Source organism: Novipirellula rosea (assembly GCF_039541335.1).
Classification (GTDB): domain Bacteria; phylum Planctomycetota; class Planctomycetia; order Pirellulales; family Pirellulaceae; genus Novipirellula; species Novipirellula rosea.
Window position 1 is genome coordinate 807402 of record NZ_BAABGA010000120.1, and the last position, 208698, is coordinate 1016099.

151 protein-coding genes, 1 tRNA gene, 1 pseudogene and 1 riboswitch (1 of these 154 cut by a window edge) are annotated in these 208698 nt (G+C 55.0%); of the genes and pseudogenes, 54 read left to right on the plus strand and 99 right to left on the minus strand.

Annotated features, from left to right (window positions below):
- From ABD971_RS35080 to ABD971_RS35105, 6 genes are all read right to left on the minus strand, one after another.
- Window positions 1-241: the 5' end (the start) of a DUF1553 domain-containing protein gene (locus tag ABD971_RS35080; protein ID WP_345328401.1), read on the minus strand. The gene continues 2663 nt to the left of window position 1, outside the view; only the first 241 of its 2904 coding nucleotides appear in the window; its start codon is at window positions 239-241; its stop codon lies off the left edge, out of view.
- 150 nt (window positions 242-391) lie between these two features.
- Window positions 392-1714 (minus strand): Gfo/Idh/MocA family protein, encoded by a 1323-nt coding sequence (locus tag ABD971_RS35085; RefSeq protein WP_345328403.1) that lies wholly within the window; start codon window positions 1712-1714, stop codon window positions 392-394.
- 195 nt (window positions 1715-1909) lie between these two features.
- Entirely contained in the window at window positions 1910-3184 is a 1275-nt protein-coding gene (locus ABD971_RS35090; protein WP_345328404.1) for a PQQ-like beta-propeller repeat protein, read from the minus strand.
- Window positions 3185-3243: 59 nt separating this feature from the next.
- Window positions 3244-3747, minus strand: coding sequence for a hypothetical protein (locus ABD971_RS35095; RefSeq protein WP_339941697.1), 504 nt, complete (start codon window positions 3745-3747; stop codon window positions 3244-3246).
- 476 nt (window positions 3748-4223) lie between these two features.
- On the minus strand, window positions 4224-4922 hold the full coding sequence (locus ABD971_RS35100) for a tRNA (adenine(22)-N(1))-methyltransferase (RefSeq protein WP_345328405.1): 699 nt from the start codon (window positions 4920-4922) through the stop codon (window positions 4224-4226).
- A 14-nt stretch (window positions 4923-4936) separates the two neighbouring features.
- Window positions 4937-5950, minus strand: coding sequence for a TIGR00266 family protein (locus ABD971_RS35105; RefSeq protein ID WP_345328406.1), 1014 nt, complete (start codon window positions 5948-5950; stop codon window positions 4937-4939).
- 220 nt (window positions 5951-6170) lie between these two features.
- Between ABD971_RS35105 and ABD971_RS35110 the strand changes: the two genes are divergently transcribed.
- Window positions 6171-6608, plus strand: a complete 438-nt coding sequence (locus ABD971_RS35110) for a DUF3859 domain-containing protein (protein WP_345328408.1) — start codon at window positions 6171-6173, stop codon at window positions 6606-6608.
- Between the two features lie 329 nt (window positions 6609-6937).
- On the opposite strand, the gene ABD971_RS35115 is transcribed toward ABD971_RS35110, so the two are convergent.
- The 6 genes from ABD971_RS35115 to ABD971_RS35140 all read right to left on the minus strand — a co-directional run bounded on the left by ABD971_RS35115 (window position 6938) and on the right by ABD971_RS35140 (window position 15203).
- Window positions 6938-7984 (minus strand): ribonucleotide-diphosphate reductase subunit beta, encoded by a 1047-nt coding sequence (locus ABD971_RS35115; RefSeq protein ID WP_339941704.1) that lies wholly within the window; start codon window positions 7982-7984, stop codon window positions 6938-6940.
- Between the two features lie 3 nt (window positions 7985-7987).
- Window positions 7988-8269 (minus strand): hypothetical protein, encoded by a 282-nt coding sequence (locus tag ABD971_RS35120; RefSeq protein ID WP_345328409.1) that lies wholly within the window; start codon window positions 8267-8269, stop codon window positions 7988-7990.
- A gap of 25 nt (window positions 8270-8294) precedes the next feature.
- Window positions 8295-11159: a ribonucleoside-diphosphate reductase subunit alpha gene (locus ABD971_RS35125; protein ID WP_345328410.1), complete on the minus strand. Its 2865-nt coding sequence runs from the start codon at window positions 11157-11159 to the stop codon at window positions 8295-8297.
- A 305-nt stretch (window positions 11160-11464) separates the two neighbouring features.
- Window positions 11465-11719: riboswitch (cobalamin riboswitch) on the minus strand.
- 298 nt (window positions 11720-12017) lie between these two features.
- On the minus strand, window positions 12018-13727 hold the full coding sequence (locus tag ABD971_RS35130) for a Kelch repeat-containing protein (protein ID WP_345328411.1): 1710 nt from the start codon (window positions 13725-13727) through the stop codon (window positions 12018-12020).
- An 82-nt stretch (window positions 13728-13809) separates the two neighbouring features.
- Complete coding sequence (locus tag ABD971_RS35135) at window positions 13810-14256, minus strand: hypothetical protein (protein ID WP_345328412.1); 447 nt, start codon at window positions 14254-14256, stop codon at window positions 13810-13812.
- The gene (locus ABD971_RS35140; protein ID WP_345328413.1) at window positions 14253-15203 is read right to left on the minus strand and encodes a DUF1559 family PulG-like putative transporter; all 951 of its coding nucleotides are present in this window, start codon (window positions 15201-15203) and stop codon (window positions 14253-14255) included. The genes ABD971_RS35135 and ABD971_RS35140 overlap by 4 nt, the downstream gene beginning before the upstream one ends.
- Window positions 15204-15272: 69 nt before the next feature.
- On the opposite strand from ABD971_RS35140, the gene ABD971_RS35145 reads away from it, so the two are divergent.
- Together ABD971_RS35145 and hemP are read left to right on the plus strand one after the other, a co-directional pair.
- Complete coding sequence (locus ABD971_RS35145) at window positions 15273-15425, plus strand: hypothetical protein (RefSeq protein WP_345328414.1); 153 nt, start codon at window positions 15273-15275, stop codon at window positions 15423-15425.
- Window positions 15426-15594: 169 nt separating this feature from the next.
- Complete coding sequence (hemP, locus tag ABD971_RS35150; protein ID WP_339941718.1) at window positions 15595-15795, plus strand: hemin uptake protein HemP; 201 nt, start codon at window positions 15595-15597, stop codon at window positions 15793-15795.
- 57 nt (window positions 15796-15852) lie between these two features.
- Here hemP and mntR read toward each other — a convergent pair whose 3' ends face one another.
- A complete protein-coding gene (gene mntR, locus ABD971_RS35155; RefSeq protein WP_339941719.1) occupies window positions 15853-16269 on the minus strand; it encodes a manganese-binding transcriptional regulator MntR in 417 nt (138 codons plus the stop codon).
- 361 nt (window positions 16270-16630) lie between these two features.
- Between mntR and ABD971_RS35160 the strand changes: the two genes are divergently transcribed.
- Together ABD971_RS35160 and ABD971_RS35165 are read left to right on the plus strand one after the other, a co-directional pair.
- Window positions 16631-17716 (plus strand): DUF1559 family PulG-like putative transporter, encoded by a 1086-nt coding sequence (locus ABD971_RS35160; RefSeq protein ID WP_345328527.1) that lies wholly within the window; start codon window positions 16631-16633, stop codon window positions 17714-17716.
- Window positions 17716-18069 (plus strand): hypothetical protein, encoded by a 354-nt coding sequence (locus ABD971_RS35165; protein WP_345328415.1) that lies wholly within the window; start codon window positions 17716-17718, stop codon window positions 18067-18069. The genes ABD971_RS35160 and ABD971_RS35165 overlap by 1 nt, the downstream gene beginning before the upstream one ends.
- Before the next feature lie 172 nt (window positions 18070-18241).
- Here the strand turns inward: ABD971_RS35165 and ABD971_RS35170 are convergent, their stop codons facing one another.
- From ABD971_RS35170 to floA (ABD971_RS35185), 4 genes are all read right to left on the minus strand, one after another.
- Window positions 18242-19153, minus strand: a complete 912-nt coding sequence (locus ABD971_RS35170; RefSeq protein ID WP_345328416.1) for a cobalamin-binding protein — start codon at window positions 19151-19153, stop codon at window positions 18242-18244.
- A gap of 45 nt (window positions 19154-19198) precedes the next feature.
- A complete protein-coding gene (locus ABD971_RS35175) occupies window positions 19199-19942 on the minus strand; it encodes a proteasome-type protease (RefSeq protein WP_345328417.1) in 744 nt (247 codons plus the stop codon).
- A 188-nt stretch (window positions 19943-20130) separates the two neighbouring features.
- On the minus strand, window positions 20131-20544 hold the full coding sequence (locus ABD971_RS35180; RefSeq protein WP_339941726.1) for a hypothetical protein: 414 nt from the start codon (window positions 20542-20544) through the stop codon (window positions 20131-20133).
- A gap of 5 nt (window positions 20545-20549) precedes the next feature.
- Window positions 20550-21560 (minus strand): flotillin-like protein FloA, encoded by a 1011-nt coding sequence (gene floA, locus ABD971_RS35185; protein ID WP_345328528.1) that lies wholly within the window; start codon window positions 21558-21560, stop codon window positions 20550-20552.
- A 417-nt stretch (window positions 21561-21977) separates the two neighbouring features.
- Here floA (ABD971_RS35185) and ABD971_RS35190 point away from each other — a divergent pair, with 417 nt between their 5' ends.
- The 3 genes from ABD971_RS35190 (at window position 21978) to egtB (ending at window position 25300) form a co-directional block, all read left to right on the plus strand.
- Window positions 21978-22790, plus strand: coding sequence for an SDR family NAD(P)-dependent oxidoreductase (locus tag ABD971_RS35190; RefSeq protein WP_345328419.1), 813 nt, complete (start codon window positions 21978-21980; stop codon window positions 22788-22790).
- A 262-nt stretch (window positions 22791-23052) separates the two neighbouring features.
- The gene (egtD, locus tag ABD971_RS35195) at window positions 23053-24015 is read left to right on the plus strand and encodes an L-histidine N(alpha)-methyltransferase (protein ID WP_345328420.1); all 963 of its coding nucleotides are present in this window, start codon (window positions 23053-23055) and stop codon (window positions 24013-24015) included.
- Between the two features lie 4 nt (window positions 24016-24019).
- Entirely contained in the window at window positions 24020-25300 is a 1281-nt protein-coding gene (gene egtB / locus ABD971_RS35200) for an ergothioneine biosynthesis protein EgtB (RefSeq protein WP_345328421.1), read from the plus strand.
- A gap of 67 nt (window positions 25301-25367) precedes the next feature.
- Here the strand turns inward: egtB and ABD971_RS35205 are convergent, their stop codons facing one another.
- The 12 genes from ABD971_RS35205 to ABD971_RS35260 all read right to left on the minus strand — a co-directional run bounded on the left by ABD971_RS35205 (window position 25368) and on the right by ABD971_RS35260 (window position 42310).
- A complete protein-coding gene (locus ABD971_RS35205; RefSeq protein WP_345328422.1) occupies window positions 25368-25715 on the minus strand; it encodes a tRNA-binding protein in 348 nt (115 codons plus the stop codon).
- Complete coding sequence (locus ABD971_RS35210) at window positions 25712-26329, minus strand: HD domain-containing protein (protein ID WP_345328423.1); 618 nt, start codon at window positions 26327-26329, stop codon at window positions 25712-25714. Before ABD971_RS35210 ends, ABD971_RS35205 begins: the two co-directional genes overlap by 4 nt.
- A 128-nt stretch (window positions 26330-26457) precedes the next feature.
- The gene (locus ABD971_RS35215) at window positions 26458-27669 is read right to left on the minus strand and encodes a hypothetical protein (RefSeq protein WP_345328424.1); all 1212 of its coding nucleotides are present in this window, start codon (window positions 27667-27669) and stop codon (window positions 26458-26460) included.
- Window positions 27670-27846: 177 nt separating this feature from the next.
- Window positions 27847-29340, minus strand: a complete 1494-nt coding sequence (locus ABD971_RS35220) for a sulfatase family protein (RefSeq protein WP_345328425.1) — start codon at window positions 29338-29340, stop codon at window positions 27847-27849.
- 73 nt (window positions 29341-29413) lie between these two features.
- On the minus strand, window positions 29414-30304 hold the full coding sequence (locus ABD971_RS35225; protein WP_345328426.1) for a ThuA domain-containing protein: 891 nt from the start codon (window positions 30302-30304) through the stop codon (window positions 29414-29416).
- An 85-nt stretch (window positions 30305-30389) separates the two neighbouring features.
- Entirely contained in the window at window positions 30390-31805 is a 1416-nt protein-coding gene (locus ABD971_RS35230; protein ID WP_345328427.1) for an arylsulfatase, read from the minus strand.
- A 171-nt stretch (window positions 31806-31976) separates the two neighbouring features.
- Window positions 31977-33806: an alpha-1,3-galactosidase-related protein gene (locus ABD971_RS35235; protein ID WP_345328428.1), complete on the minus strand. Its 1830-nt coding sequence runs from the start codon at window positions 33804-33806 to the stop codon at window positions 31977-31979.
- A 158-nt stretch (window positions 33807-33964) separates the two neighbouring features.
- Complete coding sequence (locus tag ABD971_RS35240; protein ID WP_345328429.1) at window positions 33965-36496, minus strand: glycoside hydrolase family 2 TIM barrel-domain containing protein; 2532 nt, start codon at window positions 36494-36496, stop codon at window positions 33965-33967.
- A 9-nt stretch (window positions 36497-36505) separates the two neighbouring features.
- Window positions 36506-37987, minus strand: a complete 1482-nt coding sequence (locus tag ABD971_RS35245; RefSeq protein ID WP_339941749.1) for an MFS transporter — start codon at window positions 37985-37987, stop codon at window positions 36506-36508.
- Window positions 37988-38089: 102 nt separating this feature from the next.
- Window positions 38090-39145, minus strand: a complete 1056-nt coding sequence (locus ABD971_RS35250; RefSeq protein ID WP_345328430.1) for an aldo/keto reductase — start codon at window positions 39143-39145, stop codon at window positions 38090-38092.
- A 21-nt stretch (window positions 39146-39166) separates the two neighbouring features.
- The gene (locus tag ABD971_RS35255) at window positions 39167-40720 is read right to left on the minus strand and encodes an alpha-L-fucosidase (protein ID WP_345328529.1); all 1554 of its coding nucleotides are present in this window, start codon (window positions 40718-40720) and stop codon (window positions 39167-39169) included.
- Window positions 40721-41059: 339 nt separating this feature from the next.
- The gene (locus ABD971_RS35260; protein WP_345328431.1) at window positions 41060-42310 is read right to left on the minus strand and encodes a tagaturonate epimerase family protein; all 1251 of its coding nucleotides are present in this window, start codon (window positions 42308-42310) and stop codon (window positions 41060-41062) included.
- Window positions 42311-42459: 149 nt separating this feature from the next.
- On the opposite strand from ABD971_RS35260, the gene ABD971_RS35265 reads away from it, so the two are divergent.
- A complete protein-coding gene (locus ABD971_RS35265) occupies window positions 42460-43353 on the plus strand; it encodes a helix-turn-helix transcriptional regulator (protein WP_345328432.1) in 894 nt (297 codons plus the stop codon).
- A gap of 299 nt (window positions 43354-43652) precedes the next feature.
- On the opposite strand, the gene ABD971_RS35270 is transcribed toward ABD971_RS35265, so the two are convergent.
- From ABD971_RS35270 to ABD971_RS35320, 11 genes are all read right to left on the minus strand, one after another.
- Complete coding sequence (locus ABD971_RS35270) at window positions 43653-45719, minus strand: hypothetical protein (RefSeq protein ID WP_345328433.1); 2067 nt, start codon at window positions 45717-45719, stop codon at window positions 43653-43655.
- 3 nt (window positions 45720-45722) lie between these two features.
- Window positions 45723-46931 carry a VWA domain-containing protein gene (locus ABD971_RS35275; protein WP_345328434.1) on the minus strand — a complete coding sequence of 403 codons (1209 nt, stop codon included), beginning with the start codon at window positions 46929-46931 and terminating at the stop codon, window positions 45723-45725.
- Window positions 46918-49314, minus strand: a complete 2397-nt coding sequence (locus ABD971_RS35280) for a DUF5682 family protein (RefSeq protein ID WP_345328435.1) — start codon at window positions 49312-49314, stop codon at window positions 46918-46920. Before ABD971_RS35280 ends, ABD971_RS35275 begins: the two co-directional genes overlap by 14 nt.
- 189 nt (window positions 49315-49503) lie before the next feature.
- Window positions 49504-50640 carry an ATP-binding protein gene (locus ABD971_RS35285; RefSeq protein WP_345328436.1) on the minus strand — a complete coding sequence of 379 codons (1137 nt, stop codon included), beginning with the start codon at window positions 50638-50640 and terminating at the stop codon, window positions 49504-49506.
- 2 nt (window positions 50641-50642) lie between these two features.
- On the minus strand, window positions 50643-53792 hold the full coding sequence (locus ABD971_RS35290) for a WGR and DUF4132 domain-containing protein (protein WP_345328437.1): 3150 nt from the start codon (window positions 53790-53792) through the stop codon (window positions 50643-50645).
- A 116-nt stretch (window positions 53793-53908) separates the two neighbouring features.
- Window positions 53909-55705, minus strand: a complete 1797-nt coding sequence (gene lepA, locus ABD971_RS35295; RefSeq protein ID WP_339941767.1) for a translation elongation factor 4 — start codon at window positions 55703-55705, stop codon at window positions 53909-53911.
- 138 nt (window positions 55706-55843) lie between these two features.
- Window positions 55844-56227 (minus strand): hypothetical protein, encoded by a 384-nt coding sequence (locus ABD971_RS35300; RefSeq protein ID WP_339941769.1) that lies wholly within the window; start codon window positions 56225-56227, stop codon window positions 55844-55846.
- Between the two features lie 215 nt (window positions 56228-56442).
- A complete protein-coding gene (locus ABD971_RS35305; protein WP_339941771.1) occupies window positions 56443-56832 on the minus strand; it encodes a hypothetical protein in 390 nt (129 codons plus the stop codon).
- A gap of 393 nt (window positions 56833-57225) precedes the next feature.
- On the minus strand, window positions 57226-59253 hold the full coding sequence (locus ABD971_RS35310) for a methyl-accepting chemotaxis protein (RefSeq protein ID WP_345328438.1): 2028 nt from the start codon (window positions 59251-59253) through the stop codon (window positions 57226-57228).
- Window positions 59253-61061, minus strand: a complete 1809-nt coding sequence (locus ABD971_RS35315; protein WP_345328439.1) for an ABC transporter substrate-binding protein — start codon at window positions 61059-61061, stop codon at window positions 59253-59255. Before ABD971_RS35315 ends, ABD971_RS35310 begins: the two co-directional genes overlap by 1 nt.
- A 48-nt stretch (window positions 61062-61109) precedes the next feature.
- The gene (locus ABD971_RS35320) at window positions 61110-62063 is read right to left on the minus strand and encodes an isoprenylcysteine carboxylmethyltransferase family protein (protein ID WP_345328440.1); all 954 of its coding nucleotides are present in this window, start codon (window positions 62061-62063) and stop codon (window positions 61110-61112) included.
- Window positions 62064-62116: 53 nt separating this feature from the next.
- On the opposite strand from ABD971_RS35320, the gene ABD971_RS35325 reads away from it, so the two are divergent.
- Both ABD971_RS35325 and ABD971_RS35330 read left to right on the plus strand, forming a co-directional pair.
- Window positions 62117-63061 (plus strand): nucleotidyltransferase domain-containing protein, encoded by a 945-nt coding sequence (locus ABD971_RS35325; RefSeq protein ID WP_345328441.1) that lies wholly within the window; start codon window positions 62117-62119, stop codon window positions 63059-63061.
- 126 nt (window positions 63062-63187) lie between these two features.
- Window positions 63188-63973, plus strand: coding sequence for a nucleotidyltransferase domain-containing protein (locus tag ABD971_RS35330; protein WP_425571422.1), 786 nt, complete (start codon window positions 63188-63190; stop codon window positions 63971-63973).
- Between the two features lie 241 nt (window positions 63974-64214).
- On the opposite strand, the gene mscL is transcribed toward ABD971_RS35330, so the two are convergent.
- A complete protein-coding gene (gene mscL / locus ABD971_RS35335; RefSeq protein ID WP_339941782.1) occupies window positions 64215-64748 on the minus strand; it encodes a large conductance mechanosensitive channel protein MscL in 534 nt (177 codons plus the stop codon).
- Between the two features lie 670 nt (window positions 64749-65418).
- Between mscL and ABD971_RS35340 the strand changes: the two genes are divergently transcribed.
- Window positions 65419-65793: a hypothetical protein gene (locus ABD971_RS35340; protein ID WP_339941783.1), complete on the plus strand. Its 375-nt coding sequence runs from the start codon at window positions 65419-65421 to the stop codon at window positions 65791-65793.
- Between the two features lie 42 nt (window positions 65794-65835).
- Here ABD971_RS35340 and ABD971_RS35345 read toward each other — a convergent pair whose 3' ends face one another.
- The 10 genes from ABD971_RS35345 to ABD971_RS35390 form a co-directional block, all read right to left on the minus strand.
- Entirely contained in the window at window positions 65836-67467 is a 1632-nt protein-coding gene (locus ABD971_RS35345) for a hypothetical protein (RefSeq protein ID WP_345328444.1), read from the minus strand.
- Between the two features lie 269 nt (window positions 67468-67736).
- Window positions 67737-68246: a hypothetical protein gene (locus ABD971_RS35350; protein ID WP_345328445.1), complete on the minus strand. Its 510-nt coding sequence runs from the start codon at window positions 68244-68246 to the stop codon at window positions 67737-67739.
- Window positions 68247-68407: 161 nt separating this feature from the next.
- The gene (locus ABD971_RS35355) at window positions 68408-69490 is read right to left on the minus strand and encodes a dipeptidase (protein WP_339941786.1); all 1083 of its coding nucleotides are present in this window, start codon (window positions 69488-69490) and stop codon (window positions 68408-68410) included.
- Between the two features lie 7 nt (window positions 69491-69497).
- Window positions 69498-70904, minus strand: a complete 1407-nt coding sequence (locus ABD971_RS35360) for an MFS transporter (protein ID WP_345328446.1) — start codon at window positions 70902-70904, stop codon at window positions 69498-69500.
- A 399-nt stretch (window positions 70905-71303) separates the two neighbouring features.
- Window positions 71304-71918, minus strand: coding sequence for a class I SAM-dependent methyltransferase (locus ABD971_RS35365; protein WP_339941788.1), 615 nt, complete (start codon window positions 71916-71918; stop codon window positions 71304-71306).
- 52 nt (window positions 71919-71970) lie between these two features.
- On the minus strand, window positions 71971-72207 hold the full coding sequence (locus tag ABD971_RS35370) for an RNA 2'-phosphotransferase (RefSeq protein WP_345328447.1): 237 nt from the start codon (window positions 72205-72207) through the stop codon (window positions 71971-71973).
- Between the two features lie 68 nt (window positions 72208-72275).
- Window positions 72276-72908 carry a TVP38/TMEM64 family protein gene (locus ABD971_RS35375; RefSeq protein WP_345328449.1) on the minus strand — a complete coding sequence of 211 codons (633 nt, stop codon included), beginning with the start codon at window positions 72906-72908 and terminating at the stop codon, window positions 72276-72278.
- Window positions 72901-73374: a pyridoxamine 5'-phosphate oxidase family protein gene (locus ABD971_RS35380; RefSeq protein ID WP_345328450.1), complete on the minus strand. Its 474-nt coding sequence runs from the start codon at window positions 73372-73374 to the stop codon at window positions 72901-72903. Before ABD971_RS35380 ends, ABD971_RS35375 begins: the two co-directional genes overlap by 8 nt.
- 15 nt (window positions 73375-73389) lie before the next feature.
- Window positions 73390-75129 carry a tetratricopeptide repeat protein gene (locus ABD971_RS35385; RefSeq protein WP_345328451.1) on the minus strand — a complete coding sequence of 580 codons (1740 nt, stop codon included), beginning with the start codon at window positions 75127-75129 and terminating at the stop codon, window positions 73390-73392.
- 255 nt (window positions 75130-75384) lie between these two features.
- Window positions 75385-75771, minus strand: coding sequence for a group II truncated hemoglobin (locus ABD971_RS35390; protein WP_339941793.1), 387 nt, complete (start codon window positions 75769-75771; stop codon window positions 75385-75387).
- 104 nt (window positions 75772-75875) lie between these two features.
- Between ABD971_RS35390 and ABD971_RS35395 the strand changes: the two genes are divergently transcribed.
- The 7 genes from ABD971_RS35395 (at window position 75876) to ABD971_RS35425 (ending at window position 86449) form a co-directional block, all read left to right on the plus strand.
- Window positions 75876-76895 carry an SMP-30/gluconolactonase/LRE family protein gene (locus tag ABD971_RS35395; protein ID WP_345328452.1) on the plus strand — a complete coding sequence of 340 codons (1020 nt, stop codon included), beginning with the start codon at window positions 75876-75878 and terminating at the stop codon, window positions 76893-76895.
- A 358-nt stretch (window positions 76896-77253) separates the two neighbouring features.
- On the plus strand, window positions 77254-78210 hold the full coding sequence (ylqF, locus tag ABD971_RS35400) for a ribosome biogenesis GTPase YlqF (RefSeq protein WP_339941795.1): 957 nt from the start codon (window positions 77254-77256) through the stop codon (window positions 78208-78210).
- Window positions 78211-78256: 46 nt separating this feature from the next.
- Window positions 78257-78970 carry a hypothetical protein gene (locus tag ABD971_RS35405; protein ID WP_339941796.1) on the plus strand — a complete coding sequence of 238 codons (714 nt, stop codon included), beginning with the start codon at window positions 78257-78259 and terminating at the stop codon, window positions 78968-78970.
- 91 nt (window positions 78971-79061) lie between these two features.
- On the plus strand, window positions 79062-80036 hold the full coding sequence (locus ABD971_RS35410) for a hypothetical protein (RefSeq protein WP_339941797.1): 975 nt from the start codon (window positions 79062-79064) through the stop codon (window positions 80034-80036).
- A 384-nt stretch (window positions 80037-80420) separates the two neighbouring features.
- Window positions 80421-83453: a PSD1 and planctomycete cytochrome C domain-containing protein gene (locus ABD971_RS35415; protein ID WP_345328453.1), complete on the plus strand. Its 3033-nt coding sequence runs from the start codon at window positions 80421-80423 to the stop codon at window positions 83451-83453.
- Between the two features lie 59 nt (window positions 83454-83512).
- Window positions 83513-84904, plus strand: coding sequence for a DUF1501 domain-containing protein (locus ABD971_RS35420; RefSeq protein ID WP_339941829.1), 1392 nt, complete (start codon window positions 83513-83515; stop codon window positions 84902-84904).
- 99 nt (window positions 84905-85003) lie between these two features.
- On the plus strand, window positions 85004-86449 hold the full coding sequence (locus ABD971_RS35425) for a sulfatase family protein (protein WP_345328454.1): 1446 nt from the start codon (window positions 85004-85006) through the stop codon (window positions 86447-86449).
- Window positions 86450-86752: 303 nt separating this feature from the next.
- On the opposite strand, the gene ABD971_RS35430 is transcribed toward ABD971_RS35425, so the two are convergent.
- The gene (locus ABD971_RS35430; RefSeq protein ID WP_345328455.1) at window positions 86753-87127 is read right to left on the minus strand and encodes a hypothetical protein; all 375 of its coding nucleotides are present in this window, start codon (window positions 87125-87127) and stop codon (window positions 86753-86755) included.
- A gap of 336 nt (window positions 87128-87463) precedes the next feature.
- Between ABD971_RS35430 and ABD971_RS35435 the strand changes: the two genes are divergently transcribed.
- Window positions 87464-88693, plus strand: coding sequence for a pyrophosphate--fructose-6-phosphate 1-phosphotransferase (locus ABD971_RS35435; RefSeq protein ID WP_345328456.1), 1230 nt, complete (start codon window positions 87464-87466; stop codon window positions 88691-88693).
- Between the two features lie 225 nt (window positions 88694-88918).
- Here ABD971_RS35435 and ABD971_RS35440 read toward each other — a convergent pair whose 3' ends face one another.
- Entirely contained in the window at window positions 88919-89782 is an 864-nt protein-coding gene (locus tag ABD971_RS35440; RefSeq protein WP_345328457.1) for an endonuclease/exonuclease/phosphatase family protein, read from the minus strand.
- A gap of 3484 nt (window positions 89783-93266) precedes the next feature.
- Window positions 93267-93503, minus strand: a complete 237-nt coding sequence (locus ABD971_RS35445) for a hypothetical protein (protein ID WP_345328458.1) — start codon at window positions 93501-93503, stop codon at window positions 93267-93269.
- A 1175-nt stretch (window positions 93504-94678) separates the two neighbouring features.
- Here ABD971_RS35445 and ABD971_RS35450 point away from each other — a divergent pair.
- Entirely contained in the window at window positions 94679-96991 is a 2313-nt protein-coding gene (locus ABD971_RS35450; protein ID WP_345328530.1) for a mechanosensitive ion channel domain-containing protein, read from the plus strand.
- Window positions 96992-97111: 120 nt separating this feature from the next.
- Here ABD971_RS35450 and ABD971_RS35455 read toward each other — a convergent pair whose 3' ends face one another.
- The 4 genes from ABD971_RS35455 to ABD971_RS35470 all read right to left on the minus strand — a co-directional run bounded on the left by ABD971_RS35455 (window position 97112) and on the right by ABD971_RS35470 (window position 103288).
- Entirely contained in the window at window positions 97112-98335 is a 1224-nt protein-coding gene (locus ABD971_RS35455) for a DUF1559 family PulG-like putative transporter (RefSeq protein ID WP_339941803.1), read from the minus strand.
- A gap of 116 nt (window positions 98336-98451) precedes the next feature.
- Entirely contained in the window at window positions 98452-98622 is a 171-nt protein-coding gene (locus ABD971_RS35460) for a hypothetical protein (protein ID WP_345328459.1), read from the minus strand.
- A gap of 714 nt (window positions 98623-99336) precedes the next feature.
- On the minus strand, window positions 99337-101871 hold the full coding sequence (locus tag ABD971_RS35465; protein WP_345328460.1) for a hypothetical protein: 2535 nt from the start codon (window positions 101869-101871) through the stop codon (window positions 99337-99339).
- 16 nt (window positions 101872-101887) lie between these two features.
- Window positions 101888-103288: a vWA domain-containing protein gene (locus ABD971_RS35470; RefSeq protein WP_345328461.1), complete on the minus strand. Its 1401-nt coding sequence runs from the start codon at window positions 103286-103288 to the stop codon at window positions 101888-101890.
- Window positions 103289-103968: 680 nt separating this feature from the next.
- On the opposite strand from ABD971_RS35470, the gene ABD971_RS35475 reads away from it, so the two are divergent.
- The 8 genes from ABD971_RS35475 (at window position 103969) to ABD971_RS35510 (ending at window position 114963) form a co-directional block, all read left to right on the plus strand.
- Window positions 103969-104442 (plus strand): DUF1579 domain-containing protein, encoded by a 474-nt coding sequence (locus tag ABD971_RS35475; RefSeq protein WP_345328462.1) that lies wholly within the window; start codon window positions 103969-103971, stop codon window positions 104440-104442.
- Between the two features lie 203 nt (window positions 104443-104645).
- Entirely contained in the window at window positions 104646-107054 is a 2409-nt protein-coding gene (locus tag ABD971_RS35480; RefSeq protein WP_345328463.1) for a DUF1592 domain-containing protein, read from the plus strand.
- Entirely contained in the window at window positions 107051-108394 is a 1344-nt protein-coding gene (locus tag ABD971_RS35485; protein ID WP_345328464.1) for a DUF1552 domain-containing protein, read from the plus strand. Before ABD971_RS35480 ends, ABD971_RS35485 begins: the two co-directional genes overlap by 4 nt.
- 9 nt (window positions 108395-108403) lie before the next feature.
- Window positions 108404-111259, plus strand: coding sequence for a sulfatase-like hydrolase/transferase (locus ABD971_RS35490; RefSeq protein WP_345328465.1), 2856 nt, complete (start codon window positions 108404-108406; stop codon window positions 111257-111259).
- Window positions 111260-111300: 41 nt separating this feature from the next.
- The gene (locus ABD971_RS35495) at window positions 111301-112548 is read left to right on the plus strand and encodes a glycoside hydrolase family 99 protein (protein WP_345328466.1); all 1248 of its coding nucleotides are present in this window, start codon (window positions 111301-111303) and stop codon (window positions 112546-112548) included.
- Window positions 112549-112938: 390 nt separating this feature from the next.
- The gene (gene arsC, locus ABD971_RS35500) at window positions 112939-113289 is read left to right on the plus strand and encodes an arsenate reductase (glutaredoxin) (protein ID WP_345328467.1); all 351 of its coding nucleotides are present in this window, start codon (window positions 112939-112941) and stop codon (window positions 113287-113289) included.
- Window positions 113290-113360: 71 nt separating this feature from the next.
- The gene (locus ABD971_RS35505; RefSeq protein WP_345328468.1) at window positions 113361-114470 is read left to right on the plus strand and encodes a prenyltransferase/squalene oxidase repeat-containing protein; all 1110 of its coding nucleotides are present in this window, start codon (window positions 113361-113363) and stop codon (window positions 114468-114470) included.
- A gap of 187 nt (window positions 114471-114657) precedes the next feature.
- Window positions 114658-114963 (plus strand): hypothetical protein, encoded by a 306-nt coding sequence (locus tag ABD971_RS35510; RefSeq protein ID WP_345328469.1) that lies wholly within the window; start codon window positions 114658-114660, stop codon window positions 114961-114963.
- Between the two features lie 188 nt (window positions 114964-115151).
- Here ABD971_RS35510 and ABD971_RS35515 read toward each other — a convergent pair whose 3' ends face one another.
- The 4 genes from ABD971_RS35515 to ABD971_RS35530 form a co-directional block, all read right to left on the minus strand.
- Window positions 115152-115604, minus strand: coding sequence for a ferritin-like domain-containing protein (locus ABD971_RS35515; RefSeq protein WP_345328470.1), 453 nt, complete (start codon window positions 115602-115604; stop codon window positions 115152-115154).
- Between the two features lie 338 nt (window positions 115605-115942).
- Window positions 115943-117691 carry a TolC family protein gene (locus ABD971_RS35520; RefSeq protein ID WP_345328471.1) on the minus strand — a complete coding sequence of 583 codons (1749 nt, stop codon included), beginning with the start codon at window positions 117689-117691 and terminating at the stop codon, window positions 115943-115945.
- A 32-nt stretch (window positions 117692-117723) separates the two neighbouring features.
- Complete coding sequence (locus ABD971_RS35525; protein ID WP_339941817.1) at window positions 117724-119079, minus strand: HlyD family secretion protein; 1356 nt, start codon at window positions 119077-119079, stop codon at window positions 117724-117726.
- Window positions 119080-119129: 50 nt separating this feature from the next.
- Entirely contained in the window at window positions 119130-121280 is a 2151-nt protein-coding gene (locus ABD971_RS35530; protein WP_345328472.1) for an ATP-binding cassette domain-containing protein, read from the minus strand.
- 336 nt (window positions 121281-121616) lie between these two features.
- On the opposite strand from ABD971_RS35530, the gene ABD971_RS35535 reads away from it, so the two are divergent.
- Entirely contained in the window at window positions 121617-121937 is a 321-nt protein-coding gene (locus ABD971_RS35535; protein ID WP_345328473.1) for a helix-turn-helix transcriptional regulator, read from the plus strand.
- A gap of 58 nt (window positions 121938-121995) precedes the next feature.
- Here the strand turns inward: ABD971_RS35535 and ABD971_RS35540 are convergent, their stop codons facing one another.
- The 8 genes from ABD971_RS35540 to ABD971_RS35575 all read right to left on the minus strand — a co-directional run bounded on the left by ABD971_RS35540 (window position 121996) and on the right by ABD971_RS35575 (window position 129665).
- Window positions 121996-122142: a hypothetical protein gene (locus ABD971_RS35540; protein ID WP_345328474.1), complete on the minus strand. Its 147-nt coding sequence runs from the start codon at window positions 122140-122142 to the stop codon at window positions 121996-121998.
- A gap of 156 nt (window positions 122143-122298) precedes the next feature.
- A complete protein-coding gene (locus ABD971_RS35545; protein WP_345328475.1) occupies window positions 122299-122769 on the minus strand; it encodes a hypothetical protein in 471 nt (156 codons plus the stop codon).
- 510 nt (window positions 122770-123279) lie between these two features.
- Entirely contained in the window at window positions 123280-123480 is a 201-nt protein-coding gene (locus ABD971_RS35550) for a hypothetical protein (RefSeq protein WP_345328476.1), read from the minus strand.
- Between the two features lie 330 nt (window positions 123481-123810).
- The gene (locus ABD971_RS35555; protein ID WP_345328477.1) at window positions 123811-124527 is read right to left on the minus strand and encodes a CE1 family esterase; all 717 of its coding nucleotides are present in this window, start codon (window positions 124525-124527) and stop codon (window positions 123811-123813) included.
- Between the two features lie 1746 nt (window positions 124528-126273).
- A complete protein-coding gene (locus ABD971_RS35560) occupies window positions 126274-126696 on the minus strand; it encodes a DoxX family protein (protein WP_339945452.1) in 423 nt (140 codons plus the stop codon).
- 104 nt (window positions 126697-126800) lie between these two features.
- Window positions 126801-127601, minus strand: a complete 801-nt coding sequence (locus tag ABD971_RS35565) for a pirin family protein (RefSeq protein ID WP_339945451.1) — start codon at window positions 127599-127601, stop codon at window positions 126801-126803.
- A 105-nt stretch (window positions 127602-127706) separates the two neighbouring features.
- Entirely contained in the window at window positions 127707-128165 is a 459-nt protein-coding gene (locus ABD971_RS35570) for a MarR family winged helix-turn-helix transcriptional regulator (protein WP_345328532.1), read from the minus strand.
- A 240-nt stretch (window positions 128166-128405) separates the two neighbouring features.
- Window positions 128406-129665 carry a hypothetical protein gene (locus ABD971_RS35575; RefSeq protein ID WP_345328478.1) on the minus strand — a complete coding sequence of 420 codons (1260 nt, stop codon included), beginning with the start codon at window positions 129663-129665 and terminating at the stop codon, window positions 128406-128408.
- 151 nt (window positions 129666-129816) lie between these two features.
- Here ABD971_RS35575 and ABD971_RS35580 point away from each other — a divergent pair, with 151 nt between their 5' ends.
- A complete protein-coding gene (locus ABD971_RS35580; protein ID WP_345328479.1) occupies window positions 129817-131676 on the plus strand; it encodes a polymorphic toxin-type HINT domain-containing protein in 1860 nt (619 codons plus the stop codon).
- 85 nt (window positions 131677-131761) lie between these two features.
- Here the strand turns inward: ABD971_RS35580 and ABD971_RS35585 are convergent, their stop codons facing one another.
- The 3 genes from ABD971_RS35585 to ABD971_RS35595 all read right to left on the minus strand — a co-directional run bounded on the left by ABD971_RS35585 (window position 131762) and on the right by ABD971_RS35595 (window position 138510).
- Window positions 131762-133411 (minus strand): prenyltransferase/squalene oxidase repeat-containing protein, encoded by a 1650-nt coding sequence (locus ABD971_RS35585; protein ID WP_345328480.1) that lies wholly within the window; start codon window positions 133409-133411, stop codon window positions 131762-131764.
- Between the two features lie 221 nt (window positions 133412-133632).
- Window positions 133633-135549: an autotransporter family protein gene (locus ABD971_RS35590; RefSeq protein WP_345328481.1), complete on the minus strand. Its 1917-nt coding sequence runs from the start codon at window positions 135547-135549 to the stop codon at window positions 133633-133635.
- Window positions 135550-135705: 156 nt separating this feature from the next.
- Window positions 135706-138510, minus strand: coding sequence for a DEAD/DEAH box helicase (locus ABD971_RS35595; RefSeq protein ID WP_345328482.1), 2805 nt, complete (start codon window positions 138508-138510; stop codon window positions 135706-135708).
- Between the two features lie 269 nt (window positions 138511-138779).
- On the opposite strand from ABD971_RS35595, the gene ABD971_RS35600 reads away from it, so the two are divergent.
- Window positions 138780-139955 (plus strand): M28 family peptidase, encoded by a 1176-nt coding sequence (locus tag ABD971_RS35600; RefSeq protein ID WP_425571416.1) that lies wholly within the window; start codon window positions 138780-138782, stop codon window positions 139953-139955.
- A 170-nt stretch (window positions 139956-140125) separates the two neighbouring features.
- On the opposite strand, the gene ABD971_RS35605 is transcribed toward ABD971_RS35600, so the two are convergent.
- Together ABD971_RS35605 and ABD971_RS35610 are read right to left on the minus strand one after the other, a co-directional pair.
- Window positions 140126-140401: a hypothetical protein gene (locus ABD971_RS35605; RefSeq protein WP_345328483.1), complete on the minus strand. Its 276-nt coding sequence runs from the start codon at window positions 140399-140401 to the stop codon at window positions 140126-140128.
- Complete coding sequence (locus ABD971_RS35610; protein ID WP_345328484.1) at window positions 140382-140696, minus strand: hypothetical protein; 315 nt, start codon at window positions 140694-140696, stop codon at window positions 140382-140384. Before ABD971_RS35610 ends, ABD971_RS35605 begins: the two co-directional genes overlap by 20 nt.
- 461 nt (window positions 140697-141157) lie before the next feature.
- Between ABD971_RS35610 and ABD971_RS35615 the strand changes: the two genes are divergently transcribed.
- Window positions 141158-141517: a hypothetical protein gene (locus tag ABD971_RS35615; RefSeq protein WP_339945436.1), complete on the plus strand. Its 360-nt coding sequence runs from the start codon at window positions 141158-141160 to the stop codon at window positions 141515-141517.
- A 176-nt stretch (window positions 141518-141693) separates the two neighbouring features.
- Here ABD971_RS35615 and ABD971_RS35620 read toward each other — a convergent pair whose 3' ends face one another.
- Window positions 141694-142791, minus strand: coding sequence for a zinc ribbon domain-containing protein (locus ABD971_RS35620; protein WP_345328485.1), 1098 nt, complete (start codon window positions 142789-142791; stop codon window positions 141694-141696).
- A 147-nt stretch (window positions 142792-142938) separates the two neighbouring features.
- Here ABD971_RS35620 and pepF point away from each other — a divergent pair, with 147 nt between their 5' ends.
- From pepF to ABD971_RS35660, 8 genes are all read left to right on the plus strand, one after another.
- Window positions 142939-144738, plus strand: coding sequence for an oligoendopeptidase F (gene pepF / locus ABD971_RS35625; protein WP_339945432.1), 1800 nt, complete (start codon window positions 142939-142941; stop codon window positions 144736-144738).
- A 66-nt stretch (window positions 144739-144804) separates the two neighbouring features.
- Window positions 144805-146385 carry an MBL fold metallo-hydrolase gene (locus ABD971_RS35630; RefSeq protein ID WP_339945430.1) on the plus strand — a complete coding sequence of 527 codons (1581 nt, stop codon included), beginning with the start codon at window positions 144805-144807 and terminating at the stop codon, window positions 146383-146385.
- 33 nt (window positions 146386-146418) lie between these two features.
- Entirely contained in the window at window positions 146419-147936 is a 1518-nt protein-coding gene (locus ABD971_RS35635; RefSeq protein ID WP_345328486.1) for a YihY/virulence factor BrkB family protein, read from the plus strand.
- Window positions 147937-148271: 335 nt separating this feature from the next.
- A complete protein-coding gene (gene floA / locus ABD971_RS35640) occupies window positions 148272-149219 on the plus strand; it encodes a flotillin-like protein FloA (RefSeq protein WP_339945456.1) in 948 nt (315 codons plus the stop codon).
- Window positions 149220-149222: 3 nt separating this feature from the next.
- The gene (locus ABD971_RS35645; protein ID WP_345328488.1) at window positions 149223-150083 is read left to right on the plus strand and encodes an alpha/beta hydrolase family protein; all 861 of its coding nucleotides are present in this window, start codon (window positions 149223-149225) and stop codon (window positions 150081-150083) included.
- A 50-nt stretch (window positions 150084-150133) separates the two neighbouring features.
- A complete protein-coding gene (locus tag ABD971_RS35650; RefSeq protein WP_345328489.1) occupies window positions 150134-150379 on the plus strand; it encodes a MoaD/ThiS family protein in 246 nt (81 codons plus the stop codon).
- A gap of 5 nt (window positions 150380-150384) precedes the next feature.
- Complete coding sequence (locus ABD971_RS35655; RefSeq protein WP_345328490.1) at window positions 150385-150858, plus strand: molybdenum cofactor biosynthesis protein MoaE; 474 nt, start codon at window positions 150385-150387, stop codon at window positions 150856-150858.
- Window positions 150855-152030, plus strand: a complete 1176-nt coding sequence (locus ABD971_RS35660; protein ID WP_345328491.1) for an aminotransferase class V-fold PLP-dependent enzyme — start codon at window positions 150855-150857, stop codon at window positions 152028-152030. Before ABD971_RS35655 ends, ABD971_RS35660 begins: the two co-directional genes overlap by 4 nt.
- Window positions 152031-152382: 352 nt before the next feature.
- On the opposite strand, the gene ABD971_RS35665 is transcribed toward ABD971_RS35660, so the two are convergent.
- From ABD971_RS35665 to ABD971_RS35675, 3 genes are all read right to left on the minus strand, one after another.
- Entirely contained in the window at window positions 152383-152841 is a 459-nt protein-coding gene (locus ABD971_RS35665; RefSeq protein WP_339945419.1) for a hypothetical protein, read from the minus strand.
- A gap of 244 nt (window positions 152842-153085) precedes the next feature.
- On the minus strand, window positions 153086-154999 hold the full coding sequence (locus ABD971_RS35670; protein ID WP_339945417.1) for a DNA gyrase/topoisomerase IV subunit B: 1914 nt from the start codon (window positions 154997-154999) through the stop codon (window positions 153086-153088).
- 2 nt (window positions 155000-155001) lie between these two features.
- On the minus strand, window positions 155002-157467 hold the full coding sequence (locus tag ABD971_RS35675; RefSeq protein WP_339945415.1) for a DNA gyrase/topoisomerase IV subunit A: 2466 nt from the start codon (window positions 157465-157467) through the stop codon (window positions 155002-155004).
- Between the two features lie 437 nt (window positions 157468-157904).
- On the opposite strand from ABD971_RS35675, the gene ABD971_RS35680 reads away from it, so the two are divergent.
- Together ABD971_RS35680 and ABD971_RS35685 are read left to right on the plus strand one after the other, a co-directional pair.
- The gene (locus ABD971_RS35680; protein WP_339945413.1) at window positions 157905-158426 is read left to right on the plus strand and encodes a hypothetical protein; all 522 of its coding nucleotides are present in this window, start codon (window positions 157905-157907) and stop codon (window positions 158424-158426) included.
- A 123-nt stretch (window positions 158427-158549) separates the two neighbouring features.
- A complete protein-coding gene (locus ABD971_RS35685; protein WP_425571425.1) occupies window positions 158550-158873 on the plus strand; it encodes a hypothetical protein in 324 nt (107 codons plus the stop codon).
- An 83-nt stretch (window positions 158874-158956) separates the two neighbouring features.
- On the opposite strand, the gene ABD971_RS35690 is transcribed toward ABD971_RS35685, so the two are convergent.
- Window positions 158957-159319, minus strand: a complete 363-nt coding sequence (locus ABD971_RS35690; RefSeq protein ID WP_339945410.1) for a hypothetical protein — start codon at window positions 159317-159319, stop codon at window positions 158957-158959.
- A 392-nt stretch (window positions 159320-159711) separates the two neighbouring features.
- Between ABD971_RS35690 and ABD971_RS35695 the strand changes: the two genes are divergently transcribed.
- On the plus strand, window positions 159712-160107 hold the full coding sequence (locus ABD971_RS35695; protein ID WP_339945408.1) for a hypothetical protein: 396 nt from the start codon (window positions 159712-159714) through the stop codon (window positions 160105-160107).
- Between the two features lie 36 nt (window positions 160108-160143).
- Here ABD971_RS35695 and ABD971_RS35700 read toward each other — a convergent pair whose 3' ends face one another.
- Window positions 160144-162816: a protein kinase domain-containing protein gene (locus ABD971_RS35700; protein WP_345328494.1), complete on the minus strand. Its 2673-nt coding sequence runs from the start codon at window positions 162814-162816 to the stop codon at window positions 160144-160146.
- A 310-nt stretch (window positions 162817-163126) separates the two neighbouring features.
- Here ABD971_RS35700 and hemC point away from each other — a divergent pair, with 310 nt between their 5' ends.
- Entirely contained in the window at window positions 163127-164119 is a 993-nt protein-coding gene (gene hemC / locus ABD971_RS35705; protein WP_345328495.1) for a hydroxymethylbilane synthase, read from the plus strand.
- Between the two features lie 43 nt (window positions 164120-164162).
- Here the strand turns inward: hemC and ABD971_RS35710 are convergent, their stop codons facing one another.
- The 13 genes from ABD971_RS35710 to dxr all read right to left on the minus strand — a co-directional run bounded on the left by ABD971_RS35710 (window position 164163) and on the right by dxr (window position 180537).
- Complete coding sequence (locus ABD971_RS35710; protein WP_345328496.1) at window positions 164163-166397, minus strand: ABC transporter permease subunit/CPBP intramembrane protease; 2235 nt, start codon at window positions 166395-166397, stop codon at window positions 164163-164165.
- Window positions 166394-167179, minus strand: a complete 786-nt coding sequence (locus tag ABD971_RS35715; protein ID WP_345328497.1) for an ATP-binding cassette domain-containing protein — start codon at window positions 167177-167179, stop codon at window positions 166394-166396. Before ABD971_RS35715 ends, ABD971_RS35710 begins: the two co-directional genes overlap by 4 nt.
- Window positions 167180-167413: 234 nt before the next feature.
- Window positions 167414-168721 carry a homoserine dehydrogenase gene (locus ABD971_RS35720; protein WP_339945398.1) on the minus strand — a complete coding sequence of 436 codons (1308 nt, stop codon included), beginning with the start codon at window positions 168719-168721 and terminating at the stop codon, window positions 167414-167416.
- A gap of 122 nt (window positions 168722-168843) precedes the next feature.
- On the minus strand, window positions 168844-171504 hold the full coding sequence (gene ppdK, locus ABD971_RS35725) for a pyruvate, phosphate dikinase (RefSeq protein WP_339945396.1): 2661 nt from the start codon (window positions 171502-171504) through the stop codon (window positions 168844-168846).
- A gap of 565 nt (window positions 171505-172069) precedes the next feature.
- Window positions 172070-172153: transfer RNA gene (locus ABD971_RS35730), tRNA-Leu, on the minus strand.
- A gap of 74 nt (window positions 172154-172227) precedes the next feature.
- Window positions 172228-172767, minus strand: a complete 540-nt coding sequence (gene rplI, locus ABD971_RS35735) for a 50S ribosomal protein L9 (RefSeq protein ID WP_008694035.1) — start codon at window positions 172765-172767, stop codon at window positions 172228-172230.
- A gap of 69 nt (window positions 172768-172836) precedes the next feature.
- Window positions 172837-173376 carry a single-stranded DNA-binding protein gene (gene ssb, locus ABD971_RS35740; RefSeq protein ID WP_339945393.1) on the minus strand — a complete coding sequence of 180 codons (540 nt, stop codon included), beginning with the start codon at window positions 173374-173376 and terminating at the stop codon, window positions 172837-172839.
- A 144-nt stretch (window positions 173377-173520) separates the two neighbouring features.
- A complete protein-coding gene (rpsF, locus tag ABD971_RS35745) occupies window positions 173521-173958 on the minus strand; it encodes a 30S ribosomal protein S6 (RefSeq protein WP_339945391.1) in 438 nt (145 codons plus the stop codon).
- 255 nt (window positions 173959-174213) lie between these two features.
- Entirely contained in the window at window positions 174214-174816 is a 603-nt protein-coding gene (gene pth, locus ABD971_RS35750; protein WP_345328498.1) for an aminoacyl-tRNA hydrolase, read from the minus strand.
- Window positions 174817-174850: 34 nt separating this feature from the next.
- Window positions 174851-175474 (minus strand): 50S ribosomal protein L25, encoded by a 624-nt coding sequence (locus ABD971_RS35755; protein ID WP_339945387.1) that lies wholly within the window; start codon window positions 175472-175474, stop codon window positions 174851-174853.
- Window positions 175475-175830: 356 nt separating this feature from the next.
- Window positions 175831-177120, minus strand: a complete 1290-nt coding sequence (locus ABD971_RS35760) for a class I SAM-dependent methyltransferase (RefSeq protein ID WP_345328499.1) — start codon at window positions 177118-177120, stop codon at window positions 175831-175833.
- 29 nt (window positions 177121-177149) lie between these two features.
- A complete protein-coding gene (locus tag ABD971_RS35765; protein ID WP_345328500.1) occupies window positions 177150-179318 on the minus strand; it encodes a site-2 protease family protein in 2169 nt (722 codons plus the stop codon).
- Window positions 179319-179331: 13 nt separating this feature from the next.
- A complete protein-coding gene (gene dxr, locus ABD971_RS35770) occupies window positions 179332-180537 on the minus strand; it encodes a 1-deoxy-D-xylulose-5-phosphate reductoisomerase (RefSeq protein ID WP_345328534.1) in 1206 nt (401 codons plus the stop codon).
- Window positions 180538-181299: 762 nt separating this feature from the next.
- Here dxr and ftsH point away from each other — a divergent pair.
- The 4 genes and pseudogenes from ftsH to ABD971_RS35790 all read left to right on the plus strand — a co-directional run.
- Window positions 181300-183222, plus strand: a pseudogene (gene ftsH / locus ABD971_RS35775) (ATP-dependent zinc metalloprotease FtsH); the annotation flags it as partial.
- Between the two features lie 150 nt (window positions 183223-183372).
- Complete coding sequence (locus ABD971_RS35780) at window positions 183373-184758, plus strand: vWA domain-containing protein (RefSeq protein ID WP_345328502.1); 1386 nt, start codon at window positions 183373-183375, stop codon at window positions 184756-184758.
- Window positions 184759-184856: 98 nt separating this feature from the next.
- Window positions 184857-186533 carry a sensor histidine kinase gene (locus tag ABD971_RS35785; protein WP_345328503.1) on the plus strand — a complete coding sequence of 559 codons (1677 nt, stop codon included), beginning with the start codon at window positions 184857-184859 and terminating at the stop codon, window positions 186531-186533.
- Window positions 186534-186573: 40 nt separating this feature from the next.
- Window positions 186574-187281, plus strand: a complete 708-nt coding sequence (locus ABD971_RS35790; protein ID WP_345328504.1) for a response regulator transcription factor — start codon at window positions 186574-186576, stop codon at window positions 187279-187281.
- A gap of 65 nt (window positions 187282-187346) precedes the next feature.
- Here ABD971_RS35790 and ABD971_RS35795 read toward each other — a convergent pair whose 3' ends face one another.
- Window positions 187347-187565, minus strand: coding sequence for a hypothetical protein (locus tag ABD971_RS35795; RefSeq protein ID WP_345328505.1), 219 nt, complete (start codon window positions 187563-187565; stop codon window positions 187347-187349).
- Between the two features lie 331 nt (window positions 187566-187896).
- Between ABD971_RS35795 and ABD971_RS35800 the strand changes: the two genes are divergently transcribed.
- Window positions 187897-188094 carry a hypothetical protein gene (locus ABD971_RS35800; RefSeq protein ID WP_345328506.1) on the plus strand — a complete coding sequence of 66 codons (198 nt, stop codon included), beginning with the start codon at window positions 187897-187899 and terminating at the stop codon, window positions 188092-188094.
- A gap of 132 nt (window positions 188095-188226) precedes the next feature.
- Here the strand turns inward: ABD971_RS35800 and ABD971_RS35805 are convergent, their stop codons facing one another.
- Window positions 188227-188487, minus strand: a complete 261-nt coding sequence (locus ABD971_RS35805; protein WP_345328507.1) for a hypothetical protein — start codon at window positions 188485-188487, stop codon at window positions 188227-188229.
- 672 nt (window positions 188488-189159) lie between these two features.
- Here ABD971_RS35805 and ABD971_RS35810 point away from each other — a divergent pair.
- Together ABD971_RS35810 and ABD971_RS35815 are read left to right on the plus strand one after the other, a co-directional pair.
- Entirely contained in the window at window positions 189160-190446 is a 1287-nt protein-coding gene (locus tag ABD971_RS35810; protein WP_345328508.1) for a M14 family metallopeptidase, read from the plus strand.
- 876 nt (window positions 190447-191322) lie between these two features.
- Window positions 191323-201534: a Calx-beta domain-containing protein gene (locus ABD971_RS35815; protein ID WP_345328509.1), complete on the plus strand. Its 10212-nt coding sequence runs from the start codon at window positions 191323-191325 to the stop codon at window positions 201532-201534.
- A 137-nt stretch (window positions 201535-201671) separates the two neighbouring features.
- Here ABD971_RS35815 and ABD971_RS35820 read toward each other — a convergent pair whose 3' ends face one another.
- Both ABD971_RS35820 and ABD971_RS35825 read right to left on the minus strand, forming a co-directional pair.
- Window positions 201672-202430, minus strand: coding sequence for a metallophosphoesterase family protein (locus tag ABD971_RS35820; RefSeq protein WP_339942366.1), 759 nt, complete (start codon window positions 202428-202430; stop codon window positions 201672-201674).
- A 110-nt stretch (window positions 202431-202540) separates the two neighbouring features.
- Window positions 202541-203299 carry a metallophosphoesterase family protein gene (locus tag ABD971_RS35825; protein WP_345328510.1) on the minus strand — a complete coding sequence of 253 codons (759 nt, stop codon included), beginning with the start codon at window positions 203297-203299 and terminating at the stop codon, window positions 202541-202543.
- 364 nt (window positions 203300-203663) lie between these two features.
- Between ABD971_RS35825 and tsaB the strand changes: the two genes are divergently transcribed.
- Both tsaB and ABD971_RS35835 read left to right on the plus strand, forming a co-directional pair.
- Complete coding sequence (gene tsaB / locus ABD971_RS35830; RefSeq protein ID WP_345328511.1) at window positions 203664-204425, plus strand: tRNA (adenosine(37)-N6)-threonylcarbamoyltransferase complex dimerization subunit type 1 TsaB; 762 nt, start codon at window positions 203664-203666, stop codon at window positions 204423-204425.
- Between the two features lie 151 nt (window positions 204426-204576).
- The gene (locus ABD971_RS35835; RefSeq protein ID WP_345328512.1) at window positions 204577-208398 is read left to right on the plus strand and encodes a PQQ-dependent sugar dehydrogenase; all 3822 of its coding nucleotides are present in this window, start codon (window positions 204577-204579) and stop codon (window positions 208396-208398) included.
- Here the strand turns inward: ABD971_RS35835 and ABD971_RS35840 are convergent.
- Complete coding sequence (locus ABD971_RS35840; RefSeq protein ID WP_345328513.1) at window positions 208395-208535, minus strand: hypothetical protein; 141 nt, start codon at window positions 208533-208535, stop codon at window positions 208395-208397. The genes ABD971_RS35835 and ABD971_RS35840 overlap by 4 nt on opposite strands.
- Between the last annotated feature and the right edge of the window lie 163 nt (window positions 208536-208698).

A 208698-nucleotide genomic window follows, 5' to 3' on the forward strand; every position in this document is an offset into this window, starting at 1 on the left:
TGGTGCCCCACGCGGCTCCTTCGTCGATCCATTGTTTTAGCGTGCGTTTGTCTTCTAAGCCGAGCGGATGTTTGGGCGGCATCTCGTCGGCGTCAACTCGCTGCCACAAGACGCTGTTGCTCGAATCGTGCGGGAGGATCGCGAATCCGCTGTCGGATTCCGACATCGCCATGTCTGCATCGATAAGCGACAAGCCTCCTTCGGCGTCATCGCCCGCATGACACTCGAGGCAATGGGACACGAAAATCGGTGCAACATCGCGGTCGAAATCGATTTTGTGTTCACGGTCGTTTTGCTGGGCCCAACAAAACGTCGAACCCGTACCGAAAAGTGGGAAAACGAAAAGCAGCAACGCGGATCGCAGAACGATTGGGAATATCGAAAATCGCATTTAACCGATTTCAGGATAGGTCCACGGAGCTCGGTATTTTCGTTTCAAAAGTCCGTTGGCTTCGTCATCGCCAATGATGCGTTCCGCATCGCCGTCCCACCGCACGCTGCGTCCGAGTTTTAACGACAACATCCCCAGCAGACTCAGCGTGGTGGCTTGATGACCGATTTCGATATCCGCAGTCGGTCGACGCCCCGATTCGATCGATTGCAAAAAGTCGGCCCATAACAATTTCAAATTGTGCCCATCGGGTTCTTGCAGTTGATGGTCTTCATGCACCACCGGCTTGCGAGCATCGTCGGGATAGAAGGTCCACCCGTCCCGCCAACCCATGTGGAACGTTCCCTTGCTGCCGTAGAAATTGCATCCCACAGTCGATTTCTCTGGACCGGGTCCACCAAATTGACGGTGTTCCCAAATCGCGGTGAAGTCGTCGAATTGATAGGTCGCGATTTGCGAATCGGGAGCGTCCGTGGTTTGCACATCCTCATTCAAAACAGCTTCGCCGCGAACCGGACGGCCGCCGGTGGAATGGACGCTTTTGGGGGATTGTTGATCACACCACCACAACATTTGATCCAACCAGTGCACGCCCCAATCGCCGAGTGTGCCGTTGGCGAAATCGAGGTATTGGCGAAAGCCACCGGGATGAATCTTGCGGTTGTAGGGCCGCAGTGGGGCCGGACCACAATACATTTCCCAATCAAGTGTCTCCGGCGGAGCACTGTTTTTGGTCGGTGTTTCTGCGCCGCCGCGACTGTGGACAAACATCCGCACCAGACCGATGTCGCCGGCTCCGCCGTCTTTCAAAAATTTCATTCCCGAAACATGGTGCGGTCCAATCCGGCGGTGCAGTCCCACTTGGACAATACGATCGGCCGCGCGTGACGCCTTCAAGATCGCTTGGCTTTCTCCGATCGTATGCCCGGTCGGTTTTTCGATAAAGATATGAGCTCCTGCTTCGATCGCCGCCAATGTATTCAGAGCATGCCAATGATCCGGAGTCGCGATGATCGCAATCTCGATTTCTTCCTTTTCGAAAAGCTCGCGAAAGTCCGAATACAGCTTCGGTTCTTCGCCCGAAAGATCGTTGACCTCTTCGGCCGCGATTTCCAATTTGTCTTGATCGACATCGCAGAGGGCGACAACTTTGGTTTGCCCCGACGCCATCGCCTCTCGCAAAATGTTCATGCCCCACCAACCCGATCCGATCAGTGCGGTGCGATACTTTTTGTCCTTCGATGCCGCATGGATTTTGGGGGCGGCTGCCAGTGTCGAGGCGGCAACGCTGGAAGCAATAAAGGCACGTCGATCAAGAGACATCGAGTGGTGATCCTTGGGATGGGGAAAGGAAGGGCGAGGCTTCTAAGCAGGTTATTCGGTGAGCCGACGGCGCTAGCGGACTGTTGATTTAGTGAGCCGCTCGCGCGTAAGCGGCCGGGTTCCACGCATTACCCGGTGCCTTACGGCCCGCGGCTCAGGTCATTGTATGGAACGACTCCTATCGAGTTCCCTATCTTAATCGCGGAGATCGACGCAAGCGACCTGGCCCTGGATCGATCGGCAAAAAACGCGGCCTGATGACAACACGGGGACTGTCCAGCATTTGCCGTCGAGCACTTTGGCTCGCGAAATCTCGCTGAATCCTGCCGGCGTTGCTGCGGCGAAGACCAATTCGCCTGGTTCGGTCAACAGAATCAATTTGCCGTTGGCCAAGCTCAGTCCGCCAGGCTTCAACTCGTCTTCAGACCACACGACCTCGCCGGTTTCCCAGTTCAAACAGGTCAGCCGGGCACCGGCTTCCATGTCGCCATCGATGCCGTACAAGTGGCCTTGGTACAGTAGCGAGCCATGCAGTTGGTTCAACATGTTCTTGTTCTTCCAAATCAACTCGGGTTCGCCGTCGGTCAATTGGAATAACGCTGCGCCTCGATTGTATCCCGAGCAAAGGAACATCTTGCCATCGTGAATGATCGGTTCGGCAGCGTTGCAACCAAAACTGGTTAACCAGCGAAGCGTCCACTGGGGGTCACCCGTTTTTAAATCGACACCGGCAAAGGCACGACCCGATGGGAACACGAAGGTGTCGGAGTTTGGGATCTGAACCGGAGACGCGTAGCCGCACTCGCGGTCCGCCGAAGTCCAGATCAAAGTGCCGTCATGTTTGTTGACGACCGCTCCTGATTCACCCAGGGTGAGTACGAGTTTGTCACCCACAACAAGCGGCGCGGCGGCAAATCCCCAACCGGGAAGTCGAACCTCTGCGACGTCCGCAATCTGTTTCTTCCAGCGGACTTCGCCTGATTTGTTGTCAAAACAGAACAGTTCACCGGCGCGGCTGAGAACATACACACGGTCACCGTCGATGGTCGGCGTGGTGGTAGGCCCGCCTTCAAAATCGCGAGCATCCAGGGACGCGGGGTAGGCATGTTTCCAAATCGCATGACCGTCCGTAACGTCGATGCAATAGACCACGTCATGTTCGTCGACATGGCCAAGCGTGTAGGCTCGATCGTTTTGGACCACTACCGACGAAAACCCCGTTCCGACGTCGATCGTCCATGCAATCGGCATCTTGCCGGTCGGCCATTCGGCTTGCCAATCGGTTTCGCTCGAAATGCCGTTTAGCTCCGGGCCTCGCCATCGATACCAGTCCTCGGCATCCAAAGTGGCCGGGGCAAAACATGCGATCATGCAGACCCCCAGGAGCAACATCGCAGGGGGCAACATCGTAGGTGACAGCATTTTAGAAGCAACGCAGGTGGGCAGTGTTGCGGAGGTAGGAGAATTCATGCTGCAAGTATAACACGCGTACGACGCAATTGAATCGCAGTCGTCGCAGTGAACTTGATTCAGCGTGAGAGCAATTCGCTGGGCGATAGCAGGGCTTGCTGCTCTGCGGGGAGATCTGCTTCAGCGGTCACCGAGGAATGATGGCCGCGAGCCGGTCGGCCGGCTCGTTTCCAAAGTTCCAAATGTTTGTCCTTGGCCTCACGCAAATCGTCTTCGGTTTCGGAGGCGTACTGTTGAGCTTCCGCGATCATTTTCGAGACCGTGCCAAAACGAGGGTCGGCACGCACGGCACTCGATTGCGCCATGCTGTCAAGTTGTTGCTGAGTAACGGCAAGCTGTTGTTCAAGTTCGGCGACGCGTGAATGAGCTGATTCGACTTCATCCAGAGTTTCTTCATCAAACTCGACCCCCGCAAACGAACGAATCCCGGCGTCACTTAGAATTTCACGAATGGTCGCCGGGGCGAATAGCAGTGCCAGCATCGCCAAGACAATGATCAGCTCGCGAATCGCGGCGAATCCATCACGGATTGAGGCGTATTTGTTGGGGATGGATTCCGACATGATGCAATAGAACATCCAAAAGAATGGAAGCGTTTTGCATCTTTTCGCCTATTTGAGCCCGCGGCGTCCAGAGCGATTTGGAGGGTCGGAACGGGGAGAGAGCTTTGCTAAAGCGTTTTTTTGGGGGGGCGAATATTGGAGGAAGTTTTTAACCGGTTTCCACTGCAGTTACCTCTCCACCGACGAAGTTGGGGGAGAGGTCGAGCACGCCCTTTAGGCGTTGCTCGGGTGAGGGGGCGACCGCGCTATGAACCGAGCAATTCCGTTGCAAACGGCGTTATCGTCGGCGAGCGATTGCTCGGTCAGCCCCCTCACCCGAACGTCGCTGAAGGCTCCGTTCGACCTCTCCCCCAACGAAGTTGGGGGAGAGGTGGCAGAAAACCAAGGCAACCCAGAATCACGAGGACATCAAAGTTTTAGCTGTCCGGGCTAATGTCGTCAGCTCACAAGAATAGGCAGAGATTGAGCCTTAAGCCTTAGCGAGCCGCATGCACTGCCAGCACTTTTTGGATCTGATGCAATCGGTGTTCGTAGTCGCCACGCAATTGCGTTAACCCTTGCAAGTACGCTTGCTCTTCGTAAAGTCGTGCCGCGAACTTGGGTTCCCACCGCTTTAGAATCAACGGCCCAAACAACAATGCGGCTTCGAAATCGACATCAGCGTAGGCGGGATCCTTTGGCGTCGAAGCATCGAACTCGGACACGTCCGCTCGTTGCAACGAAATGACGGCATAGGGCCAGTGCCCCCACGCGATCTGTTCTTCGTTTAAATGAAAACCGTTCCGCAATCCCCAGTCGCGAACGAGTTCATGTTGGCGATTGGGCTGCAGCACAACGTGATCAGGAACGCGATCAGGGAACGCGTCGAGGATCTTGACGATACTCTCAGCGCCCATGCCACAGATACTCAGACTGCTCAATTCGCCCGGCTGGATCACCGCCAATCCATCCCCGAATCGGACTTCGGCGCACAACCCCTTTAGTGCACAGCACGAATTGTCGTACGGCTGCGTTTTATTCTCGACCGCGATCCCTTTTGCAATCCGCTTGCTTCGCAACAGCGACACCAGCAACCCACCGTGATCTGAACCGATGTCTCCATGGACGACGGACGAATCATCGTGCGGGTTGATCAAAGCAGCGACGGTTCGCAAACGAATATCTAGTTTTGGCATAGCAACGCGGACACTCAGTCTCCGTCCAACAGATTGCCGAGCGAGCCGAGGATAGAACCTTCGCCTTTCCCGGACGGACCTGCATTGGCGACAATGCGTTCGGACAATCGTCGCATTGGCAAACTTTGCAACCAAACTCGCCCGTGCCCTCGCAGCGTGGCAAGGAACAAGCCTTCACCGCCGAGGAACATGCTTTTCAGGTTCCCGGCACGTTCAATGTTGTATTCCATGTGCGGTTCAAACGCGACCAAACATCCGGTATCTACACGCAGCGTCTCGCCGTGCAGTTCCCGTTCGATGATCGTGCCGCCGGCATGGATAAATGCCAACCCATCACCGACCAATTTTTGCATGATGAAACCTTCACCGCCAAACAAACCGGTTCCAATCTTTTTGTTAAAGGCGATGGTGACTTGGGTGCCAAACGCGGCGCATAAAAATGCATCCTTTTGACAGATCAAATCGTTGCCAGGAATGGACGCGAGATCGATAGGAATAATTTTGCCGGGATAGGGCGCCGCAAACGCAACGTGACTCTTGCCCGCACCAGTGTGGGTAAAGTGGGTCATGAACAGCGATTCGCCAGTCATGGCTCGTTTGCCCACGCTCATCATTTTGCCAAAGAAACCGGTATCCGGTGCCGAACCATCACCCATCTTGGCCTCGAACTGGATGCCTTCTTCCATGTACGTCATCGCGCCAGCTTCGGCGATCACGGTTTCACCTGGATCCAATTCGACGATCACCATTTGCATGTCGTTGCCGACGATCTCGTAGTCCACTTCATGGCTACGACGATTGCCGCCACCGCCGCCGCCACCGCCGCCGTAACCCGGTTGCGTCATGTTCCGTGGGGCTGCAGCAACCGGAAATGCACTCGCTGGCGCATCCTCGACGACATCGATCGGCTCAGCCAACGCAGGAACTTGCAGGACCGCCGCACACGAGGGGCATTTGACTCGTTTTCCGGCGTAGGTTTCAGGAATCGCCAATTGCTTTCCGCATTGGCAGTGGAGATTGAGGGTCATGAGAGTACTCTGGCAAAATCGACAAGGAATGTTTTGCGGCTTGTTTTTCGACCAACGGGCATGGTAGGAAACCATCCGGCTGCGCGGCAATCCGATAAACGAAAACAGCCTGCTATTTATAGCGTAAGAAATCATCTCAGGGGGCGCCACTCGGCAGATCACCGGGTATGATCCGAACCCAAATACTGACGTCGACACGCTCTCCCTCTCCCACCCTTCTATGGCGAAACGAAAACCTGAGATCCGGATGCGTACGTTTGGTATCTACACCCAGTGGGATGCCGACTCAAAAGAGCTTCCACGGTTCTGCAAATCAACCACCTCCGTGCGAGCCGAGGTGGGCGTCGAATTTGGCTTTGTCGTCAACATCAAAAACGCCAAGAACCAATCGCTGCGTTATTGCATCGATCATCCAGGAATCCTGGATGCCGAGGGCAAGAAAAGGCCCCCGTTTGACGGGATCGTGTACGTCAAGCAAAACGATTGGAATTTTTACCTCGGCGATACGGTCTGGGAACCGATCGAGGACAAGCTAGGGTTGTGGCAGTTGACGATCGAGATGGACGAAAAGGTTGTCGCGGAAAAAACGTTTGAACTCTACCGCGACGATGAGGGTCCCGCGGAATATACCCTCGCTCCACCAAACGAACGGCCGTAATCCAGCGGTGCCGATGCGGACATGCGAGAGAACATAGGCGGAAATTCGGTACCGGTGGCTAGCGCTGAGCCGCTAAAACTCTGGTATTGATGTCGGATATTGGGGTGAGTTTTTCTTCCAGCCTATAACGCAGTCACCTCTCCCCCAACGAAGTTGGAGAGGTGGCAGAAAAGCTGCGCAACCAAAAATCAAGACAATACCAACGTTTTAGCAGTCCAGGCTTACGCCACCGGCATGGGGCGTGTCGGCCTCCGGCCTAAGACTGCAAATTGCGCAACTTATTAATCGCACGTCCCCGCGGCGTTGCCAAGCGTCATGACGTAAGCGGGTCAATCCCAGCTGAGACTGCCGGCGGATTGGTACTCGGTCACGCGAGTTTCGAAAAAGTTTTTCTCTTTCGCCAAGTCCATCGTCTCGCTCATCCAGGGAAATGGATTGGACGATCCATACTGCATTGGCAACCCGATTCGCTCGAGTCGCCGGTCGGCAATGTATTGAACGTAGTCGCGGAACAGGTCGTGATTAAGTCCCAAAATCCCGGTCGGCAAACAATCGCGTGCATAATCGAGCTCCAATTCGACCGCTTGCTTGACGCGGTCGATCATCGCGTTTTGAAATGCTTCGGTCCACAAATGAGGATTCTCGGCCTTGATGCCGTTGATCAAATCAATCCCAAAATTCAGGTGAATCGTTTCGTCTCGCAAGATGTATTGGAACTGCTCTCCGATTCCAGTCATCAGATTGCGGCGATGAAACGACAACATCATCACAAAGCCGGTGTAAAAGAACACCCCTTCCATGATCAAATAATAGCCGATCAAGTTTTTCAGGAACGCTTGAGCTCCATCGTCCGTGGACGTGGTGAAGTGCGGATCGAGCACTTCGGCGGTCAACTCGGTTTCAAACGCATCCTTGCGAGCGATCGAGGGGACTTCGTGATACATGTTAAACACTTCGCCTTCGTCCAGCCCTAGACTATCGACGACGTACAAGAACGTGTGCGAATGCACGGCTTCTTCGAACGCTTGTCGCAACAGGTATTGACGACATTCCGCATTGGTAACGTGTTTAAAAATCGCGAGTACGAGGTTGTTGCCAACCAGGCTTTCGGCGGTCGAAAAGAATCCGAGGTTTCGCATGATCACGCGGCGTTCGGCATCACTCAATCGGTCGCTACGCCATGTTTCGATGTCCTTGGTCATCGGCACTTCGGTCGGCATCCAGTGGTTGGCGCATCCGTTTTGGTAGTGTTCCCACGCCCAATTGTATTTCAGTGGCATCAATTGGTTGACGTCCACCTGGCTGCAGTTGATCAAACGTTTTTCGTTAGCGGCAAAACGATCGGCTTGAAGTTTGGTGTTCTGGGGTGCGTTCATGGCCTACATCCTCGGGTCGGTAGGAATGGGAATGGTGGATCGAGTGCGAAGCCAAGCGGCTAAGCCAAGACGGGTGTTACAAGTGATCGGACCTTCGATCACTTCATCGTGTTTGTTAAAGTGCGTTGCTTGGAATGGCCCGTTCCGCTGCGGCAAATCGAATCCGCCTAGATCCGTCAGCGTAAAGAGGTCGCCATTGTTCTCGACCCGAACAAACGCACGTGCGATGCCCGGGGTGTGAACGACACGAAAACCACGTTCAAGCCAATTGACGTAAAACAGCATTGCGTCGAATTCGTTCGGGTCGTGACTATTGACACGCCTCGCAATCAGGATCGTCGATCGAGCAAGCCGAAGCAGCGGCGGTGGGCATTCGATCGACACGGATTTGCCCCGATTGACTCTGTGATTTCATCCACCGCGGCTGAATACCGTGCCGGTTCACATCGACCGTGGACTTTTCAACTTGGGTGGCCGCTAGCGAACGCAAGTAGTACGTCGTTTTTAACCCGCGTTGCCATGCCAGGTGGTACATCGCATCAATCGATTTCCCGCTCGGTTTGGCCAAGTACAAGTTCAGCGATTGCCCTTGGTCGATCCATTTTTGGCGTCGCGAGGCAGCTTCGATCAACCATTTCGGTTCGATCTCCATCGCAGTGGCAAACAATCGCTTGAGCGATTCGGGGATACGCTGAATGTCTGCCAAGGATCCATCGTGGTATTTTAGTGAATCGAGCATTTGTGCGTCCCACAATCCATGTTCGCTCAATACGTCGACAAGCGGTTCGTTGATCTGAGTGAACTCACCCGACAAATTGCTCTTGGCGTACAGCAATTTGTAAGTCGGTTCGATCGACTGAGTCACCCCGATGATGGTCGAGATCGTCGCGGTCGGCGCGATCGCCAAGCAGTTGCTGTTTCGCATCCCATGGGTGGCAATCGCGTCTCGCACTACTTGCCAATCCATTGTTGTCGATCGGTCAACGTCGACCGGCGTGTCGCGTTCTTGTTGCAGTAGTTCAATCGTATCGATCGGTAACAAGCCGCGATCCCATTTGGATCCGTTGTACGATTCGTAGCGGCCTCGCTCGGCCGCCAATTGGCTCGATGCCAACAGAGCATAGTAGCTGATCGCTTCCATGCTGCGATCAGCGAACTCGACCGCTTCGTCACTGGCCACGGCAATCTGCAAGCGATGCAGTGCGTCTTGGTATCCCATTAACCCCAGACCCACGGGACGATGGCGAAGATTGGCGTTGCGTGCTTCGACGGTGGGATAGAAATTGATGTCGATCACGTTGTCTAGCATCCGCATCGCGGTGGTGATCGTCGCCTTTAACAAATCGTGATCCAGGCGACCGTCGACGATATGGGCCGCCAGATTGACGCTGCCCAAATTGCAGACAGCGGTTTCGTCTTCGCTGGTGTTCAGCAAGATTTCGGTGCACAGGTTACTGCTGTGGACGACGCCCGCGTGGTCCTGCGGGCTGCGGATGTTCGACGGGTCTTTGAACGTCACCCATGGGTGGCCGGTTTCAAATGTGCGAGTGAGCAGTTTTCGCCACAGTTCGGTTGCCGAAACTTGGCGGTGTTGTTTAATTTTCCCCGCAGCGGCGAGTTGCTCGTAGCGCTCGTACCGCTCGCGGAAACGACGCCCGTAGGTGTCGTGCAAATCGCTTGCTTCGTCGGGGCTAAACAGCGTCCATGTTCCATTTTCGCGAACCCGCTGCATGAATAGATCGGGGATCCACGCGGCGGTATGCATGTCGTGCGTCCGCCGCCGATCGTCGCCGGTATTCTTTCTCAGGTCCAAGAACTCTTCGAAATCAAGATGCCACGGTTCCAGATACGCACATACGGCTCCCTTTCGTTTGCCGCCTTGGTTCACCGCCACCGCCGCGTCGTTGACGATCTTTAGAAACGGAATCACCCCTTGGCTTGTCCCGTTGGTTCCTTTGATCAATGATCCAGTGGCACGGACGCTCGTCCAATCGTTGCCTAGCCCGCCCGCCCATTTGGAAAGCATCGCGTTGTCGCCAATGCTTTTGAAAATGTGAGCCAAATCGTCTTGCACCGTGGTCAAATAGCAGCTGCTCAATTGCGGATGCTGAGTTCCCGAGTTGAACAAGGTCGGCGTCGCACTGGTGAACCGGAACGACGACAGCAGTTGATAGAACTCGATTGCACGGTCGGTTCGCTGGTCTTCATCTTCACGAAGTGCTAACCCCATCGCGACTCGCATCCAAAAGTATTGCGGGGTTTCGATGCGGCGGCCATCGACATGCAGCAGGTAGCGGTCGTAAATCGTCTGGACGCCCAAATAGCGAAACAACTTGTCTCGTTCGGGGAGCAAGGCGTCGGCGATTCTGGAAAGATCGAAACTACGCAGCTGTTCGGACAATCGACCACAGCGAATCCCTTCGATCACGTAGTGTTCAAAACGATCGCGATAAGTGTCCGCAAAGTCCTCGTCAATTTGTGTCAATCCGAGCGTTTGGCGATATACGATGGCCAGCTGCATTGCCGCAGCAAAGCGGTCGTAGTCCATGCTTCGCTCGATACGACTGCGAGCCGAAAGCACGAGGGCGCGGGCGATGTCTTCGGGGGTCATTCCGTCGAATGATCCGCGAATGACTTCGGCGACGATCTCGCTGGTCTCGATGTTCGGTAGCGTCGACTCGGGAATCGATTCGAGAAATGCTTTTAACTTGGCTTCGGAAAATGCGACATACACCCCCGGTTCAATCTGCAGTCGCAACTGCGGGACGGAACTGCTGTTGTCGATCGACAATTCGTCAAGTCCCGAGTCGACGTGACGGACCGCTCGCAGTCGTGCGTGTTCGGTTCGGTACAGGATGTAACGACGCGCGACTCGAAAATGCTCTCGCTGCATCAATCCAATTTCGACCACGTCCTGGATCTGTTCGACACTCAGGCAGCCCGACGCCGCATCCCCCGAGGCGAAGTCGTAGACTTGGTCGATGATCGCCAGCACGTCTTGCTCGATTTGTGAGGCAAGCGGTTGGCCTTCGGCGAGGTTCAATTCCGCGCGAAACGCTTTTTCGATTGCCGATTCGATGCGACCGCGATCCATGTCGACTTCGCGACCATCGCGTTTGCGGACTTTCAATACGGTGGTGGTGGGGCTTGCCTGTGCCGAAGTCGTCTTAGACATGGTCATCCTAAGTCTGCGGTGCTAGCTCGGTTCGATCTTTGGCCAGCGACGGATTGCAAATACCGTGGCGGGGTTGGCCCAATGGGTTCGCGCGTACTCTCAGCACATACTGAAAACCATTTCTGCATGGACGTTCAGTTAGCTTGGCGAAACGGCGACGGCAGTGATCGAGCAGAAGCTCTGCGAACAATGAAAAACAAATCGAGGCGATTCACAGAAAAGCAATTTGCCAGAGCAGCCAATCGGCTTTCGGCAGACGTCCCGTCGAATCACATCGCAACGATCACCCCAATCCAAGAGGGCCCAAAATCGTCTATTTCGTGGTAGGTCTTCTGACTCACTGCCGACCGAGTTCTCGCAGCCTTCTCGCCCCGATTTCCTGTCTCACAGGTTTCCCGAGCAATGGCGTGTTTTAATGAAAGAGTTTCGGTTTGGATGCTTTTGATTTACGCATCCGAGGGCAGTTCACAGCGGCTGGACCATCCCGGAATTTCACCGGAGTTCCCTGTTCACTCGCGAGTGTAGAAACACCGCAAGTCACCACGAACGCTTAAGAATCTAACAGCTGACGCGGCGACGTCAATGCTTTGCTAGCACAATGTCGTTTGTTTTCGTTTGGACGCGTTTTTCGCGAGATTCCGTGACGACGACAGTAAAGATTTCGATCCCAAGGTGCGTGGTTTCCGACTTCCCCATTCGTCATCACTCGAAGCGTTCGCGGGGGGAATCTTTATCTTGACTCGGTCCCTCGCTGACGCGTCGGGTTAGGATTTGTCGGGTTAGGATTTGCCGGGGAAAACTGCCCCGTCATGCGGCGGGGCGACGCTACCCTGTGGCAACTCGGTGCTTCGTTCGTCGCTACTTGATTTCGACGATCTCGAGATTCGTGAAGCGTCCGATCGACATGTTGGCACCTCCCACCATCAGCATCGATGTGGGATCAAGTGGCAACATGCAGTGAAAGAAACGTCCGGGATCATAGCTGCCTACGATCTCCCAATCGTCACCCTCCGCGGTCAGTCGCTGGATTGTGCCATTGACGGTGCTGACATACAGATGTCCGGCATGGGATTGAGCCCAACATCCAAAACCGGTCATCGCTTCACCGATTAGCGAAGCCCCCTTGGACCACTGGTTCGATTTCGGATCAAAAACATCGACCTCGGTGCTGGGGCCGTCTTCCTGATCCATGCCGCCCACGACATAGATCCGTCCGTCGTGTGCAGCGACTGACAACGCACGTCGCTCAAACGGTGGCGCTGCGATCGCTTTCCACTGTAGTGGTTGCTGGCTCAAGTCGGCGGTCCAAGCGGTGTTATGCCACTTGGTTTCATTTTCGCCCGACATCGCCCAACCACCGACGACATAGACTTGATCGCCGATCACCGCAGCGGCGTGCGACGATCGTGGTTCAGGAAGCGGGGTGTCGTCCTTCCACTGTTTAGACGCAATGTCATAACGGCTGACAGTTGCTTGCGATTGCAAATCGTGCGTTTCGCCTTCGGCGTTCCGTGCAGTAAAGCCGCCGATTCGCACCACCGAATTTCCGTGGCCGACCATCGCCAAGCCTTGCAGTTTCGGTCCCGAGGGCAACGAGTTCCAAGACTTTCCATTGGGCAGTTCGAGCGACCAAAATGCATTGGACTGCTCGGCGGTGGAGTAGGAGTGTGCATCCCCAATGTGACCGCCGTAGACAAACAGCGTTCCGTTTGCGACCGCACCCCCGAAACTGGTCAGCTTGAGCGGTAGATCCGGAAGTGACGAGGCTTTGACGGTTACCGACGATTCATTTGATTTCGTCATTTTCGATTCGCTGACGTGGGCCGAGTTGTTGCGGTTTGCGTCCACATCGACTTGCGGCCGAGGAAACGTGGCGGTCAGATAGTTGCTGGTCGCTTGAAAGGACTCATCTTTGAACGTACCCGAAGCATCGTCGTCCGTGAAGCCAACCATGATCGCGTTCAGGCCTGGTTCGACTTGCTTGCTTGTGAACGTCACCACTCCGTCGTCGTTCGTTTTTGCTGATCCTTCCTCATGACCTTCGTCACAAAACAGTTTGACTTCGGCGTTCGGCAGCGGTTTTTCCTGCCAAACGACCAATACGCGGATTCCCTCGTCCGTCGCCGTGATTTTGGCACGAAGCTGGTTGCCGCCTGAGTTGCCTTCCGTCGCAGGTGTCGTCCAAGTCGCTGGATTCGTGCTGGGGAAATGCTGGACGTAATATACCAATTTCGAACCGTGGTAGATGCCGTACGTTTGCGTGCCGAAGATACATCCGGTTGGCTCGACGGCCTCTGCGGCCTGCAACCCGACCAAATCGTCAGTTGAAACGGGTTGCAATTGCAGAGATTCCGATTCGTCGTCGCCGCGCGCATGCTTTAGCTCGAAGTGCGTCATCGATTCAGGCAAATGGTAAGTACGATCATTCAGCCCTTCGCCAAAGAACAAGATCGGTTTTCCTTCGTCGTCCAACGCAAGCCAAGGAAAGTGTGCGTGAACTGGGGTAGCCCCAAGCAGAGTAAGCAAGGCAAACAGGCAGGCGATGGAGGGGAGATAGTGTGATTTCATTTTGATGTTTTCAAGAGAGGATTTTGCGTCGTGTAAAAGTGGAACGGAGAAAGGCAGGCTGGAAGCCAATCCCACGGTTTTACTACAGGTCGATTCGCAGCGGACTTTTCTGCTGCGGCGTGATCTTGATTCGCTTAGTCGTGTCGGACGACGGCTTATGTGACAAGCCTTTTGAGCGTTGTACCCCAAATTCGCGTGCCGCTTGGCGTGGATTCTGCTCAGCAACCTCGATGATCGATTCGATCGATGCTTCGTCGGGGTTCACGCGGACGATGTATTCTCCAGCGTGAGGACCCGTTTGTCGAGTAAAAGCGAAACGTCCCGCTTCGATTCGCGTCGTCACGGGAGGTCCCGCTTGTGATGCTGGCATCAAAATCAACGTCGCATGCTCGATTGGTGTTCCCTCGACCTGCACGGTTCCTTGGATCGCGATTCGCTCGGAGCCCTGGTCGCTGCAACCGGTCGCGATCAACATCGCGGCCGCCACGGTACAGGCGACCCGGCGGGCAAGTGGTAGTCGCCGGCTCATTGCTCGCCTCCAGCAATCACCTCGTGACCGTTCTTGCTTGCTAACGCATTGTAGATTTCGTAATCGATCGAATCGGTGATGAATCGTGTACTGCCATCGGCATAGACGAAATGGGCCCCGCCAACGTGTTGACTTGCAAAACCGCCGATGTTGGCTGCGGTGTGGACATTTAGCGGATACAGCGTTGTCCCCAGAGCAATTTTGGGATAACCGACGACCCAGCGTGCGGTGCCCCATTTGACCGTTCCGACCATGTCGCTCGGCATCGTGCTGCCGCTCCAGACATAATCGTTGTAGTTGTAGACGGTTTCGCCCAGTGCGATGGTCGACGAGGTTCCGTCCAAGCAATCGCGGAATCGATTTGGCGGGTTTTGAAATCCGTACGAAGGCCAATGCAATCCGAACAGCCCATCACCCTTTGCCATGTAGTCATCGGTCCCTTCACACCACAGATAGCTGGCAGGGCCGCCGGTTTCGACGGGACGGCCGTTGGTTCCGATGCGAGTATCGGGGGCGTCACGATTGAGGATCATCGACGGGCACAGATAGCTGGCGATCTTTTGTGACGACACTTGTTCGTTGTAGGGATCGCTATAGCTTTTCGAGAAATCCCATTGCTGGTAGTTGTTCGATTCCTCGAGATGCGGCAGCACCGAGACAAAGGGACTGATAAAGTTGCTCTGGATGCTGCCGGCCGGGAATTGGCCAAACGTGCCATGGTAGTTGTGCGCCGCCAGCACGATCTGGCGCATGTTGTTGGTGCAAGACATCTTGCGAGCCGCCTCGCGGGCGGCTTGTACTGCGGGCAACAGTAGTCCGACTAATATGCCGATGATCGCAATGACCACCAACAACTCAACCAAAGTGAAGCCACGTCGTGTGTGACGCGGTGAATTTGCATTTTCGGTAGCGTGCGAGTAAACGGACCGAGGGCGTAACGTTGTCATCAAACAACTCCTTCAAAGAGCCTACGAGAAAGGAAACAAACTCTTGATGTTCGGGCGTGAACACAAGAGATGCATCCGAGCGTGGCTGGCGAAGGTGTCGACGCCCCAACTTTGGTGGCTGCTGATTTAGGAATCCGTAGCGGCGCTAGCCACGGCTTCGTCGTCATCAAACCGGCGCTATCGCCCAAAACGGCTAACTTAACCGCGGTGATGTTGTACTAATTCAGCAGTCTTCGCTGGTGGGGGGCGTGACTCCGGTTGCTTGCTGCGTCGTCGAATGTGAATCGCTAATGCGAATCAGTCTCAATAAGTATTGTGTTGCGGAGGTTTTTTCGCAAGAATGGCTGAGTTAAAAAATGGAAATGCGTAAGCGACCTAAAATTAAAGACTTATGACGAATCAACACGAGGCGACGCCGCCCGATCCCAAAAAAACTTCTGTGGCTGACGGTGTTTGGACGAGCCAGATTGCGCCAAAGATCGTCCGTTTTAAAGATCTTGCCCGTTGTGGGGATGAGATTTGGATCGAGCATCAAGGGATGCTGTACCGGTTGCGAGAAACCCGCCAAGGCAAGCTGATTTTGACCAAATAGCAGCCGCGGCCGCGCTCGTTGGACCCCGCGTCATCCCGCTGGGAAGAGGCATTTTCCTTACGAGGGCTCGCTAGGCCAGCCTTTTGTCAGCACGCGTTTCATGGCCGCCAGCGTTTCTTTGCTGACATGGTGCTCGATTCCCTCACTGTCGGCGGCCGCCGTCGCCGCACTGACTCCCATTCGCCGCAGAAAACTTTCCACGATCTCGTGGCGTTGGCGTGACTGTGTCGCCAATCGTTTGCCCGCAGCGGTCAATTCGATCGGTTGGTAGGGTTCGGTCACGACAAAGCCATCACGCTGCAGCCGGCCAATCGTATTGTTGACCGTGGCGTGCGTGACCGCGAAATGTTTGACAAGATCGATGGCACGGCAAACGCCTCGCTCGGTAATCGCGTCGGCGATCGCTTCGACATAGTCCTCGGCAACCTCGCTGGCGTGGTCCGATCGAATTCGTTGATATGTCTTCGATGGCAAGTTATGGTTCCCTTCGTGTGCCCTAAGTGGTGTAAACACCACCCGCAATGTGCCTTTATGGTAGCCCCATATCTTAACAAAATTGTTTTCACGCTGAATCCCCTTGATTGTGCCTGTCGGGATCGGTAGACTCTGCCCATGAAGTTAGTTGAGGCTAACATTGGGCTTGCGGACGGCAAGTCGTGATCAGGAACGAATGTTCCTATTCTTTATCAAACAAAAGTTAGTTGAAGCTAACTTAGCGTGCCCGCTTCATTGCAAACGTCGACAAAGAAGATAGAGGTTTCGAATGCTGAAGTTAGAGAGTTTTTTTGTGAAGCAAAAACCAGTTTTCAATACGTCGGTTTCCGCTGGATGCACGATCCATCGTCGCGATCGTCGTCGCTGCGGTGGGTTCACGCTGGTTGAATTGCTCGTGGTGATCGCGATCATCGGGGTATTGGTCGGCTTGCTGCTTCCTGCGGTCCAAGCCGCACGTGAAGCGGCACGTCGGATGTCATGTAGCAACAATTTGCGGCAAGTGGGGTTAGCGGCACAAAATTATCACTCGGCTTACCAACGTTTTCCCGCTGGTTATGTCTCGCATCCAACGCGTGATGGATCGGCTCCGGCGTCGGTGATGATGGATCCGATCACATGGGATGCCGGCCCGGGATGGGGATGGGCCGCCGGACTATTGCCGTTCGCCGAAGGCAACGCGTTGGCGGAAAGCCTGCGGTATGATCAACCGGTTTGGTCTTCGTTCAATCGGCAAGCGATATCCGCAAGCATTCCGATGTTCTTGTGTCCGAGTGCGACCGGTGGCGATGAACCATTTGAAGTCAAAGACCAAGCGGGAAATCCACTACTCGTTGCGGGGCAGCCAATCAAGCTTGGACGCAGCCATTACGTGGCAAGCCACGGCCAAGAAAGTTGTTGGGGTGAATGCGGTTCGGCCGCGACCGGCGAAGTGTTCACGAACATCTATACGTCAACGACCAAGATTGTGCCGATCAATGGCGATGCCGCCAACGTTGCCGACGGGCCGTTTTTTCGTAATTCCAAAACTCGTTTTCGCGATGTGCTTGATGGCACGTCCAATACCATTTTCTTTGGCGAACATAGCTCGGCGCTGAGCGAGAAAACGTGGGTCGGCGTCATTCCTGGGGCGTTCACTCACCCGCGGTTTTCGTCGCCTGAAAATGGCCCCGACGCCGCCGCGACGCTGACACTGGTGCATGCAGGACCCTCCGGTGGCGAGCTCGATATTACCGGCAGCCCCATTATTCATCCGGTCAATTTCCCTACCTATCACGTCGGGCAAATGTTCGCCGAACACCTCGGTGGCGGCTACGTTTGCATGGGGGACGGATCGGTGCGTTTCGTCACCGATTTCGTTGATTTGTATCTATGGGCCGAATTGTCCAGTATGGATGAGCACGAAGTCGTCGATTGGGAGAAATTTTAATGGCACGCAACTCCACCCACACCACATCGGATTCAAGACTCAAAATCGTTGCATTTGCCGCCTTCATCGTGCTTGCGATTGTCACTGCCGCTTGGTGGATGTCGCATACACCCGTCAAGCTTGACGAACATGGTTACGATGTCACGATTGCGCTCTATCGAGTTTGCAACCAACGCAGTAGCGAAGGGTTGCAAAAAATCGAAGAGCAAATCCGAGAGCTCGAAGCGAGTCAAGCGACACTGGGCGAATCGCACCAGGCGATCATGAGTATGATCGCGACCGCGAAGGCAGGCGATTGGAAAAATGCTGCCATCGCATGCCGCCAAGCACTCGAAGACCAAGTCAAACGTTAACCGCAGGATAGGCTTCCAGCCTGTGTTCATGCGTAAGGCATGGGGGATAGACGTCCAGCGAGTCTTTTTCAAAACCACACGTAGCGAAGCTCGCCAAAAGTTTCGTCCGGCATCGGAGCAAAACGCAGGACGTCGCTACAAGGATGTCCTACCAATATTCGTGACAAGCACCCTATCTGACTTTTCGAGCCGCAGGCAACCCACTGGGCAGCGGATGGACAGAGTCATGCAGCGCATGAGCGAGGATCTCGAGGCTGTCGACCAGTCGTGGTCCCGGGCGACTGAAATAGGCTGAACCATCGACGACGTAGACTCGATCGTTTTTCACGCACGAGAGCGATTCCCAGCCTGGATAGGATTTTAAAATTGGGACATCTTGCATTGTTCGCTCGATGTCAAAACCGCAGCACGCGATCATCAACACCTCGGGATTCGCCGCGACGATCTTTTCCCAAGCGGTGGTCACCGAACGCTCGCCCTCGATTCCAATCGCTTCGCGACCACCGGCAATCGCGACCAGTTCGGGACTCCAGTGCCCCGCGCAAAACGGAGGATCGATCCATTCCAGCAGCATCACGCTGGGGCGCGACTGAATCGATTCGGTCCGGACGGCCACGGCATCGACTCGCTGCTGAAGATCGGCGATGTAGCGTTCCGCACGCGGCCGACACTCCGCCGCCTCACCCACTTGCCGAATGCACTGCATCACATCGGCGAACGAGGTGGGCTCGAGATTGATCACACGGGGCGTGCCTGGTAATGAGCAAGCTGCGGATCGCACTTCGCTTTCCGCCACCGCACATACGTCACACAAAGCTTGCGTAACAATCAAATCGGGGCGCAGACGTTCCACGACTGGCATGTCCAATGAATAGAGTGCCTTTTCCGTCTTGAGTCGTTCGCGAACCAGCGAATCGATTTCGCCGCTGGACGCATCATGCGGAATCAGCGTCCGGGTAACTTTGGGCAATTCGGAAACGTCGGCCGGATAGTCGCATTCGTGCGTGACGCCGACAAGTTGGTCGCGAAGCCCCAAGCCGCAGACAATTTCGGTCGCGCTGGGCAGAAGAGAGATGATTCGCATCGAAGTTCCGCAGGTTTCATGTAACGAGATCGAAATCGTTACAGATCACTGACCGCTTGGCAATCCGAGCAACGAGTCGGCCCAGCGCATCGGCATCGATGCCAACGAGTTCGTTAGCACTTCGGACCACCACTGGGTCGTTTCCGCCAAGTCGGATTCGGTATAGCGTTGGAATTGAGGATGGCGTGAATGGCTAGGAATCACCGCCACATCGATCGGATAGTCGACGTCCGTCACGCTGGTTCGCGTTGCATCAAAGGCCAGCAGTGCCAATGCGACCGCCGATCGAAGCGGGGTTTCGTAATTCAACAGACGATCCAGGATGGGTTTGCCGTAATAGGTGCGTCCGATCATGAAGTAGGGAGAATCCATTGCGGCTTCGACCCAATTGCCTTCTGGATAAACGTAGAACAATTGCGGCGATTGGTCGGCTAGCAAGCAGCCGCCAATGATCGCGTGCAGATTGAAAGTGTGCCCGGTGGAGGAAAGAGAGGGACCGTCTTCGTTGCGAACTCGCCTGAGTTGTTCGCCGAACAAATTGGCAAATTGGTACAGTCGCTCGACCGAATTTTGAGATTGTCGCAGCGTTTCTTCGACGTAGATCAGCGTCTTGTCGCGAACCGAACGCAGCCCGCTGGTCATCGTGAAAAGAGATGCGTCCCCGTGCTGAAACTCGGCGAGCTTTTGTTTATTGACCTGTTCGCTGCCACGGGTAATGCGGGTGTCCGCAAGTGCCACGATTCCATCACGCACCTGGATACCAATACAAAACGTCACAAGCTTGCCCACGCTAAAGTTAGTAAAGTTGAAGCCATCAGACGATCACGCGGTGCACAAATCGTTCCAATGTGGGATAGGCTTCTGTAGCGAAAGTCGCCAAGACTTTCGGCATCGATCCCAACACTCCGAAACTCTAGGCGAGTTTCGCTACGGAGGCGTTCGATGATGACAAGCTGGAAGCCAATTCCACATTTTTGTTACAGCAACGCGGGCTCGTCGAGCGGCTTGACTGCATAGGATTCGTTGTCGGAGTTCAATGTCAACCGAAACGAGGCTGTGACTTGGCTACTCTGCGTTTTCAGAGCATCGGAAACCGCTGCCATTGTTGCGGCATTCAGCTGAGCGTCTTGCGGGCCACTGGCGTCAACGACAACCAAATGAACAACGTCGCCCTCCATCTCGATCTGGCTTTGCAAGTAACCTTTCACCAGCGGATACGGGGTCAGCGGAAGCGGGCTGTTTGCACAAAAGGCGTCGTACGGTGCTTTGTCCGAAAAGCCGTAAATGACCTGATAGGATGACGGCGGTTCGGTGGGAGTCAGCGTCGGGCCGATACGTACTTTATCGGAGATCAGCACGTAGCAGGGTGTGGCAATAGTAATAGGATTCATCAGAGTCAATTTGTTTCTGGAGGAGGTGATGTAGAATGATCGGCCAAGAGTATCGGGGTGCCGCGAGGTCGTTGTGAGGATGAATCGGATGAGAGGCGATGCAGTGGGCCCGCGCGAAAGGCATCCGCGAGTGCAGCGGGCACAGTCGCTTCGGCCAAGACGAACGCGGCTCGGTTGCGGCTGACGTTGGCTTTCATCTTCTGCTCGAGCGCGACCGCTTCGGCGCGACGCCCCTCGGCTAACGCGCGAGCGATCCGGGTGTCAGCATCGGCTTGGTCGCTTTGCAATCGAGCGCCGATGTTTTCACCGACATCGATGTCGTAGATGTCGATGGAAACGATGGCGAATGCCGTGTTTGCATCCAAGCCGTTGGTGATGGCTCCTTTGGAAATGGTCGATGGCATCTCCAGGACATCCATGTGCGATTCCGCGGATCCAATTGCGGTGATAATGCCTTGGCCCACGCGAGCGATAATGGTTTCTTCGGTGGCACCGCCGATCAGTTGTTCCAAATTGGTTCGCACGGTCACCCGCGCACCGACTCGCAACTCCACTCCGTTTTTTGCAACGGCGCTTAACGTATGCGCTCCGCCGCTATCGTTACGAGGACAGTGAATGACTTTGGGCGACACGCTCGTTTGCACGGCCAACAACACGTCGCGGCCAGCGAGGTCGATTGCCGCTGCACGATCAAAATCCAAGTCAATTCCCGCGCGATGGGCGGCAATTTGAGCCTGCACCACATTCATCACGTCGCCGCCCGCCAAGTGGTGCGCCTGCAATCGATTGGTACTCATCCCAGTTTTGCGATCGATCGACAAACCAGCTTGCCGTGCCATGACCTTCGCCGTAACGATCAAGCGATGCTCGACACGTAGGAAACTCATCACAATCAAGCTTTTCATCGTGATGTCGGCACCCGACATGTAAGCTTGGACCCAATACGAGCCCCACTTGGCAAAGATCGCGATGATCAGCAAGCCGATAACGACTGCGACGACCCCCAATCCCACCATTGCTTGCCCGAAACTGGGAAGCTCTAATTTCGCAACGAAATCGAACACAACCGCCACCTTTTGTTGGGCAGTCCACCGGCGACTCATCCAAAGAACCATTGCTTTGGACACAGTCAAATATCAATCAAAACCTGCGACACATGCAGCTCGCGAAGAGAGGTTGATCGAAGATTGTGTGTGTTGAACGTAGCCGAAGAAACCAAGGTCTCGTGGGGGTCGTTGGCTACCACACCTCTCTATCTAGAATCCTAGGGCCCAACCGCCAAAATGCAATGCCCCCCTGGTACATCACAGTCAGGGGCGGCGCCGGTCATGCGGTGCACCCTACAATATATTTCTGCGTTACCGTATGTTTTTTGGTATCAGGATCGTTCATGAACAATGCCATCTAATGGCACCCATTAGGAGCTGGAATCGATGCATATTAGATTCGAAAACAAAACAGCCGTTGTGACAGGCTCGACTGCAGGAATCGGATACGCGATCGCAAAGGGATTGGCTGCCGCCGGGGCGGACGTGGTCATTAATGGACGCAGCCAATCACGAGTCGACGAGGCAATCAAGAAGCTCGAAGGCGAACTGAAGGAACTTGATCGGGGGGACCGCGGTTCAATCCGTGGTGTCGCTGCGGATCTTGCTACGGTCGATGGTTACAAACGTTTTGTTGCCGAGGTGCCTCAGGCTGACATCTTGATCAACAACCTTGGCATCTTCGCACCGAAGCCGTTTTTCGAAATCCCGGATGAGGATTGGGAACGCTTTTTTCAGACCAATGTGATGAGTGCAATTCGGATGTCGCGTCATTACACGCCGGGGATGGTTGATCGGGGTTGGGGGCGTGTCCAGTTTTTATCGAGCGAGTCGGCGATCGCGATCCCCACGGAGATGATTCATTACGGGATGACCAAAACCGCACTACTTTCGATCTCGCGTGGTCTTGCCGCAACCGTTGCGGCAACGGGAGTCACTGTCAATGCAATTTTGCCTGGGCCGACGGCATCGGAAGGGGTGTCGCAATTTGTCGATGACTTGGCACGTGATGGAAACAAATCGCGAGATCAGGTCGAGACCGAGTTCTTTGAGCAAGTCCGCCCGACCTCGTTGATCCAGCGTTTTGAAACGGTCGACGAGATCGCGAATATGTGTGTGTTTGTTGCATCGGAGCAGGCTTCCGCGATCACCGGTGCTGCGCTCCGTGTGGACGGTGGCACTGTCAACGCGATCATCTAATGTCGCGAAACAGTCGTCCGATGACCGGTAGCCGACCAGCGTTATTTATTCATCAGAAATTTATTTGTTGACCAATTTTGCTGTATTTCCCGGGATCTCCGCCGTTCGTCCGGTATCTCCGCTGACGGTCCCGCAGTTGGCATACTTTGTGCTCTGCTTGCCTGAGGGCCTATCCTGAAAGAGTGCCCGCATGAAGTCACTGCATTGACTTCTTTGCAAGCCCCTTCAAACGCTGTCTCGGCGCGAGCGAGAGTTGACGAACATGAACCAAGCCAACGTTGTACAGTCCACTGCGGTCCGAGCGGACACTTTTCTTGACGATGTGCTCGATGGATTGTCACGTCCCAATAAATCGCTACCTAGCAAATATTTGTATGACGAGCGTGGCTCGCATCTGTTTGATCAAATCTGTGAACTCGACGAGTACTATGTGACTCGTACCGAGTTGGCGATTATGCAGCAGCATGCGACTTCGATTTCACGCCAGATTGATACCGATGTGATGTTGGTGGAATATGGCAGCGGTAGCAGTCTAAAAACGCGAGTGCTGCTGGACGCGCTTGAGCGACCTGCGGCCTATGTGCCGGTTGATATCTCGGAAGAACATTTGCTGAACACCGCCGAGCAGCTGCGATTGGCCTACTCGGACTTGAAGGTCCTGCCCGTCGTTGCCGACTTTACCCAACCGTTTACATTGCCCGATTGTGAGCCGCCGGCGTCGCACGTTGCGTTTTACTTTCCAGGGTCCACGATTGGCAATTTTACGCCACCGCAAGCCGGTAAGTTATTGCAACAAATGGCGTCCATGTTAGGACAACAAGGCGGGTTGTTGATTGGTATTGATCTGCAGAAAGATACCGACGTTTTACATGCGGCTTATGATGATCGCGAAGGAGTCACGGCAGCGTTCAGTTTGAATTTGTTGACCCGGATCAATCGCGAACTCGGTGGCGATTTCGATTGCAGTCGCTTCAAGCATCAAGCCATTTATAATTCTCGATATCATCGCATCGAGATCAGCATTGTCAGTCTCGAAGATCAAGTGGTTTCGATTGGCGACCATGCGGTTGAGTTTGCCGCGGGCGAAGCGATTTTGACCGAATACTCGCACAAATACACGGTCGCAGGATTTGCGAAGTTCGCTAGACAGTATGGATTTCAGCTGCATAAATCTTGGACCGATCCAAAGAACTATTTCGCAGTCTTGCACCTCGTTATCGAATAAAAACATGAGTAGTACTGCTGCTGCCCTGTCGTCGGGGGAACAACTTCGTGCTTCTTACCTAGCGACGCGAGCTTTTACCGACCAGATTGCTCAGCCGTTGGCGGCGGAAGATTGCACGGTTCAGTCGATGGACGACGCCAGTCCCACGAAGTGGCACCTCGCGCATACCACTTGGTTTTTTGAAACCTTCATCCTGCGGACTCAGCCGGACTATCGCGAGTTTGATCCGGAATTCAATTTCCTGTTCAACTCGTATTACAACTCGATTGGTCGCCAATATCCTCGGTCGCGTCGTGGATTGATCTCGCGTCCGGGGATGCAGCAGGTCGAGGATTATCGCAACCACGTCGATCGTGAGCTAGCGAAACGTCTGGAGTGTGACGAGTTTGCGACTCAGGCAGCCGAGTTATTGCGGATTGGGATCAACCACGAGCAACAACACCAAGAATTGATGTTGACCGACGCCAAGCACATGTTGTCATGTAATCCAATCTGGCCCACCTATCGCGACGATCCGTTTGATGAGAGTGGTGAAGCAAAGCAGATGGATTGGATCGAGGTGCCTGAGGGATTGCACATGATCGGTCACGAGGGCGATGGGTTTGCTTATGACAACGAATCACCTCGGCATCATACGCATCTACATGCGACGTCAATTGCGGCAACGCTAGTGACCAATGGCGAGTACCTCGAATTCATCGAAAGCGGCGGCTACCAGCGGCCCGAGTTTTGGTTGTCGATGGGTTGGGCAACTGTCCAACAGAACGATTGGGATGCCCCGCTTTATTGGGTACAGCAAGATGGTCGCTGGCATCAGTTCTCGCTCGCAGGCTTAGTCCCCGTCGAACCTGCTTGGCCAGTCACCCATGTCAGTTATTTCGAAGCCGATGCATTCGCTCGCTGGGCAGGCAAGCGGTTGCCTACCGAGTTTGAGTGGGAAGCCGCGTGTAGAATCGCTTCGCAGTCGCCGAATGTGTCGCTGACGCAAGAGCCGTTTGCGGATGTGCTGATGCAGCAAAACAAGTGCATTCATCCGACACGGTCGCCGGCCGGGTTGATGGGCACCGCGTGGCAATGGACGTGCAGCAGTTATGCAGGCTATCCCGGCTATCGCCCGCCCGCTGGCGCGGTAGGCGAGTACAACGGCAAATTCATGTGCAATCAATATGTGTTGCGTGGCGGCAGTGTCGCCACGTCGAGCAACCATATTCGCGATACGTATCGCAACTTCTTTCCTCCCGAAGCACGTTGGCAATTCACCGGTATCCGGCTCGCGGCTAGTTGATTTAGTGAGCCGCTTGCGCGTAAGCGGCCGGCGTCTACGCGTTACCCGGTGCCTTGCGGCCCGCGGCTCACGCCAACTTCGCGCCGTTATCGATCGATTTGTCGGGGATCGCCAACACCACAGATCCATCGTCTCGATAGAAACCGGCGATCAAAAATTCCGATAGAAACGGTCCAATCTGTTTGACGGGGAAGTTGACCACGCCGATGACTTGGCGGCCTAGCAATTCCTCTTTGGTGTACAGCGAAGTGATTTGAGCACTTGTGCGTTTGACGCCGATTTCAGGACCAAAGTCGACGGTCACCTTGTAAGCGGGTTTCCTCGCTTCAGGAAAATCCAAGACTGCGACAATCGTTCCCGCCCGCATCTCGACTTGTTCGAAATCGCCCCAGTCGATGGTGTTCTTGAGACTCATTTTGTTTCACCACATTCGTGTCGAAATTGATCTAAAAACGTTCGCATGAACTGCTCGCGTTGACCCGCGATTCGCCGAGCCGCATCGGTGTTCAGCAAATCATGTAGCTTGAAGAGCTTTTCGTCAAAATGGTCGATCCCTGTTTTCCGTTTTCCAGCGGCGTTATCCGACAGATAGAAAGGTTGTCCAATAGCGGCACCGTACTCGATCGTCCTGACGATTCCGATCGCGCCGAGGGCATCAAGTCGATCGGCGTCTTGAACGACCTTGGCTTCGAGCGAAAGCGTGGCGGGATCGGCGGCCTTGCGAAACGAAATGGTATCGACAATCCTCGCAACATGCTCGATGGTGTCGTAATCGACATTCAACTGCGACAAAATATCGCGAGCAAATTCGGCACTTCGCTCGTGCCCATCATGAAATTTCGCATCGCCAAGATCATGTAGCAGTGCCGCCAATTCGACGACAAAGCGATTACCGCCGACTTCCGCTTGAATTTCACGGGCCGATTTGAGCACACGCAACACATGATCGACATCATGTCCGGCCTGTTGTCCCGCCATCCGCTCGCGAACAAGACACTGCACTCGGTCCACTATTTCCGTTTCGGTCATTGTCGTCCTTCCGTGGGGTAAGCTTCCAGCCAGTTAGCAAGTGTCAGGCTTTCTTCGCGAACTGATGGTAGCGAAACTCGCCAATAGTTTCGAGCGGCTAGAAGGCCAGGCTGGAAGCCAATTCCACTTTAATCCCAGAGAATCAGCAGTTCGGGACAGAGAATATGGGAGTGGTCGTTGGGATCGACTAGGATCCGCAGCGGTTCACCACGATCACGAGAGCCTTCGGCTCGTTTGACGCTGATCCCAAACGCATTGACGGTTGCCGTGTGGGGGCGTCCCAAGTGATCAAACTCGAACACGACATGATGGCGACGTTGATTGTTTACGGTGGTGCTTGTGCGTTTGACATCTTTGACAACGCCTTGCACCAGATCGCCATGTCGACAAACACGTACTTTACGCCAGCGGAATCGCTGTGCGAAATACAGCATGATGCCGCCGACCAACGGCAAGACCACCAGCATCACCACCCCCACGCGTCGGTTCTCTGCATCGCCAATCGCAAGTGCGGTAATGCCGATCGCAATTCCTACAATCAGGAAGACGATGCCGAACAAGACGACCGGAAGAGTGTTGCCGAGCACTTGTGTTTTCATTCCCGGCGGCAGGGTCCGCGGTCGCGATTCAGCGAGGAATGTTTCTAATTGATCGCGGGTGACCGCCAATTTACGCAGTTGATTTTTTAGCAACGTGCCTGCCAAACCGCCCATCCGATCGGCTGTCGCCTGGACATCCTCAATTCGTGTGTCGCGGTGTACGTCGGGATGAGCGTCGAGCGTTTCTTCGCCTTGTTGTATCTTTTCGGCGATCGCCAATGCCGTTTGCACAAAGTCGTTCTGGTCGGTTTGCTCAATCACCTCGTTGTGACGGAAAACGACCAAGTACCGGCCCTGGCCTTTGACGTTCCAGCCTGGGTGTTGAATCAGAAAATCACGTAGCTTGCGAGTGAACATCAACCGCACCGGTGATTCAGCCCAGGCGGTCAAGCGATAGTGGTCGGCGAATTGGGGGGAATCAGCAAAATCCAGCGTGCCCAGCCCGCCAAGCCCCGCAGAACTGAGCAGCGAGAGCATTTTGCCGGCCATCCCTTTGGGTTTCGGCGCTAAGTCAAATTGAGGCAGATCAAGAGCGGATTCTTCTAACACGACTGCGGATTGGCGTACATGGCTGGTCGTGGTTGGCCCATCACTCGAGCGATTCTCGCGGGTGTATCCCATCGTGACCACGTGCAAATGGGCATCACCAAACTGCGATTGCTGGTGCACCGTGACGGAGACGGGGCCGGCGAACAATTCGGAAAGATCGAGTTCGAGCGTCTCGGAGGTCTCAGCGGCCATGCGAATTGTCCAGGTTTTCAGCGGTGTGAATCAAAAGAGCGAGCTATCAAGGCCTCAGGCAGCAAAACGCAGCAATCAGGGCGCGAGGATCTGAATTCTTTCCATCCTCACATTGCCACGCAGCCTTGTTGCAGTCGCAGAAACGCCAATCTTTCGCAGTCCGCGGATCTGCTATGGCTAGGGCGTAGAGAGCCGCAGTTCTTTTTTCCACCACTCTAAATACTGCTCGGCGGACAGATTCGGATCGAGTCCACGTTTGCGCTGGGTGTTTTCGTACCACTTTCGTTTTTCTGCGGTGATTGCATCGTGATAGGCTTGGTCGCCTTCACGAATTGCTCCTTGGTCACCGCTCGTTTCAATCCACTGATTCAGCTGAGTTCGCATCCGTTGCAGTGTTGATTCGTGTTCAGGATTCTCAGCGAGGTTGTGCAGTTCGTCAGGATCCGTTTGCAAATCGTAAAGTTCCTCTGCGGGTCGCGTTTTCTGCATCATGCGCTCGGCATCAGGGGCAAGTTTGCCTTCGGCGTGCAGCACATCCAACAGCGTGACCACCGGATAGGAGAGCAGCTTGTAGCTGCTGGTTTGCGTGTAGGGGCGGTCCGGATAAAAGTTGCGGATGTACTTGTAGCGTGTGTCTCGGATCGCGCGAATTCGGTCGGCAGCTTCACCACAGCGATCGCGAGCGGCAAACACAAACTCGCGTCCTTTGAAATCGGCAGCCAGAATATTGACCCCTTCGGTCCGTGCGTGTGGTGTGATGTTGGCGGCGCGTAAACACGTCGGAGCCACGTCAATCAAACTGACCAGCAAATCGCTGCTTGTGCCTGGATTAGTAATCATCGGTCCGGCAACGATCAGGGGCGTATGAAGTCCCTCGTCGTAGAGCCATTGTTTGCCCCAGACATGAGGCCGACCGTGGTCACCAAAGAGCATGATTAGCGTGTTTTCACGCAATCCTTCGGCCTCCAAACGTTCCAGAATCGCTGCAACATGCTGGTCTCCTTTTTCAACGGACGCCAAGTAGTCCGCCATGTCAGCGCGGGCCACCGGATGATCGGGATACTTAGCCGATAAGCTTAGTTTCGCAGCACGCTCGGGATCCTGGTTATGGACAAACGGGCGATGGGGTTCGTGGATTTGCACCTGAGCAAAAAACGGTTGCCCTTCGCGACGCTCTGACCAATCGTCACCGTGAAACAATCCGTCATCGGCGATGAAGTTGTAATCCCGCTTGGCTTTGCCTTTGACACCCGGAGGCTTCAGATCGCAGACGAAATAGCCTGCATCACCAAACTGCTGCATCACCGTTTGCACTCCCTCAGGCAACGGCTTCATTTGCCGCGTGCGATGGTGGTGTGCACCAATCGAGGTTTGGTACATCCCGGTGACGATCGCACTCCGCGATGATGAACAGACCGGTGAGGTGGAAAAACAACGGGTGTAGCGAACGCCCTCGCTGGCAAGCCGATCCATCGCGGGCGTTGAAACATGCGGCATCCCATAACAGCCAATTTCGGGCCCGAGGTCATCCAAAACGATCCACAGAACGTTCGGACGCTGGTCCGCCGTCGCACCCTCAGGCATCAAGGATGCGAGGGCAAATAGGCACGCGATCATGCGAAACAAGCGTCGTGGTGTCGGTGACATTGGTTGAGGATGGATTGCATTCATGTTGAGGACTTGTTTTCAGAACGAAACGCTAACGCGCTTCGAGCCATATCGGTGATGACCGGCATCAGGCGAACTACTTCGTCACCTCAGGATCCGCCTTGCCGTCGTCATCCAAGTTGTCGGTGACCCACAAAATGCCTCGCACGACGACGTCCATGTAGCGAGCATCGGCGACGGTGTCGTTTTGGTGACCAAGCGAGGTGCTGAAGATCTTGGTTTTCTGAGGACCATAGTGATTGGTCCATGCGATCACGGCGGTCGATTCGGTGGCAGCCGCATTGGGATTATTCTTCAAAACCTTCTTGTTCGGCGGCATCATTTGCTTGCCTTCGATCAACGCACTCGCACCGGCAAACACACGGATGTTGTTGTACAGTTCTTCGTTGATCGTCGTCCAATTCTCGAACCCTTTCATGATCGGGTGTGTCGAATCGGTGCTCAGCACATCGATGGGCAATTTCGGACCGTGGCCTGTCGATTGCAGCCCAAGCATCTCGTACCAACCCGCGTTGTCGGCGCCGGGCTGCACCGGCGATTTGAAATCACCCCAACGGTAGCTGTGCATCGCACAGTGCAGATTGACTGCCGGAGTGCCATTGCGATGGGCAGCAAGGATGCGATCGACGTAAGGCCGCTCGATCACGTTGGCTGAACATTCATCGTGCACAACGACATCGTATCCCTTGGCCCAATCATCAGATTCGTAGATGTCAAAACGGGCGGTGGTGGTGGTGCTTTCACTCAGCTCGACGGTGACTTCGGCATTCAGCCGTTCTTCGATACCTTGCTTCAACAGCTTCGTTTGCGTCGCGTAATCGTGGCAACAACCGCCGGCGACCAACAGCACCTTTAGCGGCTCAGCTTTCTTGGCCGCCTCTTCCGCCGTCGCGATCGATGAGCTTTGCAGCGACCCCAGCGTGAGGGTGGCGACGAGGGTCAGTAGGCAGGTGGGAGAGATTTTCATCAAAGGTGTCTCGATATAGAGAGGGCTGGGAAATTTTGGGGATTTCAGTGAAACAGCAAACGAAGTCGCGTTGCCACGACTCAGTTTACTTACGTTGGTAGTGAAAGTTAAATCGCGGATTCGCCGACATGGTCCGTGCCTCGGATATCAGCCGGCTTAACTCGGCCGCCTGTTCGGGATGTTGGGCGGCGACGTTGTTCTTTTCGCCGGGATCGACGGACAAATCATACAGTTCGATCGGTGATTTTGGGTCGAGATCGACATTGTAGCGAACCCCCTTCCACTTGCCCTTGCGAATGGCCACGCGACCTTTCTTCTCGAGAAATTCCCAGTAAAGGTAATCGTGTTCTTGCTGTTGTTCCGGTTTTCCAAGCAGCGTGGGCAGGATCGAAACGCCATCCGTTTTGCCAGGCAGCGGTTGGTCGACCAAATCGGCCATCGTCGGCAAAAAATCCCAAAACGCCGAAATCTCGTCCGAGACACTTCCCGCTTCGATTTTCGTGGGCCAAGCAGCGATCATCGGCACCCGAATACCACCTTCGTAGAGGTCGCGTTTCAGCCCGGTCAGCGGCCCATTGGAATTGAAGTAAGCGGGGGCATGGCCCCCTTCTTGGTGAGGCCCATTGTCGGACGAGAAGATTACCAGGGTGTCCTCCGCAATCCCCAGGCTTTCCAGTTCCGCGGTGATCTCGCCAACATAATCGTCCAGCACATTGACCATCGCGACAAACGCAGCGTGTGGTTCGGATTGCCCCAAGTAATAGTCGTCGGGGTAGTTGGTCTCAGGCGGAAATTTACCTCGGTACTTTTTCATGTACGATTCCGGCGCAACCATATCGGCGTGTGGCTGGATGGCGGCGTAGTAACAGAAAAACGGTTCGTCTTTGTTTTCACGAATAAACTTCAATGCTTGATCATGGATCAAATCCGGTGCGTAATCATGTTTGTGTGACGCGACGTTACCCCAGAGCAATTCACGCTCTTGGTCGCTCCACAAAAATGCGGGGTAATAGCAGTGAGCGATTCGCTGGCAATTGTATCCGTAGAAGCGATCAAACCCCATCTTCAATGGCTCGCTGGCGGTGCCGGGTGCCCCCAATCCCCATTTGCCAAAGAGACCGGTCTTGTATCCGGCACTTTGTAAATGTTTTGCCACGGTGTAGGTGTCCGCTGGCATCGGTTCTTGGCCTTCCGGCGAAACTTCCGCATTGCCTCGCACTACCGTGTGACCAGTGTGAAATCCAGTCAGCAGTGCACAACGCGATGGAGCACAAACAGTACTGCCAGAATAGTGCTGGGTAAAACGCATCCCCCGCTGGGCTAGTGCATCAATGTTCGGAGTCTCGAATTTGGTTTGCCCATAACAGCTGAGGTCGCCATAACCGAGGTCGTCGGCAAGGATGTAAATCACATTGGGGGTGCGTGGTTCATCCGCTAATACCGCGACGGCCACCAGGTTGGCGAGGCAGCACTGGAGTAGGCAAATCAGAAGCGATTTCATGACATTCCTGAGAGAGGGGATTTTTTGGGTAGGACTTGAGCGACCGCACGGCCGGCACGAGGCGAGAGCGAAGCCTGCTCGCTGGAGTGACTGCACGCTGAAAAGATCTGCACGTTAATAGATTAATTAAAATCTTTCCTCGCTCGTTCCGTTTTCAGCAGTTCGGCGTCGCTATTTGCTCTCGGCTTGAAAGCCAACGTTATCTGCGATTTCGACGTCGGTCGAGTCGGCGGACTGAGCGATCGTCAGGGCGTGGTCAAACCCGGTGGCGGTATTGTCGACGATTTGCACGTCGTCGCAATAATGCAGGTCGATCGACGGGAATTCTGAATTGGCGGGGTAGTCGCTGCTGAATTCCACGGCGTTGCCGGCAATGGTCAAACCGCTGACCGATCGCGTCTGGGCAACCAATCCATTGAAGCTGCGGATGGTGTTATTGAGGAAGCGGATATTGCGATGGAAATGTCCTTCGCCCATGCGTTGTTCGTCCGTCAATAGCGGAGAAGCGAGCAGCGGATAGACTGCACCTCCTTCGAAGCCAATGTTGTCGAAAACATTGTTCGAGATCGTGACATCTTGGACCCCACCGGATTCGTACCATTTTTTGTTGTCGCCTTCGATCAGGATGCCATGCATCTGCGAGGAAAAATAGTTGCTGTCGATCAATACTTTGCCCTTGGTCGTGATCAATGCCGCGCGTGCTCGGTTCTGGCGAATGGTGTTGTGTTTCATCACCACGTCGGGATACCAAGTCAAATTTTCCATTGACAGTGGACCGGCTGGCAGATCGTCGGGGACATCCAAAACCGTCACTACAAATCGTTCTTCGTTCAGGACCTCGACTTCTTCCACCGAGGTTTGGTGAAACGGCAGGACGGTTTCGCGAGACAGGATGGCGACCCTATCACCAGGGGCGGCGAACATCAGCCCCCATTGTTGTGGATGGCTGATCGCACCGATGAAACGGTTGTTACCTAGATACTCTTCGATTTTAACGTAGGCACCGTGAACGTTGATGCCGTCATCAAGCATGTGTTCGAACAGACAGTTTTCGAGTTTGACCGTGCCTCGACATCCGACAAAGTGAGTGGCGTCGGCGCGGGTGGCAACCAGCCGATCCGATGTCGAGGTGACGACCATCCTTTCAAGCGTGACGTTCTCGGTCCGCTCGGCGATCAATGCCATCCCCCCTGCCGCATAGACTGTCACATTTTCGACGCGAATGTCACTGGAATTTGCAATGTGAATTGCCGGACACAGTCGGCTGGTTGGATTCACCCCGTAAGTGATCAATACCGATCCAACCGGAGGCAGCGCCCGTCCGTTGGCATTAAAGCGAATCCGGTTCTTACCAACGGCGGTCACTTTGACCGGTTTTGAGTAGTTAACGCCATATTTTTTTGTGTCATAAATTGGCGATTGGGTTTTGGGATCAAACACAATGTTCGATCCAAAAGGGTCGCTCCATCCATCGCGTTCAAACAGGACCTCGCCATGTTTGATCGTGTACGGATAGCGATCGCGGTCCACTTCGACGGTAAACGTGTCGTCATCTTCGTTGTTTTCGACGACGGCTAGCTCGCTGTGAAACGGATGATCCCAGTCGATCGAGAAGTTTTTCAGTGTCGCCCCGGTGCAGCTTTCAATGACAATCGGGCTGATCCGACCATGATACAGAAACGTCGAACCGCCGCCGTCGATGGTGATGTTCTGAAAACCAAATAGCGGGAAGCCCATTCGTTTCAAACTATTGTCGTGATTCGTAACGGCGCGAAATTGTTCGAGCGCATTGTCGGGGGCGAATCGATACGTGCCTTTGGGAAAGACAAGGGTAATGTTGCTTTCGCCTTCGACCGATTGAATCAAACGAAGCAGTGGGTAAGTCGCGTCTTCGCCAGGCAGAACGCCATGGTCAGCGACATTGATTTCTTCGCCCACGGCCTGCGACGACAACGCACTCGGAATCAATAGAGCGAGTAAACAATACCATTTAAATTTCATCGTGTTCGTCTTTGGCGTGGGAGCGTCGAAATGAAAGGATGCAATTTTTAGCTCGTTCTGAGCTCCGACTAAAGTGCGGCAACCAAGTCGAGTGCTAACGTGAATTGATAGACCGGATCACCGCCGGTCATCCTGAATGTTCTGCGAATGACCACAGGCTATTTGACCGACAATGCAAGCTCGTCCGTCGACAGACCTTCGGATTCAGCCTTGATCATGATCTCGCCAGGTTGTTTTGCCGATTGAATGATCAGCATGCAGAGCCCGTTAAACGCATCGCGATGGTCTGCGATAAAGGGAGCAGTGGTTGCCGCGTTTCCGTTGCCGACTGCGGCGATTTTGCCTGCACCTTGGACCGAAAACTGCACGCGATTGGACGCTAAGGGACAAAGGTTGCCGTCGCGATCCTCGATCCGCACGGTGACATACGACAGATCCCGACCGTCGGCCGAGATCGTGGTGCGATCGGCTTGCAGTTTGACTTGCGCCGGTGCCCCCGCTGTCTTGATCTCTTTCTGTGCAACCGGTTTACCGTCGACATAACCCACCACGCGGATCGAACCCGGCGAATAGGGGACATCCCACGACAAACGGTACTTCGTCAGCATGTGGTCCTTTTCGTAGCGGTTAAACTTGACCGGGATCTCGCTCCGGTCTTTGCCTTTGGTCTTTCGGCCCGCTGATGTTCCATTGACAAACAGTTCCACCTGTTCGCAATTGGTATAGGCGAACACAGGAATTGTCTCGTGGCCACTGTCTTGCCAATTCCAATGCGGCAGCACGTGAACCATCGGCTCGTTTGTCCATTGGCTTTGGTACAGATAAAATCGGTCTTTGGGAAAACCGCTCAGGTCGACTGCGCCAAAATATGAACTTCGCGCGGGCCAATCGGCGTTCCAGTAACCGTTGGTGCTATTGTCTTTGCCGCCGTACGGCGTCGGTTCGCCCAAATAATCAAATCCGGTCCACATGTATTCACCGAGCACCTCGGGATGCTGTGCCAATGCAGCGAACTCGATGTCCGGAGGGTAGGCCCACGGTGGACCGATGATGTCGTAGCTGGTGACTTGTTGCGATTCATGCGTTTGATATTTCTCGATCGGCAGATGGTAAACACCTCGGCTGCTAGTGCACGACGAAGTCTCCGAGCCCACGACGGGAGTGTTTGGCAGGAATTCATCGACGGCCGGCCCATAGGCCAGCGGTTTGTAGTTCATGCCCGCGATATCGACTTGCGCCGCCATCCCCGTTTTATAAGGAGCGGGGTAGTAGTTGAATCCGCATGTCGTCGGTCGAGTCGTGTCGAGGGATTTGACGTAGCCATTAAGCAGTTTGGCGATCCGATTGCCTTCTTTGGCATTGCCCTGCTCCAGTATCTCGTTGCCGATGCTCCACATAAACACCGACGGATGATTCCGGTCGCGGAGCACCATGTCCTTGATGTCACGCTCGGCCCACTCGTCAAAGAACTTGTTGTATCCGTTGGGCACCTTGGCGATCTTCCAGACATCAAACGCTTCCACCTGAACCAGGATGCCCATTTCGTCGCATCGGTCCAGTAGCGTTCGGGAGGGTGGGTTGTGGCTGGTGCGAACCGAATTTACTCCCATCTGTTTCATGATCTGCAACTTGCGTTCGATCGCGCGTGGATTGGCGACTGCGCCGAGCGGGCCGTTGTCGTGGTGTAAACAAACGCCTTGAATGCGTGTGTGTTTGCCATTCAGAAAGAACCCTCCGGCTTTCGTGAACTTTAACGTGCGGATGCCGAACCGTGTTTGCACGGTGTCAACGACGTTGCCGTGATCAAAAACGGTGGTGCGAAGCGTGTATAGCACTGGCGAATCGAGCTGCCAAAGTTGCGGATTGTCGATCTGCATTGTGGCACTCGCCATCGTATCGCCACCTGAATCGGTGGCGGTGGCGACGGTGCTTGCCACGACTTGGCCGCGGGAGGCAAGGACTTCGTATTTGGAAGTGATTGCATGGTTGTTACCCGTCGCCTTGATTTTGGTTTCAACGGCCACCGTGGCGTGATTCGTATCAATCTCGGGCGTGGTGACAAAGGTCCCCATGTGTGCAACATGGACGGTGTTTTTGTAATCGATCCAAACATCGCGATAGATTCCCGCACCGGGGTACCAGCGTGATGAATGGTCTTCGGGCGTTAGCTTGACGGCGATCACATTGGGACCGTCGGAGTTCAGATGGCCAGTAATGTCGTACTGAAATTCGATGTAGCCGAACGGCCGATTGCCAATGAAATGTCCGTTCACCCACACATGTGCGTTGTACATCGCACCTTCGAAGGTGACGAACACCAATTTGTCCTTGGCGGCGGCAGGTATCTCGAAGGTTTTGCGATACCATCCCGTGCCGTGAAACGGCAATCCGCCCGCCCGTGCGTTGTATTTGATATCGAACGGGCCTTCGATCGCCCAGTCATGCGGCAGGTCCAACGATCGCCAAGACGAATCGTCGAACCCTGGCGATTCTGCTCCCTCCGCTTCTCCTTTGTAGAACTTCCAACCCTCGTTAAACGAATGATGCGATGCAGAGGTTTCGCTGGGTTGCGATCCTTTCGCGGCTCGCATTGTGGGGGTGGCAATGACGATCATCACCACCGCGGCCAGCAGAGTCTCACGCAGCCAGATGCATCGAAACGATCGATGTTTCAGAGTTTGAAGCTTCACGAAGCTCTCCTAGGAAACGGTTTGGAAATTGGATTCCTTTTCGAATCGCGTGAACGTGCGAACGCCAAAGATGGCAATGGCGACAAAGCAGATCAACGGCAGGTAGAACGAGTTGCGGACGCCGATCGTGTCGATAAACCAACCTTGCATCAACGGCAGCAGTGCCCCACCGACGATTGCCATGATCAATCCGGCCGAGCCCAATTTGGCTTCCTCGGCCGGCAAACCTTTCAGGGCAATTCCGTAGATCGTGGGGAACATCAGCGACATGCAAGCCGAGATGAGAACCAGGCAGATCAGGCCCGTTTGGCCCGGCAGCATGATGGCGCCAAAGGTCAAAATCGCAGCGGTGACCGCCAATGCCGATAACAACTTTCCAGGGCTGACAAATTTCAACATGAACGTGCAAACGAAACGGCTGATCAAAAAGATCATCATCGCGGCGATGTTCCACGTCTGTGCCTGTGCAAGCGACAATCCGACTTGCTCCATGCCGTAGTGAATGATGAATGTCCAGCACGTGATTTGGGCACCGACATAAAACGCTTGCGCGATTACCCCTTCACGGTAATGAGCTTTGCCAAATAATCGGACCGTTAATTCACCTACCGGGGCATCGGGTTCATCCGCTGCGAAGGTGGGCATTTTGGTCAGTGCAAACAGGATCAGAAATCCAATCACGACACATGCGATCACGACGTAGGGAGTACGCACGACACCAAGGTCATGCTGTTGGATCGCTTGAAATGTCTCGGGCGATGTGACTTGCATGTTGGCAAGGGCCTTGCTGACGGCTGCGTCCAATGTTCCATATTCTTGATCGAAATCGGGCAGTCCCGATGCGTAATCCGCTTCGACATACTGCACCACCTCGGGCGATTTGGCTTCCATTTTGTCGCGGAACTCACCGACTTGCAGATTCGGCGCGATAATCGTCGATGCGACAATCATTCCGGTTAGCGAACCCATCGGGTTAAACGCTTGAGCCAAATTTAATCGCTGGGTCGCCGTTTCCGGCGGCCCCATCGCAAGGATGTAAGGATTGCAACTTGTTTCCAAAAACGCCAAACCGAACGTCAGAATATAAAATCCAGCAATGAAAATCCAAAAGTTCGTATTCAGGCTGGCCGGGATGCTCAACAGCGCGCCGAAGGCATACAACGCAAATCCGACCATGATCGCACCTTTGTACGAAAATCGGCGAATGAAGTAGGCGGCGGGCAGAGCCATTGTGAAGTAGCCGCCGTAAAAGGCGAACTGAACCAGCGAGCTCTGGGTGTTGCTGATCTGGAAAACTTCCTTGAATACTTTCACCAATGGATTGGTGATATCGTTGGCAAATCCCCACAACGCGAAACAGCAGGTCGTCAGAATGAACGCCATCAAATATTGGCGGGGGACGACTTTCGGCGGCGAGGTGTTATGCGGTTCTCCTTCGCCAGAGACTTCGGCTGCCGATTCGTAGGGCTGGACTTCAATGCCGTCGGACATAAATTCGTTCCAAAAAAGCGATGAGTTGTTCGGGGGGAAGAGAAGCGGCGGAGAGCAGCGATACCCATCGGGCTCACTATTCCGTCTGCCTCTAAAATAACGTCAATTTCCTACGAAGGGATAGCCGTTGCTGATCAGATTTGCATCTTTCATCGCCAACCAAAATTCTTGCGGTGGCTTGGTTGCGACGAGAGCGACATTTTGCTCGATCCGTGCGGGCCGACTGCTGTTCAATGCCGTCGCCAAAACCCCGGGCGGCGACATGCCAAAGGCAACGCATGCTGCGGCGGGGCTGACATCGTAACGCCCGCAAATTTCACGGAAACGTTCACGCCACGCGATCAACGCTTGGTCTTCGGCGGTGTCACCGGTCACCTTTCGGTAATCGAAAAAGTCACCTCCGGTCAGAAAACCTGCGTGAAAGACCGCCGAATTGATCACGCCGATATTGCGTTCATGCAGCGATTGGACGAAATCCAACAATTCCCGCGGATGCGTGTAAATCGTCAAGCTGGTCGCCAGCATGACCCAGTCAAGATCACACTGCTCGGCAAGTTTTTGTGAAATCCGCCAATCCTTGGACCCCACACCGATGGCGGCCACCTCGCCTCGATCGCGTAGTTCTCGCAGTGCTTGATAGGCAGCCACGACGTCGTCCCAGCGGCGTGTGCGGTCTTGGTCATCGATCGCCGCCAATAGATATTCATCGGGGTCATGCACCGATACCATCTGCGGGCGATAGCGGCCGAGTAATTCACAGCCTTGTTCCCAACAACGCAAAATCCCGTCGTAACTGATGTCTTGGACCGCATCGTGCTCGAGTCCTACCCACGCCCCGGGTTCAAACGTCGGTTCGGGCGTTTTCAGTGGCACCCGCCGCCATCCCAGCTTGTTGCTGATAACGACGTCCGACGGTTCCACGTTCAGTTCCGACAGCGCTTTTGCCATCGACTCGAGCGCCAACCCGGCGCCGTACTTGCCCGCCGAGTCGGCGGCGACAATCCCAGGCGACTGTTTGAACCATTGGGAAACGATTTCGCGTTTCACCTCGTCATCAAGGGCTTGGTACAAATTCCCCAGCGCGCTTGTGCCAAACACGATCGCAGGAATTTGTAAACCGGTAGCCCCGAGCGGCGACAGCGTGGCATTGACTTGCATCGAGAACGTCTCTTTGGAGGACTACTGAGTAACTTTCAGAACGTAGGCAAACTGCGACGGCTTTTCGGTCGGCAGCTTGACCGTCAATCCTTTTTCGTCACGAGTCCACTCGAGTTTTTGGTCTGAACCCAGCATCGTGACCGAAGCGATTTCTTCGGGGTAATGTTCGCTACCGCGGGCAAGCGTCTTGACCGTGATTTGATTGTTCTTAGGCCATGCCAATCCGGTCACATACAGGACGTTCTCACGTGTGGTGAATCGCAGGTCCTGTGCGGTAAATGGTTTGTCCTTGGATTCCGAAACGTGTCCGGTCGAAACCGCCGTGGGGCCTTCGCCGAACGTTTTCCAGTACGTGGTGTCGTAGATCGCTTCGCCGTTGATCTTCAACCAGCTGCCGATTGCTTTCAGGATCGCTTGGTCTTCATCAGGAATCGTGCCATCGGCGCGAGGTCCCACGTTCAGCAACAAGCAACCATTCTTGCTGACGATGTCGACAAGGTCGTCGACCAGACGGTCAGGCGTTTTGTAGCGTTGATTCTCGGTGTAACCCCACGAACTGGCACTGACCGCGGTATCGGTTTGCCAAAACGGCTTGCGAATCTCGGCCATTTTCGAACGCTCTTTGTCCAGCACTGCTGCGGACTCGGGGAACGCATTGAACTTGTAGTTAATGATCCCGATGTCGTCGCCTGATTTGGAGGAAGCGTTGTAGTAGTAGGCTGCAAATTTTTTCAAATGCTCGGCGTACGAATTTGCTTCGTAGGTCGTGTCGTGGTTCGGAGTGATTCCAAAGTCGAACCAGAACACATCGGGTTGATACTTGTCGATCAGTTCACACGAACGAGCCAACCAATCGTCTTTGAATTGTTGGTCTTGGGGCGGAAAGAAATTCATGTAGTCCCAAGCGTTTTCTTGGAACAAGAACGGCATTGGCCGGCCATACAGGCGTGCGTATTGAGGGTCGGCGTTGTCGAAGTCTTTGTCACGAACGTAATACATCCAGTTGAACGCACGGTGGCTGCTGACGCCAAACTTCATCCCTTCGCTGCGAACGGCTTTGGACAGTTCCGCGATCACGTCCCGTTTCGGACCCATTTCGGTTGCGTCCCACTCGGTGAACGAGCAGTCGTACATGGGGAATCCGTCGTGATGTTCCGCCACGGGGATGACGTAACGAGCACCCGTGTCTTTGAACAGTTTGGCCCACTGGGCGGCATCAAACTTTTCGGCTTTGAAATCGGGAATGAAGTCTTTGTAGCCAAACGTCTTCTGAGGCCCGTACGTTTCGATGTGATGCTTGTAGAAGTTGTCGCCACGTCGCTCTTGCTTGATGTACATTTGCCGCGGGTACCACTCGCTGCCGAACGCAGGCACGCTGTAGGCACCCCAGTGGATGAAGATGCCGAATTTGGCGTCTTTGTACCACTGCGGAATCTCGTAACCTTCCAACGAGGACCACTCGGCTTTGAACGGTCCCTTGTCGATCACCGAATTGATCTTGGCGATCGAAGGTTCGACTTGAGGGTGCGGCAGGGTTGCAGGGTGCGGTGATTCAGCGTACGACACGCTCGTCATCAACACCGCGATCGCGGCGACATACGTACTTTTCGAAAACATATTGGCTCTCTGTAAAAGCGTCAGGGATGATTTTGATCGGGAGATGCCAATCATTGGCGGGGGACCGCCTCAGGAACGGTCCTGCAAAATGGCACGGATCCAGTTCGTGCCGTAGAAAAGAGCTTGGGGTGCAGCAGTGTATTGTGCTTAGTGAGCCGCGACGCGTAAGCGGCCGGGTATCACGCTGCTACCCGGGGCCTTACGGCCAACGGCTCACCCGGTACTTCGCGTAACGGAAGTCTGTGAGCAAACTTCATTACGCGTACTTTGATTGCGAGCCTTGTCTTGACTCGCGTTTTAACCGACGAACAGCGGACGCAAGTGACGTTCGTAAATGTTCTTGGTCACTTCGTTGCCGACAATCTCTTCGTTCTTTTTCAGCAGATCGGTGTAACGATCACCATGTTTTGCCGCGACCTTGAACGAGACGTGAAGCAGTTGACGCATGTGGGCGTTAAAGTGCTCGTTGTCTTGGATGTGACGGATCGCACTGGCCAAACGAGGCCCCGACCAACCGTTGACGGTTTCCGCGTCAGGCAGTTTGCTGTTGTCGATGTCGATTACGCTGGCGTAAGGAGCACAGAACTCTTCGACATGCTCGAGTGCATACGCGTAGATCTCCTTTGCTAACGCCAGCCCATCGCCACCGGCTTCGGCCAATCCGATGATCTCTTCGAGCCACGTCGTGCCTGCGGTCTTGATGTGCAAACCGGCACCAGTGCGTTGCAAGCACTCGCGGATGATCGGATACAGACTGAATTTATCGCTGCCGCTATGAACGCTTAGCTTCAACGTCTCGGGCAAACCGTAGGCTTTTACCGCGTGAGCGATCACGGCAACGTCGTCGTTGAATTCACGCTCGAACTGCTGCAAATCGCCGACGTAGTCGACGCCTTTGTTGAAGCGGCCGGTGAATTTTGGTGCGATCGTTTGTACAGGGACTTTTTCGTCCGCAATCGCAGCCAGGATGACCAACAACTCAGGTGGCGTTTGCGGCGAATCGGTTTCGTCCATCGAGATCTCGGCGATCACGTTGTCGGCGCCTTTCGCCTTGGCGATGTGTCGATAAATTTCGCCCGCTTCTTTCACCGCCAACAAATACTGCTCGGCGACCCGTTGGACGTCTTCTTTGCTGACTTCTAGCGGCGAAGACAAGCCATCGAGGGTCAAGGTGCCGACAAGCTCGGGGTGACGATCGACAAACGCGGTGATGTCCTCTTGGGATGCCGCTTTGCCAATTGAATCAGCAACGTCAATGGTAAAGAAATCGCTACAGGGGATGAATGGATCGACGGTTGCAAGTTGAATATGGTCGGCATCGACGTGCCAAGGCTTTTTCCAACCTCGGGTTTCAATCGCATTTTTTGCAGCGTCGTAAACGCTTTGCGGCTTCGATCCGACAAACGTGTGCTCGCGATTGGACTTGTTCCATACCGGCGCGACGTCCACGCCGTCTTTGGCAAGTTGCTCGAAAGCACGTAATTGAGCAGCCGCTTGATGCGCAAAACGGTCGCCAACGCCAAAGGTGAATTTTTCAATAACGAGCATCTATCTCTCTTTAATGGTGGGATTAAACAGTGTTATTTTGCCAAGCGTTCGCCGGCAGCCCATAGCCGAGGTTGACTTTTGCATGTCAATTCTTAACCTGGGTAGGGGATAAGTTACGCGATTCACCCCCCGCAAACAACGAGACGCCGGTGACGACGGACAAGCGATCGACGAAAGAGCCCGATTTTGTCTCGGTCCAAGTTTCTAAGGCTCGGCGTTATTACCTGAACTTGAACCCCTCGGTTTCCGCCGCGATTGCGGTGGTGTGTGGGGGCGTCGAGCGAACGCGGACTGAATATGTCGTCCAGCGTGATCGTTTCCCCTATTTTGGCATCGAAATGGTGACCGAAGGACGAGGCGAATTAACGCTTCGCGACCGCAATTTTGCCTTGTCACCGGGCATCATGTTCGCCTATGGGCCCCAGACGCCGCACCGGATTGCGAACGTGCCGCCATCACAGATGCGGAAGTTTTATGTCGATTTTGTCGGTCATGAAGCAGAGGCTGCTCTAAGGACAGCTGGCCTTCTCGATGGCAAACCGCTCCGCGTGACCCGGATGCACGAATTAGTCGAGCTGTTTGAGATGTTGGATCACGAGGCTCGTGGCGATAGCGACGTGGCCGGCGAGGTCTGTGAACATCTGCTGCGTTTGATGTTGGTCAAAGTCCGCCAATGTTGTCTGGCCGAAAGCCCGGCGATGCCGCGAGCCTATGCCACGTACGAACGTGTTCGCGAATACATCGAAACGCATTACCTCGAACTGCATACCGTCGAACAGGTCGCGGCGCAGTGTGACATCACGCCGATTCATTTGTCACGATTATTTCGCCGCTTTGGTGGCGTCGGAGCGTATCGTTTTCTACTTCGCAAAAAAATGAATCGGGCTGCCGAGATGTTGCTCGAAGATCGCTTGCTGATCAAAGAAGTCGCCGAGCGGCTCGGTTTCTCCGATGCATTCCAGTTCTCGCGAGCTTTTAAACGCGTCTACGGTATCCCGCCAAGACAACTCGTCCGTTCAAGATTGTCTTCGTTCGAAAGCTAGGCACCGATCCCATCGATTTTGTTAGCGGTGCGGCGCAAGCCGCCCGGTTTCGTTGCCTCGCAAAACGCCAGGTGCCTCGTGCTAGAGGTTGCGCAATTCTTCTGTCACCTCTCCCAAACGAAGTTGGGTAGAGGTCGAGCAGAGCCTTCAGCGATTGCTCGGGTGAGGGCTGTCCGCGCAAGTTGAGGCGAACTGCAAGTCAAGTTGCGCGGTCGGCCCTCACCCGAACGAGGCCTATGGGGCCCGTTCGACCTCTCCCGAGCTGATGCTCAGGCGAGGTGCCTTGCGCCGAATGGGGGCTACTCCAGCAGTCGACTGAACATGCATAACTGAACAGTCGTTCGTGCTGCTATCGCAGGGTTCCAGCGAACTTGGTTCATCCGCTTGCAAAGCTCGTCGCGCAACCGTTCAATCGGCTGGTTCAGTCGAACGAACCCGAGTCGCTGAGCCGCTTCGGATAACGCTTGCCATTCCTTGGCATCGGCTTGGCTAAGTCCCGTCAACAGGATTTCGCTGAGATGTATATTCAGTGTCGTCAGAAATTCTTTGATCGTCGACTGCGGCGATGTCAACTCGCTGTCCTCTGAACTCGCTTCAGCCTGGACTTCCCCGCGGCCGCCTAGCCAAGTCGACACAGCTTGACGCGTTTGGTCGGCCGATTCAAATACGATCGAGATCGGTTCGATTTCAAGTTGCTGGTGTACCCAACGGACATGACCACAGACAAAACGTGCGTCGTTGCCATGGGTGGCCAGCATGTTGCTCAATTCCGTGAACCCCGCATCACCGCGATGATGGTAAGGAAAGATGATCCGGGCGGTCTCGGAATTTGTATCGTGCATCGTCGCGGTCAACTGTTGATGGACGACGTCAAAATCCGAATCGCTGATCCGCGTGACTTTCAATACGTGCAGGTTTTCAGTGTGCCGCAGCGGTCTCAACCAATCCGGTGGCAATCGTTCGAATCGTTCCCGCGCTTGTTGAAAATGGTCGATCGCCAGCGGAGGTTGCAGTTGTTCCCATTGGAACGTTTGCGGATTGATCGTCAATTTCCCGCTGCCACGCGGCAGAATCAATTCGTCGGTCGCGGTCCGTTTTCCCGAACCAAGCATCATTTGCGACATTGCCGCCGCGCCCAACGACACGCCGCGGCTGAGTGAATGGGCCGCCAATTCCTCAAAGGATTTCGCCGTTTGCTGTGATTCCGGATCCGGGTCGGCGAACACCCGCTGCACCGCGACCACGGTGCCGGTATCGACGTCTTGGAAATAGGCGAGCATCTTGGTTTGTGATCGTCCGGGGCGAACGCCAAGCCCGAGCCCGACAAACCGCCCGGCCTTGATGTCGGTGCGGCGATCCGATTTGTTGCCGCGCACCAGCGGCTGAGGCACCGATCCATTTTGTGAGCGAATCGACCGCGACCGTGCGATCAACTCGCCTACCAACCGCACCGTTTCGAGGGGACTGAATCTCGCATCCTTCTGAGCGTAGCATTCATGTTGGTGGATCAATTGCAGCACCAGTTCGGCGGGCCATACCAAGCCGCACCCACGTAACTGTTTTTCCAGCCGCGATAAACGCTGAGGCCACGTGGCACTGCAGCCGGACATCCCATCGCTGCAAAGATCGATGATCAGTTCCTCAAGTCGGTCGAGTTCATCGCTTGGAATGGGCAACTCGTTTTGGCCTAATGAGATCAGCCCGGCGTTTCGTTTGGGATCCAGTTCGCGGAACGCCCACACCGCCATCGCGGTCCACTGAGGCAGCATCGCCGCGGCACAATCCGCTCGTGCATAGCGTGCATCGCCCGGCACAGGAAAACGGACGGTACACGATTCGTGCAAAAATCGAGCGGTCGGTTTCTCGCCACGCGTCAGCTCGACCAACACGCCATCGTCAAACACTTTCCTCGCCCGCGTGATCGTCGCCTTGCGAAAATGTTGGACTAGATCGTCGTCACTGATTTGACCCGGATCCCAAGCGGACGATGATGCGGTGGTGTTTTGATCTTCGTTGACCGTGGTTACATCGGTGTCAACTTCGTCGGTCTCGCCTTTGTCGGCCGGGGCAGCGTTCGCGACATGACGTTGATATGCCAGGACGGATCGAATCACATGGCGGCTGATCCCGATCGAGCCGCTCGAACATTTGGCTTCGTGAATGGTTTGCCCCGATACGAATTGGCACACGGTCCCGTCGGACCACGTCACGATTAAATCGTGAACGGCGGAATCGTCCTCGGATTCGTTGATTTCGTAACTCCACTGACCTTCGTCCAATTCGCGTTGGGCTCGCTTCACGGTGCCACGGTTGGTCAGTGAGGCCAAATCGTCACTGGATAACGAGAGCAGATCGACTCGAGTCATGGTTTACGCCCGCACCTTTTCGGCAACCCAATTGGCCAATTCACCGGGAGTCATCGCCGCGACGTGCCAGCCGATTTTGACCATTTGAGCCGCGACTTGTTCATCGTACGTCGGATCGGCTTGCCCATCCAAGGCGGCCAAACCTAAACACGTCACGCCACTTTCGACTAATTGGCGAGCGGCGGAATAGAGCCGCCCGGTGGGTCCGCCTTCGTAAAAATCGGTGATCAGTGCGACGATCGTGCGTTGCGGGTTTTCCACCAATGTCGATGCATACGCGACCGCTTGCCCGATGTCGGTTCCACCACCGAGTTGCACTTTCATCAATGTTTCGACAGGATCGAGGATCTGGCCCGTCAAATCGACGACCGACGTATCAAAAATGCAAAGGTGGACCTTCATCATTTGCATGATGTAAAACACCGCCGCCGTGACGGCCGAGTGGATCACGCTATCGAGCATGCTGCCCGATTCATCTACCAGGATAATGATTTGCCAACGATCGACTTGCCGCCGCACGCGTGAGTAGAAGTACGGTGTTTCCACCAGCACGCGTCGCTCGACGGGATCGTAGTGTTTCAAGTTGCGTCGTAACGTCGTTTGAACATCAAAGTTTTTAGCAATTCTCAAAAACGAACGATGGCGTCGATCCACCGATCCTTGAAACGCACTGCGAACCTGTTCGGCCATTTCTTCCATCAATTGCTCGACCGCCTTGCGAACAAGTTGTTGTGCCGCCTTTAACACGTCTTGGTTCATTAGGTGCTTGGTTCGCAGCACCGCTTTCAGCAGAGTTTGGTTGGGTTGAGCCCGCGCTAGCACATCGGGGTTGGTTACCATTTCGTCGAGTTGATACCGCTCGAGTGCATCCTTTTCCAAACGCTCGATAGTCGACTTGGGGAATAGTTCGTGGATTTGGTTGATCCACTCCGGCACGGTCAACGAGCTGGCGTCGAGGCTGCCGGAGCGATTACCGTCCTTGCCCCGCACGTTTTTCCCACGTCCTTCACGATCATACAGAAATCCTAAGCATTCTTCTTGCAGTTGTTCCTGATGCGACAACGCCCCACACAATTGTTCGCTGCCCGATCCCATTACTAATCGCCAACGCGACTGACGTTGGGCCAATGTTTCGGGCGCCGCATCCTCGTTCGGCGGTGTCGCTTCGGAGGTCGCGGGCGAATGATCGTCGTGTGAATTAGAGTCGGCCATCGATTTGCTCCAGTCCGTATTTGGCAATCGCCTCGAAAAGACGGTCCTCGATCGCCAGCGATTCAGCCGCCGTCGCCTCGTCGGCCGGCAAGAGGTTCAGTGGCTTGGAGGGTTTCAGTCCAAGGGAATCGAACAGCGTGGACAGCATGTGATGCTTTTCTCGCGGCGTGAAGGAGGTGAACGCCAATCGCAGCGATGGCAACGCGGTTTGAAATTCGTCGCCGCCAAACCGCAACAACACTTGGTCGATCGAACGAACCAGCGGCGGATGCCGCTGAGCGACCTCGCGGGCGAGCGTGAACAAGCCGTTTAGGAAATCGCCAAGATGGTCAGGATTGGCGAAAAACATCAGATCCTTCAGCACTCGATCGGGGCTGGCTTGGCCGATCGTCCACAGGATGCCTGCTGCTGCCCCTCGGACCGCGGGCGGTTTGTGCGCGTCCGCTTGCATTCGCGTCAACACGCTCGCGAATTCGTTTTCGGCCAGTTCCAGCACGTCGCCGACACGTCGATACGCTTCCAGCATCGCTTGCATGCCTCGCAAAATCGAGCCATCCGCCGGCGTTTGCTTTCCGATCGACTCGAGTAACCACAGCGATCGTGAAAACGATTGACGCACCAGATTTTGCAGCTGAGGCAGTCGCGTCGTCCCAAAGGCTTCGTCGAAACAAAACACGTATAACAAATGTCCGAGCGATTGAGCGACTGCGACAAAGCGAGGTTCCGATGCAATCAGACGCTCAAGGGATTCGAGCAGCGGTTTTGATAGCGACTCGACGCCACACTGAGATGCCTTGACTAACAATTCCGCTGCCTTCGCGGCGTCACGCTGCTGGCGGTTGGATTGTTCGGTTAAACACGCCGCAACCGCCTCGGCGATCGTGATGCCGTAGCGAGATGCTTCGATACAGGACGATTCAAACTCGGGAGTCCATCTGCGGTTCCACGTTTCCCAGAGCCTCTCTAGTTCGTCACGGGCGAGAAAGTCGGTTCCACCGTCGCGCCGAAATCCTTTGATCTCCAGCACACTCAATTGGTGCAGCAGCCGACTTTTTCGCACATCGGCAGCATCCAAAAGATCCAGTTCGATCGATTCACTTCGCCGCGTCGGTTCGAGCCCGAGCATTTCGAGTTGGTGTTGGATTTCGCGAACCAGCGGAGGAATGCGAATCCCGCTTGCCAACCGCCCACGCTGGTCACCACGCAACACCGCATGCACGGCATCGATGAACGGCGATTCGCAATCGTATTCCAATTCATCTTTGATCAACGATGATGTTACCGCGTCGATCAGGTCTCGTCGCCATACATGTTGCCGCCCCCGAAGTGCTGCAAGTGCCCGAGCCGACGTTTCGACTGCGATTAGGTCCGCCGTGCTGAGTGTCTGTTTGCGTTGGCGAAGCGCAGTGACCAAGTCGGTCAACAACGGTTGGTGGTCAAAGGTTGTGTCTTGATTTCGTTGCGACCAAGCATGGTGGTAAAACCCTGGACTCGGCATGCCTGCATTGTAGCCGGTCAGATTGTCGAGTCGTTCGTACGAATACGTCGTCAGTGCGACTCCACGATCGATGATCGCCGCGATCACCGCCTGTGACGCTTCGCTGGGCTGTGGATCGTCGATCCCCGCGCACGCGTAGCCTTCGTTTCGAGCCAGCAATGCACTGCTGTGAAATCCGCCAGTCACGACCAGTGTTTTGCCACTCGTTTGCGTTGACGTTTTAGCAATTTGCTCCGCCATGAACGCTTCGCGTCGGCGGTCGCTCACACTGACGCTGGGTTCCCAAGTGCGGATGTTCCAGCACAACGAATGGGTGCGACGCAAATAATCGGCGAGTTCAAGCGTCCGATGCGATTCGATCAGTCGGTCCCAAAGATCGTCAAAATCTTCGACTTGCAGCCGCTCGCACAACGCGTTGACATAACGTCCACGACGAAGTTCCGCGTCGGCGTAACGGTGTGAGGCACGTTCGTCCCCCGCACTTTCGGACCACGGCAGATCGATGAAACGAACCTCGGCATCGATACGATGCCCGTGTTGAATTGCGACCCATTCCGGCGAATATTCGCAAAACGGATAATAGACGCCCTGATGAATCAGTTCGGTTTCGGCTTGACTATCCGCGACTGCCACGCCCGCTCGAAAGTAGCTGTAGATTGCGATCGGCAATTGGTGCTCGAGCAAGAGTTCGTCGAGATGCTCGTTGTAGTCGCTGGGGCCTTCGATCAACACCGCGGTCGGTTTGAGCGACTCGATCAGCTGAGCGATCAACATCGCGCACGCCGGGCTGTGGTGCCGCACGGGGAAATAGACCACGTCCGCTGTGGTGTCACATAGCCGATCGATCAGCGGTTGATCATCCGGTGCTGGATCACGTTTTGGCATCCGACGTTATTTTCTTTTCAAAAATCCGGTTGCGATTTTTCGAGGACACATCTTCGCTAAGGACCGTAGGAACATTAAAGGGTGGCATAACTCGTAGCGGAAGTCGTCAAGACTTTCGTGAATCCTCAAACCGGTCGAAACTCACGCACGAGTTCCGCTACGTCAGTAAGTGTTCCAAAGGTCCTAAACTCAAGTCAGTTCATCACGAGCATCATAGAACTCTTTCCAGCGACCTTGTTTCCGTTTTTTGATCACGTGGTCAAAATAGTGCCGGACTTTTTTGAGGTCGTCGGGATTGTCCTTCAGTACGCTGCCCACCAAATGGCGAACTAAATGAGTCGGTTCGATTTGGCCGTCGGCGTAATAGTACGCATGCACGCCCGCAGCATAGGCGGTGCCAACCGCTTCGGCAGTACTGAGCACGGTGGTCGGCGGATCGATGCCTTGACCGTCGATCGTTTTGCCTTGGCGAAGTTCGCGAAACGTCGTGACCAACAACTCGGTTAAGTCTTGATCGATCGTGACCGGAACTTGTGATCGGTCGAGGTTGCGGTTGGTTTCTCGCTGGACCAATTGCATTTCTTCGGCAATGTCCACAATCGGATGCACCGTTTCAAAATTGAATCGCCGCTTCAACGCCGCACTCATCTCGTTGACCCCGCGGTCACGCGTGTTTGCGGTTGCAATCACATTGAAACCGGCCTGAGCATAGAGACTGCGGTTTTGTTCGGGCAATTCGGGAATTGCCATCACGCGATCGCTGAGCACCGACAGCAGGACGTCTTGAATTTCCAATGCACAACGCGTGATCTCTTCAAAACGAACCAATTTGCCGTGAGTCATCCCTAGGTACAGCGGTGCGGGAACAAGCGAGTTCTCACACGGCCCTTCGGCGATCAGCAACGCGTAATTCCACGAATAGCGAATATTGTCTTCGGTGGTGCCGGCACTGCCTTGGATCGTCAGCGTCGAATCGCCGCTGATCGCGGCCGTCAACAATTCGCTCAAGTAGCTTTTCGCGGTGCCAGGTTCCCCAATCAACATCAGACCGCGGTTGGTGGCCAACGATACGATGCATCGTTCCAGGAACGCTCGCCGGCCGACAAATTTGGGCGGCTTGCCTTGTTGTGCGTCGCCCAAGACAAACGACAACACCGCCCGCGGCGACATTCGCCAACCCGGTGGTTTCGGATCGTCAGCGGTGGCGTTCGCCAACTCTGCGAGTTCGTCGGCAAACAGCACCTCCGCCGGAGGACGCTGCCGCGACTGCGACGCATTGTTCGATTCGCTTGACGCCTTTCGTGAGACCGTTTTTTTCTTAGCCATCGCTATTTTGCTTTCGATTTCAGCAGGTGAAGATCCGCCATGACTTCGCTGAGCACAATCGGTGAAACCTCGCTTAGCTTCATCGGTTTTTCGCTGCCCCAGCCGTATCCCGACGGAGCACGCATGCCCTTGCAGAAGTGAATCGACTCGGTTTTTAGCATCTCATCGGGATCAATGTACCCCATTCCCACGACGCCATCGTAATGGACGACCGCGGTGACATCCGCCGAGGGGAACTGTTTAGAATGCTCGTCAAAACATCCCCCATCCATTGCCTCGCCTCGGATGTAGCCGAGTTTCTCCAGCGTGAACACCATCGTCGGGGCGGCCAAAGAGAGTCCCGCGAACCGATCCAATTGTTTCGTTTTTTCTTCGCCTTTTTCCAGACTATAAACCTCGCGTCCGAGCTGCGGAAAGGGAGTGATGATTTCGTAATCGCTCAGCACCTCGCCCCACGTGCTGCGTTCCGATTCGGACAGATCCAATGGATGCATCAGACCAATCTGAGCTGCTTTGTCGAGCGAGACCGCAGCGTCCTTGGCATCGGCATAGTCACGCTCTTCGGTGACGCGGAACAGTCCCGTGCGTTTTCCCTTGGCGTCAAACGAGCCCCAAATCAATTTTTGCACCAAGTGCGTCATCAAAGGATGTTTGACCAACAACGACTCGAAATCGTCGACCGACCAACGACGACCGGTGACCATCGCTTGTTCGAGTCGCCCAGCCTGTAGCGTCGCCACCTCTTTGATTTGCTTTTTGATTAGCTTCCATTCACTCAGCGATTCGTTGGCAACTTTCTCATCGTCCTTCGCCCCCGGCTTGGGCATGTTGGGGCGTAGTTTGCCCGCCTCGTCGCGAACCATCGGCTTCAAATCACCACCCAACGCGAATGAAAACGACCGAGGACCGAATGAAAACTCGCGTCGCCCCATTTCGTCCAGTCCGCAATCCGGGATCACGCGGTCTTCGAGTTCGGCGCGAGTCATTCCCTTCTCTTTCGCGATGTCCTCGACAAACGCGGCCGCTTTTGTTTTCAATCCTTTGAACTTCAATTTCTGAGCAACGCCGGACAACTGCATCAGCGCCGTGTTGGTGCCGACGCCCCGTAAACACTCCAGCCCGAATACGGCTCGGGCGTGCTGACTTTCGCCAGGCCAGACGCGGATCATCGGCGTTAACTTCAGCACGCAACCGTCGTCGCCGATGTGACCGATGGCTCCCATCGCCCATTTGTTTTTTGAAACTGAACCATCTTCTTGCCAAAGTTCAAACAATCGCCATGCAAAGGTATCGCGAACGCTCTTGTCCACGTTCTGTTTGATCGCGGTTAACAACGGATGTCGTTCGGTGACCGGCGTGACCGCAAGCGTGTGCAGGACGGTGAGCAGTTGCACGTCACTGAGCCGTTGATCGCCCATGGTCAGCGGCGGTAGGTGGGCGGCGTTGGCCCACGGTGGCAATTTTGGGGGGCGAGCGATTTCGACCGTCGCCAAAGCATCGCTCAGCCATTTGGGTGTCGATTTTTCATCGAGTGGTGCAAACGTTTTCTCTTCAAAATCCAGCACGTCGCGTTGGACACGGGCCGCCCCGTCGGATTTTTTGCCAGCCTTTTTCACGGCATCCGCAATCACGTTTTGCAACCCGCTGCGTTTGACCGATCGCAAATACTCGATCGCGGCGTCAGCAAGTTTGCCTTTGGATGCCGCTGTATCGATCAGCCCGGACACCGCATTGCCGACTTGCTGAGCCATCCAATCACGAGCCAAGGCAGGTGTTTTGGCGTTTAGCCGACACTGCAACATCGGTTCGGCAGCCTCGGGCGCACGGACCAGTCCGAGGACTTTTAACAATGCGGTGCAATCGTCTTTGTTCGATTGATTGCAGATCTGATCGGCGAGAACATCAAGTGCCGAAAACTCGGTACACGCCAGGAAGCCTCGTGCGATTTCCGGTGTGTTGATTCGCAGACGTAGCCGACGCCATTCGGATTCGACTAGTTCCGCACTTCCGAGCCCGAACAGCAACGCTTGAGGACGGTGGTAATGATCGGTCCACTCGTCACCCTTGCTGTAGCGGTCGTCCTCCCAGCTCGAGATGGCTTGATGAATTTCATCGTGCATCCCCAGCATCGCGGCCAGGTAATGTTCGGCGGGATAAGACGAATACGAATCCGCCGGTTCGTAGTCGGGGGCAAAACTCTTGCGTAAATTGGCTTTGAGTTTGTTGATCTCCGCTTGCTTCAAATAGGGAAGCACGTGACTGCGAAAACTGTTGCACAGCGAACGCATTAATTCCGATTTATCGTAGCTCTGTTTCTTCTTGTGTCCGTGGATAGCCTTCAACAGAATCTGTAAACAATCCTCGGCGCTGAACAAACTAAACAGTGCCTGCATGAATGGCTCGGGGATGCCTCGCTCGACTTGGCTGACCTGACTGATCGCTTCATCAACCGAGACTTTTCCGGTGAACTTGTTTGCGTTCAGGATTTTCGCGACATATTTCTCTTGGGCTGCTTTGTTTTCCAATCGACTCGGGTTGCCCGTCATCAAACACAGCCAGAAATGTGCCTCCTCGGGCGCCAGGATTGGCGGCAGATTCAGTTTTTCATACGGGATCGTCCATCCGTACTGGCTGGTTTTTAAGCTTGTAAATCGCTTGACCGCAGCATCAATGTCGGATGGCTTCGGGGTGCCACGCTCGAGTGGTTCACGATTGCGAAAACTGGCCAGAAACCAATCCGTCGGGTCGAGGTCGATCGCGTGAGTGACCTCGGTGACCACGTTGGCGGCCGCTGCAGTGGATTCCGTTTTGGTATCGGTCTTGGCTTTGGATGTCGTTTTGCCGGTTGCGGTTTTCGAGGTGGCTTTCGTCGTTTTCGTTGCCGCCGACTTGCCCGTTGATTTGTTCGCCGGTTTGTTTGCCGCCGCCGAGGATGCGGTCACATCGGAGTCCGCGTACCCCTTTTTGACTTTCTGTTGAACCAGTTTATCGAACGACTTTTTGGCCGCTGCGGCATCGTCAAATTCTTTGGTTTGAGACTGGCCACTGGTTCCGACGCGACCGAATGTCACCGTGTGTGACTGGCCCTCCAATTCGATATTCCAGAACTTATGCGACGTTCCGTCTGAAAAAATAAGCTGGCGAACGGACATTCTCTGCGACTCCCTACTAGGCATGCTGACGCTACGAACGGCTTTGGATGCCAAGTATTATGCCAGAGCCCCAGGGGCTTCGCCATCAAGAGAGTGCTTCCGATTTGCAGGTTTCGTTAATCTTTGTCGGCGCGGAGAACCGAGACGAAAGCCTTTTGAGGAATGTTGACGCTGCCGAATTGTTTCATCTTGGCTTTGCCTTTCTTCTGCTTCTCGAGCAGTTTCTTCTTTCGTGAAACGTCACCCCCGTACAGTTTTGCGGTTACGTCTTTGCGGTACGGTTGGATGGTGGCGCGCGCGATGATCGTTCCGCCGATCGCACCTTGGATCGGAATTTTGAATTGATGCCGTGGGATCGCTTCGGCTAATTGTTCGCAGTAATGCAGGGCTCGCGTTCGTGCCTTGTCGCGATGCACGAGATACGAAAGTGCATCGATCGGTTCCTTGTTGACTAAAATATCGACCTTCACCACGTCGGTGGGCCGGTATTCGATCGGTTCATAATCGAACGACCCGTACCCTCGCGTGATCATCTTTAGTTTGCCGTAGAAATCGAACAACACTTCGCCCAGCGGCATTTCGCTAACCACTTCTAAACGGCCGGCGGACAAGTAGTTCATCGTTTGACTTTCGGAACGATGTTCACGACACAGTTCCATCACGGGGCCGACGTACTCTTCGGGAATCAGGATCGAAGCCTTGATGTACGGTTCGGTCGACGATTGGATGTTGGTCGGGTCGGGCCAATAGCTCGGGTTGTCAACTTCCAACGTGCTGCCGTCATTGAGTTGCAGGCGGTATTTAACCGACGGAGCGGAAATGACAAGTCCGAGATCAAATTCACGTTGCAATCGCTCTTGGATCACATCGAGATGCAACAGTCCGAGAAATCCGCAGCGGAATCCGAACCCCAATGCGGCTGAGCTGTCTTTTTCGAACGTCAACGCAGCATCATTGATCGACAGTTTCTCCAACGCCTTGGTTAGGTCCGGATACTCGTCCGTGCTCATCGGGTAGACCGACGAGAAAACAACCTGTTTGGCGGGCTGATAACCGGGAATCGGCTCGGCCGCGGGCCGATCCAACAGCGTGATCGTGTCGCCAATTTCAATGTCTTGGACACTCTTGACGCCTGCGACGATGTAACCGACCTCGCCGGCGCTGAGTTTTTCTTTGGGGACGAGTTTGAATTGGTTGTAACCCAATTCGTCAACTTTGTAGTCGCGGCCCGCATGCATAAAGTGGATAGTATCGCGAGGTTTCAGCGTCCCTTCCATCACGCGGCACTGCAGAATCACGCCGCGGTACTTGTCAAAATGAGCGTCAAAGACCAACGCTTTCAGAGGTGCATCCGGGTCGCCCTTGGGCGGCGGCAGGTGTTCGACAATGCCCTGCAAAACATCTTCGATTCCGACACCGGTTTTTGCTGATACAGGAATCGCAGCGAATGGATCGAGCCCTAGATCGGCATCAATCTCTTCACGAACGCGTTCCACATCGGCGGCCGGCAAATCGATCTTGTTGATCACTGGCAACAGTTCAAGATCGTATTCTAAGGCCAGATACAGATTGGCGACCGTTTGAGCTTCGACGCCTTGCGACGCATCGACGACCATCAGTGCGCCCTCGCACGCCATCAACGATCGGCGAACTTCGTGCGAAAAATCGACATGCCCCGGCGTATCAATCAAATTTAATTGATAGTCGTGACCGTCCTTTGCCGTGTAGTTCAGCGTCACCGTATTGCTTTTGATCGTGATCCCACGTTCGCGTTCGATATCCATCGAGTCGAGCATTTGGTCATGGAACTCACGCTGCGTTACCCCACCACAGGCCTGGATCAATCGATCGGCGAGCGTCGATTTACCGTGGTCAATATGGGCGATAATACAAAAGTTCCGGATGCGTTTCATGCTTTGGGCTTCACTCGGGATTGTCGGTGGCGGCGTGGGGCGCAACTGATAATCGTAGTGCATCGCGTGAAAAAACGACAGGGACCAAAAGCGACTCGTGGGCGGCCGTCCGGTGAATGCAGCCTGCTTCAGCCTGTTTTATCGCTGCGATCGATATCGCGGATCCTGGATCGGATGACGAAACTCTAGCGGGGGGCGGCGAGAATACCGGCCTGGAAAATGGCTGTCGAACTTGTGCTGGGCGTTGAAATAGGGATCGTCCAACAGATCGGGAGCACGAAAACTGCCCGTTTGATAAGGATCGTAAACGTATCCGTAGCCGTAAAACGGGTAGCCATACGGATTGCTAATGTCGCCGCGATAGCGGGATGAAGATTGCCCTGCACTGATCCCCCATCTCGACGAAGTCGTCTGCGGTTGCCAGCGATGGCTGTGTGAATGACTCCGATAGTTTTGAGCCTGAACTTCGCCGGTGCTGCTGACCCATAGCGTTACCGCCAGGATAAAAATGAGTCGAAACATGTCTGATCCATCGGAAAATGAGGATTTGTAACCCTACAACCCTACACCGCATTTCCCGCACCAGCGGAACAAATTAACAAATTTGATTGTGCTTCTCCTACTTGTGCAATCACCGCAGGGATTACAGCGGCTCACTTCGCGATGGCTCAGATCATTATGCGGAATGCCTCGTATCGACCTGTTTAGGGAATAGCGGATGCAAGAAACATTGCGGTCTATCGAACGTCGTTTCGATTGCTATCACAGCAACTGAACCCACCTTGGATGCCCTGCAAATATTCGCCCTGAGGTTCGCGATGTTCCAATGTGAAACGCATGCCTCCGAGTGGCAGCAACTCCGTTTCTTCGGCCGTCAATCGCAGTCGCCAAATTCCGTCTTGCTCAAACGCGCAGCGCTGGGGATCGGTGACTTCGACCACGACGGCGTTGTCCACGACTTGGCTATAAACTCGGAAGCGAGGCTGATGTCCCGCCCAATCGACCCGTATCCCGCTGACGTTGTCGGCAATTTCAAACGCCAAGTCACAGGGTTGCCGCGACTCGATGCGAATCCACGACGAAGGATAAGGGACACGTTTTGTCAACTGTCTGGCACGAATGGTCATGACGATCGAATTTGCAAGAAGGAACGACGTTACCAACAAAACGGGGCGACCATGATGCTGTTTGGTGCAGCATCCACGGCACCCGTGTCGAGTGCGACATTCCGAAGTGCAAGGACTGTGCCGAGGATCATGGACGCGACGCGTTGACATCGGTAACAGCATTCATCCCGGCATTGTGGCAGATGCTAAGGAGAGAACCGTTGCCAGTGGTCAACAAGCCGGCCCTGTTTGACAACATTCGCTTGTGCAAGATCTGCTTCGATCGCGTGCATCACGCAGCGAATGTCGCTGCGAGGTGATGCAGCTCAAGCAAAATACAATGTCGCGGCGAGCCGGCTACGAACACAAGGGTCGAGAAAAGCGTCGTCATGCAACGTAATTTAGATAGGAAATCTATTTTGCGGTCAATTTTGCCAATTCGTGGCTGAGCGAGTTCAGATTACGCGCGGCTTGTTCAATTTGTCCGATCGTCTCGACGTTGTTTTGCGTGACACGATTGATATCGCGAATGCCTTCGTTCAATTGGCTGACGCCAGCGGCTTGCTGGTTGGCCGATGCGGAAATCCGCATCGCTGATTCTGCGGAAATCGCCAACAACGAGACGAGTTGATTGATGGTTTCGCCAGCACTCTCGACCACACGGCTGGCGGCTCGCACGGCGTTGTGCCCTTCTTCGGTTGAATGCACCGCGTCCTTCGTCGCCTCCTGGATCTCACTCAGAATCTTACGAACTTGATTGGTGGCTTGTTTTGACTGCAATGCTAATGACTTCACCTCCGATGCAACGACGGCGAACCCGCGACCATGTTCGCCGGCGCGGGATGCTTCGACCGCAGCATTAAGCGCTAGAACATTGGTTTGCTCGGCGATGTCCTTGACGGTTGCCGTGATTTCGCCGATCGCTTGGGCGCGTTCGGCCAACAACAAAATTCTCTCCGCAAGCGACTCCACTCGGCTTTGCACCTGCAACATTGCAGTGATCGATTCTTTGATTGCCGCCTGACCGGCATTGCCGACGTCATCGGCTTGGCGAGCCGATTCGGCTACCTCATGAGATCGCTCGGCCGCTTGTTGTGCGGTTTGTGCGATTTCGTTGACCGTGGACACCGTTTCCGAAACACTCGCCGCCTGCTCCTGAGTCCCCGAGGCCTGTTTTGATGTGGTGGCCAGAATCTGTTCGCTAGCGACCGCCAACCGCTGGACCGCATCGCGAATCGCGTGAAACAGTTCTTGCCGCTCCGCCTCGATTTGTTTTCGTGCCGTGATGTCTTGCAGCGTCGCAATAAACAGTTTTTGATCCATGTAATTCATCTCACGCACCCGCAGCGCGATTGGGTATTCGCGTCCTTTGCACGTGTGTGCTACGACCTCGTGTTCCTGGTTGCTCGCCAACGGGGCGTCGTCACCGGAATGCCAGTCGCCGCTATGAATTTGGGCGAGGGCGGGAACCATCGATGCAATATTGGTTCCGATCGTTTCGTCACTGCGGCACTCGAGCAATCGTTCTGCCGCGGCATTCATCGACCGTAGCGTGCCATCAGAGTCGATCGTCAGGATCCCATCCGCGGTTGAATTCAAAACCGCCATGGTTCGGCGTTCTTCGTACGACAATCGGCCTAACGTCGATTGCATGTTCTCGACCATCTGGTTAAACGCGGTGGCCAGGGCGCCGAGTTCATCATGGGATTTGATCTCAATTCGCTCGTTCAGCCCGTCGATGGACGCGGCCGAAGCTACTGCCGCAATCCGCGAAGCCACATTACGCATCGTTTCAAGCGGACCGATAATGCTCGTCGCGGTGTAGTAGCCCAGCGCGGCAACAAGCAGCGTCAACGCAGTGATGACGACGATGTAAGTTTGGCGAGCCCCATTGTAGCCGGATTGAGTGGCTTCAAATACGCTGTCGGCGTTGTCTTCGATCGCTTGCATCCACAAATCTAAATCCTGTTTGACTTCGGCAAACTGCTGCTGTTCGGCTTGAATCGCATTGATGAATGCTTCTTCGCGATAGTCGTCGAGCACCTTGTTGGCCGTCACATCTTTGAGGCGTTTGTACCGACCCCATGTGTCTCGCAAGTCCCGAAAGGCTAAGATTTCCGCGGGATCGCTCGATGACGTATTCCAGTTTTCAAAGGCAAGGTCAATTTGTTTTGTTTTAGACTGTTGTTGCTGATTCAGTGACTGTTGTAATTCGTTGTCCGGCGCCATCACCAGGGTCAGTGACAATTGCCGAAGTTCATTTAGTGGTTCGGCAATCTCGACCGCCCCCCGGCGTAACTTCAACGCCGTGTCACGAACTTCGTTGACCGAGTGAAAGGTGGTTCGTGCCGTCAGGATTCCGTAGACCCCCATCACACAGAAAGCGATCACCGAGATCGTCACTAGTAGAAGCAATTTGATCCAGACGCCGCGATTTCGCATTACTTGGACTCCTGGTCATTTGCCATGCGTGTGATTCGCACCGGGCTTTTGGACGTGTCGGGGTAGGGGCCGCGGCGGACGGACCAATGTTGATCCGTGACTTGAATTTTCCACAGCGGAGCGCAAGCCATTTTGTACGGACGAAACACGACTTCCTTGTTAATCGCCATCACTCGGTTCGGGGTCGGCACGAACAACATGTACGCCTCGTCATAGGCCCGCTGAACGATCTTGGCTGTGATCTCGCTAAATCTTGGATCGCTCACACTGACGCGGAACATGTCATCGATGTAATCGTTCATGATCGGATCGGGATACACCGTGCTCCAAACATTGGAAGTGCGGTAGACAAGAAATGCGGTATAAGGATGGTTGAAAAACCAATCGTCGTTTCCCCAGACCAAGAGATCCCAATCGACTTCGTTCTTGCCGGCGTTGGTCGTTAGCAAAGGTCCAAAAATCTCAGCTTCGCTCGACGTCGTCGTGATCTCCAGCGTCACGCCCACTCTCTTTAACTGGGATTCGATCCCACGCCACAAGGGAAGAAAGCGATTTTGCGTCAGCACTTTCAATTGCAGCCCGTTAAGCACCGATTTCAATCGTGCTTGATGGGCCGGTGCATAAGGATCCCTCACTTCGGAAAACGGTTTTAATTTTTTGACAACTTCACGTACCCCCGGGAAATAGGGTGACGCCATGGTTGGCGAAAGCACGCCTTCGTTGTCAAAGACAAAGTACAGCAGGTTCCGCTGGTTCAATGCTTCGTTCAGTGCACGGCGAACCGACGTGTCGCGAAGTTTTGGATTGCCGTTAATCATATTGATATGAATGGCGATGTTGTTGTTCGAGGGAGACGTAATGACTTTGGCAAAGGGCGACAGAATCGTCTCGACCTTGTATTCTGGCGGAATGTCCGTGATGTCGACTTCGCCCTCTCGGTGCAGCGTTTTGTTCTTTGCATCCAACGCGCCGAGTTGGGTGAACACCGTGATCGTTTCGACTTTCGGATATTCGGAATTCCAGTAGTAAGGATTCGCGGTCAAAACCGCCTTTTCGGTCTGCCGATCGCCTTCGAGATAGCCCTCACTTAGGATGTACGGGCCCAAACCGTAGGGGCCGGGCCGCGATAGATTGGGACAGCTTGCTTTGCCGTTCCAGCCACCACAAACGCGAAGATACTCGGCGGTGTAAAACTGCATCCAAACCAGATCGTTCATGAAACAGCCGTACTCTTCCGTCAAATGGAACCGTACGGTGTGATCGTCGATCTTTTCGACGTAGTCAAACACTTGGTCAATCTTGCTGTAGGTCGTGGGTTGCTGCTTAAACGCATTCATGTTTTCGACGACCGCGTCCGCGTTAAAGGGGCTGCCGTCTTGAAATCGGACTCCTTTGCGAAGCTGAAATTCATAGGTCGTTTCGTCGATTTGGCGATGGGAAACGGCCATGTCGTATTCCCACCCTTGAGCATTGTCAGACGGTTTGATCATGGCCCCGTTGATCGCGTGCGAAGTGTACAGATAAGGCAGACTGGGAAGAAAAACTTTGACGTGCGACCCTGGGACCGCTTTGGGAATCGCACGTTTTGGGGCGTCGTCGGCTCGCAGCTGCATCGGTTCGATTCGTGACGTCGATTCCTGTGCCCCCAACTCTGTCACAGTCATGCCGATGGGAATGCCAACGATGGCAAGGGTGACCAGAACGAGAGTGAAGTTGCGTTTCAGAACCATGGACGCGATCTCGGGACGAAGGTCGTCAGAGGAGCCGTAATCGTTGCCGAACGCTCCTCGATAATGGGGCGGTCGCATTTCGTAGTTTAGCTGGAACCTGGCTGAACACCTAAGTTAATCGAAAACTTATCGATTACCGAATCGCGAGGCTTCGATCCGCGGCCGAATTAACGCGGTATCCACAGCATGACGTGGCGTTTGTATTGCGAGTAGCTTTCGCCGAACCGTTGGTTCAAATCGGCTTCTTCGACCGGACGAACGCAGCCGTGCCAAACGAAGCCGCCTGCGATCGCATAGGCAACCACGACAACGCTTCCCCAGTACCATCCAACCGCGATTCCTTTGCACAATTCCCGCTACCGCCATCGGATTACGAACAAAGCGGTACGGTCCTGAAACCACCAATTTCGCCGCCGTTGCCGTGGGCAGCGGTGTGCCATCGCCGTGCGTCGCCATCGCCCATCCGCTCCACATTCCCAACATCGAAGCGGCAGCGAACAACGCAACAGCGCCGGCGGTCTGGCCAGCGTGTTCAAACCGGTGTGCGAGAAAGGGCCAACCGGTTCGCGTTTGGAATTCGATAATTCCCATCGGCAGAATCCACAGAAAGATACCCCAGAAGATCGCGGTTTGAGTGAACGTCCATGCGATCGCCGATGTCCTCGTCATCGGTGTCGCTCGAATCGTGGCGGGCAATTGGTTGGGGGTGCCATGAATGGTGGCCATCGCCAGCGTCAGGCCAGCGATCGAGACCATCAGCGACGCGGCGATCCAGGCTTCGTCCGTGATGATGCTGACCCCGATGCAGTAGAATGTCGGGTACCAGACGGCCGCGGCGAGTGACCAGATCGCGATCGACGCCCACGTTTTTCTGGTCGCGATGGCAATCGCGGTCACGATCGATCCGGCGACCAGCAACAAAGAATCGGCGAGCCAAAACCCCAGCAGCGATTGTCGCGGCCACGATTCGGGTTGAAACCAACCCACGCTGCTGGGCACAAACCACAACAACCCCCACCAAGCCGCCGTAACGACCGCTTGGGTAATCAAATAGCTCGTGACAATTTGTTTGGCATTCATCGCAACGAGCTTAACCGAATTTTCTTAGACAAAATCACCGAAGATCTTTTCAAGTGAACCATAAACCAACTGGTACGTTAATCTATTCCGCTGGCACTCAGGTCGTCGCTCAAAAGGACGTGATGACCACAAACGACCGAGTGGCGCACCCGGCCGGTGCGGTCGGCGTGATCGTTCGCTGTCCCGTCGACCGCACCCATGCGTACCGAGTGAAATTTGCGGACGGTTTCGAGGCTCCGATTCATCACGACCAAATGATCCGATTGTCGGAGTACAAGAGTCAGTCGATTCGCAGTGACACCTCGCCGCTGATGAGTGCAGGATTGTACGACCGAGTGATCTATCGCTGCGTGATTGGTTCGCGGGCTTACGGTTTAGACGATCACGCCTCGGATACCGATCGCCGTGGTGTCTATCTGCCTCCAGCAGAATTGCAGTGGTCACTCTATGGCGTGCCCGAGCAGTTAGAAAATGACGAGACGCAAGAGGTTTATTGGGAACTGCAGAAATTTATCATCCTGGCGCTCAAAGCGAACCCCAACGTGTTGGAGTGTCTCTATTCGCCCATCGTTGAATCGGTGTCACCGCTGGGACGCGAATTGTTGCAAATCCGCGATGCGTTTTTGTCCAAACTAGTCTTCCAAACCTATTCAGGTTACGTCGCGTCGCAGTTCAAAAAGATGCAAACCGATATCCGAAACCAAGGTCGCGTGAAATGGAAGCATGTCATGCATTTGGTGCGATTGCTGATGTCGGGAACCTACGTGCTTCGCGAAGGAGTCGTGCGGGTCGAGGTGGGCGAGCATCGCGAGTCACTTTTGAGGATCAAACGAGGGGAGATGTCATTTGCGGATGCGGATCGATGGCGTCAGGAATTGCAAACGGAATTTGAAAAGGCGTTTAAGTCGACGAAGCTTCCTGATCGCCCGGATTACGAACGCGCCAACGCGTTTCTTGTCGATGCACGTCGACGGGCATTGCAGGTCGAGTTGCCGTGATCGAGAGGTGGCAGAAAAACTGTGAAAGGGAAGACAGCGTAAATCGAAGACCGTTACCGGAGGATTGAGATGACAGATGAGCGGGAAAACAGGATTAAGGAAAAGAGCACCGGGGAAGCAATGCCGATGACAGGCAGGATGCCTATCCCACAGGATCAGATGATGAAGCATGTGCGGATGCATCCGTTTCCGCTGGTGTTTGCCACGATCAGTGGAGCGCATCTGTATGGGTTTCCGTCTCCCGATTCCGACTTCGATCTTCGTGGCGTGCACTTGCTGCCGCTGTCGACCGTGCTCGGTTTAGACGGGGGAAGAGAGACAGTCGAGAAGGAAGGCATTTACGACGAACTGGAGATTGACTTGGTGACGCATGATGCCGCCAAGTTTTTCAAACTGATGCTGCGACGCAATGGCTATGTGCTTGAACAAATCTTTTCACCGCTGGTGGTGTCGACGACGCCCGAGCACGATGAGTTGAAAACGATTGCAGCCGATTGCATCACACGCCATCATGCGCATCATTATCTCGGTTTCGCGGCAACGCAGTGGCGATTGTTTCACAAGGAATCTCCGCCGCGGGTCAAGCCGCTGCTGTATGTTTTTCGAGTGCTGTTGACCGGCATCCACTTGATGCGAACCGGTGTAGTCGAAGCCAATTTGGGAACGTTGAACGAGGATGCGAGGCTTTCGTACCTTGACGACTTGATGCGTCAAAAGTTGGAAGGTCCCGAAAAGGCGACACTCGCATCAGCCGATTTGGCGTTCTATGAATCCGAATATCAAAGGCTGATCGCAGCGCTGGAAGCCGAGTATGATCGCTCGCAGCTTCCCGAGTTGCCATCGGCTCGTGATGCCCTAAACGACTTGTTGGTGCGATTGCGAATGAAGTCGCACGAGGTTGCGTCCGAGTAATCCAATTGCATTTTGCTTGCTTGATCGTGCAATGACTTGCTTCACCCTCCCAACAACGTTGGGAGGGGCGGAAGTCGAGCCTTCAGCGAGTTTTTCGGAGAGGGCCTGGTGACGTGGAACTTGCACGTTGTCATCTCTAACACGCCGATGGCACACTGATGAACTTGCTCCGCTCGTTCTGACCTCTCCAAAACAAATTCACACCGGGAGAAGCACTCCAAACGTTGGCGCACAGAACCTGTTACGTGGCCGGTCGCTCGGCGGGTTTACCGGAATCGCTGACGGTTGGGACGGTTAACTCCGAGGTGCATTGAGGACATCGGATCGCGCGAAACGGAATCGTCGAACGACAGAAATCACACTTTTTGTCGGACGGTTCTTCGGATGGCTTCGGTTCACCAAAACGCTCATCAAGTTCTTCGTCCACACGATTGACAGCGCGGATGATCAGGAACATTGCAAACGCGACAATCACGAGCGAGAAGCAAGTGTTGAAAAACATGCCGTAGTTGATGGTGACGACGCCAGCATCTTGAGCTGCCTGCAATGTCTGAAAGCCTTTCTCGGGCACCGTCACTTTTTCGGGAACATGCAGTACCCAAAACAAGTCGGAAAAATCGGCGTTCCCCGTAATCCATCCAATGGGCGGCATGATGATGTCGTTGACCAACGATTTGACCACGGTGGTAAAGGCGGCACCGACGGTGAAGCCGATCGCCAGATCAATCATGTTGCCACGTAATGCGAACTTTTTGAAATCAGCCAAGATGCTCATGTGATTAGGTCATCGCAATCAAAAGGAGTGTGATAGAAAAGCAAGTACGACGTGGATGCACCAGCATATCACGTTCCGAATGTGGGATAGGCTTCCAGCCTGTCGTCGTGTGCAAGGCGTGCCTGACAAAACACCTCGTAGCGAAACTCGCCCAGAGTTTCGGGCTGCATTGTGACTCAATCCAGATCCCCACTATCACCGCTCCTTCATCGCGTACGCTGATCTGACTTGTGGCGGCGATTTGCCCCTCGCTATCAAACCGTTGCTGCGTCCGCATCCCTCTATCCTCCCCTGCCAATTTCTCGGCCCTTCAACCGGCGCTGGCGAGTGCCCGTCTTTTGAGCAGCTCGTTTGCTTTCCTGACAAATGCCACGTTTTCATTCGTTTTGCGTTAATTAGTTGGCACTGTGACTGGTCGCGGACTTCGCCGATTGCCAATTTTCACAGCAGTGCAAAGAGCGATTTGAAGCAGCATTACGCTTCCCAGAAATGAATGTTGTCGATGATTACCGCTTGCCGACGATAAGGGGTCACTCAGCTCCTTCGAGAAGGAGTGGCACGGCATGTGCGTACTCCCCCAAAACTATCGAAGGACTTCGCGCCTTGTGTTAGGTGTGACGAGTCCAATGCCTCACCACGTTTTCACTTCAACTAAATGGAGAGAGACATGATGTCGAACGTCTTACCTTCTTTTGAATATGTCGGACTTTCTAAAGGGTGGCCCACGCTGCCTGCATGGTTTCGTTCCATGTATTTCACAGTTTGCTGCACTGTGATTGGACTGATTTCATGCTACGACATGTTGCTCGTGTTTGTGCACTCGGAAACGATCTTCGAAATGGAGAAGAATCCGGTTTGCCTCGCCTTGCTGAAAATGGAACCGACGTTTTTCAGTTACTTTGTGATCGGGAAATCATTGGGAACGCTGACGGTGCTCGGCGTATTGGTGCAACTCTTTCGCACCCGGTTTCATAGTTGGCACTGCGTCACATCCGGAATCACCTTGTTTCAACTTGGACTGCTCGCCTATTTGACGTATGCCTAACCAAGATTAACCGTATCGTGCGAACGATCATCTAAGGCGATGTCACGGGGATGCGTCAGAGCCTCGTTGGCGGAGCTGTTCATCGATGCGGCTTTGAAAGTCAGCTGACCTTCCTGTGAGTTCAGGGTGTTGGTTTGCGAGGTACTGCAAGTGTTGTTTCAAGCGTTCCGCCGCCGCTGCGAGCTGGTCGTCATCGCAGCTTCGGTAATCGCGGAACCGTTCATTCAGAATCGGGATCTCGCCCTCGGCTGTCTGCAGCGAGTCCATTTCCGAAATGATTTCCGATAGCAAAAAAGCCATTTTCAGTTGTCCGTGAGGATCACCGGGGATCGGCTGCTCCGTTACGTTTCCGGACCATACTGATTCGAATTCGTCCAGTTCGTCGTTGTTGTCTTCGACGTGTCCCGTTGTTTCACGCTCAAATTCTTTGTCGAATTCTGCGTAACTACGTTGTTCCTCTTCCCACTCTTCGCGTGTTTCCAACATCGAAAAGGCGAATTCGTTGTCGGTTTCGAGGTGGTGTCCATCAAGACCGACAACGCCGATGCCGAAGACTCCATCGGCCATCATGCTGCAAATCGGGCAATCGCAATCGGCCACGTGGGAATCCTTCTCTTCCTGTCGTGTCATGCCTGCAATCGGAACTCCGACACCGCGAGGCACTCGGCGTCGGCTGCACTCGATAATAAAGCTTGGTGGCGAGCCGCCTTCAAACGGAGCGTCAAGCCATTGCTGTTTCACTTCACGCAGCCACTGAACCAATAGCAAATGGCATTCGGGATCGTGTTGGATGGCGTAGATCCCTCGTTCACTTGTGCACCAATCCCACGCGGCGTCGACGAGTTCGCGGCAAATGTCGAAATAAACGACCATTTCTTCGTCCCCCATCGGTGCGTTTTCATAGCCGAATACATGGTCTGGCGCAGCCACGATCGGACCACGTTCATGCAGTCGGAGCTGTTGTGCCCAAACCAGAAGACCGATCCAGCTGTGAGCTCCGTGCAGTAATTGGCGGGGCATCCGGCCGCCGAGATCCTCACGGGGTGTCATTAACCAATCACGATGGACCGCGATCGTAAACGGATAGCGGCTTCGAGGGTTATGGACCGCATTGCTGGTCAACCACGCTTCGCTGCGAACGGTGTCCAGTGCCCGCGAAGCAATGTCCTCGAGCAGCGGATCGCCATACAGCACGTCGCGGTCGACATGGGGTTTATGGATCGGAGTTTCGCGAATGGCGTCAATTACCGCCGCGTCGACCTGTTCGTGCAGTTCCCACCACGGCGGCAAATGAATACTGAGCGGGAAGGATTGGTCATCGTCATTGTCGTCATCGACCATCGAAAACGCTTCGTCGCGACCCGTCTTGGAAACGCCGGGGCCGGTGATCAACCGCTTTTGAATCAGATCCAGAACCATCCATGCGTCGGTTTGCCGAATCGTTTGCATCATCGAGGCTTGATCGACCTTTTCGACGGGCAAACCACTCAGGAATTCGCAAACGACCGGTGTCCGGTACCGGGGCCAGTAGTCGACCATCTCGTCCCAGCTGTGCGGATCCTCCGACGCGACCGCGAACAACGTCAACGCCGTGTCAGGGTCGACAGAGCGGATGAAATGGCAGCCGTCCGCATCAAGCACGGCGACCGCAGCAGGTTGGTTTTCTTCACTCATTGCCGTTTCTCTCACACTGCGATGGTTGGTGTCCCGGTCATTTGTCAAATTGCGTTCGTGCTTCGGCAACGCTTGAAATTAGGGTTGGGTGTAGCGGATGTCGTCAAGATGTTTGTTGAATCCCTGGACAGGACAAGTACTCTCGCGTGAGTTCCGCTACCCTGAAATCAAGCTGCATCGCAGCACCCGCTGCGGATATGTCTCAATAAAATCGACGGGCCCCGCGGCTAGCGTCAAATACCATCTGCTTTGGCACTAACCGAGTGTTTTTAACGTTGCTTCTCGCGTTCCGCTTTTCTGGCTGGGAAATCGACCACGACCAATTTCTGATTCTTCTGATCCCACGCGTATTCTTGGTAATACGGCAGCATCGGCAAGCGGATGCCATCGGGTTGATCCTTCTTGATGATCTCGGCCATGAACACGTCGTGCGTTAATGGCTTGGGATCTTGGATGCTTTGCGCGTTGCGAAGTTGAATCGCGTGTTCAACCCCCATGCCCCCAATTTTCCCGACCGATGTTCGATAGGCATCGGCGTTGATCATCAATGGGTTTTTGGATTCGATCTTTGTGCTTGCTAGCTCGGCACCGTCGCGGAACGCTTGTTCCAGATCTAATACGTTTTGAGTCGTCTTGCCGACCGTTTCACGTGGAGTCGCCTCTTCGGCCGTGACGCCTGGTGTCGACGAACCCGCCGAGTCGGACGTCGAAGTCGATGGGAGACAACCCAGCGATGCAGCCAAAGCAAACAAGAAGCCAGCGTGAATGACGTTTCGCATAATGGAATTCCAGGTAGAGATAAGGCTGCATCGGGTACGAGGACAAAAGTTTGATTGTCAATCCTCTTGGACCTACCTGTTAAGATACAGCGGAACGAGAGACGCAGCAACGAACGCAGAGGACGCCGTTTTGCAACCATTTGCGTCATAATGCCCCTGGTTCAGGCAAAAGCACGTCTGAGTACCCGCAGGAAATTGCCGTGAAAGATGGCGGACACATCGTCGTCGCTGTAGCCACGGTCGCTGAGAATTGAGTCGAGCGATTGCAGATCCGCAATCGTATCAAGATCGCTGGGGGATTGCTCGCGGCCAAAGGCGCCGTCCAAATCGCTGCCGATTCCGCAATGCTTTGTATTTCCCGCCAACTGGCAAATGTGATCGATGTGGTCGGCGATGTGTTGCATCGTGACTCCGATGGATTCGGGTGTTGATTGCCCTCGAACAAATCCCGGCACGACCATCCAAACGTCAAAGGCGGCCCCGAGCACTCCATCGCGATCAATGATCGCTTTGATTTGTTTGTCGCTGAATTGCCGTACATCGTCCACGATCGCGCGGCAATTTTGATGGCTTGCCCACACTGGGCCTTCATAGATCTCGATCGCTTGCCAAAAACAGGGCTCGTTTAAGTGGGTCACGTCTAGAATCATGCCAAGCTGGTCCATCGCACGTATCAATTCAATTCCGCTGGCTGGGAATTCTCCCTGCACGTCATGTCCCATCGCATAGCGTCCGATGCCATAGTGTGCGGGACCGAGTGCACGCAGTCCGTAATGCCATGCACGTTGCAGATGATCAAGCGTTACGATCGAATCGGATCCTTCGAGACTCAAGACATAGCCAATCGGTTCGTTTCGCTCCGCTGCGGCAACGGGATCCGCCCAGCGTAGCAAATGAGTTTCGAGTCCATCGCGATCAGTGATTTGTACCATTTCACCGAGTCGTTCCATCTCGCGGTACCAGGCCAATTGTCCCTGCGTCATCGCCCATGCTTGCGATGGCGATTCCCAATTGGCGACATACGACCGAGGCTTCATACAGCCTCCGATCTGAGTCGCCACACACAACCCGATGCCTCCGCGACGCATCTCGGGTAACGAAACGGTGCCGGCGGCTTGGCCATTTAAACGTGGCGGTAGCGGTCGCTCGGTTTCGCGAATTTTTGCCACCGGTTGCCGCAGATCGCGGTTCCATTCCAGTGCGTTCAGGCTGAGGTCGAGATGCGCATCGAAGATCATTTTCATGCTGAGTTTATTCCAGAGTTGTAGTAGGCGGTGGCGTCGAGGGATCGGGCGTCGGGGGCTGGGGCGTCGAGGGTTGGCGAATCAGTCGGGTTGCGTCGGTTCCAAGAATGGCGAGTCCCGCCATCATGTACATGCCCGCGCAAGTGAGAAAGACAAGCGATTGCCCGTCGCTTGACACTCCGTCGATCGATCGGCCCATGGTCATCAAGCGTGGCACCGCGATCGCGCTGGCGGCGGCACCAAAGTTGCCCCACATGTTTCCCCAGCCAAAGACGGCGGCCGTGTTGCGTCCGCCGACGTCCTGCATGAATGCCCACACCGTGGGGTTTCCAATGTCGGTCATCAGCGAAACCATCGCACAGCAGGCGACGATCATCCAAACCGAATCAAAACTCGAGCATCCGACGTAAGCAAGTGCTGCTAAGAAACAGGTCGCACTTAGCGGGGCGATGCGTCCCCAGCGATGCCCGAGCGAGCGGACTGCCCGATTGCCGAGCCAGCCTCCGATCAATTGCCCTGGGATCGCGATCGCAAGCACCCCGGTCACCATCAATGACCCCAAGAACGATTCGACTCCCTTTTCTTCTTTTAGATAGGTGGGCAGCCAAGTGATCAAAAATGCCCAGCCAAATACAAGACAAAATTGAGCAAGCGAATTGAGCCACAGTGAACGGCTTTGGATAATCGCCCCTAGCATGGGCAAGATGTCGCGTGCATCGGTTTTAGCTTCGTCAGCGTCGAGCTTTCCGATCAATTCGATTTCGTTTGCATTGACGTTCGGGTGATCCTCGGGACGGTTGCGAACGATGATCCAATAGGCCGCTGCGGCAACGATCCCAACGATGCTGTACAGATACAGCACGTAGCGCCAACTACTGAGCTGCAGAATCAACAGCGTGGTCAGGAACGGGGCAAGCGTTCCGCCCAGACGGCCGCCAATCGACACAAACGAGCTGGCCATCGCTCGATTGCGAAAATGGAACCAGCGGCGGATCACTCCACTGCTGGTCGGATACGCGCCGGCTTGGACTACGCCAAAGGCGAGTCGGGCCATCAACAGTCCGCCGAGCGTGCCAGCCATTCCCGACAATCCGGTGAGCAGCGACCAAGCAAGTATATAGAATGTCAGCATCACTCGGCCGCCAAACCGATCGCTGGCCCACCCCGAAGGGACTTGGAAGAGGGCGTAAGCGAAAAAGAATGCGCCGAGCACCTCGCCAATCTCTTCTTTACTGGCGTCAGGGAAATCGCCAAGGAAGGAGTCGCTTTTGACGATCTCGCCCAAGCAGACGCGGTCCAGATACAGCATAAACGCCATCAGCACGCTGACCGCGACAACTCGCATGCGAACGGTGCTGGCGGCGTGCGGCGATTCGGGATCGCCATGACGCAGCGCATCTTGTGGAACAGTCATAGGCGGGGTTCTCAACGTCGTTTGTTAGCGGAGCAAACGCTAACAAGGTCGATTCAGTGGCGGGGCGTTTGGGGCGGGAGTGTCCCCAGCATAACGGATCTCGAGCCGCGGTGGGGACGCCGGATCGGCACGTTGTCAAATCCAACACGGAGCGGCTCGGTTCCGCTGCGGCCTTTTTGAGGAGGCGTTTTGGTTGAACAACGGAACGGTGGCTAGCGCCAAAGCCGCGAACAATCACGTTAGCCGGTTGGGCCAAACGTTGTGACGGATTTCGTAGCGGAACTCGTCAAGAGTTTCGGGGGGCATACGCGATCGAACGAAAGTCACGCACGACTTCCGCTACGCTAAACTGGCACTAATACAGCAGTCTCTAGCGTCCGAGGAGGGCTACAACCACCATTACGGCTTACGAAACAACTTCATGCCTGCGAGTTCGCTGTAGGTCAATAACAATGCGCCGGGGGCGGCACAGGTGTCGACTAGCGTTTCATAGAATTCGTGTTCGCCTGGCCATGGAAAGGCAAAGAATAGATCGAACTCGTTAAACGCGATCCCGGTAGCGTCGTAGACATCATCGCCGCCGGTTGCAATATGATCGACCTCGTGTGACGACGCCAATGATCCCGCCATCGGACTTGGCACGAAGGTACCGCAGTAAAACCGAGCGGCAATCCCGAGGTCCTTCGCCAGTCGATTGGACTGGTCCACCAACGCCGATTCGATTTCGATTCCGACGGAGGTCTTCCCTCGCAGAGCGGCTAACATCGCGGCAACGCCGAATCCGCTGCCGAGTTCGCAAAACCGCGTCCCCGCTGCCAAGCGTTGCTGGTCAATCCACTCGAAACACTGAGCCAGCCACTGGAAATCGCAAGGCACAAAGGTTTCGATCACTGCGGAATCGCCCAACATGAACGCTTCGATGCGGTCGTTGGTTTGATCGATTAAATCAATCTCGCGTGGCGTTAGCGGATTTGCTTTGATCGATTTTGGGATAGCGATAAGTTCGAGCGTCACAGGAGCGTTGTCAGGTTGGGGGGGCTGCGGCAAGCGGACTCGAAAAACGGTGTCAAGTCGCGCGAATGCGAAGCCGATCGTCGCTCAAGCTGAATCGCTGTTCTTCGCTCTCGGCGACGACTTGGTAAACCAATTCCGTCGTGATCGATTTGCCGCTGGCGTTTGCATTTTTTACCAGCTCTTCGATGTTCACGTAGCCGTACGGATCGAGGCGGATTCCGATTGCCTCGGGGTGGTGCTTCAGCACGAAGCTTAGATATTTACTGATTTTGGTGAGTCGTTTATTCATCGACGAAAGTTTAACCGAAGAATCGTGTCCGTCTATGCCATCAATGTCTCATTGGGGCCATCAATGACTCATTGGGGGAGGTACCGTTTCGCCGCTGCGGCAACGAGCACGGGGACAGCGACCGATACCCCTAACGCAAGTGGCAGCCATTGATGTCGTTCGGCAAAGTCGCCAAAAACCGAGTACGCGATCGCGATGCCGAGATTGCTAAACATCACCGCCGGCAGAAAACGTCGCCACGACAATTGGTGGATGCCGGCAATCAACACGCTCGCTTCGGCAAACACCGGGACCGCACGCGTGATGACCAAGACATAGGGGCCATATCGATCGCTGATCGCCTGCATTCGCTGCAGATCCTCACCGCTGCTGAACCAAAGGGCAAACGGTTTACCCCATCGCCGCGCCAAGGCGAACCCAATGATGGCACCCAGATTCATGCCCACCCAAGTTGCGATCGTTCCACGCCACCAACCGAGTTGCCAACCGCTCAGCGTGCTGACGACGCTCGATGGAATCGGCAACAGGATATCAGTGGCCAACAGCCCGATGATCAACGCCGCTGTGGAGGTTACCGACGGCGGATCTTCCGCCACGCCACGTAGCCAATCTTCCAATCGACCTCCGAAAAACAGGAACGGCAGCACGGGAACCAGCAGGACGACACACATCAGGGGCAGCGTGCGAAATAGTTCACGCATCGGCCACCGGATTCGTCTTCGCGTGGATGTCGACCTCGTGATACTCGATCGCCCATTCACGCATGAATCGGACTCGGTTAGGGGCAATGCGATAGAGGATCAGATCGGGATTGTCGATGCTGCCGAGATATTGCCGCAGCAGCGGATTGTCGTTCCAGATTGATTCCAAGGTCGCTCGGTCATCCACGATCGTGGCAACGCCGGTGATTCGGACTTGATCATGCGAGTCACTCAAGTAGCAGAGTTCAACATTCGGATTCGCAGCAATCTCTTCTGTTTTGTGGTAGCCACGCAAATTGGCGACGTAGACGGTGAAGCCATCGGTGCGAACCGGCGACACCGGCCGCAGTCGCGGTTGATCGCCGTCGATGGTTGCCAAGTAGGGAAAGCGATCCTGTTTGATCACATCCAAAGCAAGGCCCCGGACTTCGCCTGCGGGAATCGGTTTCGGGTGGGGTTTACTCATGCCCAAATTTCCTGTTCATCGTTTTGCGTTTGGCGACCCCGGTTTTGCGTCCGGCACGCACAAGCAAGTTGCTCCGATGCGGATGTCGGCATCGCGCCACGCGACACGGAATCGTTCATCAATTTCTTTGGCGGCCGCATCGTCGCCTTTCGCTTTTAAACATTGCGATAATCCGTACAGCGACCATCCGTTTTCGGGCCACAGCGAAAGGTCTTTGCGGTACACCTGTTCGGCTTCGTCCCATCGCTCCGCGGCGACCAAGACGGCGCCGAGTGAATGGCGGACCGGCTGAATCCACTCGGGCGGTTCCATGTACAGCAGTTCCGTTTCAGCGGCGACACCCTTTTGTAGCTCCGATATCGCGGTATCGATATCCCCTTTTTGGAACGCGATTTCACCCGCCAATGTATGCTCGCCGACTTTCAAAATGTCATGAGCGGCGTTGATTGCCCCTTTCGCCTCGCGATCCACCTTGGCGACGGCCTCGCGGAAAAGCGTTTGTTCTTGCTCGGCCGCTGCCAAGTCTTGCTTGGCCGCCAATGCGGTCGCTCGAGCAAACCGCCACATCGCCGTCGTGATCGGTAATTGATCACTTGGCGCAGGCATCGCGAGCAATTTCTCCCATTGTCCGAACCGGACCATCACTTGGTACTGGATCGACATAAATGGATCCGCCAATTCAGGCGACTGGTTCAAGAAGTCAGCCGGGATGGAGACAAGCGTTTGCTGTGCCGCTTCGATCGCACGCTCTCGTCGTCCCTGCATCATGCAAACGAACGACAGGAAGTGAGGATTGTGGAGCATGTAAATCGAGTAGAAATTTTGGTGCGGTGAAACTTGGCGATAGACGCGGTCGACCTTCATCGACATCTCGTTTTGCTCGGCAGCCTGAGCCCACTTGCCCGTCCGTACGTCAATATGAGCGGGCATGTGAACCATGTGCCCCGATCCAGGCATTAGCGTGCGGAGTCGATCGGCTGCCGCGGAGCCGCGCTCCGGATGTGGGGATGCTTCCACCGCGTGAATGTACAAATGGTTCGCGCCAGGGTGATTGGGGACGGCGGTCATCACGTTTTCAAGCAACTGCAAAACCTGATGCGTTTCCACTCGTGCTTCGCCCTCGTCGGACCACAAGTCCCATGGGCGTAAATCCATCAATGACTCGGCGTAAAGTACTGCAACATCGTGGTCGTCCGGGAATTGCTGGTGGACTCGCTGCATAGCGTCGGCGTAGTTCTGGTTCAGCGTTTCTCGTTCGGCGATGTTTTCATCAACATTACTGCGATAGCGTCGCGTCAGTGCTTCGATCAGAGCACGTTCGACGGGCGTGCCTAGCTTGCTGTTGGCTTGTGCTTTTTCGAGCGCCTGCCAAGCGGCGATCGAATGAGGTTTGTCCATCGGAGGATTGTTGATGTGAGGTCCATTGCAAAGTGCAATTCCCCACCACGCCATCGCACACTGTGGATCGTGACGGACGGCTTCCTGGAATGATCGAATCGCCTCGTCATGATTGAACGCATAGGTGAGGTTCAGTCCATGGTCAAAATAACGCTGGGCCTCCGCCGAATTGGTGCTGATTTCACGCGGATGGACCGTGATGCCGACCAGCAACGGGGCCTGGGCTCCAGGCGGTGTCTGGTCGCTGATCGAACCGGGCGATGAGGATGGAATCTCTGGATTCGCGTCGTTGGCAAGTCCAATCGCACCAGCAAAAAATACCGCCGACAATAGGCTTAGTAGGTAAGTGCGACACATCGTTCAGTCCTCCCTCGAAAAAAAGAAGCGTGATCGAGCCCTTTCTTTCATTCTAGAACTGCACCGCCCCCCATCAATGCGGGGAAGGTCTTGGGTCTGCGATGGTGCCAATCTGAAAGGTAGAACAGGCGTTCCTATCTGTCGTAGAGATGCGATCGCGTCGGCAAGTTGGTCGTCGCGAAAGCCGCGAAGACTCGCGATTTAAGAAGAGAAAACCGATGACAGGCAAGAAGCCTATCCCACACAGACGGAAGCCTATTCGTGTTGGTTTCGCATGTGGTCGGCCGTGCGTTGAAACGTCATTTTTAGATGATCGGCGAGCGGTTTGTTCTCGACACGTTCGTCGATCGCTTGGGTCATGCACATCATCCATTGATCGCGTTCGCTATCGCCGATTGGAAACGGCAGGTGTCTTGCTCGCAACATTGGGTGCCCGTACTGCTGGATGTACAACGATGGCCCACCCCAAAACCCTGACAAGAATTTGAACAGCTTGTCCCGTGACTCGGTCAGATCTGGCGGATGCATTTCACGAATCGGGCGTGCTGCCGGCAATTCCGACATCAGGTCATAGAAACGGTCGACGAGGCCGCGAACGGCCGTTTCGCCGCCCAACATACTGTAAATTGTGTCTTCATCCATCGGGTTACTGATCCTAGCTCGATACGATTCGTTGCTTTGCCATTGTTTTGACTTGCATTGTTGTCAACGACGGTGAATCATGACATCCACCTCTTTATTCGCCAATGGAACTGAAATCCATGCTCGCCCGCTGCCTCGAAAATCGTCACCCGCTCTCGATTCTGCTGTTCTCGCTTTTTGCTGGTTTGTGTCTCCGATCCACCGTTGCGGCGGATGATTCGGTCTTTGTCGGCGAGCCGGAACTATTGCAACACCACGGTGCAGGCGAAGGCCCGGTGTGGCATCCACAGTTGGGGTTGTTGACCAGCGGCGAAGGGAACATCAATCGCCGTGATCTTGCGGGGCAGACATCGGTATTTCGAACTGACGCCGGGTCCAATGGTCTGCTGTTCGATCGACAAGGCCGGTTACTGATTTGTGATAACAAACGCCGCCGGGTCGAACGAATCGAGGCGGATGGTTCGCTCCACGTGCTGACGGACTCCTACGACGGAAGCAAATTCAATCAGCCCAATGATCTGACGATCGACTCCAAAAACCGGATCTACTTCACCGATCCGCAATACGGGGATCGTAGCGGGATGGAGATGTTGGACGATCAGGGACGAAAAGTCGAAGGGGTGTACCGAATTGATCCCGATGGCAGTGTGACTCGCATTATCACTCACGAAGTCGATCGCCCCAATGGGCTGATCATCACACCCGACGATCGGTACCTATACGTGGCCGACAACAACAACGAACTCGGTGGCGCGAGGAAGCTTTGGCGGTTTAGCATGCACGCCGATGGGACGCCCGATCTCGAAACCCAAACGTTGATTCATGATTGGGGGACTACGCGAGGACCCGACGGCATGAAGTTGGACCAACGAGGCCGGCTGTATGTGGCCGCCGGGCTGAACAAGCCACGGCCGCCGGCTCAAACGGCGGATGCTCCGACCGCAGGCATTTACGTCTTTTCGCCCGAGGGCAAACAGATCGGTTTTCTCGCGATCCCCCGTGACGAAACCACCAATTGTGCGTTCGGGGGGAAAGACGGCAAGACGTTGTTCGTGACCGCGGGAGGAACGTTGTGGAGCGTTCGAACTGAGGTTCCCGGCTACCAGGTGTTCGGCGGCAAGTAGGTTCGCGGCTAATGTCATCTACTTAGACGCGGGAAAACCCGCAGATCGGCGGGAACACTGCCAAGAGGGGGTTACCAGGATGATCGCCACCGGTGACACTGTGGGATAGACTTGCTGTCTTGCGTGCGCCCGTCTGCCCGTAGCGAAAGTCCGTCTGCCCGTAGCGAAAGTCGCCAAGACTTTCGGTCCCCCCCCTGATATTGGCCGAAATGTTGCGGGATGAAATGACGCAGGCTAAAAACGGGCAGGCCAAATACGACCCAGGCCGAAACTCTTGTCTTGTTGTCGCTACGCGAGCGGTTGCCGATGACAGGCTGGAAGCCTATCCCACATTTTCCTTGTTAGCGACGACTCCCTTATGTCAATTCAGTGGTTTCCGGGGCATATGCACAAAGCCCGGCTCGAAATTCAATCGGTGCTCCCCAAAGTCGATGTGGTCATCGAGGTGCTCGATGCGCGGATTCCCTATTCGAGCGAGAATCCGATGCTGGCTGAACTGCGTGGCGACAAACCTTGTTTGAAGGTGTTGGCCAAGAGCGACCTTGCCGACGATGCGATGACGGAGATCTGGATCTCGCATTTCGAGGAATCGGTGGGCGTCCGCGCCCATGCGGTCACGACCGAAGACGTGCCAACGATTCGGCGATTGAAACACATCGTTGCCAAAATGGTGCCGCACCGCGCTGGCATGACGATCACCGCCATGATCGTTGGTATTCCGAACGTCGGCAAATCCACAATTATCAATTTCCTGGCGAATCGAAAGATTGCCAAAACGGGGAACACGCCCGCGGTGACTCAGCAGCAACAACGTGTCAACATTGGCGACAGCGTTGCACTGTTGGATACGCCCGGCGTGCTGTGGCCGAACGTGCATAATGTGAACAGCGGTTATCGGCTGGGCTTGGTCGGTTCGATCAAAGACACCGCGATGGATTACGCCGACATCGGTTTCTTTGGGGCTCGCTACTTGGCCGCAAACTATCCCGAACGGTTGATGCAGCGGTACGATTTGACTTCAGTGCCTGGCACTGATTTAGAACTGATCGAAGCGATCGGCCGACGCCGAGGTTGTCTTGGTAAAAGTAATCTCGTCGACATCGATCGAGCCTCGCGGATTTTGGTGAATGATATTCGTGGCGGTGAACTTGGCCGGTTAACTCTCGAAACGCCCGAGTTGATGAGACGCGAGCAGGTGCAAACGGCAAAGGTGATTGCCGAGAAAGAAGAAGCGTCCAAAGAAAAAGATGCGAAGCGTAAAAAGCGGTTTCGCGATAAGCAGCGTGCCCAACGCAAATCTCGCGAGATGAACTGACCTCCAAAATGAACTGAGTGGCTCGCTTTTTTTTAACGAACCCAACATGATTCCCAATCTTTCTGACAAGACAAACGCCCTCGTGCTCTCGTACATGGGCATCCGACGCGCAATTGGTGTCAGCGGATTTTTGTTGCCGATCGTGCTCGGGCCGGTTGGTTGGCTGTTTTTTGGAATCGATTTCCAAGACAACATTAGCAGCTACTATCACACCGGTCTGCGTGACATCTTCGTGGGCACGATGTGTTCGATCGGAATCTTTTTGTTCTGCTATCGGGGGTACGACCGGATCGAGAGCTGGACTGCCAATCTGGGCTGCGTTTCCGCGTTGGGAGTGGCACTGTTTCCATTGGATCCGAATAGTGATCCGCTGTATCAAAAGTCGTTGATTGGTTACCTGCATTCGATCAGCGGCGGGGTGTTCTTTTTGACGCTTGCCACTTATTCGCTGTTTCATTTTCCGAGTTCCAAAGCGAACAACCGCGAAATGGAACCGCATGAAGCCGAGCGGAACTTTGTTTACCGGGCCAGCGGTGTGGTGATTTTGCTGAGCATGGCAGCAATGGGTGGCTATCTGTTTCTGATCTCACCCGAATGGAAGCGGACGTTAAACGAATACAACTTTTTGTTTTGGATGGAGTGGATCGCGGTGTGGGCATTCGCCTCGGCGTGGCTGACCAAGGGGCGAACGATCATCGCTGACATTGCTGTGGACTTGATGGCGATCCCTCACCAATTGTTGATGAAACGCGTCAAGTAGATCGGTCTTCATCAGCGTCGAAGGTTTCGCTGAGGTAAAATGATCGGTGATCTTCCTCGTGTTATCCGAATCCGATTTTAAGGCCTTGCTGATGAATCCGCCGATAAATCCCCGTCTCAATCGCCGCCGATTTTCGCTGGGCAGTGCCGCATTTCTAGGCGGATGTCTGATGCCGGGGACTCCGACATCGTTTGCCGAAGAACCAAGTTTGCAGCAGAAGCGGTTGGTTTTATTGGGACTGAACGCGTTGGCGAGAGCGCCGGAGATGAACTATTTCGCCGACGGACATCGTGGTGCAGCAATGATCTCGGCACACATGATGTGTGTGGATAATGATTTCGACGACGCAGCGGCCACTCGGATTGTCGAGTTGTTTGATCGGAATTGGGCGCCAACAAAGCTGTGCGAGCCGTTTCCTGAAGGCGATCCTGTTCCTGACGCGGCCGAGCAAGTCGGCAAGGCGCTTGCCGAAAACAGCGGGGTGCTTCGCGAGGTTGGCCACGACGCAATTTTTGCGATGCATGCGATCAAGGCATTTCGTATGTTGCCCTCCGCGGCGACACGCCAACGAGTCGATGGCGTGTGCAATCTGATTCGCGCGTTCAAGCCGTGGCGAGATGTCGAACCCGACGAGGATATCGATCCGCCACCGTTCACGGATTCGGCCGCAGCCTCAAAATTCGTCTTGCAAGAGGCGAGTGATGCCATCGATCGCTTTGTCGGTTTTGGCCAAGGCTTTGCCGGTCACATGTTGACGTTCGGACAGTCGCTCGTCGAGATGGCTGCGATGGGTGATGCCGAGTGGGCCGAAAGCTGCCGCACGGCGTTTCGCAAATACGTGACCGTGACGCGGCAAGGGCCCGATTCGAGTAGCCGCAAAATCGCGGATCACAAGCCCAGCAAACTCAGGCCCAACGACGTCAGTTACTGGCAACAACGAGGCGACAAGACGCTCGGCATCGGACACGTTTTTAAGTATCCCTACGCCTACTATGACCTGCTGGAGAGGGCCAACGATCCTGAGCTCGCCAAGACGCTCGATGCCAAAGCCTATCAATTGTTTTAAGCGGGCGGCTTGTGTGTGCGTTTGCAGCGGCAGTTTCGTGAAGGTATTTGCGTTTTGTAGCGGCGCTCGCCAGAGCGTAAAGGGTTGCCGGCCAATACGAAATCACCATCTGCTGGCCAAGGTAGCCACAAGAAATTGCTTCACAGCGTTAGTCAAAACGGTAAATAGCACCAACAGTCTCCATTGGATCGGGGGGGGGCGGTGTCGCAAATCGTTAAAGGACTGACGCAAATTGTCCTCGACACAAGCCGTTTTTACGCCATAATTAGTGTCCTGCCTTCTTCAAGGTCCCGCCGTATTTCTTCCCGCCACCCATGACGCAATTCATTTGACATGAGTTTATCCATGTTGTCTGCACCCTTTTGCCGCCTTGGACCATCGCCGATGCAATTGTTGTTTTCCGCTGTTCGTTTGATCGTGGTTGCCGGCTTGCTTTGTGTCACTTCGACCTCAGCTCAGGCAGGGGAACAAGCCGAACCGTCTGCGGAACAAATAGAGTTCTTTGAGAAAGAGGTTCGCCCGTTATTGGCTGAACATTGTTACTCGTGTCACAGTGCATCGGCTGAGAAGCTGCAAGCGGGGTTGCGGGTCGATACGCGGGCGGGAATGATCGATGGAGGTGACTCCGGTGCATCGATCGAACCTGGCGATCCCGAGGCCAGTTTGTTCATGGAAGCGATTCGCTACGAATCGTACGAGATGCCGCCTAAGGGAAAACTTAGCGACGATCAGATCGCGACGTTTGAAAAATGGATCCAACTCGGCGCACCATGGCCCATCGAAGAGGCGCCCGAGACAAAGACGGCGGCACCCGATTTTGATTTGCAGCAGCGGAAAAAAGATCATTGGGTTTGGCAGCCTGTCCAATCGCGGCCCCTTCCCGCTGTCAAAAACGCGACTTGGCCGACCGCGGATCTGGATCGCTTCATCTTGTCGAAACTCGAGCAGAGCGATCTGCACCCGGCCGAAGCCGCCGATCGATCCGCGATCTTGCGTCGTTTGTACTTTGATCTCATCGGGCTGCCACCCACGCCTGAACAAACGGCGAAATTTCTGAGTGACACTTCGCCAGGAGCCCTTGAGCGATTGGTTGACGAGCTGCTTGAATCGCCCCAGTTTGGCGAGCGCTGGGGACGGCACTGGTTGGACTTGGTGCGGTACGCCGAATCCCGAGGGCACGAGTTTGACGATGATGCGTTGAATGCGTTTCAGTATCGCGACTACGTCATCCGCGCATTCAACGCCGATGTGCCCTACGACCAACTTGTCCGCGAACATATCGCCGGCGACTTATTGCCACAGCCACGGCTTAATCCCGACGACGGGTACAATGAATCGGTACTGGGAACCGGATTCTGGTTCCTCGGCGAATGGGTGCATTCGCCGGTCGATATCCGCAAAGACGAAGCGGATCGCTTTGACAACATGGTCGATGTGATGTCGAAAACGTTCTTGGGCGTGACCGTTTCCTGTGCACGTTGCCACGACCACAAATTTGATGCGATCTCGACGGCGGATTACTACTCGTTAACGGGATTTCTGCAGAGCAGTGATTATCGGCAAGTGCGTTTTGAGTCGTTGGAACACAACCGTCGTGTGGCTGAGCGGCTTGCCAAAGTCGACGAAGCTTATCGCGAACGAGTCAGCGAAGTGGTCCGTCAGCATGACGGTAAACTGCCAGAACCCATCGCGTTGCCATCGGCGATCACGGACCTGCTTGTGCTGGATTACCAGACGTTGCCTCGCGAGCATTTCATGCAGGACGGATTTATTTTCGGCGATTCTCCGCGACGCGCCGGCGATGCTTATTTGGATGTCAGCGAAGGTGAGCCAACGATCCGTGTGGCATCCCATGGTTCGGCTACGAGCGATCCGCTGTGGAATGGGCTCCAATCACTCCGAGAAACCGGGATCCAAAATCGCAGCAAGCTGAAGAATCTGCCTCGCAGCGGCCGAACCTTGCGAACCCCGACGTTTGAGTTGACCGGGGAACGAGTCGTCTGCAAGGTTCGCGGTGAAGGGCACGTCGTGGTGTGTGTCGATTCGCATCGGTTGATCGCGGGGCCACTGCACGGCGAAACGGTGCAAACGATTCCCAAAAATGCGACGTCAGTGGAATTGAATCTAGCTCGTTATCTCGGCCACCGATTACATTTGGAATTCACACCTAAAACCGACAAACAGCTCGAAGTCCAGTGGGTAATTCAAGGATCCGCCGAGCAGATCAAACAGGCCAAGCAAAACGCGGCGTCCGCGTTTCGCAATGCGGATAAAGCAAGCAAGTTCGAAATCGCTGGCGACAGGGCTGCGGGTGCCGGATTGGGGGCAAAACAAGAACTTGCCGAACAATTGCAACAACTTGCGAATGCGTGGGCGGATGAACGCGAGCTGCTACGTTCGCAAATCATGAAACCGTCGCATACTGCGATGGCGATGCTCGACGGCAGCGGTGAAGACGCTGCAATCTTCATTCGCGGTAATGCGTCCAAGCCCGGCGATATCGAGCCGCGTCATTTTCTGACGGCGTTGGCAGGGAATCGTCCTATGGAGATCAAATCGGGCAGCGGACGACTCGAATTGGCACAACACATCAACGACCCGAATAACCCGCTGACCCCGCGAGTGATCGTCAATCGCATTTGGCATTACTTGATGGGACGCGGCATCGTGCCGACGACCGACGACTTTGGTGTGCTTGGACAAAGACCCAGCCACCCTGAACTTCTTGATCATTTGGCAACTCGTTTTCAAGACGATGGCCAAAGCATCAAACGAATGATCCGCTACATTGTGTTGTCGCGTACTTATCAAATGTCCAGCCGGGTGAGTCCGGTCGCAGCCGAGGCGGATCCCAAAAACTTGTTGTGGCACCATCGCCCGCCCAAACGACTCGAAGGGGAAGCGATCCGCGACACGTTATTGGCGTTGTCCGGGCGATTGGACAAAACGATGTATGGCGAACCGGTTCCCATTCAATTGACCTCGTTTATGGATGGTCGCGGCCGTCCAAAGGTTAGCGGTCCGATCGACGGCGATGGACGGCGGTCGCTCTATATCGCGGTGCGTCGTAATTTCCTTTCACCCTTCATGCTGACCTTTGACACACCGGTTCCCTTCAGCACGATGGGACGCCGCAACGTGTCTAACGTGCCCGCGCAGTCGCTGATCCTGATGAACGATCCGTTTGTCGTTCAGCAAGCCAGACAATGGGCCGAGAGGGTGATCCAGGATCATCCTGCCCCAGCGGACCGTATCAAGTGGATGTACGAGTCGGCGTTTGCGCGTCAACCGTCCGCACAAGAAACCGCGATTGCCGAAGCCTATTTGGCGTCCGATCACGGTGATTCCGAATTGGATGCGTGGGCCGATTTCGCTCACGCTCTGATCAATACCAAGGAGTTTGTTTTCCTGCGATGACAAATCAATTCACCTATCCCTGCGAACGTTATCGATCGGGCCCCACTTCGCGCCGTGAGATGCTGACGCGATGTGGCAGCGGTTTTGCTGCGCTGGCACTCGCTGCGCTCGGGCAAGACAAAGCGTTCGCGGTCAATGGATCCTCCCCCGATCTTGGCTTTGCCGGCCACGGTCCGCACCACCAAGTTCGCGCCAAAAATGTGATCTTCTTGTACATGGACGGCGGCCCTTCGCAGATCGATACCTTCGATCCCAAGCCGATGTTGGACAAGTACGATGGTCAAGATCCCGGCAAACTGTTTAGCGTCGAGCCGACTCAGTTCAATAACAACGGCAACGTGTTGGCAAGTCCATGGAAGTTCAACCAATACGGCGAATCCGGTATCCCGGTAAGCGATCTGTTTCCTCACGTGGCAACGTGTGTTGACGAGTTGGCGGTGATGCGGTCGATGGTATCGGAGTTTCCCGAACACACGTTTGCAAATTACTTTCTGCATACCGGCAGCGGGTTGCAGGGGCGGCCCAGTATGGGCGCGTGGGTGAATTATGGTTTGGGCAGCGAATGCCAGAACCTGCCCGGATTTGTGGTCATCAATGGCGGGCTGATTCCGCCCGGAGGACTCGATTGTTTTGGCAGCGGATTTCTTCCTGCCAGCTACCAGGGATCCGTTTTTAAACCCGCAGGATCGGGGGTAGCAAACATCGAACGCACGGAGCCAAGTGACAAACGGCAACGCGATAAATTGGACTTCGTCCGCCAGTTGGACGGGTTTGCTAAACAGAATTTTGGGTACCACGACAGTCTCGAGTCGGCGATCCAGAACTACGAACTCGCTTATGCGATGCAGATGGCCGTACCCGAGGTGATGTCGCTGAAAGAGGAATCGGCTTCGATTCAACAGATGTATGGGATGGATTCAAAATACGAGCCCACGCGAACCTATGCGGCTCAGTGTTTGATTGCCCGGCGAATGATCGAAAGTGGCGTGAGGTTCGTTGAGTTGACTTGCCCCAAAGTTGGTGGCGATCGTTGGGATCAGCACTCCAACCTGAAGGCGGGGCACGAAAACAACGCACGCGCCGTCGATCAACCAATCGCAGCATTACTAAAAGATCTTCGCCAACGTGGTTTGCTTGACGAGACGTTGGTGGTGTGGGCGGGTGAATTTGGACGCACGCCGTTTGCGCAAGGTGCAAATGGTCGCGATCACAACCAATATGGCTTTACCGTTTGGATGGCCGGAGGCGGAGTGAAACCGGGGATGATTTACGGTGCCACCGACGAATGGGGGTACAAGGCGATCGAAAATCGAGCCGAGATCCATGATCTGCACGCGACGATGTTGCATCTGATGGGCGTCGATCACACACGCAGCACTTTCCGCTTTGGCGGTCGTGACATGCGATTGACCGATGTCAAAGGGCATGTGATCCACGACGTCATCGCCTAAAACGCTTGGGTGCACGACCGGCGTGGTTTCACATTACAATTGGGGGCGATTCGTATCGGATCCGAAACCTGCCCCTCCCTCCCCCAATTGTATGACTCTATGAGAAACACCCTGTGTATTTTTGTCGTGACTTTATGCCTTGCGACGATCGGATCGTCGTCCCACGCCGCGGATCGCCCGAATGTCGTCTTGTTCTTGGCCGATGATATATCTCAGGAAGACATCGGATGTTATGGGCACCCTACGATTCAAACACCGCACATCGATGCGTTGGCAGCTAGCGGGCTGCGGTTTGATCAGGCGTATCTGACAACTAGCAGTTGCAGTCCGAGTCGCTGCAGTATGATCACGGGCCGCTATCCGCATAACACCGGTGCACCTGAGTTGCATACCGAACTGCCCGCTGGATCGGTGTTGTTTCCGCAGTTGCTCAAAGACGCTGGCTATTACACCGTGTTGTCGGGTAAGCACCACATGGGCAAAAATGCCAATGTCGCGTTTAGTAAGATTTCCAAAGGCAAAGGACCCGGCAAAGAGGAAGATTGGGTACAGATCCTTGAAAAACGCCCTCGGGACAAACCGTTCTTCTGTTGGTTCGCGTCGACCGATGCCCATCGCGATTGGGCGATCAATGATGATGCGCCAAAGTACGATCCCGCTGACGTGGTGGTGCCACCCTACTTGGTCGATAGCGAGAAGACTCGCGAGGATCTCGCCAGCTATTACCACGAAGTAAGCCGTTTCGACCATTACGTGGGGCAAGTCGTCGCGGAGCTGAAACGCCAAAAAGTGTTCGACAACACGTTGCTGATCGTGATGGCTGATAATGGCCGTCCCTTTCCACGCTGCAAAACGCGGCTATACGACAGCGGAATCAAGACGCCGTTTGTCGTGCATTATCCGCAAGGGGCGACCCACGGAGTTACCGACAGCTTGATCAGTTCGATCGACATCGCCGCTACCGTGCTGGAACTGGCCGAGGTCGAGAAAGACGAACGGATTCAAGGCGTTAGTTTCGTCCCGATTTTAAAAGACGCGAAGGCAAGCGTTCGAGAAGTCGTGTTTGCCGAGCACAATTGGCATGTTTACCGCAATCACGAACGACTCGTCCGGTTTGGCGACTGGTTGTACATTCGCAACAATTTCACCGACCAAGCGAACCTCTGTGTTGAAGCATATACGGGGGGCGCAGGCGAGGATCTGTGGGCAGCTAAAGCGGCTAACGATTTGACCAATCCGCAACAGAATGTGTTCTTGAACCCTTGTCCGGCCGAAGAGCTTTACCACGTGGGCAAAGACGCTCATCAGTTGAAGAATCTGGCCGCGAATCCCGAGACGCAGCAAGTCCTCGAAAAGGCACGCGAGGTGTTAGCGCAGTGGACCGAGCAGACGGGCGATACGATCCCCGAGAACCCCACGCCCGATCGTGATGCACCGCCCGGATCGCCGCAGAAAGATCGCAAGGCGTTCAAGCACGGAGAGATGCCCGGAGAATCCTCGGGTGCCACGAGTATCAATCATTCCGGCCCCCTCCAGCTTCCGTGACCAAGCGTGACCAACCGTCGCCAAACTCGCAAGTGATTCGGCACCGTTTCACTATTCGAACGTTTCCCCATTCGTCGCGAAACTCGCCAAGAGTTTCGGCCGGTGTCACGATCCAAGCCCGCGACACGAGTTTTGTAATGTGGGGCAAACCCTCGGTAGTCTGCCTGGGCCCAGCCCAACGGCGTGGGGCCGAGCTTTATCGTTCAACGAAAACACCATCGCGACGCATCAGTGCGTGACGATGGTGTATGAATTTCAGAAACGCCAGTGCTCTCGCAACTGGCGTTTTATCTGCACACGTGCCTAGGCCGCTTTGCGAGTCACTTTTGGCGTGCTGCTTGTTGCAACCTTGGTTGCTTTTTCAGCGACGGGCTTCACAGCGGCGGGCTTCTTAGCGGCGGGCTTCTTAGCGGCGACAGGTTTCTTAGCAACCGTCGTTGATTTCGCGACAGGGGGCTTCTTGGCAACCGGCGTCTTTTTCGCAACCGAAGTTTTCTTTTCAGTCGACGGCGTTACGGCAACGGCGGTGACCTTCGCTACCGAAGGAGTTTTTGCTGGGGTTGGCGTTTTTGCAGCCGATGGTGTCTTAGCGACAGGTGCCTTGGCGACAGGAGTCTTCTTAGCGGGACTCTTCTTAGCGGCCGAGGTGGTTTGGGTGGCTGCGGTGTTCTTCGACATTTTTGTTTCCTACTTGAAACTTGACGAAATTCTTAGGCGAAAGTGCCTGTGCAGAGTGAAATATCAGATTCCAGATTAAGTGAGAAATAGCATTTACCCTGTTTGGGCTAGCGATTCTGGAAAATACTTTACCCCCACAGCCACGCATCGGATCGTTGTGGCCCCCTAACGGGGATCGAACACCGGTGCTGGCAATAATTCGCCCCGATTGTCCCTTCGGCGACGATTTTCTAAAAAGGAGGGTAGGTTGATTCAATTCGCATGCGGCATCGCAGACTTTGTGATGCTCTGCGAAACCACTCCGTTCAAACACAGCCTTTTCAAGGATCCAAAATCATGTCGGTCAAGCGAGTCGGAATCCTTACCGCCGGAGGATTGGCCCCGTGCCTTTCTTCGGCCATCGGTGCACTCATCGAGTCCTATACAGAGAAGGCTCCTGAAATCGAAATCCTTTGTTACCGATCGGGTTACAAGGGACTTTTGCTGGGCGACAGCTTTCTGGTCACCCCGACCGTTCGTGAAAATGCCAAGGTATTGCATCAGCACGGTGGCAGTCCGATCGGCAACAGCCGTGTGAAGCTGACCAATGTTGCCGATTGTGTCAAACGTGGCTTGGTCAAAGAGGGCCAGGATCCACTGCACGTCGCGGCCGAACAGCTGAAAACCGATTGTGTCGATGTGTTGCATACGATTGGTGGCGACGACACCAATACCACCGCAGCCGACTTGGCAGCGTTTCTCGCTCAAAACGACTATGACCTGACCGTCGTTGGATTACCCAAGACTATCGACAACGACGTCATCCCGATCAAGCAAAGCTTAGGTGCTTGGACGGCTGCCGAACAAGGCGCTCGTTTCTTCGAGAACGTGGTGGCCGAACACAACGCTAATCCACGCATGTTGATCGTTCACGAAGTGATGGGGCGTAACTGCGGTTGGTTGACTGCGGCGACGGCGAACAAATACCGCGAGCGTCTCGACGCACTCAAATTCTTGCCTGAAACCGGGCTCAGCCGTGAACGCAAAGAGGTGCATGGCGTCTACATTCCCGAAATGCATTTCGAGCTTCAGCAGGAAGCGGATCGGCTGCGGGCGATCTTGGACGAGATCGATTGCGTCAACATCTTCATCTCCGAAGGTGCGGGGGTCGACACCATCGTCCAAGAAATGGAATCGCGTGGCGAAGAAGTGCCCAAGGATGCCTTTGGTCACTACAAACTTGATGCCGTGAACCCCGGTAAATGGTTTGGTGAACAGTTCGCCAAAATGATCGGGGCCGAAAAAGTGCTGGTCCAAAAGAGTGGCTACTACAGCCGAGCCGCGCGAGCGAACGAGCAAGACATTGAATTGATCGCGCGATGTGCCAACAAAGCCGTCGACTGTGCGCTGGCGGGTGATAGCGGCGTGGTCGGACAAGACGAAGATCGCGGCGATGAATTGCGAGCGATTGAGTTCGAGCGAATCAAAGGTGGAAAGCCATTTGATATCGGTTCGACTTGGTTCGGAAACCTGCTTCGTGAGATCAAGCAGCCCAAGGGCGATGTGGTCGAAACCCAGCACGCGTAAAACTGTGATCGGAACAGATACGAAAGTGTCTTCAAGGCGGTTTGTCACTGAGGTCGAGCGAGGTTTCCTCGCCGATCTAAGAGGAACAAACCGCTATCGCACAGCCGCCACCGATCGCAACGTGATGAAATGCAGAAACCTCGGATGAAAATCCGAGGTACATCGGGCGCCGAGGTATGTCGGGCGTCAGTTCGCGTTGATGACAGCAAACGTTTTCGAATACCGTTATCGATCACCCTGTCGGTGCGAACGATTTTTCATTGTCGAAAAAACCTCGCTCGACAAATCGGTGGCATCGGAAGGTGGGACAACTTTAAATGTGGCCACCACCAACGAATGATCCGACCCATCGCGGCGAATCGTCTTGGCATCCGTGGTGGTAAAGTGCGGTGTATGAAAAATGTAGTCGATCCGCAGTGCGAGGGGTAACGGTCGGGTGGGCCAGTGCCATGTGGGATCAGCGTCAGCGTCGTCGTGAATCGAAGCGTACGCATCAATCAAGCCAAGTTCAGCGAGGCGTTTCGGTGCATGAAAGGTTGATATGCTGTTGAAGTCGCCAACAACAATCGCCGGACGTTGACAGTCGATTGCGTCAACGATTGCATTCATCTCGACTGCATGCTTGTCTTCGGTCGTCGAAAGTGCCGTCATTGCATCGTGAATCCCGCCGCGGCGTTGAAACTGAATTGGCGTCAAATGGACATTGATCAGACGTATGCGCGTGCCGGAAAAATTTACCGTTGCGGAATAGAATCCGAAGAGGCCAGCGTTAGGTGGTGCGAATTTCAGATCCGCCAGTTCGACTTTGGAGGCGATGGCAAATCGTTCGGCAGCGTAACGCCCGTTGTGTCCGATCGAGTGAAAGTGCGGATAAGTCGCGGCAAGCCGTTTGCTAAGAAACCGTTCCGAATGAACGGTGGTCTCTTGGAAGCAAATGACGTCGGGGGCCGCCGTCGCGATAGCGTCGAGCACTTGGTCGCCGCGTCGGTTGCCCCAATTCAGGTTGTACGTTGCAACACGGATTGAATCGGCACATGCATGCGAAGCAAGTACAAGCGCGAGGACCAGCGATGATGCGAAAGTCTTCATTTTGCGTTGACGAACGAGTGCGGTAACCGAGTCGTCGCATGAAAGCGATGACCTGAGGAACAACGTGTAATCAGCAGTTTCGGGTGAATAGCCGAGGTCGCTATGATTTAAGTTAAGCTCTGTGTTGCCTGTTTGCCACTGGTTTCCCCTCGCGTGATGCAACAAGATTTTAACCCGGCCTGATGACGCGTCTAAACCCTCGCCCGCCAATCACGCCAATGGACGCGAATGAGCAACGCACGCAAGCCACGGTAGCGATCGCTGCTTACATCCAGTGACAGCACGATGAGCGACAACAAGCCTGGATTGGAGTGCGGGCGATTTCGGCGCCGTAGTCGCTGGAAACTTGCGAAGCGATGGCAGGGGCACTCCATGCAACCGAAGGTTGGGCAGGAAGATGGAGAGGGGCAGGAAAATATTTGAGCGATCAGGCTGGGGGGCTCTTGCCGTTGCAAGCGGACGGCACCGGAGATCTTGCGAGAGGCTAAAAGATGAAAGATCAAAACATCGGAACGACGCGAGTGTTCAAGGCCAATCGCCATGGCAGTCTCCTATTTCTGTCGCACCAATTTTTCTGTCTACCCATCGTCTTAGAGATCACTGACCGAAATTTTTGGTGAGCTTCTCGAGCTACTCATGTCTTTTAGTCGGCAAAAGTCACGTCGGTCAAGTCCTCGCGTGTTCGGCATTTGATCATGGCGGAAGTGACGACAGAAAAATTGGTGCGACAGAAAGATTCAAAGGCAGGACGACTGGACTGTCTAGCTTGCGGTTGCCCAAGCTAACCGCTTCAACGCGCCCCCAGTCGCAACGCGACGAGATGCAGTAGCCACGGACGTGAGTCCGTGGAACGCAGACATCATAGGAAAGCGATAGTCGCGAAGCGACGGCAGGGGTTGCTTTCGCCAACCCAATGTCGCCGGTATAAAATGCAGCGAAGGTTAAAAGATGGAGGGTTAGAAAATGGGGAAGAGATGGCCGTTCTAGCCCAATCGCGAATCGCCATGGCAGTCTCCTTTTTCTGTCGCACCAATCTTTCTGTCTACCTATCAACAGAGCGGGCACCGACCGAAGGTTTTGGTGAGTCCCTCGAGCTACTGATGGCTTTTAGTCCGCAAGAGTCGTGTCGGTCTTGTCCCCGCGTTCGGCATTTGGTCATGGCGGAAGTGAGGACAGAAAAATTGGTGCGACAGAAAGATTCAAAGGCAGGAAGAGTGGACTGTCTAGCTTGCGGTTGCCCAAGCTAACCGCTTCAACGTGCCCCCAGTCGCAACGCGACGAAATGCGGTAGCCACGGACGTGAGTCCGTGGAACGCGGACATCATAGGAAAGCAATAGTCGCGAAGCGACGGCAGGTGTTGCTTTCGCCAATACGATGTCGCCGGTATAAAATGCAGCAAAAGGTTAAAAAATGGAGGGTTAGAAAATGGGGAAGAGATGGCCGTTCTAGCCCAATGGCCAATCGGCATGGCAGTCACCATTTTCTGTCGCACCAATTTTTCTGTCTACCCATCGTCTTAGAGATCACTGACCGAAATTTTTGGTGAGCCTCTCGAGCTACTTATGCCTTTTAGTCGGCAAAAGTCACGTCGGTCAAGTCCCCGCGTGTTCGGCATTTGAACATGGCGGAAGTGACGACAGAAAAATTGGTGCGACAGAAATGTTCAAAGGCAGGGAATTGAACGGAAAACTCACCGTCGTTCGATAGTCGGCTATTCCCCGAACGCATAATCCAGACGTCATCGACGCCGCAGTCGCAGCAAACTTGCGAAGCGATGGTAGGAGCACTCCATGCAACCGGAGGTTGGGCAGGAAGATGGAGAGGGGCAGGGAAATGGTAAAACTAAAATGCAGCGTTGTTTTCTCCTCGCCGACGTTCGCACCCGAGAAACGAGCAGCGATTTAAATACAGAAGGTCGAAAGACAGGAACGACGCGAGTGTTCAAGCCCAATCGCGAATCGGCATGGCAGACTCATGTTTCTGTCGCATCAATCTTTCTGTCTACCTATCGTCAGAGCGGCCGCCGGACGAAAATTTCGGTGAGCCCCGCGCGCTTCTCATGCCTTCAGTCAGCAAGAGTCGCGTCGGTCAAGTCTCCGCGTTCGGCATTTGATCATCGCGGAAGTGACGACAGAAAGATTGGTGCGACAGAAAGATTCAAAGGCAGGAAGAGTGGACTGTCTAGCTTGCGGTTGTCCAAGCTAACCGCTTCAACGTGCCCCCAGTCGCAACGCGACGAAATGCAGTAGCCACGGACGTGAGTCCGTGGAACGCGGACATCATAAGAAAGCGATAGTCGCGAAGCGACGGCAGGTGTTGCTTTCGCCAACCCAATGTCGCCGGTATAAAATGCAGCAAAAGGTTAAAAGATGGAGGGTTAGAAAATGGGGAAGAGATGGCCGTTCTAGCCCAATGGCGAATGGGAATGGCAGTCTCCTTTTTCTGTCGCACCAATTTTTCTGTCTCATCATTGTCATAGCAAACACGGAACGAAATCTTCGGTGAGCCCCGCACGCGGCACATGCCGTCAATCGGCAAGAGTCACGTCGTCTTGTCTCCGCGTTCGGCATTTGATCATGGCGGAAGTGACGACAGAAAAATTGGTGCGACAGAAAAATTCAGAGGCAGGGAATCGAATGGAAAACTCACCGTCGTTCGATAGTCGGCTATTCCCCGAACGCATAATCCAGACGTCATCGACGCCGCAGTCGCAGCAAACTTGCGACGCGATGGTAGGGGGCACTCCAAGCAACCGGAGGTTGGGCAGGAAGATGGAGAGGGGCAGGGAAATGGTAAAACTAAAATGCAGCGTCGTTTTCTCCTCGCCGACGTTCGCACCCGAGAAACGAGCAGCGATTTAAATACAGAAGGTCGAAAGACAGGAACGACGCGAGTGTTCAAGCCCAATCGCGAATCGGCATGGCAGACTCATGTTTCTGTCGCATCAATCTTTCTGTCTACCTATCGTCAGAGCGGCCGCCGAACGAAAATTTCGGTGAGCCCCGCGCGCTACTCATTCCTTTTAGTCCGCAAGAGTCGTGTCGGTCTTGTCCCCGCGTTCGGCATTTGGTCATGGCGGAAGTGAGGACAGAAAAATTGGTGCGACAGAAAGATTTGAAGGTGGGAATCAAATGGCAGTCGCAGCATCGTTCGATTGTCGGCTACTCCCCGAACGCGTAATCCAGACGCCATCGACGCCGCTGTCGCAGCAAACTTGCGAAGCGATGGTAGGGGGCACTACAGGCAACCGAAGGTTGGGCAGGAAGATGGAGAGGGGCAGGGAAATGGCAAAACTAAAATGCAGCGTCGTTTTCTCCTCGCCGACGGAAAAGGAAATCAAATCGATCGTGCAGGGAAATGGGCTGCTCGAGATTGGAAGGGCATGCCGTGCGACTGATACGCCGAACGAGCTGATATTAGTTGGAAGCCTCAGCGTTGACGGATGCGGCACATCACGGGGGGACAGACGAAAGACTCTCTACCTCAAGTTGGCACACCACCGCCGGTTTGCGGGCATTTAGCTGTCTCGGCATATTGCAGCAGAGTCGAGTTGGCCGCGACAATCGCCGTTGAGAAAATCAAATCGAGCGTATCGATCCCCAGGAAACGGAATCCGTTTAGGGGTGAGAACGCGTGACGCGGATTCGCAATTTTTGATCGCAGGAAAGACTGAAGTCGCCCTGCGTTTTGATCACGGGAGCGATCAACGACACTCTTCAAAGCTGGTTTTCTTGGGAAACCGTCTCTTTTTCGCCCGTGAAACACGATCGGTGTGGTAGTGAATCGGGGATTTTTCGTATTTCAAAGGATGACCGCCTGCGCGGAGGCATGGTTTCGTGTTTTCGGAGCCTCTTTGCAAAGCTGCCAATGCCGCTTTATTGGCTGGCGGTCGTTCGAAATCCTCTATTCCTAACAGTTTCATCATGATGCTCGGCACGCGATTCGTCATCTTCAAATTGCTCGTGGCGACGATGCTGTTGATAGCATTTTCGGGCAACCAATCCGCTGCCCAAACCATCATCTATCCGCACTCGTATCCTTCGTCGCATTCGTATCCGTCGTCAAGTTATCCGGCGTCAAGTTATCCGGCGTCCAGTTATCCGACGACGTACCCCAGCGGTAGCTATCTCGCACCATCCCAGGCCGTCGGAAACCAAGACTCGCGAATCGTTTCGCCCAACAACGCGTATTCAACGACGGATCGCCGTGATCTGTCCGAACAGAACCGTTACACAGCTCCGCAATCAAGCTTTGATTCCGCTTCCGCTTCAACTTCTCCGTCGTCGTCGTCGCGATCGTCGGTTTCGACGTTTACCCAACAACCCAGCGTTTCTCAAAACGCCTTTGAAACGACGTCGCCGCGATTGTCATCACGCAGCTCGGATCTAAATAACCAACGCGATGCTGTCACTCGTTTGGCCAGCACCGGATCTCTGAGTTCGGGGGCCCTGAATTCCGATTCACTGCGTCCCACCGTCGACTCGCGGAGTACGGGATGGCGTGAGATCGAGCCCGTCTCGTTGTACGCTCCGTCGCAAATTCAAGCGGCTCGCGACACTGCGGCCCAGTTCCGCAGAATGGCGCAGTCGGTGCCCGATGTCGCTGCGAAGATCGCCCAAGAGAATGCGGACTTTGTTGATCAGTGGACTCAGCTCGCCGAAGCCTACCAGTCGTTGTCCGATCGCGTCAGCAAGTTAGCCAGCAAACTAAATTCGACGAAGCGTGACTATCAGGATGTTCGTACCAAGCTTGACCATTACGGATTGACTCCGACGGTCGGATTGCTGTTGAGACATAAAAAAGAACAGCTCGATGCATGGCAGGTCAACGAATCGGTCACGTTGTTTGTCACCGAGGAACTTGGGCGTTCGCGTCAGCAGCAGCTTGAACTCGAGATGGTCCGTTACGACGGAGCCAATGCCAATTCGCAGACCGACGAGATTTTGACCGCAGCCGGTTTGGATCCGTCCAGTGTGCAAAGTGTGGTGGTCGCGTCTCAGGTGAGGAGTTTGCTGCAGCAGCGACAGCAGTGGTTGACCGTGCTTGGGCAAGGCTACCAAGACTATCAACGAAAATTGGGCGAGCTCGATTCAACAACAACCGAATCGGTGACGCTGACGAACCAGTACCGCAAACTAATCGATCGTCACGTGACTTGGATTCGCAGTGGCGACCCGATCGGTCTTGAGGATGTGCGGAATCTCGGCGACGGGTTGGGGGCGTTGTTCGATTTTCGTCGCAGTAGCGAATTGGGGTGTTCGATCAAGCAAAAATGGCAGGCCAATCCGGTAGGCGGCATCGGTCTGTTGGTCTGGATCGTTTTGATTTCGGTCGCGCGGTGGCGAACAAAGTCTTGGTTGATCGACATCGGAAACCGAAAACGGATGCGAGACGCGACACCAGATTCACGTAAATTGGCGACCGGTGTGCTCACGACGCTCGTGGCAGCCGCGTTTCCAGCCCTGTTGTACGTGATCGCTCGCTGGTTGGGCAGCGGAATCGTTTCCGAGTTGACGCTACAAACATCGAGTGGATTTTATGCCGCGAGCTTGGTGGCGTTGTTGGTCGAAGTACCGCGGCAACTGCTTCGCAGCTATGGGTACATCGACAAATATGTCGCGATCGAATTGCCTGGGCGTGAACGTGCGACCGCGTATTTGGTGTTGATCGGTTTTGGCTTGGTGTTGGCCGCCTACGTGGTGACGTTGATGAGTCTACTGGACCACGGCTTGTGGCGTGACTCCGTGGCCCGATTCGGATTCATCGCAGCCATGCTCGTGGTCGCCTGGACCGCTCACCTTTCACTGCGACCGACTGGCGGTTTTCTCGAACCCTTCATTGCCAAATTCGGCGGCAGTGTCATTCATCGAGTTCGTTTTGTGATTTACATCGCGGGGGTCGGATTCCCGCTAGCGATGGTCGTGCTTTCTTCGCTGGGTTACGGATACACTGCAAACGAGTTTGTTCAGCGAGCGATCATCACGCTTGTCAGTTTGATGATTGCAGCAACATTGTGGTCCGGAGTGAAAATTGCCTCGGCTCATCTTTGGCAGATGCTGACGGGGACCGCTTCACCGCAGCAATACGACGAGTACGGTCGCATCCCTGCGGGGACCACCGCGGGGTCACAGGTAACCGGAGTTTTGGGCGAACATTTTTTGGAACTGAAACATCATTTGGCATTCCTTTGTCAATGTGCACTGGTGGTCGGTGCGATGGTTAGTTTTGGTTGGTTGTGGATTGACGTGTTTCCCAACGTCCGCATGGGCAATCCCGTCGTTTGGACGGTGCAAGACACCGTGACGGTATCGTCGCTGGATGCCGCAGGCCAAACGGTAACAAGCTCGGTCATAGAAAATACTCCGATCACGGCGCTGCATCTACTGCTGGCCGCGGCGACCCTGTTTGTCGCGTTCCAGTTGGCCAAGCTGCTGCCGGCACTCTTTGACGCTTTGGTGCTGCAGCGAGTGTCGTTCGACGAAGGGATGGAGCATTTTACGTTGGTGCTCGGACGCTGTTTGTTGTTTGGTGTCGGTGCTTTGGTCGCCTGCCAGTGGGTGGGACTTCGCTGGCACACGATTCAGTGGTTAGCTGTCGGATTGACGATTGGTTTAGGATTCGGGCTGCAAGACATGGTGCGAAACCTGTTCGGCGGTTTAATCGTGTTGTTCGAAAAACCGGCACGACTGGGAGATTTAATCACCGTTGGCCGGGTCACCGGACGAGTGGCATCGCAAAAGTTTCGCACGACGGTGTTGTCGGATGACGAGGGTCGCGAGGTGATCATTCCGAACAAGAATTTTGTCAGCGAGGACGTGGTCAATTGGATGGGCGCGGGCCGCTTGAATGTGATTCCAATCGAAGTCGCAGTCAATCGCGATGAACGGCCGGCGGATATTTGTCGGACGTTACAAGAGTTGGTGATCGATCAACCCGATGTTTTGCTGACGCCGGCCCCGCAAGCGACCTTGGTTTGCGTGGGCAAGACGTCTCAACGAATCGAAGTTCGGGCGTGGATCGAAGAAGGGCAGGATCCATCCCGATTCCGCGATTCGCTATTGAAAATCGTCAAACAATTTTTGCGTGAGAAAGAATTGCTGGTGGCAACTCAGCCTACGCAACCTGCGATCCGTGAAGCGAGTGAAGAAGAGATGCTCAGCGGCAACTATCGATCACGCAGCAGTCGCACTCGCAAGCGGTCGGCATAACCGCAGTAGGGCAATAACCGCGAGGGCTGGCTCAATAATCAGCAGCCGCGTATCGAGCGGAGAGTCGGCGGACCGCATCGAACCGATGCGGTCCCGTATGATTTGCCGACGCGGGAGCCTCTAATTCCATTCGGAATCAATGATTTCGCTCGAGGCGCGTGTCCCCAAGGCTCCCCACAATCCGTAAGGGCTGGGGTTGCCTGGTTTTGCGGATGGGACGGATCCATTTCGCCAAACGTTTTCGTGGTTGGAATCGCCTGCTTCGATCGAATCGGTTACGAAAACAACTGCGCCATCGGCCATCAAAACATGCACGCCGCCTTGATGCCGACTGCTCATCGGAGCCACGCCATCGGTATCATTCGGGCTGCCCGCCGAGTTCCCGCCAAAACAGAGTTCGCGATTCGGGGGCAGGATCGTATTGCACATGGTCCATGGGGTTGGGCCTGCGCCCCAACGGTATCCGCGACCGGTCGCGGCAGCGCCGAGTTGCGGCGGAGTCCCGGTCCGCCAAAAATTAGGACGCTCTGGATCGACTTGGGATTGGCACGTCGTCGGAGTTTCGCGAACGGTCCCGGTTTTATTGTTGATCGAAGCGATCGTTCGTTTATCTCGGTCACCAATGTCGGTGGCAATTTCGCCTGCGGCAATCGTGTTGGACAATCCATCCAGGATGTCACGGAACCGGGTGCCTTTGCGTGCGACGAACACGCCACGGCATGCTTCACGGGCGCGACCGGCAACCCAAGCCGCAGGCGGATCTTTCACTGCGCCACCCGAAATTTGCACAGGCCCTTGTCGCATGAAGTCGATCGAATCGCCCATACACGCGGCATAGTTTGTACGTCCGTGAGCCGGCAACCCAGTCCCAGGATCACTTGGACAACGCAAGGTGGCAATTTCGGTCACCCAAGGAATGTATTGACCCGTCCAGTGCGGAGGTCCAAAGGGCGGGTAGGGAGGACTCTGCGTCGAACCGTTCGCCTTTTCGCTCATCGGATTGCTGAGCTGTTCCCAAATCGCTTGTTGCTCGATGAAGGGAGTCAGTCCCACTAGCATCGACATCTGCAGTGCGTTGTCCACTCCGCCGGGAACCAGTGTGCCACCGTTTTGGATCGGCAGCTGTTTGTATGCCGAGTGATAGTTGTGCAGCCCAAGACCGATCTGTTTGAAGTTGTTACTGCAGCTCATTCGGCGTGCGGCCTCGCGTGCCGCTTGGACCGCCGGCAGTAGCAACCCGACAAGAACGCCGATGATTGCAATGACCACTAGCAGCTCGACTAACGTAAATCCGTGTGGATAACGATGCCGTTGTTTTGGACCTCGTTGATTTGCTTGAAACATGATTAAATTCTCCAGAAAAGAATGACTGATAATGAATCGCGGTGTCCGATTTCCAATCAGGTCAAGAAGAGGGAGAGCCACCGTGGGGGGCAGTGAGGCGGTTGGCAGCGTCAGTCTTATTCGCGACTTGTCTCATTCGCCGCTTCACGCTCTGCAGAGTACGCTTCGTATTCCGCTTCGGTCATCTCGGGTTGCACGATCACCTTGTTCTCTTTCTCGCCGCCGCATCCAGACAGGGGAAGGAAGCAGAGAGGAAGCAAAGCAAAACACCATTGATAAGTTTTCATGACGACCTCTTTTCAATCGTTGGAACCATCGGGTCTGTATCGGCCTAGAGTGCAACCATGACCTTGATGGCCAATTTGCAAAGCCGATAAACGCATGCCCCAGCACCGCCCATGTCTAGAACGGATCTATCCAGAGCGGCTCCCATTTGCAATCCGGTTATGTGCAATGTGGTCATGCTTGTAACGGGGCTTGGTGTGCCGCCAAGTTTCACCCGCGGCACATCGCATGCCAATACAACAAAAGCATAGATCTGCGGCAACCCCCGCGATGAACAGGGTTATCGGACGACCTGATCGAGGGCGTGCGGTCTGAATTGACGGTTTTTACCCCCGGTAAGCGGTGGGGTATTTGGCCGATCAAAGCCAGCATGCGTTGGCTCAGGAGGATCTACCGCTACCAAAGTACTAGCGATTAAGCGGTTGGCTCTTCGCAACTCTTGACGAGTTTTCCCTATGAAATGCGGTGACTGAAATGTGGTGACGCATTCTGTAGTCGCTACCTTCGTCCGAAGTGGGTGACTGGCATTTAGGTGGCAACCATCCATGCTCTGGCGAGCGTAGCTACCGAACGTAAATGCTAAGACATCCATCACAGAATCGGCCAAAGCGGCGAACTCAATCGGCGAGCTCATTCCACTTCGTCGATCCGGCGGCGATCGGGTTGCACTCCGCCAGAGAGACAATTGGACCGCCGTTGCCGGTCGCGGCAGATCGCTAGGACGTTGACGGATGGAGTAGTTTTTGAAGTCGCTCGATCGCCTCGGACCAAACTGCGATCGATTCGTCCGTTCGCCCCGAGACATCGGACTGCAATCTCGATAGTTGGATGCTCGTCTTCTTTACCAGTTCAATGCTCTCTGCGTCATCATTGGTCATCCCTGCCAATAACCAGCGACAGCGTGCAAGATGCAGGTGAGCTTCGAGCAGCTGTTCGGCGTGTTTGGCGGTCCCTTTGTCGGAATAGCGAATTCGATGCAGGTGGCTGGTCAATTTTGCCCATCCCCAAAGAGGCGATGCAGCGGAATTGCGGCCCTCGCCGGGCGGCCCCGAGATGGCGGCGCGTAGCGTTGCAGCGGATGGCTGCTGAAATGCGATTTGCTCGAGCGATTTGGCGGCTTGGATTTGCATCTCGATGGCCCCCGGTGATTTCGCCAAAATGGTCGTCATGATCTCGAGCGAATCGGGGATCTTGCCGGCCAATCGCAACAGTTCCGCTTGTCGTATCAGGGCGGCGGTACGGGACGCAGCGGGGAAATCTTTTTGCAACAGACTGCTAGCGTAGGTCTTCGCCGCATTTTCGTAACACTGCCGAGCAATCTTGGGCGTCTGGCTGCGGCGGGCTAATTTTGCCCACGATTCGGCGATCCATAATTGGTTCGACGCGGTCAGCACATCGCTGTCGGAATCAATCGCCGCGAGTGTCTGTTCGAGCTTGTTGATGTCCGTCAAAGAAAGCTTGGGACCCGCGAGCATGCCGCTGACTTGTCGCTGAACGACGGCTAGCGACATTCGGTCCAATCGATCAGTCGCGTCCGAATCCAGCACTTTGGCGAGTCGCTCGAGCGCTTGTTTGGCTCCATTCAAATCGTTCAAACTCGTCTTTGCTTGATACAGCAGTTGAAAGACGTTTTGAGCAAACTCGTCCGTGACGGTCAGTTTCTTTTTGTTGCCTTTGCCCGTAGTGATCGAATCGATCAGCGGTGTCTTGGTTTTCTCGAGCCAAGTGACGGTCGATTCAGGATTGCCAAGCCGAGCCCCGATCAAGGCGACCTTGTATTTCGCGTTAAGGATCAGGGGCGTCAGCGGCAACTTTCGTTGTTCGGCCGATCGTATTCCGCTGACCATCAAGTTGCGAGCTAACTCGAGGCGTTTTACCATCGCGTCAGGATTGGCGTCCGCTTCGCTTGCTTCATCCACAAATTGGTCCCAGTACGCCGAGCCTGCGAAAATCTGTGCGCGGTCGTACATTTTCGACTTTTTCTCGATCCGCTGGTAGGCATCTGCCGCATCGAGTGGTCGGCCAAACGCATCAAAACGCTGGCCAAGATTCATCCAAATCGCATCGAGCTGAGGATCGTTTGGCCACCGTTTTTCAAACAGTTCGGCCAACAATCTCATCTGATTTAGCTCACCCGGCATCTCGGTGTCAGCCCATTGTGCCAAGGCGGCTTCATCGATGGCGGCTAACGCAATCAATGCGGCTTCGCGAGTCATGCTCTCTTTGGGGTCGCCATAGCGGGCGACCGATTCACCATACAAACTTGCTTCGATCACATGACCTGCGGTGAAGGAGAGGTAGGTCAACAAGTAACACAGCTCGTTGCGTTTCTGTAGATCGCCTTTGTGCATTGCCAACGCGTACGCATGCTGAGTCAAGTCGATCGTTTCCCCGAGCGTCTGGCGGTAGTCTTCGTTTCCGGCACGGTTGGTTTTCTTGTTATTGCCACTGATCGCAGTGAACGCCTCGTAGCTTTCGAAGGCGTCGGCATAAGCGTCGTCAAGCTGGTTTCGCCGCTGGGCGACCGGCACGATCGGAATTCGCGGACGCAGCTTCGTTGGCGTGGGGCGTGTTGACACGCGTTTGACGGTGGGGCCACCAAAGGGCGAACGTTGATCCAGCGTCGTTGCTTTGGAATTCGTTGCTTGCCGGTGGGGCGGTTCTGCGGAGGTAACATGGATCGAAGAATCATCCGCTTCGTCCGCATCGGGAAGCGGTAGTTTGGCGAGCTGCTGTGAGAACGTTCCCGGTTTGAAGCGGATCGTTCGCATGCCAACGGTCGATACGGTCGTCGCCGATTTTTTCCCGTCAATCGCACGCGCCGATTTTGTCGAATCGCGAAGCAGAAACGAGATCACGGCGATCACCAACAACAGCGCGACGCTGCCGATACCGCCAATTGCCAACCAGGGCTTTTTCTGATGTGGACGTCCATCCGCAGGATCGTTTCCCTTCGCGGTGGTGTCGCCGGTGGGCTTGCGATTGGCCGATTTGCTTTTTGGGGGTGACGTTGGCGAAGATTTGGGGGCAAGATCTAGGGCAGTGATCGCCTGGAGAGCATTCGCTGGGGGGATCACCGCAGCGGCATCCGTCAGCTCGGGGGGCGAATCTTGCTGCAGCGTGGCAACAAGTCGCCCCTTGGGCGAGATGAACAACGTCGATCCGCAATCACAGCGAATGACCGACGCCGCTTGGCTATCGTCCAACGGATGGGGTTTCAAACAGACTGGGCACGCCGCTTTGCGACTCATGATCGTTCCGTGATCCTTACTTTTTCTTAAGCGGCAAGGTGATGCCCCAGATCGGTCCACGAACGCTGTTCCGCGGCCGCGGATATTTCTGAGCCATCAGCGCTCCCTCGGGCATCACGCCGACATCTTGGTAGTTGCCTCGATGAGCTTTGGCCAGCTTTTGAAAGGACTCGGCGTTTTTCTTGTCGACCTCCATCCCTCGCGTATGGATCAAAATTCGCTCGTGTGGATTCTTGGTAAAGTAATCATCCGCTCCATCGGTGAACGCTCCGTCGCCGAGGATATAGATTACATCGGGATCCAGATCGATCGCCGCTTGAATCGCCTTTCTACCTCGCGTCTGCAAACAGAGCGGAACCGTTTGTAGCCATTGCCCCAGCAAGTTTTTGTTTCGCTGAGTGGCCGGGACCAGCGTCTTGACGGTGTTGGGGTGCATCATGCCGTAGGCGGTGTCGCTATAGAAAATGACATAGAAGCGTTGTTTGGGTGTCAATTGATTGACGGTCAACATCAATTGAATCAGCGCGGTTTCGAAGCGGCCTCTTGTCATGCTGTTGGAATTGTCGATCACGAAGACATAGTTGATCGCACTAAATTTGCTTCCAAAGACGGTGGGTTTTCCGGCGGCCTTGGCCATGCCATCGCCATCTTCGGCGGCTGCCTTGCTGGGCGCTGCGGGCGGTTTGATCGCCAGACCGCTGACGTTGGCAAGAAAGTCGGGAGATTCGATCGGTTCGGCAGCTTCGGACGCTTCGGCTGCCGGAGCCGGTTCTGGCTCCGATGTTTCGGTTGGCTCCGTAATCTCGAGCGGCTGGATATCAACGATCACCTCTTCGACGATCGCATCGTTGTTCGACGGTGACGCCATTAATACCAATTGGTCAGGCTGCTCGGTCACCAAGAACATGCTCGCCAATAGCAACAAGATCGCTACATGGACCGCGATGCTGATGCCGCTGCCACTGAGTTGTCGGACCAATTTGGCTTTGCGAGCTTGCAACCAAAATTGCAGGATCAACGCGTATTTACGCCAACCGGATTCCTCGGCGATTTGTGACTCTTGCTCGAGCCTCGTTTGTTCGGCTAATTGCTCGGACTGGCTCAGTCCCTCCAGCACCGCGAGCGGATCAAGCACTGCAACCGACTCGGATTCGCTGAGCACGACGCTGGAACCGTCTGAGGCCGCGTCCTCAAGTAGCGGGGTGGCACTGGATGGCAAACTTGTCGCCGTCCGATCGCTTGGTCCATCCGATGTGGGCAAGGGGGGCGTTGGCGAGGGGGGCGGCTGTACAGGCGGCAGCGACGCGGGCCCCTTTCGTTCTCTTGCCAATAAATCGCGGCCACCATCGGCAACCAAGGACTTGGCCTTGTCTATCGGCAACTCATACAGCTGGTCGCCTTTTTGAATGACGGTCATTCCCCGTTCGGCAGGACGGTAAAAACCCTCCCCCTGCAAGCTGGAAAATTCCCCCTTCGGGATCAGAAAAAACTCCAGCCCGTTAGAGACCAGGATAAAACGGTCGGTACCGCGCCCGGAGCGGGAAGTCGACGCCGTAGAGGATGAGTGATCAGAAAGAGAAGACATAGCGTCCATTATAGCAGTGCAAGATAAGGCTGCCGTCTCGCTGCTGCCATCAATCCGCCGAAGAGCATTCCCGTGAAGCTGAGAGCTCGAGAAGCGGAGGGAATGCCGAATCCTTTGGGGGGGCTTTAGGAGACCACCGTTGAAACGGACCGGCGGTGGATTCTGTACCCAAAAATCCCGTCATCGAAGGGAAAAGCCGGTGATTGAACAAACCCCCGCAATCACAGACGTCCACCGACGGAACTGGGGTACTTTCTGTGACCAAGGCGACGGGACGGTTCGATTCCGAGTCGGAATTGATCTCAATTCTTTCGGTTTCCAAACGGTCGATTCACGATTTCGCTATTCGACAATGAACATGCGGCGATAAAATCAGCGTAAATATTGTCCACACATCGCCGAACCGGTGAGAGGACATTCATGCATAAAATCAAATCGGCAGGTCAATTACCAAATTGCTTTCCATTTTTCAGTCCATACAAGTCGTCAGTCCAAACGAGTAGGGAACATGTATGTTTGCTAAGCCGCAAACCGAGCACCACTGGCTCGATCAACTGGTTGGAAGTTGGAGTCTTCAGCACGAATGCAAAATGCCCGACGGCGATACATCGACGACCACGGGCAAAATCGAATGTCGCTCGCTAGGCGGGATGTGGTTGATTGCCGAAAGCAGCGGCGAATCCGTCGAGGGAGATGCGTGGTCATCGATCATGACGCTTGGCTTTGACATCGCTCGGAAGTGTTACGTTGGCACTTTTGTGGGATCAATGATGTCCAACATTTGGTATTACCAAGGCATCCGGGACGCGGATGGCAAGCGATTGCCGCTGGATACCGAAGGGCCGAAGTTCGATGGCAGCGGGATGTGCAAGTACCGTGATACGATCGAGATCATCAACGCCGACTGCTGGTTGATGAACAGCGCGATGCAAACGGACGATGGAAATTGGGTTACGTTCATGAACGGGACTCACAAGCGGCGTTAGGTGGCTGCTCGATCTTCGTGGACGTCATGGTCGACGCCACGCTCTAACCGATCGGCTACGGTTTCGAACGGAACTCCAAGGTCGCCGAGGAGTTAAAAAAGTGCTCGCCAGGTCACTGGGGTGTCCGTAATCCGCCCGTTCGGTGAGTTTGCAGAGTAAAATGGGGAATCCAAAACCGCGTCCGCTGTGTGCGAATCCTATCCATGAATGACCTGAAAACCATTGCGATTACGGCTCTCGTTTGTATTTGCACGTTGGCAACCGCGGTGGCGGCGAACGCCGACGATTCGCAGCACGAACGACTTGGCGAGTTCAAAGACTTTGTCCAGTCGCACTGTCTAGATTGTCATTCCACAGGCGATGCTGCGGGTGACCTGGATTTGGAGGCATTTGATTTTTCGGCGGACCAGTTTTCACGCGAGGACCTGCAGACCGATCGCTGGGAGAAAATCTTGCGTCGGATCGACACAAGGCAAATGCCGCCACCCACGTCGGATCGACCCGCAGAAAGCGAATACGAGCAGGTTTCCAGCACGCTGCGAAGCATACTGGATCAACGTTCCAAGGAATTCCCGCGTCCGGGCCGGGTGGGAGCGATTCGGCGGCTGACGCGGCTCGAATACCAGTACTCGGTTCGTGATCTGCTAGGGATCGCCGTTGATGCTGCGGATTATCTTCCCAAAGATGAATCAAGTCACGGGTTTGACAACATCACGGTCGAAGAACTCTCACCGACGCATCTGAATCGGTATCTTTCGGCGGCCCAAAGCATCAGTCGCGCGGCGGTCGGCGGTCGCGGTAATGGGCCCGTTGGTGTGACGATTCGCCAGCCCGCGGATCGTTCGCAAGAGACCCATGTTTCGGGATTGCCATTTGGCACGCGAGGCGGTGTGTTGATTCAACATCACTTTCACCAGACCGGCGATTATGCGATCGAGCTGAAATTGACGCGTGACCGAGATGAAAAAGTAGAAGGACTCGAGCGAAAACATCACATCGATGTGTTGGTGGACCGCAATCGTGTGCATCGGTTCACGGTGCAGCCGCTAAAAGGCCAGGAGGGTTGGAGCGGAAACGATTACACCCATGCCGATTCGCATCTGAACACTCGGATTCACGTCGAGGCGGGGGCGAGAAGCATTGGCGTTACCTTTCCCAAAACGTTCTCGTCCTTGACCGAAGAGAAACGGCAGCCGTTTGACGCCAACTTCAATCGGCATCGCCACCCCCGACGAACGCCGGCGATCTATCAGGTATCGATTGTGGGGCCGCTCGACTCAGACGGGGCCGGCAACGCTCACGATCCAGGTAAAACGGCCAGCCGTGATCGGATTTTTGGCCGTCATTACGATCCCGCCACCGCGACGCGGGCGGATGCCAAGTCGATGTTACAACGACTCGCTCGACGAGCGTACCGGCGACCGGTCAGTGATACGGATATCGATTTGCTGATGGAGTTTTTTGATCAGGGGAATCGCGAAGCTGGTTTTGAGGCTGGAATCGAATTGGCGGTCACCGCAATTCTGGTCAATCCAAATTTTCTGTTTCGCATCGAGCAACGAATCGCCGACGATGCGGACTCGAGGCTTGCCGATGTCGATGATTACGAATTGGCGTCGCGGTTGTCCTACTTCTTGTGGAGCAGTTTACCCGACGAGCGACTACTCGATCTTGCCGAGCAAGGTTTGCTGCAGCGCGACGACACGTTGCAGGCCGAGGTTCAGCGGATGTTGTCCGATGAACGCTCACGTGCCTTGGTCGACAATTTTGCGACTCAGTGGTTGTACCTCCGCAATCTTGATTCGATCACACCGGACCTGCGTTTGTTTCCCGATTTTGATGACAATCTACGTCAAGCGTTCGCTCAGGAAACCAAATTACTTTTTCAGGACGTGCTGCGGAACAACCGCAGCGTACTGGATTTGATCGGTACGGATCAAACCTATTTGAACGAGCGGCTGGCGACGCACTATGGCATTGCTGGCGTCGCGGGCAGCGAGTTTCGGCCTGTGAAAGTGAGTCCCGCGAGTCACCGTGGCGGCATTTTGCGGCATGGCAGTATTTTGATGGTGACGTCGTATGCGACTCGCACCTCGCCCACGATTCGCGGCAATTGGGTGCTCGAGAACGTCTTTGGTACGCCCGCACCTCCACCGCCCCCGAATGTTCCGAATCTAAAGGAAAACACCGCGATTCAAGTCGCCTCGGTGCGTGAACGATTGGCGGCACACCGGGCGAACCCTGCGTGTGCAGCGTGTCACGATTTGATGGACCCGGTTGGATTTGCGCTCGAAAACTTTGATGCGGTCGGGCGTTGGCGTGAGTTTGAAGACACCTTGGCGATTGATTCAAGCGGCTATTTGCCCGATGGCACCGAATTGGAATCCGTTGACCAATTGGAGGCTGGCGTCCTTGCCCGGCCCGAGATTTTTGCTCACACCGTCACCGAGAAACTGATAACTTACGCCTTAGGTCGTGCGGTCCAAGCCGACGACGGCCCGACGATTCGCCGCATTGTCGATGCGGCAGCAGACGACCATTACACGCTTTCTTCTCTCATTACCGGCATCGTGCTCAGCGATCCGTTTCGCAAGTGGAGACCCTACGAATGATGAAACGAATTTCGATTTCGCGACGGACGATGCTGCGAGGCACCGGCACGGCAATCGCCTTGCCGCTGTTGGATGCGATGATCCCCGCGATGACAGCATCGGCAGCGACTGTGGCCGCACCAGAGAATTTGAAACGGATCGGCTACATCTATATTCCGATGGGGTACAACCCGGCCAATTGGACGCCGCAGGATGAGACGTTGGACGAGTTGCCGCCGAGTCTGCAGCCGCTTGAATCGGTGAAGAATCAAGTGACGGTGATCTCCAACACCGACCTGAAAAATGCTTATCCTGGTTCGCACGCGACGTCGAACTCAACGTTCCTAAGTGCGGCGCGGGCGAAACGCACCGAGAGCAGTGATTATCGCAGCGGTACAACGGTGGATCAAATCGCTGGTCGCCAGATCGGCCGCGATTCGCAGTTGCCGTCGCTGGAACTTTCGATGGATTTGTTGTCGACTGTGGGACAATGCGACAACGGTTACGCCTGTGTTTATCAAAACAGTTTGTCGTGGTCCTCGCCCACCCAACCGCTGCCTTCGGAAGCTCATCCACGGCTCGTGTTTGAAAGTTTGTTTGGCGAAGGGGGGACTCCCGAGCAGATGCAGGCCGCACGCCAGAAGCGAGCGAGTTTGTTAGATTTGGTCACGACCGAAATCAAGCGAATCAAGAACCGCGTGGGGGCTGCCGACCGCAATAAGATCGACGGTTACCTGGACAGTATCCGAGAGGTCGAGCGGCGGATTCAATTAGCCGAATCGAACGCGGCGGACAATCCGCTACCGGATCTGGATCGTCCCGTAGGTGTCCCTGCCTCTTACGCGGAACATGCCAAATTGATGTTCGATTTGCAATTGTTGGCGTTCCAAGGCGACATTACCCGTGTCGTTTCGTTCCAGTTGGCTCGTGAAGCCAGCACACGAACGTACCCCGAAATCGGCGTGCCCGATCCGCATCACCCGGTAACGCATCACGGCAACGATCCCGAGAAACTTGAAAAAGTTGCCAAGATCAATCGCTTTCACGTTTCGCTTTTCGCCGATTTTCTGAAACGCATGGCCGAAACACCTGAGGGCAATGGCACTTTGCTGGACCATTCGCTTTACATGTACGGTAGCGGCATGGGCGACCCGGATGCGCACGACCACACCAATTTGCCCATCCTGGTTGCTGGCGGCGCGGCGGGCGGGATGCAAGGTGGGCGTCACATCAAGTTCACCGAAACGACGCCACTTTCGAATGTGCATCTGACGTTGCTCAATAAGGTCGGCGTGCCCCTGGAAACGTTCGCCGACAGCACCGGCACCGTGGATGATCTGTTTGACCCCGTGACGTTGTAATTGATGAACATGAAATTCTTGTCTTGCTGTATTCCAGTGGTGCGAGCGTTTGTTGCATTCGTGCTGTGCATGACATGGCCGCCCGCCTCGGCGGCTGACCTTGCTGATGATGCCGAACGCCAGCGTTGGGATGCGGTTACAAAGCATTTGGCCGACGATCATGTCGACGTCAATGCGTCCCAGGCCGATGGGATGACGGCCGTTCACTGGGCCGCGTTTCACAACCGAGCCGATGTGATCGAGTCGTTGGTTGATGCTGGCGGAAACGTCAACGCGGTGAACGAATATCAAGTCAGCCCGCTGAGTCTCGCCTGTGAATACGGATGCGAGGATGCGGTGGCTGCTTTGATCCGCCACGATGCCGATGTGAGTGCGACACGTCTGGGGAAAGAAACGCCGTTGATGTTGGCCGCGCGAACGGGCAACGCCGCGATCGTGCGGGCATTGGTCAAGCATGGCGCGAACGTAAACGCCAAAGAAGTGGGTGGTCAAACCGCACTGATGTGGGCTGCAGCGGCCGGCAACCTCGATGCCGTGGACGCGTTGATCCAAGGGGGCGCTCGATTGGACGATCGCCTGCCAAAATCGGACTTCTCGGCGATCATGTTTGCCGCCCGTCACGGGCGAACCGATGTGGTGATGCGACTGCTGGACGCGGGACTCGACGTCAACGCCGTGATGAATCCGAGTCGTAGTGGCGGACGCGATCCGCGAAAACGAACCTCCGCTCTGATGCTAGCGGTCGAAAGTGGGCATTTGGAATTGGCGATCAAGTTGATCCAGCGGGGAGCCGATCCAAACGATCAACGCAGCGGCTATGCGCCACTGCACGCGATCACCTGGGTGCGCCGAACCGAACTGGGCGACGATCCCGCAGGCGATCCGGCGCCGCGAATCACCGGATCGCTCAATACACTCGATTTCGTGCGAGCGATTGTTGCCGCCGGCGCCGATGTCAATTTGCAGTTGAAAAATGGAACACCCCGAGGCGCCCGGCTGAATCCCAAAGGGACGACACCGTTTTTACTGGCGTCGCGGGGCGCCGATCTTCCCTTGATGGAACTGCTGCTCGAACTCGGTGCTGACCCGTCCATCACGAATGCCGATGGGACGACGGCATTGATGGCCGCCGCAGGAGTGGGCGTGATCGCGGTGGGCGAAGAACCGGGCACCCCCGAAGAAGTCAACTTGGCGATCCGCAAGTTGGTGGATTTGGGGCTCGATCCCAACGTGGTCGATCGCAAAGGCGAAACCGCAATGCATGGCGCGGCACTGCGGACGTTCCCCACCACGGTCGCGGTGCTGGCCGAAGTCGGTGCCGATCCGGCGATTTGGAATCAGGAAAACAAACGTGGCTGGACGCCTCATGAAATCGCCGCCGGTCAACGACCAGGCAGCGTCAAACCGTCGCCGCCGACGATTGCGGCACTCGATGCGGCTTTGAAAGTCCAACGCGTCTCGAAACCGAATATCGTCGTGATTCTTGTCGATGACATGGGCTACGGTGACCCAGGCTGCTTCAATCCAAACTCGAAAATCCCAACGCCGAACATCGATCGGATCGCTCGTGACGGCATGCGTTTTACCGACGCTCATGCACCGGGACCACTGTGCCACATGTCCCGTTACGGTTTGATGACGGGGCAATACCCGTTTCGCATTGATGTGAGCGTATGGCCCCGCAAACCATTAATCCAACAAGATCAATGGACAATCGCTTCGCTGGCGAAATCCGCTGGCTATCGCACCGCGATGGTGGGCAAGTGGCATCTGGGATTCAACGAAGAGGGCTATGACAAACCGCTGCGGGGCGGTCCAGTGGACCGTGGGTTCGACGATTTTTTTGGAATTCGTGCGTCAACTGATATTCCGCCCTACTTTTACATCCGCAACGACCGAGCGGTCGAGCCTCCGACGCAGCACATCGATGCCAATCACAGCGATGGATGGTCTCCGATTCAAGGGGCGTTCTGGCGAGCTGGTGGAATCGCTGCCGATTTGCAATTGCACGATGTGTTAGAGCGGTTTACCGACGAGGCGACGCAAGTGATTGCGGATCATGCCGCTGATAAAACCACCGCTGACGAGAGTGCGAAACCTCCCTTGATGCTGTACTTGGCCTACCCGGCGCCGCACACACCGTGGCTTCCGTCGAAAGAATTCGCCGGCAAGAGTGGCGCTGGGATGTACGGTGACTTCTTGATGATGGTGGATGCACAGATCGGCCGAGTCTTGACAACGCTTCACGATTCGGGGATGGATGACGATACGCTGCTCGTTTTTACATCCGACAACGGGCCAACTTGGTATGACAGGGACGTCGATCGATTCGGACACGATTCCGCGGGCGGGTTTCGCGGTATGAAATCGGATGCGTGGGAAGCGGGACATCGAATGCCGCTAATTGTCCGCTGGCCCGGCCGCGTCAAAGCCGGCAGCACAAGCGACCAGCTGGTTTGCTTTACCGACTTTTTGGCGACCTTTGCCGACGTGCTGAACGTGACGATTCCCACGGCGGCGGGAAGCGACAGCATCAGTTTTCTGCAAGCGTTGACAGGCGATAAACGCAACGCGGCCCAAGCACGGACTCAATTCGTAATGCAGGCCGGCAGCGCCGCGTCGATGATGATGATTCGCGAAGGTGACTGGAAACTGATCACGGGTTTGGGATCAGGAGGGTTTTCGAAACCGACGTTAGTCCAACCGAAACCGGACGGTGTGACAGGCCAGCTGTACAACCTTCGCCGCGATCCGGCCGAGCAGCATAATCTGTATGCCCAGCACCCTGAAATTGTCGACCGGTTGCGAGCGAGCTTGGAACAGTGCGTCCGCAGCGGACACAATCGCTCGAAACGCGAACGATGATACCCTCGGCAACCTTTGCCGTTTACGCTTATTTGTCTAGCATGAGAAAAATCACTGCGACGCTGTTGTTGTTATGCCTTCCCGCCATCGGCGTCGCCGATGCTGTCCCAGAGCACACCGTCGATCGCTCGACTCTGACGGGGAAAGTAATGTGCGGCTATCAAGGCTGGTTCAATTGTGAAGGCGACGGTGCGAACCTCGGATGGACACATTGGACGAGAAATCATCAACGGTTGCCGGCTGCCGGAAATGTCACGGTCGACCTGTGGCCGGATATGACCGAATACGATGCCGACGAACGCTATGCGACCGGGTTTCGCCACGCCGATGGCAGTACAGCCGAGGTCTTTAGCAGCACGAATCGAAAGACGGTGCTGCGGCACTTTGATTGGATGCAGCAGTACGGTATCGATGGCGTCTTTTTGCAGCGGTTCGCTTCCGGATTGAAAAACCAGTCACAACGAGAGCACAAGGACCGCGTTCTGGATCACGTTCGCGAAGGAGCCCAGCGCTCGGGGCGTGTCTACGCAGTGATGTACGATTTGTCAGGACTCAGCGCAGACGATACTCAATTGGTGCAACAAGATTGGCGCGAGATCCAGTCGAAGCAACATATCACCGATGATGAAGCTTATCTGCATCACGAAGGCAAGCCCGTCATCTCGATCTGGGGAATTGGATTCAATGACAATCGGGAATACAGTTTGGAATACTGCCATCAATTGATTCGTTGGTTCAAGAGCCAAGGATGCACGGTCATGATTGGGGTGCCGTCATTCTGGCGATCGCGTGAGCGAGACGCGGTTGACGACGCACGATTGCTCGAAATCATCCAGCTCGCAGATATTGTCAGCCCATGGAGTGTCGGCCGCTACCGATCACCATCCGAAGCAAAGCGGCACGCAGAAAACGTCTGGGCAAAAGACCAAGCGTGGTGCCAGCAACACGACCAGGACTTCTTGCCCGTTGTCTTTCCCGGTTTCAGTTGGCATAACCTCAAAGGCGATCCTTTGGCATCGATCCCACGACGCAAAGGCGAGTTTCTTTGGAGCCAAATTGTGGCGGCCAGGAAAATGGGCGGCGAGATGATTTACGTTGCCATGTTTGACGAAGTCGATGAAGGAACCGCGATCTTTAAATGCACCGATCAGCCACCGGTCGGCAACGGCGTTCAGTTCCTGGGCTACGAAGGTTTGCCAAGTGACTACTATCTGCGGCTCGTCGGCGAGGCGGGCAAGTTGCTGAGAAACGAGATCCCCATTTCCGCACCGCTGCCACAACCGAATTAGTCGCCATTGTCGCCTTTTTGCTCCGTCAAAGTAGCGAGTGCTTCGCCGCAGGACTCGTGCCTAATTGCAGAAGTTCCGCTGTCTGCACTGCACCATCAGTGCCATGCATCCGGGCGAAATCGTTGAACGATGCCCAGCCCTTCTCGGTAATATTGCCTGGCCTCCAAACCATCCATGTTACGAGTACAATCAGGCACCTCACTAAGGACGTTCGGAACAATGAATAGCGGGCGGTAGTGGGCGAGGCTACGAGTCCGGCAGCTTCACGGAGCCAAAAAGGACTCGTTGCCTCGTCCACTACGGAAGACGCCGCCAGTTATTCTTCCGACGATCCTTAGCCGTTTCTCAACAGACGAAGCGTTTTCGAACCTCCATTTTTTTGCCCCATCCATGACCACGATCTATCACAACCCCCGGTGCACCAAATCTCGTCAAGCGGTCGAACTGCTTGAATCGCGTGGGGGCGAATTTGACGTTGTTAAATACTTGGAAAATCCACCGAGCGAGAAAGAACTCGGGCAAATCGTCAAGATGCTTGGGATCAAACCGGAACAACTCGTTCGCAAGAAAGAAAAGCTGTTTGGCGAACTGCAGCTCGCTGGCAAAACGTTGTCCGACAAAGAGTGGCTCGCCACCTTGGCGGAACACCCGAAACTGATCGAACGGCCAATCGTTGTGCATGGTAAAAAAGCGGCCATCGGTCGTCCAACCGAGAAGATCGCTGAACTGCTAGACGAGTAAGCGATCCACTCGCCGGGTGAGAAAACGTTACACTGGACGACCTCCCACCCTTACAAAAGGAACCTGCCGCGATGAGACCGATCCTATCGAAGCAAGTCGCTGCATTGATGATTCTTGGCACTCTGTTGATTAGCAAATCTGCCAGTGCTCAACAGCCAATCACGCTAGATGACGTCGAAGAAGGCTTGCCAGTGATCTCGGCAAGCGAACCAATTTCGAAAGAATATTCGGCGACAAGAGCGGCGCAATACTTGGATCGTTCTGCACTGAATTGGCAAAAGACTAAAAAGTGTGCCACCTGCCATACCAATCTGTTCTACTTGGCAGCGCGCCCCGCACTGAAGTCGATTTTGCCGGACTCGGGCGAAGTCCGCAGTTTTTACGAAGACTATCGCCGGGTGCGTTGGCAGAAGCGGATGCCTTCGCAAGGCCAAGGTTTCTGGACGATCGTGGTCGCGACAGGGCTAACCTTGAATGACTTGCAAACCACCGGCAAACTGAGCGATGTCGCGCGAGAGACTCTCGACCTGATGTGGACGACGCAACGAGCCGATGGTGGATGGAATTGGCCCGACTGCGATTACGCGCCGCTGGAGATTGACGATCACTATGGTGTCACCCTCGCGGCGCTGACCGTCGGCATTGCCCCGGATCGCTACGCCGACACGCCGCAAGCTCGCGTGGGACTGGAAAAGCTTCGCAAGTATTTTCACGACAATCCCCCAAAATCACTGCATCATCGCGCAATGTTGGCGTGGGGCTCGATTCGAGTCGACGGCATCGTCAGCGAAGCGGATTGCAACGAAACGCTCGCGGAACTTCTTAGCCGGCAACTTGATGACGGCGGTTGGTCAACCGCGGGACTTCTCACCGACTGGAAAGACCTCGTCCGGCCCCACGAACGACCGCTGCAGACCGAGACCAGTGACGGTTATGGAACAGGGCTAGTGATCGTCATCGCACGAGAACTTGGACTGCCGGCGGACGACATGCGGCTGCAACGCGGTATCGCGTGGCTGAAAGCGAATCAGCGTAAAAACGGCATGTGGTTCACCCGTTCTCCGGTCAATGAGTGCAGCAATCTTATCTCCAATGCGGGCAGTGCCTTTGCGATCCTCGCCCTACAGGCCTGCGGTGAATTGCCTGGCGGGACGCTGTCAAAGACGCCGTCCACGCGGTAGGAGGCATAGGAAGCCAAGCTCCCGGCGGAGTGCCATTTTCCAAATGTTTGCGGAGAGTTTTTCGCCCAAATGAGATCTCTATTGCAAATGATTCTCAATAACGCATTGACGATGGGGCAATTTGATGCAGAATAGTGAGGCACTGGGCCACCGACGAAGCCCGGAAGTTCCATCACTCGAGAGCCAAATGCCCTTTACCGAACAAATTCTCGGCGTCGTCAATTCGTCCGAGGGACATCGTGTGCTGTTGGTGCTTCGCGAGCGGCATGCCAAGCCGTTTGAACTGAGGACGGAGACATTTTCGTCCAATGTGGGCTGGTTTACTCAACAATCGCTGGAATTAACGCGATCGGAATTTAGCGGACTCAAGAACGTATTGGGGCTGCCGCTGGCCCGAGTTTGCAGCCAGACGCTGCACGACATCCAGCCCACCGACCGCGAACAGAGCGGTCAGTCGATTCTATCGTTCGCCGCCGCAACAAAAACGGCGTAAACGCTTCACCGTCGAAGCGGAAGCGGTCAACGGATCGTTGAGTTAAGCAAAGTGCAAATCGCAATGGTGAGCCGTGGGCCGTAAGGCATCGGGTAATACGCGGGACCCGGCCGCTCACGCGTCGCGGCTCATGAAATCAAAAAGTCGTCAAGACTTTCGTGAAAGGGTCTGCTCAAAACGCGAGGCGTTTAGCCTGACTTGCGAGCAGACAATTCAGCTTGTGCAGTCGAGCTTTCACGAAGCAGCTTGGAGTACTCGTCGACTCCTTCTTGCTCTTGTAGCAGGATGTCTTCGAGGAAAACGACAAGCGAGCGAGTCCCTTCGGCCAATTCGAGGGCCTTTTCGTACATCTCGACCGCTTTGGACTCGAACGCCAATGCATTGTCGAGCATTTCTCGCAGATCACGCGTCTGCTTGATCTCGTTTCGCTGAGCGACGGGAACGCCCCCGAGTGCGACGATCTTGTTTCCAATCAGCTTGGCGTGATTGAACGATTCTTCGGCGTCCTCTTCGAATTTCGCCGAGTAAACCTCACGCCACGGACCTTCGATGATGAAGGAGGCTTGCGAATACTGGGCGACGCCCGTCCATTCGTGTTTGAGGATTTCGTTGAGCTGGGTGATGACGGCATCGTTAGACATGATCGATTTCCTAGTGAGGAGTGTTTTTAATGGATAGGGAACACGCAAAACGTGTTCCACTGTGAAATGTAAGTTGGGGGGAGTTGCATGTTGGGGGTTAACGGTACCCGCAAACGAATCCGTCGCGTGGGTTGCCTCTATTTGGACTCTATCGGCGCGACGTGCGGGTGACAAGCGAGAATCCGCTTGTTGCGAATCGAATCACAAAGAAGCCGACAAACACGATTTCACTAGTTATTGAGAGTCGTTATCAATCGATCAAAAAGAGCCAGCCCGTTCCAGTAGAAGAATGTTCTTCTCAAATCCCAAATAGCCCATCGCTCGAATTCGTGACCATCTTATTGGTTTGTCTGGCCGGCTTCGGGGGAACCCGAGTGCAGTTGCCAATCTCGTTCCATCACCTCGGCCTTGGGAAGATCGGGGTGAGGAAGGTTGCCAGGGCCCGGCATGTCGCTTTCGGGAAGTGACGAGACAATCATGGCTTGATCAAGTGGATCCAGACCAAGTGCGATTTGCATCTGTGCCAACGCAGCAAACCAATTACGCTGAGCCTCGACCAGTTTAATCTCGGTTTCATTCGCTTTGGTTTCTAACAGGTTCAGATAGATCAGGTCGATCTTGCCCTTGTCAAACGCGAATCGATAACGATCGAGAGTTTCAAGAGCAGCGTGAAGCGAGACTTCACTTTGCTCGACAATCTGCGACGACAATTGCAATGCGTTGTGCGCGATCTGCAGCTCGTTGGCAATCTTGTCTTGAGTCAATCGTAACTTTTCGTTGATCTGAATGATTTTGCCATTGGTCTGCTGGATCTTGCCACGGGCCTTGCGACGTTGGATCGGAACCTCGCTGGTGAAACCGATCACCAATTCAAACTCACCCTTGTCATCGGACTTCGTCGCGGGTTCTCCCATGTCCTGGGACGCTTCGCTGATGAAATCAAATCGCGGCAGCAGTTCGTTGTGAGCTAATTGGCGATCGAGCTGCACGTGTCGCATCTCAAACCGCAAAAGCTGTGGTTCGGGACGACGGCTCAGTGCTGCGGCCAAATCGGTGTGTAGATCGCTAGCGGGTGGCGGCTGAATGATGGGAAATTGCTTGGGCAACCACGCGTCGTTGGGGACCATCGGTTGACCCCCGTCGTCGCGAAGGTACAGGCCAAGCTTGAACGCGGTCGCACGATACTTTTGCTCCGTCTCCAAGACTTTCGCCTTGCGTTCGGCAATCAGTTGTTGATTCAAGATCAAGTCGATTTCGGCAAACTTGCCTGCTTGCACGCCGACGTCGTATTGCTCGCCACGCAGTTCGGCGAGGTCGAGCATTTCGCGTTGAGCCTCTAGAATGATGCCCATCGCAACCCAGTCCCAATAGACCACGGCGGCATCACGCGAAATGTTGAGAATCGTTTGCTGGATGATTGGACCTGCGGCCTGCTGAGCCAGTGCGGCCTGGAACACGGCAACACGCTCGGGATCAATCGCCCGGCCCTGCAACAATGGCTGCGAATACGCAACTTTGAATTCGCCTGCATCATCGGTTTGACGTTCTTTGTACCAAGATTGGTAATAGCCGCGGCCAATGCGATATCCGGCTGCGGCATAACCGCCCCACCATGTTTGCCGGGCGACACCGAGTCCGTTGCGGTAGTTCTGGTAGAACCCGGTTGGCTCGGAGATCGAGTGAGCGTTGAATTTGGTGTCATACGCGCCGTAGGCCGACAATACTTGCCCGTTTGCGATGCTTGGTTCCTGTCGGGCTCGTTGAATGTCGGGGTACGAGCGGTACAGACTGGCAAAGACGTCCGCCAACGTTAATGCAGCGTCGGCGGTTTCAGAATCCGGCGATGTGGCGCCAGCCAAACCGGCTGCGGACGACACCTCAGCGTCACCCTGATCTTGGTCAGCGGCATTTTTCTCGATGTCGTCTTCCACCAACATCAAAAACTGAGTGAACGAGTTTTCAGGGGCGAGCTGGACAACCTGCCCCCCCGCATTGCTCGTCAGTGTGAGCAGCACGAGCAGTAGAGTTGCTAAGAAACGTGTCCGCTCACCGCTGGGCAAGACGCCACGTTGCAGGCAAACCAGCACTAATTGCCTCGCCGCTGCAACGCGAACAATCGTTAAAGTTTGGGCAGTTTTACTTTCCTGCCTTTGTCCTTGTCCTTCGACTGGTTTGGTTCGTTGTTCGCGACAACGGGTGGAAATCCGTTCAATTGACGCCATATCTCGTAGCCGAGAGGAACTTGTTTCAGTAGCACCCAACCATTGGCGCGCACACCTTGACGTAAGTATCGGTCATCCGGCCATCCATCCTCCCGCGTAAAGTGATTATCAGGCGTCACAACCACACGAAAATTCCCCATTCCGTCATCGGTTGGGAAAACCCGGTTGATTTTGCCGCCAAACGTGCCGACGGCGACCGAAGGCCAGCCGACGAACTGAACCGCGGGCCAGCCCTCGAATTGCAGGCGTACGCGGTCCCCCTCTTTTAGCAGCGGCATGTCGTTACCACTGACTCTCATCTCCACGGCTAGTTCATCGGTATCAGGAACGATCACAAATAATTGATCGCCTTCCTTGATCGTGTCGCTGCCCGTCAAACCGTACCACTGCTGGATGAAGCCGCTTCGCGGGGCCGTCACCTCCAAACGATCCAGCTCACCCCGTTTGTTTCTCAAGTCGAGTATCTCCTTTTCGATCACATTGATCTTCTGCATCTGCTCCAGCACTTTTTGGCTGGCGGTGCGGTTCTTGATATCGATCTCTTGCAGTTTCGCTTCAATTTCTTCTTCTTTGGAAAGTAATATCGCCGACTGTTCGTGCACCGCGTTTTCGGCTTTATTGAGTTTGGCGAGCTGAGACTCAACTGCTTGTCGTTTTGAAAATAATTCTTCTTTGGAAACCAAGCCGCGAACGGCGACCTCTTCGGCGATTCTTAGTTGGTTGCGTTTGTCAGAGAGCTCTGCCTGGATCGACGTGACTTCGTCTTTGGCTTGCTCCCATTTCTGCTTGGCCGCTTGGTAATCCTGCTTCAGCGATTGAGCTAAATTTTTACCGCTGCTTTCTTGCAGTACCGCGGCCTGCTTGGCGACTTCGAGACTTGATACCGCAGACGCCTGTTTGGATTCGGTTGCGATGATTTGCGTGTCAATCTGAGAAACGCCCTCAGCCGCAAACGGGGTGAGCCGCAGCAGCAATTCGCCCTGTTTCACATAGCTTCCTTCACGCAACCCCTCTTTCACGTAGCTGACCACACCCTTGGATGGACTTAGCACCGGGTGCGGTCGTTGTTGCGGGTCAAGTGCGACGACGGTTCCGATTCCGGGCGCGGTTTGACGCCAAGGCACAAACAACATCGCAAGAATGGCAATGACCAAAGCGCAAAATGTTATGCGACCGCACCGCCGGATGAAGTTCCCGGTTCGCACCATCTGCATGGTCGAGAAGTCTTCTTGATTTGCGAATTCGTTAAACATGAGTGAGGCTGCGGTAATGGCGATAAAACATGGATCTAAATTTGCGAGGGTTACGCCCCTTTGCGAACAGCGATTTGTATCTCGCACAATTCCGCGACATCCTGGCGATTGGTCGTGACCACCAGGGTCCACGGAGCATCTTCGGCGGCAATTTTCTGCCAAATGGCCCGACGATCTTCGCTTGCCAAGTCGTCGAGTAAACCGTCCACCACCAACAGTTTCGGTTTCATCAAAATCGCTCGCGCCAGCACAAGTTGCCGTGATTGAATATCGCTTAGAGGATACCCGTGGGTTTGCAATCGCGATTGCAGACCGTCGGGCATCTGTAGTACCAAGTCCAACAAACCTACATGGTCTAATGCTTCGCGGAGACGATGTGCTGTCATTCCACTACGAGCCAAATCCAGGTTCTCGCGTAGCGATCCATGAAAAAGATCGTTCGCTCCGGCGTAACCCAAGAACCGTCCCTCGCCCGTTGCCGCTGCATGCACAGGGTCATGGCCAGCGACTTGAGCGGTCCCTTCGACGGGACTCGTCAATCCGGCCACTGCACGGGCCAACAACGATCGACCGTTGACATCGTCACCGACAATCGCAACACGGCTGCCAGCAGCGATGGTCGCCGCAGGCACCCTCGATTTCGACAGACCTCCGTCCAAGATAAGATCGCTCCACTGAATCTCGGCGGGGCCATGGGGCAAGACGGCAGGTTCTTGCTTGGCGTCTGCCGGTATGTCGATCAGGTGGCCGACTTTATCGATGCCAGCCATCAAGTCGTAAAATTTTTCGATCGACTTGCCTGCTTTGGCGAACGCCCCCACCACCACCGTCACAACCAACTCGCTGGCAACAAGTTGGCCAAGCGTTAGTTGACCATCGATCACCAACCATCCGCCCAGTGCGAGGAGGACTGTCGATGCGATGACTTGTAGCGAGATCGCAAATACGATTTGTCGAAGCACCACGCGGAATTGAAGTTGCCGCGCGGCAATGTACTGGGCGGTTAATTGGTTCGCTCGCTGCACCGCAAGCGTTTCGCCTCCGCCGAGCTTGAAAATCGAAGGGGACGCGATCACATCTTGCAACCAATGCGCCACACGGTACTTCGTGATCGACTCGTCAATCGAAGTGTCGATCCCGCCACGGCCGAGTAACCAAGTGATCGAAATCATCGAGATTACCAGCACGATGTCAAAACCAAGCAAAAACGGATGGTAGAAGGCCAACAAAAACAGCCCTAGCACCGTCGTCAACACAATCGTCACCCCGTCCAACAACAAGACCGCGGTCGCTTTTTGGATGGTCATGATGTCAAAGACTCGATTGGCGAGTTCTCGCGGAAACTCGCCGATCAACGATGCCTGATTGGCTCGCGGAAAACGGTGTGCCAGATCACTGACGATGCGAACGAACTGCCGCCGCTGGATCAACTCGACTCCGATCGCTTGCAGCACTTTCAGCACTCCGGCGATTCCCAGACACGTCAACAACATCAACCCCAACACAATCAGCGGTTGCACGTAGGTTCCCCAACTGACCACATTCACCAGCGATTCCACCGCCAACGGTGTTGCCAAGGCTAGGATTCCAGCAACAAACGCAAACAACACGACCGTGATGATGTCGCGTCGATCGAGGTGTAACAAACCAAGAAAGCGGCGGAACGGCGAGAGGTGATGATCGTGAGCATGCGAATCCGACACAAAATAGTCGCGCGTGCTACGCGCCGACGATATCGAAACGCATGGCAATGCTTTTCGACACGCGAAGCAGCGTGGCGGAGGATCGGACCGTAGCCATTGGCGAAGCTGTGACTTCGAGTAGGTCCGCGATTTCGTCGTGATCGGCGTCTGCGGCAGATCGAGGACCTCGCTGCCTTGAATACGTCGCCCGGCAGTCGTCTCGAGTACCTCGAATCGGCCATCGTGGTGCCAAATCAGAATCGGGTAGCGTTCCTGTACGAAGCCGAACAGCTCTTGAACCGTTGAAAATTTTGTTTCGCTTAAGATTAACTCCGCGTGCTTCGCGCTGGCCAATAGCCGGGCTAACGGATCGCCCGGTTGGGTATCCGCATGTTCGCCGCTGGCTTGCAAGTCCGACCGCTGAATCGGCACGCCAATCGCCAAGCCGATGTGGGTAAGCACTCGGAATAAAGTCTCTTCGCTGGGCACGACCGATTGCGGCTTAGCAGAATCAGGCACAGTGAGACTCGAATCGGGTTCATGCATAAATGTTGTTGGTTCGAAAGAGTCAACCGCAAAGGCGAAGCCAGGCTTCAACGTGCAATCGCCAATATACGCTTTCCAATTAACTCGCTGGTTGCACGAAGTTTATTACGCGACATGTATGTCGTCAATTGATGTTCGTCTTTTGATTGCTAGGATCTTGAGATGGTGGTGGGCAATACATCAAAAGTGGTCGTCAAATCAAGGGACTAATGACGAATCGTGGTTCGTGAATTTACTTTCGTCTATTTGGCGATATACTTGAGGCAGCCAACCCCCCCTGACACCCCGCTGCGGTAACGAGCGTTCGAAATGAGCAAGACGGCAAAGCCATCCCACCCCCCGTCCGCAACTCGCGAGACGAGTCGCTGGACCTTCCTGACCAATCACGCCCACGTGTTGCTTGTGCTGCATAGCAACCCCGACATGGTGCTGCGCGAGGTCGCTCTGCAAGTCGGTATCACCGAGCGCGGGGTCCAGCGGATCGTTCAAGATCTTGAGGACGAGGGATTCATTCGCCGCGAGAAAGTAGGCCGCAAGAACCACTATCAAGTGTTAACCCAAGAATCGCTCCGTCATCCGCTCGAGTCCCATTGCACGATCGGTGATCTGTTGAAGCTGATCACCGGTTAGGCCAACCGAAACTCCTACGCGAGATTCGCGGGCACTAAGGCGAGCGGCATGAATAAATTTACCTGAGTTGTTTACGAATACTCAGGAGTGGAATCCAACCGCGCCAAGTCTCCACCACGACGTTGCCAGCCGACAGCTCAGCGTCGAGCAAACGCCGCAACTCCGCGTTTAGCTCGTCGATGACTTCGGGAAACAATTGCGACATGATTGATCAAGGTCGCCCAACGGAAGGTTTTTACGACACCGCCCTAAACGAAGCGAGCGATGTCTGAACTACGAGAAATGGTACCAATGCCAGCCCGCGTGGCCAAACGTGGAAGGTGTGCCGAAGGCCTCAGCGTAAAAACCATGTTGTACGCCCCTACGCGCTGGGGTTCAGCGGGACACATTGATTGGCCCAAGAAGATTGCGGCATGCGAATGAACAACCGCAGCAACCGTGCGAAATACACAGACCGAACGAGAGTGGCGATTGGCGGTGGGTTAGGAATTGAACATTTGAGCGACGACATCATCATGTATTCGGCGTCAGTCTGATCTTCGGGGAGTTGGATGTAGCAATATGGGTCGCCGTCGGCGATACAGAATACGGCGAGTCGAATACCAAGATTGCGTTCAACGCCAGTCTGGTAATAACGGCGGATGTCCGTTTCGGCAGCAAGTTGTGTGTTGTCGATATAGATAGGCCGAGTGGCCAGATAGCGGGAGCCAACACCGCGCCGCGAGATGATCGAGTCACGCCAAATCCAGCGCACATTGTCGGAAACGTTCTGCGATCGGAGGAATTCGCGAAACGTCGAAACAGCGTCGTCAAACGGAGGTGAAGGCTGCATCAACGAGTGACTGGGTCGCACAATGGAGTTATGTACGACTCGGTGTCGTACTTTACGGGGAGGAGGCCCCACGCTGGAGACTCGCTTCTGATTGCCCCGATTCTATTCCATTCTTGCTGGCAAGGTACTGTGGGTTGCTAATCAGTTCAGTGTGTAGGAGTTGACCTTGCGAAGCATCGCTTCTTTGATCAATCAATCAAGCAAAGCTGAATTTACAGGAAGATGAGGGACAGGAAAATGGTCAGCCCCCAATGCAGCATCGTCATTTTCCTGTCACCCATTTTCCTGTATTCTCCCGACCGTGTGATAATGCAATACTCGGCGAAGCATTTAAGCGGAGTACTGCGATGCATCGAGCTGCACTCCCCACTATCGTTTGGTAGTGGCAAACGACGTCGCTTTAACGAACCAGCCGCCTCCCGCCACGAAGCGGCTCGCCTTGAACATGGTTTGGGGTCCGGCTCGTCTCTCGCTGCCTCCAAACCCTAAGTAAGTTAGGAGACCGGCGAATCAAAGATGTTCGCGGCACAACGCGGCAATTTGCGTTGGGGCAACGTCAACTGTGAACGTGTGTTCGGACGGGGATTGGTCAAAACCAACACGCAAAAATCGCACCGTGACGGCCGAATCTCCGTCCGCGTCAATCGTAATGCGGCGACCATTGAAAAAGTCGGGGTAGCAGGAGTAGGGAGTGAGGAATGCGGTGAACATCGAAGATTAATGAACAACCCGCGAATTTCGGGCATGTCAATCAACGTGGCGATCACGTCACGCACAGACGCTAGAACGAGCCAATCGACAACAAGTTTGTCGAAGCGAGCGAGTGCAATTTGCCAAGTTGCGTCCCAGGGCTGCGATGGTGCTTTGTCGGCAGCCATGAGATTGCGGTAGGTCGACCAACGGAAGGATCTTACGACACCGCCCTGAACGAAGCGCACGATGCCTGAACTGCGAGAAGTTGTACCAAGGCCAGCCCGCGTGGCCAAACGTGGAAGGTGTGCCGGAGGCCCCAGCGTAAAAACCATGTTGTACGCCCCGGCACTACTGGGAGAGTTGGCGATCGACCATGAAAGCCCAAGCTTCCGTGTTGTGCTGGGTTGACCATTCGTGTCCGAGCCCGCGAACAACGATCAATTCTGCATCATGTCCAGCGGTCCGATAGTAATCGAGGTCGGATTGCATTGAGCCAGACGCCAAATCGTCATCGCCAACGATCAACAGAATTGGAAACCGGTGTTGGGCGTCGTTGAGAGCACGAGGTCTCGGGCCGGAACAAGCGACAACGGCAGCAACATCAGCAGACCGAACGTTGGCGAGAAGTTGGGCGAAAGACGCACCGTTGGACATTCCAGTCAGGTAGATGCGTTTGCGGTCAATCGCGTATTGGGCAGCAATATGCTCGAGCATTGCATCGAAAAAACGAACGTCACGGTTGTTGTCGAGGGTTTCAGGATCGACGTCAATCGCCGCCCACATCGCGTTGAGGCCCGTTGGATAGACCAGCAGGCAACCATGATCGGACGCCAAGCGATCCAGTTGAGAGTAAGTTGCCATCGAATCGGGAGAATCGCCAATGCCGTGAAATGCAAAAACGACGGGGGCGATCTCTGGAAGTGCAAGCGGCGATGCGATGCGGTAAGAACGCTCAGCGTCGTCCACAACGATGGAGCGTGTTGTAACGTCAACAGCCGGTGGAGCGGGTGGCAGCAGGAAAAACGCAGCTGTTGCGAGAACGGCGACCGAAGCGAAAGCGGTCATGAGACGACGACGATTCAAGCGGTGGCAACTCGACTAGGGGCGTACAACGGAGTTATGTACGACTCGGTGTCGTACTTTACGGGGAAGAGGCCCCACGCTGGAGACTCGCTTCTGATTGCCACGATTCTATTCCATTGTTGCTGGCAAGGTACTGTGGGGTGCTAATAAGCTCAGTGTGTAGGAGTTGACCTTGCGAAGCATCGCTTCATTGATCAATCAAGCAAAGCTGAATTTACAGGAAGATGAGGGACAGGAAAATTGTCAGACACCAAATGCAGGATCGTCATTTTCCTGTCATCCATTTTCCTGTATTCTCCCGACCGTGTGATAATGCAATACCCGGCGAAGCATTTAAGCGGAGTAGTGCGATGCATCGAGCGGCACTCCCCGCTAGCGTTTCGTAGTGTCACGCGACGTCGCGTTGACGAACCAGCCGCCTCCCGCCACGAAGCGGCTCGCCTTGAACATGATTTTTGGGTCCGGCTCGTCCCTCGCTGACCCAAAACCCTAAGCAGTTATGCAACGGTGCGTGATCTCAGAGTTGCCCAAGAGGGAGTAGGTAATTGGAAAGCATCGCAATGCAGGCAATCGCGAAGAATAGCTATGCAGCAACGCGTACGCGGACGAACACCGGCATGAGAATCAGTGTGGATACCACAACCACGGACCACGAGAATGCAAAGCTGCGGGCGGTCGTGATAATCGTCGTGTACCAAGTCGACTGCCACGCAGAGTAATTCGGAACGGCCAACGCAAAGAATGCAGCGGTGAACGCGATGGCAGCGAGGGCACCACGAATCGTGAACTGTGGATGGACGTTACGCGGTTTTCTGCTAATTGGTTGAGTCGCCCAACGGAAGGTTTTTACGACAACGTGTCGTACTTTATGGGTAGGAGGCTCCACGGTGGAGCCTCGCTAAATGGGATTGCTGATTTTAATCGCCTTTTTGCTCTTGGGGTACAGCTCGTTGCTGCAAAAGTATTCGGTTTGTCGTGGGCGTTTTGCATTCTGGGACGCCAAACATGCGAACGCTCAGCGACGTTCCTGGCGGAACTGACGTTTTGACTGAAGCGTTTGCTGGGTAACGCCCCGTTGCGGCGGATTACTCCGGCTGGCGTCGGGGGAGTTTTAGGTAGCGGCAGGTGATTTGTGTTTGCAACATTTTGAAAAAATTGGCGGTGGCAAACCGCTCTTGCTGCTCTAGTGTGAGCCAGCAGAGTGATTCGCTCCACTGCTCCTCAGGCGGAATCGAGAGGGTAACAAATCCTGGTCGCTCCACCGTTGCGATGATGCCGGTGAAATAGATCGTGTGCTGGCGGGGTGCCAGTCACTTTCTCTCGAAAGGAACGGATCCAAGACGATTCTGACAGCCGAGTGAAGGACAGACGAATCGTCGCTCTGAATTCGTTCGTCTGTCCCACGTTCGTCTGTCAGACATCATTCGTCGCTGTCTTCAACCCGCTAAGATGTCATGTGACCGGTGGATCACTAATAGAGTCTCCACGGCCAGTGGCCCAATCGCGTTTGTCGGTCTGAGATTGCGCACACTCAGCCAGCGTAGAGCTTGGGCCTTGTCGCTGGGGTGAGCCATCGCAGCAACGTATTGATAAGCGGAAGAGGTCTCGTCAGTGCTCAATGCGGTGGGCCACATAGCCAAAGCTGATCACGCTTAGACCAGCCGAAACTCATAGCCGTTGTTTCGCGGGTACCAAAACGAAGTCGGCTTGGGATGTGTCGCACGTGTTTTACTTCGCTCGGCTACCGCCCCAGAACTTGTGGTCGAGTGAGAATTCGCCAGGGCCTGTGATGAACAGCACCGCGTAGGTGGCCAAATAAATCGCCGCCAGTTCTTTGACTTTCCATGGATCAGCCCCATGCACCACAAACAAAGCGATCACCATCGTGAAGGCCAGTGGGATTACTGCCAAACGGGTGCCCAGCCCCAGGATCAACAGCAGCGAACAACCGACTTCGGCGCCGATCGCCATGATCAAGCTGAGCTGGCTGCCCATCCCAATCGGGTCGGGAAACCCTTCGGACATGGCGCTGAATCCCATCACTTTCTGAATGCCATGCACCAGCATGAACAAGCCGAACGCGACTCGCAACACGAGTAATCCGACTGAGATTTGTTTGGGGGACGATTCAATGTAAAGCAGTTTGGACATGGTTCGCTCTGTAAGGATTGGGAAGTGTTGAAGTTAGTTTTTCAAAGTAGTTGAAATTGCCAGCGTGTTAGCTTCGCTGGCGAAGTGGTGTTACCGCCGTGATCTCAACTCAGATCAAACAGCAGCACATCACTCGATTGATTCGCGGTAACGTGCAGCGATGTAGCTCGGCTGGATGCCACCGCGTCACCGGCTTTGAGTGTCGTTCCGTTGACGGTCAACTCGCCCGTAGCGACTTGTAGCCAAGCGTGCCGGTTTTGCTCGAGCGTGTAGTCGAGGCTCTCGCCTGCTTGTAATTTGCTGGCGAAAATCTTGGCATCTTGATAGATTCCGACCGCCGCCCCCGAATCATCTGGACCTGCGATCAAGTTCCATTGGTTCGTTTTCTGGTCGTCGGTAACCTTGTTTTCGCTATAGCGAGGCCGCACACCTCGCATTGCTGGCTGGATCCAGATTTGCAGGAAGTGATTCGCCTCGGTTGAAGACGGGTTGTACTCGCTGTGGGTGATCCCCGTTCCGGCGGACATCATCTGAATGTCGTCCGGTGTGATGATCGCTCCTTTGCCGGTGCTGTCTTTGTGTTGCAGCGATCCGTTGAGCACGTAGGAGATGATCTCCATGTCGTGGTGCGGGTGCGTCGGAAATCCTCTTCCGGCCGCGATTCGGTCGTCGTTGATGACCCGCAGACTGCGAAATCCCATGTGCCGTTGGTCGTAATAACCTCCGAACGAGAACGAGTGAAAACTCTTTAGCCACCCCAAATCGGTGTGCCCTCGCTCGGCCGCTTGGCGAACCAGCAAATCGGTGCTCAGCGGTTCATCCCCGAGCGTGACAGCAGGTTTTGCAGCAATTTGGATCAATCCGGCTGCCGTCATTGATAGCATGTTTCGTCGGGACGCGTTCATCGCTTTTTCCTTAGTGAAAAAGAGGAAATTGGCTCTGTCTGAAAGGGAATACCGCCATGAATCAAAAGCCTTACATGTAAACTATGTGTTTGTGATAAATTTTTTTTAGTCTTGGATTCCATTGCGAGCATCAGCGAGAGTTGCGATCAGCGATTTCAGATCACGTTGGGAAACATGCCCCAACAGCGTTTGATGCAAACGATCGATTGGGGCGTCGATTTTTCGCAACAAGGCCTTCCCGGCAACCGTAAGTTGAACCAGAAAGACGCGGCGATCTTCGCTGGATTGCGTTTTGCTAATCAAACCTCGCGACACTAATTGATCGACCACTCGGGTAATCGCGGGAGCGACCTGGATCATCCGGTCGGCAACTTCCAAGCACGGCATCGGCTTGCCCTCGCCTCGCATGATTCGCATCGCATTGTATTGTGAGGGGGTCAATTGATAGTTGCGAAGTAGCCGGGCAGCACGATTTTCCAGCAAGTCGCTGGTTCGCATAATGCTCAGCATCGCTTCCTGCTCGACCGACTTGAAGGGGTGCTTCTTCTTGAGTTCATCGCTCAGATTTCGAGTGGCCACGGTACTACCTTAAGGATAAATAGAAATGCTGCATTCACTTTACATGTAATGTATTTGAGGGGCAAGCGAACGGAGTGACTTCCGTTTTTTTTTGGGGGGGGCTCCCCGGTCAAGCTAGCTGGGACGCAGTGGCAGCGGCGTTGATACTGAGCGGGCAGCACACGCTGCGAGTGATGATCGCTGCGAGCGATGATTTTTGCGAGTCGCCGCTTGGTAATGTTGCCATCAACGACGGTGGAAATTCCATTGCAGTGGAGCTTTGCTGCTGATTTGAGCTGCGACGGATTCTGCGAAAGTTTTTTGTTCATCGCTGGCGAGCCAGGCAGATTTGTCGGCGTAGAGTGCAGCAAAATTGGGTTCATCCGAAACGCTCGAAGCCATGGCCATCAATAATTGAGCATACCAATCCGATTTGTCGCTGAATTCGCTGACCAGCATTGCTTGTTCTTTGGCTTTCGAAGCGAGACGCGGGATTTTCTGAGCGCGTAGAGAATAGATCACGGCCAATAAACGTCGAGCGTCCAATTCCAACTCGGGCGTGTTTAGTAGACCCGCTAATTCGTTTTCCGCGTTGCTCAGGTCTTCGTCGGCCGCAAGTTGTCGTGCTCTCAGAAAACGGATGTAAGGGTTTGCTCGTTCTGATTTGTAGGCCGACAACATGTCCAGCTTTGCTTTTCGAGTTTCGCCCAGCGATGTATAGACGGTACTGCGGGCGGCGATCGCAAGGAAATGTAGCGGCGTGTTTGCTTGGATGACGATGTTTAGCTTCTTCAACGCTTCGTCGTGATATCCGACTCGCTCTTGCAGCAGTGCCTCGGCGATGATGGCCGGATAGGCATCGATGGTATCGGTTTGGAACGTGGAGAGCAGGGACTCGCATTCGTTGCGAGTCCAGATGCGATTGGGATCGGTAAATCGCCAATAGCGTTCAAAAAACATTGGCCCCTGTTGTCGCCAGTGGATGACGTCTTGTTGCCACTTTGCACCGTCCTGGAAAGCCTTCTGTCGACGCTGAACCACGAGCCGAGACGCGGCATCAAGTTGAGAGAGGGCGGATGCGGAAGCGATTTGGTCATTCTGAGTTAATTGCAGATTCAGCACGTTAAGCCGATCTCTTGGCGACGCCTGATTTATTGCCCTAGAGCGTTGGTTTGCGACCAATTGGTTCCGAATGTCAAAAAGGGAAATGTCGCTTGCCTCGAGATCTTCTAGTCTTTTGTCCTCCTCGATTTGCAATAACTGCCAACTGATTTGTTTCTTCAGTACTTCTTCGCGGACAGATTCAAGATCGCGTTCCGTTTCTTTAAGCGTTGTCTGGATCTGCTTTAATTCTTGAGCGAGCACCGGTTTGCGTTGCTGGTGTTGCTGAAACTCGCGATGGATCCCTTGCAGTGCATCAATTTTCCCGTCCTTCTGCGCAGGTGGTTGGGCGTGGCTGGTTTTGGGGGGAGTGGAGGCGGAAATGACGGCGCAAATGACCAGCACTACAACTGATTCGACTCGGCAGCGCACGGGAATTCGATTGCCCCCTCGGGTGCAGTCCCTTATGATTGGGAAAAGGTCGATTTTTGCCATCACTAGGCTCCCCATGTCACTTTCGTCGAAATAGAGGCATCTAACTATGGTCACGGTAACGATGCGTAACGCAAGCGTCAAACAATTTGCGTTGCGTTTTGGATTGCTGGTTTGTGGCGTTTTTCTGATCCGTCCTAGCGGTGCAGCCGAACTCGAAATTTCGAGCGATCCGGTGCGGGCGGCCCTGGAAGCCGAGGCCAACGGACAATTGACGGATCGGACGAGCCTCGTTGAATCGTCGAACAAGCCTGATTCAGCCCGCTGGCACGCGGGGCAGGTATTTGTTGATGGGCACTGGGTGGGACTTGATCAACTGAGTGCCGAGCGGTTGACACCTCGTTTAAAGCAATACGTGGAGCAGCGCGGTGAAGGGGAGCTTGATATCGAGGCCCATCGCCGCTTGGCCCGCTGGGCGGAAGCAAATCGGTTGGATCCACAAGCGCGGGCGCATTGGCAAGGCGTGGTCGCACTGAATCCTGACGATCGAGTCGCGAGAGCGAAGTTGGGGCTGGAACTCGTCAATGGACAATGGTTGTCAAAAGACGAGATTCGTGAAGCAAAACGGCAATCGAAGGAATTGGCAAAGCAAGCCAAGGTCTGGCTGCCCAAAGTGAAACAGTGGGCAGCTTCGATTGCGGGTTCCGATGCAAAAGGCAAGCTGAAGACACTTGAAGCGTTGCGGCAACTCGAAGATCCCTCGGCAGTCTATGCATTAAAGCTCGCCGCGCTTCAGCTTCCCGACGACTTGGCGTTTCCGTTTGTCGAAGCGATCAAAAATGGACGCAGCCGGGAAGCATGTAACGCTTTGACGGAAATCGCAGTCAAGGATCCAGCGTCAAAAAGCGGCCAGGCAGCGGTTGCCGGACTGAAGGAATATCGGATGGCGTTTTATGTTCCGAGCTTGCTTGAGTCGCTCTCGGGTGATCTTTTGCTGCGGCATCAGGTCTTCACACGACCCAATGGCGAGAAAGTGCTGCGGATTGTGAAATCTCGCGAGCTTCAGGATGTCGAGCAAGTTTCTATCGTTGATAATGTGGTTCAAGCGAATACGCGAATGGTCATCACTGACCAACTCTCTCAAGCCAACGCGTTGCGAACCAATGCTCGGATCTCGATTGTTGATTTGAATGTCGGGGAAAACGCGGTCGCCAGTCAAGCTTTGCAACGAGATATCCAGCGGCAATCCGAGCAGATGCGTAGTGAGACGAATGAAAAGAATCGGGCAAAGGTGCGTGATGAAACGCGAATTTACGATGTGCTTCAAGCTGTTTCGGGTGAGAACGTTGAACGAAACGCTGTCGCATGGTGGGATTGGTGGGATCGCTACAACGAAGCGATGGATTACGGCGCGGAGAACAAACGGTATGACGTCAGGTACGACCAGGATCGGAGAAATACCGTTTACGCGGTTCAGTTTTCGCAGATGGTGGCGTTTCGAACTTGCGAATGTCTAGTCGCGGGGACTCAGGTGCAAACTGAATGCGGTCCGAAGCCTGTTGAGTCGATTCGCACGGGCGATTTGGTGTTGTCGCAAGATGTGGAAACCGGCGAGTTGGCATTGAAACCTGTGCTGCAGACGACGAAGCGGCCTCCGGCCAAAACCATGCGTTTTGCAACCGCGGGCGGTGAGATCCAAGCGACACTTGGCCACTATTGGTGGGTTGCCGGTCAAGGGTGGCTGCGAACCAAAGAACTCGAAGTGGGGATGATGTTGCATCACGCGACCGGCGCCAGCAAGATCCAGTCGATTGAACCGGTTGCCGAACCGGTGGAAACCTTCAACTTAATCGTGGCGGACAATCACACCTACTTTGTTGGCCCCGAACGTCTGCTTTCCAATGATGCAACGGATCTCAGGCCTACGTTGCAAGTCGTTCCTGGATTGCCCGTGCCATCACTTGCTTCGACTGCGAGGCAATAGTCGCCATGATTGTTGGGTAGCGAAACTCGCCAAAAGTTTCGGTCGGTGACTCCAGAGAATACCAACCGTCACACGTGAGGTTCCGCTACTTGTCATCTTCTTCTGCCGCTGCGGGGGCTTGTCCTGCATACAGCGGCATATGGCGGTAATAAACCTCGAGCGAATAGAGTGAGAAACAGGTCGTGTAAAGACGGCCTCCGTAGGCTCCCCATGCGTCGTTGACGGGAGACCAACTTCCCTGTTCGCCACCATTTTTCTCCTGCATCGCTGGCAGTTCGACTCGCATTTTATCGTTCCATTTCTGCCACAATGGACCGCCGTAGTGGTGCAGAGCCTGCGTGGCGTAGTACCAGTAGTAGACGTCCGAGTCACGACGGTCGATGGGGTCCTTGGCAACAAACGATCCAAGTCCGTGTGTCATCTCAGGCCGATTTCGCTGCCATCCCAAATATTGCCGGCATAACAGACCCTCGGCCGTCATCGAACGGGTGGCCTCTTCGCCGACTTGGTACGAATACCCTTGGTCATAGCCTCTTCCGCCAACGGTGTCCAAGTACTTTTCGATGTTCATGAACACATAACGGTCCACATCCAATCCCGCTGCCTCACCACTTTTTAGCCCCATCAAGAACCATCCGGTGACCGACGTGTCGGAATCAAATTTGGGTTGATATCGCCATCCGCCTTGAGGGGATTGTGCATCGACGGCGAAATCGCAGGCCAATTGTGCATACGGTCTTAGCCAGTAGTCGTGGGTCATGCCATAAAGTTCGCACAACGCGATCGTGGCCAGTCCTTGAGCATACATTTTCTCGTGATCATTGGCCCGCTCGGCCATGAAACCGACTCGGTTTTGTTGTTTGACAAGCCACTGTGTCGCGTTCATGACTTCACGCTCGTATTTTCCACTGCGATGGGTATTGCCCGCGCCCATAAACGCGATCATCGCCATTGCGGTGGCCGCGGTTTCGTTCTCCATCAGGCTGCCGTCACGGTAGGGGCCCCGCATACTCCAGCTGCCATTGGTGCGTTGTTGACGTTTCAGCCATGCCAATCCAAGGGCCACCGCGTCTTCGGTGGCTTGGGTGCCTCCGTATTTGGCCAACAGTTCCTGTTTCTTTTTTCCGGTACGGCCGCTGAACATCGAGCTGACTTCGCCGACATTTTGGGAAGTTCCAAGCGATGCCCCTGATGTTTTCGGAAGTTGGCTGAATGGATTTATCCGTGACATTTCTGGGGCAAATGCCTGCGGTTGAGCAAGCGTGATTTCGCTTAGTAGCGGTGCCACCTCGACTTGGGACGCGAGACCATGGTCACTGGCAGCTTCAACGGGCGCAAGTTCAGGCAGTTCGATAGGCTCGATCGAAAACTGAACAAGTTCGGGTTTCGTTTCCACCGCGGCCGGAGTGATCGTCAGCAGGATTCCATTGACCGTTTCGGATGAAATGGTAATGAACGCCAGGACCAGCAGCAGGATGAGGTGGAATATCGTGCTAAGCAACCAAGGCGGCGCGTTTAAAATGCGGTCCTTGATTTGCGGAAACGAATAAGGGTTGAGGCTGACCGCAGTCGTTTCATCACGGGGAGCGGCGAGCGGTGGTTTCGCATTTTGAAACCAAGGTCGAGAACGGTCGCGGTTTGCTTCCGTAGGCTCGCCTCGCCATCGTGGGGGGGATTTCCTCGCACGAGGCGGAACGGGAAACGGCAGCAAGAAAGAATGGGACGAGGTGGGCATTAAATCGGCTCTCGTTGACAACGTCTATTAATGGCCTAGCAAACAGCCCTTGTTATCAAGGTCGATTTGCAATCGCGACCGTCACGGTTGTTTCGAAGTGCCTGTGATGTCGCTTACTTATCGTAACATGTTCTTCGCCCAATGGGTTTCGGAAAACTTTGCGGCAGTAGGCTCCGTCGCGGAAGTTGCCTTGCTTGTTGCCTCACAACAGACTATGGGATTTAGAAGATCCAACGAGTTCCGGCCAGTAGCGAGTTGAACGAGGAATCGCTGTTGGCTTGGCCTTGATAGGCCACCGTGAACTGGCCGCCCAGCAGAATCCCCATATCGACTTGAGCTCGTAAAATGGCCCAGTCGTCGCCAGCCATGACCCCCCGGTCCTCGAGCGACCCCGTCGCGGTGCCGCCATTAGCGACCTGCGATACAAACGTCTCGGATTCATCCAGGTACTCATGCATCCATCCAAAGCGAAGCCGAGTGGTAGCGATGCCAAGCGGGGTTGGGGCGGATTGGTTGAGCGAGAGTCCCAGCACGCTGCGAAGCGATTCGCCCGAGCCGCCACCGTTGATCAGTGCGAAATCGTCATCACCGGTTTCGCGAATCGCGTCGAGTTCGACGCGTGTGGTGTGTAACGCTACATAGGGACTCCACAGAAGTGTTGAATGGCTGGCGAAGAGTGTGCCAAGTTCAACGTAACCAAATTGTGCCGAGCCATCGAAGTGGCTCTCCGCGAAGTCGGATCCATCCAATGCGGATAATGATCGGCGGACTTCATAATCTTGAACGCCAGCGCCGCCGGCCGCCACGACATAAATGTGTTGCGCGATATACTCAACCGAAGCCCCCAATCGATAGGAATCGATATCGGCATGTTGGTCGACATCGATGGTATCTAGGTTTCCGGTCGCCAAATGGGAGAAGGTGTGAAACGACAATCCGTTGACACTGGCGACGCCGGCACCTAATTCCAGGCCACCGATCTTGTGCCGATATCCCGCCGTTTGATGATCATCTCGATCGACTTCGCCCGAGATTCCGTAAACGCGAGCCCATGGGGTTAGCAGACACTGGCTACGGTCCAGATCGGTTTGCATCACGACACGGTCACGTACCGATTCGAGATTGTTTTGGATATGATTGATCTCCGCGCCGATCAGCGAAGGGTAAATCGATCCCGACAACTGGTTCACCGCCATGACCACGTCCGTGGCAGAGCTATCTCTTAACACAGGGATCGCTAAAGGCGTGCTGGTCGCAGCTCGCAGGTCGTCTAGCAACCCTGCGGCCGAGGTTTGATTGCTGCCGGAGACGACGGTCGTGAATGATTTTTCGTTGTCTCGAACCAAAAAACCAAATTGGTCCCGTGATGCGGAGACGGTCATCGCTGCTTCTAGAAAGGGGCGGTTTGGCAGCGCGTATACGTCTGTTTCGTTCGTGAACGTTCCAACAACGGGGCTGCCCGATGTCAGAACGTCGAATGAGTCTCCACGCTTGTATTGACTTCCCGTGAAATTTGGCATCAAGGTGGCATCCGTGATCGTTGCCGTGCCGGTGACATTAATGAGGTCGCTTTCATCCGTTGGGGCCTCATCGGCAATATCCACTTCGACACTGGCGTCGGTTAGATCCAAATTGCCGGCGACGTTAAGTTCGCCAAGGGTGCCAGCGGTCGCATCAGCCCCTGGTGCCAACGTTCCTGCGACAATCATGTTACCGGTGACGCTACCATCGCCAAATACTCTGGTGTTGCCGGATAGGTTTAAGTCCGTTGTTGGCAGTGCACTCGTTGAATCGATTACGTGTAGATTAATGGGATTGACGGAGTTGCCAGTAAAATTCAGCGGTTGCGAGCTAAAACGATCAATCGTGACGTTGGTTCCAGACGTGTTTCCGAACGAGATGTCCCCCTCCATCGTCGGCAAGTCGCTCGAAAGTGTAATCGTGAAAGTACCCGGCATGTCAAACACGATTCGGTCGCCCGATTCCGCATTTGTGATCGCCTCACGCAGTGTATTCGCTCCGGAGTCAGCATTGGACGTGACAAAGATATCTTCAGCTCGGACATGATTAGCGAACAACGTAGCACCAAGAAGGGCTAGCAACGCGTGACGTTTGTGACGACGAGCAGGTTTGGACATGGGCAAATCGATTCGCGGGGTGGGGCAATACGGTCTCTGACGATATTGCCATCGGCCAATCCTGCGGATGATCCGTGCAAAAAATCCATGTCTCACGATAGACACAACGCGTTCAATGATTCCATCCGGCAATACCGTCAAAACTTACCATCGTCGCTACAAAAACATTTCTTTTTCGTGAACGATCGTTGCAGGACTCAAGTCGTTGCGTATCGCGTCGATCACGAGCTCTTCACCTTGCAGGTTCTTGACGAACATCGCTTGTCCCGGACTGACTTTGGCGTTCCAGTGTTTCTCGAAAACCGCCGCCAAATCGCGTTTGGAGGCGAGCACGGTTGGAACCGCGTGCAGCATCCATTGCTGACGATCGCGTCGTTCGAGCCAGGGGCGAAGCAATTGCGGCAGCAAGCGGTTGGTCAAGGTGTCGGCAGGGACATCAACCGATCGAGGGATGACGTAGCGGGGACTCGAAAGCGGACCCAGCGTTTCGCGGACGGATTGGGCGAATATTCGGGACTCTTCGGCAGAGACGCCAACCAGGAATACACGAATATAGCCGCCGTCACGCGTATTGATCTTCAAAACCGAAGCCGCCGAAATTTGAGAGATTTCTTGAAGCGATGCAAACACCACTTCACTGATCGCGGAAACCAAACTCAATCGATCCCAAGGGCGTTTGGCTTTGGCAAACGGGGGGTAGCCCTCGGTGAATTTTGCTTGGTGTGATCCGATCTCGACCGCCCGGATTGGTTGCCCACCGTAGGTTTTTCCGATCTGCCAAAGTTCGTACGCGGCTTCGCGTTTAGCTGCACGCACCAGCATATCGGAATTCAGCTGCGAAACGCTGCCGTCGACCAGTTCCGGTTTCAGTTGGGTAAACGCAGCGTGCACGTGACCGACTCCCTTTTCGATCGACCCATCATCGCAAACCCCAAAGATGGTTTCATGTTTCCGCAAGAAACGGCGATAGTCATCGAGCCCTTTGCTGAACTCCGGAGCGATGCAAACGACGTCCCAGTTGTTGGCGAGTTTACGAGGTTGTTTGGGATCCAGACGCAACGATCGGCCACGCAACTGGTTGACGGTCATCGACGTGGTGGCAGTCGATAAATCGACAAGCACGTTGACCGAATTTGCATCCCATCCTTCGCCCAGCAATCCTCGCGTGCCGACCAAGCAACGTGTTGTCCCTCGCTGAAATAGTTCGGTCAACATTTCCACGTAGACTCGCGGACACCAATCGCTGCCTCTGCCGTTCAGTTCGTGAAACATCCCTTGCAGCGCTGACGAAAGTTCGACATTGATGCCGCGTTCTTGCAGCCAAGCATTGGCTTCGCTGATGATGCGGTCCAGTAGATCCGTGTCGACTAACACGGACGATCCTGTTACCAAGACCGGATCAAGTTGATTGGTTTCGGGGGCGTCAAGCAGCATCCGAAACGCGGCCACTGCGCCGCCGGCTTCTTCATCCAGTAGGTGGGCCACTTCCGACCGGATTGCGGATGATTTCTCGAAGTCGGCGATCACGACAGCGCGAAGATCCGCACCGAGAATCTGAGCTTCGTGACGAAGGATAGGTACTACGGCGCGAGTTTTGTTTCGCGTATAAGCAATCACGCGTGATACCGGCGACGCACACGCTCGGGGGCCTGAATCGGTGATTTGGACGCCGAGCATCCGCAAGCGATCGACAACCCGCGTGGCGGTTTGATGGTCTGCCGCATGAGGCGAGCGGCGAAGGTAGTGGCGTGTATAGCGATCGATCAACGTGATCAAACGCTCGTCCTCAGCTTCGTCGCTCGGTAATAATTCGGGAACGTTGTTGGGAAGTGCGGTTTGTTGTGAGCTCAGAAACCACACCGCTGCCGTCACAAAGCGTGGGTCCGCGGTAAAGAATAGTCGCCACTGCGACGTTCGGCGTGTGGGAAGTTGTTGGTCACGCAGCACACGAACGAGCCAATCGATTAGCGATTCAGGCGGCCTGAGGATCAGCGATCCGGGCTCGTCCGAACGCGTGCAGGGGTGGCAAAGTTCTTCGACCAATTTGCTGAATTGCTGATCGACCGAGGCAATGAATTCGAGTTCACTTTCGCTGGGACGAACAAAATAGGCGAGGTCTTGATAGGGAGCCAGGTAGCCATCTTTGACAACGGCTGGCACCGGAACTTCAAAATCGATCATGCCAAAAAAATGGTCGTAACGCTGGGTGTCTTCGCGTTTCTTGCCCTCACGATCCGGAGGCGTTGCCGTTAAACCCACAATCACAGGGCCGTTGAGGTATTCGCTGACTTCGGCCAAGACGCGGCCCCAATGCCCCATCAAGTGATGGCACTCGTCCAGGATCAGCAATCCCACGCCATAATCACGCAGTCGCACCAGCGTGTCCAGCGATGCGCGATGCAGCAGCGTCATTGCTCGCCCGCCGATCGCGTCCTGTTCGCGGATTTGTTTACGGAATGCTGCCAACCGCTCGTTGTAAAAGTTCGGATTGTGATCACGTAAACCTTCGATCCAGTCGTCCGCTTCTTGTTCGCTGGCGGCTTGGTTTTTATCGATCAAGCTTTGGGCCCACAGATCGATTGCCCGTGCGGCTGTAAACTCGGTGGCTCGCGCGGGCAGCGTCACTGATTGGTAAGTTAGCGAGGTCAATAATCCCGGCATCTGCGGGTCGGTGCTGATCAGCGGCGCAAGGTCCATGCCATGGCGATGCTCGAACAACTCGGTGCGCGCTGCCCATTGGGCCTGGATCGCAGAATTCGGAGAAAGCACCAACGCAGGTTTACCCACCAGTTCGGCCCAGATATAAAGGCCCATCACCGTTTTTCCACTTCCGGGCGGAGCGACGATATGCAACCGTCGCTTTCCCATCGCAAGTTTTTCACTCGCGATGCGGGCAACCTCGGCTTGAGAGGGGCGGAGCTGGCCTCGAAAGCAAATGTCAGGCAAACGGATCTCGGGCAAAACGGTGTCTCGGTTGGGGAAACAGCGGTCTCGTCGATGCGGATTGACTCAATTTAGCGTGCTTGACCATTGAGTGATCAACGGGCAAATCGTGGCGAAGGGTATTTTTGGGGGGCTCGCGTTGTTCATAAAATGCAATAAACGGGATCATTTCCGGTAGGTCAATTTCGCTTGACTCGTCACAATGGGCCGTTAGTAGACAGGATTGCCCGGGGTTTTGCGACAGTTCACGTTCCCCTTCAAAAAATCACTCGAAACGAATTCACTCGATGATCGAAACCTCTCCTGCTGACGTTCGACGACAAACCGCACGCAATCGCTCGAGCGAAGCATCATCGAAATCGCATATCAAAACTTCATCACAGGACCCTTTGGAAGTGAGCTCAGCCAAAAATACAGACGATGGAAAAGTCGCGGCCCCCCACTCCGATGCCTTATTGCGATCGATGCTGTTTGGCATCATTGTCGTGCTTGGATTGGTCATCGTCTTGCTCGTCATTGGAATGGGGTTGGGGTGGTTTGATCGAGGATCCGAGGGGATCGAAAGTCCATCGGCGCGGCCGATTCCGGCTCAGTACGATGCAAATCGTGCGTTTGGTTATCTGGTCGAGCTTTGTGAGATTGGACCACGCCCGTCGGGTTCCGCGGGGATGCAAAAGCAACAGGAATTGTTGACGTCGTTTTTCCGCGAGGCCGGCGCCGCTGTGTCGATGCAAACCTTTGACATCCGGCATCCGGAAACCGGCGAAAACGTTTCGCTTGGAAATCTAATTGCCAGCTGGAATGCGGATCAACCCAAGCGTTTTCTGTTGTGTGCTCACTACGACACGCGTCCATTCCCAGATCGCGACGAAAACAATCCAAAAGGGATTTTTGTCGGAGCCAACGATGGTGCCAGCGGCACGGCGGCGTTGATGGAAATGGCGAATCAAATGAAAGACTTGCCTGCGGACATCGGCGTCGACATGGTGTTGTTTGATGGCGAAGAGTTTGTGTTCGAACAAGGACGTGATGATTACTTCCTTGGGTCGAACTTTTTCGCGGAAAAGTATGTAGCCTCACCCCCGACGCACCGCTATCAAGCTGGCATCTTGTTGGACATGGTTGGCGACAAGAACTTGCAGATCTATTACGAGAACAACAGCTTGAAATACGCTCGCAGTTTGGCACGCAGCGTCTGGGACATGGCCTCGCGTCTCGGCGTGCGAGCCTTTATTTCAAGACCTCGGCACACGCTCGAAGACGACCATTTGCCGTTAAACGAAATCGCAAGGATTCCAACGATTGACATCATTGACTTTGATTATCCGCGTCCCGGCTATGGCGTGAAATCCTACTGGCATACCGAAAACGATGTCCCCGAAAACTGTAGCGGAGAGTCGCTCGCCGCGGTTGTTTGGGTTGTTCACCAGTGGCTGTTGGCTCAATCAGCCACCAGCCGATAACGTCAAATGGCTTGGGGGGCCTCATTACCAAGCTCCGGCCTGGTAACGCACTGCTTTCGAGGCTCCCGCCTCGTCTTTTCCCGTTTGGCAGCCTGTAGTCGGCAAGACAGTGGCGCGTCGGGCAAGCGTCTGGGGACGCGAAAACCGGCCGGAATTTGCGGGGACAGCCGCTAGCTTGCATTCTGACTCAGCCAAGCGGCCAGTGGATCACGGGCCGCTCGATACCAAAATTGGCTCTCGCTTTCTGCCGTTTCGATTTTCGTTTGTTGGATGCGGCGTAGCAAACGGGGTGTGCGAGTCATGGGGAGGGCGTTTTCTAATGCTCCGATTTCCGCATCGCTCAACATCGCCATACTACGCCGCAGGCGAACGAAGAAATCGTCACCCACGACGGCGGTTAACGCATCGTAGTCGCGGCGGAACGCCTCAGGGTGCATTCGCTGCAAAACAAATCGGCCCGTTTTGAGTATTCCATTGGTTCACCTTCCCTGATTCCACGTCGACATGGATGCTTTCCGTTCCATGGCTCAGGATTAATTCACCCCCGACAAATTCGGTGCGGACCGATTCTTTGTAGGCCAGAGGCAGCCAATTCACCGGACTGCTGCGAAAACTGAATTGAAGCGGAGCTTCGGTTTCATCGCGTCGCGTGTTGCCCGATAGGGTAAAAGCGCCCTTAAGAAATTTGTCGGGATCAGGATCGGCAAAATGTTCCGTACTGAATTGAATCTGTCCGCCCATCGAAGCCCAGAGGGTTCCGCAAACAGCTTGCTTTGGGAAAAATTGTGATTGCCCAACATTTCGATGCGATCGGCAATCGGAACGGTTTGAGCGGAAGCCGTTGTGCCGGTGCTGATTTGTAGGGCGACCGCAATCAAGACGAGACAATGGGTAACGCGAGTCCAGAGGATCACTTTTGAGACACCGTGGTAATGACACCGTGGTAATAAGGTTCGCAGCGTTTCGAGCCCACAAATTCGTGCAAAACTTTGCTGCTGAAAAAATGCCCGTGATGAATTCTAACGATTGTCGCTGATCGAGTAAGAACTCACCCGCAATAGGAAATAGACATCATTCTCGTGGGCAACCTGGGGTATGCTGTCGTACAGAGTTGTGTTTGTGAAAAACACCCCATCCCGGATAGCGAGGAGATATGTTTCGCTATGCTGGTAGATGAGCGGAGCCTAAGGAAAAAGAATCTTATGTTCGAAGGCAGCATTGTTATCGGAGTCACGCTACTTTCGTTCGCGATCTGGTTGCACTGGAACGAGCGTCGGGGGTGGGCTCACGAATCACTCGACGATGACTTGGATCATCGTTACTTTGCATCGCGATTGCGTTCTCGGCGTTGGGTGCATCTATTGTTTGCGCTTTGCGGAATCTTGGTGATCGTTGCCGCATTCGCAGGTCCCGGCCGGGTTTGGATCGGGTGTTGGATGAGCGTGATGGTGGCGTTGTTGGTGATCATGGTCTTAGCGGGCGTCGATGCGTTTCGCACGCTGAGGTATCAATCCAAAAAGAAGCCTGAGATACGCAGGCAGGTTTTCGAACAAGACGAGTAGGTGTAGGTCGCTGGTGCGACACCGCTGCCATCAACTTAGGTAGCGGCACGGCGCGGGGCCCGCCCGATTGCAGCGAGAAAAACGTTCAAACTAGATCGGGCAGCTCACGCCGCTCCGCTGAAAAAAAACACTGGGTGAGTACCAACGTCGATGGCAATCGACCGCTTGCTGACGCGTCAGAAAAACAGCCCGCCGGACTTGGGACCGACTTTGAGTGAATCAAAGAATATCTTTTGCTCTTCGTTTTCGGCAGCACGGTCGATCGACATTTGGGTTTCGACATCCGCACCCATGCTGGCGGGTTGGCTGCCGATCAAGATGTAGCGTTCGTCGGCCAGATAGGCTTCGATCGTCATATCCGGAAGCATCGCCGAGACCGAAACGCGACCTTTGATTCCTTTGTAACCGTTGCGTTCGGTGGGGGTACCGCCCAACACGTCGCCAGCGACAAACCGCTTCGCCTTCTTTCGCATCTGTTCGTCGTCGAGTTCCATTTTGCCGTTGTCCATCGCGCCGAAGAAAAAGATGGATCCGGTCTTGTCACTGCGAACCACTTTGGATTCCATCGCTCCCGGTGGCATCTCACGAAACACTTCGCCATCGGGCATGTAGACCGCACACCCCTCGAACTCCACGACTTGGTAACCCGCAGGGACGTTCTTGCCTAGCTCTGCAGCCGCATTCGCTGCGGTGGCACTCGCCTCGCCACCTCCTCCGCCAAACATCATCGAGACAACAAAAAACATCACCACAAAGGCCACCAGTCCGGAAACGACTCCGGCGATAATTTTGATGGGTAATGGTTTGCCTTTGGCTGCGGTTTGGGCTGAGGGCGTGTTGACTGCGGCGGCGGCGGTCGCATCACCCGCGGCCTCCTCTTGGCCTGCCAACGGATCGCCTGGGATTGGGCCCTGGTAAACCGTGGCGGCGGGGTTCACGGGAAAGCTCGAGACCGTGGACGCAGGTGCGGCACTGGGAAAATTGATTTGGCCGAAATCAAAATCGTCGTCATCGGGGGTGAGTGATTGAGAAGCCGCCGTCTTGGTGGCCGCCGGCTGTCCGACAGAAACAATCGCTCCGCAACGTGGGCATTTCACCTTTCCGCCAGCGGGGGCTTTCTGAAGTTTCATACCAGCTTGGCATTGAGTGCATTTGACGGTCAGCATGGCGATTAGATTCGGTTTTTCAGGCTTGGGGGAGGGTTCTGCCACAGTCGGGGTGTGCCCGTTCCAGCTTAACATCTTGGCATCGCCGCGTGTTTCGGTTTGAAGCACGAATGGGGTGGAATTTTGTCCCGTAGATGCGGGGCATTCGGGCCGCGAGCGATTCGCTACAATATCGCTGCGGATTGTCAGGAGACTCCGCATTCCTTTGATATTTGACGCTTTGCGTTTCTCTTGCCGCCAAGGACGAAATTTTCGATGACCACCGCTACTCTTCCCGCTCGTGATCAAGTCAAACCCGGTGACCGCTGGGATCTTTCGAGTCTTTGTCAGGACGACGCTGCCTGGGAAACCGAATACAAGAAGCTTGACGAGCAAATCGCCACTTACGAAACCTATCGAGGGCGGTTGGGTGAGTCAGCGGACGTGCTTGCCGAAGCATTAACATTTGACAGCCAATTTGACCGTCTCGCCGAACGTGTTGGCACGTATGCGTTTTTGAAGACCACCGAAGATCAAGGCAACAGCGATTCGCAAGCGATGAAGCTGCGTTTCCAAAATCTAGCCGTTCGTGCGGGCCAGGCAGCAAGTTATATGCGGCCCGAGTTGCTGTCGATCGAAGAAGCACGGATGAGCGAGCTGGCTGCGGACGAAAAACTGGCTCCGTTCCGATTGCAGCTCCAGCGTTTGCTGCGTTACCGGCCGCACACGTTGACGGATAACGAAGAGCGGTTGCTGGCGATGCAAGGCGAAATGGCGTCCGCCGCTGGCAACGCGTTTCGGCAATTGAATGATGCTGATTTGCGTTTCGGTGAAATCGAAGACCACGAGGGGCGCAAAGTCGAACTTTCACACGCAACGTTTGGGCAAATGTTGATCAGCCCCGATCGTAAGGTTCGTCGCAAAGCGTTTCACCAGTACTACGAACAATTTTCCAACCACGAAAACACGCTTGCCGCCACGCTCGGTGGCAGCATCCAACGAGACGTCTATTACGCTCGGGCTAAAAACTACGACAGCAGCCTGCAAGCGGCGTTGTTCCCCGACAACGTGCCTGTCGATGTGTACGACAACTTGATCGGCGCGGTACGCGAATCGTTGCCCAATGTGCACCACTATCTCGATGTGCGTCGCCGCAAGATGGGGATCGACAAAATCCATCATTACGACACTTACGTGCCAATCCTCAGTGGTGTCAAAAAACACCACACATGGGACCAAGCGGTCAACGTGATTCTCGAATCACTCGCCCCGCTTGGCAGCGAATACGTCGGAGTGCTCGAAGCCGGGCTTCGCGGGCGTTGGTCGGATCGTTATCCCAACCGTGGAAAGCAAAGCGGTGCATTTTCATGCGGAACGTTTGATGGCGATCCCTACATCTTGATGAATTTCAAAGAAGAAGTGCTCAACGATGTGTTCACGCTCACGCACGAGGCCGGTCACTCGATGCACAGTTGGCATTCGGCACGCAGTCAACCGTTTGAATACTACAACTACACGATCTTCGTCGCCGAAGTCGCCAGTACGTTCAACGAGCAATTGTTAACCGATTACTTGCTGAAAAACGCGGCCGATGACAACGAACGCGCCTACTTGATCAACAACGAACTCGATGGCATCCGAGCGACCGTGGTTCGGCAAACGATGTTTGCCGAGTTCGAAAAGATTACTCACGAAATGGCCGAAGCGGGCAAGCCGTTGACGGTGGCTACGTTCCGCGAGGTCTATCGCGAATTGTTGACCGCGTACTTCGGTCCCGACTTTGTGATCGACGACGAACTGGAACGCGAATGCTTCCGGATTCCTCACTTTTACCGTGCGTTTTACGTCTACAAGTATGCAACCGGGCTGAGCGCCGCGGTCGCACTTTCGCGTCGTGTGCTCGAAGGTGGCAAGCAAGAACTTGACGATTATCTACGCTTTCTATCGGGCGGTTGCAGCAAAGATCCGCTCGATTTGCTGCGTGACGCCGGAGTCGATATGACCCAACCCGAACCCGTCGCGACGACACTCGAACGCTTCCGGACTTTGACCGAAGAGCTCGATCAACTGATCTAGCGGCAACGGATCTAGCGGTACTTCGCTTTTCAAACAACTTGCTTTTCACCCCAGTGGACTCGCGTTATGGCCAATTTGACGTTTTGTGGCGCCGCCGGCACGGTTACGGGATCTTGTTCGTTAGTCGAAAGCGAAGGCAAGAAATTCTTAGTCGATTGTGGCTTGTTTCAAGGCACGAAAACGACTCAGAGTTTGAACTACAAGCCCTTTCCGTTTGATGCGGCAAAGATCGAGTTCCTGCTATTGACTCACGCTCACATCGACCATTCGGGGTTGCTACCGAAGTTGGTGCGAGCTGGGTTTCGCGGCAAAATTTACGCCACCGATGCCACCTGTGATTTGTTGGAGTTCATGCTGCGTGATTCTGCGTATATCCAAGAATCCAACGCCGAACGGTTGAACGTCAAACGCGAGCAGAAAGGCCAAGATTTAATCGAGGCGATCTATACGATGGAAGATGCCGAGCAAACTCTGCGGCAGCTTGAGCGAGTGGAATACGAGCAGTGGTTCAGCCCAAGCGACGGGATTCGCGGGCGTCTATGGAACGCCGGCCACTTGTTGGGGTCGGCGTCGGTGGAAGTCCAACTCGACGAATCAGGTGATACGATTCGCGTGTTGTTCTCGGGCGATCTGGGGCCGGACGAAAAAGCGTTTCACCTCGCACCGGACGCGCCCGCCGGGTATGACTATGTCATTTGTGAAAGCACCTACGGCAATCGCGATCGCGAAGACTACACGCTGGAAAAACGCCGTGAAATGCTGCGAGAGGAATTAACGCTCGGGCTTAAACGGGGTGGCAATATTGTCATTCCCTCCTTCGCCGTCGAACGCAGCCAAGAACTGCTGCATGATATCGGCGTGTTGATTTCGACTGGCCAAATTCCCGAGGCGGATGTCTATCTTGATTCGCCGCTTGCGAGAAAGGTCACCGAAGTGTTCATCGATCATGCCCATGATCTGGATGATATCGAAACGGATGCGGCGAGTATCTTTCGGCACCGGCGTTTTCATCTCGTCCAAAGTGTCGAGGAAAGCAAGGCGGTCAATCGAATTAAACGCGGTGCGATCATCATTTCGGCAAGCGGGATGTGTAACGCAGGCCGGATCAAGCATCACTTGAAAAGCAACATTTGGCGGCGTGAGTCGACGGTTTTGTTTGTCGGTTATCAGTCGCCTGGAACGCTCGGACACATCATCACCAGCGGTGCCAAACGGGTTCGCATCTATGGTAAAGAATACAAGGTCGAAGCGGCGATTCGTCGCATTGGTAATTATTCGGCGCATGCCGACCAAGGCGAGTTGCTGGACTGGGTCAAAGAACGCGGGCCCGTGTTGGGCGCGTTGTTTCTGAACCACGGCGAAGACGATGCGCGTGAATCGATGCGTGAAATGTTGCACGAACAAGGCGTCGACCGTGACAAGATTTTTATGCCGCAGTTTGACGAAACCTTCGAGCTAAAGGCCCATCAGTGTCCTGTGCTGGTGTCGCATCCCCAGCCTCGTTTGGATGAATCGCAAGCGGTCCGTGACTGGAACAATGACTATGCCAGTTTCATGATCAGCTTGGGCGATAAACTCAGATCGCTTCCGGATGGTCACAAGAAGGCCGAATTGTTGCAGCAATTGTCATCCGTGTTAGGGCAGTAGACGTGGTTCGTTTTTCGGCACGGACGGAGTCTTATGCGAAGTCTGTTTAAGTACATCGTTGATGCGGTGCGACAGCCTCGCGAAGAGCTGACGCGTCATCAGGAATCGGTGCGTTATGCCTGTGACTTGACTGCTCATTGTTGGCGCCAATTGGTTCATTACCGTGCCGAAGGGATGGCGGCGGAATTAACCTATCGCACGATCTTTTCGCTGATTCCCGTCGTCGTGCTGGGATTGGTGATGTTTCGCATCGTCGGCGGACTCGAAGAGGTCCAGCAAAAAGTCGAAGACCAGGTCTATTCGTTCTTTGGCGTTCCCTACATCCCGGATGACTATTTCCAAAACGACACCGACGAGCAAATGGACTTGCCGATCGGCTGGGATGCCGGCGATGGGCAAACCGATTTCAGTTTGTCGCCACCGTCCTTGGCACAACCCGAAGGGACGGTGGTTCAGCAGACGAGCGATTCCGTGACGGAAGGGAGCGACGTCGAAGATCCCAGCAGCGACGCCGAGTCGCGTCGTCAAGCACGCGCGGGGATTCGCAAGGCGCTGCATGAAGCTACCGCCAAAATTGCCGATCTGGATTTTGCGTCCATCGGAGTGATTGGATTGGTGTTGTTTATCTACGCCGCGATCGCGTTGGCGAATGCCACCGAATCGATTTTCAATTTGATCTTCGAAGCTTCGACCCACCGGCCGGTCCATATCCGCGTTGCCATTCACTGGTCGATTATCACGTTGGGCAGCGGTTTGTTGGCGATCAGTTTGTATTTGTCGGGCCAAGCCGTCGATTGGTTTGGAACGCTCGGGGCGAACCAGACGCTGGTGGTGATCGCATCGCACGGTTTATCATTGATCGCGAGCTGGGCGTTGCTGTTCCTGTTGTACGCGTTGATGCCTAATACGCACGTATCGGTTCGCGCGGCGGCAATCGGATCGTTTGTGGGGGCGGTATTGTGGCAGGCGGCCAAAGCAGGTTTCCAGTTCTATGTCGCCACGGCGCTGCCCTATGCGGCGCTGTATGCATCGCTGGGATTGATCCCGTTGTTCTTGTTTTGGATCTACGTGACCTGGCTGATCTTTTTGTTCGGTTTGATCCTGACCCGAACGCTACAGATGATGCGCGGCCGACGTTCGGCCAAATGGATCGATGCCGATGACGAAACGGCGCTACACGGCGATCCCGATTGGATGCTGCCGATGATGGTCGAAGTGGCCGAAGCGTTTGAAGCGGGCAAGACGCTGGATTTCCAGCAGCTTTCGACGCGGCTGGGGCTAAACGGCAATCATGCCCGCGAGATGGCTGAACGTCTTATCGATGCAAAGTTGCTGCGGCGTGTGACCCAAGGCAATGACGATGACGAGGATGATTCCTTGACTTTAGGGCGACCGGCCCAGCAGATTGAAATCCGAGAGATTTTAACGCTGGCTCATCATTCACGGTCCATCAGCCGGCATCGAGCCTGGGTGGCTCTCCGCGAAATCCAGAAGGCCCAACACGATGCCGTGGCGGGCCAAACGCTCGCCTCGCTGATGAGTGACGGTTAACGCATTTTTCAAATTGAAGATCGGCGTGATTCTAGTAACGGTGCGGCGAGAGGCTGCTCGACCAAAACCGATCGATTTTACTTGCCGCAATCGGTCTGCCGCGGCTGAAGCTTTTTCCCGAAACAGCCCTCCCTGACGCTCCCATTACTTGCACTGGACGTGGGGTGCCTTATGATCAAGGGGCAAATCGACTCGTATTGGCGAGTCCTCCGTCTGTCCCTTCGAATGTTGTGAGCGTCATGATGCTGTCGCCCGTCCTTTCTGCTGCTGCCGAAGCTGCCCCTGTTGGTTTTGCATTGCCGCTGGCCAATTGGCAATTGCTCGGGCAAAAGCCGATGAATGTGGTTTGGTTGGCGATCGCGCTGTTTGTGCTCTTCCTGATTGCCATCCTGGGATTCTTCTTTATCCGCTACGGAAAACTATGGTTCCAAGCGTACATGTCGGTTGCCGACGTCAGCTTGATGAGCTTGATTCGGATGCACTTCACGAAGGTCAATCCAAACGTCATCGTGCAGGCCAAAGTCATGTCGGCTCAAGCGGGGCTAAGCATTTCGCGTCGCGACGGGATCAGCACTCGGCGATTGGAAGCCCACTATTTGGCGGGGGGGAACGTGATGAATGTGATTCACGCAATCATCGCGGCTCATCGCGCCGAGATTCCATTGGATTTCGACCAGGCGGCTGCCATCGATTTGGCCGGACGTGATGTTCTGGACGCGGTGCAAACGAGTGTTTATCCAAAAGTCATCGATTGTCCCGACCCGAGTCGAACCGGAAAGACCACGCTCAGTGCGATCACCAAGAACGGAATCGAACTTCGGGTGCGAGCCCGTGTGACCGTGCGAACCAATATTGAACAATTGATCGGCGGAGCGACCGAAGATACCGTGATCGCGCGTGTTGGCGAGGCCATCATTAGCTCGATCGGTTCGACCACCGACCACTTCAAAGTGCTCGAGAATCCCGACATGATCACTCGCGTGGTGCTGTCGCGTGGACTGGATGCGCAAACCGCATTCGAAATCGTTTCGATCGATATTGCGGACATCGATGTTGGCGAAAACATCGGCGCACGATTGCAAAGTGATCAAGCCGAAGCGGACACTCGCGTGGCACGTGCCCAGGCCGAACGTCGACGTGCCGAGGCGATTGCCGAAGAGCAACAAATGAAAGCCAAGGTCGCCGAGAACCGTTCGCAGTTGGTTTTGGCCGAAGCCAAGGTGCCGATGGCGATGGCCGAAGCATTCCGTGGCGGTCGCATCACCGCACCCAACACGAACTAAGCAATGAGTCGCAAATCCTATCGTGTCAAATTCGCGGGCGGTGCGGGGTTTGAATTAGCGGGCATCATCGACCGGCCCGATACCACCGCCGCCGTGCCCGTGTTGGTGCTGAGTCATTGTTTCACTTGCAACAAAGACTTAAAGGCGATCGTGCGAATCTCGCGAGCCCTCGCTCAGCGCGGCATCGCAGTGCTTCGCTACGACATGACCGGCCTCGGCGGCAGCAGCGGTGATTTCTCGCAGACAAACTTTTCGACCAATGTGGCCGACTTGAAGGCGGCGATCGCGTTTGCAGATTCGGAAGTGGGCGACGTGCATGCGTTGATGGGACACAGTTTCGGTGGAGCGGCGTCGTTGGCCGTCGCCAGTGAATGTTCGTCACTCCTATCCAAAGACAGTTCCCCGGCTGCGGAAAAAAAACTCGGCTGCGTGATCGCGTTGGCGGCACCAAGTGACACGTCTCATCTTGCCTCGCTGCTGTTGCGAATGAACCCCGCAATCGAGAAAGATGGCGAAGGCGAAGTTTCAATCGGTGGCTACCGATGGCAGATTGATTCGCAAATGGTCGATGATTTTCGCAGCCATCGGCTGCCTGATTTGATTGCCAACATTCGTATTCCCACGATGGTCCTGCATTCACCCGTGGACCAAACCGTCGGCTTCGATCATGCACTGCGGATCATGTCGCTGATCAACCAGACGGAAGCTTCCGAGACAGAAAATTCCGATCCCGCGCAGAGCAAACCGTTGTGTTCGTTGGTTTCGTTGGACGGCGCGGATCATTTGTTGTCCCAACATGCTCATGACATCGAGTTTGTTTCCGATTTAACGGCAGCCATGGTGCATCGGCACTGTCGCCCGTGATGCATACGCCTGGGATGCAATATCACTCTACCGACACGCACATTTGCCTTATGCAGCGCGAGATCCTACTGTTTGCCGCCATCCGTGATGCCGCGGATACCGATTCGCTTCTCATTGACGTGGCGAGCGACGCGACCGCTGCCGACGTGCTTCGCGAAGTCGCTCAGCGTGTCCCGTCCACGCAAACGTTGCTGGCATCGTGCCGGGTGGCGCTGGACAACCGTTATGTTCCAAACACTCAGCCGCTTGGGGCGGCAAAAGAGATTGCGATCATTCCACCGGTCAGTGGCGGTTGATTGTGATGTCGGACTGTTACGTTTATTTGACCGAGGATCCGATCGATTATGGGTCGCTGTTGTCAAGAATCGCCGATCCTGATGTCGGAGCCCATGCGTGGTTCTATGGAGTGACGCGGCGAATCACAGGCGATCGCATCACCAGCCTGCTTTCTTACGAAGCTCATCAGCCGATGGCGCTTGCCGAGTTAAATCGATTGGCCACCGAAGCAATCGAGCGGTTTCACTTGTGCAAAATCGTCATTGTCCATCGGCTGGGTGAAGTCCCGGTGGGCGAAGCGAGCGTGGTGCTCGGTTGCAGCAGTGCTCATCGCAAACAGGCGTTTGCCGCACTGCCCTGGTTGATGGACCAAATCAAAACCGACGTGCCGATTTGGAAACGTGAAACGTTCACTGATGGCACGACTCTGTGGGTGCATCCGACGGATTCAGCCGCCGACTCAGCAGCGGATGAACTCGAAGTGAGGGATGACTCATGATGTCGCATGGCCGAATCTATCTGGATCACGCAGCGACGTCGTGGCCGAAGCATTCAGACGTGCTTGATGCGATGGATTGCTATGCTCGCGATTGTGGCGCTGCGTCGGGACGTGGCCAATATCAATCGGCGAACCGGGCGGATGCGATCCTACGTTCGGCTCGGCTTGGAATCTCGCGTTTGATCGGAAGTCCTGCGGCCGAGGGTATCGCGTTTTTCAGTAATGGGACTCAGGCGATCAACGCGGCGATCGCGGGTATCGTTCGCGATGGGGACCATGTCGTGACCACGGCTGCGGAACACAACAGCGTGCTGCGACCGCTGTCGCATCTTGCCGCGACTCGTGATCTCACTCTCAAAATCGTCGACTGTGATCGCGATGGTGTGGTGCGTGCCGATGACGTGCTTGATGCCGTGACCGATGCGACCCGCTTAGTGGCAGTCACGTCGGCTAGCAACGTCACCGGCGGCGAGCAACCAATTCAAGCGATCGGCTGCGGATTGAAAAAACGTCGTTCGGCTACCCACTCCGCTGCCTTTTTGTGCGACGCGGCTCAAACGTTTGGCTATCTACCGATCGATGTGCAAGCGTGCGGAATTGATCTGTTGGCGGCACCGGGACACAAGGGCGGTGGGGGACCGCAAGGAACGGGATTTTTGTATGTTTCGCCTGCCTGGCACGAGCAAATCAACGCCAGCGTGTTTGGTGGCACCGGCAGCCAATCCGAGTCTCTGGAGATGCCGGCGTCAATGCCAGCGAAGCTAGAGCCAGGGAATTTGAACGTCGCAGCGATTGCTGGCTGGGATGTGGCGATCAAACAGATCGCTGCCCGCGACGAAGCGGTCTACAGCGAGACGCTGCAAACGGTTGCGAGACAATTAAACGAGGGGCTCCGAGCCATCGAGTCGATCCGCGTGTTTGGCAAGCCGGGGCGATTGCCGATTGTCAGTCTCGCGATTGACGGTTTCCAGCCGACGGATCTATCGGCGATTCTGGATGCCCAATTTTCGATTGAAACGCGAGCCGGTTTGCACTGTGCCGCATTGATCCATGATTCGATCGGTAGTGCACCGGGCGGAACGCTGCGGATCAGTGGATCGGCGGCCACGACCCGTGAAGAAATCGATGCCGTGATCGAAGCGATCCGGCAAATTGCCGATGCTGTCGGTTGAAACAGCGCGGATGGGTGTAAAATAGGCCAGCGCCGAAGGACGTGCTATTTCATAAGTTGATGTTGTAGCCCAAAGACCGGGCGGGTCGCGCCGCTTCGCTTTAAAACCCACCTGGTTAGTGTCAAGGTAGATGGCATTTGGCGCTAACCGCAGGCATGTTACATTCAAATTTGACAGGCCCGCGGCTAGTGCCGTCGGCTCACAGGTAGCGTCATATTGCCGGTACAATCCGTACTCTTTAGGCGACTTTCGTCGCCCATTGTAGAACAATTGTCTCAATTGTTCCGCCGGCGGAACTGGCTAAGAAAAGCGAGCCGTTGAGGACAATTGTTCTCCACTGGGAAGGTTGGACTTAGCGTCCTAGGTACAGCGAGAAACCGCCACGTCCGATCGAGATGCCGGATCCGCCACGATAACCGTAGCCTCCGTAACGTCCGTAAGACGGGTAGCCATAGCCGCCACCGTAATACGATCGATACGGAGCCCGATAATGAGACCCGTAGTGATGTCCATGGTGCACCGGAGCCCGATAGCTATGGTGGATGCCATGGTGTCCACGGTGGTGGCTGCCGTGATGGTGCCCGCTGTGACGTGAATAACGACCGTTGGCCGCATCCGCGCTACTTGTCATCACAACGCCGGCTAGAACGAACACGCCTGCAAATAAAATCTTCTTAAACATCGGGATTGCTCCTGGATGGTAGGGTGTCAAACGAGGAAATCGCAGCAAGATTGATGCTGCGTCCTGATTCATGATCGACTCGTCGTCAAGCGATTCCTTGACGGCCGCAGTTGGTTTCAAACGCGACATGTTGAAACACGCGTTGCTACGATAAACGAAATATCATGATCGCAACATCTGGAGGCGTGTTTCACGAACCTCTCACCCTATTAATGGGCATCGCCGCCGCCGCACCGCCAAGCTGCGGTGGATTCAAAACGACGATGCCGAGCAGGATTTGTTGACGGGAACCCGTCATTAATCGGCTGCTAAGAATCGGCTGCTAGCGGTACACCGCGAGCCCCCCCTCGCGGTAGTGCTAACCCGAAATTTGTTACACGTCGATTTCTTCGGCGTCTTCGGCGCGTTCCATGATAAATCGGAAACGAGCGGATGCATCGCGTCCCATCAAGTCGCTGATCACTCGATCGGTCTCAAGTTGATCGTCGACTTCGACTTTTAGTAGACGACGCGTCTTGGGGTTCAACGTTGTTTCCCAAAGGACTTTGGGCATCATTTCGCCGAGACCTTTAAATCGTGTGATCTCGGGTTTGGCTCGCTTGGCATGCTCGGCCAAAATCTGCTCGCGATGCTCTTCGTCGTTCGCCCAATAGGTTTCTTTGCCGATATCAATGCGATACAGCGGTGGAACGGCGATGAACAGATGACCGTCGGCGATCAACGCGGGCATATGCCGATAAAAGAAGGTCAATAACAGCGTCGTGATGTGATGTCCATCCGAGTCGGCATCAGCCAGCAGGATGATTTTTTGGTAACGCAGCGATGACAGGTTTAGGTTCGGACCGATACCACAGCCCAGCGAGGCAACCATGTCTTGGATTTCTTTGTTCTCGACGATCTTTTTCAGCGTTGCGCTCTCGGTGTTCAGCACCTTTCCCCGCAGCGGCAGAATCGCTTGATTGTTTCGATCACGGCCTTGTTTGGCGCTGCCGCCTGCAGAGTCACCTTCGACGATGAACAATTCCGAGTTGCCTTTTCCGCTCGCCAAGCAATCGCTCAGCTTACCAGGCAACATCGTCCGTTTGGCACCACCTTTACGCGAGACCGCATCCGACGCGGCTCGCGACGCCGCGCGTGCCCTCGCCGCAGCGATGATACGAGCGATGATCGAATCCGCGATCGAACGATTGTTGTTCATCCACTGTTCCAACGCCGGTCGGATCGCCGCTTCGGCCAACGGTTGGACTTCGGGGTTGTTTAAGCGGTCTTTGGTTTGCCCTTGGAATTGGGGTTCCGCGATAAAGATCGACACGATCGCGACCATCCCTTCACGGATGTCTTCATGCGAGATCTTCACGCCGCGTGGTGTCAAACTGTGTGTGTCGATGTAATTACGAACCGCTTTGTTCAGCCCGCTGCGGAATCCGTTCTCGTGTGTACCGCCGTTGCCGGTGGGAATCCCGTTGACGTAGCTGCGGACATGTTCGTCGGTCGATTCGGTCCACTGCAGCGTCAACTCCATACGAATGTCGTCGTCCTTTCGCAGCGTGAAGGGCGATTCGTGTATCGGACGCGCCGAGCGATCCTTCAGCACCTTGGCCAAGTAATCGACGATTCCCTGCTCGTGCAGGTACGTGACCTTGGTGCCCGCGACTTCGTCAATGTAGGTGACCTTGACGCCGCGATGCAGGAAGCTGGCGGTTTCCAATCGGGTGCGAATGGTTTCGCTATCGAAATCGACTTTGGGGAAAATCGTGGGGTCGGGGCTAAACGTGATCGTGGTTCCGGTGCCACGAACGGCCCCTTTCAACTTTTGCAGCCCCGTCTTGGCAACGCCTCGCTCAAACATCATCCGGTACTGGGCGCCGTCGCGGCGGACCACGGCCGTCAGTTCTTTGGACAACGCGTTGACGACCGACGCACCGACCCCGTGCAATCCGCCCGCCGTTTTGTAGTTCTCGCCGTCAAATTTGCCGCCTGCGTGCAGCACCGTCAGCACCATTTCGAGTGCTGGCTTTTTGGTTTTGGGGTGTTTGTCCACGGGGATACCGCGGCCGTTGTCGCTAACGGTCACACTCGAGCCGCCTTTGTGCAGCGTCACGGTGATCTCGGTCGCGTGACCGTTCATCGCTTCGTCGACCGAGTTGTCCACGACTTCCCAAATCAAATGGTGAAGTCCGGCCATTCCCACGCCGCCGATATACATGCCGGGACGTTTGCGAACAGGATCGAGACCTTCGAGGGCAACGATATCCTTCGCACTGTAAGTTTTGGTTGCAGTACTCATATTCAGTTTTCGTCGAACGTTTCAGGTGCAGCGGGTGGAGGAGTTACGATCTCGGCAATCTTGCCGTTCTTTTGAATCTCGGTGCCACGGCCGCCACGCGAGGTAACGCGGTATTTGGCCGTCGAGATCGTCTTCTTCGCTCCTCGATTGGTTTGAACCGTCATCAGATCCCGATCGCCTGTCGAGGGTTTGAAGCCGAGCAATCGGTCGTCGCTCGACAAGCGGATCAACGTGACTCCCTTGCCCGCACCGGACAAGTAATTGATTTCTTCGGCAGCACAGACCATCGCTCGACAGTTTTCTGAAACGGCGAGGATCACTTCGCTGCCGTGGATCGCCACGACGTCGATGATCGACGCTCCGGGGGCCACGCGAGCAAACCGGCGACCACTTCGCGTGGAGGGTTCGGCAAAACCGGCTAAGCCAAAGCGAAGTGCGAATCCGTTGGAACTCGCCGCGAAGGCGTGGGTGTGCGGACACAAGTCCGGCCTTTTCGGGTCCTCTTGAATGTCGCCGATCACGCGTGGGTCAAACGACATCGCCGCAATGATGTGTTCGCCATCCTTCAGTTTGAACAACTTTTGGATCGGTTCGCCAAATCCCGTCGACGCGGGAATGTCGATCATGCGGGTGGTGTAACAAACACCAAGCGACGAGAAAAATCCAATCGACGAAACGGTGTTACCTGAAACGCAGGTCAGCACTTCGTCGCCCTGACGCAGCCGACTCTTGCTCGGATCGGCAATCTGTTTTTGTCGCTTCACCCAACCGTCTTTGGTCACCATGACGTGGCAATCTTCGGCGACAATAAAGTCTTCGGCGGCGTACTCGATTTCTTCGGCGACGGTATTGATCTTGGATTGTCGTCTCGCAAACGGGTCTTTGTTGTAAGCGTCAATCAACGATTCAATCTCGGTGCGGACGATCGTCCAGCGTCCCGATTGGTAGTTGTCTTTCGAATCTTCGTCCAGCAGTTTCTTGATCTCGTTGGCTCGTTTTCGCTTGTCCTTTAACTCGTTCATGATCAAATCGATCTCGAGTCGGGCCAAACGATATAATTTCAGTTCCAAGATCGCGTCGGTTTGCTCTTCATCGAGCCCCCCTTTGGCTGCGGGAAACCGTTTCATGATTTTCATTGCCGCGTCGGCCTTGCCTTCGGATTTTCGGATGATCCGAATGATCTCGTCCAAAGCATCGAAGATCAGTGCATAGCCTTCGAGAATATGGATCCGCCGCAGTAACGCGTTCAGTTCGTTCTCGAGCCGCTTGGTCAAAACTTCCAATCGGAAATGCAAGAAGTGCCAAAGCATCTCCTTGAGTCCCAAGCGGTTAGGGGCGCCCACCTCCGGATTTTCGGTGGGAACCAGACACGTCATGTTGACGTTAAAGTTCTTTTGGAAATCGGTGTGCCGATACAAGTAGGCGAGGACTTTGTTTTCGTCGGCCCCTTTTTTCAACATCAAGTCGACGCGAATTTCGTCCGTTGACAAATCACGCGCTTCGATCACCAACGGCAACTTGCCCGAGTAGATGATCTCGTTGATCCGCTCGACCAGTGCTGACTTGTTAACCCCAAACGGAATCGAGGTGATCTGCAGTACCGGACTGCCTTTTGTTTTTGAGTTCAGCTCGGCGGTGCCACGCAGCTTGATCGTGCCTTGACCGGTGCTGTAGATCTCGCGGAGCTCTTCCTTGGTATTGGTAATCTCGCCGCCGGTGGGAAAGTCCGGGCCTTGGACCGCATCGTTGGCGACGAGTTGGTAGTCTTTGATCTCGGGATCGCGAAGCAGTTTCAACAGCGCCTGGCAAACCTCTTTAAGGTTGTGCGGCGGAATGTTGGTCGCCATCCCAACGGCGATTCCCGTGGCGCCGTTGACCAACAAATTGGGGACGCGGCTGGGCAATACGACCGGTTCTTCGCGGCTGCCGTCATAGTTGGGTTTAAAGGCGACCGTGCGAGTGGCCAGGTCGGCCAGCACCTCGTTGGCGATCGGAGTCATGCGGCACTCGGTGTACCGCATCGCCGCCGCGTTGTCGCCGTCGACGCTGCCGAAGTTTCCGCTGCCGTCGATCAGCGGCATACGAAGCGAGAACGCCTGCGCCATCCGCACCAAGGCTTCGTAGATCGAACTGTCACCGTGGGGGTGGTAATTACCCATCACGTCCCCGACGACCTTGGCACATTTACGGTGCTTCGCGGTCGCGTTGAGACCTTGTTGGTTCATCGTGTACAGAATTCGCCGCTGGACCGGCTTCAACCCGTCACGCACGTCCGGCAACGCCCGGCTGGTGATCACCGACAACGAATAGTTGAGGTACCGTGATTGCGCGGCTTGCCGCAGCGGGATCGACGTCAGCAATTGGTCATCGACCGCGTCAAACAGAGATCCGTTGCTTTCGCCGTTGTTTTTGGAAGTGCCTTTTCGGCTGGATTGCGAAGATGAGTTTCGTTTTTGCCGTTTGGCCACGCCTTGAAGTCCTTTTGGTCAGTCCTGCGGATTTTCGAATCGGAGTTGAATTTCTCTGTTTAACGGCAACCGCCAGCCGTCGGGAAGATCGATCCGGAAGTTCGATCGCTGCTTCTTCTTCGGCATTCTTGCCTCGTCAACCTGCGTAATTTGTACGCTTTACAGCTGATTCGCTCGATAGGGCAATCTCGGAAGATTCTGCACCGGTAAAGGGGTTATAGCGATCAAAGCCATCGCAGCGAAACCGCTGATCACGCGGAGCTGGGCGAGCAAGTGAGCAAAAAATCATGAAGGCAGGGGATTTAGCCCGAATTACAATGACGTAGGAATCTTTCTGGAAATGAGTTGCATTGCCAGACCCCCCATTGGCCCTCGTCGAGTTTGTCCTGGGCTACCGCACGTGAAAATTAGATTGGGTTCGTCGGAGGAACCGTAGGATGAAACGTCAAACCATGCTCGGAATCGCAGCCATGGCGTCACTTGCCATGGTCGCGGTCATGAACCAAACGGCTTCCGCCCAACACTTTGGTCGCGGTGAACGCATCGTCAGCTCCCATGTCGTCAGCGACGAAGTGGTCGGTGGAAACACTCAAGTCGGTGGAAACACTCAATACGCCGGCGATATCGTCAGCAGCGACGGCTACGTCGGTGGGGTGGGGATCCAGCGTCAGTACGGCACTCCTGACCTGTTTTACAACTATTATACCCAGGGCAATGCAAACCGGGCTAACGCTCAAATGTACCTGTCGCCTGTGCCGGTACCGCCGAATGTCGGGCATACCTTCTACACGTATCAGCCGTTTTACCCGCAAGAAATGCTTTACGCGCACAAGGATCGATTCCACAACTATTATGACAATGGACGAGGAATGAACCGCACGCGAGCCACCTATTGGTACCCGCCCGTCAAACAAGCGGCCAGCAATGTTTATTGGAACTATCTGCGGATTCCTCGCTAACGATTTTTGGGGGGCTGCCGAGAAAACACACAGCCCGACACTCGCACCTCCTATTTTTGGGAATGAATCATGATTCAACGACTTGTCCTTGCTGCTGGTTTAGTGGCGACCCTTTGTGGCGTAATGCAAAGCAATGCGACCGCAGGGGATCCCTACGCCGTGACACATATTTGGAATCAAAACTTTGCCATGGATCGCCCCTGGCACGGCCCCTACTACCATCAAAACTATGGCCAACCCTTGGCTCTAGTCGTGCCACCGACCGCCCACATGCGGCAAACGTTGTCGTGGGGCGTCAGCCAGAACTTGATGTATCCCGTGCATCACCAGTACGGACGTAATGCAAATTATCCCGGTGCCGCAGCCCCCGGCAGCTTCTATGCGACTCCCGGCTGGCCAAGTCACACCGATCAATTTGGTGTCTACTACGTCCGCGGACCTTGGTAGTCAGCAAGCAGAAATCAATGCATTAAAAAACGGCACGCCCTTTCAGGCGTGCCGTTTTTTCGTGGTCCTTTGGGGGCGAGGCACTAGTGGTGCCAGTGACCGGTTTGGTGCCAATCGTAATGCCCCGGTTGGACGTGATAGTGGTTGCCATGACGGATAATTTCCGTGGGATGGTAATCGTAGTGGCTGGTGTCGTGGTAATAACCGTGACCATAGCCGTGTCCGTAGCCACCATGGTACCCGCCATAATACGAGCGGTACGAGCTGCCGTAACGCGGCGTGTAATGTTGATAGTGCCCATGACCGTATCCATTTCCCCCTACAGAGATATGGAGGCCCCCAACCCGCAAGAATCCATTTCCGGCTTCCGCAGTTGAGGTGTCCGCAGCAAGGGCAAAACAGGCTGCGATTGCGGGAACCGCGATCCATTTTGTGATTGAAAACATCTTCTTCGAACTCCCCAAAATTGTTTCTCTCTTAAGTCAAACCCCGACTCAAGATCTCATTCCTCTTTAGATGCTACGATCGTGCCGTGAAACATGATCGTGAAACTTTTTTGGGCAAGAATTTTTAGGTGTGTCCTAAGTCTTGCTGTAGTAACACTTTATGCACTTTGTTTGCCGCCGGGAAATCACGGCGTGATCGTTGCGAGACCGTACGCCGTGCTGGAGGTGTGATCGTTTTGAGTGCAGTGGTGTTGTCGAATTGATGTCGCTTTGCTCAGTGGGGGCGATAAACGACGCCCCACTTTCTTACTAAGCGGCTGCTTGGGCGGCTTGTTACAATGACTCGCTGGCGTGTCTCGCGTCGTTTCCCTTGTTCCTTGGGAGATTCTCGGATGGCTATCGCAGCAAATCCATTGGCGTCACTTCATCACAGCCGGATTGTCTACCGCCGGTTTGCCGTGGTCGCACTCTACGTGATGGCGGCGTGCTCGGGGGCAATGCAAGCTGTCACACAGACCAATGGCCTGCTAGGCCTGTTGTGTGCTCTGGGGTTTGCCACCTCAGCGACCATGTGGTTTTGGATCGATTCGCATCTGCGGTCGCGGCCACGTCCCTGGAGTCTTCAATTTGTCTTTTTTCTGACGTGGCCGCTGGCGTCGTTGATCTACTTGCTGGCGTCGCGAGGCATGCGAGGACTCGGTTACTGGATACTGCACGCGATCAGTTTGTCGTTGACCGTCGCGTTTGCAACCGCTTTCGGAATGCTGGTGGCAATGCTTCTTCCGTAGCAAGGCTGCGACCGTAGCTTGGCTTGACGCAACAGGTCAATCGAACTTGTCGACCCAGCGAGTCCAGGTGGCGATCTCTTCTTCGCTCAGCATCGGTTTAGGCAGGGTGCCGAGCCGGGTGCTGCCCGGCGTTCCCGGGGTTTGCGCGCGAACGACCAACATTCCGTTGACGTTCACCTCGAATCCAATCATTCGATAGCGACTTTCTTGACCATGCGCGATCGGATCGATTTTGAAATCATAGCGTCCCAAGGAATGCCAATCGTCACGTTTGACCCCTGCGGTTTCGACAAGCGATAACGCCATCGTTTCTTGGGTGTCCCCCACGGTCAAGCGGCGATTCGTGCGAGCGGGCAGGGCGGTGCCACGCGGGACGATGGGCATAATGCGGCGTCGGCCTTGCGAGGCTTCCACGAGAATGCCGATCGTTTGGCTGGTGACCGATTGTGGCGGCATGGCGATGCTACCACGTCCCGGCAGCTCACTCGCCAAACAAGCCGCTGCACCTCGAGCGACATCGGTTCGGTCAACCACTTGCACCACGATCTGTTCGTTGAGTCCTCGCAGGATCTCGCTGCGAATCTCATTCAAACGCAAGAGCGCCCCCAGCGTGACGATTCGATCGATCCGTTTACGCGATAGCGATGCATAGTGGCACGCCGACTTGATCGCTTTACGAACGCCATCGACCAGATCCTCGCACGCCTGCAGCCATTCGGACCGAACCAGCGTGACGGTTTTCTCAACACCACCAAACTCGAGCGTTACCTTAGTGGTGGGCATCAACATCAATGAGTGCATTGCGGTTTCGCAAGCGATTTGCAGCCGTGGCGCTTGGGCCGATTTACGGGGGTCCACTCCATGATTTTTTTGGAAGGCGGCGGCTGCCATATCGACCAATCGCTGCATCCAAGGCAGCGTGCCGGTGTGCCAATGTCCCGCAGTCGAGATTTGTTTCATGCGGCTTGCGTCGCGATGAAATACGGCTGCGTCAGTGCCTTGTCCGGTCAAACCCAGAAACAAAATGTTCTGGTCCGTGGTGGTATCGAGCGAAGTCATCGCCACTTCGCTTCGTGCGGATTCCGCCACGGGCGGCAGCAACAACGACTGGGCCGCCGCGACGCTGCGGTCAATTAAACGAACCGTTTTTAACCCCGCCATTTGTGCCGCCTGCAGGATGCTTTGGCGATGGAGCTGATCATAGCTGGAGGGAACCGTGATCGCGACCGCGGCAGGCGTGCCCTCGAGATGCCAAGCGTTCCGCGCAAGTCGTTTTAGCAACAATGCGAGCAGGACTTCAGGAGGACATTTTTGACCCGCGATCGGCCGTTCGACAAATTGTTTGCCGATATACATGGGCAGACAATGCACCAGACTCTTGGAATGCGTCGCACGCCGCTTCATCGCCTCGTCACCAAAGAACAATTGGTTCGCATCGCTGCCGATCGACATGCGAAACAGCGGACGTTTTTCGCCTCCGGCATACAGCGTGTTGACCCCGCCCTGCGGCGAGGCTTCCGCGGCGGCAGCGTAAAACATCCCCATATCAAACGCCAACACGTTGGCGATATGGGCCGATGTCGATCCGCCCACAAACGTGGAACCTTCACCGATCGGTTGGCGGAGAGCAAATTCGGCTAACCATTGCGGTTCATTGGTTTTGTCTGCGTATTCGCCAAGGTCTTCGATCACTTCGTCAAGCGACGTGTAACGTGCATGCGGCTTCTTGGCCATCATTCGCCGAAACAGGTTGGCGAACTGCATGTCAACATCGCGACGCACCTGCATCAAATCAGGAATCTCGCCGTGGCGATGCCCGTAAACCTGTTCGAGATATTCACCGGTAAACGGGGGTTGGCCGGTCAGCAAGAAATACAACGTCGCGCCGAGCGAATAGATGTCGCTTCGTGAATCGGCGGTGTCCGCGTCCTCGAGTTGCTCGGGGGACATAAATGACAATGTCCCGACCAAACGCCCTTTCGCTGGACGTGCATTGACGATGTCTTTGCTGGCCGAGTCTGCTTTTTGCGCTGCGAGCACCGCTGGATGACGCGTGGTCAAGCCTGCGGTGCTAATGCGAGCGAGTCCCAGGTCGAGCACTTTGACCGTGCCGTCCTTGGATCGCATGATGTTGCCCGGTTTGACATCTCGGTGAATGATGCCGGCGCGGTGAGCATGTAATAGTCCCATCGACGCTTGGCGGATGATCGATGCCGCTTCGCCGACGGACATGGGACCCCGGGTGGCCACCCTATTGGTCAACGTCATCCCATCGACGTACTCCATTGCCAAGTAATGGATGCCATGATCCTCGCCCGCATCAAACGCCGCGACGATATTGGGATGCAGCACTCGCGAGGCAGCTCGGATCTCTTCATAGAAGCGATCCACCGCCTGTTGATCCTTCATTAATTGCCCTGGCAACATTTTCAGCGCGACGGTCCGCTGCATGCGAACATGTTCGGCTAAAAACACCTGCCCCATGCCGCCGCTGCCGAGTTTTTCCTTCAGTGCATAATCGCCAAGCTGCTCAGGCATCGGCTCCGATTGGTCCTCGGTTACCGTGGCCGCCTTGTGTCCCGAGCTATCAAAAAGAGCGGATCCAGAAAGGTCGAGTTCCGAAAAGTCACCGCTCGACTCGCCACCACCATCACAGGTTGGCGGCTCGTCTACGTGGGGAATCAGGTCGGAGGAGGACGGTTCAGGCACGACAAGGTATCTTTGGAGCGAAAGAGTTGCTGGAAAGATCGCGGGGTACCAGCTGCCCTGCACTGGGTGGAAAGTTTATGCTGGGGGGGGAAGCCATATGGCTCATCTATTGAAACGCTAATTCTAGGCGAAGGAACTCATTTTTATAGACCGACGTGCCTGTATGGATGACCAGAACCGCAGGATTCGGTAGGATTCGTGAGGATTCTGCGGCGTTTCCTCACGAGTTGTGTTGTCACTCCGCCGAGCCAAGGTATTTACCTCGCTTTCCTATTTTTTTCCTGCACTTCGCATAACGGAAGTTGATCTCTTGTCTGACCCACAATCGGCTGGCCCTCATTCCACTCCCGCAGGTTCTGACGCTGCTGCGGCGGACCGACTGTTGCGGATCGCGACGCGTGAGAGCCCGTTGGCGATGTGGCAAGCCGAGCATGTCGCTAGTTTACTTCATTCCGCGGGTTTCGCCACGAAATTGGTGCCAATGGTCAGCGGTGGGGATACCGACATGCGTCCAATCGAATCGGGCCGGCAGGTCGGCGTGTTCACCAAGCGAATTCAACAAGCGATTTTGGATGACGAGGCCGATATCGCTGTCCATTCATTAAAAGACCTGCCGACCGAAGTCGATCCGAACCTCGTGCTTGCCGCAGTGCCGCAGCGCGAGGTGGTTCAAGATTGTTTGGTGTCCCATTCCAAGTGGACCATTGCGACGTTGCCCAAGGGAGCCAAGATCGGCACCGGCAGCCGTCGGCGTGCGGCACAGCTGCGGCATCATCGACCCGATCTGGATGTCCAACCGATTCGTGGCAACGTCCAAACACGGCTCGAAAAACTGCGTGTGGGCGAATACGACGCGATCATGTTGGCATCGGCTGGTTTGACTCGTTTGCAAATGGACGAGGTGTCGCGTGTCGAATTGCCGCTCGATCAGATGTTGCCCGCGCCCGGCCAAGGAGCGCTCGCGATCGAAGTGCACCGCGATGCCGAAGCGGTCCAGAGAATCGTGGGAACATTGAATCACGTTCACGCCCGGGCCACGGTGACGGTCGAGCGAACTTTGTTAGCGTCGCTCAACGGTGGCTGTCTGGCACCGATTGCCGCCTACGCCCAAATCAACGATGGCGTGCTTTCTCTCGACGCGGTGGTGTTGTCGACCGATGGAACGCAGCGGTTGGACGAAAGCCGATCGATTGCATTTGATCCCATGCAATGGGAATCGTGTGCAAAAACGCTCGCGGACCAGGCAAGCGAAAGCTTGGCGAGTCGTGGGGCGCGTGAATTGATTCACGACACGCGGATGTGATCCTCCCACAGCGGCTCCGCGATAAAAAACGCTGACGGTCGCACTACGCGCCCGCGAAACTTGTGGTCGGATCGACAATCGGTTCATCGGTGTGGATTTGATCCGCTTCGATTTCTTCGTCTGCACTTCGCAGCGATCCAAAATACAGCAAACAGGTGACGGCAATGCCCATGCTGATCACAATCCAAAACGGTTGATACTCGGGGCCTTGCTCGGTCGTTCGCAAGAAGATCGATGCGCCACCCCAACTGCTTTCGGTGATCCGCTGAAGCGAAACCGATAACGCATTGTTGGTGAAGTGAATCAAGATGCCTGGTAAAACGGATCCGGTTCTCAGTGCGATCCATCCCAGCATCAATCCCATCACCGTGGCAGCGATCGATTGCTGTAAAACCCCGTGCGAGATCCCAAACAGGATCGCGGTGACGACCACCGCACGCAGTCGGCCACCTTGGCGTTCCAAGCCGCCAAAGATAAAGCCGCGGAAGGCAAGCTCTTCGCAAATCGCCGGTACCAGTGCCATTAGTAATACGACCGAAACCCAAGGGGCGGCGGCGATTTGGTCGGCAAATGGCTTCATCGAAGCCATCGCTTGCTCGCTGACCGGGTACATATGGCTAATCCACGATGCCAACATCACGTAGGTAGGATGCAGCGTACAGCCCAGCAGCACGCCCAACGGCAGCGTCGTCCAGTGCGGCATGCGAATCCGCAGGCTTTTTCGTAGGGATGTCGTCAGCACGGTTGCCATTAATAGAGTCGGAGCCAGGATCAAACCAAGCTGCGGCATCAGCACTAATTTGCTGATGCCCGAAAACGTGGTCGGCATTTCAGTGACCGCTAGTTTGCCAAAGAACAATGCGACCAGGATCGCAGCGCCACAGGCAACCGCTTGACTTGGGGTCGCCGCAATTTGACGGTCACGCCACAGGTGCCGGACCCATTGCCGCAGTTCCCATTGCTCGTTGCTGCCAAACAGCACCGATTCATCATCAAATTGTTTCAGTGCCCAACGCGACGCCATCCACAAACATGTGACCGTGACGCCGGCCACCATCGGCAAATGCCAAAGCGCGATTCCGTATTGGCCTTCGACCAACGCACGGACCATTAAAAACATTCCCGTGACGGGAATCAAACTGGTGCCGACCGTCAATGTCGTGCCGGGCAACATCGGTAACATCACTAGCGGCAACGTGACCATCATCAGCGGCATCAAATAGTATTGGCCTTCTTTACTGCTTCGCGCCATCGCAGCGACCGCGAGTGCCAATGCACTAAACAGCGTCGACAACGGCACGAGTGCAACCAGCAACCACAGCATCGGGCCAATCGGCGGCGCCCCGATCGCGCCTGCACCACCCCCAAAGCTGATTTGTCCGATCACGAACGAGCTGGTCACCAACATGCTGCCAGCGTTCAGGATCGCGGTCAGCATACTAAAGGTCGTCACGGCGGCAAGTTTGCCAGCGACGATTTCCGAGCGAAGTGCCGGGCTGCACAATAACGTTTCCAGCGTGCCACGTTCTTTTTCGCCAGCGACCAAATCGATCGCCGGGTAAAACGCACCCGTCATCGCCCAAATCAACATGATAAACGGCAGCAGTTTGCTCCACAGCGCTGCCTCGCGAGTGCTGGCCGGTGCGATATCGATATCGTTGAGCTGGAATAGTTCGAGCGACATCATGTCGATGCCGGATTCCGTCAATCGCTCGTTGATCCAACCCGATCGCCATGTTCCCAGAATCTTGGCAACGCGTTCGCGGGCAACCATCGATTGATCCGAGGCCACATTGTAGAGCAATTGGATCGCCGCTTCGTCATTTTTTAGCCGCTGTTCGGGCTGCTTGAATTCCGGTGGTACGACGACCACCACATCGAACATCCCGCTACTCACCCAATCTTCGGCGCGTTCGGGAACGCTGCGACGCGAGTTTATGTCGTCCCATGGATACGTCACCACTTGCAGCGGGTCGTCGGCGGGAACCAGGGTTTCGGCGAAACAATCTTCGCCGACCAAAGCGGGGACGCCTACCAAATGGTCGGTGCCGATCACACACACACTGGTGGAATGTTGTTGGGTGAACTGAACCATCTGTAACAGCAGCGTTCCGACCAACGGGTAAAGCAGCACTGGCAAAACCGCGATCGTAAACAACGTCCGGCGGTCACGCAGTTGGTCTCGCATCTCGCGAGCATAGATCAGCCAGACCGAGGACCAGCGTAATTTGTCGGCGTTTTCGGCGGCTTGTCGCTTTTGTTTTGTAGAGAGGTTCATGCGAATGCTCCTGAGATTGCCAGTCCTTGCACTTCCGCGTCCCCTTGTTCATGTCGGCTAAGCAGGTCGAAGAAGACTTCTTCAAAGTCTTCTTGTCCATGGCGTTGTCGTAGGTTTTCCAGTGTGCCGCTGTCGAGGATTCGGCCTTGGTGCATGATCGCAATTCGGTCACACAGTTTTTCCACTTCGCTCATGATGTGTGTCGAGAAGATCAAACACTTGCCGGCGTCACGCAAATCCCGCACGATCGCCAACAGGTTGCGCGCCACCATCACATCGAGCCCCAGCGTGGCTTCGTCAAACACCAACACCGGAGGGTTGTGAACCAAGGCGCGGGCGATCGAGACTTTTTGTTTCATGCCGGTCGACATTTTCGCGCCCGGGACATCACGAAAATCGTTCATTCGCAATTGAGTGAATAACGTCTCGAGTCGTTCGCGAAGCTCGTCACGAGACATGCCGTGCAAACGACCAAAGTAGCCGACCATTTCCCAGGCGGTCATGCGGTCGTACATCGCGGTGTTGTTGCTGACGAATCCGATGCGTCGCCGCACTTCGGCGGGATCCTGCACAACGTCATGACCGGCGACGTTTGCGATACCCGAGGTCGGGCTCAATACGGTGCTCAAGATGCGTAGCACGGTGGTTTTGCCAGCGCCGTTGGGCCCTAGCAGCCCAAAGATTTCTCCGGGCGCGACCGTGAAGGAAACACGGTCGACGGCGATAAAGCGACCACGATTGAGATCGTCGTAGGTCTTTGTGAGATGTTGTACGTGAATCATGGATGCCCATCTGCCCCGGGATCTAATTGCCGTGGTCGGTTGAATCGTCGGGTGACGGTCAACACGGTCATAGCGGTTGTTCGCACGGGCGACCGCACCCTCATCGTTGGGCTACCGGATGTGATCGCGAGCGCATGACGAAACCGCTACGGAATCGTAGCCCCCGTTATGGCAAAGGACAGCGATTCATGAGCGAACATGGCAAAAACGTGAGCAAAGGGACCCGGGGGGGCGTTAATCCTTCACTCTAAGCCGTACAACCGGACCTGTGATCGAATCGAGTGATTCGATTTCTTGCGTCGCGGCCCGGGCGGCACCCTCGGTCGCTTCGTGCGTCATGATCACCAAGGGGACCGGATCAAGATGCGCAGATCCGTTTTCGCCCTCGTGCTGCATCACCGACGCGATCGAGATCTTGTGCTTCGCAAGCACGGCAGTGATCGATGCCAGCGTGCCTGGATGATTCGCCACGCTGAGCCGCAGATAGTTTCGCCCCACCAACGTATCAGCGTCGCGAAGCTTCGCACGCGGAGGATTGTCAATCGAGAAATATTCGAGCGTTTGGAACGTCAAACGGGTTCGACCGACCGCGGTGTCGATCAAGTCTGCGACGACGGCCGAAGCGGTCGGCATCTGACCGGCACCCAAGCCGTGATAGAACACCGGACCCACGGCATCGCCGACCACACGGATCGCGTTGAAGGCGTCGCGAACTTCGGCCAGCGGCGTGCCGATGCGGACCAAGGTTGGAGCCACGGAGAGTTCGAGTCCATCGTCGGCCAGATTCGCAAGGGCCAACAATTTGATGCGGTAACCGAGTTGGCGACTGTATCGCAAATCATCGGGATCCAAGCCGTCGATCCCGATTCGTGGAATGTCCGACCAATTAACGGTCGCTCCGAATGCCAGGTGGGCCAGGATCGCCAGCTTCTGAGCCGCGTCGGTGCCGTCCACATCCATTGTCGGATCGGCTTCGGCATAGCCTAGTTCTTGAGCCTTGCGAACGACGACGTCGTAGGGAGCCCCTTTTTCGTCCATCTGCGTGACGATGAAGTTGCTGGTGCCATTCAAAATGCCTTCGAGCGAGCGAATTTGGTTGGCCGACAAACATTGGCTGACGTTGGCGATGATCGGGATCCCACCGGCCACCGACGCTTCAAACGCGATGCTGCGGCCAAGCTCGCGAGCCCGCGTAAACAATTCCGGTCCGTGCTCGGCCAATAACGCCTTGTTTGCCGTGACGATGTCCTTGCCTGATTCGAGCAATCGCAGCATGATCGATCGGGCCGGTTCCAAGCCGCCGATCAATTGAGCAACGACCGAAATCTCGGGATCATTGATCACGTCGTCAAGCGAATCGGTCGCGACTCCTTCCGGAAGATCGACGTCACGTGGTTTGGCGAGATCGCGTACGACCGCCTTTTTCAGCCACAATGTGCGGCCAGCATGTCGCGACGTGCGATCGCCATGATCGAGCAACAGTTTCGCGACACCGGTGCCAACAGTTCCCAGGCCAACAATGGCAATGTTTGTTTTTTCCATGCGAAAATGGTAATCGGAACGACTGTTTTCGACGAGGGCACAGGGATACGAACATAAAAAAACAGCGGCCGTTTTGGGCCGCTGTTCGAGAGTGATTTTTACAGGCGTTCGAGAACGCGGAACTACTTCTTCGAGTTCAGTGCTGCTTGTGCCGCCGCCAAGCGTGCGATTGGCACGCGGAACGGGCTGCAGCTGACGTAGTTCAAGCCCGCTTCGTGACAGAACGTGATCGACGCAGGGTCGCCACCATGTTCGCCACAGATACCGACTTTGAGGTCTTTCTTGACGCTACGGCCCTTGGCGACACCCATTTCAACCAATTGGCCCACACCCGAGGTGTCGAGCGATTGGAACGGGTCCACCTCAAGAATTTCTTGATGGATGTAATCCGGCAGGAACGTGTTCACATCGTCACGGCTGTAACCAAACGTCATTTGCGTCAAGTCGTTCGTGCCGAAGCTGAAGAAGTCTGCGTGAGCCGCAATGTCGTTCGCGGTCAAGCAAGCACGTGGAATTTCGATCATGGTACCGATCGAGATATCCAAGGTGCCGCTGAACTTCTTGGCAGTCTTGGTTTCTTCGATGGTCTGTTCGACTTTGCCACGAAGCAGTTCCAATTCGTTCGCGGTTCCGACAAGCGGGATCATGATCTCGGGTTGAGCCTTGATCTTCTTGCCTGCACAGTTGATTGCCGCTTCGACAATCGCACGAACTTGCATTTCAAGGATTTCCGGATAGGTCACGCTCAAGCGGCAACCACGGTGACCGAGCATCGGGTTGGACTCATGAAGCGCTTCGCCACGCTTGGCAATTTCGTTGGCCGAAACGCCCAACTCTTTTGCCACGATCTTTTGGCTAGCCGATTCGTGAGGCAAGAATTCGTGCAATGGTGGATCTAGCAAACGGATGGTGACGGGCAATCCGTTCATCGCCTTGAAGATGCCTTCGAAATCTTTGCGTTGGAAAGGAAGCAATTTCTTCAGTGCTGCACGACGATCTTTTTCGTCTTGAGCCAAAATCATCGAACGCATGTGCGTGATTCGCTCAGGGTCAAAGAACATGTGCTCGGTACGGCAAAGTCCGATGCCTTCGGCACCAAAGTCGCGAGCTCGCTTGCTGTCCGCAGGCGAATCGGCGTTGGTGCGAATCGCCAACGTGCGGTACTCGTCGGCCCATTTCATCAACTTGGCAAAGTCACCTGAAAGTTTCGGTTCTTGTGTTTCCACTTCGCCCGACATGACTTCGCCGGTCGTGCCGTCAAGGCTGATGATGTCCTTGACGCCGAAGGTGCGTCCGCCGACTTTGATCTTCTTGCTCTTTTCGTTGATTTCCACTTCGCCGGCACCGGCAACACAGCACTTGCCCCAACCGCGAGCGACGACCGCCGCGTGGCTGGTCATTCCGCCGGTGCTGGTCAAAATGCCCGCAGCCGCGTTCATGCCGTCAACATCTTCGGGGCTGGTTTCTTTACGAACCAAGATCACCTTTTCGCCCGCGTCGGCTCGTTCACGTGCTTCTTCGGCACTGAACGCCAACTTACCAACCGATGCACCTGGCGAAGCAGGCAAGCCGCGGGTCAAAACGTCCGCAGCGTTACGCGCGGTCGGCTTGAAGCTAGGCAGCAACAATTGGGTCAAGTCGTTCGCAGGAACACGCAAGACGGCGGTCTTTTGATCGATCAATTTTTCCTTGACCATGTCGCAAGCAATCTTGACTGCCGCGACTCCGGTGCGTTTGCCAGTACGAGTTTGCAGCATGTACAACGTGCCACGCTCGATCGTGAACTCGATGTCCTGCATTTCAGCGTAGTGATCTTCGAGCGTCTTCTTGATCGCGATCAGTTCTTTGTGAACCGCTCGGTTCCACTTCGGCATTTCCGCAACCGGTTGTGGGGTGCGGATACCGGCGACAACGTCTTCGCCCTGTGCATTGATTAGGAACTCACCAAAGAATTTGTTTTCTCCGGTGTTGGGGTTACGAGTGAATGCAACACCCGTTCCCGAATCGTCGCCCATGTTGCCGTATACCATCGATTGAACGTTGACGGCGGTTCCGAGCAGGCCACGGATGCCTTCGATTTCACGGTAGCGAACGGCGCGGGCGGTGTTCCACGAACCGAACACAGCCATGATCGAAAGTTCAAGCTGCTTGATCGGGTCTTGTGGGAAATCTTCGCCAGTCGACTTTTTGTAAACCGCTTTGTAGGATTCGCAAAGTTGCTTCAAACCTTCGGCGGGAACTTCGGTGTCTTCGCTGACTTTGTACTTCTTCTTGATGTCGTCAAACGCTTTTTCGAATTGATGATGGTCCATCCCCATCACCACGTCACCGAACATGTTGATCAAACGGCGGTAAGCGTCATAAGCGAATCGCTCGTTCTTGGTGGCTTTGGCCAGACCTTCGGTGGCCGCGTCGTTCAAGCCAAGGTTCAGAATGGTGTTCATCATTCCGGGCATGCTGACGGCTGCACCCGAGCGAACGCTGACGAGCAGTGGGTTCGCATCGTCACCGAACTTTTTGCCCAGTTCTTTTTCGAGTGTTTTGACAGCCTCGTTAACTTCGTCCATCAAGCCCTTGGGCATTTTTTCGCCGGACTTGTAGTACGCGTCGCATACTGCGGTGGTGATCGTGAATCCGGGAGGAACCGGAAGACCAATCGCGGTCATTTCAGCAAGGTTCAAACCTTTGCCGCCCAAGATTGCTTTGCTTGAGCCACGGCCTTCGGTTTTTGTCTTACCGAAGTAGTAAACCATCTTATCAGCTGAGCCAGCTTTCTTTGCCATAGTAAGTCTCTGAAGGAACCGTCGTGGTTTGTAAGTGAGAGATTAAAAACAGATCAAAAGGGGAGCCCCAAACATCTTTGAGCGGTCCCAAACAATAAGGCATTGGCGGCCCTAAACCACGAATAACAACGCCTTTTACGGGGAAACTTTATTTCCCATTTGACCTAAGGTCAATGAGTGCTAACGAATTTGAAGCTAATCACTGCGTTGAGTTGGGCGATTTCGCCGTGATTGCCGTTTGCGCTGGGGCGGCAGCGATTTACTAATCTTGACGCCAATCCCGGCCGCAACTTCGTTGCTGCGGCAACACCCAAACAAACAGCGGTCGCCCAATCTCATCTACATTGGCAGCGGCACGGCACAAGCCGTCCGGTTGCAGCGAGTAAAGCGTTCGAATTTTAACGGGCGGCCCCGCGCCGCTCCGCTACCCAAAACACCCGCTGCGTGCCAAAGCGAGCTGCATTGGCAGCTGGCAAGCCGGCAGCTGGCGTTGGCAAGCCGGCCGAGTGCATAACGAAAAAAGCGGCGATGTGACTGATGCACACCGCCGCTCTTTTTAAATCAGTAGGGCTGACAGGAATCGAACCTGCACTCCAGTAAAGGAACTGGATCCTAAATCCAGCGCGTCTGCCAGTTCCGCCACAGCCCCGACGTGATTCGATGATGATAGTAAACAAGACGGCGATGCCGAAAGCCCGCCGTCTTGTTTTTATCAAGCAAAAATTAGACTTCTTCGGTCACCACGGTTGGGACAACCCAAACCTTCAGTGCAGCATCGACTTCGCTATGCAAGTGAACCTTGACCGTGTACAGCCCGAGTTCCTTCAGCGGACCTTCCAAACGGATTTGGTCTTGAGCCAAAGTGAATCCGGCACCCTTGAGGGCATCGACGATCTCGTGGGCGCCGACGCTGCCGTACAAATGGCCTTCGTCGTTGGCGTTGGCTTCGATCGTGATCGATTGCTTGCCAAGCTCGTCCGCCATATCGCGGTAGCTCTTCAGCTTTTCGAGTTCGATGGCTCGCAATTTTTCACGATGCTTCTCAACCATTCGTTTGTGATGGTCGGTCGCAACCGTCGCGAGTCCTTGTGGCAGCAGGTAGTTCAACGCGTAGCCGGATTTGACTTCGACGATGTCGCCTTGCTTGCCGAGGTGCTCGACATTGTGGATCAATAGTAGCTGAATGCCACCGTTAGCGCCTTTGGGCAAACGTTTAAATGGTCGCTTGAACGATCGACCCGTGCTAGTCTTTGGTTTCGGCATCACAAAACTCGAGTGAACAAATAGGTGGTGTGTATGGATGGATTGATGGGTTCTTAGGGGCCGTTCAGGTTAGAACGGGATGTCGGGATCGTCGTAACCGGGTCCGTTGCCGGTCGGTTGTGCTTCTCGCTGCCCCGCGGGGTTGCCCGCCGGCCGGGATTGGGTATCGCGAGACGCGTGTGAATCTTGGTAGTCGTGCGAGTCGTAGCTGTTCTCTTGGACCGTGTCGCGTCGTTGTGGTTGGCTTCGTTGCCGCGATTCTCCGCCGCCTCCACCACCACCGCCGCCGCTCAACATCTGCATCCGTTCTCCGATTACCCGCAGTTTGCTGCGTTTTTGGCCATCGGTTTCCCACATGTCAAGTTTCAGTCGGCCTTCGACAAGGATCGGTGAACCCTTGCTCAGGTATTCGCTTGCGACTTCTGCGGTTCGGCCCCAAAGTGTCACATCGACGAATGTCGTTTCCTCGACCCATTCTCCGGTAGCTGACTTTCGGCGGTCGTTCACAGCAATCGTGATTTCGGTCACCGCGGTACCCCCTTGGGTGTACTTCAGTTCGATGTCACGCGTGATGTTGCCTACAAGAACGACGCGGTTGTAGCTTGCCATGATTTTCCCCGAAACATTTTAAATGTCGAAATGTTTTTGCTTCATAAGTTGCGTCACGATGCTGGCCATGCTTCTGGGACGCGTTAAGATGCAAAAAATGCACCTATTCGCCATCCTACCGCTGCAGCCGTCGGTGAGCAAATACTAGGCTTCGGAGCTTACGACCGAATCGTCTTCTGCGTTGGCGTCATCCGAGCTGTTGTCGTCGGAATCGTCCGCATCTTCTTCGCTGCGATTCGATAGGGTGAAGGATTCTCCACGAGCGTTTGCAAGCATTGGCTCAACCAAGCGAGGATCCAGCTTGAGTGTCAATTCACGCAAGATGGGTTCGCACAGTTGGAACGCTCGCTCGATCTTGACAAGTTGTTCGCCTTCGATCTCGAAGTACGTCAACCAGTAAGTACCTTTTTGGTGCTTATCGATAGGGTAGGCGAGTCGTTGTTCCATCCACATCCGGCTAACGAGCACGTTGCCTTCGTTTTCGGTGATGATTTGTTCGATCTGCTTGCTAACGCCGCCTGGATCGCGAGCGTATTGGTTGCTATCGAGGATGAATAGCGTTTCGTAAGTGTTTTTCGCCACGGTTTTATCGTCTCTCTACGGTCTGATTGGTTGCGTTGAACGCAGCGCTGTTTCGGAAAATCTTCTGTTTTGAAGCGGTATGTTATCGAGGTGGTGTGATTTTGCCCAGCACCATATCGCATTTCCGCATTCGGGGTCCGCAGCGTTGGGTTCGGACCGTCGTTTCGCAACGTCAGTCTCGTTAACGCATTGGGGTTAACTTCTTACTCGCTTACTGAGTCCCGCAAAGGCTTGCAAAGTTCGTGTCTTGCAAGGTCATTGGGGTGGTTTGGTCTTGCCTTTTGGCTTGGCCGGGACCGTCCCGTTGTACTCAGTCATGGTTTGCGTAATCCCGTGGGTTGCCCAGTCCAGTGAGGCATAGGCGGCTCGGGTTGTCGCTTCATCGATCGTTTGCTGTTCGCTTTTGTTGAACTTACCCAGCACGTAATCGACGACTTCCCATCCTTCGGGAGGTCGGTCGATCCCGATCTTCAGTCGCGGGAACGACTCGGATCCAAGATGCCGGATGATGTCCGCCAACCCCTTTTGGCCTCCGGAGGACCCTGTGGCTTTCAGCCTCAGACGTCCGCAGGGAAGGTTTAAATCGTCGCAGATCACCACGATTTCTTCGGGGGTCAGTTTGAAAAAATCAATTGCCTTTCTCACGCTTTTGCCGCTGGCGTTCATGAACGTCTGTGGCCACAAAATCGCGAGTTTTTCGCCGCGGTAATTTCCTTCAGCCCAGAGCCCCTCGAAGCGAACTTTCGAAGGGCTGGCAGAGATCAATGCCGCAACTTTGTCCGCTGCCATGAAGCCGACGTTGTGTCGAGTTTGTTCGTATTTCTGCCCAGGGTTTCCTAGGCCGACGATCAATTTCATGGCAGTGGATCGATCAGGTCAGTGTGAACTGACCTTAGTCTTCCTCGTCCTTCGGTCCGCCCTTGGCGATCACATCCGGCTCGCTAGCAGCTTCAGCCGAGTCATCTTCGGCCTTCATTGCACGCGGCTCTTCAACGTGAGCAACCACGGTGTCGGCGGGGGTGACGAGTTCCACGCCGGCGGGCAGTTCCAAATCGCCAGCGGTCAGCGATTGACCGAGGTGGAGATCGGAAACGTTCAGTCCAACGTTCTCAGGGATATCGCCAGCCGAGCAGCGGATTTCGACTTCGTGATGGTTTTCCAACAGGATGCCGCCTTCGCGAACGCCCACTGGATCGCCATGCACGTGAATGGAAACGGTCACGTCCACTTTTTCGGACAAATTGACACGCATCAAGTCAATGTGCAGTACTTCGATCCCCAAGGGATCCCACTGCATCGCGCAAACCATCGCGGTTTCTTTGATTGCACCGGCGAGCTCAACCGTCTTGCCGTGATGGCGCAAGAGGGCTTTGACTTCGTCCGATGGGACCGATAGCGACTCAGTCGCTTCGCCGTGTCCGTACAATACAGCGGGGATTCGACCGCTCTGACGCAAACGCCGAGTGGCAGCGGAGCCTGTTCGCTCACGCTTCTCGACCTGCAATACGTCTGTCATGGCTGGATCAACCTTCCAGTCAAATTGTGATTCATCAATAAATTTCGGTAAACGCCGAACGCCGGCTCCACAGCCTCAGAGGCCGGATCGTATCAAAACGGGCGCGGCCGGAGGAAGCGCGTAAGTATGCGGGTTTCGCTTCCTCACGCAAGCCCAAAGAGGGCGTTTGGCACAAGCATTTCTTGGCGAATCTTGTCGGTCGCGGACAGATACGCCTGTCGCAACGATTTTTGTAGCCAACCACGACCGCAAACGTCACACCCTTGTGGTCGTGCTTGGGCTACTAAGATGCGGCATCCAAGCCGCCTTGGACGCTGTCCCAGCGGTGCTAGCCGTGTGCAGGGCGCATTATCCGTCTAACGCGTAAATGCCGCAAAAACGCCCTTTTCTGCCCTTCCAATCCATAACCCAATCGGCGATTCACCACAGGGACGCAGCCGTTTGCTGAGCACGGCGGGGTCGTGCCCGCTGCCCCGCACCTTGATCCTTTCGGCATATTGATTGCGTTGCCGAAGCTCGCGGCGAAGTTTTCGTTCGTCACAACTTCCCGACCAAATAACTTCGCCCACCGACGCGATCTCGCGGATTTTTTCCATACGGGCGTCGTCGATTTCATCTTCGCTGGTCAAAAATCCAGTGGGGCCGCCGAGTGTTTTCAGTCCGTAGGTGCGAGCAAAGTACTCTGTCATCCCCGCAGCGCGGACCGCCGCGTCGGGATCAATGATCCATTGCCCTGGCGACTTGGCCGAGGCCACGCGGATTGAATCCAATTCGCCCGCCGGCGTGTCGCTCGCGTCAAACCGCGAGTAGCTTCCATCGCTGCGGACCGCAAAGGCGGAAACGGAGCCCGGTTGGAATTCGCCCCGCGGCAATGCGTCGCCGAAAATCAGCGATTGTTCTCGTACGCCGCCCGAGAGCGAAATCCATGCTCGATGGGTGCGATCGTCCAGTTCGATTTTGGCCAGCTCGATCTTGGCTGCCGGCGCCAATTTGATGATCGCGGCCGGGGCCGCTTCGATCCGTGGCAAGATTTGCGAGAGCGAAGGTTGGTAGTCTTCGGGACGTGTCGTCCGTTTGCCGTCGGCGCGTCGATCAGGATCGAGATGGATCGCCGCATTCGCAGGAATCTCGATTTTTAGCACGTCTTCGCAAACGGTTTTGATGGTTCCCGCCGTGGCTGAGTCGCCGGACACCGCTTTGCGAAGATTCGCCTCGGTGTATTGCTGGATCACCGGATCCATGTCGACTGCGACCACGCCGCCATGGGGCGCACCGCGGCGGGCTAATTCTAATGCGTCGCCACCGATGCCGCAGCACAGGTCGTACACCAAGTGATCGCCGAACCAGCTCGATTTTAGCTTTGCCACCTGCCACGCGGTTGCTTGTTGCAACGCACGGTCGGTCGCCCACCAAACACCCTCGCCCAGTTTTTGGCGAGCTTTGCGTTGCAACCGTGCAATCGCAATCAATTCGTAAAACGCGTCGCTGCCAAATTGGTGGCGAAGTCGTTTGACGACCTTGGCGTCCGAGCCCGCTGGTGTGGACGACGCCAGTTCGGCAATCGCCGCTTCGTAAGCGGCGATCTGCTCGTCAGGAAGGCTGTCGTGCATCGGCATGCTGGCGGTGGATCCAGGAGGCGAATTCAAATGAACCCATCCGGTTCACGGCGAACAGGTTACAGCAGACGCAGGATGTCGTTCGCAAACACCACCACCATCAGCAGCAGAATCATCAAGACGCCCGCCATGGTTAGCCGCATTTCGAGCTGCTCGTTTAACTTCTTGCCTCGAATCGCCTCGGCGATCAAGAACATCATGTGGCCACCATCAAGTGCAGGAATCGGCAGGAAGTTCAGGATGGCAAGGTTCATGCTTAACATCGTCAGGAACAATAATTGAGGCGAGATGCCTCGCTCGGCTTCTTGTTTCGCTAAGTCCATGATCGCCAATGGGCCACCCACGTGACGCATTTTTACTCGTCCTTGCGTTGCCATTCGCAAAAAGCGGAAGACGTCTCGCAAGCGGCGTTCGGCTTCGCGGAGTCCCAGCGAAAGTGCGTCCGTGACCGAGCTTGCTCGTTGGATCGATTCGCTGGCGGTGAGTCCCAGCCCACGCTCGAACCAGACTCGGTCGTCTTGTTGCACCGCGACTTGCGTTTCAATCACGCGGCCTTTGGGGGATCGCGTCGCCAGCACTTGCAACTGGGTGCCTTCGGGTAGGTACTGGATTGTTTCGATCAGCGAACCCCATGGTGTAGGGCCATCTTTTTCCCAGCCTTTGCGTAATTGAGCGACCAAGGGCTCGAATTCCGCATCCTGTAACGGCGACATCAGTTCGCTGTCGGGGGTGATCAAGCGAACCTCTTGAATTTCGTCCCCGGGTTGCAGTTCCAGCTCCGATTCCGCTGCATCCCCAGCCAACAAATTGGGCAACACGCTCGCCACGGTGGGCAGCGGGCGATACGAAAATCCAAAGCGGTTGATCGCAATTTCACCCGAAATTTGCGAGTCCGGAGCGTGAGTTTGCAATGAATCTTGCGGGGCCAGTTCGACTTCGATCGTGCGAGCGTCGTCTCCTTCGCCTCGCTGCAGCGTCATCGTAATCGGCTCTTTCGCCGAAATCAGTTCTAGCGGCAACTTGTAGGCGTCGATCTCGGTGTCGCCGTTGATCGCGGTGATCACATCGCCGACTTGGACGCCTGCCTTCGCGGCAACCCCTTCTTCGACCAACCCGGTGATCGGGCTGATCGCCCAGCGAACGCCAAGCATTTTCGCTTGCTGGGGTGGCAAGTCGACTTTGTGCTCGCTGCCATCCACTCGCTCGAGTGTCAACGAGATGGTTTTGGTCGGATTGGAGTACAGGTAGTTGAAAAACGGCGTCGAGGGAACGATCAGCTCGTTGTTGATCTTCTTTCCGTCATACGCGACGATTTTCGACCCTGCATCGTCTCCGGTCAGCACGGTGGCGGCGATACTGCCAGGCATCGCAACGGTTTTGGAACTGAGTTCGAGCGAGGTGGGGCTGACGATCCCGATCATTCGCACGTCGGCGTTTTCGGGGTGAGACGCCGTTTTTAGGTTGTATTTTCGAACCCCTTCGTCATAGCGAATCGACAAGCTGATGGGCTTTTCGGGATTATCCAACCCTTCGGTCAAAATCGCCATTCGCATTTCACGGAAATGCATTTGGTCGTCGGTCAAACCGCCAACGGACACGACTTGCCCGCCGGGTTCAATGCCAGCCTGCCACGCCGGGCCGCCTGGGGTCACGCCGCCGATGATCGACGGGTTGTAGGTGACGCCGTAGCCGTACGCGATCGCGGCAAACAACACGCCGGTGATCAAGTTCATCACGACACCGGCGCTGATGATGATCATCCGCTGCCAAACCGGCTTGGCGGGGAAACTGCGTGGATCCAGCTTTTCAGGGGCGGTGTCATCGGCCTCTTCGTCCGCTTCGGCTGCGTCCTCTTTCATGCGAATCCGCTTCGCTTCTTCTTCGGCTTTGCGAGGATCGTCGTCCTGGCCGAGCATTTTGACGTAACCGCCTAGCGGGATGATTCCGATTCCGTATTCCGTCTCGCCGTATTGGAATTTGCCCAGCGTTCGAGGGAACTTGATCGGGCCAATTTGGATCGGAACGTCAAATCCGACGTAAAACTTTTCGCATTTCACGCCAAACGATTTGGCCGCGACAAAGTGCCCGAGTTCGTGAACGAAAATCACTAGCCCAATGCCTAATGCGACCAGTCCCCATTGCCAGATCTGGGTCGCCAAGGAAGTAAGTACGCCAGCTTCGTCGGTGGCTGCCAACGGCAAAAATTGGGCAAGTAAATCGATAAACATATTTAATTAGGTTTTAGGTTGCATATTGTTTGCGAACTTCGGCACGAGCCCATCGGTCCAATTCCAACAGCCGACTTAACGACGGTTGAGGCTCGAAATGATGGTGTTCCAAAGCCCGGCGGCACGCGGGCACGATGTCAGTAAAGCGAATTTTTCCTTCCAGGAACAGACCGACCGCTTCTTCGTTGGCGGCATTGACCACCGAACCGGCAGTTCCACCCACGCGGGCGACCTCGAATCCGAGGTCCAGCGCCGGAAAACGCTCGCGGTCCACCGGTTGCAGCATCAGATCCCATTGTCGCGTGCGGTCCAGTGCCGGCGTCTCGCACGGCAGTCGTCGGGGGTAAGTCAATGCATATTGAATCGGTAAACGCATGTCCGGCGGGCTCAACTGAGCAATCACCGAACCGTCCTCGAATTCGACCATCGAATGGATGATCGATTGAGGATGGACCACCACTTCGATCGATTCGGCGGGAATGTCGAACAACCAGCGAGCCTCGATCACCTCGAGTGCCTTGTTCATCATCGTTGCCGAATCGATCGTAATTTTCGGGCCCATATCCCAGGTCGGATGATTCAGTGCCAATTGAGGCGTGGCGTCATGCATCTGTTGAATTGATGCATTGCGAAACGGGCCGCCGCTTGCCGTCAGGATTAATTTGCGAGGCTTGCACCTGTTTTCGCTCTCCTCGCTACTTTCTTTGTCGCCCAAACACTGGAAAATCGCAGAATGTTCGCTGTCGACCGGCAGCACTTCGGCACAACGGCGGTCGGACTTCGTTTTTTGCAAGCTCGCTTGCACGAGCGAACCGGCGACAACCAGCGTTTCTTTGTTCGCCAAAGCGACCCGTTTTCCGCTTTCGATCGCCGCCAGCGTGCTTTCCAGCCCGGCGCGACCGACGATGGCGGCGACGACAACGTCGACTTCGGGGGCCGACGCAATTTCGACCAGAGCATCGGGGCCGGTTTTGATTTTCGTCTTCGCTAGCATCGTCCCCGCCGCGAATGCGGCGGCGGATTCAGGGTCCGACAATACGATCTGGTGGGGGGGGCGTTCGAATTGACCCGCCAATTCACCGAGCAGCCCGACATTGCGGTGTCCCGACGCGGCCCACAGGTTCCACGTTTTCGTTGGGTCGATCCGGTCCAAATGGTGCAAAACATCGATGGTCGCGGTGCCGATGCTGCCAGTCGCTCCCAGCACCGCCACATTCATGGCTGGCGACGACTGCAATTCCGAGGTGTCCTGTTTGTCCAAAGTAACGGGTCCAGAACCGGAATCGGCGAGAGGGTGGGGGGAGGAAGCTTCGTCAGAGTTCGCTGGCACGAGAATTTTTTTGGTCGGAGAAAGATGTTTTCAGTGCAAGACGAGTGAACGATTGCGGTCGTCGTGATGTAGTCAAAAGACGTTCACGTTGGCGATCGCCGGACTTCCGGAACCTTCGTTACGATCGATCGCCCCATCTGGTTCCGCCCAACATAGGCTTGCCGTTGGACGTGGGCAATCAAACAATACGTAATAAAATACTGTCTAAGGAATCATCTCGTCTGGCGTTTGGGGCCAAGCGACCCGCAAGACCGCATCGTTTTGTATCGATGGCGTGCGTTGGGATCGCCTTGCAAGCAGAAAGCTTACCCCACTTTTTCGACTTGATGACATACGAAATATCCAAAATCGAGACCCCTCTCTGGTAACGCAATGACCGACGATAAGCGAAAGAAATCGAGCAGTAACGAACCACGAAGCGGCGGAAATATGTGGTTGGTGCTCGCTGCGATCGTCTCCGCCGTGCTGCTCAGTACGTTTTTGTTCAGTAATAACAGCCACCGGCTGCGTTATCCGGACCTGCTGGTCCTGCTGCAGAAAGAAGCGGACGCACGCAAATCCGCGACCGCGAATCCGGCGGCGACCGCAGACGATACGGCAATGAAGTCCGACGACCCGGCAAAGTCCTCGGAATCCGACGCGGCCGCAGCCGACTCGGACGATGCCGATGCGACCGAAACCGGCAACGAAGTTCAAGCAAATCCATCCGAATCGGTAGCAAGCGATCCTCGGACGCTGGTGGTTTCGTCGATCAGCGACCCCGATAAAAAGGTCGAGTACAGCCGCCCTCAATATATTAAGGTGTCGGACGAAAAGATTACCGGCACGGTGATGTACCGTCCGCTCGGAGCAAAGCCTGCGGCCAAGCTCGAGCCGATCCAGTTTGAAACCATCCACACCTCGGGGAACGAAACCGAGGATCGTCGACTGGCCGAATTGCTGACCGAATCCGGAGTGATTTGGGACAACGATCGTCCAAGCCGCTTTTTCGAGCAACATTGGCCCGAGTTGTTGATGATCGGCGTCTTGGTGATGCTGGGCATCATGATGCTTCGCCGGATTGGCGGCGTGGGGTCGCCGATGTCGTTTTCGCGAAGTCGTGGGAAACTGTACGGTCAAGAAGAGCTGCCGCTGACCTTTGCCGATGTGGCGGGGATCGAAGAAGCCGTCGACGAGGTTCGTGAAGTCGTCGACTTTCTTAAAAACAGTGACAAGTATCAATCACTTGGCGGCCGCATTCCCAAGGGAGTGTTGTTGGTGGGGCCTCCTGGTACTGGCAAGACGTTACTCGCCAAAGCGATTGCCGGCGAAGCAGGGGTGCCGTTTTTCAGTCTTTCCGGTAGCGACTTTGTCGAAATGTTCGTCGGTGTCGGGGCGGCTCGCGTCCGTGACATGTTCCAACAAGCGACCAGCCGGGCGCCCTGTATTATCTTTATCGACGAGCTGGACGCTTTGGGAAAAAGCCGTAGCGGCAGCGTGGTCGGCGGGCACGATGAACGCGAACAAACGCTCAACGCGTTGCTGGTCGAGATGGATGGATTTGATTCCAACTCGGGCGTGATCATTGTCGCGGCCACCAACCGTCCTGAAACATTAGACCCTGCCCTACTGCGTCCGGGACGATTCGATCGACACGTCTTGGTCGATCGCCCGGACGTCGCCGGTCGCGAGGAAATCTTGAAAGTCCACGTCAAAAATGTGCGATTGGACGAGAAGGTGGAACTTCGCGACATCGCGTCGATCACGCCCGGGTTCGTTGGGGCCGACTTGGCCAACCTCGTCAACGAAGCGGCGCTGTTGGCCGCGCGAGCGGAAAAGCAAACAGTGGGCATCGAGCAATTCAATGAAGCGGTCGAGCGAGTAACAGCGGGTCTAGAGAAGAAGAACCGCGTGATGAACGAAGATGAAAAAATTCGCGTGGCCTATCACGAAGCTGGGCATGCGATCGTGGCGGCCGCATTGCCCAATACCGATCCCGTTCATAAGGTGAGCATCATTCCTCGTGGATTGGCTGCGCTCGGTTACACGATGCAGCGTCCCGAGTCGGATCGCTATTTGATGACCAAGACGGAACTGGAAAGCAACATGAAAGTGTTGTTGGCCGGCACGTTGACCGAGGAAATGACGTTCCAAGACATCAGCACCGGAGCCCAGAATGACCTCGAACGCTGTACCGAGATCGCACGCAGCATGGTGATGGATTATGGGATGAGCCGGATGGGGCGGATCAATTTTCGCCGTAGTTCACGCTCCGCGTTCTTGGCCAGCAGTGGTGGTGACGGCTATCAAATGAACCACAGCGAAGAGATGGCCAAGATGATCGACAAAGAAGTCGCCCGGATCATCGAGGACGCGCTGGTGCAGACTCGCGAAATCCTAGAGCAGCGCCGCGAGGTGCTCGAAGCAGTCACCCAGCGGCTGCTCGATGTCGAAGCGATCGACAGCGACGAACTGATGCGACTCATCAAAGAAAACTCACGCGGCCCGTGGCTCGTCCCCGGAACCGTCACCGAGAAACCCAAAGCTGTGATGCCGCCGGTCGAAGGTGACAAAGCGAAAGCCGAGGCTCCGTAAGCAGTCGTCTGAATTACCCGTCAGACAATGTTTTTACATTGTTTTGATCTCTCGCGAACCATTCATTCGCGGGAACGTGGTTTGATGATCTTCTTAAGTGATCGCTCACGCGTGGCGATCGCATTCCTGGCTACTCAAGGAGATCTCGTCATGTTCCGTCAAGTTCGCAGTGCGTTCATTCTGGCGGCCGTCGTCGCGGCCAGCCAATTCGCGGTCCCCGTGGTCGCTGCCGTTTCGGCGGCACAGGTCGGGTTGGACGTCGGTGTCTCGAGTCCAACGATGCAAGCGGGCGAGAAATCGACCAACTACATCCGCATCGCCTTGACCGGCGCCGAGCTTCCTCAGGCCGAAACACGGCCTCCGGTGAACGTCGCTATCGTGATCGACACCAGCGGGTCAATGAGCGGTGAGAAGATCGTCCAGGCTCGCAAGGCTGCGATTGCGGCGATCAATCGACTGCAAGACCGGGATATCGTTTCGGTGGTGCTGTACAACTCGTCAACCGAGGTGTTGGTGCCAGCAACCAAGGCAACCGATCGAAAATCCATCATCGCCAAGATCCGTGGCATCCAAGCCGATGGCAATACGGCGCTCTTTGCCGGTGTCAGCAAAGGAGCCGCCGAGGTTCGTAAGTTCCTGGGGGCCGATTCGGTCAATCGTGTGATCCTGTTGTCCGATGGGATTGCCAACGTCGGTCCCAAGAGTCCTCGTGAATTGGAGCGACTCGGTGCCTCGCTCGTCAAGGAAGGGATCAGCGTCAGTACGCTGGGGCTGGGGCTGGGGTACAACGAAGACTTGATGAGCAAATTGGCCAGCGCGGGAAGCGGCAACCATATCTTTGTCGAATCCGCTGATGATCTTATCGCAGTGTTTAACAGCGAGTTCAAAGATCTGATGAGTGTGGTCGCGTGTGACTTCGAAATTGTGGCCACCGTGGCCTCGGGCGTCCGTCCGGTTCGTGTCTTGGGAACCCCAGCCGACATCACGGGCAACACGATCCATATTCCGCTGGCACAATTGTACTCGCGACAAGAACGCTACTTTGTTTTAGAAGTCGAAGTGGATGCGGGAGAAGCGGGGCAATCACGCCCGCTCGTCGATGTCTCGGTGGAGTATCAAAACATGACATCCGAAACGATGGACAAATTGACAAGCAGTATTGCGGTCCGTTTCAGCGCCGAATCCGCCGAAGTCCAACGGGATCGCGATCTGGAAACGTATGCTTTTTGTGCGGTTCAGATCGCGAACGAAAACAATATCCGAGCTACGGCACTGCGAGATGCGGGGCAGGTCGACGATGCAAAGAAATTACTGAACCACAACACAAAAATGCTGCTTCAGTGTGCGGCGGATTGCAAAACAAACAATGTCGATTTCGTGGTCCCCGAACTGGAAAAAAATATAGAAGTGAATCGGTATCAAGCGCTGAATGTTGATAATAACCGCGACTGGGCTCGAAACCGCAAAGTCATGCGTGGTTACCAGAACGAGATCCAGTCGCAGCAGTCCTACTCGGTCGAAGTGCCGAAGAAGTGAGTCAGGCCGCTGGAGAGATCGCGTTTTGACTAGAATGCAGTCACGTGGCTCCGCAGTTCACGGCTTTCGCTTCCTGCTTTTCGCTTTCCAAAAACTCCATGACGCACCGGCTTCTGTTTGCACTGATCGTTCTGATCGCCGCGCCGCTGGTGCTGCTGGGGTGGGGATCGTCGTCGCTGCTTCGTCGCCAACGCGAAACCGCTCAGCAGCAACTCACTTCTGTGTTGCAATCCCGTTTGCTTGAAATTGATCAATCGCTTGCCGAAGTGCTTGCAGGACACGCCCGGCGGATCAGCGAAAAACTTGATCGGCCCGGTAATCCGATCCGTAATTTCGAGGATCTTACGCGGCACGATCCGGTCGTTCGCCAATGCTTTTTTGCCAACGCAAAAGGAGTGATTGTTTATCCGCCCAAACCGGTCGCCGACGATCCCGAGGCGATTGCAATCTACGCCGCCTTGCCAGCGATCATCGCAAGCAACCCCGATCTTGAAACGAGTGAACGTTCGCGGTCAATCGACAAAACGTCGTCCAGAAAACAGCAAACGCGATCGAAAATGGTGGCTTCCAAGTCCGCGGGCAAGCCCACCGCGACGACGATGCGGTGGCAGGTATGGTACATGGACGAGGGCAGTCAATTGATTTTGTGGCTGCTGAAAAGTAACGGGGATTCGATTGGCGTGTTGTTGGAACGTGCTCGTTGGGTTTCCGAACTGATTGCGGCGCTGCCGGACGCCAAGTCGGTTACGGTATCGGATTCTCGTGAGCCATCGGGACCCCAGAGACCATCGGATACACTCAGTTGTACCTCGCTTGTCGACGAGGCGGGCCAACTCGTGTATCGCTGGGGAAGCGATCTTGAAACCACCGACGATCCGATCGTTACCATCGGGTTGTCGCCGCCGCTGTCGAGTTGGCAACTGCAATACAACAACGCGACTCCTTTGGTGGTTCATTCGGGGTCACTTCCAACGATCCTGTCGATTTCGGGATTGGCGGTCATGCTGTTGGCGCTCGGAACGTATGTGATGACCAGTGTCCAGCGTCAAATGCATGTCGCACGTAGTCGCGTCAGCTTTGCGGGGCAAGTGTCGCACGAATTGCGAACTCCGTTAACGAATATCCGCTTGTATGCCGAGTTGGCCGAGTCCGATTTGCAAAGCATGCCCGAGGGGCACACACGGGAATCAATCGAGCGACGGCTGAGTGTGATCGACAGCGAAAGTCGGCGGTTGGGCCGCTTGGTTTCCGGCGTTTTGGAAATGGTGCGAGACGAACAAAATGCTCGCGCACCGTCCTGCCAACCCACGGACGTTGACGAAGTGATCGATCAAACATTGGCCCAGTTCGCTCCCCGTTTTGAAACGTTGGGGATCGAGGTGGAACGGGATGCACGCGTTGCCGAGCGGCTTAGCGTTGATCCTGATATTTTGGAAATGGTGCTGGTGAACCTGCTCAGCAACGTCGAGAAATACGCTGCCAAGGGCAAATTCGTCCGTGTCGCTTCCTGGATCGATGGAGGCGAGTTGGTGGTGACGGTAGCGGATCGAGGCCCAGGAATCCCGCGACGCTATCATCGCAAGATCTTTCGCCCCTTCTTTCGCCTGGACGATTCGATCCATGCACCCAGCGGGACGGGAATTGGTTTGGCGATCGCCAAGCTTGCCGCTCAGCGACACTCTGGACGATTGTCGATTACCAACGCCGACGTTGGCACTGAATTTGAATTGAGAGTCGCGGTCGATGTGAGTCACTCCGGTCGCACTGGATCTTGATTGTTTCTTTGCCCCCAAACACACTACCATTAGCAAGTCGATGCAACTGAAGATTCTGATCGCCGAGGATGATCCTCATACCCGCGCCGCGCTTGCGGAAATTTTGCGATCCGAAGGGCACTCGGTCGCCGAGGCCGCTGATGGACATCAAGCAAAATGTCTCTTCGATCGCGATCGACCACAATTCGCTTGCTTGGATGTGATGATGCCTGGGCTAAGTGGGTATGACCTTTGTCGTCATTTTCGCAGCCTCGATCCGGCCATCCCAATCTTGTTTATCACCGCCAAGGCCGAAGAGATTGACAAGGTGGTGGGACTCGAATTGGGCGCCGATGACTACATCGCCAAACCGTTTGGCGCCAAAGAAGTCGTGGCGCGAATCCGAGCGATTGCTCGGCGAAGTATTCGAGGGTTCGAGCTGACCACGGATCCTATTTCTCTTCCCGAGTCGGATTTCAGCATGGGCACACTTTGCGTGATGCCTAAAAAATTGCGTGCGATGCGGGCAGATGAAGTGATCGAATTGACGCTTCGCGAGTTACGGATTCTGCAGCTGCTCGCCAGCAAGCCGGGCGAAGTGGTGGATCGCGATGAGCTTTTCCGCGTCGCTTGGCAAGAGACGCATCCGCTGAATACGCGAACGCTCGATCAAACCATCAGCCAGCTGCGAAAGCGAATTGAAACGGATCCAAAACATCCACAAATTATTCAAACTGTCTACGGCGTGGGCTATCGGTTCGAACCCTAAGCAGACGTTAACCAGACGTTCGAAAGCGACTTCGGCGTTTCAAATCGACTGAAAGGCCGCGAGACTTAGGCTGGACGAGCAAAATAAAGAAAGCTGGACCCGTTCTGCGGTATCCAATCTTCCTGCCCCCGATCATTTTCCTGCCCAAACCAATCACCAACGATGCCTTCGGTGATACACCACGGCTGCTCCGTCGTTTCTTGATCCCACCACACTAAATCCGCGTCGCCGTAGCGGCGAGCAGGAACATGGGCTGGGCAGGAAAATAAAGAACGCTGAATCATCCTGCGGTATCCGATCTTCCTGCACCCTGTCATTTTCCTGCCCAAACCAATCACCAACGATGCCTTCGGTGATACACCATCGCTGCTCCGTCATTTCTTGATTCCACCGCACTGAATCAGCGCCGCCGTAGCGGCGGGCAGGAACATGGGGTGGGCAGGGAAATAAAGAACGCTGGACCCGTTCTGCGGTATCCGATCTTCTTGCCCCGATCATTTTCCTGCCCAACCCAAGAACCAACGATGCCTTTGGTGATACACCACGGCTGCTCCGGCGTATCTTGATGCCATCGCACTGAGTCCACGCCGTCGTAGCGGCGGGCAGGAACATGGGGTGGGCAGGAAAATAAAGAACGCTGAATCCTTTCTGCGGTATCCAATCTTTCTGCCCCCTGTCATCTTGCTGCCCAAAGCAAGAACCAACGATGCCTTCGGTGATACACCACGGCTGCTCCGTCGATTCTTGATCCCACCGCACTGGATCAGCGCCGCCAAAGCGGCGGGCTGGAACATGGGGGGGGCAGGAAAATAAAGAACGCTGGATCCGTTCTGCGGTATCCGATCTTCCTGCCTCTGTCATTTTCCTGCCCAAACCGATCATCAACGATGTCGTCGGTAATACACCACTGCTGCTCCGTCGTTTCTTGATCACACCGCACTGAATTCACGCCGTCGTAGCCGCGGGCAGGAACATGGGGTGGGCAGGAAAATAAAGAAAGCTGGACCCGTTCTGCGGTTTCCAATCTTCCTGCCCCCTGTCATTTTCCTGCCCAAACCAATCACCAACGATGCCTTTGGTAATACACCACTGCTGCTCCGTCGTATCTTGATGCCAGCGCACTGAATCAGCGCCGTCGTAGCGGCGGGCAGGAACATGGGGTGGGCAGGAAAATAAAGAACGCTGAATCCTTTCTGCGGTATCCAATCTTCCTGCCCCCGATCATTTTCCTGCCCAACCCAAGAACCAACGATGCCTTTGGTAATACACCACCGCTGCTCCGTCGTTTCTTGATCACACCGCACTGAATCAGCGCCGCCGTAGCGGCGGGCAGGAACATGGGGTGGGCAGGGAAATAAAGAACGCTGGACCCGTTCTGCGGTATCCAATCTTCCTGCCCCCTGTCATTTTCCTGCCCAACCCAATCGCCAACGATGCCTTCGGTGATACACCATCGCTGCTCCGTCATTTCTTGATTCCACCGCACTGAATCCGCGCCGCCGTAGCGGCGGGCAGGAACATGAAAAGGGGGCGGCCACTCACTTTAAAGAAAGTGAACGAGGCGACGAGATCCCAGCGCCACTCACATGATTTGTAATGCTGCTCAAACAACGAACTTGTTGCCGCACCAGTACTCAGCGGTTGACGTTAAGAACAAAATAATTGGAGATAGGTTTGAATTAATTATACTATGTTATGGCACGTGACACTCGCCATTGCTGTAATTACGACGTCGTAAGGCCGTTACAACCCGAATAAAGTCGCAAGAAATGATGCTAATATCGTCTTTTGCCTTTACCGCGTCGAGTTCTCGATCACAAGCCACAAATGATCTGAAAGAGTTTAGAGTATAAGGAACCGTCCTCTGGAGAGTTTGCTATGCCCGGTCCAATTGGTTTTTGCCGTTTGCAGGTTACCGGTCTATTGGCGATTCCACTGTACTGCGTTTCCGCTTGTTTCTTTTTGCTCGTTAACGACGCACTAGTCTGGGGCGTTGAAGTCGCACCCAAATCAACTGATTCTGCCTCGCTGCATCCGCTTGATCCTTCACTGGCAACGACGACGTTCGAGTCATTGGATCAATCCATTCAAATCGATAGTGATTTTTGCGGGGGACGCTTAAATGAGTGTTTCGAGATCACGCCCACTCGCTTCCAATTGGTGGTGCGTCCCGAACGTAAACCTATCAACAATAGCGCTTGGTATGCTTTCCGTATTCGTTCAAACGAAATGCGTAGCATCACAGTGCATCTGAGCTATCAGGGCGGGACGCATCGCTACACGCCGCGGATCAGTAACGATGGCATCATTTGGCGTGATGGCCAGCATCTGGTGTCTTCGGTCCATCCCAGTGGATCCGAGGTGGTGTTGCAGATGGATGTGGGGCCGGAGGTGTTGTGGGTCTCGGCGCAGGAACTGATCTCCAACGAAGACACCGAGCGATGGGCGGAGGGATTGGCGACGCTGCCGCACGTGACCCGCTCGGTGTGTGGGAACAGTGTCCTGGGGCGACCCATTTCAAAACTTGTCATTGGTGACCCGCAAGCCGAATCGCCGGGGTACGTGTTTATCATGGGGCGGCTTCATCCACCAGAAACGACCGGCGCGATTGGGTTAATGCGGTTCGCCGAAGCGATTGCGGCGGACACCAAATTGACTCAGCAATTTCGAAGCTCCTTCCATGTGGTCGTCGTTCCCAACGCGAACCCGGATGGGGTCGAGCAAGGACGATGGCGATGTAACGCCAATAGCGTCGACTTGAACCGCGATTGGGGGATTTTCCGACAACCAGAAACGCGGACGCTGCGGCGCGAACTGCTGGATCTAAAGAGTCGTGGTCGCGATTCGCTTTATCTCGTACTCGATTTCCATTCGACTTATGAAGACGTTTTTTATCTGACCGAAAACGTTGACGACGCGTTCCCCAAGAATTTTACCGCGACTTGGTTGAATCGCTTCGACCAGCGGTTGCCCTCCTATTCGGTGAATCTGGACAAGACGCATAATTCTAAACGCACGACCTCCAAAGCTTGGGTCGATCGTGTGCTGAATGTGGCCGCGGTCACCTATGAATTTGGTGACAATACCGATCGCGATGCGATCGCCCGCTTGTCGCGAGTTAGCGCCGAAGAAATGATGCGAACGCTGCTAAATTATCGCAACTAAGTTGGAGGCGATTCACCACTGCGGGTATCCGAAAGCGACTACGCGATTCTGAGCGTGCAGTCACGTGATCCGCAATCCATACCCCCACGATCCAGCTGACAAAGGAACGTGGGCGAGGGGTGAGTCGAACGCGAGGTCGCACCCCAGCGATCTCACCCGGAGCCAGTCCCCTCTCTCGGAGACTGCCGGTCTCGTTAGCCGTGTTGACGCTAGCCACGGTTTCGTCACTATCCAACCGGTCTAGCGCCAGCCGGCTAGCGTAATAGCGGTGTTGTTGCACTAAATCAGATTCCCCCTCGGTTGGACGTGGCAACGCTCCAGCAAGGGGCGTATCAGGGACAATGATCTGCTTTTTTTGTTCTCTTCCCACGGCGTTCTCGCGCCGCGTCCCTCAGCCCGGATCGAATGTGAAGGACGACAAATTAACGATTTTCCTAAAAATGACGAATTTGAGGGAACTTCTAGAAAAACCGGGCATCCGAAAACCGGCTTTCCGGTGTGTGTTTGATGGTCCCTCTGCAGTGCCGTCCTGCTGTTTCCCGCAATAAGTTTGCTTCGCGAGGATCCGTAGCATGGGGGCTGTGGATGACCCATTCCACTATTTAGCGGGGGAATGGTCGTGGAAAGGTTGAATCTGTGTTGGGCTGCCACCATAATCGTCAAATTCGCTATATGCGCCCTCTTTCCTATTTTTAAGGTCTCCCTCTTCGTTTCGCCCGTCGCAATCAACGGATTCATTGCGGGCGTTTGGTGGCTCTCAGAGATAGCGGTGGGGATACAGTGAGATGCAGCTGAAAATCGGGCTGCAACCCACTCGTGCATTGGCGGAAGAACCTTGATTTTCCGTGCTTCCCCCTGCTTCCGAGCTCTTCAACCATGGCATCTCGCACCCGACTTCTTCGTTCGAAGCTAGCCCGTCAACGCCGCCGCAATTGGTTTCGTCAAAGTCGATTCGAGAATCTCGAGGAGCGACGATTATTGGCGTTTGTGCCAGCGACCCCCGAGTTGGGGATCTTCGTCGAGCAGGGAGGGGCGCCGACCAGCAATGGCCAAGTCACTAGTATCACGCCTAACAATCGAGTCAACGGCGCGATCGAGTCGGTCTTGGCTCACCCGACCAACCCTGACGTGGTCTATGTCGGCAGTATCAACGGCGGGATCTGGCGAACCGATAATGCGACCGCTTCGAACCCCGATTGGACCCCGCAAACCGACCACTTGCCTTCGTTGACGATTGGGGCGATCGAGTTTGACACCGAGGATACGTTCTTTACCAATCCATCGGGATCTCCCTTTCAAACGCTGGTCGCCGGCACCGGTAACTACAGCAGTTTTGGGGGCGCCGGAGGCTCGGTGGGCTCGGTCTACGTGACGCATGATGGCGGCGACACGTGGGTAGATCCTGGCAGCATTGGATTGGCGGGAATTCGTGTTTCAGGCATCGCATCCAAAGATTTCGGCAACACGATCGTCGTCTCGAGTGACGATTTCTTCGATGGCGGGATCTATCGCAGCACCGATGGAGGGGCGACGTTTACTGAAATTACGATTGAGGCGTTTCCAGGAATCCCTGCCGACCGATTCAATGATTTGTTTGCCGATCTGAGTGCTTACAATCGCTTGTACGCGTCAGGCCCCGATGGCATTTTCCGGTCGGATGACTTTGGTTTGACCTGGAATAATGTTTCTCAGTCCAATGCGGCTTTGCAGGGACTGCTCAATGGCGGCGGGATTAGCAACACCGAAATGGTCGTGCACCCAAATTCGGGCCGGTTGTTTGTGGGGATCATTGTTGGTGGCCAACCTGCGGGACTGTTTTATACGGATACGGGAGATACCGTTTCACCAATTTGGCGCGAGATGGATGTGCCCATTCTTCCGATTGCCAACGCAACGAACATCACCGGGGTGACCAATACTAGTCCTATCAGCATCAGGGCCGTGGGGCATGGTTTGCAGACAGGCGACTTGGTGTTAGTCAATGGAGTTCGCGATAGTACCAATTCGACGCCGGCCAATGGTCAATGGGTTGTAACGCGAGTTGATAATGATAACGTCACGCTCAACTTGTCCAATGGAACCGGAGGCGGAACCTACACGGCGAACACCGGCCAAATCACCAAAATCACCAACCCCAGCCCCACCTTTAAAGACACGTCGGTCCCTGGTAGCCAAGGCCGCATTCACTTTTCTATCGGTATCGATCCCAACGACCATGACATCGTCTACATCGGGGGCGACCGACAAGATACCCCGTTTCCCAACGCGATTGGTGCCAGCAACTTCACCGCATCGCTGTTCCGTGGTGATGTCAAAATCAGTCGTGATCCGCTGCAGATTCCATCACCCCAGTGGGATCACTTGACCGACGACTCGAACGCATTTGATCCCAGCGGCGGGACGGCCAATGGCAGTGCTCCGCATGCCGATTCACGCGACATCGCGTTCGATGCAAACGGCAATATGTTAGAAGTCAATGACGGCGGGATCTTTCGGCGCACCAGCCCTCAAGACAATTCGGGGATCTGGGAATCACTGTCGGGAAGTCTGGGGGTTTTTGAATATCACGATGTCGCCTACGACAGTAATTCGAACGTCATACTTGCCGGGGCCCAAGACAACGGGACTCAGTATCAGTTGAACGAAGATCAGCAAGAGTGGAGTTTGATGTCGGGCGGCGATGGCGGGGATGTCGTCGTCGACAACATCACGTTGGCGGGGCAGGGACAGTCGATTCGCTACAGCAGTTTTCAGAATCTGGGCGGTTTCCGCTCGACTGTGTGGGACGCCAATAACAATCAAATCAGCGGTACGAATCGGCCTTTGGTCGTCACGAGTGGAGCTCCGCTGCAGCCCCAGTTTGATACTTCCGTGGTGCTCAATGCCATCGACCCGCGGCAATTGATTATCGGTGCACGCAATGGAGTCTACGAATCCTTTTCCCAAGGCAACTCGATCACGCAAGCGTCCACGTTTAATGTTCCTGGTGGGGTGGCAAACCCGATGGCCTACGGAGGCCGGTCGGCTGTCCATGGCGACAATGCGGCAGTGATTTACGCCGGAGACGCGTTTGGCAACGTTTATGTTCGTGAAGAAACCGTGAGCACGTTCACCACCAACATCGATATCGGAGGCACTGTTCTCGATATTCGCATGAATCCGAACGAATGGTGGGAAGCGGTTGCAATCGATTCGGACACCGTCGCGCGGACGACCGACAAAGGCAGCACGTGGGATGACATCACCGGAAATCTTGGCACGCTCGGCGCGACCGCGTTTCGCGCGATGGAGTACATCTCGACCACGATCGGAGGCAAACTGTTCGAAGGTTTGGTGCTGGGGACGAACCAGGGTGTCTATGCAATGACGTTTGACGCGGTCGGCACTTGGTTTGAATTTGGCAGCAATGTGCCCAATGCTCCGATCTACGATATGGACTACGACTCGGCCGATGATGTGTTGGTACTCGGAACGCTCGGCCGTGGTGCTTGGAAATTGAAAAACGCCAGCACCTTTTTGGCTCCTGCGGTGAGTCTGTCGGTTGCCCCGGACACGGTCAATGAAAGCGATGCCTTTGCAACATACACCGCCACACTGAGTCGCGTTTACAGCGAAGACATTCTTGTGCCGCTACAAGCGAACGCCACTTCGCCGGACAATGGACCGCACGTTGCCACCGAGGGTGTGGACTATATCGCCCCGGTTTCGATTTTGATCCCGGCCGGTTCGTTGACGGCGACGGCTCAGTTGATGCCGCTGCAAGATTCGGTGGACGAGTTCGACGAGACGGCTGTGATCGAAATCGATGGTGCGGCGTTGACCAACGCACGCGTGTTTGGAGTCGCAAGTGCGACGACCACGATCGTGGACGATGATCCGGCGGTCGTGAATCTGACGCTCGACCGGTTAACGATTGGCGAAGCCAGCGAGTCGGCGATCATCGGAGCGTCCATTGGTGCATTGTCGCCGGTTGATATCGTCATCGACTTGCAAGTCGATGCAGCCAGTTCCGCGATGGGAAGCGGCGTCGATTACATCAATTCCAGCTTGCAAATCACGATTCCTGCCGGATCGCTTACGGGTACCACGTCTTTGGTCACGAGTGTGCAAGACACGCTTGATGAACCTGATGAAACTGTGATTGTTTCGATTGCAGGGGTGTCGCCTGGCGCGGTCAAAGGCAGCACGGATTCGGTCACGGTGACGATTGTCGATGATGACGCACCGCCGACGGTAACGCTTTCTGCGACACCGGCATCGATTGCCGAAGCGGGCGGCGTTGCTACCTTTACCGCGCTGCTTTCCACGATTTCAGGTTTCGATGTTGTCGTCGATCTCGAGGTGGTGCAGCCAATTTCGCTGGGGCCGTTTGCGACCGCAGGCGGCGTGGATTTCATCGATCCAGTGCTACAAATCGTGATTCCTGCGGGCAGCTTGCAGGGGTCGACCACGGTCACCGCAGTACCCGATGTGCTTGATGAGTCGGACGAACTTGTCCTTATCGACATCGCCAATGTGACAAGGGGGACGGAACTTGGACAGCAACGTGCGCAAACGATCATCCTTGACGACGACCCCGAGCCGACGATATCGCTTGCCGTGGACAACACGACGATCCCCGAGAACGGCGGCGTTGCCACGTTTACAGTTTCGCTGAACACCGTTTCTGGTAGAGACGTGACCTTTAATTTTGAGCTCAGCGGCGATGCACTGCCCGGTTTAGACTACTCCCACTCACCGCTGTCGGTCACCATTCCTGCGGGGCAAACCCAGGCGGCACTGACCGTGACGGCAGTCGACGAGGCGGTGTCGTTTGACGAAGAAGATCAAGAAATCGTCGGAGTGCAAATCGTGAATGCGGTGAACGCTGGAATTGCCACTCCGGGCGTGGTGACCACGGCGATCTTGGACGACGATGACGCGCCAAACGTGACTTTCGAGAGCGATGTCGATTCGATTCTGGAAAATTCTGGCGTCGCCACGTTCACGGCGACCTTGTCGGAAGTCTCGGGACGCGATGTGTTTGTGGAAATCCAAACCGCCGGAGTCGCGATCGAAGGAATCGGGCCCAACGATGGTGATTACTTCATCCCGCCACCGAAAAATATCACGATTCCCGCGGGGCAAACTACGGGGTTTACCCGCGTGATTGCGGTTCAAGACAATCGGCATGAAGGCGACGAACAAGTGATCGTCAACGTGGCAAGCGTTGTCACTGGGCTGACAAGCGACGTCGTCACTACGGGTGTATTGTCGGACTCGGTGCTGATTACCGATGATGATCCGGTGCCAAGCGTAGCCTTGTCAGGTGGCGCAGCGGCGATTTCCGAAGCTTCTGGGACAACGACGTTTACCGCAACCCTTTCGCATCCATCGGTCGATCCGATCACGGTCGCGATTGATTTCACAGGGACCGCAATCAACGGTACCGATTATACAGCGTCGCAGTCGACGCTGACCTTTGCACCTGGGGCGACCACCGCGACGGTGACCATTACCGCCGACGAAGACACGCTGGATGAATTTAACGAGTCGGTCGTGTTGACGTTGGTCAATCCGACCAACGCAATCTTGTCAGGCTCGGTGGTTGCGTCGACCACGATCACCGACAATGACGCAGCTCCGCTGGTCACACTCGCCGTCGACAAAACCTCGGTGACCGAATCCACCGAATCGATTGTCTACACCGCGACGCTTTCCACACTGTCGGGCAAGGATGTGGTGATCGATTTGACGCTTGGTGGATCCGCCACCGCGGGAGTGGACTTTACCGGTTTAACGACGCCGATCACCATTGCCGCAGGATCAATTTCAACGTCCTTCACGGCGGTCACCGTTGCAGATGGCATTGATGAAGTCGATGAGGATTTGATCGTCAATGTCTCCGCTGTCACCAATGGAATTGAAGACGGTGTGCAGGGTGTTTCGACCACGATCATCGATGTGGATCCGTTTCCCACAGTGGCTTTGTCAATGGATCCTGACACCATCGGCGAAGACGATCAATCGACGACGTTGACCGCGACGTTGTCCGAGATCAGTTCGCGTGACATTACGATCGATCTCGACTTTGGTGGGGATGCCCAGTTCGGCATCGACTATACGGTGACCCAGACCCAAATTGTGATTCCTGCGGGCAGTCTAAGTGAATCGGTCACCTTGCAAAGCATTGAGGATTCGATCGACGAGTTGCACGAGCAGATCGTGGTAACGATCGCGGCGGTCGACTTTGCGACCGAAAGTTCGCCTCAGTCGGCCATCGCCACGATCACCGATAACGACCTCGCACCCACGGTGACGTTGACCAGCAATCAAGTCAGTATTAGTGAAGCCGCGGGACAGGCTGTCTTTACCGCGACGTTATCCGCAATTTCGGGACTCGATGTTACGGTCAATTTGGCATCCTCGGGAACCGCGGTCGAAACAGATGACTATACCGTCACGGGAAATTCGATTCTGATTCCAGCGGGATCCATTTCGGGGTCCATCACCGTGACGGCCATTGATGATTCGCTTGACGAAGTGGATGAAACCGTGGTGCGAGATATCAGCGGGTTGACCAATGCCACGACATTGGGCCCTCAATCGGCCTCGACGTTGATCCTTGATAACGATGCACCGCCGGTGGTCACGCTGCGGTTCCAAACGCCGAGCATCATCGAAGGGGATGCGGCAATCAATTTGTTTGCCGATCTATCGGCCCCCTCCTCACGTGACGTGACAGTCAGTTTATCGTTATTGGGAACGGCCACGGACATCGATGACTACGCCGCCAGCGATGTGACGATCTTCATTCCGGCGGGTTCCACATCCGGATCGGTGACGATCGATGTCGTGGATGACGGGGTGTTCGAAGACGATGAAACGGTCATCGCCAGCGTTTTGGCGGTGGTAAATGCGACATCACCGTTTGCCCATAGTGATACGTTGACGATTCTCAGCGAAGATGCGGCACCCAATATCACGCTCACGTCGAATCAATCCTCGATCGATGAAGACGGGAATGCGACCATCACCGCAACGCTGGACGCGGTTTCGGAAGTTCCCGTGACAGTGACGCTGGGGCTGTCTGGTGATGCGACGCTGGGCAGTGATTATCTGGCCTCGGAAACCACCTTGCTCGTTCCCGCTGGCTCGCTTTCCGCGTCCATGGTTTTGACCAGTATCGAGGACACTTTGGACGAAGTGGACGAGGTGATCACCGTTTCGATCACCAATCTCGTCGGTGCGGCAACCCAATCGCCTCAGTCGGTCGACGTCACGATTCTCGATAATGACTTGGCACCTCAGGCGTCGTTGGTCTTTGTTCCGGCCTCCATTTCGGAAACCGGGGGTGAAGCCGAGTTACAAGTGAACTTGTCGGCGGCATCGGGTAAAGAGATCACCGTCTCGCTCGCCGCTGTGGGGACGGCAACCGGTGGCGGTGTCGATTATCTTGGGATGCAAAACAGTGTGACGATTCCCGCGGGAGCGACTTCAGCGTCGTTCACGATCTCGGCTGTCGGCGATGCCATTGACGAGAATGACGAGACTTTGTCGGTGTCGATTCAGTCGCTTGTCAATGCAAACGCAGGGATTCTCAACGCGGCGACGTTGACCATTCTCGATGACGATCTGCCGCCCACGGTAACCTTGGCGATCGACAATCCCGTGCTCGCCGAAGCATCGGGTTCAGCGATTGTTACTGCGACATTGTCGGAGCCTTCGGGGCTAGAGGTTGTCGTGACTCTCGGTTTGACGGGATCCGCATCAAGCGAAGACTACAGCATCACGGGGACTTCGATTGTCATCCCCGCCGGCTCGACGATTGGCACGGCGGTGATCACGACGACTCAGGATTTGTTGGACGAACCTGACGAAACCATCGTCATCGATGTGACCAATGTGACCGCAGCGATCGAGCAAGTCTCGCAGCAAGTTTCGGCAACCATTATCGACGATGACAATCCGCCCACCGTCACGCTCGCCGTGGATCAAGCCACATTGGTCGAATCGGTCGGCGGGGTTGCCACGGTATCAGCGACTTTGTCCGGCGCCTCGGGGAACGATGTCACGATCGATTTGGAAGTCACGGGAACTGCCGAGACAAGCGATTTTACCCCCATTCCGCTACAGATTTTGATTCCGGCTGGAGAAACGACCGGCTCGGTTACATTCTCGCCGGTGGATGATTCGCTTGACGAATTGGACGAAACCGTGGACATCGCCATCGTCGCGGTCAGTGGTGCCATCGAGCTGGGCGACCAGTCGACCACGACGACTATTTTGGACGACGATGACGCTCCGAACTTGTCCTTGTTGACTGATCTTGCGTCGATCGATGAGGCCTCGGGGCAAGCGGTGCTGACGGTTCAAATGTCAGCGATCTCGGAGCTTGATGTGTCAGCGACCATCTCGCTGTCAGGAACCGCGACTGCGGGTGGCGTGGATTACACCGCGTCGAATTTACAAGTCTCGATACCGGCGGGATCGCTTACCGCATCGATCACGATTGATGCCCTCGAAGATCTGCTATACGAGCAAGACGAGTTGGTCGTGGCTCAGGTGCAATCGGCCACTAATGCCGGCTTTGATCCTGCGGCATCGACCACGGTAACGATCGTCGACAACGATTTGCCGCCTACGGTCACGTTTGTGATGGATGTCACCGAGATTGCCGAAAATGGCGGCATCGCAACCTATACTGCCACGATCTCGGAGCCATCGGGATTGGATGTCGTGATCACGCCCACCATCACGACCACGGCCGATCCATCCGATTTCACGCTTTCCGCTACGTCCCTTGTGATTCCAGCCGGAAGCACCACGGGGACACTGACGATCACCGGCGTCGAGGATGAATTGTTCGAGCATGATGAATTGTTGACGGTGTCACCAAGTCAGATTGTCAATGCAACCGCGTTGTCCGTCGTGGACTCGGTCGTGAATATCATCGATGACGATCCGTTCCCATCGCTAGCACTTCGTTTGGCGAACACAACCGTGGTCGAAGGCGATAGCGAAGACGTGGTGATCGAATTGAGCGAGGTGGCGGGCGTTGACATCATGGTCGACTTGACGTTGACCGGCACCGCAACCGAAACCGGCGATTACACGATAAGTTCCAAGAGTGTCATTCTTCCAGCGGGTCAGAAATCGATCACGGTTTCTATCGACACCGTGAATGATGCCTTGGACGAAATTGTTGAAAACATCTCGATTAGCGCATCGGCATCCGATGGCGTGATTATCGGCAGCCAAGCCACTGCCAATCTCGATATCTTGGATAACGATCCGCCACCCACTGCGAACGTGCGAGTGGATAACTTCACGCTTGATGAACTTGGCGGGCAAGCGATTATGACGGTGCAATTGTCGCAAGCCTCTGGGCGTGATGTTGTCTTTGACATCAGCCTTGCTGGAAAAGCAATCTCCGATGTCGATTACTCGATATCCGCCCAGCAGTTGGTGGTGCCGGCTGGCAGCACGACCGCCAGCGTTCTGATTCAAACAATCGATGACTCGGTTTTCGAAGACGACGAGGAAATTCAGATTTTCGTTTCCGCGGCCGACAGTGACACAGTCGACTTTACCGATCAAACGCTGACGTTGAACTTGATCGACAACGAAGCGAGGCCTTCGGTATCGCTGGTGTCGGATGTAACCTCGATTGCCGAAGCCGATGGCGTGGCCACCATTACCGCAACGCTCAGCGGATTGTCCGACAGCGATGTCGTTGTTCAGACGAGTATTGTCGGGCAAGGTGATGTGACAAGCGATGACTTTTCGGTCTCAAGTACCAGTATCGTGATCCCTGCAGGGCAATTGTCTGGATCGATCACAATCACCGCCACCAATGATCCGTTTGTGGAACAAGACGGCGTGGTCGGCTTGAGCGTGACGAGTGTGACCGGGAATTTCCAGACGCTGCCTGACCAGCTTAGCATCACCATCATCGATGATGACGAAGGTCGTTTGCTGATCACGTCCGCAGCGGATCCCATCGTGGTGGGCGAAGACGGATCGACGGCCGAGTTCTCTGTCAATTTAACCGCGGCACCGTTGGCGGATGTGGTCGTGGTGATCTCGAGTAGCGACACAGGCGAAGTCACCGTTTCGCCGCGATCCTTGGTCTTCACCCCCCTGAATTGGAACCAACCTCAAAGCGTGACCGTTACCGGCCAGCCCGATTTGTTCGAGGACGGGAATATTGCCGTAGACGTCCTGTTGTCAATCAACGAATCGGTTTCGGATGTCGGCTTCGCGGGACTGGGCACCACCGTCGTGGATGTGGTGAACACGAACTTGTCATTCCAGAATTTGCAATTGGTGCGCGAAGGCGATCAATTGATTGTCCGTGACCAAAACACGGGACGTACCCTCGATACGCGGCCGGTGATTGATGGCGAGCGATTGCGGCTGAACTTGGCTGGCGGAGCGAAACGGTTGAACATTGCCTCGCTCGGTGATTTCCAAAACATTATCGAAATCGACATGCAGGCCGACGACACCATCAATTACGGTGGGGGGTGGGTTGCCGATCAACCTCGCTTTATCGATGGCCGTTACACCCACGTCTTGCGACGTGACAAAGCGATCCTGTATGTGCGGAACGTCTCCCCGAATGTGAACCCGTACAACCCCCACGATACCAATCGTGACGGAGTGATCACGCCAAGTGATGCGTTGGTGATCATCAACCAATTGCCACAAAATGGTGGCGTGATTGCCACTCCGGGACCTGATGATGCACTTCGCAATTACTATCCCGACGTCAACGGCGACAATGTGATGACCGCACTTGACGCATTGCAGGTGATCAATTTCATCAATCGCTTCAAATCGGGTTACGACGCCTCGTTGTCGATCGCCGACTTCTTGGCCGCCAACCAAAACGGGCAAGCCGAGGCACAAGCGGAGTGGACGGGATCCAGTGCGACGACGATTGTTGCAGAACCCGTTGCCGCAGTAATGGGATCCGCCAAGCAGGACCAAGGAACGGTCGATCAAGCGATCTTGGATATGTTTGATGACAAGAAGGCTGACTCGGACGAATCCGCCGAGTTGTCCGAGACGCTAGCTGACGCGCTGCTTGGCAGCTTGGTTTGATCGTCGCCGCTACGATTTTTTAACTGTCGCGAAACTCGTCACGAGTTTCGCAACAGAGCACTTCCGTCGTGTTCCGCGGCTCGCGATTTAGCGGGCGCCCCGCCCCGCGCCGCACCGCGAAGCGAAAACCGTTCACGCTAGCGGCCTTCGCGTAGACGGTATCCGAGAAAGTTATCCAATTCGGGTTCCGCTTCGATCTCTTTGACCGTTTCTTCGATGTCGTATTCGACGCGGCGGAATTCGACGACATGTTCATCATACAGCACGTAGCAGCTTCGTGGGTCACCGTCTCGCGGTTGCCCTACGCTACCGACGTTGATCATCAAACGCTGTGATTTGTCGGAGACCGAATAACCACCCGCCAATTCCATCGGCCGAATAAATCGCATGTCAGGCGTGAAAATTCCCGGCACGTGAGTGTGCCCTTGGAAACAGAGGTGCGGGATCATGGAAAACAGCTTTTCCATTTTCTTGCAGTTCTGAGTGTCTTCGGGAAAGACGTACTCGTTGGTGGGACTGCGAGGCGATCCGTGTACGAACAGCACCCCCCCTTCGCGGACGGTGCGAGGCAATTTGCACAAGAATTCCATTCGCCGCCGGCTGGCCTCGGGGCCATCACGGCCACATTCGAGTTGAGCGCGGGTCCAAAAAATTGCCTGTTCGGCGGCAACGTTGAACCCCTCGGGGTCAAACAACGCGCTGCTGTCGTGGTTGCCCAGCACGCAAAAGTCGAATTCGATCGCTTGGTCTAAACAGGCACACGGCTGAGGGCCATAACCGACAACGTCGCCGAGACACACGATGCGATCGACTTTATTGGATTGAACGTCTGCAAGGACCGCTCGCAAAGCGGCCAGATTTCCGTGGATGTCACTAAGAATGGCGGTCCGGGTCAATTTAAAAACTCAGGTTGAAAACGAAGGAACGGTCCAGCGAACGGTCTGTCCAGCCAAGAAGAATCGTAATCTTAACCCCAAAACCGATTTCGCGTCAGCTAGAACGCTTTCTATCGCCCGTGTTTCAGTCGATCGCCCAATGCGTCGGACAGCTCCGCAACGGCGTAAATCTTGTTCGCGGTGACGTCGCGATCGTAATCGACACGCCGGTAGGTCACCGTTTTCGCATCCGTATCCAAGATCGCATAACAGGCTCGGTTGTCCTCGTCGCGAGGTTGGCCGACGCTGCCCACGTTGATCATCGCTTTATTCGGGCCGACGTTGTAAACGTAGTCGCATTCCTCGGGCGAAATAAACTCGCATTCTGTCGTAAAGACGCCTGGCAGATGCGTGTGCCCCATAAAGCAGATATGTTCGATCTTGGCGAACAACATCTCCATTTTGCGTTGGTTGAAGATGTCTTCGGGAAAGACATATTCGTTGGTGGGGTCGCGAGGCGATCCATGGACAAAGCGAAATTCGCCTTGGTCGATCTGTCGCGGCAACTCGCCTAGAAAATCCCAGCGTGTGTTGATCTGCTGAGCCGAGCCGGGGCCGTTGTCCAATTGGTCGCGTGTCCAATAGATCGCTTGCAGCGCCATCGGATTAAAACCCTCGGGATCAAATAACGCCGCCTGGTCGTGATTGCCAAGAATGGTCGAATGACAGCTTTTCATGACCAAATCGAGACATTCACACGGATTGGGGCCGTAGCCAATAATGTCACCGAGACAGTAAATCTCGTCGACAGGGATCGTCTTGATGTCAGCCAACACTGCGGTCAGTGCTTCAAGATTTCCGTGAATGTCACTGATCAGCGCGCGTTTCACTAAATGACTCGGTGGTGGAAAGCAATGGAATCGGGAAAACGTGGACGAAACTTCAGTGGTTCAAGATCTCGTCGCGGAGATCATATCACACTCCGTCTCGCACTCGTCCCTTTGTGCAAAACTATGGATGTGAAGGCCAAGCCCGAAGTGTAGTTTAATGCGTTTTTTTTGGGCAATCCCATCATTTTTGCTTCTCGCAAGATTTCCTCGCCTCGAAGCCGTTCGGTCCGGCATTATCAAGTTTACCGAATGAGTTACATTGTGGGGATCATAGGCATTAAGGCGGCATGCCAATCGGTCAATCTTCGGTTCCCATTTGGCACTTTTCCGCATTCTCACTCGCTTCTCAAACGCATCGCATCGCATGACCGCTGGAAATTCTCGTGAATTGCCGATTCAATTGGCTGTCGAAACCACGGGACGGACCGGCTCGGCCGTGCTGATGAGCGGCGACAATGTGTTGCTGCGACGGCCTATGGGCGAGCAAATACGCACGGCGGCAGCGATCGGGCCCTGTCTGGATGAAATGCTGTCCTGGTGCCGGGCCGAGAAAAAATCGATCGATTTTATTTCCGTTGCGGTCGGTCCAGGGTCCTTTACCGGGCTTCGTATCGGCGTCACGGCAGCAAAGATGTTGAGTTATGCCTTGAAATTGCCGCTGGTGGCGGTCGATTCGTTGGCGTCGGTCGCGGCGGTCGTGTTTTCCGAAAACCCCGATCTGCAAACGCTGCGAATCGGTTTGGATGCCTATCGAGGCCAGGTCTTTACCGGACAATTCCATCGCGGTGAAATCTTGCCGCCTCTTGCCGCGATTCCCAATCCATGGACGCCGCTGCCGCAATCGGTCGAAATCGTCAGTGCAGAAGAGTGGTCCACGCTGCTGGCATCGCTCCAAGCATCGCAATTGACCGTTGCGGGCGACGCCAAGCCGTTTGCGAAATTCAGCGGAACGTTGATGACTCGCAGCGAACTCGATGCATTTGGCGTCGGGTTGGTCGCACTGCGAGCTGCGGAACTGTCGCTCTTTACCGACCCCATGGCCCTAGTGCCCCGCTACCTCCGACCCAGTGCGGCAGAAGAAAAGGCGGAAACGCAACAATCGGCGGCGACGCGGGGAAAAGGCTAACGCGGCGGACTTGGTCCTGAGTCGGCGATTTCGGCTGGTCAGTTAGGGGGGCAATTTTCTCTATTGCGTTGCTTGCGGATCCTTCCTAATCTCCAAAACGACCTTCATAGTCTGAACCCAACCGTTCCCCATCCCGAGATGACGAATTGCCATGGAAGGCTACTCTAAATCGTTCGAGCGATCCTGTTTTTTACGGATTGCGACGACCCTGTTTGTCGTGCTCAGCAGCAGCTCGAGTGTGACGCTTTCGGCGGCTGAGGCTCAATGGATTTGGGCTGCCAACACCACCATCGACACTCCCATCGCGGTCGGCGAAACGTGCTTGTTTCGCAAACCTCTGAACTTAAAAGTTCCCGGCAAGGGACAAATTGAGATCGCTGCGGATGACGAGTACGAGTTGTATGTCAACGGCCGCAAAATCGGCAGCGGCCAATCCGCACGCCAAATCGATGAATACGACATCAGCGATCACTTAGAAGTGGGCCGCAACATCATCGCGATTCGCGTCGTGAACACACATGGCGACAAAGCCGCCTTGGCCGCTCGCGTGTCGGTTTTGCCCGACGGCACCGACAAATGGTACACCTTCAGCAGCGATGCATCGTGGCGAACCAGCAGCGACGAGGTGGCCACTTGGGAAACCGTGCTGCACAACGACCGATTGTGGGGCAACGCATCCTCGTTCGGCGAGCTTGGCGATACGGTGCCATGGGATCAAGACGAAGACGTGCAGGTCGCTGAACAAACCGACCAACGCGAACGATTCCAGATTCAACGTGGCTTCGGCGTCCAACGCGTCCTTGACGACGAACAAGTGGGCTCGGTGATCGCGATGACGTTCAACGAGTTTGGCCATATTATTGTCTCGCAAGAAAACGGACCTCTGCTGCTTGTCTTTGATCGAGACGAAGACGGCGTTCCCGAATTTGTGCGAACTTACTGTGACAAAGTCAAATCGTGTCAGGGCATCTTGGCACTCAATGGCGAAGTCTTTGTGACGGGCGATGGTCCCGATGGACACGCGCTGTATCGATTGACCGACGTGGACCGCAATGGTTCGCTGGAAAAGGTCCGTGCGATTGTCAAATTCAAAGGTCCTGCCGGAGAACACGGTGCCCACGGATTGCAACTTGGCCCTGACGGAATGATCTACGTGACGTTGGGTAGCCACACGCATGCGATCGGCAAAACGGGGCCGGGGGAAACGTACAACGATGCTTACGAAGGCGATATCCTACCTCGATACGAAGATCCCAGTGGTCATGCCATCGGCGTCAAGGCACCCGGAGGAACGATCATTCGTACCAACATCGATGGTTCGATCGTCGAACGTGTCGCTGGCGGAACCCGCAATGTTTACGATTTGGCCTTTCATTCCTCGGGGCACATGTTCGTTCATGATTCGGATATGGAAGCCGACATCGGGACCGCTTGGTACCGTCCGACGGCGCTGTTTGATGTTACCGAAGGAGCTGAATTTGGCTGGCGTACCGGATGGGCGAAATGGCCGGAACACTTCGTCGACCGTTTGCCTAATCTGCTAGACACCGGACGGGGCAGCCCGACCGGAGCGATCAGCTATGAACATTACATGTATCCCGTCCGATATCAGAACACCTTGTTTCTAGCGGATTGGTCCGAAGGCCGCATTTTGAATGTGCGATTGAAGAAACGCGGTTCGGGCTACATCGCCGATAGCGAAGTCTTTCTCAAAGGCCAACCGCTGAACGTGACCGACCTGGATGTCGGGCCCGATGGCGGACTGTATTTCAGCACCGGCGGTCGTGGCACCTCGGGCGGCGTCTACCGAGTCGTCTACAAAGGCGAAATTCCTGAACGCATGAAGAATCTAGGCAGCGGGATTGCCGCAGCCGTACGACAACCTCAAATCGGGTCCGCATGGGCACGTCAAGAAATCGCTTCGATCAAACGCGAACTTGGCAGCGAATGGGGGCAATTGGTTGCCGGAGTGGCCTACAGCGATGACAACCCGCCCCATTACCGAGTGCGAGCACTCGATTTGATGGAATTGTTTGGCCCGGTTCCTAACGAAGAATTGATCATGGAACTGAGCCGTTCGCCCAACGAAGCAGTGCGTGCTCGTGCAGCCGCAGTGATGGGAATGCACCCGAGTGCGAAAACCGGTCCACGGCTTAGCGAGATGCTTAGCGATCCCGATCCAAGTGTTCAGCGAGCAGTCTGCGAGGCAATGCTGCGTAGCGATAAGATGCCTGAAACCGTCGATCCTATCTTTGAATTGCTGGCCTCGGACGATCGCACTTTGGCGTTCACTGCACGTCGCGTGCTCGAGCAAATGCATTTGGGGCTGTGGCGTGACGAAGTCCTAAAGAACGACGACACGCGAATTTCAGTCCTAGGCATGTTGGCATTGATCAATGCCGACCCGACCGAAGCCAACGCGATCGAAGTCTTGGCAAGGATTAGCGAAATGATGACCGGATTTTTGAGTGATGCCGATTTCGCCGATGCGTTGCGTGTCGCCGAAGTGGCGCTGCATCGCGGGAAAGTTTCGCCGGCGAAGGTCACCGCATTCCGTGACCAGATTGCCGAAGAATTCCCAGCGGGTGACAACCGCATGAATCACTCGCTGATTCGGTTGGCCAGCTACCTGGGAGCCGAGCAGGTCGCCGATCGCGCATTGGCGTTTATCGAATCCGATGCACCGACCGAAGACCGGTCGTTGGTGGCAATGTGTCTGCAATTCTTGGCAAAGGATTGGGACGCCGAACAACGCTTCCGAATTTTGAAGTACTACGAGAACGCTGCGGGCCAAGCGACCGCCGGATCGTTGTCGATGTATCTGGCAAACGTTACCAAAGACTTTGCTCAATCGCTGTCCGATGAAGACGTCGCTGCGATTTTGGAACAAGGCAGCGTTTGGCGTAACGCCGCGCTCGCTGCGATCTACAAATTGCCTCGTCCTATCGACAAAGAAACCGCGACGACGTTGATCGAACTCGATCGCAAAATCGTCAAAGAACCTCAGCACGGTGACGTGGAACGACGATTGCGAACCGGCATCACCGCGATGTTGGCGACATGCAAAGATCAAAGTGCGGCCGACTATCTGCGGTCGGTTTGGCGTAGCGAGCCCGATCGACGTAGCGTCGTGGCCATGGCACTTGCCCAAGATCCTGATGGCGAAAACTGGGACTACTTGGTTCGCAGCCTGAATATTCTGGACGACCAAACCTCGGGTGAAATCCTGTCGGCACTCAAATCGGTTGCCATTGCTACCGATGATCCGATGGCGCTTCGTCAGCTGATCTTGTTGGGCGTTCGCGCCCAAGAGAATGGACAAGGGTTCGAAGGCGTCGAGCAATTGCTTGAACATTGGACCGGGATGCAGCGACCCGAAGGAGCGAAGATGTCGATGGCACCTTGGCAAAAATGGTTCGCTAAAACCTATCCCGACCGACCCGAGGCTGTTTTGCCCAACGCCGACGATTCTCGCTGGGATCTTGATCAACTGTTGACATACCTGGAAAGCGACACCGGCAGCTTTGGCGATTCGTCGCATGGCCGCGATGTGTTCGTCAAGAGTCGATGTGATCAATGTCATCGCCAAGGCAGCACCGGCAAAGCGATCGGTCCCGATTTGACCTCGGTCGCTCGGCGGTTCACCAAGCGAGAAATCTTGGAATCAATCCTGTATCCGGCTCACATCGTCAGCGACCAATACGCCAGCAAGAAGGTACTGACATTGGACGGCAAGGTGCTCGTCGGTTTGGTGACCACGCAAAGTGATGGCACGCTGTTGGTACGCGACAGCAACAATCGCATCTCCAGTGTGGAAGAATCCCAAGTCGATCAGATTCTGCCGAGCACCAGCAGTATCATGCCGAGCGGATTGCTGGACGATTTGAGTCTGAAAGAGATTGGCGATTTGATGAGCTACATGGGAGTGATTCCCGAGCTCGAGATCGCCAGCAAAGAAGACAGCCGACGCTAAGGCGACTCGGACGACATGTAGCGAAACTCGCCAAGAGTTTCGGCCCACTCACGAAATCGCCGAAAGTTAACTTTCGGCGATTTTGTCGTTTGTTCCGGCAAATGCGAACTCGACGCGTCAGCGAGGGACCGAATCATGATCGGGATTCCATCGCTTACGCGTTTCGATGTTCTTCTTCGGGCCAAAGGCCCGGCCATTTTCTAGCCGCCCTCATTATGTCCCAGCAAACGGCCGGGCCATTGGCTGGGCTGATGAAAATGTCGTGTATTGGCTTTTACTGCCACACGGATGAGTTTGCTG

Excerpts from the sequence above, each read along its gene's own strand:
- ABD971_RS35085 (WP_345328403.1), bottom strand. The coding sequence starts at position 1,714 with ATGTCTCTTGATCGACGTGCCTTTATTGCTTCCAGCGTTGCCGCCTCG.
- ABD971_RS35090 (WP_345328404.1), bottom strand. The coding sequence starts at position 3,184 with ATGAATTCTCCTACCTCCGCAACACTGCCCACCTGCGTTGCTTCTAAA.
- ABD971_RS35095 (WP_339941697.1), bottom strand. The coding sequence starts at position 3,747 with ATGTCGGAATCCATCCCCAACAAATACGCCTCAATCCGTGATGGATTC.
- ABD971_RS35100 (WP_345328405.1), bottom strand. The coding sequence starts at position 4,922 with ATGCCAAAACTAGATATTCGTTTGCGAACCGTCGCTGCTTTGATCAAC.
- ABD971_RS35105 (WP_345328406.1), bottom strand. The coding sequence starts at position 5,950 with ATGACCCTCAATCTCCACTGCCAATGCGGAAAGCAATTGGCGATTCCT.
- ABD971_RS35110 (WP_345328408.1), top strand. The coding sequence starts at position 6,171 with ATGGCGAAACGAAAACCTGAGATCCGGATGCGTACGTTTGGTATCTAC.
- ABD971_RS35115 (WP_339941704.1), bottom strand. The coding sequence starts at position 7,984 with ATGAACGCACCCCAGAACACCAAACTTCAAGCCGATCGTTTTGCCGCT.
- ABD971_RS35120 (WP_345328409.1), bottom strand. The coding sequence starts at position 8,269 with ATGCTGTTTTACGTCAATTGGCTTGAACGTGGTTTTCGTGTCGTTCAC.
- ABD971_RS35125 (WP_345328410.1), bottom strand. The coding sequence starts at position 11,159 with ATGTCTAAGACGACTTCGGCACAGGCAAGCCCCACCACCACCGTATTG.
- ABD971_RS35130 (WP_345328411.1), bottom strand. The coding sequence starts at position 13,727 with ATGAAATCACACTATCTCCCCTCCATCGCCTGCCTGTTTGCCTTGCTT.
- ABD971_RS35135 (WP_345328412.1), bottom strand. The coding sequence starts at position 14,256 with ATGAGCCGGCGACTACCACTTGCCCGCCGGGTCGCCTGTACCGTGGCG.
- ABD971_RS35140 (WP_345328413.1), bottom strand. The coding sequence starts at position 15,203 with ATGACAACGTTACGCCCTCGGTCCGTTTACTCGCACGCTACCGAAAAT.
- ABD971_RS35145 (WP_345328414.1), top strand. The coding sequence starts at position 15,273 with ATGCATCCGAGCGTGGCTGGCGAAGGTGTCGACGCCCCAACTTTGGTG.
- hemP (WP_339941718.1), top strand. The coding sequence starts at position 15,595 with ATGACGAATCAACACGAGGCGACGCCGCCCGATCCCAAAAAAACTTCT.
- ABD971_RS35165 (WP_345328415.1), top strand. The coding sequence starts at position 17,716 with ATGGCACGCAACTCCACCCACACCACATCGGATTCAAGACTCAAAATC.
- ABD971_RS35170 (WP_345328416.1), bottom strand. The coding sequence starts at position 19,153 with ATGCGAATCATCTCTCTTCTGCCCAGCGCGACCGAAATTGTCTGCGGC.
- ABD971_RS35180 (WP_339941726.1), bottom strand. The coding sequence starts at position 20,544 with ATGAATCCTATTACTATTGCCACACCCTGCTACGTGCTGATCTCCGAT.
- floA (WP_345328528.1), bottom strand. The coding sequence starts at position 21,560 with ATGGTGGGATTGGGGGTCGTCGCAGTCGTTATCGGCTTGCTGATCATC.
- ABD971_RS35190 (WP_345328419.1), top strand. The coding sequence starts at position 21,978 with ATGCATATTAGATTCGAAAACAAAACAGCCGTTGTGACAGGCTCGACT.
- egtD (WP_345328420.1), top strand. The coding sequence starts at position 23,053 with ATGAACCAAGCCAACGTTGTACAGTCCACTGCGGTCCGAGCGGACACT.
- egtB (WP_345328421.1), top strand. The coding sequence starts at position 24,020 with ATGAGTAGTACTGCTGCTGCCCTGTCGTCGGGGGAACAACTTCGTGCT.
- ABD971_RS35205 (WP_345328422.1), bottom strand. The coding sequence starts at position 25,715 with ATGAGTCTCAAGAACACCATCGACTGGGGCGATTTCGAACAAGTCGAG.
- ABD971_RS35210 (WP_345328423.1), bottom strand. The coding sequence starts at position 26,329 with ATGACCGAAACGGAAATAGTGGACCGAGTGCAGTGTCTTGTTCGCGAG.
- ABD971_RS35215 (WP_345328424.1), bottom strand. The coding sequence starts at position 27,669 with ATGGCCGCTGAGACCTCCGAGACGCTCGAACTCGATCTTTCCGAATTG.
- ABD971_RS35220 (WP_345328425.1), bottom strand. The coding sequence starts at position 29,340 with ATGAATGCAATCCATCCTCAACCAATGTCACCGACACCACGACGCTTG.
- ABD971_RS35225 (WP_345328426.1), bottom strand. The coding sequence starts at position 30,304 with ATGAAAATCTCTCCCACCTGCCTACTGACCCTCGTCGCCACCCTCACG.
- ABD971_RS35230 (WP_345328427.1), bottom strand. The coding sequence starts at position 31,805 with ATGAAATCGCTTCTGATTTGCCTACTCCAGTGCTGCCTCGCCAACCTG.
- ABD971_RS35235 (WP_345328428.1), bottom strand. The coding sequence starts at position 33,806 with ATGAAATTTAAATGGTATTGTTTACTCGCTCTATTGATTCCGAGTGCG.
- ABD971_RS35245 (WP_339941749.1), bottom strand. The coding sequence starts at position 37,987 with ATGTCCGACGGCATTGAAGTCCAGCCCTACGAATCGGCAGCCGAAGTC.
- ABD971_RS35250 (WP_345328430.1), bottom strand. The coding sequence starts at position 39,145 with ATGCAAGTCAATGCCACGCTGTCGCCGCTCGGGGCTACCGGTTTACAA.
- ABD971_RS35255 (WP_345328529.1), bottom strand. The coding sequence starts at position 40,720 with ATGACGAGCGTGTCGTACGCTGAATCACCGCACCCTGCAACCCTGCCG.
- ABD971_RS35260 (WP_345328431.1), bottom strand. The coding sequence starts at position 42,310 with ATGCTCGTTATTGAAAAATTCACCTTTGGCGTTGGCGACCGTTTTGCG.
- ABD971_RS35270 (WP_345328433.1), bottom strand. The coding sequence starts at position 45,719 with ATGACTCGAGTCGATCTGCTCTCGTTATCCAGTGACGATTTGGCCTCA.
- ABD971_RS35275 (WP_345328434.1), bottom strand. The coding sequence starts at position 46,931 with ATGGCCGACTCTAATTCACACGACGATCATTCGCCCGCGACCTCCGAA.
- ABD971_RS35280 (WP_345328435.1), bottom strand. The coding sequence starts at position 49,314 with ATGCCAAAACGTGATCCAGCACCGGATGATCAACCGCTGATCGATCGG.
- ABD971_RS35285 (WP_345328436.1), bottom strand. The coding sequence starts at position 50,640 with ATGGCTAAGAAAAAAACGGTCTCACGAAAGGCGTCAAGCGAATCGAAC.
- ABD971_RS35290 (WP_345328437.1), bottom strand. The coding sequence starts at position 53,792 with ATGTCCGTTCGCCAGCTTATTTTTTCAGACGGAACGTCGCATAAGTTC.
- lepA (WP_339941767.1), bottom strand. The coding sequence starts at position 55,705 with ATGAAACGCATCCGGAACTTTTGTATTATCGCCCATATTGACCACGGT.
- ABD971_RS35300 (WP_339941769.1), bottom strand. The coding sequence starts at position 56,227 with ATGTTTCGACTCATTTTTATCCTGGCGGTAACGCTATGGGTCAGCAGC.
- ABD971_RS35305 (WP_339941771.1), bottom strand. The coding sequence starts at position 56,832 with ATGACCATTCGTGCCAGACAGTTGACAAAACGTGTCCCTTATCCTTCG.
- ABD971_RS35310 (WP_345328438.1), bottom strand. The coding sequence starts at position 59,253 with ATGCGAAATCGCGGCGTCTGGATCAAATTGCTTCTACTAGTGACGATC.
- ABD971_RS35315 (WP_345328439.1), bottom strand. The coding sequence starts at position 61,061 with ATGCGACCGCCCCATTATCGAGGAGCGTTCGGCAACGATTACGGCTCC.
- ABD971_RS35320 (WP_345328440.1), bottom strand. The coding sequence starts at position 62,063 with ATGAATGCCAAACAAATTGTCACGAGCTATTTGATTACCCAAGCGGTC.
- ABD971_RS35330 (WP_425571422.1), top strand. The coding sequence starts at position 63,188 with ATGACAGGCAGGATGCCTATCCCACAGGATCAGATGATGAAGCATGTG.
- mscL (WP_339941782.1), bottom strand. The coding sequence starts at position 64,748 with ATGAGCATCTTGGCTGATTTCAAAAAGTTCGCATTACGTGGCAACATG.
- ABD971_RS35340 (WP_339941783.1), top strand. The coding sequence starts at position 65,419 with ATGTCGAACGTCTTACCTTCTTTTGAATATGTCGGACTTTCTAAAGGG.
- ABD971_RS35345 (WP_345328444.1), bottom strand. The coding sequence starts at position 67,467 with ATGAGTGAAGAAAACCAACCTGCTGCGGTCGCCGTGCTTGATGCGGAC.
- ABD971_RS35350 (WP_345328445.1), bottom strand. The coding sequence starts at position 68,246 with ATGCGAAACGTCATTCACGCTGGCTTCTTGTTTGCTTTGGCTGCATCG.
- ABD971_RS35355 (WP_339941786.1), bottom strand. The coding sequence starts at position 69,490 with ATGAAAATGATCTTCGATGCGCATCTCGACCTCAGCCTGAACGCACTG.
- ABD971_RS35360 (WP_345328446.1), bottom strand. The coding sequence starts at position 70,904 with ATGACTGTTCCACAAGATGCGCTGCGTCATGGCGATCCCGAATCGCCG.
- ABD971_RS35370 (WP_345328447.1), bottom strand. The coding sequence starts at position 72,207 with ATGAATAAACGACTCACCAAAATCAGTAAATATCTAAGCTTCGTGCTG.
- ABD971_RS35375 (WP_345328449.1), bottom strand. The coding sequence starts at position 72,908 with ATGCGTGAACTATTTCGCACGCTGCCCCTGATGTGTGTCGTCCTGCTG.
- ABD971_RS35380 (WP_345328450.1), bottom strand. The coding sequence starts at position 73,374 with ATGAGTAAACCCCACCCGAAACCGATTCCCGCAGGCGAAGTCCGGGGC.
- ABD971_RS35385 (WP_345328451.1), bottom strand. The coding sequence starts at position 75,129 with ATGTGTCGCACTTACCTACTAAGCCTATTGTCGGCGGTATTTTTTGCT.
- ABD971_RS35390 (WP_339941793.1), bottom strand. The coding sequence starts at position 75,771 with ATGGATGAAGACACAATTTACAGTATGTTGGGCGGCGAAACGGCCGTT.
- ABD971_RS35395 (WP_345328452.1), top strand. The coding sequence starts at position 75,876 with ATGGAACTGAAATCCATGCTCGCCCGCTGCCTCGAAAATCGTCACCCG.
- ylqF (WP_339941795.1), top strand. The coding sequence starts at position 77,254 with ATGTCAATTCAGTGGTTTCCGGGGCATATGCACAAAGCCCGGCTCGAA.
- ABD971_RS35405 (WP_339941796.1), top strand. The coding sequence starts at position 78,257 with ATGATTCCCAATCTTTCTGACAAGACAAACGCCCTCGTGCTCTCGTAC.
- ABD971_RS35410 (WP_339941797.1), top strand. The coding sequence starts at position 79,062 with ATGAATCCGCCGATAAATCCCCGTCTCAATCGCCGCCGATTTTCGCTG.
- ABD971_RS35415 (WP_345328453.1), top strand. The coding sequence starts at position 80,421 with ATGCAATTGTTGTTTTCCGCTGTTCGTTTGATCGTGGTTGCCGGCTTG.
- ABD971_RS35420 (WP_339941829.1), top strand. The coding sequence starts at position 83,513 with ATGCTGACGCGATGTGGCAGCGGTTTTGCTGCGCTGGCACTCGCTGCG.
- ABD971_RS35425 (WP_345328454.1), top strand. The coding sequence starts at position 85,004 with ATGAGAAACACCCTGTGTATTTTTGTCGTGACTTTATGCCTTGCGACG.
- ABD971_RS35430 (WP_345328455.1), bottom strand. The coding sequence starts at position 87,127 with ATGTCGAAGAACACCGCAGCCACCCAAACCACCTCGGCCGCTAAGAAG.
- ABD971_RS35435 (WP_345328456.1), top strand. The coding sequence starts at position 87,464 with ATGTCGGTCAAGCGAGTCGGAATCCTTACCGCCGGAGGATTGGCCCCG.
- ABD971_RS35440 (WP_345328457.1), bottom strand. The coding sequence starts at position 89,782 with ATGAAGACTTTCGCATCATCGCTGGTCCTCGCGCTTGTACTTGCTTCG.
- ABD971_RS35450 (WP_345328530.1), top strand. The coding sequence starts at position 94,679 with ATGGTCCGTTACGACGGAGCCAATGCCAATTCGCAGACCGACGAGATT.
- ABD971_RS35455 (WP_339941803.1), bottom strand. The coding sequence starts at position 98,335 with ATGTTTCAAGCAAATCAACGAGGTCCAAAACAACGGCATCGTTATCCA.
- ABD971_RS35460 (WP_345328459.1), bottom strand. The coding sequence starts at position 98,622 with ATGAAAACTTATCAATGGTGTTTTGCTTTGCTTCCTCTCTGCTTCCTT.
- ABD971_RS35465 (WP_345328460.1), bottom strand. The coding sequence starts at position 101,871 with ATGAGTCGCAAAGCGGCGTGCCCAGTCTGTTTGAAACCCCATCCGTTG.
- ABD971_RS35470 (WP_345328461.1), bottom strand. The coding sequence starts at position 103,288 with ATGACCGTCATTCAAAAAGGCGACCAGCTGTATGAGTTGCCGATAGAC.
- ABD971_RS35475 (WP_345328462.1), top strand. The coding sequence starts at position 103,969 with ATGTTTGCTAAGCCGCAAACCGAGCACCACTGGCTCGATCAACTGGTT.
- ABD971_RS35480 (WP_345328463.1), top strand. The coding sequence starts at position 104,646 with ATGAATGACCTGAAAACCATTGCGATTACGGCTCTCGTTTGTATTTGC.
- ABD971_RS35485 (WP_345328464.1), top strand. The coding sequence starts at position 107,051 with ATGATGAAACGAATTTCGATTTCGCGACGGACGATGCTGCGAGGCACC.
- ABD971_RS35490 (WP_345328465.1), top strand. The coding sequence starts at position 108,404 with ATGAAATTCTTGTCTTGCTGTATTCCAGTGGTGCGAGCGTTTGTTGCA.
- ABD971_RS35495 (WP_345328466.1), top strand. The coding sequence starts at position 111,301 with ATGAGAAAAATCACTGCGACGCTGTTGTTGTTATGCCTTCCCGCCATC.
- arsC (WP_345328467.1), top strand. The coding sequence starts at position 112,939 with ATGACCACGATCTATCACAACCCCCGGTGCACCAAATCTCGTCAAGCG.
- ABD971_RS35505 (WP_345328468.1), top strand. The coding sequence starts at position 113,361 with ATGAGACCGATCCTATCGAAGCAAGTCGCTGCATTGATGATTCTTGGC.
- ABD971_RS35510 (WP_345328469.1), top strand. The coding sequence starts at position 114,658 with ATGCCCTTTACCGAACAAATTCTCGGCGTCGTCAATTCGTCCGAGGGA.
- ABD971_RS35515 (WP_345328470.1), bottom strand. The coding sequence starts at position 115,604 with ATGTCTAACGATGCCGTCATCACCCAGCTCAACGAAATCCTCAAACAC.
- ABD971_RS35525 (WP_339941817.1), bottom strand. The coding sequence starts at position 119,079 with ATGTTTAACGAATTCGCAAATCAAGAAGACTTCTCGACCATGCAGATG.
- ABD971_RS35535 (WP_345328473.1), top strand. The coding sequence starts at position 121,617 with ATGAGCAAGACGGCAAAGCCATCCCACCCCCCGTCCGCAACTCGCGAG.
- ABD971_RS35540 (WP_345328474.1), bottom strand. The coding sequence starts at position 122,142 with ATGTCGCAATTGTTTCCCGAAGTCATCGACGAGCTAAACGCGGAGTTG.
- ABD971_RS35545 (WP_345328475.1), bottom strand. The coding sequence starts at position 122,769 with ATGCAGCCTTCACCTCCGTTTGACGACGCTGTTTCGACGTTTCGCGAA.
- ABD971_RS35550 (WP_345328476.1), bottom strand. The coding sequence starts at position 123,480 with ATGTTCACCGCATTCCTCACTCCCTACTCCTGCTACCCCGACTTTTTC.
- ABD971_RS35555 (WP_345328477.1), bottom strand. The coding sequence starts at position 124,527 with ATGACCGCTTTCGCTTCGGTCGCCGTTCTCGCAACAGCTGCGTTTTTC.
- ABD971_RS35560 (WP_339945452.1), bottom strand. The coding sequence starts at position 126,696 with ATGTCCAAACTGCTTTACATTGAATCGTCCCCCAAACAAATCTCAGTC.
- ABD971_RS35565 (WP_339945451.1), bottom strand. The coding sequence starts at position 127,601 with ATGAACGCGTCCCGACGAAACATGCTATCAATGACGGCAGCCGGATTG.
- ABD971_RS35580 (WP_345328479.1), top strand. The coding sequence starts at position 129,817 with ATGCGTAACGCAAGCGTCAAACAATTTGCGTTGCGTTTTGGATTGCTG.
- ABD971_RS35585 (WP_345328480.1), bottom strand. The coding sequence starts at position 133,411 with ATGCCCACCTCGTCCCATTCTTTCTTGCTGCCGTTTCCCGTTCCGCCT.
- ABD971_RS35590 (WP_345328481.1), bottom strand. The coding sequence starts at position 135,549 with ATGTCCAAACCTGCTCGTCGTCACAAACGTCACGCGTTGCTAGCCCTT.
- ABD971_RS35600 (WP_425571416.1), top strand. The coding sequence starts at position 138,780 with ATGATCGAAACCTCTCCTGCTGACGTTCGACGACAAACCGCACGCAAT.
- ABD971_RS35610 (WP_345328484.1), bottom strand. The coding sequence starts at position 140,696 with ATGGGCGGACAGATTCAATTCAGTACGGAACATTTTGCCGATCCTGAT.
- ABD971_RS35615 (WP_339945436.1), top strand. The coding sequence starts at position 141,158 with ATGTTCGAAGGCAGCATTGTTATCGGAGTCACGCTACTTTCGTTCGCG.
- pepF (WP_339945432.1), top strand. The coding sequence starts at position 142,939 with ATGACCACCGCTACTCTTCCCGCTCGTGATCAAGTCAAACCCGGTGAC.
- ABD971_RS35630 (WP_339945430.1), top strand. The coding sequence starts at position 144,805 with ATGGCCAATTTGACGTTTTGTGGCGCCGCCGGCACGGTTACGGGATCT.
- ABD971_RS35635 (WP_345328486.1), top strand. The coding sequence starts at position 146,419 with ATGCGAAGTCTGTTTAAGTACATCGTTGATGCGGTGCGACAGCCTCGC.
- floA (WP_339945456.1), top strand. The coding sequence starts at position 148,272 with ATGAATGTGGTTTGGTTGGCGATCGCGCTGTTTGTGCTCTTCCTGATT.
- ABD971_RS35645 (WP_345328488.1), top strand. The coding sequence starts at position 149,223 with ATGAGTCGCAAATCCTATCGTGTCAAATTCGCGGGCGGTGCGGGGTTT.
- ABD971_RS35650 (WP_345328489.1), top strand. The coding sequence starts at position 150,134 with ATGCAGCGCGAGATCCTACTGTTTGCCGCCATCCGTGATGCCGCGGAT.
- ABD971_RS35655 (WP_345328490.1), top strand. The coding sequence starts at position 150,385 with ATGTCGGACTGTTACGTTTATTTGACCGAGGATCCGATCGATTATGGG.
- ABD971_RS35660 (WP_345328491.1), top strand. The coding sequence starts at position 150,855 with ATGATGTCGCATGGCCGAATCTATCTGGATCACGCAGCGACGTCGTGG.
- ABD971_RS35665 (WP_339945419.1), bottom strand. The coding sequence starts at position 152,841 with ATGTCGCGTTTGAAACCAACTGCGGCCGTCAAGGAATCGCTTGACGAC.
- ABD971_RS35670 (WP_339945417.1), bottom strand. The coding sequence starts at position 154,999 with ATGAGTACTGCAACCAAAACTTACAGTGCGAAGGATATCGTTGCCCTC.
- ABD971_RS35680 (WP_339945413.1), top strand. The coding sequence starts at position 157,905 with ATGAAACGTCAAACCATGCTCGGAATCGCAGCCATGGCGTCACTTGCC.
- ABD971_RS35685 (WP_425571425.1), top strand. The coding sequence starts at position 158,550 with ATGCAAAGCAATGCGACCGCAGGGGATCCCTACGCCGTGACACATATT.
- ABD971_RS35690 (WP_339945410.1), bottom strand. The coding sequence starts at position 159,319 with ATGTTTTCAATCACAAAATGGATCGCGGTTCCCGCAATCGCAGCCTGT.
- ABD971_RS35695 (WP_339945408.1), top strand. The coding sequence starts at position 159,712 with ATGGCTATCGCAGCAAATCCATTGGCGTCACTTCATCACAGCCGGATT.
- ABD971_RS35710 (WP_345328496.1), bottom strand. The coding sequence starts at position 166,397 with ATGAACCTCTCTACAAAACAAAAGCGACAAGCCGCCGAAAACGCCGAC.
- ABD971_RS35715 (WP_345328497.1), bottom strand. The coding sequence starts at position 167,179 with ATGATTCACGTACAACATCTCACAAAGACCTACGACGATCTCAATCGT.
- ABD971_RS35720 (WP_339945398.1), bottom strand. The coding sequence starts at position 168,721 with ATGGAAAAAACAAACATTGCCATTGTTGGCCTGGGAACTGTTGGCACC.
- ppdK (WP_339945396.1), bottom strand. The coding sequence starts at position 171,504 with ATGGCAAAGAAAGCTGGCTCAGCTGATAAGATGGTTTACTACTTCGGT.
- rplI (WP_008694035.1), bottom strand. The coding sequence starts at position 172,767 with ATGCCGAAACCAAAGACTAGCACGGGTCGATCGTTCAAGCGACCATTT.
- ssb (WP_339945393.1), bottom strand. The coding sequence starts at position 173,376 with ATGGCAAGCTACAACCGCGTCGTTCTTGTAGGCAACATCACGCGTGAC.
- pth (WP_345328498.1), bottom strand. The coding sequence starts at position 174,816 with ATGAAATTGATCGTCGGCCTAGGAAACCCTGGGCAGAAATACGAACAA.
- ABD971_RS35755 (WP_339945387.1), bottom strand. The coding sequence starts at position 175,474 with ATGACAGACGTATTGCAGGTCGAGAAGCGTGAGCGAACAGGCTCCGCT.
- ABD971_RS35765 (WP_345328500.1), bottom strand. The coding sequence starts at position 179,318 with ATGTTTATCGATTTACTTGCCCAATTTTTGCCGTTGGCAGCCACCGAC.
- dxr (WP_345328534.1), bottom strand. The coding sequence starts at position 180,537 with ATGAATGTGGCGGTGCTGGGAGCGACTGGCAGCATCGGCACCGCGACC.
- ABD971_RS35780 (WP_345328502.1), top strand. The coding sequence starts at position 183,373 with ATGTTCCGTCAAGTTCGCAGTGCGTTCATTCTGGCGGCCGTCGTCGCG.
- ABD971_RS35785 (WP_345328503.1), top strand. The coding sequence starts at position 184,857 with ATGACGCACCGGCTTCTGTTTGCACTGATCGTTCTGATCGCCGCGCCG.
- ABD971_RS35790 (WP_345328504.1), top strand. The coding sequence starts at position 186,574 with ATGCAACTGAAGATTCTGATCGCCGAGGATGATCCTCATACCCGCGCC.
- ABD971_RS35795 (WP_345328505.1), bottom strand. The coding sequence starts at position 187,565 with ATGATTCAGCGTTCTTTATTTTCCTGCCCAGCCCATGTTCCTGCTCGC.
- ABD971_RS35810 (WP_345328508.1), top strand. The coding sequence starts at position 189,160 with ATGCCCGGTCCAATTGGTTTTTGCCGTTTGCAGGTTACCGGTCTATTG.
- ABD971_RS35815 (WP_345328509.1), top strand. The coding sequence starts at position 191,323 with ATGGCATCTCGCACCCGACTTCTTCGTTCGAAGCTAGCCCGTCAACGC.
- tsaB (WP_345328511.1), top strand. The coding sequence starts at position 203,664 with ATGACCGCTGGAAATTCTCGTGAATTGCCGATTCAATTGGCTGTCGAA.
- ABD971_RS35835 (WP_345328512.1), top strand. The coding sequence starts at position 204,577 with ATGGAAGGCTACTCTAAATCGTTCGAGCGATCCTGTTTTTTACGGATT.
- ABD971_RS35840 (WP_345328513.1), bottom strand. The coding sequence starts at position 208,535 with ATGATTCGGTCCCTCGCTGACGCGTCGAGTTCGCATTTGCCGGAACAA.